Annotated in this window: 149 protein-coding genes, 1 tRNA gene and 1 pseudogene; 56 read left to right on the forward strand and 95 right to left on the reverse strand. The window is 71.3% G+C overall.

From position 1 onward, the window contains the following. Positions 1 to 165: 165 nt before the first annotated feature. The 12 genes from ACGFR9_RS31935 to ACGFR9_RS31990 form a co-directional block, all read right to left on the reverse strand. The gene (locus tag ACGFR9_RS31935; protein ID WP_393215555.1) at positions 166 to 399 is read right to left on the reverse strand and encodes a hypothetical protein; all 234 of its coding nucleotides are present in this window, start codon (positions 397 to 399) and stop codon (positions 166 to 168) included. 126 nt (positions 400 to 525) lie between these two features. Beyond that, positions 526 to 1,515 (reverse strand): 2,3,4,5-tetrahydropyridine-2,6-dicarboxylate N-succinyltransferase, encoded by a 990-nt coding sequence (dapD, locus tag ACGFR9_RS31940; protein ID WP_393215557.1) that lies wholly within the window; start codon positions 1,513 to 1,515, stop codon positions 526 to 528. Positions 1,516 to 1,573: 58 nt separating this feature from the next. Further along, entirely contained in the window at positions 1,574 to 2,125 is a 552-nt protein-coding gene (locus tag ACGFR9_RS31945) for a TetR/AcrR family transcriptional regulator (protein WP_393215560.1), read from the reverse strand. Continuing rightward, positions 2,125 to 2,445 (reverse strand): multidrug efflux SMR transporter, encoded by a 321-nt coding sequence (locus ACGFR9_RS31950; protein WP_311646733.1) that lies wholly within the window; start codon positions 2,443 to 2,445, stop codon positions 2,125 to 2,127. Before ACGFR9_RS31950 ends, ACGFR9_RS31945 begins: the two co-directional genes overlap by 1 nt. Positions 2,446 to 2,558: 113 nt before the next feature. Continuing rightward, positions 2,559 to 2,891 (reverse strand): metal-sulfur cluster assembly factor, encoded by a 333-nt coding sequence (locus ACGFR9_RS31955; RefSeq protein WP_030224563.1) that lies wholly within the window; start codon positions 2,889 to 2,891, stop codon positions 2,559 to 2,561. Then, the gene (gene sufU / locus ACGFR9_RS31960) at positions 2,888 to 3,352 is read right to left on the reverse strand and encodes a Fe-S cluster assembly sulfur transfer protein SufU (protein ID WP_030224566.1); all 465 of its coding nucleotides are present in this window, start codon (positions 3,350 to 3,352) and stop codon (positions 2,888 to 2,890) included. Before sufU ends, ACGFR9_RS31955 begins: the two co-directional genes overlap by 4 nt. A gap of 11 nt (positions 3,353 to 3,363) precedes the next feature. Continuing rightward, positions 3,364 to 4,620 carry a cysteine desulfurase gene (locus ACGFR9_RS31965; RefSeq protein WP_393215564.1) on the reverse strand — a complete coding sequence of 419 codons (1,257 nt, stop codon included), beginning with the start codon at positions 4,618 to 4,620 and terminating at the stop codon, positions 3,364 to 3,366. Continuing rightward, positions 4,617 to 5,381, reverse strand: coding sequence for a Fe-S cluster assembly ATPase SufC (gene sufC / locus ACGFR9_RS31970; RefSeq protein ID WP_030224572.1), 765 nt, complete (start codon positions 5,379 to 5,381; stop codon positions 4,617 to 4,619). Before sufC ends, ACGFR9_RS31965 begins: the two co-directional genes overlap by 4 nt. A gap of 7 nt (positions 5,382 to 5,388) precedes the next feature. After that, positions 5,389 to 5,706: a non-heme iron oxygenase ferredoxin subunit gene (locus ACGFR9_RS31975; RefSeq protein ID WP_393215567.1), complete on the reverse strand. Its 318-nt coding sequence runs from the start codon at positions 5,704 to 5,706 to the stop codon at positions 5,389 to 5,391. Continuing rightward, positions 5,703 to 6,923 (reverse strand): Fe-S cluster assembly protein SufD, encoded by a 1,221-nt coding sequence (gene sufD, locus ACGFR9_RS31980; protein WP_393215570.1) that lies wholly within the window; start codon positions 6,921 to 6,923, stop codon positions 5,703 to 5,705. The genes ACGFR9_RS31975 and sufD overlap by 4 nt, the downstream gene beginning before the upstream one ends. 59 nt (positions 6,924 to 6,982) lie before the next feature. Next, the gene (sufB, locus tag ACGFR9_RS31985; protein WP_393215573.1) at positions 6,983 to 8,404 is read right to left on the reverse strand and encodes a Fe-S cluster assembly protein SufB; all 1,422 of its coding nucleotides are present in this window, start codon (positions 8,402 to 8,404) and stop codon (positions 6,983 to 6,985) included. After that, entirely contained in the window at positions 8,401 to 9,114 is a 714-nt protein-coding gene (locus tag ACGFR9_RS31990; protein ID WP_393215576.1) for a helix-turn-helix transcriptional regulator, read from the reverse strand. The genes sufB and ACGFR9_RS31990 overlap by 4 nt, the downstream gene beginning before the upstream one ends. Before the next feature lie 244 nt (positions 9,115 to 9,358). On the opposite strand from ACGFR9_RS31990, the gene ACGFR9_RS31995 reads away from it, so the two are divergent. The 3 genes from ACGFR9_RS31995 (at position 9,359) to ACGFR9_RS32005 (ending at position 12,298) form a co-directional block, all read left to right on the forward strand. Then, positions 9,359 to 10,282 (forward strand): ABC transporter ATP-binding protein, encoded by a 924-nt coding sequence (locus tag ACGFR9_RS31995; protein WP_393215579.1) that lies wholly within the window; start codon positions 9,359 to 9,361, stop codon positions 10,280 to 10,282. A gap of 112 nt (positions 10,283 to 10,394) precedes the next feature. Further along, positions 10,395 to 11,165 carry an ABC transporter permease gene (locus ACGFR9_RS32000; RefSeq protein WP_393215582.1) on the forward strand — a complete coding sequence of 257 codons (771 nt, stop codon included), beginning with the start codon at positions 10,395 to 10,397 and terminating at the stop codon, positions 11,163 to 11,165. Between the two features lie 98 nt (positions 11,166 to 11,263). After that, positions 11,264 to 12,298 (forward strand): heme A synthase, encoded by a 1,035-nt coding sequence (locus ACGFR9_RS32005; RefSeq protein ID WP_393215585.1) that lies wholly within the window; start codon positions 11,264 to 11,266, stop codon positions 12,296 to 12,298. A gap of 66 nt (positions 12,299 to 12,364) precedes the next feature. Here the strand turns inward: ACGFR9_RS32005 and ACGFR9_RS32010 are convergent, their stop codons facing one another. From ACGFR9_RS32010 to ACGFR9_RS32025, 4 genes are all read right to left on the reverse strand, one after another. Next, positions 12,365 to 13,132, reverse strand: a complete 768-nt coding sequence (locus ACGFR9_RS32010; RefSeq protein WP_393215588.1) for a nucleotidyltransferase — start codon at positions 13,130 to 13,132, stop codon at positions 12,365 to 12,367. An 18-nt stretch (positions 13,133 to 13,150) separates the two neighbouring features. After that, the gene (locus ACGFR9_RS32015) at positions 13,151 to 14,248 is read right to left on the reverse strand and encodes an amidohydrolase family protein (RefSeq protein WP_393215591.1); all 1,098 of its coding nucleotides are present in this window, start codon (positions 14,246 to 14,248) and stop codon (positions 13,151 to 13,153) included. A 155-nt stretch (positions 14,249 to 14,403) separates the two neighbouring features. Continuing rightward, the gene (locus ACGFR9_RS32020; protein WP_393215594.1) at positions 14,404 to 14,724 is read right to left on the reverse strand and encodes a hypothetical protein; all 321 of its coding nucleotides are present in this window, start codon (positions 14,722 to 14,724) and stop codon (positions 14,404 to 14,406) included. A gap of 99 nt (positions 14,725 to 14,823) precedes the next feature. Continuing rightward, entirely contained in the window at positions 14,824 to 15,777 is a 954-nt protein-coding gene (locus ACGFR9_RS32025; RefSeq protein ID WP_393215597.1) for a heme o synthase, read from the reverse strand. Positions 15,778 to 16,117: 340 nt separating this feature from the next. Here ACGFR9_RS32025 and tkt point away from each other — a divergent pair, with 340 nt between their 5' ends. From tkt to pgl, 5 genes are read left to right on the forward strand one after another with little or no spacing between them, the layout of a single operon-like run. Further along, entirely contained in the window at positions 16,118 to 18,205 is a 2,088-nt protein-coding gene (gene tkt / locus ACGFR9_RS32030) for a transketolase (RefSeq protein WP_393215600.1), read from the forward strand. Between the two features lie 34 nt (positions 18,206 to 18,239). Next, the gene (tal, locus tag ACGFR9_RS32035) at positions 18,240 to 19,358 is read left to right on the forward strand and encodes a transaldolase (protein WP_393215603.1); all 1,119 of its coding nucleotides are present in this window, start codon (positions 18,240 to 18,242) and stop codon (positions 19,356 to 19,358) included. Between the two features lie 4 nt (positions 19,359 to 19,362). Continuing rightward, entirely contained in the window at positions 19,363 to 20,886 is a 1,524-nt protein-coding gene (zwf, locus tag ACGFR9_RS32040; protein WP_393215605.1) for a glucose-6-phosphate dehydrogenase, read from the forward strand. Next, positions 20,883 to 21,920, forward strand: a complete 1,038-nt coding sequence (opcA, locus tag ACGFR9_RS32045; protein ID WP_393215608.1) for a glucose-6-phosphate dehydrogenase assembly protein OpcA — start codon at positions 20,883 to 20,885, stop codon at positions 21,918 to 21,920. Before zwf ends, opcA begins: the two co-directional genes overlap by 4 nt. Continuing rightward, a complete protein-coding gene (pgl, locus tag ACGFR9_RS32050) occupies positions 21,917 to 22,702 on the forward strand; it encodes a 6-phosphogluconolactonase (protein WP_393215611.1) in 786 nt (261 codons plus the stop codon). The genes opcA and pgl overlap by 4 nt, the downstream gene beginning before the upstream one ends. A 126-nt stretch (positions 22,703 to 22,828) precedes the next feature. Here the strand turns inward: pgl and ACGFR9_RS32055 are convergent, their stop codons facing one another. From ACGFR9_RS32055 to ACGFR9_RS32075, 5 genes are all read right to left on the reverse strand, one after another. Next, complete coding sequence (locus tag ACGFR9_RS32055) at positions 22,829 to 23,668, reverse strand: carbohydrate ABC transporter permease (RefSeq protein WP_030224613.1); 840 nt, start codon at positions 23,666 to 23,668, stop codon at positions 22,829 to 22,831. Continuing rightward, on the reverse strand, positions 23,665 to 25,026 hold the full coding sequence (locus tag ACGFR9_RS32060) for an ABC transporter permease subunit (protein WP_393215614.1): 1,362 nt from the start codon (positions 25,024 to 25,026) through the stop codon (positions 23,665 to 23,667). Before ACGFR9_RS32060 ends, ACGFR9_RS32055 begins: the two co-directional genes overlap by 4 nt. Before the next feature lie 5 nt (positions 25,027 to 25,031). Further along, on the reverse strand, positions 25,032 to 26,363 hold the full coding sequence (locus ACGFR9_RS32065; RefSeq protein ID WP_393215617.1) for an ABC transporter substrate-binding protein: 1,332 nt from the start codon (positions 26,361 to 26,363) through the stop codon (positions 25,032 to 25,034). 46 nt (positions 26,364 to 26,409) lie between these two features. Continuing rightward, positions 26,410 to 28,032, reverse strand: a complete 1,623-nt coding sequence (locus ACGFR9_RS32070; protein WP_393215620.1) for a glycoside hydrolase family 13 protein — start codon at positions 28,030 to 28,032, stop codon at positions 26,410 to 26,412. A 185-nt stretch (positions 28,033 to 28,217) separates the two neighbouring features. Beyond that, the gene (locus tag ACGFR9_RS32075; RefSeq protein ID WP_393215623.1) at positions 28,218 to 29,489 is read right to left on the reverse strand and encodes an ABC transporter substrate-binding protein; all 1,272 of its coding nucleotides are present in this window, start codon (positions 29,487 to 29,489) and stop codon (positions 28,218 to 28,220) included. Between the two features lie 126 nt (positions 29,490 to 29,615). Between ACGFR9_RS32075 and ACGFR9_RS32080 the strand changes: the two genes are divergently transcribed. Genes ACGFR9_RS32080 through ACGFR9_RS32090 form a run of 3 tightly spaced genes read left to right on the forward strand, consistent with a single transcriptional unit; the run spans position 29,616 to position 33,203 of the window. Continuing rightward, a complete protein-coding gene (locus tag ACGFR9_RS32080; RefSeq protein ID WP_030224625.1) occupies positions 29,616 to 30,131 on the forward strand; it encodes a PadR family transcriptional regulator in 516 nt (171 codons plus the stop codon). Beyond that, complete coding sequence (locus ACGFR9_RS32085; RefSeq protein ID WP_030224627.1) at positions 30,128 to 30,880, forward strand: ABC transporter ATP-binding protein; 753 nt, start codon at positions 30,128 to 30,130, stop codon at positions 30,878 to 30,880. Before ACGFR9_RS32080 ends, ACGFR9_RS32085 begins: the two co-directional genes overlap by 4 nt. A 40-nt stretch (positions 30,881 to 30,920) precedes the next feature. After that, on the forward strand, positions 30,921 to 33,203 hold the full coding sequence (locus ACGFR9_RS32090; RefSeq protein WP_393215626.1) for an FtsX-like permease family protein: 2,283 nt from the start codon (positions 30,921 to 30,923) through the stop codon (positions 33,201 to 33,203). A gap of 124 nt (positions 33,204 to 33,327) precedes the next feature. Here ACGFR9_RS32090 and ACGFR9_RS32095 read toward each other — a convergent pair whose 3' ends face one another. From ACGFR9_RS32095 to uvrC, 12 genes are all read right to left on the reverse strand, one after another. Beyond that, positions 33,328 to 34,134, reverse strand: a complete 807-nt coding sequence (locus tag ACGFR9_RS32095) for a hypothetical protein (protein WP_393215629.1) — start codon at positions 34,132 to 34,134, stop codon at positions 33,328 to 33,330. Positions 34,135 to 34,224: 90 nt separating this feature from the next. Further along, positions 34,225 to 35,877 (reverse strand): glucose-6-phosphate isomerase, encoded by a 1,653-nt coding sequence (gene pgi, locus ACGFR9_RS32100; protein ID WP_393215632.1) that lies wholly within the window; start codon positions 35,875 to 35,877, stop codon positions 34,225 to 34,227. 116 nt (positions 35,878 to 35,993) lie between these two features. After that, positions 35,994 to 36,329 (reverse strand): RNA polymerase-binding protein RbpA, encoded by a 336-nt coding sequence (locus ACGFR9_RS32105; protein ID WP_006349936.1) that lies wholly within the window; start codon positions 36,327 to 36,329, stop codon positions 35,994 to 35,996. 220 nt (positions 36,330 to 36,549) lie between these two features. Then, complete coding sequence (gene secG / locus ACGFR9_RS32110) at positions 36,550 to 36,780, reverse strand: preprotein translocase subunit SecG (RefSeq protein ID WP_030224637.1); 231 nt, start codon at positions 36,778 to 36,780, stop codon at positions 36,550 to 36,552. 101 nt (positions 36,781 to 36,881) lie between these two features. Continuing rightward, positions 36,882 to 37,658 (reverse strand): triose-phosphate isomerase, encoded by a 777-nt coding sequence (gene tpiA / locus ACGFR9_RS32115; RefSeq protein ID WP_393215635.1) that lies wholly within the window; start codon positions 37,656 to 37,658, stop codon positions 36,882 to 36,884. Between the two features lie 5 nt (positions 37,659 to 37,663). Further along, positions 37,664 to 38,875, reverse strand: coding sequence for a phosphoglycerate kinase (locus ACGFR9_RS32120; protein ID WP_393215638.1), 1,212 nt, complete (start codon positions 38,873 to 38,875; stop codon positions 37,664 to 37,666). A 169-nt stretch (positions 38,876 to 39,044) separates the two neighbouring features. After that, a complete protein-coding gene (gap, locus tag ACGFR9_RS32125; protein WP_311646754.1) occupies positions 39,045 to 40,055 on the reverse strand; it encodes a type I glyceraldehyde-3-phosphate dehydrogenase in 1,011 nt (336 codons plus the stop codon). 227 nt (positions 40,056 to 40,282) lie between these two features. Next, entirely contained in the window at positions 40,283 to 43,237 is a 2,955-nt protein-coding gene (locus ACGFR9_RS32130) for a M14 family zinc carboxypeptidase (protein WP_393215641.1), read from the reverse strand. A 146-nt stretch (positions 43,238 to 43,383) separates the two neighbouring features. Continuing rightward, on the reverse strand, positions 43,384 to 44,373 hold the full coding sequence (gene whiA, locus ACGFR9_RS32135) for a DNA-binding protein WhiA (protein ID WP_030224649.1): 990 nt from the start codon (positions 44,371 to 44,373) through the stop codon (positions 43,384 to 43,386). After that, entirely contained in the window at positions 44,364 to 45,431 is a 1,068-nt protein-coding gene (gene yvcK, locus ACGFR9_RS32140; protein WP_393215643.1) for a uridine diphosphate-N-acetylglucosamine-binding protein YvcK, read from the reverse strand. The genes whiA and yvcK overlap by 10 nt, the downstream gene beginning before the upstream one ends. Next, entirely contained in the window at positions 45,428 to 46,429 is a 1,002-nt protein-coding gene (gene rapZ / locus ACGFR9_RS32145) for an RNase adapter RapZ (protein ID WP_393215646.1), read from the reverse strand. Before rapZ ends, yvcK begins: the two co-directional genes overlap by 4 nt. Further along, positions 46,429 to 48,540, reverse strand: coding sequence for an excinuclease ABC subunit UvrC (uvrC, locus tag ACGFR9_RS32150; protein ID WP_393215649.1), 2,112 nt, complete (start codon positions 48,538 to 48,540; stop codon positions 46,429 to 46,431). The genes rapZ and uvrC overlap by 1 nt, the downstream gene beginning before the upstream one ends. A gap of 959 nt (positions 48,541 to 49,499) precedes the next feature. Here uvrC and ACGFR9_RS32155 point away from each other — a divergent pair. Further along, positions 49,500 to 50,447: a hypothetical protein gene (locus ACGFR9_RS32155; protein WP_393215652.1), complete on the forward strand. Its 948-nt coding sequence runs from the start codon at positions 49,500 to 49,502 to the stop codon at positions 50,445 to 50,447. A 10-nt stretch (positions 50,448 to 50,457) separates the two neighbouring features. On the opposite strand, the gene ACGFR9_RS32160 is transcribed toward ACGFR9_RS32155, so the two are convergent. Then, the gene (locus ACGFR9_RS32160) at positions 50,458 to 50,880 is read right to left on the reverse strand and encodes a Rieske (2Fe-2S) protein (protein WP_393215655.1); all 423 of its coding nucleotides are present in this window, start codon (positions 50,878 to 50,880) and stop codon (positions 50,458 to 50,460) included. 479 nt (positions 50,881 to 51,359) lie between these two features. Between ACGFR9_RS32160 and ACGFR9_RS32165 the strand changes: the two genes are divergently transcribed. Both ACGFR9_RS32165 and ACGFR9_RS32170 read left to right on the forward strand, forming a co-directional pair. Continuing rightward, a complete protein-coding gene (locus ACGFR9_RS32165; RefSeq protein ID WP_393215658.1) occupies positions 51,360 to 52,448 on the forward strand; it encodes a LacI family DNA-binding transcriptional regulator in 1,089 nt (362 codons plus the stop codon). Beyond that, positions 52,445 to 53,213: pseudogene (locus tag ACGFR9_RS32170) on the forward strand (carbohydrate kinase); the annotation flags it as partial. The gene ACGFR9_RS32165 and the pseudogene ACGFR9_RS32170, both read left to right, overlap by 4 nt. A gap of 19 nt (positions 53,214 to 53,232) precedes the next feature. Here the strand turns inward: ACGFR9_RS32170 and uvrA are convergent. Next, positions 53,233 to 56,268 (reverse strand): excinuclease ABC subunit UvrA, encoded by a 3,036-nt coding sequence (gene uvrA, locus ACGFR9_RS32175; RefSeq protein ID WP_393215661.1) that lies wholly within the window; start codon positions 56,266 to 56,268, stop codon positions 53,233 to 53,235. Between the two features lie 223 nt (positions 56,269 to 56,491). Here uvrA and ACGFR9_RS32180 point away from each other — a divergent pair, with 223 nt between their 5' ends. Continuing rightward, a complete protein-coding gene (locus ACGFR9_RS32180; RefSeq protein WP_393215664.1) occupies positions 56,492 to 57,181 on the forward strand; it encodes a maleylpyruvate isomerase family mycothiol-dependent enzyme in 690 nt (229 codons plus the stop codon). A gap of 118 nt (positions 57,182 to 57,299) precedes the next feature. Beyond that, a complete protein-coding gene (locus tag ACGFR9_RS32185; protein WP_393215667.1) occupies positions 57,300 to 57,956 on the forward strand; it encodes an MBL fold metallo-hydrolase in 657 nt (218 codons plus the stop codon). 7 nt (positions 57,957 to 57,963) lie between these two features. Here the strand turns inward: ACGFR9_RS32185 and aroQ are convergent, their stop codons facing one another. The 7 genes from aroQ to ACGFR9_RS32220 all read right to left on the reverse strand — a co-directional run bounded on the left by aroQ (position 57,964) and on the right by ACGFR9_RS32220 (position 67,203). Then, complete coding sequence (gene aroQ / locus ACGFR9_RS32190; RefSeq protein WP_311648987.1) at positions 57,964 to 58,437, reverse strand: type II 3-dehydroquinate dehydratase; 474 nt, start codon at positions 58,435 to 58,437, stop codon at positions 57,964 to 57,966. Positions 58,438 to 58,727: 290 nt separating this feature from the next. Then, positions 58,728 to 59,834, reverse strand: coding sequence for a calcium:proton antiporter (locus tag ACGFR9_RS32195; RefSeq protein ID WP_393215670.1), 1,107 nt, complete (start codon positions 59,832 to 59,834; stop codon positions 58,728 to 58,730). A 283-nt stretch (positions 59,835 to 60,117) separates the two neighbouring features. Next, positions 60,118 to 61,101, reverse strand: coding sequence for a TerC family protein (locus ACGFR9_RS32200; RefSeq protein ID WP_393215673.1), 984 nt, complete (start codon positions 61,099 to 61,101; stop codon positions 60,118 to 60,120). Between the two features lie 284 nt (positions 61,102 to 61,385). Then, complete coding sequence (locus tag ACGFR9_RS32205; protein WP_393215675.1) at positions 61,386 to 63,392, reverse strand: TerD family protein; 2,007 nt, start codon at positions 63,390 to 63,392, stop codon at positions 61,386 to 61,388. Positions 63,393 to 63,439: 47 nt separating this feature from the next. Beyond that, on the reverse strand, positions 63,440 to 64,018 hold the full coding sequence (locus ACGFR9_RS32210; RefSeq protein WP_030228615.1) for a TerD family protein: 579 nt from the start codon (positions 64,016 to 64,018) through the stop codon (positions 63,440 to 63,442). 134 nt (positions 64,019 to 64,152) lie between these two features. Then, positions 64,153 to 66,300, reverse strand: a complete 2,148-nt coding sequence (gene uvrB / locus ACGFR9_RS32215; RefSeq protein WP_393215678.1) for an excinuclease ABC subunit UvrB — start codon at positions 66,298 to 66,300, stop codon at positions 64,153 to 64,155. Between the two features lie 39 nt (positions 66,301 to 66,339). Then, positions 66,340 to 67,203: an MHYT domain-containing protein gene (locus ACGFR9_RS32220; protein ID WP_393215681.1), complete on the reverse strand. Its 864-nt coding sequence runs from the start codon at positions 67,201 to 67,203 to the stop codon at positions 66,340 to 66,342. 282 nt (positions 67,204 to 67,485) lie between these two features. Between ACGFR9_RS32220 and ACGFR9_RS32225 the strand changes: the two genes are divergently transcribed. Further along, positions 67,486 to 68,358: a glycerophosphodiester phosphodiesterase gene (locus ACGFR9_RS32225; RefSeq protein ID WP_393215684.1), complete on the forward strand. Its 873-nt coding sequence runs from the start codon at positions 67,486 to 67,488 to the stop codon at positions 68,356 to 68,358. A gap of 58 nt (positions 68,359 to 68,416) precedes the next feature. Further along, positions 68,417 to 68,971 (forward strand): methylated-DNA--[protein]-cysteine S-methyltransferase, encoded by a 555-nt coding sequence (locus ACGFR9_RS32230; RefSeq protein WP_393215686.1) that lies wholly within the window; start codon positions 68,417 to 68,419, stop codon positions 68,969 to 68,971. A gap of 60 nt (positions 68,972 to 69,031) precedes the next feature. On the opposite strand, the gene ACGFR9_RS32235 is transcribed toward ACGFR9_RS32230, so the two are convergent. Next, positions 69,032 to 69,460: a VOC family protein gene (locus ACGFR9_RS32235; protein ID WP_393215689.1), complete on the reverse strand. Its 429-nt coding sequence runs from the start codon at positions 69,458 to 69,460 to the stop codon at positions 69,032 to 69,034. A gap of 100 nt (positions 69,461 to 69,560) precedes the next feature. Here ACGFR9_RS32235 and ACGFR9_RS32240 point away from each other — a divergent pair, with 100 nt between their 5' ends. From ACGFR9_RS32240 to ACGFR9_RS32250, 3 genes are all read left to right on the forward strand, one after another. Next, positions 69,561 to 70,472: a pseudouridine-5'-phosphate glycosidase gene (locus ACGFR9_RS32240; RefSeq protein WP_393215692.1), complete on the forward strand. Its 912-nt coding sequence runs from the start codon at positions 69,561 to 69,563 to the stop codon at positions 70,470 to 70,472. Beyond that, entirely contained in the window at positions 70,469 to 71,386 is a 918-nt protein-coding gene (locus ACGFR9_RS32245) for a carbohydrate kinase family protein (protein WP_393215695.1), read from the forward strand. Before ACGFR9_RS32240 ends, ACGFR9_RS32245 begins: the two co-directional genes overlap by 4 nt. Before the next feature lie 163 nt (positions 71,387 to 71,549). Beyond that, entirely contained in the window at positions 71,550 to 72,677 is a 1,128-nt protein-coding gene (locus ACGFR9_RS32250; RefSeq protein WP_393215697.1) for a magnesium and cobalt transport protein CorA, read from the forward strand. 21 nt (positions 72,678 to 72,698) lie between these two features. On the opposite strand, the gene ACGFR9_RS32255 is transcribed toward ACGFR9_RS32250, so the two are convergent. Next, positions 72,699 to 73,127, reverse strand: coding sequence for a CBS domain-containing protein (locus ACGFR9_RS32255; RefSeq protein ID WP_393215700.1), 429 nt, complete (start codon positions 73,125 to 73,127; stop codon positions 72,699 to 72,701). A gap of 123 nt (positions 73,128 to 73,250) precedes the next feature. Continuing rightward, complete coding sequence (locus tag ACGFR9_RS32260) at positions 73,251 to 73,883, reverse strand: uridine kinase (RefSeq protein ID WP_393215703.1); 633 nt, start codon at positions 73,881 to 73,883, stop codon at positions 73,251 to 73,253. 71 nt (positions 73,884 to 73,954) lie between these two features. Here ACGFR9_RS32260 and ACGFR9_RS32265 point away from each other — a divergent pair, with 71 nt between their 5' ends. Further along, complete coding sequence (locus tag ACGFR9_RS32265) at positions 73,955 to 74,434, forward strand: DUF1772 domain-containing protein (RefSeq protein WP_393215706.1); 480 nt, start codon at positions 73,955 to 73,957, stop codon at positions 74,432 to 74,434. A 145-nt stretch (positions 74,435 to 74,579) separates the two neighbouring features. Then, the gene (locus ACGFR9_RS32270) at positions 74,580 to 76,082 is read left to right on the forward strand and encodes a glutamate synthase subunit beta (RefSeq protein WP_393215709.1); all 1,503 of its coding nucleotides are present in this window, start codon (positions 74,580 to 74,582) and stop codon (positions 76,080 to 76,082) included. Between the two features lie 397 nt (positions 76,083 to 76,479). On the opposite strand, the gene ACGFR9_RS32275 is transcribed toward ACGFR9_RS32270, so the two are convergent. The 3 genes from ACGFR9_RS32275 to ACGFR9_RS32285 all read right to left on the reverse strand — a co-directional run bounded on the left by ACGFR9_RS32275 (position 76,480) and on the right by ACGFR9_RS32285 (position 78,521). Next, positions 76,480 to 77,283, reverse strand: a complete 804-nt coding sequence (locus ACGFR9_RS32275; RefSeq protein ID WP_393215711.1) for an SAM-dependent methyltransferase — start codon at positions 77,281 to 77,283, stop codon at positions 76,480 to 76,482. Between the two features lie 92 nt (positions 77,284 to 77,375). Beyond that, positions 77,376 to 77,660 carry a DUF397 domain-containing protein gene (locus ACGFR9_RS32280; protein ID WP_393215714.1) on the reverse strand — a complete coding sequence of 95 codons (285 nt, stop codon included), beginning with the start codon at positions 77,658 to 77,660 and terminating at the stop codon, positions 77,376 to 77,378. Then, a complete protein-coding gene (locus ACGFR9_RS32285) occupies positions 77,661 to 78,521 on the reverse strand; it encodes a helix-turn-helix domain-containing protein (RefSeq protein ID WP_393215716.1) in 861 nt (286 codons plus the stop codon). 232 nt (positions 78,522 to 78,753) lie between these two features. Between ACGFR9_RS32285 and ACGFR9_RS32290 the strand changes: the two genes are divergently transcribed. The 3 genes from ACGFR9_RS32290 to ACGFR9_RS32300 all read left to right on the forward strand — a co-directional run bounded on the left by ACGFR9_RS32290 (position 78,754) and on the right by ACGFR9_RS32300 (position 82,239). Beyond that, the gene (locus ACGFR9_RS32290) at positions 78,754 to 79,416 is read left to right on the forward strand and encodes an ATP-binding protein (protein WP_393215718.1); all 663 of its coding nucleotides are present in this window, start codon (positions 78,754 to 78,756) and stop codon (positions 79,414 to 79,416) included. A gap of 47 nt (positions 79,417 to 79,463) precedes the next feature. Continuing rightward, positions 79,464 to 79,865, forward strand: coding sequence for a hypothetical protein (locus ACGFR9_RS32295; RefSeq protein WP_393215908.1), 402 nt, complete (start codon positions 79,464 to 79,466; stop codon positions 79,863 to 79,865). A 490-nt stretch (positions 79,866 to 80,355) separates the two neighbouring features. Continuing rightward, entirely contained in the window at positions 80,356 to 82,239 is a 1,884-nt protein-coding gene (locus ACGFR9_RS32300; protein ID WP_106982200.1) for an ABC transporter ATP-binding protein, read from the forward strand. A gap of 13 nt (positions 82,240 to 82,252) precedes the next feature. On the opposite strand, the gene ACGFR9_RS32305 is transcribed toward ACGFR9_RS32300, so the two are convergent. The 4 genes from ACGFR9_RS32305 to ACGFR9_RS32320 all read right to left on the reverse strand — a co-directional run bounded on the left by ACGFR9_RS32305 (position 82,253) and on the right by ACGFR9_RS32320 (position 85,507). Continuing rightward, positions 82,253 to 82,438: a hypothetical protein gene (locus ACGFR9_RS32305; RefSeq protein ID WP_158713737.1), complete on the reverse strand. Its 186-nt coding sequence runs from the start codon at positions 82,436 to 82,438 to the stop codon at positions 82,253 to 82,255. A 180-nt stretch (positions 82,439 to 82,618) separates the two neighbouring features. Beyond that, the gene (locus ACGFR9_RS32310; RefSeq protein WP_393215722.1) at positions 82,619 to 83,983 is read right to left on the reverse strand and encodes an amidohydrolase; all 1,365 of its coding nucleotides are present in this window, start codon (positions 83,981 to 83,983) and stop codon (positions 82,619 to 82,621) included. Between the two features lie 70 nt (positions 83,984 to 84,053). After that, positions 84,054 to 85,088, reverse strand: coding sequence for a hypothetical protein (locus ACGFR9_RS32315; protein WP_393215725.1), 1,035 nt, complete (start codon positions 85,086 to 85,088; stop codon positions 84,054 to 84,056). Further along, the gene (locus ACGFR9_RS32320) at positions 85,085 to 85,507 is read right to left on the reverse strand and encodes a hypothetical protein (RefSeq protein ID WP_393215728.1); all 423 of its coding nucleotides are present in this window, start codon (positions 85,505 to 85,507) and stop codon (positions 85,085 to 85,087) included. The genes ACGFR9_RS32315 and ACGFR9_RS32320 overlap by 4 nt, the downstream gene beginning before the upstream one ends. Before the next feature lie 262 nt (positions 85,508 to 85,769). Here ACGFR9_RS32320 and ACGFR9_RS32325 point away from each other — a divergent pair, with 262 nt between their 5' ends. Then, positions 85,770 to 86,183, forward strand: a complete 414-nt coding sequence (locus ACGFR9_RS32325) for a RidA family protein (protein ID WP_393215731.1) — start codon at positions 85,770 to 85,772, stop codon at positions 86,181 to 86,183. Continuing rightward, positions 86,183 to 86,647 carry a GNAT family N-acetyltransferase gene (locus tag ACGFR9_RS32330; RefSeq protein ID WP_393215734.1) on the forward strand — a complete coding sequence of 155 codons (465 nt, stop codon included), beginning with the start codon at positions 86,183 to 86,185 and terminating at the stop codon, positions 86,645 to 86,647. Before ACGFR9_RS32325 ends, ACGFR9_RS32330 begins: the two co-directional genes overlap by 1 nt. Positions 86,648 to 86,650: 3 nt before the next feature. On the opposite strand, the gene ACGFR9_RS32335 is transcribed toward ACGFR9_RS32330, so the two are convergent. Then, entirely contained in the window at positions 86,651 to 87,784 is a 1,134-nt protein-coding gene (locus ACGFR9_RS32335; RefSeq protein ID WP_030228522.1) for a glutathione-independent formaldehyde dehydrogenase, read from the reverse strand. Between the two features lie 145 nt (positions 87,785 to 87,929). On the opposite strand from ACGFR9_RS32335, the gene ACGFR9_RS32340 reads away from it, so the two are divergent. Further along, entirely contained in the window at positions 87,930 to 88,121 is a 192-nt protein-coding gene (locus ACGFR9_RS32340) for a hypothetical protein (RefSeq protein WP_030228519.1), read from the forward strand. 63 nt (positions 88,122 to 88,184) lie between these two features. On the opposite strand, the gene glpK is transcribed toward ACGFR9_RS32340, so the two are convergent. The 4 genes from glpK to ACGFR9_RS32360 form a co-directional block, all read right to left on the reverse strand. After that, complete coding sequence (gene glpK / locus ACGFR9_RS32345) at positions 88,185 to 89,702, reverse strand: glycerol kinase GlpK (RefSeq protein ID WP_393215737.1); 1,518 nt, start codon at positions 89,700 to 89,702, stop codon at positions 88,185 to 88,187. 18 nt (positions 89,703 to 89,720) lie between these two features. Then, positions 89,721 to 90,557, reverse strand: a complete 837-nt coding sequence (locus tag ACGFR9_RS32350; RefSeq protein WP_393215911.1) for an MIP/aquaporin family protein — start codon at positions 90,555 to 90,557, stop codon at positions 89,721 to 89,723. 179 nt (positions 90,558 to 90,736) lie between these two features. Next, positions 90,737 to 91,708, reverse strand: a complete 972-nt coding sequence (pip, locus tag ACGFR9_RS32355; RefSeq protein ID WP_393215740.1) for a prolyl aminopeptidase — start codon at positions 91,706 to 91,708, stop codon at positions 90,737 to 90,739. A gap of 37 nt (positions 91,709 to 91,745) precedes the next feature. Further along, positions 91,746 to 92,462, reverse strand: coding sequence for a uracil-DNA glycosylase (locus ACGFR9_RS32360; protein WP_393215743.1), 717 nt, complete (start codon positions 92,460 to 92,462; stop codon positions 91,746 to 91,748). Positions 92,463 to 92,578: 116 nt separating this feature from the next. On the opposite strand from ACGFR9_RS32360, the gene ACGFR9_RS32365 reads away from it, so the two are divergent. Then, on the forward strand, positions 92,579 to 93,166 hold the full coding sequence (locus ACGFR9_RS32365; RefSeq protein WP_030228505.1) for an RNA-binding S4 domain-containing protein: 588 nt from the start codon (positions 92,579 to 92,581) through the stop codon (positions 93,164 to 93,166). A 15-nt stretch (positions 93,167 to 93,181) separates the two neighbouring features. On the opposite strand, the gene ACGFR9_RS32370 is transcribed toward ACGFR9_RS32365, so the two are convergent. Then, positions 93,182 to 93,613 carry a DoxX family protein gene (locus tag ACGFR9_RS32370; protein WP_393215746.1) on the reverse strand — a complete coding sequence of 144 codons (432 nt, stop codon included), beginning with the start codon at positions 93,611 to 93,613 and terminating at the stop codon, positions 93,182 to 93,184. A gap of 61 nt (positions 93,614 to 93,674) precedes the next feature. Next, complete coding sequence (locus ACGFR9_RS32375) at positions 93,675 to 94,373, reverse strand: class I SAM-dependent methyltransferase (RefSeq protein WP_393215749.1); 699 nt, start codon at positions 94,371 to 94,373, stop codon at positions 93,675 to 93,677. A 154-nt stretch (positions 94,374 to 94,527) separates the two neighbouring features. Between ACGFR9_RS32375 and ACGFR9_RS32380 the strand changes: the two genes are divergently transcribed. After that, positions 94,528 to 94,791, forward strand: coding sequence for a DUF6343 family protein (locus ACGFR9_RS32380; RefSeq protein WP_393215914.1), 264 nt, complete (start codon positions 94,528 to 94,530; stop codon positions 94,789 to 94,791). Positions 94,792 to 94,800: 9 nt separating this feature from the next. Here ACGFR9_RS32380 and ACGFR9_RS32385 read toward each other — a convergent pair whose 3' ends face one another. The 4 genes from ACGFR9_RS32385 to rpsA all read right to left on the reverse strand — a co-directional run bounded on the left by ACGFR9_RS32385 (position 94,801) and on the right by rpsA (position 98,747). Continuing rightward, complete coding sequence (locus ACGFR9_RS32385) at positions 94,801 to 95,181, reverse strand: tetratricopeptide repeat protein (protein WP_393215752.1); 381 nt, start codon at positions 95,179 to 95,181, stop codon at positions 94,801 to 94,803. A 50-nt stretch (positions 95,182 to 95,231) separates the two neighbouring features. Further along, complete coding sequence (coaE, locus tag ACGFR9_RS32390; protein WP_393215755.1) at positions 95,232 to 95,846, reverse strand: dephospho-CoA kinase; 615 nt, start codon at positions 95,844 to 95,846, stop codon at positions 95,232 to 95,234. Positions 95,847 to 95,979: 133 nt separating this feature from the next. Further along, a complete protein-coding gene (locus ACGFR9_RS32395; RefSeq protein WP_393215758.1) occupies positions 95,980 to 96,918 on the reverse strand; it encodes a PAC2 family protein in 939 nt (312 codons plus the stop codon). 335 nt (positions 96,919 to 97,253) lie between these two features. Next, a complete protein-coding gene (rpsA, locus tag ACGFR9_RS32400; RefSeq protein WP_030228486.1) occupies positions 97,254 to 98,747 on the reverse strand; it encodes a 30S ribosomal protein S1 in 1,494 nt (497 codons plus the stop codon). 372 nt (positions 98,748 to 99,119) lie between these two features. On the opposite strand from rpsA, the gene ACGFR9_RS32405 reads away from it, so the two are divergent. Both ACGFR9_RS32405 and ACGFR9_RS32410 read left to right on the forward strand, forming a co-directional pair. Continuing rightward, positions 99,120 to 99,932 carry a class I SAM-dependent methyltransferase gene (locus ACGFR9_RS32405; RefSeq protein WP_393215917.1) on the forward strand — a complete coding sequence of 271 codons (813 nt, stop codon included), beginning with the start codon at positions 99,120 to 99,122 and terminating at the stop codon, positions 99,930 to 99,932. Between the two features lie 4 nt (positions 99,933 to 99,936). Next, positions 99,937 to 102,777, forward strand: coding sequence for an ATP-dependent helicase C-terminal domain-containing protein (locus ACGFR9_RS32410; protein ID WP_393215761.1), 2,841 nt, complete (start codon positions 99,937 to 99,939; stop codon positions 102,775 to 102,777). Between the two features lie 16 nt (positions 102,778 to 102,793). Here the strand turns inward: ACGFR9_RS32410 and ACGFR9_RS32415 are convergent, their stop codons facing one another. Next, positions 102,794 to 104,566, reverse strand: a complete 1,773-nt coding sequence (locus ACGFR9_RS32415) for a lytic murein transglycosylase (protein ID WP_393215764.1) — start codon at positions 104,564 to 104,566, stop codon at positions 102,794 to 102,796. Positions 104,567 to 104,843: 277 nt separating this feature from the next. On the opposite strand from ACGFR9_RS32415, the gene ACGFR9_RS32420 reads away from it, so the two are divergent. Next, on the forward strand, positions 104,844 to 105,698 hold the full coding sequence (locus tag ACGFR9_RS32420; protein WP_393215767.1) for a DUF4184 family protein: 855 nt from the start codon (positions 104,844 to 104,846) through the stop codon (positions 105,696 to 105,698). Here ACGFR9_RS32420 and ACGFR9_RS32425 read toward each other — a convergent pair. After that, positions 105,622 to 105,972: a hypothetical protein gene (locus ACGFR9_RS32425; RefSeq protein ID WP_393215770.1), complete on the reverse strand. Its 351-nt coding sequence runs from the start codon at positions 105,970 to 105,972 to the stop codon at positions 105,622 to 105,624. The genes ACGFR9_RS32420 and ACGFR9_RS32425 overlap by 77 nt on opposite strands. A 150-nt stretch (positions 105,973 to 106,122) precedes the next feature. Continuing rightward, positions 106,123 to 108,864, reverse strand: a complete 2,742-nt coding sequence (polA, locus tag ACGFR9_RS32430; protein ID WP_393215773.1) for a DNA polymerase I — start codon at positions 108,862 to 108,864, stop codon at positions 106,123 to 106,125. A 303-nt stretch (positions 108,865 to 109,167) separates the two neighbouring features. On the opposite strand from polA, the gene ACGFR9_RS32435 reads away from it, so the two are divergent. The 8 genes from ACGFR9_RS32435 (at position 109,168) to ACGFR9_RS32470 (ending at position 118,873) form a co-directional block, all read left to right on the forward strand. Further along, positions 109,168 to 111,447 (forward strand): FdhF/YdeP family oxidoreductase, encoded by a 2,280-nt coding sequence (locus ACGFR9_RS32435; protein WP_393215776.1) that lies wholly within the window; start codon positions 109,168 to 109,170, stop codon positions 111,445 to 111,447. A gap of 51 nt (positions 111,448 to 111,498) precedes the next feature. After that, on the forward strand, positions 111,499 to 111,981 hold the full coding sequence (locus ACGFR9_RS32440) for a hotdog fold thioesterase (protein WP_311646868.1): 483 nt from the start codon (positions 111,499 to 111,501) through the stop codon (positions 111,979 to 111,981). Between the two features lie 75 nt (positions 111,982 to 112,056). Further along, positions 112,057 to 112,443, forward strand: coding sequence for a hypothetical protein (locus ACGFR9_RS32445; RefSeq protein ID WP_393215779.1), 387 nt, complete (start codon positions 112,057 to 112,059; stop codon positions 112,441 to 112,443). Positions 112,444 to 113,067: 624 nt separating this feature from the next. After that, the gene (locus ACGFR9_RS32450; RefSeq protein WP_393215782.1) at positions 113,068 to 114,303 is read left to right on the forward strand and encodes a branched-chain amino acid ABC transporter substrate-binding protein; all 1,236 of its coding nucleotides are present in this window, start codon (positions 113,068 to 113,070) and stop codon (positions 114,301 to 114,303) included. Positions 114,304 to 114,415: 112 nt separating this feature from the next. Beyond that, complete coding sequence (locus ACGFR9_RS32455; protein ID WP_393215785.1) at positions 114,416 to 115,348, forward strand: branched-chain amino acid ABC transporter permease; 933 nt, start codon at positions 114,416 to 114,418, stop codon at positions 115,346 to 115,348. A gap of 5 nt (positions 115,349 to 115,353) precedes the next feature. Beyond that, a complete protein-coding gene (locus ACGFR9_RS32460) occupies positions 115,354 to 117,180 on the forward strand; it encodes a branched-chain amino acid ABC transporter permease (protein WP_393215788.1) in 1,827 nt (608 codons plus the stop codon). A 5-nt stretch (positions 117,181 to 117,185) separates the two neighbouring features. Further along, positions 117,186 to 118,160 carry an ABC transporter ATP-binding protein gene (locus ACGFR9_RS32465; protein WP_393215790.1) on the forward strand — a complete coding sequence of 325 codons (975 nt, stop codon included), beginning with the start codon at positions 117,186 to 117,188 and terminating at the stop codon, positions 118,158 to 118,160. Then, entirely contained in the window at positions 118,157 to 118,873 is a 717-nt protein-coding gene (locus tag ACGFR9_RS32470; protein WP_393215793.1) for an ABC transporter ATP-binding protein, read from the forward strand. The genes ACGFR9_RS32465 and ACGFR9_RS32470 overlap by 4 nt, the downstream gene beginning before the upstream one ends. Positions 118,874 to 118,943: 70 nt before the next feature. Here the strand turns inward: ACGFR9_RS32470 and ACGFR9_RS32475 are convergent, their stop codons facing one another. Further along, positions 118,944 to 119,600, reverse strand: coding sequence for an ANTAR domain-containing response regulator (locus ACGFR9_RS32475; RefSeq protein WP_030228441.1), 657 nt, complete (start codon positions 119,598 to 119,600; stop codon positions 118,944 to 118,946). Between the two features lie 105 nt (positions 119,601 to 119,705). Here ACGFR9_RS32475 and ACGFR9_RS32480 point away from each other — a divergent pair. Next, a tRNA-Leu gene (locus tag ACGFR9_RS32480) sits at positions 119,706 to 119,778 on the forward strand. Positions 119,779 to 119,873: 95 nt separating this feature from the next. Here the strand turns inward: ACGFR9_RS32480 and pyk are convergent. Further along, complete coding sequence (gene pyk / locus ACGFR9_RS32485) at positions 119,874 to 121,316, reverse strand: pyruvate kinase (RefSeq protein WP_393215797.1); 1,443 nt, start codon at positions 121,314 to 121,316, stop codon at positions 119,874 to 119,876. Between the two features lie 252 nt (positions 121,317 to 121,568). Here pyk and ACGFR9_RS32490 point away from each other — a divergent pair, with 252 nt between their 5' ends. Then, positions 121,569 to 123,389, forward strand: a complete 1,821-nt coding sequence (locus tag ACGFR9_RS32490) for a bifunctional metallophosphatase/5'-nucleotidase (protein WP_393215800.1) — start codon at positions 121,569 to 121,571, stop codon at positions 123,387 to 123,389. A 9-nt stretch (positions 123,390 to 123,398) separates the two neighbouring features. On the opposite strand, the gene ACGFR9_RS32495 is transcribed toward ACGFR9_RS32490, so the two are convergent. From ACGFR9_RS32495 to ACGFR9_RS32510, 4 genes are all read right to left on the reverse strand, one after another. Further along, entirely contained in the window at positions 123,399 to 124,781 is a 1,383-nt protein-coding gene (locus tag ACGFR9_RS32495; RefSeq protein ID WP_393215803.1) for a lysine N(6)-hydroxylase/L-ornithine N(5)-oxygenase family protein, read from the reverse strand. Between the two features lie 115 nt (positions 124,782 to 124,896). Next, a complete protein-coding gene (pepN, locus tag ACGFR9_RS32500) occupies positions 124,897 to 127,491 on the reverse strand; it encodes an aminopeptidase N (protein ID WP_393215806.1) in 2,595 nt (864 codons plus the stop codon). A gap of 49 nt (positions 127,492 to 127,540) precedes the next feature. After that, on the reverse strand, positions 127,541 to 128,080 hold the full coding sequence (locus ACGFR9_RS32505; protein ID WP_393215809.1) for a two-component system response regulator: 540 nt from the start codon (positions 128,078 to 128,080) through the stop codon (positions 127,541 to 127,543). 111 nt (positions 128,081 to 128,191) lie between these two features. Beyond that, a complete protein-coding gene (locus ACGFR9_RS32510) occupies positions 128,192 to 128,557 on the reverse strand; it encodes a chorismate mutase (RefSeq protein ID WP_393215812.1) in 366 nt (121 codons plus the stop codon). 60 nt (positions 128,558 to 128,617) lie between these two features. On the opposite strand from ACGFR9_RS32510, the gene ACGFR9_RS32515 reads away from it, so the two are divergent. Beyond that, positions 128,618 to 129,511 carry a hypothetical protein gene (locus ACGFR9_RS32515; RefSeq protein WP_393215815.1) on the forward strand — a complete coding sequence of 298 codons (894 nt, stop codon included), beginning with the start codon at positions 128,618 to 128,620 and terminating at the stop codon, positions 129,509 to 129,511. Positions 129,512 to 129,587: 76 nt separating this feature from the next. Here ACGFR9_RS32515 and ACGFR9_RS32520 read toward each other — a convergent pair whose 3' ends face one another. Further along, positions 129,588 to 130,322, reverse strand: coding sequence for a vWA domain-containing protein (locus tag ACGFR9_RS32520; RefSeq protein ID WP_393215818.1), 735 nt, complete (start codon positions 130,320 to 130,322; stop codon positions 129,588 to 129,590). Positions 130,323 to 130,466: 144 nt separating this feature from the next. On the opposite strand from ACGFR9_RS32520, the gene ACGFR9_RS32525 reads away from it, so the two are divergent. Both ACGFR9_RS32525 and ACGFR9_RS32530 read left to right on the forward strand, forming a co-directional pair. Continuing rightward, on the forward strand, positions 130,467 to 131,393 hold the full coding sequence (locus ACGFR9_RS32525; RefSeq protein ID WP_393215821.1) for a rhomboid family intramembrane serine protease: 927 nt from the start codon (positions 130,467 to 130,469) through the stop codon (positions 131,391 to 131,393). Then, entirely contained in the window at positions 131,390 to 132,304 is a 915-nt protein-coding gene (locus ACGFR9_RS32530) for a chitosanase (RefSeq protein WP_393215824.1), read from the forward strand. Before ACGFR9_RS32525 ends, ACGFR9_RS32530 begins: the two co-directional genes overlap by 4 nt. Before the next feature lie 104 nt (positions 132,305 to 132,408). Here ACGFR9_RS32530 and ACGFR9_RS32535 read toward each other — a convergent pair whose 3' ends face one another. The 3 genes from ACGFR9_RS32535 to ACGFR9_RS32545 all read right to left on the reverse strand — a co-directional run bounded on the left by ACGFR9_RS32535 (position 132,409) and on the right by ACGFR9_RS32545 (position 139,587). After that, positions 132,409 to 133,872 carry a glutamate synthase subunit beta gene (locus tag ACGFR9_RS32535; RefSeq protein WP_393215827.1) on the reverse strand — a complete coding sequence of 488 codons (1,464 nt, stop codon included), beginning with the start codon at positions 133,870 to 133,872 and terminating at the stop codon, positions 132,409 to 132,411. Further along, a complete protein-coding gene (gltB, locus tag ACGFR9_RS32540; RefSeq protein ID WP_393215920.1) occupies positions 133,865 to 138,484 on the reverse strand; it encodes a glutamate synthase large subunit in 4,620 nt (1,539 codons plus the stop codon). The genes ACGFR9_RS32535 and gltB overlap by 8 nt, the downstream gene beginning before the upstream one ends. Positions 138,485 to 138,855: 371 nt before the next feature. Further along, positions 138,856 to 139,587 carry a VIT1/CCC1 transporter family protein gene (locus ACGFR9_RS32545; RefSeq protein ID WP_030228415.1) on the reverse strand — a complete coding sequence of 244 codons (732 nt, stop codon included), beginning with the start codon at positions 139,585 to 139,587 and terminating at the stop codon, positions 138,856 to 138,858. A 261-nt stretch (positions 139,588 to 139,848) separates the two neighbouring features. On the opposite strand from ACGFR9_RS32545, the gene ACGFR9_RS32550 reads away from it, so the two are divergent. Genes ACGFR9_RS32550 through ACGFR9_RS32575 form a run of 6 tightly spaced genes read left to right on the forward strand, consistent with a single transcriptional unit; the run spans position 139,849 to position 147,099 of the window. Next, the gene (locus ACGFR9_RS32550; RefSeq protein ID WP_393215830.1) at positions 139,849 to 140,853 is read left to right on the forward strand and encodes an ADP-ribosylglycohydrolase family protein; all 1,005 of its coding nucleotides are present in this window, start codon (positions 139,849 to 139,851) and stop codon (positions 140,851 to 140,853) included. Then, complete coding sequence (locus ACGFR9_RS32555) at positions 140,850 to 142,301, forward strand: ADP-ribosylglycohydrolase family protein (RefSeq protein WP_393215833.1); 1,452 nt, start codon at positions 140,850 to 140,852, stop codon at positions 142,299 to 142,301. Before ACGFR9_RS32550 ends, ACGFR9_RS32555 begins: the two co-directional genes overlap by 4 nt. Positions 142,302 to 142,308: 7 nt before the next feature. Beyond that, complete coding sequence (locus ACGFR9_RS32560) at positions 142,309 to 143,490, forward strand: ADP-ribosylglycohydrolase family protein (RefSeq protein ID WP_393215836.1); 1,182 nt, start codon at positions 142,309 to 142,311, stop codon at positions 143,488 to 143,490. Continuing rightward, entirely contained in the window at positions 143,478 to 145,046 is a 1,569-nt protein-coding gene (locus ACGFR9_RS32565) for an ADP-ribosylglycohydrolase family protein (RefSeq protein WP_393215839.1), read from the forward strand. Before ACGFR9_RS32560 ends, ACGFR9_RS32565 begins: the two co-directional genes overlap by 13 nt. Next, positions 145,043 to 146,272, forward strand: coding sequence for a CaiB/BaiF CoA transferase family protein (locus ACGFR9_RS32570; protein WP_393215842.1), 1,230 nt, complete (start codon positions 145,043 to 145,045; stop codon positions 146,270 to 146,272). The genes ACGFR9_RS32565 and ACGFR9_RS32570 overlap by 4 nt, the downstream gene beginning before the upstream one ends. After that, positions 146,269 to 147,099, forward strand: a complete 831-nt coding sequence (locus tag ACGFR9_RS32575) for an HpcH/HpaI aldolase/citrate lyase family protein (protein WP_393215845.1) — start codon at positions 146,269 to 146,271, stop codon at positions 147,097 to 147,099. The genes ACGFR9_RS32570 and ACGFR9_RS32575 overlap by 4 nt, the downstream gene beginning before the upstream one ends. 196 nt (positions 147,100 to 147,295) lie before the next feature. Here the strand turns inward: ACGFR9_RS32575 and lgt are convergent, their stop codons facing one another. The 11 genes from lgt to hisI all read right to left on the reverse strand — a co-directional run bounded on the left by lgt (position 147,296) and on the right by hisI (position 156,147). Then, complete coding sequence (lgt, locus tag ACGFR9_RS32580; protein ID WP_393215848.1) at positions 147,296 to 148,303, reverse strand: prolipoprotein diacylglyceryl transferase; 1,008 nt, start codon at positions 148,301 to 148,303, stop codon at positions 147,296 to 147,298. Positions 148,304 to 148,405: 102 nt separating this feature from the next. After that, complete coding sequence (locus ACGFR9_RS32585) at positions 148,406 to 149,188, reverse strand: DsbA family protein (RefSeq protein WP_393215851.1); 783 nt, start codon at positions 149,186 to 149,188, stop codon at positions 148,406 to 148,408. A 112-nt stretch (positions 149,189 to 149,300) separates the two neighbouring features. Beyond that, complete coding sequence (trpA, locus tag ACGFR9_RS32590; protein ID WP_393215854.1) at positions 149,301 to 150,116, reverse strand: tryptophan synthase subunit alpha; 816 nt, start codon at positions 150,114 to 150,116, stop codon at positions 149,301 to 149,303. Beyond that, a complete protein-coding gene (trpB, locus tag ACGFR9_RS32595; RefSeq protein WP_393215857.1) occupies positions 150,113 to 151,399 on the reverse strand; it encodes a tryptophan synthase subunit beta in 1,287 nt (428 codons plus the stop codon). Before trpB ends, trpA begins: the two co-directional genes overlap by 4 nt. Positions 151,400 to 151,530: 131 nt before the next feature. Further along, complete coding sequence (gene trpM, locus ACGFR9_RS32600; RefSeq protein ID WP_393215860.1) at positions 151,531 to 151,674, reverse strand: tryptophan biosynthesis modulator TrpM; 144 nt, start codon at positions 151,672 to 151,674, stop codon at positions 151,531 to 151,533. Positions 151,675 to 151,694: 20 nt separating this feature from the next. Then, complete coding sequence (gene trpC / locus ACGFR9_RS32605) at positions 151,695 to 152,504, reverse strand: indole-3-glycerol phosphate synthase TrpC (protein WP_311646841.1); 810 nt, start codon at positions 152,502 to 152,504, stop codon at positions 151,695 to 151,697. A gap of 119 nt (positions 152,505 to 152,623) precedes the next feature. Beyond that, positions 152,624 to 153,061, reverse strand: coding sequence for a DUF2752 domain-containing protein (locus ACGFR9_RS32610; RefSeq protein WP_393215863.1), 438 nt, complete (start codon positions 153,059 to 153,061; stop codon positions 152,624 to 152,626). 85 nt (positions 153,062 to 153,146) lie between these two features. Continuing rightward, positions 153,147 to 153,374 carry an HGxxPAAW family protein gene (locus ACGFR9_RS32615; RefSeq protein ID WP_393215866.1) on the reverse strand — a complete coding sequence of 76 codons (228 nt, stop codon included), beginning with the start codon at positions 153,372 to 153,374 and terminating at the stop codon, positions 153,147 to 153,149. Positions 153,375 to 153,513: 139 nt separating this feature from the next. Beyond that, positions 153,514 to 154,155 carry a TIGR02234 family membrane protein gene (locus ACGFR9_RS32620; protein ID WP_393215869.1) on the reverse strand — a complete coding sequence of 214 codons (642 nt, stop codon included), beginning with the start codon at positions 154,153 to 154,155 and terminating at the stop codon, positions 153,514 to 153,516. Between the two features lie 52 nt (positions 154,156 to 154,207). Continuing rightward, entirely contained in the window at positions 154,208 to 155,701 is a 1,494-nt protein-coding gene (locus ACGFR9_RS32625) for an anthranilate synthase component I (RefSeq protein ID WP_393215872.1), read from the reverse strand. 11 nt (positions 155,702 to 155,712) lie between these two features. After that, complete coding sequence (hisI, locus tag ACGFR9_RS32630) at positions 155,713 to 156,147, reverse strand: phosphoribosyl-AMP cyclohydrolase (protein ID WP_393215875.1); 435 nt, start codon at positions 156,145 to 156,147, stop codon at positions 155,713 to 155,715. A 171-nt stretch (positions 156,148 to 156,318) separates the two neighbouring features. Between hisI and ACGFR9_RS32635 the strand changes: the two genes are divergently transcribed. Together ACGFR9_RS32635 and ACGFR9_RS32640 are read left to right on the forward strand one after the other, a co-directional pair. After that, positions 156,319 to 156,954: a TIGR03085 family metal-binding protein gene (locus tag ACGFR9_RS32635; RefSeq protein ID WP_393215878.1), complete on the forward strand. Its 636-nt coding sequence runs from the start codon at positions 156,319 to 156,321 to the stop codon at positions 156,952 to 156,954. A 23-nt stretch (positions 156,955 to 156,977) separates the two neighbouring features. Next, entirely contained in the window at positions 156,978 to 157,376 is a 399-nt protein-coding gene (locus ACGFR9_RS32640; protein ID WP_393215880.1) for a VOC family protein, read from the forward strand. A gap of 8 nt (positions 157,377 to 157,384) precedes the next feature. Here ACGFR9_RS32640 and hisF read toward each other — a convergent pair whose 3' ends face one another. Genes hisF through hisD form a run of 8 tightly spaced genes read right to left on the reverse strand, consistent with a single transcriptional unit; the run spans position 157,385 to position 163,151 of the window. After that, complete coding sequence (gene hisF / locus ACGFR9_RS32645) at positions 157,385 to 158,140, reverse strand: imidazole glycerol phosphate synthase subunit HisF (RefSeq protein WP_393215883.1); 756 nt, start codon at positions 158,138 to 158,140, stop codon at positions 157,385 to 157,387. After that, entirely contained in the window at positions 158,137 to 158,541 is a 405-nt protein-coding gene (locus tag ACGFR9_RS32650; protein ID WP_393215886.1) for a Rid family hydrolase, read from the reverse strand. Before ACGFR9_RS32650 ends, hisF begins: the two co-directional genes overlap by 4 nt. Beyond that, positions 158,538 to 159,263: a bifunctional 1-(5-phosphoribosyl)-5-((5-phosphoribosylamino)methylideneamino)imidazole-4-carboxamide isomerase/phosphoribosylanthranilate isomerase PriA gene (gene priA, locus ACGFR9_RS32655; protein ID WP_393215889.1), complete on the reverse strand. Its 726-nt coding sequence runs from the start codon at positions 159,261 to 159,263 to the stop codon at positions 158,538 to 158,540. Before priA ends, ACGFR9_RS32650 begins: the two co-directional genes overlap by 4 nt. Before the next feature lie 4 nt (positions 159,264 to 159,267). Next, the gene (hisH, locus tag ACGFR9_RS32660; protein ID WP_393215892.1) at positions 159,268 to 159,909 is read right to left on the reverse strand and encodes an imidazole glycerol phosphate synthase subunit HisH; all 642 of its coding nucleotides are present in this window, start codon (positions 159,907 to 159,909) and stop codon (positions 159,268 to 159,270) included. Between the two features lie 4 nt (positions 159,910 to 159,913). Then, the gene (locus ACGFR9_RS32665; protein ID WP_393215895.1) at positions 159,914 to 160,072 is read right to left on the reverse strand and encodes a hypothetical protein; all 159 of its coding nucleotides are present in this window, start codon (positions 160,070 to 160,072) and stop codon (positions 159,914 to 159,916) included. Positions 160,073 to 160,075: 3 nt separating this feature from the next. Next, positions 160,076 to 160,669: an imidazoleglycerol-phosphate dehydratase HisB gene (hisB, locus tag ACGFR9_RS32670; protein ID WP_030228358.1), complete on the reverse strand. Its 594-nt coding sequence runs from the start codon at positions 160,667 to 160,669 to the stop codon at positions 160,076 to 160,078. Further along, complete coding sequence (locus ACGFR9_RS32675) at positions 160,666 to 161,775, reverse strand: histidinol-phosphate transaminase (protein ID WP_393215899.1); 1,110 nt, start codon at positions 161,773 to 161,775, stop codon at positions 160,666 to 160,668. The genes hisB and ACGFR9_RS32675 overlap by 4 nt, the downstream gene beginning before the upstream one ends. Further along, positions 161,772 to 163,151, reverse strand: coding sequence for a histidinol dehydrogenase (gene hisD, locus ACGFR9_RS32680; protein WP_393215902.1), 1,380 nt, complete (start codon positions 163,149 to 163,151; stop codon positions 161,772 to 161,774). The genes ACGFR9_RS32675 and hisD overlap by 4 nt, the downstream gene beginning before the upstream one ends. Positions 163,152 to 163,344: 193 nt before the next feature. Between hisD and ACGFR9_RS32685 the strand changes: the two genes are divergently transcribed. Beyond that, the gene (locus ACGFR9_RS32685; RefSeq protein WP_393215905.1) at positions 163,345 to 164,922 is read left to right on the forward strand and encodes an oxidoreductase; all 1,578 of its coding nucleotides are present in this window, start codon (positions 163,345 to 163,347) and stop codon (positions 164,920 to 164,922) included. Positions 164,923 to 165,106: the final 184 nt, after the last annotated feature.

Genomic DNA, 165,106 nt, shown 5'->3' on the forward strand with positions numbered 1-165,106 from the left:
ACCGTGTTCCCGACCGGCCCCCTGCCGGCGGGCATGTCCGATCCCTCGGCCGCCGGCGGCGGCGCGCCGGGCGCCGCCTGGGCCCCCGCCCCCCCGGGCCGCCGGGCGCGGCCGGCCCCCCGACCGGGCGCCCCGCCCCCCGCCCCGGCCCGGCGAAGCGCGTGATCAGTCCCAGGCGTACCCGTCCCCGAACAGCAGGGTGTGTTCCAGTACGTCCTCGGCGGGGTCGTCGATCTGACCGGCGTTGATCAGTCCGACGCGGTGGCCGTTGTGGGAGGCGGTGTTGGTCTCGTCCGCGTACGCGGGACCGGCCGGCGCGCCGCACAGCATCAGCGTGGCGGCCGTCCCCGACACCGCGACCGCCCGGCGGAGCACGCCCCCCGCCCACTCGTTCGTCATCGCGCGTTCGTCCCCATTTCCCTGTGCCGGCCGTCCCGGCGTCCGATCGGACTCTCCGTCCACCCGTTCATCCGCCAAAACGACCCCGAGGTCACGGGGAGTAACCCGTACGAGGTTGAGACCGGCTCAGTTGTGGCTGTGGAGTACGTCGTTGAGGCCGCCCCAGACGGCGTTGTTCGGGCGGGCCTCGACCGTGCCGGTGACGGAGTTGCGGCGGAACAGGATGTGGGAGGCGCCGGAGAGTTCACGGGCCTTGACGACCTCGCCGTCGGGCATGGTGACACGGGTGCCGGCGGTGACGTACAGGCCGGCCTCGACCACGCACTCGTCGCCCAGCGCGATGCCGACGCCCGCCTCGGCGCCGACCAGGCAGCGCTCGCCGATGGTGATGCGTACGTTGCCGCCGCCGGAGAGGGTGCCCATGGTGGAGGCGCCGCCGCCGATGTCGGAGCCGTCGCCGATGACCACACCGGCCGAGATACGGCCCTCGACCATCGACGTGCCGAGCGTGCCGGCGTTGAAGTTGACGAAGCCCTCGTGCATGACGGTGGTGCCCTCGGCGAGGTGCGCGCCGAGCCGTACGCGGTCGGCGTCGGCGATGCGGACGCCCTTGGGGGCGACGTAGTCCGTCATCCGGGGGAACTTGTCGACGGACGTGACGGCGAGGTGCAGGCCCTCGGCGCGGGCGTTGAGCCGTACCTTCTCCAGGTCGTCCACGGCGACCGGGCCGAGCGAGGTCCAGGCGACGTTGGCGAGGTGGGCGAAGATGCCGTCCAGGTTCTGGCCGTGCGGCTGGACCAGGCGGTGGGAGAGCAGGTGGAGGCGGAGGTAGACGTCGTGCGCGTCGACCGGCTTCTCCGCCAGCGAGGAGATGACCGTACGGACCGCGACCACCTCGACGCCCCGGCGGGCGTCCGGACCGGCCGCGGCACCGGCGCCGCCGCCGAGCAGTTCGGCGGCACGCTCGGCGGAGAGCCGCTCGGTGCCGGACGGTCCGGGCTCGTCGGCCAGGACGGGGGCGGGGAACCAGGTGTCGAGGACGGTGCCGTCGGCGGCGATGGTGGCGAGGCCGGCGGCCACTGCGCCGGTGGTGCTCTGAGCAGTCGTGTCGGTCATGAGGGCAACCTAACGGCCCGGCGGCCACGGACGCGAACCGGCATCTCACCTGCCGGGCTCAGGCCCCGGAACCGGCCACGATCACCCGCCCCAGCACCTCTCTGGCATACCCCTCGTCATAGGGCGCGCCGGTCAGCAGCACCTGGAGACAGATGCCGTCCAGCAACGCGACCAGCGCCCGCGCCGTGACCGGGTCCGTACGGCGGGACAGCCGCTCGGCGACGTCCTCGCACCACTCGGCGGCGACGGGGCGCAGGGCGGGGCGGCGCAGGGCGGCCAGATACAGCTCGTACTCCAGTTCCACGCCGGTGCGCTCGCCGGCCAGCCACTCGCCCATCAGGCCCGCGAGTTCGGCCGCCAGATCGCTTCGCGGGTCCTCCAGAGCGCCACGTGCGGCGACGACCTTGGCGAAGCCCTCGTTGGCCTGGCGCAGGGCGGCGACCATCAGTTCGTCGAGGGTCTTGAAGTGGTACGTGGTGGAGCCGAGCGGGACGTCGGCCTCGGCGGCGGCGCTGCGGTGGCTGAGCCCGGCGATGCCGCTGCGGCCCACCACCCGGATGGCCGCGTCGATGATCCGCTGCCGCCGCTCGGGGTCGTGGCGCCGGGCCATCAGTGCGCTCCGCCCAGGTTCAGCACCACGACGCCGACGATGATCAGCGCGATGCCCGCGGCCTTGGCGGCGGTGAGCCCCTCGCCCAGGAACGCGATGCCGATCGCGGCGATGGCGGCGGTGCCCACACCGGCCCAGATCGCGTAGGCGGTGCCGATGGCGACGGTGCGCAGCGTCTGGGCGAGAAGGGCGAAGGAGACCACGTAGCCGGCCACCGTCAGCAGTGAGGGCCAGAGCCTGCTGAAGCCGTCGCTGTACTTCATCGCGGTGGTGGCGCACACCTCGGCGGCGATGGCGCCGGACAGCAGAAGGTATCCCATGTGTACGAGCGTACACAACGAATGTACGGGCGTACACAACGGCGTCGGAGGGGTCCGGACACGGAAGAACGGCGGCGCCCCGCAGGGTGCCGCCGTTCCCGTCGAACCGTGTCTCAGACGTTGAAGCCCAGGGCCCGCAGCTGCTCACGGCCGTCGTCCGTGATCTTGTCGGGGCCCCACGGCGGCATCCAGACCCAGTTGATGCGCAGCTCGCTGACCAGGCCGTCCGTGGCGGACTTGGCCTGGTCCTCGATGACGTCCGTCAGCGGGCAGGCCGCGGAGGTCAGGGTCATGTCGACGGTCGCCACATTGGAGTCGTCGACATGGATGCCGTAGATGAGTCCGAGGTTGACGACGTCGATGCCCAGCTCGGGGTCGACGACGTCCATCAGGGCCTCGCGGAGCTCCTCCTCCGAGGCCGGCTTCATCTCCAGGGTCTCGCTCATGCCGTAGTCCTTTCGGCGTCGGCGCCCAGCGCCTGGGCCGTCGCGTCCTTCCACGCCATCCAGCTGAGGAGGGCGCACTTGACCCGTGCCGGGTACTTGGAGACGCCGGCGAACGCGACCGCGTCCTCCAGCACCTCCTCCATCGCGTCGTCGGGCTCGATCCTGCCCTTGGACTGCATCAGCTCCAGGAAGGTCCCCTGGATCCGCTGCGCCTCGGCGAGGTCCTTGCCGACCAGCAGGTCGTTCAGCACGGAGGCGGAGGCCTGGCTGATGGAACAGCCCTGTCCCTCGTAGCTGACGTCGCTGATCGTCGTGCCGTCGTATTTCACGCGGAGCGTGATCTCGTCGCCGCACGTCGGGTTGACGTGGTGCACCTCGGCGTCGCCGTCCCTCAGACCACGCCCGTGCGGGTGCTTGTAGTGGTCCAGGATGACGTCCTGGTACATGGAGTCCAGCTTCACGCCTCAGCTCCTCATCCGAAGAAGTTCCGTACGTGCTCCAGACCGTCGACGAGTGCGTCGACCTCGGCCGTCGTGGAGTACAGATAGAACGACGCCCGGGTGGTCGCAGGAATTCCGTACCGCAGGCAGACCGGGCGGGCGCAGTGATGTCCCACGCGTACCGCGATGCCCTGCTCGTCGAGGACCTGGCCCACGTCGTGCGGGTGGATGTCGCCCAGGGTGAAGGAGATCGCCGCGCCGCGGTCCTCGGCCGTGGCGGGGCCGATGATGCGCAGGTCCGGGACCTCGGCGAGGCGTTTGACCGCGTACTCGGTGATGGCGTGCTCATGGGCGAGGATCTTGTCCATGCCGATGGCCGACAGGTAGTCGATCGCCGCGCCGAGACCGACCGCCTGGGCGATCGGCGGCGTGCCCGCCTCGAACTTGTGCGGAGCCGGGGCGTAGGTCGACGAGCTCATCGACACGGTCTCGATCATCTCGCCGCCGCCGAGGAACGGGGGCAGGTCCTCCAGCAGCTCCTGGCGGCCCCAGAGGACGCCTATGCCGGTCGGGCCGCACATCTTGTGACCGGTGAAGGCCACGAAGTCGGCCTGGAGGGCCTGGACGTCCATCGGCATGTGCGGGGCGGCCTGGGAGGCGTCGATGCAGACGAGCGCGCCGACCTCCTGGGCGCGGCGCACGATGGCCTCGACGGGGTTGACCGTGCCCAGGATGTTGGAGACCAGCACGAAGGAGACGATCTTCGTCTTCTCGGTGATGATCTCGTCGATGTTGGAGAGGTCGAGCCGGCCGTCGTCGGTCAGCCCGAACCACTTCAGCTTCGCGCCGGTGCGCTGCGCGAGCAGCTGCCACGGCACGATGTTGGAGTGGTGCTCCATCTCCGTGATGACGATCTCGGTCTCGTGGTCCACCCGGTAGGGCTCGTCGGCCCAGCCGAGCATGTTGGCCACGAGGTTGAGCGACTCGGAGGCGTTCTTGGTGAAGATCACCTCATTGCGCGAGGGCGCGTTGATGAACTCCGCGACCTTGTCGCGCGCACCCTCGTACAGCGCCGTGGCCTCCTCGGCGAGCACGTGCACACCGCGGTGGACGTTGGCGTTGTGCTGCTCGTAGTACTCGGCGAGCACGTCGAGTACCTGGCGGGGCGTCTGCGAGGTCGCCGCGTTGTCCAGGTACACGAGCTTCTTGCCGTCGTGGAGCACCCGGTCCAGGATCGGGAAGTCCTTGCGGAGCGCCTCTGCGTCGAGGAGGCCCGGCAGCTGTGTCACTCGGATGCGCCACCCTTCGTGTATGCCTCGTAGCCCTCGGCCTCCAGCTTGTCGGCGAGCTCGGCGCCACCGGACTCGGCGATCCGCCCGGCCGCGAAGACGTGGACGTAGTCGGGCTTGATGTAGCGCAGGATGCGCGTGTAGTGCGTGATCAGCAGCGTGCCGACCTCGCCGGACTCGCGGACGCGGTTGACGCCCTCGGAGACGACGCGCAGGGCGTCGACGTCGAGGCCGGAGTCGGTCTCGTCGAGGATCGCGACCTTCGGCTTGAGCAGCTCGAGCTGAAGGATCTCGTGACGCTTCTTCTCACCGCCGGAGAAGCCCTCGTTGACGTTGCGCTCGGCGAAGGAGGGGTCGATGGAGAGCCGCTCCATGGCCTCCTTGACCTCCTTGACCCAGGTGCGCAGCTTGGGGGCCTCGCCGCGGATGGCGGTGGCGGAGGTGCGCAGGAAGTTGGAGACGGAGACGCCGGGGACCTCGACCGGGTACTGCATGGCGAGGAAGAGGCCGGCGCGGGCGCGCTCGTCGACGGACATCTCGAGGACGTCCTCGCCGTCGAGGGTGACGGTGCCGCCGGTGATCGTGTACTTGGGGTGACCCGCGAGGGAGTAGGCGAGGGTCGACTTGCCGGAGCCGTTGGGGCCCATGATGGCGTGCGTCTCGCCCTGCTTCACGGTCAGGTCGACGCCCTTGAGGATCTCCTTCGTGGCGTTGTCGGCCTCGACGGTGACGTGCAGGTCTCGGATTTCAAGCGTTGCCATGGGTGCCTCAGGACTCCTGGGTGAGGGAGACGAGCACGTCGTCCCCTTCGATCTTTACGGGGTATACGGGGACGGGGCGCGTCGCCGGAAGGGCGTCGGGCTTGCCGGAACGGAGGTCGAAACGCGAGCCGTGCAGCCAGCACTCGATGTGGCAGTCGTCCACCTCGCCCTCCGCGAGGGAGACGTTGGCGTGCGAGCAGATGTCGTTGATCGCGAACACCTCGCCCTCGGTGAGCACGACGGAGACCGGCGTGCCGTCGAGTTCCACCCGCTTCGGGGTGTCCTCCTCCAGCTCGCTCAGCCCACAGGCGCGTACGAAGGTCATGCGACCGCCGCCTCCAGCTCCTCCTCGATCTTGCCGATCAGGCGCTCCTCGATGTCCGGGACGCCGATCTGCTGGACGAGTTCGGCGAAGAAGCCGCGGACCACCAGACGGCGGGCGTCCTGCTCGGCGATGCCGCGGGCCATCAGGTAGAAGAGCTGCTCGTCGTCGAAGCGGCCGGTCGCGGAGGCGTGGCCGGCACCGACGATCTCGCCGGTCTCGATCTCCAGGTTGGGCACGGAGTCGACGCGGGCGCCGTCGGTGAGCACCAGGTTGCGGTTCATCTCGTAGGTGTCGGTGCCCTCGGCCTTGGCCTCGATGAGCACGTCACCGATCCACACGGCGTGCGCGGCCTCGCCCTGGAGCGCGCCCTTGTAGGCGACGTTGGACTTGCAGTGCGGGACGTTGTGGTCGACGAGGAGACGGTGCTCCTGGTGCTGGCCGGCGTCGGTGAAGTAAAGGCCGAACAGTTCGGCCTCGCCGCCGGGGCCCGCGTAGGCGACGCGCGGGTGGAGGCGGACCACGTCGCCGCCGAAGGTGACGACGACCGACTTGAAGGAGGCGTCGCGGCCGATGAGGGTGTTGTGCTGGCCCACGTGGACGGCCTTGTCGTCCCAGTCCTGGACGGAGACGACGGTCAGCTTGGCGCCGTCGCCGAGCAGGTACTCGACGTTGGCGGCGAGCACCGCGTCGCCGGTGTGGTCGATGACCACGACGGCCTCGGCGAAGGCGCCGAGCTCGATCACCTGGTGACCGTAGGCGGTGCCGCCCTCGCCGTGCACCGCGATGCGGATGGGCTCGGTGAGGACGGTCTCCTTCGGCACGGTCACGACCGAGGCCTGCGCGAAGGCGGAGTACGCCTGGGCGGCGACACGGTCCACCGGGGTGCCGGCACGGCCGAGCCGGGCGTCGTCGCGGCCGACGGTCTCGACGGTGACGCCCTCGGGCGCCTCGACGGTGACCTTGACGCCGCCGCCGGCAGCGGTGGCGGTGCCGTCGTGCAGCCCGCGCAGCCGCTCCAGCGGGGTGAACCGCCACTCCTCCTCACGGCCGTGGGGGACGGGGAAGTCCGCCACGTCGAAGGACGGGGGCGCGCTCATACGGGTCGCGACGGTCGACTCGGCGGCGACCGCGATCGAGCCCGCGGTGGTGGAACCCACGGGCGGGGGTCCCCCCGCCGGAGCGGAGCCGGAGGTGGGGGAGTTCTGAGCCTCAGCCATGGCTGTCGTAGTGCTCGCTTTCCTTTACGTAAGGGGGCTTGACGGAACGGCGTGGTGCTTTAGCCGACCGCGCCTTCCATCTGCAGCTCGATCAGCCGGTTGAGCTCGAGCGCGTACTCCATCGGCAGTTCCTTGGCGATCGGCTCGACGAAGCCGCGCACGATCATCGCCATCGCCTCGAACTCGCTCAGACCACGGCTCATCAGGTAGAAGAGCTGGTCCTCGGAGACCTTGGAGACGGTCGCCTCGTGGCCCATGGACACGTCGTCCTCGCGGACGTCCACGTAGGGGTAGGTGTCCGAGCGGGAGATGGTGTCGACGAGCAGCGCGTCGCAGAGCACGTTGGACTTGGCGCCCGGGGCGCCCTCGCCGATCTCGATCAGACCGCGGTAGGACGTACGGCCGCCACCGCGCGCCACCGACTTGGAGACGATGTTGGACGAGGTGTTGGGGGCCATGTGGACCATCTTGGCGCCCGCGTCCTGGTGCTGGCCCTCGCCCGCGAAGGCGATGGACAGGGTCTCGCCCTTGGCGTGCTCGCCCATCAGGTAGACGGCCGGGTACTTCATCGTCACCTTGGAGCCGATGTTGCCGTCGACCCACTCCATGGTCGCGCCCTCGTAGGCCACGGCGCGCTTGGTGACCAGGTTGTAGACGTTGTTCGACCAGTTCTGGATGGTCGTGTAGCGGCAGCGGGCGTTCTTCTTGACGATGATCTCGACGACCGCGGAGTGCAGCGAGTCCGACTTGTAGATCGGGGCGGTGCAGCCCTCGACGTAGTGCACGTAGGCGCCCTCGTCGACGATGATCAGGGTCCGCTCGAACTGGCCCATGTTCTCGGTGTTGATCCGGAAGTAGGCCTGGAGCGGGATCTCGACGTGCACGCCCGGCGGGACGTAGATGAAGGAGCCGCCGGACCACACGGCGCTGTTCAGCGACGCGAACTTGTTGTCACCGACGGGGATGACGGTCCCGAAGTACTCCTTGAAGAGCTCCGGGTGCTCCTTCAGGGCGGTGTCGGTGTCGAGGAAGATGACGCCCTGCTCCTCCAGGTCCTCGCGGATCTGGTGGTAGACGACCTCGGACTCGTACTGGGCGGCGACACCGGCGACGAGGCGCTTCTTCTCGGCCTCGGGGATGCCCAGCCTGTCGTAGGTGTTCTTGATGTCCTCGGGCAGGTCCTCCCAGGACTCCGCCTGCTTCTCCGTGGAGCGCACGAAGTACTTGATGTTGTCGAAGTCGATGCCGGAGAGGTCGGAGCCCCAGTTCGGCATGGGCTTCTTCTCGAACAGGCGCAGGCCCTTGAGGCGGAGCTTGGTCATCCACTCCGGCTCGTCCTTCTTCGCGGAGATGTCCCGGACGACGTCCTCGTTCAGGCCGCGGCGCGCCGACGCACCGGCCTCGTCACGGTCGGCCCAGCCGTATTCGTAGTTGCCCAGACCCTCCAGCTCGGGGTGGGCAGTCTCCGTGGGGAGAGTCATGCGGGGTTCCTCCCGGACGTGCTTGCGGATGCTTGGTGGGAAATCTTGGGGATGAACGTCGTACAGACGCCGTCGCCGTGCGCGATGGTGGCCAGTCGCTGCACGTGCGTACCGAGAAGCTCGGCGAAAAATTCCGTCTCGGCCTCGCACAGCTGCGGAAACTGTTCGGCGGCGTGGGCCACCGGGCAGTGGTGCTGGCAGAGCTGCTCACCGACCGGCGCGTGACGCGCCGTCGCAGCGTACCCGTCGGCGGTGAGGGCCTTGGCCAGGGCTTCGGCCCGGTCCTCGGGCGCCGCGGCCTCGACCGCCTCGCGGTACGCGTCCGCGTGGGCGGCGATGCGGGCGCGGGCGAAGGCCGCGATCGCGTCGTCACCGCCCTCCTGCTCACCGATCCACCGGAGGGCGTCCACGGCCAGCTTGTCGTACGACTGGTCGAAGGCGTCCCGTCCGCAGTCGGTCAGGGCGAACACCTTGGCCGGGCGCCCGCGCGTGCGCGCGCCGTAGACCCGCCGCTCGCGGGCCTCCACGACGTTGTCGGCGGCCAGGGCGTCCAGGTGCCGGCGTACGGCCGCCTGGGTGAGGCCGAGCCGCTCGGCGAGCTCGGCGACGGTCGACGGGCCGTGGTCCAGGACGGAGCGGGCGACACGGTTGCGGGTGGACCGCTCACCGGTAGCCAGTTCCTCGTGGGAAGCCTCGCCAACGTTTTTCACAACGCCATTGTTGCGTAATTCATCTGGGCCGGGCAAGCCGCGCCCGAACGGCCCAGAGGTGCGCTGCATCACTTAGGTAAACCTAATTGACCTGCGGAAACGATCTTTGATCGATCAAACAGGTGGCGCCCCGCGGCCCCGCCGGACCGCCCGTACCCCCTCCGACCGGCCCTCTTTCCCCGTGGGAAGGAGTTTGGTCACCCGGCGCTCCGGCCGCAGGTCCGCGTCCCTAGACTCGTGACCCATGCAGAGTGAGCCCGTGGTCCAGGTGCAGGGCCTGGTGAAGCGGTACGGCACGAAGACCGCGGTGGACGGCCTCGACCTGGAGGCCCGGCGGGGCGTGACCGCCGTGCTCGGCCCCAACGGGGCGGGCAAGACGACCACGGTCGAGACCTGCGAGGGGTACCGGCGGCCGGATTCCGGCACGGTGCGCGTCCTGGGCCTCGACCCGGTCAGACAGTCGGCGGCCCTGCGGCCCCGTCTCGGGGTGATGCTCCAGTCCGGCGGCGTCTACTCGGGCGCGCGGGCCGACGAGATGCTGCGGCACGTGGCGAAGCTGCACGCGCATCCGCTGGACGTGGACGCGCTGATCGAGCGTCTCGGTCTGGGCTCCTGCGGCCGTACGTCGTACCGGCGGCTCTCCGGGGGCCAGCAGCAGCGGCTCGCGCTGGCGATGGCCGTGGTGGGACGCCCGGAGCTGGTGTTCCTGGACGAGCCGACCGCCGGTCTCGACCCGCAGGCCCGCCACGCCACCTGGGACCTGGTCCGGGATCTGCGCGCGGACGGCGTCTCCGTGATCCTCACCACCCACTCCATGGACGAGGCCGAACGGCTCGCCGACGACGTGGCGATCATCGACACCGGCCGGGTCATCGCCCAGGGCACCCCCGAGGAGCTGTGCAAGGACGGCGCCGAGAACACGCTCCGCTTCTCGGGACGCCCGGGACTGGACATGGCCTCCCTGCTCAAGGCCCTGCCCCCCGACTCCTCGGGCGCCGAGGTGACCCCGGGCTCGTACCGGGTCACGGGAACGGTCGACCCCCAGCTGCTGGCCACGGTGACGTCCTGGTGCGCGCAGCACGGAGTGATGCCGGACCGGATCTCGGTGGAACGGCACACCCTCGAAGACATCTTCCTGGAACTCACCGGCAAGGAGCTGCGTTCGTGATCTCGGTCCAGACGGAGACCGGCCGGGGGTCCGGCCCGCGGCGCAGCCGCAGTCGGACGCAGCGCCCCCCGGGAAGACACAGCCTGGAACTCACCGGCAAGGAGCTGCGTTCGTGACGGCCACCGGCGCCTACACCCCGAAGCCGGGGGCCGCCCCCCTGACCCGCATGATCGCGGCGCAGGCCGTGCTCGAGACGAAGATGCTGCTGCGCAACGGCGAGCAGCTGCTGCTGACGGTGATCATCCCCACGCTGCTGCTGGTGCTCTTCAGCACCGTGGACGTGGTGGACACCGGTGAGGGCGAGACGGTGGACTTCCTCGCCCCCGGCATCCTCGCGCTCGCGGTGATGTCGACGGCGTTCACCGGGCAGGCCATCGCGACGGGCTTCGAGCGCCGGTACGGCGTGCTGAAGCGGCTCGCCTCCTCACCGCTGCCTCGCTGGGGCCTGATGACGGCGAAGACGCTGTCGGTGCTGGTCACCGAGGTGCTCCAGGTGATCCTGGTGGCGGTGATCGCCCTCGCGCTGGGCTGGTCCCCGCAGGGCGACCCGGTGTCGGTGTTCCTGCTCCTGCTGCTGGGCACCGCCGCCTTCTCCGGCCTCGGCCTGCTGATGGCCGGCACCCTCAAGGCGGAGGCGACGCTCGCCGCCGCCAACCTGGTGTTCCTGCTGCTGCTCGTGGGCGGCGGGGTGGTCGTACCCCTGGACAGGTTCCCGCCGGCGGCCCAGGACGTCCTCGGCCTCCTCCCGATCTCGGCCCTGTCGGAGGGTCTGCGGGACGTCCTGCAACACGGCACGGGAGTCCCGTGGGGCGACCTGGGGATCCTGACTGCGTGGGCGGTAGCGGGACTGGCGGCGGCGGGCAGGTTCTTCCGCTGGGAGTAGGAACCTCCCCGCCCCGCCCCGCTCCCGCTCCCGCCGGGCCGCGCGACCACCCCGCCCGGCACGAACCCCGTCCACCTGAGACGCACCCTCGTGAATGCATGCACAAGCGGCCCTCTACGATGGGGTACGTGCCAAACGTGACCCGCGCCGACGCCCGGACGGCCCTGCGCAACCCCCTCGCCTTCATCGCCGCACGCTGGACCCCGGCCCCCCGGACCGTCCGCCGCGCGGCCCTCGCCGCACTCGTGATGGCGGTGGTCATCGTGGTCACCGGCGGCGCCGTACGCCTCACCGGCTCCGGCCTCGGCTGCCCCACCTGGCCCAAGTGCACCGACGACTCGCTCACCACCACCAGCGAGATGGGCCTGCACGGCGTCATCGAGTTCGGCAACCGCCTGCTCACGTACGTGCTGTGCGCCGCCGTCGGCTGGGCGATCATCGCCGCGCGCTCGGAGAAGCCGTACCGGCGCAGCCTCACCCTGCTGGGCTGGACCCAGTTCTGGGTCGTCATGGGCAACGCGATCCTCGGCGGCGTCGTGGTCCTCGTCGGCCTGAACCCGTACACGGTCGCCGCGCACTTCCTGCTGTCCACGGCGCTGATCGCGGTCGCCACGGTGATGTGGCAGCGCACGCGTGAGGGCGACGGGGAGCCCCGCCCGCTGGTCGGCAAGGCCGTACAGCAGCTGGTGTGGTGCATGGTCGCCGCCTCGGCCCTGCTGATCGCGGTCGGCACGGTGGTCACCGGCGCGGGTCCGCACGCGGGCGACTCCAGCGAGGTGCCGCGGATGCCGCTGGACTGGGAGACGGTCAGCAAGCTGCACGCCGTGCTGGCGTGGATCGTGGTGACGCTGACGTTCGCGCTGTGGTTCGTCCTGAAGGCGGTCGACGCGCCCGCCGGGCCGCCGGCCCGCACCCGCGAACTGTTCCTGATCCTGCTCGCGCAGGGTGCGATCGGCTACGTCCAGTACTTCACCGATCTCCCCGAGGTCCTGGTCGGCCTGCACATGTTCGGCTCGTGCGTGATGTGGATCTGGGTGGTCCGGGTCCTCCTGTCACTGCGCGAGCGCCCCACCGGGCAGCTGTCCGAGCCGGCTCCCGGCTCGGAGTCCCGTCTCGAGCCCGCGTCCGGCTGAACGGGCTTTTCCGCCCCGCCGCCCCTTCCCGTCCCGAAACGGGCGCTCCGCCCCGGACCCCGCTCCTCAGACGCCGGAGGGGCCGACTTCCAGCCCCTCCGGCGAACCCGCCACCAGGGCGTCGATCGCCGGCCCCAGGTAGCCGCGGGTCAGCCGGGCCCGGCGTCCGATCCACTCCTCGGTGGGCGGTACGGGATCGTCGTAACGCCGCCGTCTGATGTCCTCAACGACCTCTTCGGGCGCGCCGAGGCCGGGCAGTACGTCCAGCGCCTCCCGCTTGGAGATCAGCCGGCCCTCGCGCAGCGTGACGGTGGCGCGGGCGAAGGTCAGCAGGCCCAGGTCGACCCACACGTCCCGCGTCCAGTTGGCGGCCCGGTCCACCTCCCGCCGCCAGTAGTCACGCTGGTCGCGCACCACGAACGCGGCGAGTTCCCCCTCCGGCACCGGCGGCAGGACGTCCGCGGGCGGCACCCCGTACAGGACCCGGCCGAAGGTGTGCAGCTCGGCGCGGGTGACCGGGGTGACCGGTCGTGTGAACAGCCGCTCGTGCGCCCAGGTGAGGTGGCGCCGGCCGGCGTCCGCCGCGGTCCTCGGTGTCACATAGCTGCAGTGCAGCCGGCCGGCGAGAGGCTCGTTCCGCAGCCGTGCGTGCAGCAGCGCGAGGCGCCACACCGTCCGGGGCGCGACCGGGTGGTCCAGGACCGCGATCAGATCCAGGTCGCTGCGGCCCTCCCGGTAGTCCCCGCCGGCCAGGGAGCCGTGCGCCCACACGGCGACGGTGGCGAGCGGCGCCAGGCCGGTGAGGAAGCTGTCGAGCAACGCGTCGGTCGGCATCCGCCCAGTCTTCACGGCTCAGTCCAGGCTGTACACCCGGCTCGCGTTCCCCGAGGCGATCAGTCCCGCCACCCGCTGCGCGTCGTCCAGCGACCACGCGCCCTCGGTCACCCAGGTGCCCAGCACCCGCCCCAGCGCCTCGCGGAACAGCTGCGCCCCGACCACATGCAGCTCCGGCAGCCCCCGCGCCCCACTGGAGAAGAGGATCTTGCCGAACGGAGCGAGTTCCAGAAGCTCCGCCAGGACCGTCGCCGCCCGGGCACCCGTGCGGACCAGCGCGGCCCCGCAGTCCGCGTACACATGCGGAAAGACCCCCGCGAGATGCGCGGCGTGCCGGTGGTACGGATACCCGTGCAGCAGCACGAGGTCGGTGCCCAGACCCGCGGTGGCCCGCACGAAGTCGATCAGCAGCACGGGGTCGGTGCGCGCCCCCGGCGCCGCGAGCCCGGCGTGCAACTGGAGCGGCCGCCCCGAGGCGACGGCGATCCACAGCAGATGCCGTAACAGCACGGGATCGCTCAGCGCGTCCCCGACCCGCCGCGCCCCCAGCCACCGCCCCGCCGCACCCCGTACCTCCCCCGGCCCGGGCGGCTCGGGCGCGAGGGCCGGCCCGTGCCTGACCCCGGCGACCGAGGTGAACGCGACGGCGTGCGCGGCGGCGGCGTGCACCGACTCGGCGAGGTTCGCGAGGAAGCACTCGACGGTGCCGGAGGTGTCGGCGACCTGCTCGGCGAGCTGTTCCAGACGGACGATCTCATGGGCGTCGGCGTCCCCGGCCGCGCCCAGCTCGGCCGGTCCGGTGAGGTCACCGGGCAGCCCCGTGTCGACCAGATAGGCCGTGATCCCGCTGCCCCTCAGCAGCCGCCGTCCGGCCTCGACCACGCCCAGTTCCCGGCGCCGGGCGAGATAGCTGGCGGGCGGGCAGTGCGGCTCCAGGCCGAGCAGGGGCGGGCACCAGCGGCGTACGGCGAAGCCGGTCTGGGTGTCGAAGAGGGTGGTGCCGGGGGCGGGCGGGCCCTCGGTGGGGGTGAGCTGGGCCTCGAACGTGCCCAGGCCCAGCTCGGTGCGGAGCACTCCGTGGCAGTACTGGTCCACGAGTGAGGGTGTTTCGATCATCCGGACTCCCCGTGCTGGACCGTGGCCGTCACAGTCCTAACGGGGGAACCGGGGGCGAGGTGGCGCGGCAGCGTCCGCGAACTGCCGGTCGTGCGGCGAGTGCGGACCGGTGGGGGCCGGCCGCGCGGTTCCCCGCGCCCCCGGGGTGCTGCTGCTCAGCCCCCGAGCTGGATTCCCGCCATCCGGTTCCACTCGTACGGCCCGGTCCTCACCTTCGCCGCGAACTCGCCGTCGAAGGTCTCGTGGCGGGTGATGCCCGCCTTCTCGACGGCCTTCTCGGCGATCTCCATCGACGGGGCGAACACGTCCCCCCAGTCGCCGTCCTCGCCGACGAGGACGATGCGGGCGCCGCGCTGCCCGAGGTACGCGATCTGTCCCTCGGCGCCGCCGTGTGCCGTGGCGAAGCCGGTGATCTGCTTGGCGAGCCGGGCCGCCTTCTGCTCGGCCTTCGGGTCCACCTGCTGCGTGTCTGCCATGACCAGGATGCTACCGACGGGTAGATCGAACGGCGACGGGCGGGGTCCGTGGCCTTGACCACGTACCCCGCCCGGTCGGCGGAGGAGAGCGGGGAGCGGCTACCGCAGGAAGGGGTCCACCGCGACGGCCACGAAGAGCAGCGACACATAGGTGATGGACCAGTGGAACAGCCGCATCTCCTTGAGCTTGCCGCCCGTCACCTCCGCCTTCGCGCGGTTCAGCAGCGCGTGCGCCTCCCACAGCCACCAGCCGCCGGCCGCGAGGGCCACCGCCGTGTAGAACCAGCCGGTGTAGCCCAGCGGGGTGAGCAGCAGCGACACCACGACCATGACCCAGCTGTAGACCACGATCTGCTGGGCGACCGCCTTGTTGGAGGCGATGACCGGCAGCATCGGCACGCCGACGCGCGCGTAGTCCTCCTTGACCTTCATGGACAGCGGCCAGTAGTGCGGCGGCGTCCAGAAGAAGATGACGAGGAAGAGGATGACCGGCGCCCACGCCATCGAGTTGGTGACCGCGGACCAGCCGATCAGCACCGGCATGCAGCCGGCGATGCCGCCCCAGACGATGTTCTGCGACGTACGCCGTTTGAGGATCATCGTGTAGACGACGACGTAGAAGAGGAGTGCGCCGAGGGAGAGCCACGCGGACAGCCAGTTGACGGTCAGTCCGAAGAGCAGCGTCGAGACGACGGCGAGGGAGACGCCGAAGGCGAGGCACTCGCGCGGGCTGACCATGCCGGTCACCAGCGGACGCTGCGCGGTGCGGTCCATCAGCGCGTCGATGTCGCGGTCGATGTACATGTTGAGCGCGTTGGCGCCCCCCGCCGACAGATAGCCGCCGACACAGGTCAGCAGCACCAGCGTCAGGTCGGGCACCCCCTGCTGCGCCAGGAACATCACCGGGACGGTGGTGATGAGGAGCAGTTCGATGATCCGCGGCTTGGTGAGCGCCACGAAGGCCATCACACGGGCCCCGAACGGCCGACGGGCAGTGCTCTGACTGGTCCCCAGCACCCCGGCTGGACGGGATTCAACGGCCGTCACGTACACCCCTACAGAGACATCCCAGCAAGCCTCCCCAGGTGAAGCGGGGGTAAGGGCTCGCGCGTACCACGCCACTGTAGACGTTGCCCAGACCCGGACATTCGCGGGGGTCCGCTCGTGTTGGCCGGCCGCCTCCGAGGTGCGGTTCGAAGCTCGATTGAGCACCCGGATGAGCGGCTCCGTATTCATCTGCCGAATGCGGAAACTTCCCAGCCAGGAGGCGGATCGACGGGAGTGCCCGCACTCTGGAATGACTCGGAAAATCGCACGTTATAGAGGGGTAGGCTCGACCTCGCCGGTGGGCCGTCACCGGCATCCGACATGTGGAGAGGAGCCCTGACTCAGGGTGAGCACAAAGCCGACCACCACAGACCTCGAGTGGACCGAGTTGGATCAGCGGGCCGTCGACACCGCCCGCGTCCTGGCCGCCGATGCCGTACAGAAGGTCGGTAACGGCCATCCGGGTACGGCGATGAGTTTGGCGCCCGCCGCCTACACCCTCTTCCAGAAGGTGATGCGGCACGACCCGGCGGACGCCGACTGGGTCGGGCGGGACCGTTTCGTACTGTCCGCCGGCCATTCGTCCCTGACCCTGTACACCCAGCTCTACCTCGCCGGTTTCGGCCTGGAGCTGGACGACCTGAAGGCGTTCCGCACCTGGGGCTCGAAGACGCCGGGCCACCCGGAGTACGGGCACACCACGGGCGTGGAGACCACGACCGGCCCGCTGGGCCAGGGTGTCGCCAACGCCGTGGGCATGGCGATGGCCGCGCGCTACGAGCGCGGTCTGTTCGACCCGGAGGCCGCCGAGGGCGAGTCGCCGTTCGACCACTTCGTGTACTGCGTCGCCGGTGACGGCTGCCTCCAGGAGGGCATCTCCGCCGAGGCGTCCTCGATGGCCGGCCACCAGAAGCTGGGCAACCTGGTCCTGCTGTGGGACGACAACCACATCTCGATCGAGGGCGACACCGAGACGGCCGTCTCGGAGGACACCGTCAAGCGGTACGAGGCGTACGGCTGGCACGTCCAGCGGGTCGCCCCGAAGCCGGACGGCGACCTGGACCCGAACGCGCTCTACGACGCGATCGAGGAGGCCAGGAAGGTCACCGACCGGCCGTCGTTCATCGCGATGCGGTCGATCATCGCCTGGCCCGCGCCGAACGCGCAGAACACCGAGGCCGCGCACGGCTCGGCGCTCGGCGACGACGAGGTGGCGGCCACCAAGCGTGTCCTCGGCTTCGACCCGGAGCAGTCCTTCGAGGTCACCGACGAGGTCATCGGCCACACCCGCAAGGCGCTGGAGCGGGGCCAGGCGGCACGCGCGGTGTGGGAGAAGTCCTACCAGCAGTGGCGGGACAACAACCCGGAGCGCGCCGCCGAGTACGACCGGATCGCCGCGGGTGACCTGCCGGAGGGCTGGCAGGAGTCGATCCCGGTGTTCGAGCCGGGCAAGGGCGTCGCCACACGTGCCGCGTCCGGCAAGGTGCTCCAGTCGCTCGGCGCGGTCGTCCCGGAGCTGTGGGGCGGCTCGGCCGACCTGGCGGGCTCCAACAACACCACGATCGACAAGACGTCGTCGTTCCTCCCGGCGGACAACCCGCTGCCGGAGGCGGACCCGTACGGGCGCACGATCCACTTCGGTATCCGTGAGCACGCCATGGCCGCGGAGATGAACGGCATCGCGCTGCACGGCAACACGCGCATCTACGGCGGCACCTTCCTCGTGTTCTCCGACTACATGCGCAACGCGGTGCGCCTGTCGGCGCTGATGCACCTGCCGGTGACGTACGTGTGGACGCACGACTCCATCGGTCTCGGCGAGGACGGCCCGACGCATCAGCCGGTCGAGCACCTGGCCGCGCTGCGCGCCATCCCGGGTCTGAACGTGGTCCGCCCGGCGGACGCCAACGAGACCGCGATCGCCTGGCGGGAGATCCTCACCCGCTGGACGAAGGAGTTCGGCAAGGGCGCCCCGCACGGTCTGGCGCTGACCCGCCAGGGCGTGCCGACGTACGAGCCGAACGAGGACGCGGCGAAGGGCGGCTACGTGCTGTTCGACGCCGAGGGCGGCGACGCCCAGGTCGTTCTCATCGCGACCGGTTCCGAGGTGCACGTCGCCGTGGAGGCGCGCGAGCGGCTGCAGGCCGACGGTGTGCCCACGCGTGTGGTGTCGATGCCGTCCGTGGAGTGGTTCGAGGAGCAGGACCAGGGGTACCGGGACAGCGTCCTGCCGCCGGCCGTCAAGGCGCGCGTGGCCGTCGAGGCCGGTATCGGTCTCACGTGGCACAAGTACGTCGGGGACGCCGGCCGGATCGTGTCCCTGGAGCACTTCGGTGCCTCCGCCGACGGCAAGGTGCTGTTCGAGAAGTTCGGCTTCACCGCCGAGAACGTGGCCGCCCAGGCCCGGGAATCACTCGCCGCAGCCCAGCGCTGACGCTCATATACGACACGTAGGAGATGGAATTTCCATGACAGACGCATTGAAGCGCCTTTCCGACGAGGGCGTGGCGATCTGGCTGGACGACCTGTCGCGCAAGCGGATCACGTCCGGCAACCTCGCCGAGCTGATCGACCAGCAGCACGTCGTGGGCGTCACCACCAACCCGTCGATCTTCCAGAAGGCGATCTCGGAGGGCCACGGCTACGACGCGCAGCTCACCGACCTCGCCGCCCGCGGGGTCACGGTCGAAGAGGCCATCCGCATGATCACCACGGCGGACGTCCGTGACGCCGCCGACATCCTGCGCCCGGTCTTCGACGCCACCGACGGCCAGGACGGCCGGGTCTCGATCGAGGTCGACCCGCGCCTCGCGCACAACACCCGCGCGACGGTCGCCGAGGCCAAGCAGCTGGCGTGGCTGGTGGACCGGCCCAACACGCTGATCAAGATCCCGGCGACGGAGGCCGGTATCCCGGCGATCGCCGAGACCATCGGTCTGGGCATCAGCGTCAATGTGACGCTGATCTTCTCCCTGGAGCGCTACCGCAAGGTCATGGACGCGTTCCTGACCGGCCTGGAGAAGGCGAAGGAGCGCGGCCTGGACCTGTCGAAGATCCACTCCGTGGCGTCCTTCTTCGTGTCCCGTGTGGACACCGAGATCGACAAGCGGATCGACGCGCTCGGCACCGACGAGGCGAAGGCGCTGCGCGGCAAGGCCGCCGTCGCCAACGCGCGCCTGGCCTACCAGGCGTACGAGGAGGTCTTCGGTACCGACCGCTGGGCCGCGCTGGAGCGCGAGGGCGCCAACAAGCAGCGTCCGCTGTGGGCGTCGACCGGTGTGAAGGACAAGGCGTACAAGGCGACGATGTACGTCGACGAGCTGGTGGCGCCGAACACGGTGAACACCATGCCGGAGGCGACCCTGGCCGCCACCGAGCAGCAGGGCGAGATCCGCGGCAACGCGGTCGCCGGCACCTACGAGCAGGCGCGCGCCGACCTGGACGCCGTCGAGGCGCTGGGCATCGCGTACGACGACGTGGTGCAGCTGCTGGAGGACGAGGGCGTCGACAAGTTCGAGGGCGCCTGGAACGACCTGCTGAAGTCGACCGAGGCGGAGCTGCAGCGCCTCGCCCCCTCGGAGGGCTGAGACCTTGTCGAGCAGCAACCCGCTGCGTGACCCCGCCGACCGACGGCTCCCGCGTATCGCGGGGCCGTCGGGCCTGGTCATCTTCGGCGTGACGGGCGACCTGTCGCGCAAGAAGCTGATGCCGGCCGTGTACGACCTCGCCAACCGGGGTCTGCTGCCGCCGGGCTTCTCGCTCGTGGGGTTCGCCCGCCGGGAGTGGGCGAACGAGGACTTCGCACAGGAGGTCCACGACGCGGTCAAGGAGCATGCCCGTACCCCCTTCCGTGAGGAGGTCTGGCAGCAGCTCATCCAGGGCATGCGGTTCGTGCAGGGCACCTTCGACGACGACGAGTCGTTCGAGCGGCTGCGCGACACGATCGAGGAGCTGGACAAGGCGCAGGGCACGGGCGGCAACTTCGCCTTCTATCTGTCGGTGCCGCCCCGGTCCTTCCCGGTGGTCATCCAGCAGCTGAAGAAGCACGGGCTGGCCGACCAGACCGACGGGTCCTGGCGGCGGGCGGTGATCGAGAAGCCGTTCGGGCACGATCTGAAGTCGGCCGAGGAACTGAACGCCCTCGTGCACGAGGTGTTCGCGCCGGAGCAGGTCTTCCGTATCGACCACTACCTCGGCAAGGAGACGGTCCAGAACATCCTGGCGCTGCGGTTCGCCAACACGATGTTCGAGCCGATCTGGAACCGGTCGTTCGTGGACCATGTGCAGATCACCATGGCCGAGGACATCGGCATCGGCGGCCGGGCCGGCTACTACGACGGTATCGGCGCCGCCCGTGACGTCATCCAGAACCACCTTCTGCAGCTGATGGCGCTGACCGCGATGGAGGAGCCGGCCTCCTTCGACGCGGACGCGCTGGCAGCGGAGAAGACCAAGGTGCTCGGTGCCGTACGGCTGCCGAAGGACCTGGGCCGGGACACCGTGCGCGGGCAGTACGCGGCCGGCTGGCAGGGCGGCGCGAAGGCGGTCGGGTATCTGGAGGAGGAGGGCATCGACGCCTCCTCGAAGACCGACACCTATGCGGCGATCCGGCTGGGCGTCGACAATCGCCGCTGGGCGGGTGTCCCCTTCTATCTGCGCACCGGCAAGCGGCTGGGCCGCCGGGTCACCGAGATCGCGGTGGTGTTCCAGCGGGCGCCGCACTCCCCCTTCGACTCCACCGCCACGGAGGAGCTGGGCTCCAACGCCATCGTCATCCGGGTCCAGCCGGACGAGGGCGTCACGGTGCGGTTCGGCTCGAAGGTGCCGGGCACGTCGATGGAGATCCGGGACGTGTCGATGGACTTCGCCTACGGCGAGTCCTTCACCGAGTCCAGCCCGGAGGCGTACGAGCGTCTCATCCTCGACGTTCTGCTCGGCGACTCCAATCTCTTCCCGCGTACGGAGGAGGTCGAGCTGTCCTGGAAGATCCTCGACCCGATCGAGCGGTACTGGGACAGCAACGGCAGGCCGGCCCAGTACCCGGCCGGCACCTGGGGTCCCGTCGAGGCGGACGAAATGCTCGAGCGAGACGGACGGAGCTGGCGCCGGCCATGAAGACAGACCTCACGGACACCACCGCCAGCAAGATCAACAAGGCGCTGGTGCAGGCCCGCCGGGCGATCGGCACACCGGCCGTCGGCATGGTGCTCACGCTGGTCATCGTCACGGACGAGGAGAACGCGTACGACGCGCTGAAGTCGGCCGGCGACGCCGCGCACGAGCATCCCTCGCGCACGCTGGTCGTCATCAAGCGTGTCTCCCGTTCGCCGCGTGACCGCACCCAGTCCCGCCTCGACGCCGAGGTACGGGTCGGCGCGGACGCCGGCACCGGCGAGACCGTCGTCCTGCGCCTGTACGGCGAGGTCGCCGAGCACGCCCAGTCGGTGGTGCTGCCGCTGCTGCTGCCGGACGCCCCGGTGGTGGTGTGGTGGCCGGTCAACTCCCCGCTGGACCCGGCGAAGGACCCGCTGGGCGCGCTGGGCCAGCGCAGGGTGACCGACACCTACGCCTGCGAGAAGCCGGTGCAGGAGCTGGCCGCCCGCGCCGACGCCTACACCCCCGGTGACACGGACCTGTCGTGGACCCGCATCACGCCCTGGCGTTCGATGCTGGCCGCGGCGCTGGACCAGGTCGCCTGCGAGGTGCAGGGCGTCGAGGTGGAGGGCGAGGAGTTCAACCCGAGCTGTGAGCTGCTGGCGATGTGGCTCGCGGACCGGCTGGACGTCCCCGTCAGGCGTGCCCGCTCCAGTGGTCCCGGGCTGACTGCGGTCCGGATGGACACCGACTGCGGTCCGATCGTGCTGGACCGTGCCGACGGCTCGCTGGCGACGCTGTCCATCCAGGGTCAGCCGAAGCGTGCGGTGGCGCTCAAGCGCCGGGACACGGCGGAGCTGATCGCGGAGGAACTGCGCCGGCTGGACCCGGACGACACGTACGCGTCGGCGCTGCGCTATGGCGTGGGGCGGCTGAAGTCGGCCAAAGGAGCAGGGGAACGAGAAGGCGTCCCCACTCCCGTCGAGTCGGCTGCGAAAGCTCCCGCGTCAGAGGCGGCGGCGCAGGCCCCGGTGAAGAAGGCGGCGGCGAAGTGAGTAAGGCACCGCAGCTGGTCGTGCACCGGGACAAGGAACTGATGGCGCAGGCCGCGGCGGCCCGGCTGATCACGAGGATCGTGGACGCGCAGGCGTCGCGGGGCTCCGCCTCCGTGGTCCTGACGGGCGGCCGCAACGGCAACGGCCTGCTGGCCGCGCTGGCGGCCGCCCCGGCGCGGGACGCCATCGACTGGTCCCGGCTGGACCTGTGGTGGGGCGACGAGCGCTTCCTGCCGGAGGGCGACCCGGAGCGCAATGTCACGCAGGCTCGTGAAGCACTGCTGGACGCGGTGCCGTTGGATCCGAAGCGCGTGCACGCCATGCCCGCGTCGGACGGCCCACACGGCTCGGACGTGGACACGGCGGCGGCCGCCTACGCGGAGGAACTGGCGGCAGCGGCGGACCCGTCGCACCACGCCCCGGTCCCGTCCTTCGACGTCCTGATGCTGGGCGTCGGCCCGGACACCCACGTGGCGTCGCTCTTCCCGGAACTCCCGGCAGTCCGCGAAACGGAGCGCACGGTGGTGGGCGTCCACGGCGCCCCGAAACCCCCGCCGACAAGAATCACCCTGACCCTCCCCGCGATCCGGGCGGCGAGGGAGGTCTGGCTCCTGGCAGCCGGCGAGGACAAGGCGGAAGCGGCGGAGATCGCCCTGTCGGGAGCGGGAGAGATCCAGTCCCCGGCAGCAGGCGCGTACGGCCGCACCCGCACACTGTGGCTACTGGACGGCGCGGCGGCGTCCCGGCTCCCCAGGGCCCTGTACCCACCGGCGTCGGCATAGATCCAGCCCGTCCGGGGGTGCCCCCTCTGGGGGAGTTCGAGGACGAGGCCCGAAGGGCCGGCGAAGCCCCAGGGAACGGGAAGGGGCGGCGGGGGTGAAGAAAGTCCCCCACCGCCCCACCACCCGCTACTTGACGGACCCCGCCATGACCCCCTGCACAAAGTGCCGCTGAAACGCGAAGAACACCGCGACCGGCACCACCAGCGACAGGAACGCCCCCGGCGCCAGCACATCGATATTGCTACCGAACTGCCGAATCTGCGACTGCAGTTGCACAGTCAACGGCTGTGAGGAACTGTCCGCGAACAACAACGCGACGAGCATGTCGTTCCACACCCAGAGAAACTGGAAGATCGCCAGACTGGCAATGGCCGGCCGCCCCACGGGCAACACCAGCCGGGTGAAGATCCGCCACTCGCTCCCTCCGTCCATCCGAGCGGCCTCCAGCATCTCCTTCGGCATCTCCGCGAAGTAGTTCCGCAGCAGGAACACCGCGAAGGGCAGCCCGTACGCCACATGGAACAGCACGACCCCGGGAATGGTCCCGAACAGCCCCAGTTGCCCGAAGAGCTTGGCGACCGGCAGCAGCCCGATCTGCACGGGCACCACCAACAGCGCGACCACCAGCAGGAAGACAGGCTCACGCCCAGGGAAGTCCAGCCAGGCGAAGGCATATCCGGCAAGCGCGGCGACCACCACCACCAGCACCGTGGTGGGCACAGAGATCAGCACGGTGTTCCAGAACGCCTGGGTGATCCCCGAGTTCCCCAGCAGCGCGGAGTAGTTGTCGAAGGACAACTCCCCCGGGCTGGTGAACACGGTCCACCAGCCCCCCTCCGCCGTGTCCTGCGCGGACCGCAGCGAGGAGAGGAACAGCCCGGCCAGCGGGGTCATCCACACCAGCCCGATCACCACCAGGAACGCCTGCACCACCACGTTGCCCAGCACACGCCGCACCGCACTCATCGCTGACTCCTCCGGAAACGGCGGACGTTGAACACCATGGCCGGGATCACCAGAAGCAGCAGCAGCACACCCAGCGCACTGCCCAGTCCCTGGTTGTTGCCGCCGCCGAACGACACCAGCCACATCTGGGTCGCGAGCACGGTCGCGTCCTCCTGCACGGGCCCGGGCGCGATGATGTAGACGAGGTCGAAGACCTTCATCACATTGATCACCAGCGTCACGAACACCACGGTGAGGACGGGCGCGAGCAGCGGTACGGTGATCCGCCGGAAGATCTGCCACTCATTGGCCCCGTCCATCCGCGCCGCCTCGAGCGCGTCCCGGGGCAGGGCGGACAGCCCCGCCCCGATGAGCACCATCGCGAACCCCGTCCAGATCCACAGGTACGCCCCGATGATCGCGGGAGTGACGAGCGCCGGGCCGAGCCAGGAGATGCCGTCGTAGGGAGCCGCGAAGTTCGACGAGGGGAGCTTCAGGGCGTACGCCCCGCCGTCGAGTCCCCCGAAGCGGAACGACCCGTCGGCGGCAGTGGTCGTACTGGCCACCTTCTCGCCGTCCCGCACCGCCTCGACCGTGACACCGGGGAGCCCGCTCTCCTCCGGGTCGACGACCCCCGGCTCGCCTCCCCCGCCGGGCGTGAAGTCGAGGTACACGACACCGCGTACCTCGTCCGAGCCGGCCTGCGCCGCCGCGGCGGCGGGTTCGGCGCCCCCCGGCAGATCCTTGGGCGCCACCCCCACCAGCCCCAGCACCGCGGCCGTTCCCCCGGGCGACACCTCCGCCCCGGTGACGTACGACCCGTCGGCCTCCTTGACCAGCCCCTCCCCCTCCCGCGCACGCGCGGCCGGATACGACGAGGAGCCCTCGAAGGCGTCGTGGACGGAGACGACCGCCGCGTTGAGCACGCCCTTGTCCGGGTCGTCGTCGTAGGCGAGCCGGAAGATGATGCCGGCGGCGAGGAAGGAGACGGCCATCGGCATGAAGAGCAGCAGCTTGAACGCGGTGGCCCAGCGGACCTTCTCCACCAGGACGGCGAGGATCAGCCCGAGCCCGGTCAGCAGCGTCGGGGCGACGACGACCCAGATCGCGGTGTTCCGGACGGCCTCGAGGGTGGTCGGGTCGCGGAACATCTCGGCGTAGTTCTCGCCGCCCACGAATGCGGTGCCGGAGGCGTCGAAGAAGCTGCGGCCGACGGAGAACAGCACCGGGTACACGACGAGCGCGCCCAGCAGAAGCAGCGCCGGGAAGACGAACAGCAGGGCGATCAGGCGCCCCCGACGGCGCAGGCGCCGGCCGCCCGCGCCGTCGGGGTGTGCGGGTGCCGGAGGGCTCGCCTCTTTCACCAGGGTGGCGGTCATGGCGGTCAGTTCCCGTACGCCTTGGCCGCGGCCTTCTCGAGCTCGGCGGCGGTCTTCGCCGGGTCGGCCGGGTCACGCAGGAAGTCCTGGAGGATCTTCCACTCGCCGGTGCCCTTGGTGCCGCCGAAGGCGGCGGGGGCCTGGTCGGACATGTCGAAGCGGACCGAATCGCCCGCTTCGATCAGGGACTTGGCGGTGGCGCGGGTGACGTCGTCGCCGTAGGAGGCGAGGTCGAGCTTCTTGTTCGGGGAGAGGAAGCCGCCCGCCTCGGCCCATACTGCGGCGGCCTCCGCGGAGGCGAGGTACTCCACGAGTGCCATGCCGGCGTCGCTGTTCTTGCCGTCCTTGAGGACGACGGCCGCGTCACCGCCGCTGACCACGGGGGCCTTGCCGTCGCCGACCGGCGGGAACGGGAAGAAGTCGGCGTCGGTGCCGATGTCCTTGCCGAACTGGTCCTTGGCGACACCGGCGACGAAGTCGCCCTCGTAGACCATGGCGGCCTCGGCCTTCGGGCCGAAGACCTTCTCCACCGAGCCGGGGAAGTCGGTGTTGAGGGCCTGCTTCTGGCCGCCCGCGACGAGCTGCTTGTCCTTGAAGAGCTTGCCGAGGGTGGTGAGCGCGTCGACGACGGTCGGGTCGGTCCACTTGATCTCGTGCGCGGCGAGGGCGTCGTACTTCTCGGGCCCGGCCTGGGAGAGATAGACGTTCTCGAACCAGTCGGTGAGCGTCCAGCCGTCCTGTCCGGCGACGGAGAACGCGGCGAGTCCGGAGTCGGAGATGGTGCGTCCGTTCTCCAGCATGGCGTCGTACGTCGCCGGCGGGGTGACGCCGGCCTGTTCGAGGGCCGCGGGGCTGTACCAGACGGTCGACTTGTGGGCGGCCTTGAAGTACAGGCCGTAGAGGGTGCCGTCGACGGTGCCGTAGTTCTGCCAGACGTCGGCGAAGTTGCCGCCGACCTGGCTCTTCACCTTCTCGTCGAGCGGCTTGAGCCAGCCCTTCTCGGCGAACTGCTTGAGTACGCCGACCTGCGGGACCATGACGACGTCGGGGGCGTTGCCGCCCTCGATCTTGCTGCCGACGACGGTGGAGACGTTGTCGCCGGTGGAGACGAAGGCGGTCTTGGCGCCGGTCTTCTCGGTGAAGGCGTCGAGCACCTTCTGGAAGTTCTTCTGCTCGCTGCCGGACCAGACACCGGCCACGGTGACGGTCTGGCCGCTGAGCGACTGGCCTTCGCCGCCGCCGGCGGTGACGGGGTCGCCGCTGCCGCAGGCGGTCGCGCCGAGGGCGAGAACCAGGGCGGTGCATCCGGTGAGCAGGGTGGTACGTCGTCGCATCATCGTCGATGTCCGTTCGTTGGTACGGGAGTTGAGTCGGTACGGGTTTTCAGGAGCCGTCGATCCACCAGCCGGCGGTGGAGCCGGGGAGTGTCCCGGGCGGGCAGGGGCCGCTGGCGAGCAGCGGGGTGCCGGCCACCGGAGCGGGTACGGGGGCGGTGCCGAAGTTGACGGCGCAGACCAGGTCGTCGCCGCGGCTGAAGGCGAGGACGCCGGGCTGGGTGTCCAGCCAGCGCAGCGTGCCCTCGCCCAACTGCTCCAGTGCCCACCGCAGTTGGAGTCCGTCGCGGTACAGGTGCCAGAAGGAGCGGGTGTCGGCGAGCGCCCGGTCGGTGGCGTGCTCGGCGAACCACTCGGGCTGCGGCAGCCAGGGCCGTACGCCCTCGGCACCGGAGGTGAAGCCGAAGGGTGAGGCCTGTCCGGACCAGGGCAGCGGCACCCGGCAGCCGTCGCGTATCCGCGCGCGGCTGCCGGTGCGGTGGAAGATCGGGTCGGTGAGCACGTCGTCGGGCAGGTCGACGACCTCGGGCAGGCCCAGTTCCTCGCCCTGGTAGATGTACGCGGCGCCGGGCAGCGCCAGCATCAGCAGGGCGGCGGCGCGGGCGCGGGCCGGGCCGAGTCCGCTGCCGTCGGGGGTGGGTTCGCCGTAGCGGGTGACGGTACGGACCTGGTCGTGGTTGTTGAGGACCCAGGTGACGGTGGAACCGGTGCCGGCGATGTCCTGCATGGCCTCGGAGATGACCTTGCGGAAGGCGTCGGCGTCCCAGGGGGCGCCGAGCAGGTCGAAGAAGAAGGCCTGGTGGAGTTCGTCCGGGCGGACGTAGCGGGCGTGTTCGCGGGCGGTGGGGACGGACACCTCGCCGACCAGGAGGCGTTCGCGGCCGTCGCGGGCGGTGTACTCCTCGCACACCGTGCGCCAGTGCCGCCACACGTCGTGCACCTCGGGCTGGTTCCAGGCGAGCGGGTTGACCGAGTCGCGGGTTCGGGCGTCGGCCTCCGGGTCCGGGGAGTCGGGCAGCCGCGGGTGCTTGTACAGGCCGGCGGCGACGTCGATACGAAAGCCGTCGACACCCCGGTCCAGCCAGAAGCGGAGGACGCGGTCGAACTCGGCGGCGACCGCGGGCTCGCGCCAGTTCCAGTCCGGCTGTTCGGGAGTGAACATGTGCAGGTACCACTGGCCGGGCCGGCCGTCCGCCTCGGTGACCCGGGTCCAGGCGGGTCCGCCGAACATGGCGTGCCAGTTGTTGGGCGGTTCGGCACCGTCGGGGCCGCGGCCGTCGGCGAAGTGGAAGCGGGCGCGTTCCGGGCTGTCCGGGGCCGCGTCGAGGGCGGCGCGGAACCAGGGGTGCTCGCTGGAGCAGTGGTTGGGGACGATGTCCAGCAGCACCCTGACGCCGAGCCGCCGGGCGGTGGCGACCAGCAGGTCGAACTCGGCGAGGTCGCCGAAGACCGGGTCGACGCCGGTGTAGTCGGCGACGTCGTAGCCGTGGTCGTGCTGCGGCGAGGGGTAGAAGGGGCTCAGCCAGATCCCGTCCACGCCGAGCTTCTTCAGATACGGCAGCCCGGTCCTGACGCCGGCGAGGTCACCGATGCCGTCGCCGGTGCTGTCGAGGAAGCTGCGGACGTAGACCTGATAGATCACCGCGTCACGCCACCAGTGGTGCCTGTTCACCCCATCGGACCTGTCTGTGAGAGGAGCTTGTTATGCATGCATGTTAGGTAGAGCGGTCGTGAGGGTGTCAATGAACGTACGCAAGCTACCCGGGAGTTGGCCGGTGCAGAGCACTCTTTATAGGGGCATAGCGGGCACCTTCGAGATGCGCGCGTTACCTAACATGTAACTAGGAGGGGGCTTCGCTAGCGCGCGGAGACGGCGGCGAGTTCGCCCGCCAGTCGGCGCACCGCGGCCTCGGGCGTCTGCCGCCCGGTCATCGCGTCGTGCACCACCGCCTGCACCACCAGGCTCACCTGGTCGTAGTGCGGGCTCTTGGGGCGCGGGGCGGCGGCGAGCACGCTCTCGCGCAGGGTCGGGAGATAGGGGAACCGCCGGACCAGTTCCGGATCGTCGTACAGGTCGGCCCGTACCGGCGGCAGCGCGCCACGGGTGAGGACCTGGCGCTGCACGCGCTCGCTGGTGAGGTACGCGAGCAGGCGCGCGGCGGAGTCGGGATGCCGGGCGTGGCTGCTGACGGCCAGGTTGGAACCGCCGAGGACACTCGTCCCCGGGCCGTCCGGTCCCGGCAGCGGTACGGCGCCGACCTTGCCGGCGATCTCGGAGCCGGGGGCGGAGGCGGCGACGTAGGCGTAGGGCCAGTTGCGCAGGAAGAGCAGTCTGCCCTCCTGGAAGGCCCGCTTGGACTCCTCCTCCTTGTACGTCAGCGCCTCGCGCGGGATCCAGCCCTCGCGAACGCCGCGGGCGAGGAAGCCGATGCCGTCCCTGGCCGCCCGTGAGTCGACGGTGACGCGTTCGCCCTCGTCGCCGAGGATGGTGCCGCCGGCCGAGTAGACGGCCTCGGCCGCGTTGACGGTGAGGCCCTCGTAGGGCAGGAACTGACCGGCGTAGCCGTCGAGTCCGTGCCGCGGGGCGAGAGTTCTGGCGGCCTCTTCGAGCTCGGCCCAGGTACGCGGCGGCGCGACGCCCTCGGCGTCGAGGACGTCCTTGCGGTACAGGAGCAGCCCGGCGTTGGTGACGTACGGGACCGCGTACAGGCGTTCGTCGTAGGTCGCCGTGTCCACGACCCGGGGCAGGAAGGTGGCGAGCGCGAAGCGCTCGCGGGGCAGCGGGCGGATCCAGCCGGCGGCGGCGAACTCCGAGGTCCAGCTGACGTCGATGTTGAGCACGTCGAACCGGCCGCGCTCACCGCCGCGCAGATCGGTGATCATCTGCGCGCGGGTCTCGTCGGCGGAGTCCGGCAGTTCGACGAGGGTGACCCGCTCGCCGGGGTGGGTGCGGTTCCAGCCGTCGAGCACCGAGCCGAGATAGCCGGTGAGGTCGCCGGCGGTGGCCAGGGTGAGCGGTCCGCGGCCGTCCCCGGCGGCTTCGTCGGCCTGCGCGCCGGAGGCGACGTAACCGGTCAGGACGATGATCAGGACGAGGAGGCCCCTACCGGCGGCATGGATCCACCGCATAGGTTCCTCCCTGTACACCGGCACCCGGGCACCATCGTCCGGGGGTCAGAGGCCATGTATACCTGTTAGGTATGCGCGATACTAGGCCCTGCGGCACATTACCCACCGTCGAGGAGGAGAGCTCGAGTGCGGCTGCCCCTCCTGGCGCTGCTCGCCCGCGGCCCGGCACACGGTTACGAGCTCAAGCAGGACCTTGAGCAACTGCTGGGCTCCGCGTACCCTCAGCCGAACGTCGGCCAGATCTACGTCACCCTCGGCCGCCTCGAGAGAGCGGGACTGATCGAGGGCGAGGACGTCGAGCAGTCGAGCCGGCCCAACAAGAAGGTCTACCACCTCACCGACGCCGGGCGGGAGGCGCTGCGCGCCTGGTACGAGGAGACGGCGGACGAGCCGCGGGTGCGGGACGAGTTCTTCATGAAGCTGGCCCTGGCCCCGCAGACCGGTCTCGCCGACCAGATCGCGCTGATCAACCGACAGCGGCGCCAGTACCTGAACACCATGCGGCAGTTGTCGAAGCTGGCCGCCGCCGAGGACCGGGACAACCGCATCTCCCAACTGCTGATCGAGGGCGCCATGCTGCATCTGCAGGCCGACCTGGACTGGCTGGAGCGGTGCCAGGAGGAGCTGGAGGAGCTTCAGTGAGCGAGCGCACCGCTGAAGTGCTGCGCGCCGAGGGCCTGGTCAAGACGCACCACGGCGAGGGCGCCCCGGCGCATGCCGTGCGCGGGGTCGGTCTGCGGGTGGCGCCCGGCGAGTTCGTGGCGATCACCGGACCGTCCGGGGCGGGCAAGTCGACGCTGCTCCATCTGCTCGGCGGGCTGCAGCGGCCGGATGCCGGCAGCATCTGGCTGGACGGCGAGTGCACCGACGGCTACGGCGAGGCCCGCTGGGCGGTGGAGCGCCGCAAGCGGATCGGGATCGTCTTCCAGTTCTTCAACCTCGTCTCCGGCCTGTCCGTCGCCGACAACGTGGAGCTGCCCGCCCTGCTCGCCGGGGTGTCGCCGAAGAAGGCCCGCGCCGGGCGGGAGGAACTCCTGGCCGAGCTGGGACTCGACGGCAAGGAGCGGAGCATGCCGGGCGAGCTGTCCGGAGGTGAGCAGCAGCGGGTCGCGCTGGCCCGGGCGCTGGTCAACCATCCGCCGTTGCTGCTGGCCGACGAGCCGGCGGGCAGCCTGGACAGCAAGGGCACCCGTGAGGTGATGCGACTGCTCTCCCGTTTCCACGCGCGCGGGCAGACGATCCTCCTGGTCACGCACGACGCCCGGCTGGCGAGCGCGGCGGACCGGGTGATCAGCTTCTTCGACGGCCGGATCGCCGACGACGCCGCACTCGACGGCGGTACGCCGCCGCGCCGGGCCGGGACTTCCGGCGTGCTGGAGCTCAAGGACTGACATGCGCTGCCATCAGCGCCCCGTGAGGGGCTGACCACCGGTGCGGGCGACCCTGCGCTGGGCGCACTCCGATCTGCGGACGCATCGCGGCGAGGCACTGTTCCTGGTGCTCGCCACGGCGGGCATCGTCGCGTCCCTGCTGCTGGCCACGGCCCTGTTCGGCTATGCCACCAACCCCTGGCAGCGCGTCTTCGCCCAGGCGCACGGCGCGCACGTCACGCTGCACACCACCGCGGCCGCCGACGCCGGGAGACTGGCCGGGCTGGACGGTGTGGAGTCCGTCGCCGGGCCCTGTCCGACGGTTTCGCTCACCCTCGCGTCCGCGGGCGGCCGTGCCTCCGTGGAACTGCGCGGCACCTCCGGGAGACCCGGGGTGGGCCGCCCGCTGATCACCTCGGGGCACTGGCTGGACCCCGCGACGCCCGACGGCGTGGTCCTGGAGAGCCGGCTGGCGCGGGCGCTGCTCACGGCCCCCGGCGACACGCTCACCGTGCCCGGTACCGCCCGGCGGCTGACCGTGGTGGGCGTCGCCGACAGCGCCGAGCCGCGCTACCGGCCCGGTGAGCGGGCCGGCCTGGTGTGGGCGCTGCCGTCGGCGGTACCGGACCCGGCCGGCCAGGTCGTCGGGCTGCGGCTGACCGACCCGGGCGACACCGGATACGCCGTGCAGCGGGCGGTGACGGAGCTGGGCGCCGGGGCGATCGGCGAGGTCGCCACCTGGCAGCAGGCGCGCGCCGAGGCGCAGGGCGACAACCGGCTGCTCGGTCAGGTGCTCGGCCTGTTCGGCCTGGGCGCGCTGGCCGCCGCCGGTTTCGCCGTGCACGGGGCGATCGGCACCCGTATCCGGGGTCATCTGCGGGACATCTCGATCCTCAAGGCGATCGGTTTCACCCCCGGCCAGGTCGTCCGCGTCTTCCTGATCCAGCATCTCCTGTACGCCCTGCTCGGTGCCGTGGCCGCCGCCGTGCTCACCGAGGCGCTGGGCAGCGCGGTGCCGGGGCGGCTCGGTGCCGCGGTCGGCGTATGGCAGGGGCTGCCCAGTCACACCGCGGCGCTGTTCGTCGTACCGGTCGGGGCGGTGCTGTTCATCGGCGCGACCACCTCGCTGGCCGCCTGGCGGGCGGGACGCGTACCGCCGGTGCCGGTCCCTCGGCCGGCGGCGCCCCCGGCCGGGCGGCTGACCGGTGTCGCGCGGCGGGCACTGGGGGCGGGGGTGCCGCCGGCGCTGGTCCTGGGCTGGCACAAGGCGTTCACACGGCGGCCGCGTTCGCTGAGCGCGGTGGGCAGGCTGACGCTGCCCCTGCTGCTGATCGTGGTGGCGCTGAGCGCGTGGACCACCATCGACCGGTTCCACAGCAGCCCGGAGCGGATGGGGCTGCCCACGGCGCTCAGTGTCCGCGCGGACGCCTCACTGGACGACGGGGAGGCCCGCGCGCTGCTGGAGCGTGATCCGCAGGTGGCCGCCGCCTACCCGGGCGTCGAGGTGGCCGCGCTGGTCCCCGGCCAGACCGCGACCATCGCCCTGCGCGGGCTCGGCACGCACGCGGAGCCGTACCCGTTCACCCTGGCCGAGGGGCGTGCCGCGCACGGTCCGGACGAGGCGGTGGCCGGGCAGGGGCTGCTCGACCTGCTGCACGTACGGGTCGGCGACTGGGTGCGGATGACCGTCGGGGAGCGGCCGCAGATCCTGCACATCGTCGGCCGCAGCATCGAGCCGGAGAACGCCGGCCGGGTCATCTCGACCTCGCTGGACACCCTCCGCGCCAACGACCCGGATCTGCGGCCCGCCCAGTACCAGCTCCGCCTGGACCCGGGCGCGGACCCGGCGGCGGTCGCGGGGCGGCTGACGGCGGCGGGCAGCGGCCATCTGGACGTGCACACCGTGACCAACCCGGCCGACGGGCTGTCCCCGCTGCGGGCGGTGGTCCTCGGGCTGATCGTGGTGCTGGCGCTGATCGGGCTGATCGAGCTGCTGACGGCGATCGGGGGCACGGTGCGGGAGGGTGAGCGTGATCTGCTGGCGCTGAAGGCCATCGGTCTCACCCCCCGGCAGATCACCGCGGTCACGGTCACCGCCACGGCCGGTACGGCGCTGGCGGCGGTCCTCCTCGCGATGGCGCTGGGGCTGCCGCTGGCCCGTTGGCTGATCGACGCGCAGGGGATCTCGAGCGGCGTCGGCGCGGGTATCGCGCAGCTGCCCTCCCCCGCGCTGCTCGTGCCGCTCGGCGCGGCGGCGGTGCTGGGGGCCGCGGCTCTCGCCGCCCTCCCGGCAGCCCGCTCGACCCGCCGCCGCCTCGCGGACACGCTGAGCGCGGTGACCTGATTTTCCTCGCCCCCGGATCCCTGCTGCAACCAGCCCCTCCGGCGTTTGAGGAGCGGGGGTCCGGGGGCAGCGCCCCCGGGGGCGGGAACGGGAAGGGGCGGCGGGGGCGAGTAAAGACCCGGCGTCAGCCGCGCGCGTACGGGTTCCCCTGGGACGGCGCATGGGGCGGCATCGCCGACGGCATCGGCGGAAGGCCGGCCGGATGCGTGGAAAGACGAATCCCGTACCGCCGCCTCAACCGCCCCACCTCCGCCCAGGCGATCGCCGTGACGGTCACCGGCGCCCCCAGAATGAAGACGATCCCCATCGTCAGGCTGAGCCCGTGCAGATCCCCGGTGACAAGATCCGGAATCGCCATCAGCCAACTGGTCACCGTGGCCAGCAGAGCCGGCAGGCACCGATGCACGGCCGCCGTACCGAAGAAGTTCCCGGACACCCGCACGGCCCCGTAGGCCACGAAGACCAGCATCCACATCATCGTCAGCCCGACGCCCATGATCGCGAGCATGCTGTCGGAGCCGTTCGTCCACTGCACCAGCATCACCATCGCCACCACACACCCGATGAACAGCAGCAACAGCTTGAGGGCATTCAGCAGCGGCACCCGCAGCTGGCGCACGGTGCCGGTGCGCCGCCAGACGAAGAGCATCACGCCGACCGTCAGCGGCGTGAGGAACAGCAGCACCGCCGAGGCCGTCAGCGCGTTCTCCAGCAGCTCCGTGACCTCGAAGCCGCCCTCCAGAACCGTGTAGACGCCGATGGAGGCGACCGCCCCGGCGATGACCCTGAAGCGCTTCAGCCGCTCGATGGTCGGGTCGAGCGAGGGCGGGATCCACGCGGGGTGGAACACCGCCGTCGCGACCTGGTGAGGTTTCAGGAAGCTGCGTGCCGTCAGCGTGCCGCCGGTCCAACTTCCGCGCGTACGTGCCACCTTGTGCTCCCCCGAGCGTTCGCCGTGATGATCGCGGGGGATTCTACGGGAAGCGGACGGCACCGTGCCGCCCGCTTTCCCGCAAGGGCGTCACCGCCGCCCGCGCAGCTCCCGGTAGGTGGCGACGAGGGCCTTCGTCGAGGCATCGAGCCCCGGCACGTCGGCGCCGTCGGTGAGGGCGGGTTCGACCCGCTTGGCGAGGACCTTGCCGAGTTCGACGCCCCACTGGTCGAAGGAGTCGATGTTCCAGACCGCGCCCTGCACGAACACCTTGTGCTCGTAGAGCGCGACGAGCTGGCCGAGCACGGACGGCGTGAGCTCCCGCGCGAGGATCGTGGTCGTCGGGTGGTCGCCCTTGAACGTCTTGTGCGGGACCAGTTCCTCCGGCACACCCTCGCCTCGTACCTCGTCCGGGGTCTTGCCGAAGGCGAGCGCCTGGGTCTGGGCGAAGAAGTTGGCCATCAGCAGATCGTGCTGGGAGGCCAGTTCACCGCTCAGCTCGGCGACGGGCTCGGCGAAGCCGATGAAGTCCGCCGGGATCAGCTTCGTACCCTGATGGATCAACTGGTAGTAGGCGTGCTGACCGTTGGTACCGGGCGTGCCCCACACCACCGGGCCGGTCTGCCAGTCCACCTCGCGCCCGTCCCGGCCGACGTACTTGCCGTTGGACTCCATGTCGAGCTGCTGGAGGTAGGCGGTGAACTTCGACAGGTAGTGCGAGTACGGCAGTACCGCGTGCGACTGCGCGTCGTGGAAGTTGCCGTACCAGACGCCCAGCAGGCCCATCAGCAGCGGCACGTTGGACTCGGCGGGCGCGGTGCGGAAGTGCTCGTCGACGAGACGGAACCCGTCGAGCATCTCCCGGAAGCGGTCCGGGCCGATGGCGATCATCAGCGAGAGGCCGATGGCGGAGTCGTAGGAGTAGCGGCCGCCGACCCAGTCCCAGAACTCGAACATGTTCGCCGTGTCGATGCCGAAGCCGGCGACCTTCTCGGCGTTGGTCGACAGCGCGACGAAGTGCTTGGCGACGGCGGCCTCGTCCTTGAGGGCGTTCAGCAGCCAACCGCGCGCGGAGGTCGCGTTGGTGACCGTCTCGATGGTGGTGAACGTCTTGGACGCGATGACGAACAGCGTCTCGGCCGGGTCCAGATCGCGGATCGCCTCGTGCAGGTCGGCGCCGTCCACGTTGGACACGAAGCGAACGGTGAGGTCGCGGTCGGTGAAGGCGCGCAGCGCCTCGTACGCCATGGCGGGGCCGAGGTCGGAGCCGCCGATGCCGACATTGACGACGTTGCGGATCCGTTTGCCGGTGTGGCCGGTCCACTCGCCGGAGCGGACACGTCCGGCGAAGTCGGCCATCTTGTCGAGGACGGTGTGCACGGCCGGGACGACGTTCTCCCCGTCGACCTCGACCACCGTGTCCCGGGCGGCGCGGAGCGCGGTGTGCAGGACGGCGCGATCCTCGGTGGTGTTGATCCGCTCGCCGCCGAACATGGCGTCGCGCAGCCCGAACACATCGGTGGCGAGGGCCAACTCCCGCAGCAGCCGCAGGGTGTCGTCGGTGACGAGGTGCTTGGAGTAGTCGATGTACAGGTCACCGACCCGGAGGGTGTACGCGGTGCCGCGGCCGGGGTCGCCGGCGAACAGCTCACGCAGCCGCACCTCGCCGAGCTCCTCACGGTGCTTGGCCAGTGCGGTCCACTCGGGCGTCTGATTGAGCCTGGTACGACCGTCTGCGTTCATCTCGGACTTCAGCCTTCTTCCTTGGGTGTTCCCGCCGACCCCAACCTAATTGATCAGCGATGAACAGGCCGGAGGAAGAAAGGGGAAGGAAGCCGAAGCGGACCGCTCGGCGATGCCTAGATCTCGCCCCGCAGCTTGGCGAGGGCCTCCGCGAGGATCGCCTCGCCGTCCGCGTCGCTGCGCCGCTCCCGCACATAGGCGAGGTGCGTCTTGTAGGGCTCGGTGCGCGGCGGATCCGGCGGGTTGTCCTGGTCCTGACCGGCCGGAAATCCACAGCGGGGGCAGTCCCACGTATCGGGCACCTGCGCGTCGCTCGCGAAGCTCGGCTGGGTCTCGTGCCCGTTGGAGCACCAGAAGGAGATGCGCAGCCGGGGCGCGGACTCGCCGCGCTCGGCCTCGCCCATCGGGCCCGCCCCGACCCGGCTTCCCCGGATCGCGTTGCCACTTGCCACGGTCGTAACTCCCTGCGTGATGGTGCCGCAAAGCGAGTCGGCGTTCCGCTTCGCTGCGAGCGCCTCAGTCTACGTAAGGCCCAACGCACGTCCAGTGCCGGGAGTTACCGCCCCCTGTCCAGACGCAGGCCCCATGATAGGCCGCGCTCTGCTGCGCGTACCGAACATGGGGCCTTACGTGCGGAATGCTTGGGAAATGGGTGCGTGGCACGCCCTCGGATCAGTTGTTCATCTTCATGGTGATGCCGAGCACGACAATGCACGCGAACCAGAGCAGACCGACCACGAGGGTGATCCGGTCGAGGTTGCGCTCGGCGACCGAGGAGCCGCCGACGGAGGACTGCATGCCGCCACCGAACATGTCGGAGAGGCCGCCGCCCTTTCCCTTGTGCATCAGCACCAGCAGCATCAGCAGCAGGCTGAAGACGATCAGGGCGATGGAGAACCCCATTACCACGGCTGGACCAACTTCCTCGGATTCGGATGGACGACGCGGGGCCCAGCGCGATGCTGGACCCCGCAAGAGTACGACGGATCGCTGCTAGCGCATACTCACTGGTCGCGGAAACGAACGATCTTGACGAACTCGTCGGTGTCCAGCGCGGCGCCGCCGACCAGGGCACCGTCGATGTCGGTCTGGGCCATGATCTCGGCGACGTTGCCGGACTTGACCGAGCCGCCGTACTGGATCCGGACCGTGTCGGCCAGCTCCTGGGTGTAGAGCTCGGCGAGCTTGCCGCGGATGGCTGCGCAGACCTCCTGGGCGTCCTCGGCTCCGCAGACCTTGCCGGTGCCGATGGCCCACACCGGCTCGTAGGCGATCACGATCGTCTCGGCCTGCTCGGCGGGGAGGTCCTTGAGACCGCCCTCGACCTGGGCGAGGGTGTGGGCGACGTGGTTGCCCGCCTCGCGGACCTCCAGTTCCTCGCCGACGCACAGGATGGGGGTGAGGCCGTGCTTGTAGGCGGCCTTCACCTTGGCGTTCACGATCTCGTCGGTCTCGGCGTGGTACTGCCGGCGCTCGGAGTGGCCGACCGCGACGAAGGTGCACTTCAGCTTGGCCAGCATGGGGCCGGAGATCTCGCCGGTGTAGGCGCCGCCGTCGTGCGCGGAGATGTCCTGGGCGCCGTAGGTGATCTTCAGCTTGTCGCCGTCGACCAGGGTCTGGACGGAGCGCAGGTCGGTGAAGGGCGGCAGGACGGCGACGTCGACGGCCTCGTAGTCCTTGTCGGCCAGGGCGAAGGCGAGCTTCTGGACGTGGGCGATGGCCTCGAGGTGGTTGAGGTTCATCTTCCAGTTGCCCGCCATCAGCGGCGTGCGGGTGGTCATCGGGGTCAGTCCTCCAGTGCGGCGAGGCCGGGGAGCGTCTTGCCCTCGAGGTATTCGAGGGAGGCGCCGCCGCCGGTCGAGATGTGGCCGAATGCGTTCTCGTCGAAGCCGAGCGTACGGACTGCCGCGGCGGAGTCGCCGCCGCCGACCACGGTGAAGCCCGGCGAGTCGATGAGGGCCTGGGCGACCGCCTTGGTGCCCTCGGCGTAATCGGGGTGCTCGAAGACGCCCATGGGGCCGTTCCAGAAGACGGTGCCGGCGTCGGCGAGCTTCGAGGCGTAGAGCTTGCGGGTCTCGGGACCGATGTCCAGGCCCATGGTGCCGGCCGGGACGGCGTCCGCGGCGACGGTGGCGGGGTGGGTGGGCGCCTTGGCCTTCATGTCGGGGAACTCGGCGGCGACCAGGGTGTCGACCGGCAGCAGCAGCTCGACACCGTTCTTCCCGGCGCGCTCCAGGTACTCCCGGACGGCCGGGATCTGGTCCTCCTGCAGCAGCGACGTGCCGACCTCGTGCCCCTGGGCCTTGAGGAAGGTGTACGCCATGCCGCCGCCGATGAGGATGCGGTCGGCCTTGCCGAGCAGTTCGTCGATGACGGCGAGCTTGTCGGAGACCTTGGCGCCGCCGAGCGCGACGACGTAGGGCCGCTTGACGTCGTCGGTGAGCTTCTTCAGGACGCCGACCTCGGTGGCGATGAGGTAGCCGGCGTAGTGCGGCAACCGCGCGGGGAGGTCGAGGACCGAGGCGTGCCGCCGGTGCACCGCGCCGAAGCCGTCGCCCACGTAGACGTCGGCGAGGGCGGCGAGCCGGTCGGCGAAGGCGCCGCGCTCGGCGTCGTCCTTGGCCGTCTCACCGGCGTTGAAGCGGAGGTTCTCGACGACCGCGACCTGTCCGTCGGCGAGGCCGGCGACGGTGGCGGTGGCGGATTCGCCGACCGTGTCGGTCGCGAACGCCACGTCGGCGTCGAGGAGTTCACCGAGGCGGGCGGCGGCCGGGGCGAGCGAGAAGGCAGGGTCCGGGGCACCCTTGGGGCGGCCCAGGTGCGAGCCGACGACCACGCGGGCGCCCGCCTCGGCGAGGGCCTTGACGGTGGGCAGCACGGCGCGGATACGGCCGTCGTCGGTGATGGTGGTGCCGTCCAGCGGCACGTTGAGGTCGGCGCGGACGAAGACCCGCTTGCCCGCGACGCCTTCGGAGAGGAGTTCGTCGATCGTCTTCATAGGGGCTCCCTGGCTAGAGCAACGTGTTCAGCGACGTGTTCGCTCGTGATCACTCGTGATCACTCGTGATCGAAAGGCGGTGGCCGTTCCGATACGCGCGTCAGGGCTCGGACAGCGCGTTGCCGCACCGGCCGAGCCCTGCACTCATATCAGGCTGCCCGCTCCGTGATCAGAGCTGGTCGCCCACGAAGACCGTGAGGTCGACGAGGCGGTTGCTGTAGCCCCACTCGTTGTCGTACCAGCCGAGGATCTTCACCGTCCTGCCCTCCTGGACCATGGTCAGGGAGGAGTCGAAGGTGCAGGAGGCCGGGTCGCCGACGATGTCCGACGAGACGATCGCGTCCTCGGTGTAGAACAGGAAACCCTTGAGGTCGCCGCCGTCGGCGGCCTTCTTGAACGCGGCGTTGACCTCGTCCTTGGTGACCTCGCGCTGGAGCTCCACGACCAGGTCGGTGGCCGAGCCGGTCGGGACCGGGACGCGCATCGCGATGCCGTCGAGCTTGCCCTTGAGCTGCGGCAGGACCAGGGCGGTGGCCTTGGCGGCACCGGTGGTGGTCGGGATGATGTTCTCGGCGGCGGCACGCGCGCGGCGCAGGTCCTTGTGCGGGAAGTCCAGGATGCGCTGGTCGTTCGTGTACGCGTGCACCGTGGTCATCAGACCCTTGACGATGCCGAAGTTCTCGTCGAGCACCTTCGCCATCGGCGCCACACAGTTGGTGGTACAGGAGGCGTTGGAGATGACGTGGTGGTTCGCCGGGTCGTACTTGTCCTGGTTGACGCCCATCACGATGGTGATGTCCTCGTCCTTGGCCGGGGCCGAGATGAGGACCTTCTTCGCGCCGCCGGCGATGTGCTTCTCGGCGTCCGCCTTCTTCGTGAAGATGCCGGTCGACTCGATCACGATGTCGACGCCCAGCTCGCCCCACGGGATGTCGGCCGGGTTGCGCTCGGACAGGACCTTGATGGTCTTGCCGTCGACGGTGATGGTGTCCTCGGTGTGCGAGACCTCCGCCTTGAGGCGGCCGAGAATGGTGTCGTACTTCAGCAGGTGGGCGGTGGTCGCGGTGTCACCCAGGTCGTTGACAGCCACGATCTCGATGTCCGCACCCTGCTCCAGCAGCGCGCGGAAGTAGTTGCGCCCGATGCGGCCGAAGCCGTTGATGCCTACGCGGATCGTCACGAACCGATCTCCTCGTTGGTACGCCGGCCCGATGTGCCGGCGAGCTGTATTTGGGATGTCCCCGACCACTGTCGACCCTACCTCTCCGGGGCCGCGGCCGTGACATCGAGTTGCCGCATACCCGGCAGGGCGGTCCGTACCCGTCAGTAGGGCACGGACCGCCCGGGCCGGCGGTCCGCCGTCACCCGTTCGCGTCACGGATCGCCGGCACCGCCGGACGTGAGGGGTCACCCGTCCAGGGCGGCCAGCGCCTTCCTCAGCAGTGCCGTCCGGTCGGCCGCGGAGGTGAGGTGCTCCAGGCCGAAGCCCAGCAGCACGGTGTCACCGGTGGTGACCGCCCCGTAGGTCTGGAACAGCGCTCCGGTGCGCGTCCAGTCCTTGAGCACGGCGGGGCTGCCCGCGGGCGGTCCGGAGACCGTCCAGGCGCCGAGGGAGCTCTCGAAGCCCTCGGTGTCGGCCGCGGCGCCGCCGATCACGAGCGAGGCCTCGTCGGCGAGGACGCCGTGGCCTCCGCTGCCCGGATCGGTGACATAGGCGAGGGAGATCTCGACCGTCTTCCCGGCGTAGGCGCTCAGGTCGAAGTTCACCTGCTGCCAGCCGCTGGAGGAGCCGGTGAGGCTGTTCCAGGCGCCGCTGGTGCCGGTCGCCGCGCAGCTGCCGTCGCCCAGGGTCAGATAGTGCTCCAGCCAGGGGTGCTCGCCCATGTAGAACCCGGCCGCGCACTCGGACGGCACGGTGGTGCGGGTCGCGCCGCCGGCCTCGGGCAGGGTCGTCCAGTCGTCGGCGCCGGTGGTGTGCGCCTCGACGAGGACGTTGTCGTAGCCGGGTTCGGTGTCCCACAGCAGCTGGGTGCGCAGTGTGGGCCGGTCGGCCGCGGTCGTCCCGGTGAGGTCGACGGTGCGGGTGAGGCGCTTGTAGCCGTCGTCGGTGTGCACGGCGGCGGCCATCGAGGAGCCGGCGTAGGGCCCGTACGGGTTGACCGTGCCGGGGAATCCTCCGGCGCCCTCGCTCGCGAACCGCGGGTAGGTGCCGGCGGGCAGTTCGTCGGAGGTGACGCCGTAGGTGCCGGCCTTGTCCAGCGGGTTGCCGGGCGCCTCGCCGAGCGGGCCGGTGAAGCCGTTCAGCGCGCCCGAGCCGGTGAACGCCGTGGCGCCGGGCGTGGAGGTGCGGGAGTAGGCGCCCAGCCAGTACTGGCTGAAGTCGTCGGACAGGGTGCCGCCGCCGAGGTCGACGCTGCCGCCGGCCTGCTCGCCCGCCTCGATCAGCCGGCCGCCCTCGTTGAGGAAGGCCCGCAGCTGGAGCTGGGTGGCGTTGCCGGGGGTGGCCGCGCCGGTGTAGTGGACGACCGCGCCGAAGTGGCTCAGCACGCCGAGGGCGTCGGGGGTGCCCTGCTCGGCGACGTCCCAGACCGCCGCGCGGCGGCCGTTGGCCTTCAGTGCGTCGACGTACTTCTGGGCCTGGGTGGCCTTCACGCCCTCCTCGGCGACGACGAGGACGTCCGCGCGGGGCCGTTCGGCGACGGTGTAGGTGAAGTGCTCACTGGCGACGTCCCTGCCGCCGCGGCTCTCGCCGGCGAACCACACCTCGACCCTGTCGCCCGGGTCCGCGTTCCTGATCCTGGCCCGGTACTCGTCGAAGTGGAGGTTGTCCTCGCCGCCGTACCGTTCGCCGCCCTTCCAGGGCCTCAGGTCCACGTCGTGCGTGCGACCGCGGTTGATCCGGTACCTGAGCTCCTTGTCGCGTACGGCCTTGCGGACGACGACGGAGACCTCCTGGTCGGCGCCGCGCGCGTACGACGTGTCGAAGGCCGCCGGGGTGAAGTCGGCGGCGTCCAGGCCGACGGAGGAGGACGGCCGGTCCGGGTGGGCGGCGGTCTCGGCCACGGAGAGCGCGAAGGGGATGTTCTTCGCGAACTCCTCCTGGATCAGCCTCTCGTCGTCGGGGAAGTTGAAGCCCGACTGGCAGTCGGCGGCGTTCCACTCGTCGTCCGGGTCGGCCTGGGAGACGGTCTGGCACGTCGACATCTCGGGGGTGAACATCGCCATGCCGTTGACGTTGGCCGCGTGTCCGTCGGCCTCGCCGTTGGTGGTGTACAGCTCGGAGGAGAGCTGCGGGTGGTAGCCGGGGATCGCCGAGTTGCCGGGCGTGCCGGCCAGCGCCTCGTAGAGGACGTCGTCGGGGGTGGGAGTGGCCACCTGCCAGCCGACTCCGTAGAGAAGGAGTTCGGCGGCGGAGTGGTAGTTGATGCCGTACGTGAAGCCGATGCGCTTCTCGAAGGCGTCGACGGCCTTGGTCTCGGGCTCGGAGCCGGGGGTGGCGCCGCGGTAGGTCTGGCTGGTGGGGTTGGGGGACGAGCCCTCGTCGTCGTAGCCCCACTTGTAGGGGAAGTTGCGGTTGAGGTCGACGCCGTCGCCGGTGCTGATGGCGCCGTCGCCGTTGACGTCCCGCAGGTTCTTGCGCCAGAGGCGGTTGTCCTCGTCGGCGAAGGTGTGGTCGTAGCCGTCGGGGTTGGCGGAGAGGACGAACCACAGCTCGGTGGTGTCGACGATCTTCTTGATCCGCTTGTCCGTGCGGTAGTGGTCCAGGTAGTGGTGCATCAGCCGCCGGGTCATCTCCGGGGTGATCCACTCACGCGCGTGCTGGTTGGACATGTAGAGGACCGAGGGCTTGGAGCCGTCCTTGGTCCTCGTCGCCTTCTTGGTGAGCTTCAGGGCGAGGATGTCCTGCCCCTTGATCGTCCTGCCGATGGAGACGACCTTGGTGAGGCCGGGGTTCTCCCGCGCGGTGCGCAGGATCTCCTCCTTCAGGCCGCCCTTTCCGCCGTACGGGCGGAACACGCCCTCGGCGGCGTCCGCGACGCGGCTCTCCGCGCGGGCGGAGAGGGTGCGCTCGGTGAGGTCGACGCCCTGTTTCTCCAGTTTCCCGGCCTGCCCCTCGGTGAGGTAGACCTCGACGGTGGCCGTGCCCCGGTCGGGCACCAGCTCACCGAGCTCGTGGCCGTCCTGCCCCGCCGCCAGCAGCAGGGGCACCTGCGCCTTGGTGACGTCGGCGTGGAAGACCTTGACCTCGTCGGTGTCCGAGGCCACGGGGTGTGCGGGCTGTGCCTGGGCGATGGGCGCCACGCTCGCTCCGCCGATCAGGAGCGTGCCGACAGCGAGGATCGATCTCGCTCTGGGTCTCATGAGCCCCCCTGGAAATGGTCCGCCCCAGCGGCGAACAGATGCCAGGCTCATGACACAACATGATCGAGTCAAGGGTGCCGCCCCGACACGCGAGAACCGGCGCCGGTCACCCAAGCGGGCGCCCGCGCCGGTTCCCTGACTGCCTGTCAGACCATCAGCTTGTCGTCCAGCTCCTCGCCGAGGTTGGCCTCCGTACCCGGGATGCCGAGGTCGGACGCGCGCTTGTCGGCCATCGCCAGCAGCCGGCGGATGCGGCCGGCCACGGCGTCCTTGGTGAGCGGCGGGTCGGCGAGCGCTCCCAGCTCCTCCAGGGAGGCCTGCTTGTGCTCCATGCGCAACTGGCCGGCGGCGGCGAGATGCTCCGGGACGTCGTCGGCGAGGATCTCCAGGGCGCGCTGGACGCGGGCACCGGCGGCGACGGCCGCGCGGGCCGAGCGGCGCAGGTTGGCGTCGTCGAAGTTGGCCAGCCGGTTCGCCGTAGCACGGACCTCGCGGCGCATCCGGCGCTCCTCCCAGGCCAGCACCGACTCGTGCGCGCCGAGCCGGGTGAGCAGCGCGCCGATCGCGTCGCCGTCGCGGACCACGACCCGGTCCACGCCCCGCACCTCGCGCGCCTTGGCGGCGATCGACAGCCGGCGGGCGGCGCCGACCAGGGCGAGCGCGGCCTCGGGGCCGGGGCAGGTCACCTCCAGGGAGGAGGACCTGCCGGGCTCGGTGAGGGAGCCGTGGGCCAGGAAGGCGCCGCGCCAGGCCGCCTCGGCGTCACAGGTGGCCCCGGACACCACCTGCGGTGGCAGGCCGCGGATCGGACGGCCGCGGCCGTCCACGAGGCCGGTCTGGCGGGCCAGCTGGTCACCGCCGGCGACCACCCGTACGACGTAGCGCGAGCCGCGGCGCAGTCCGCCCGGGGCCATCACGATCAGCTCGGAGCTGTGGCCGAAGATCTCCAGGATGTCCCGCTTGAGGCGGCGGGCCGCCATCGCGGTGTCCAGCTCCGCCTCGATCACGATGCGCCCGCTCACCAGGTGAAGGCCGCCGGCGAACCGCAGAATGGCGGAGACCTCCGCCTTTCTGCAGCAGGTCCGGGTGACGGGGAGCCGGGAGATCTCGTCCTTCACCGCTGCCGTCATCGCCATGGGCCGATCCTTCCATGCATCCGAAAAATACGGTCGTACGCGGCGGCCAACAGCTCCGGGTCGTGCCGGGGGCTTCCGTCGGGCCGGGCCACCGGGGCCAGCTCGACCGCGGCCCCGAACCGCTGGGCCGCATCGGCCAGCGAGTCGCGGTCGGGCACGGCGGCCTCGTCGGCGAGCACCACGTCCAGGGCGAGTTTAGGGGCGTGTCGTCCCAAAACCTCCAAATGACGCTGCGGAGAGAAGCCCTCGGTTTCTCCCGGCTGCGGGGCGAGGTTGAGCGAGAGCACCCGGCGCGCCTTGGTCTCGATGAGGGCGTCCAGCAGTTCCGGCACGAGCAGGTGCGGAATGACCGAGGAGAACCAGGAGCCCGGGCCGAGCACCACCCAGTCGGCGTCGAGGACCGCGGCGACCGCCTCGGGGACGGCGGGCGGGTCGTTCGGCAGCAGGTGCACGGACTGTACGTCGCCCGGCGTGAGGGCGACGGTGGCCTGGCCGCGGACGGTGCCGATCTCGTCGGGCCGCTCCGGGTCATGCCCCCTGACCAGGGCCTCGAGTTCCAGCGGCACGGCGGACATGGGCAGCACGCGTCCGTGCGCGCCGAGCAGCCGGCCCACCAGGTCCAGCGCCAGGACATGGTCGCCGAGCTGCTCCCACAGGGCGACGATCAGCAGATTGCCGACCGCGTGCTCGTGCAGATCGCCCTGGGACTGGAAGCGGTGCTGGATGACGCGCGCCCAGGTCTGGCCCCAGTCGTCGTCGCCGCACAGCGCGGCCAGGGCTTTGCGCAGGTCGCCGGGTGGCAGCACACCCAGCTCGTCCCGCAGCCGGCCACTGGAGCCGCCGTCGTCGGCCACGGTGACGACGGCGGTGAGGTCGCCGGTGATCCGGCGCAGCGCGGCGAGCGAGGCGGACAGGCCCATGCCGCCGCCGAGGGCGACGACCTTCGGCTGGGTGCCCCGGCGGCGCGGTCTCGCGCCACGGGTCTCGGCCGGCCGGCCCGCGCGGCCCTCGGGGACCGCCCTGCGCAACCGGCTCAGCCGCGGTGTACTTCGTGTCATTCCCGTCCCATGTCCCGGTGGACCACCACCGTCTCCACGCCCTCGGCGACGAGCCGGGCGGCGAGCTTCTCCGACATGGCGACCGACCGGTGCTTGCCGCCGGTGCAGCCGACGGCGATGGTCACATAGCGCTTGCCCTCACGACGGTAGCCCGCGGCGATCAGCCGCAGCATCTCCGCGTACCGGTCGAGGAACTCCTTGGCGCCGGGCTGGTTGAACACGTACGACGCCACCTCCTCGTTGAGGCCGGTGTAGGGGCGCAGCTCGGGGACCCAGTGCGGGTTGGGCAGGAACCGCATGTCCACGACCAGGTCGGCGTCGACCGGGAGGCCGTACTTGAAGCCGAACGACATGACGGTGGCGCGCAGCTCCGGCTCCTCGTCGCCGGCGAACTGGGCGTCCATCTTGGCGCGCAGCTCGTGCACGTTGAGGCTGGAGGTGTCGATCACCAGGTCGGCGTCGCCGCGCAGCTCGCGCAGCAGCTCCCGTTCGGCGGCGATGCCGTCGACGATCCGGCCGTCGCCCTGGAGCGGGTGCGGGCGGCGCACCGACTCGAAGCGGCGTACCAGGGCCTCGTCGGAGGACTCCAGGAAGACGGTCCGCCGGGTGACGCCCCGCCCGTCGAGGCCGGCGAGGGACTCGCGGAGGTTGTCGAAGAAGCGCCGGCCGCGGACGTCGACGACGACCGCGATGCGCGCCACGTTGCCCTGTGAGCGCGCGCCGAGCTCCACCATGGTGGGGATCAGCGCGGGCGGCAGGTTGTCCACGACGAACCAGCCCAGGTCCTCGAGACACTTCGCGGCCGTCGAACGGCCGGCCCCGGACATACCGGAGATGATCACCAGCTCGGGGATGGCCGCTTCCGGCACCCCGGCCTTTTCCTTGCCCGTACCCACCTGTGCTCCGTCGTCCTGGCGGGCGGCGGCGGCACCGCTCCCGCCCGTCTCCTGCTGTGTCCGGTCCCGCTCCGGTGCGGGTCCCGCCTCGTGCTTCGTCATCACTCCTGCCCCCGTCGTTCGTCAGGGGCGCCCGTGGCGACGGGCTCCCCGGGGGAACCCGTCGGCTGCCCGGGCTCTTCCCTGTCCTCCATGATCTCGCCCGTCGCGGTGTTCACGGCGGGGGCGGCGGGTGCCGCCTGTGCGAGGGCCGCGGCGATCGTCTCGGCCGTCTTGCGGCCTATGCCCGGAACCTCGCAGATCTGGTCGATTGTCGCCGATCGCAGCCTCTTCACCGAACCGAAGTGCTTGATCAGTGCCTGCTTACGGGTCTCTCCGAGCCCCGCCACCTCGTCCAGCGGGCCGGACCGGAAGCGCTTGGCGCGCTTGGCGCGCTGATAGGTGATCGCGAACCGGTGGGCCTCGTCGCGGACGCGCTGAAGCAGATAGAGGCCCTCGCTGGTGCGTGGCAGCACCACCGGGTCGGCGTCGCCCGGCAGCCAGACCTCCTCCAGCCGCTTGGCGAGCCCGCACACGGCGATGTCGTCGATGCCCATGTCGTCCAGCGCCCGCCGGGCCGCCGCGACCTGCGGCGCGCCGCCGTCGACGACGACGAGCTGGGGCGGGTACGCGAAGCGCCGGGGGCGGCCGTCGTCCTCCGTGAGCGTGCTCGCGGGCGGCTCGCCGAGACCGCCGGAGGGCCCCTCGGCGCCGGGCTCGTCGCCGTCCGTCCACTCCCCTGTGCGCTCCTTCTCGGCGAGGTAGCGGCGGAAGCGTCGGGTGATCACCTCGTGCATGGAACGGACGTCGTCCTGCCCCTCACCGTGCCAGAGTCGCGTGTCTCCGGCCCGGCCCTTGATCTGGAAGCGGCGGTACTCGCTCTTGCGGGCCAGTCCGTCCTCGAAGACGACCATGGAGGCCACCACGTCGTCGCCCTGGAGGTGCGAGATGTCGTAGCACTCGATGCGCAGCGGGGCGCTGTCCAGCTCCAGCGCTTCGGCGATCTCCTCCAGCGCGCGCGAGCGCGTGGTCAGGTCCGAGGCGCGCTTGGTCTTGTGCAGCACGAGCGCCTGCTTGGCGTTGCGCTCCACGGTCTCCATCAGGGCCCTCTTGTCCCCGCGCTGCGGGATCCTGAGGGAGACGCCGGAGCCGCGCCGCTGGGTCAGCCACTGCTGGACCGGCTCCACCGGGTCGGGCAGGGCGGGCACCAGGACCTCCCGGGGGACCGCGTCGCCGGTCTCCTCGCCGTAGAGCTGCTGCAGCGCGTGCTCGACCAGGGCGGCGGTGGTGATCTCCTCGACCTTGTCGGTGACCCAGCCGCGCTGGCCGCGCACACGTCCGCCGCGTACGTGGAAGATCTGGACGGCCGCCTCCAGCTCGTCCTCGGCGACCGCGATCAGGTCGGCGTCGGTCGCGTCGGCCAGCACGACCGCGCTCTTCTCCATGGCCTTCTTCAGGGCCCCTATGTCGTCGCGCAGACGGGCGGCCCGCTCGTACTCCATCTCCTCGGCCGCGTCCGCCATCTGCCGCTCCAGGCGGCGCAGATACGTGCCCGTGCGGCCCGCCATGAAGTCGGAGAACTCCTCCGCCAGTTCCCGGTGGTCCTCGGCGGAGATGCGGTCCACGCAGGGCGCCGAGCACTTGTCGATGTAGCCGAGCAGACAGGGGCGGCCGGTGCGGGCGGCGTTCTTGAACACCCCGGCCGAGCAGGTGCGCACCGGGAAGACGCGCAGCAGCAGGTCCACGGTGTCGCGGATCGCCCACGCGTGTCCGTACGGGCCGAAGTAGCGCACGCCCTTCTTCTTGTGACCGCGCATCACCTGCACGCGCGGGAACTCCTCGTTCATCGTCACCGCGAGGTAGGGGTAGCTCTTGTCGTCGCGGTACTTCACGTTGAACCGGGGGTCGTACTCCTTGATCCAGGAGTACTCCAGCTGGAGCGCCTCGACCTCCGTGGACACCACCGTCCACTCCACGGACTCGGCCGTGGTGACCATGGAGCGGGTGCGCGGGTGCAGCCCGGCCAGGTCCTGGAAGTAGTTCGCCAGGCGCTGGCGCAGGCTCTTCGCCTTTCCGACGTAGATCACCCGGCGGTGCTCGTCGCGGAACCGGTAGACCCCCGGCGAGTCGGGGATCTCACCCGGTCTGGGGCGGTAGCTGGAGGGGTCGGCCATGTCTCACACCCTACTGGCGGGGACCGACACCGCGACGGGCCTGTGGACGGGGGTTACGGCGGTCCGGGAACGGGAAGGTGGGGGTTCCGTCCTCCGGGTGATCGGCGGGCGGCCATGAAGGCGTTCGAAGAGGGCGGTCACCACGCGGAGGGCGGGTCGAAATGCGACAGACACGGATCGAGAAATCACGAAGGCCGTCCCGCTCCCGCCGTCCCTACGACGACCCGTTCCCCCTCACCGACCCCCGCGACCCCGACATCGTCCGTGCGAAGCGCCTGCGGGCACGGGCGGAGGGGCGGGGTGAGGGCGGGACGCCGTAGGGGGCGACGGGACGCGGCCGTGCGGGCACGGCGCCACGGTGGCTCAGACGGTGCGGACACGGCGCCATGGTGGCTCGTGGCGGTGCGGACACGGCGCCATGATGGCTCGTGGCGGTGCGGGCACGGCGCCATGATGGCTCGTGGCGGTGCGGGCACGGCGCCGTGGAGGGCGCAGGGCCCGCGAGAGCGCGTGGGCCCTGCGGAGGCAGCGCCTGCGGGGAGACACAGAACCCGTGGGAACGCACTGCCCTGCGGAGGCGGCCCCGGCGGGGACGAACGGCCTGTGGGACCGCGGAGCCCCTGTCGGGACGCGAGGACCGTGGGGCACGCGGCTTCCGGACACAAGGCGCACGGGGGCGCCGCGCCCGGTGTGGGTCGCGGCGCCGAGGGGGCACATGGCCGGCGGTGGGTCGTAGTACCCATGGTTCGTGGGGTCGACGGTCCATAGGGTCGGGTGTCGGCCGCTGTTGGGCGTCAGGTGTTGTCGGGACTAGGTCAACACGCTTCAATGCGTGGGAACTCCGGGCCCTGAACGACGGCGTACGGATGTGAAGGCTCCGCCGCGCCGGCCGGGCGGCTCCGGGGTGCCCGCGCGAACGGTCTGACCAGCCGTCGTGGACTCCACAGAAAGGCCCCTGCATGCCGCACGCCACACCGCACGCGGACCCCGTCACCGCGGAACTGGACTCGGCCCTGCGCGGCGGCCCCTTCCACGTCGCCCTGCGCGCGGCGATCGCCGCGCGGGGGCTGCCGCTGCAGCGGGTGCAGCACCATCTGTCACGCCACGGCGTGAAGGTCGGCGTGACCAGCCTGAGTTACTGGCAGCAGGGCGCCCGCCGCCCGCAGCGCCCGGAGTCCCTGCGCGCCGTACGCGCGCTGGAGGAGATCCTGCAACTGCCGGAGGAGTCACTGATCCGGCTGCTCGCCGAACCGGACCAGCACCCCGCGGACCGGCGCTCCACCGGGCGGTCCCACCGCACCCTGGTCGAGGCCTCGGGCGTACGGGAACGGCTGCTGGCCGAGTTCGGCATCCCGCGCGACGGCGGACTGCACACCCTGGGGCAGCACGAGCGGATACGGATCGGGGCGCGGCGCGAACTGGCGGAGCGCGAGTCGCACCACATCGTGCGCGCCTACCGGGACGGAGTCGACCGCTATGTGGCCGTCCACCACGGCGACCCGGGTGCGGTACCGGGGCGGATGACCGTGCGCGCCCTGGAGAACTGCCGCACCGGTCGCGTCCGCCTGCACCGGGACAGCGGGGTGCTCGCGGCCGAGCTGCTCTTCGACACGCGACTGCGGGCCGGTGACACCTTCCTCTTCCGCTACGCCGTCGAGGACGGCACGGCGGGCGTGTCGCACGAATACGTCCGCGGGGCGGACTCCCCCGGCGGCCAGTACGCGCTCCAGGTGTGCTTCGACTCCGGGACGCTCCCGGTGCGCTGCCACCGGTTCACCCAGCATTCCGCGGCGGCACCGCGCGGGGGCCATCAGGAACTGGCGTTCAGCGGACGGCACCGCTCGGTGCACCTGGTGGAGCCGCGCGTACGGTCGGGCTATGTGGGAATCGCCTGGGACTGGGAGTGACCGACCCGGGTCAGCCCCGGGGCTCGGCGACCAACGTGCCGTTCTTCACCTCGACGGTCAGTGCCTTCAGTGGGGCCACGGCCGGCTCGCGCAGCACCTTGCCGGTGGCGGCGTCGAACTCGCTTCCGTGACAGGGGCAGATCAGCTTCGTGCCCTCGAGCTTGTTGATGGCGCATCCCGCGTGGGTGCAGACGGTGTTGTACGCCGTGAGGGCCCCGTCCCCGCCCCGGCTCACCACGACGTTGTGCTCCCGGTACAGCTTCGCCCCGCCTTCGGCGACCTCGCTCTCGGGACCGAGTTCGACAGGTCCGGCCAACGGAGCCTCCGCGCCGTCCCCGCCACCCCCGCACGCACTGACCCCCAGCCCGGCGACAGGAGCGAGCGCCACCCCCCGCAGAACAGCCCGCCGACTGGCAGCAACCCGCCCGGACATGAGATCTCCCCTGAGAAAGCACGGCACACCTGAACACCAGCGACGATACCGGCCCCACCCAGCCCCCAACCCCACCCCCTCCACACCCCACACCTCCCGCCCCGCGCCGGGCACCTCCCGCCCCGCGCCGGGCACCCCGCGCCTCGCGCCCCCACCCCGCACTCCGCACTCCGCACTCCGCGATCCGCGATCCGCGATCCGCGATCCGCGATCCGCGGGCAATCGTGCCGCAGGGCGGCACGGGTGGGCGCGACGGCACCCCGCAAGCGCCGGGCCGCGCGAACACCCCCCGCCCCACCCCCACGCGGAGCAGCCCGCGCCGGGCCGCGCGAACACCCCCGGCCACTCCAGCCCACGCAAAACGCATACGCAAACGCATACGTAAACGCTTACGCAAGCGTTTACGCGCCCCCCGAAATGGGATACGGTCCCCAACCGGCACCCCACCCGCCTCAGCGCCCGGTACCAAAGGAGACCCCATGGCAACCATGGCCGACGTCGCCCGCAGCGCCGGCGTCTCCGTAGCCACCGTCTCCCACGTCCTCAACGACACCCGCCCGGTCCTCCCCCACACCCGCCAGGCCGTCCTCGACGCCATCGACGAACTCGGCTACACCCCGAACACCCTCGCCCGCTCCCTCGTGACCTCCCGCACCCGCTCGATCGGCCTCGCGGTCTCCGCGATCAGCAACCCGTACTTCACGGAGATCCTCCAGGGCGTCGAAGCCGAAGCGCTGCGGCACGGCTACAGCCTCCTCATCGCCGACCCGCACGACGACCCGGCGCACGAGCGCAAGGTCGTCCAGCTGCTGCACGAGCGCCGCGTGGAGGGCATGATCATCGCCCCCTCCGCCCAGCCGAGCGAACTGCTCGCCTACCTGGGCCGCCACCGGGTCCCGGCCGTCTTCCTGGACCGCCTGGTCGACCTGCCCCCGGACGGCGACGCACCCCGCTTCGACCAGATCTGCGCCGAGAGCACGGAACCGACGGCCCGGCTGGTCACCCACCTCGCCGGCCTCGGGCACCGCCGTATCGCCCTGGTCGCGGGCCGCCCGGGCCTCAGCACGACCGCCGAACGGATCACCGGGTACCGTCACGGCCTCGCCGCGTCCGGACTGCCGTACGACGAGCGTCTCCTGGTGCACGGCCACTCGGAGTCGGCGGGCGCCGAACGGGCCACGACGGAGCTGCTCACCCTCGGTTCCCGCCCCACCGCACTGGTCACCGCCAACAACGCCATGACGATCGGCGCCCTGCGCGCCCTGCGGGCGCACGGCCTCTCCGTGCCCGCGGACATCGCACTGTGCTGCTTCGACGACTTCGCGTGGGCGGACCTGTTCACCCCCCGCCTCACGGCGATCGCGCAGCCCAGCAGGGACATCGGCGCCCGCGCCGTACGCGTCCTCCTCGACCGTCTCGCCGCACCGGACCGCCCCGCGCGGACCGAACGGCTCCCGTGCGCCTTCGTGCACCGCACATCCTGCGGCTGCCCCGACACAGCGCAGCAGCCGGACGGCCCGGCACAGCCCGAGAAATCCGAGAAACCCCGGAAAGGAACACCCTCGTGATCGTCGTAGCCGGTGAGGCACTGATCGACCTGGTACCGCGCGGCGCGGGCGCGCTCGCGGCGCTGACGCCGGCGCTCGGCGGCGGCCCCTTCAACACGGCGGTGGCGCTGGGCCGCCTCGGCTCCCCCACCGCGTTCTGCTCCCGGGTGTCCCGTGACGCCTTCGGGGAGGCGCTGCTGGACCGGCTGCGGGACAGCGGTGTGGACGTGTCGTCGGTGCAGCGCGGCGACGAGCCGACGACGCTGGCCGTCGCCACGGTCGGCACGGACGGTTCGGCGGCGTACTCCTTCTATGTGGAGGGGACGGCGGACCGGCTGTTCACCGCCCCCGACGTGCTGCCGGCGGGCACGCGCGCGGTGTCCTTCGGCACCTGCTCGCTGGTGCTGGAGCCGGGCGCGAGCGCGTACGAGGAGCTGATGTGTGCCGCCGGCACGCGAGGAGTGTTCACGGCGCTGGACCCCAACATCCGGGCGGTGCTCATTGACGACCCGGACGCCTACCGGGCCCGGTTCCGGAACTGGCTGCCGTCGGTGTCGCTGCTGAAGCTGTCGGAGGAGGACGCCGAGTGGCTGGGCGGTTCCCCGAAGGAGTGGCTGGCGGCCGGACCGGCGGCGGTGGTGGTCACCCGGGGCGGGGAGGGGCTGACCGTGTACACCCGGGAGGGCGGCGCGTACACCGTGCCGGGCGAGCGGGTCGAGGTGGTGGACACGATCGGCGCCGGCGACACGGTGAACGCGGCTCTGCTGCACGGCCTCGCCGCACGGCGCGTGTCGGTGCGGGCCGGTCAGTCCGTGGCCGCCCGCGTCTTCTTCGCGGCCGCCTTCGTGGCGGTCTTCCTGGCGGCCGCCTTCGTGGCGGTCTTCCTGGCGGCCGTACCGCCGACCGCCTTGGTGGCCGTCTTCCTGCTGCCGGTCCCTGCGGCGACCGTCTTCTTCGCCGCCTTGCGCGGGGCCGGCGCCTGCGCGGCGTCGCTGATCCGGTCCGCCCCCAGGATCTCCTGCAGGAACTTGCCCGTGTGGCTGGCCGGAACGGCGGCGATCTGCTCCGGTGTGCCCTCCGCGACGACCAGTCCGCCGCCGGAGCCGCCTTCCGGGCCCATGTCGACGACCCAGTCCGCGGTCTTGATCACGTCGAGGTTGTGCTCGATGACGATGACCGTGTTGCCCTTGTCGACCAGGCCGGACAGGACCGTCAGCAGCTTGCTGATGTCCTCGAAGTGCAGACCGGTGGTCGGCTCGTCCAGGACGTAGACCGTGCGGCCGGTGGAGCGCTTCTGCAGCTCGCTGGCGAGCTTCACGCGCTGCGCCTCGCCACCGGACAGGGTGGTCGCGGACTGGCCGAGGCGGACATAGCCGAGACCGACGTCGTTGAGCGTCCGCAGATGGCGGGCGATGGCCGGGACGGCCTCGAAGAAGTGCATGGCCTCTTCGATCGGCATGTTCAGGACGTCGGCGACGGACTTGCCCTTGTAGTGGACCTCCAGGGTCTCCCGGTTGTACCGGGCGCCGTGGCAGACCTCGCACGGGACGTACACGTCCGGGAGGAAGTTCATCTCGATCTTGATGGTGCCGTCGCCCGCGCAGTTCTCGCAGCGGCCGCCCTTGACGTTGAAGGAGAAGCGCCCCGGCAGGTAGCCGCGGACCTTCGCCTCCGTGGTCTCGGCGAACAGCTTGCGGACATGGTCGAAGACGCCGGTGTACGTCGCCGGGTTGGAGCGCGGGGTGCGGCCGATGGGCGACTGGTCGACGTGGACGACCTTGTCGACGAGGTCGTCGCCGTCCACGCGCGTGTGCCGGCCCGGGACGCTCCGCGCGCCGTTCAGCTCGCGGGCGAGGTGGGTGTACAGGATGTCGTTGACCAGTGTGGACTTGCCGGAGCCGGAGACACCGGTGACGGCGGTGAAGACGCCCAGCGGGAAGGACACGTCGATGTCCTGGAGGTTGTTCTCGCGGGCGCCGTGCACCGTGAGCCGGCGCGTCGGGTCCTGCGGGCGGCGGATGTCGGGCAGCGGGATGGCCTTCTTGCCGGACAGGTACTGGCCGGTCTGCGACTCGGCGTTGGCGAGCAGTTCCTTCAGGGAGCCACTGTGCACGACCTTGCCGCCGTGCTCACCGGCGCCGGGGCCGATGTCGACGATCCAGTCGGCGACCTTGATGGTGTCCTCGTCGTGCTCCACGACGATGAGCGTGTTGCCCATGTCGCGCAGCCGGACCAGGGTCTCGATCAGCCGGTGGTTGTCGCGCTGGTGCAGACCGATGGAGGGCTCGTCGAGGACGTAGAGCACGCCGACGAGTCCGGAGCCGATCTGGGTGGCCAGGCGGATGCGCTGGGCCTCGCCGCCGGAGAGCGTGCCGGCCGCGCGGTTGAGCGAGAGGTAGTCCAGGCCGACGTCGACCAGGAACCGCAGCCGCTCGTTGACCTCCTTGAGCACGCGCTCGGCGATCTTCTTGTCGCGGGCGGTGAGCTTCAGCTCGCCCAGGAAGTCCGCGCAGTCGCTGATGGACATGCCGGAGACCTCGGCGATGGACCTGCCCATGACCGTGACCGCGAGGACGACCGGCTTCAGTCGCGTGCCCTCGCAGGCGGGGCAGGGCACCTCGCGCATGTAGCCCTCGAAGCGCTCCCGGCTGGCGTCGCTCTCGGCCTCGCTGTGCCGGCGCTTGACGAACGGGACGGCGCCCTCGAAGGCCGTGGTGTAGCGGCGCTCGCGGCCGTAGCGGTTGCGGTAGCGGACCTCGACCTGGGTCTTGTGGCCGTGCAGCAGGGCCTTCTTCGCGCGCTGCGGCAGTCCCGCGAACGGGATGTCGGTACGGAAGCCCAGCGCCTCCGCGAGGGCGCCGATGAGGCGGCCGAAGTAGTCCTTGGTGTGGCCGTGCGACCACGGGTGGATGGCGCCCTCGTCGAGGCTCTTGTCCGGGTCGGGGACGATCAGCTCGGGGTCGACCTCCATGCGCGTGCCGATGCCGGTGCACTCGGGACAGGCGCCGAAGGGCGAGTTGAAGGAGAAGGAGCGGGGTTCCAGCTCCTCGAAGGACAGGTCGTCGTACGCGCAGTACAGGTGCTCGGAGTACATGCGCTCGCGCTCCGGGTCGTCCTCGGGGAGGTCGACGAAGTCGAGCACGACCATGCCGCCGGACAGACCGAGGGCGGTCTCGACGGAGTCGGTGAGACGGCGCTTGGCGCTGTCCTTGACCGTGAGGCGGTCGACGACCACCTCGATGGTGTGCTTCTCCTGCTTCTTCAGCGTGGGCGGGGTGGAGAGCTGGATCGTCTCGCCGTCCACCCGCGCGCGGGAGTAGCCCTTGGTCTGGAGGTCGGCGAACAGGTCGACGAACTCGCCCTTGCGCTCGCGCACCAGCGGGGAGAGCACCTGGAAGCGGCTGCCCTCCGGCAGCTCCAGGACCTTGTCGACGATGGCCTGCGGCGACTGGCGGGCGATCGGACGGCCGCACTCGGGGCAGTGCGGCTTGCCGATGCGGGCGAAGAGCAGCCGCAGATAGTCGTAGACCTCGGTGATGGTGCCGACCGTGGAGCGCGGGTTGCGGGAGGTCGACTTCTGGTCGATGGAGACCGCCGGGGAGAGGCCCTCGATGAAGTCGACGTCGGGCTTGTCCATCTGGCCGAGGAACTGCCGGGCGTACGAGGAGAGCGACTCCACGTAGCGCCGCTGCCCCTCGGCGAAGATCGTGTCGAAGGCCAGCGAGGACTTGCCCGACCCCGACAGGCCCGTGAAGACGATGAGCGAGTCGCGCGGGAGATCGAGCGAGACGTTCTTGAGGTTGTGCTCGCGCGCTCCACGGACGATGAGACGGTCGGCCACGCCGGTCCGCACCTTTCTTGAGAGAAGTGACAGGGGCGGGGCCCCCGTCCTTCTCAGACTAGGGGGAGCCACTGACAACGCCGGTTCGGATTCACGGGTTGTCAACAAACCCCGGCTCTCCAGCATGCCCGACGCCACTCACGACCTTATAGCACGTACATTCGATTTAGGGCCGGACTTCACCACCTTCACCCGAAGGGGTGACGGGGCTAGGGTCGGCACCATGATTGATCACGCTGATGACCTGGCGTCTGTACAAACAGCGACCGAGCGGCTGCTCACCGCGGCGGCCGCACTGGACAACGCGGCTGTGACCCAGTCGTCACTGCTCCCCGGCTGGACCCGTGGCCATGTGCTGGCCCATCTGGCCCGTAACGCCGACGCCCTGGTGAACGTCCTGGAGGGCCGCCCCATGTACGTCTCGGGCGAGGCGCGGGACGCCGACATCGAGCGGGACGCGCCCCGCACCCTCGAAGCGCACCTCGCCGACCTGCGGGAGAGCGGGGAGCGCTTCCGCGCGGCGGGCGCCGCCCCGGCGGACTGGTCGCGCACGCTGGAACTGCGCAACGGGGTCACGGACCGTGCCGCGCGGGTGCCGTTCCGGCGCTGGGCCGAGGTGGAGCTGCACCACGTGGACCTCGGCATCGGCTACGAGCTGGAGGACCTCCCGGCCGACTTCACGGAGCGGGAGATCGACTTCCTCGCGGAGCGGTTCGCCGGCCACCCCGGCGTACCGTCGACCGCCCTCGCCACCGAGAACGGCGGGATCCGGACGACCGGCGGTGAGGAGTCCGGCGGCCCCGTCGCGGTCGAGGGGACGGCCGCGGACCTGCTCGGCTGGCTCTCCGGCCGTCGTGACGGCTCCGCCCTCACCGTGAAGGGCGGTGCCCTCCCGTCGCTTCCCCCGCTGTAGCGCGGGTCGGGGCCGTCCGGCCGCACGCACCGGACCCCGCTCACCTGGGCGGCGAGGCGCCGCCGGATTCCTCCGGCCCGCACCACCGGACAGGCCCTGGCGCTATAGGCTGGCGGTCATGACGTACAGCGGTCGGGTGACGGTCGGCGGCCCAGCCGACGTGCACGAACTCAAGGACCTGATGATCACCAAGGTCGCGGTCGGCCCCATGGAGAACAACGCGTATCTGCTGCGTTGCCGGGCCACCGACGAGCAGTTGCTGATCGACGCGGCCAACGACGCGGGGACCCTGCTGGGGACGATCGGTGACGACGGCATCGCGTCCGTCGTCACCACCCACCGGCACGGCGACCACTGGCAGGCGCTCGCCGAGGTCGTCGCCGCGACCGGCGCCCGCACCCATGCGGGCCGCGAGGACGCCGAGGGCATCCCGGTGCCGACCGACGTCCTGGTCGACGACGGCGACACCGTCCGAGTGGGTCAGGTGGAACTCACCGCCCGCCACCTCGTCGGGCACACCCCCGGCTCGATCGCCCTCGTCTACGACGATCCCCACGGGCATCCGCACGTGTTCACCGGGGACTGTCTGTTCCCGGGCGGTGTGGGCAACACCTTCAAGGACCCGGAGGCGTTCGCCCGTCTCATCCAGGACGTCGAGAGCAGGATCTTCGACGTCCTGCCGGACGAGACCTGGGTCTATCCCGGCCACGGCAACGACACCACCCTGGGCGCGGAGCGCCCGCACCTGCCGGAGTGGCACGCGCGGGGCTGGTGACAGGCGCCTACGCTTCGGCCAGTCCCGGTCCCGCCAGCGCCGCGATCCGCTCCACCGCGAACACGTACCCCTGCACCCCGCACCCCGCGATCACCCCGTCGGCGCGCAGGGAGACGTAGGAGTGGTGCCGGAAGGACTCGCGGCGGTGGATGTTGGAGATGTGGACCTCCATCACGGGCAGCCCGTCACAGGTGTTGAGGGCGTCCAGGATGGCGACGGAGGTGTGCGAGTAGGCGCCGGGGTTGATGACGATCCCACAGTGGTTCAGCCGCGCCTCGTGGATCCAGTCCACCAACCGACCCTCGTGGTTGGACTGGCGCAGGTCCACCGTGCCGCCCCGCGCGGCCGCCGCCTCGGCGCACATCGCCTCCACGTCGGCGAGCGTGTCGGTGCCGTAGATCTCCGGCTGGCGCTGTCCGAGCAGGTTCAGGTTGGGGCCGTTGAGGATCATGATGGGGGCGTTGGCCAGATCGCGGGGCACGGTTCCTCCGGTCCGTCGGGGTGGAGCGGTCCTCACGGGAACCGCTGTTCGGACCCGGTTTATCACGGTGCGGCGAAGCCCCGCCGGGCCCTGGCCTCCCGGCATGACGATCCCCTCGCACCCTCCCGACCCCGCCCCCGGCGACCGCCTCGCCGCGCTCTCCCCTCCTCCGGTCTGCCGGGCCTCTTCCCGCGTCCCATCCGCAGCTGGTGATCCCGTACGGCGGCCTGGTCCGGGTCGACGGCCCCGCCCGGCGGATCACCGTCACGTACCAGGGGGTGCCTGCCCCGTCAGGGGTTGAGCGCCAGTTCCAGATAGGCCGCGAGCAGGACCAGGTGCACGCCTCCCTGGAGGGGTGTGGCGCGCCCGGGGACCACGGTCAGCGCGCCCACCACCATGGTGAGGGCGAGCAGCACCATATGGGTGTCGCCGAGGCCGAGGACGAGCGGTCCGGGGAGCCAGAGGGAGGCCAGCGCGACGGCGGGGATGGTCAGACCGATACTGGCCATCGCCGAGCCGAGCGCGAGGTTCATGCTGGTCTGCACCTGGTTGCGGCGCGAGGCCCGCACCGCGGCGATGGTCTCCGGGAGGAGCACCAGCAGCGCGATGATCACACCGACGACGGAGTGGGGCAGCCCGGCCGCGTCCACTCCGGACTCGATCGTGGGCGAGACCCCTTTGGCCAGCCCCACCACTCCGATCAGGGCCAGACCCAGCAGTCCGAGGCTGATCATGGCGGTGCGGGTGGAGGGCGCCTCGGCGTGTTCCTCCTCGTCGGAGGGGCGTCCCTCGCTCTGTCTGACGATCGGGAGGAAGTAGTCGCGATGTCTGACGGTCTGGGTCGCCACGAACAGTGCGTAGAGGATCAGTGAGGAGACCGCCGCGAAGGAGAGCTGAACCGTGGAGAACTCCGGGCCCGGCTTGCTCGTGGTGAACGTCGGCAGGACGAGGCTGAGGGTCGCCAGTGTCGCGACCGTGGCGAGAGCCGCGCCGGTGCCTTCCGAATTGAAGACCGCCGTGCCGTGACGCAGTGATCCCACCAGCAGACTCAGTCCGAGGATGCCGTTGACGGTGATCATCACGGCCGCGAACACGGTGTCTCTGGCGAGCGTCGCGCTCTTGTCCCCGCCATCGATCATCAGTGTGACGATCAGCGCCACCTCGATGACGGTGACGGCGACCGCGAGGACCAGGGATCCGAAGGGCTCACCGACACGGTGCGCGACCACCTCGGCGTGGTGCACGGCCGCCAGCACGGCCCCCGCGAGGATCAGGGTCACCATCACGACGACCCAGCCGGGCAGTTCGCGTCCCCAGGTCAGGATCAGCAGAACCACGGCGAACACCGGCACCAGGACCGTCCACTGCGCCGCGAGTGACCTGAGCCGAGCGGTCATGGAGCGATCGTCGCAGACGTGAACGGGCGGCGCACTTCACCGCTGCCCTCCGACCACCGGCCGACCCCGGGGGGCGCGGGGGGTGGCACCGTCGTACGGCCCGCCCCTCTGCTCCGCGCTTCTGATCGTCTCGGGGTCATCATGGTCACGCATGGCCTCCTCGTACGAGTCGCATGGGGTCGGCGCCGGCGGGCGGCGCGGGGTGTGGACCTGCCGGGCGGGAGCGGCGGCCGGCGATGTGCCGGCCGCCGCTCCCGGTACCGCGGGCCCGGTGTCCGGCGGGTCAGGCGTTTATGTCGTCCTGCGCGGTGCTCTTGGCCGCCTCCGCCTGCTTGCGGGAGGCCCGCAGGCTGGTGATCGTGGTGACGATCAGGACGGAGCAGATCACGCCCAGCGAGACCGGGATGCTGATCTCGGGAACGTGTACCCCGGACTCGTGCAGTGCGTGGAACACCAGCTTCACACCGATGAAGCCGAGGATGATCGACAGGCCGTAGGACAAGTGGACCAGCTTCCTCAGCAGGCCACCGATGAGGAAGTACAGCTGCCTGAGGCCCATCAGCGCGAACGCGTTCGCCGTGAACACGATGTACGGGTCCTGTGTCAGGCCGAAGATCGCGGGGATCGAGTCGAGGGCGAACAGGACGTCCGTGGTGCCGATGGCGAGCATGACGACGAGCATCGGGGTCATGACCCGCTTGCCGTTCTGCTCGATCCACAGTTTGGTGCCGTAGTACCGGTCGGCCACACCGAAGCGGCGCTCGGCGGCCTTGAGCAGCTTGTTCTCCTCGAACTCCTCCTCGTCCCCGTCGGCCCGGGCCTCCTGGACGAGCTTCCAGGCGGTCCAGATGAGGAAGGCGCCGAAGATGTAGAACACCCAGGAGAAGCTGGCGAGGATCGCGGCGCCGGCGGCGATGAATATCGCGCGCAGCACCAGGGCGATGAGAACGCCGACGAGGAGCACCCGTTGCTGGTACTGCGACGGCACCGCGAACTTCGCCATGATCAGCACGAAGACGAAGAGGTTGTCGACGCTCAGGGACTTCTCGGTGATGTAGCCGGCGAAGAACTCGCCTCCGGCCTGGCCGCCGCCCCAGATCACCAGGCCGAGCCCGAAGAGCCCGGCCAGGACGACCCAGACGATGGTCCAGATTCCGGCTTCCTTGATGGATACGTCATGCGGTTTGCGGCCGATGAAGAAGTCGGCTGCGATGAGGGCGCACAGGCCCACGATCGTCAGGACCCACAGGGTCATGGAAACATCCACTGCGCCTCCGGCAGATACGTCACACGGCAAATGTCAGCGTCGTCGCTACCGGAGGTCTCTTCCACCCGGGCCACCGGCGCATGACTGAGCCGGGACGGTCCTTCGGGCCGACGCCCCGGGATCTGGCCTGATCCGTATTGACGGGGTCGCCGCACAGACAGGGAGTACTCCCCTCCGTGCGGTCAACAGTACCCAATCACCAAGGATTGGTAAAGAGGCGAGTAAAGAAAGATACAAAAAGCCAGGTCGAAGAGCTTTACGCGGGCTTGGTCAAGGGCGGGAGGTCACCCGTTCCACGCTCGGCGGGCCGCCGCCACCTGAGTGAGCACCTGGTGGAGGACCTGGCTGCCGGCTGGCACGAGCGGCGGCTCGTACGTCCAGGCGTGCCCTACCCAGGGATCGGCCAGATGGCTGTCCGGGACGGGAGTCAGTCGCAGCAGCGAACGCCACAGCGGGTCCAGGAGCGGGCCGTAGGCCGAGGACTCCTCACGGTCGGCGACCATCATCAGATGGACCCCGACGGGGGGACCCTCGTCGGCGAGGTAGCGCAGCTGGTTCACTGCGCGGTCGTCGAAGCCGTGCGGGAAGTCGTTGACGATCAAGAGCTGCTGGGAGGTGTCGAAGCCGGGCGGCAGCGCGTCCGGGGCGCCGCCGCGCAGCGCCATCTGCACCAGGTCGACCCGCTGGGTCAGCCTGCTCAGCACATCCGTCACCCCGGCCGCGCCCTGCGCGGGCGGGGCGGCCAGCACACCGGTCCGCGTCAGCGGCGACAGCGGCTGCGTCCCGGATCCGGCCGGGTCGATGACGTGCACGGTGAACTCGCCCGCCGGGTAGACGGCGAGCAGCCGGGCAGCGTGCGCGACCGCCGTGTCCATGGCGAGGCGACGCATGTCGTGGGAGTCGGTGAACGACCCGTCGATCGGGTCGGCCCGTCCGCTGTCGATCCACAGACCGCGCTCCAGCGGCAGCCGGAGCAGCATCGGGATACGGATCCGGTCGGCCTCGGGCAGCCGGAGGTCGCCCAGGCGCAGCGCCATGGGTATCTCCATCGGCACCCGGTAGGCGTGCCAGGCGGGGTTGTCCCAGCGGGCGAAGGCCGGGGGCAGCGCGGGTTCGACGACGTCGGCCTCGGCGACGAGCTGGGAGATGTCCCGGTCGAGGACCTCCCGCGCCTGGTCGACGAGGTGTGCGTGCCGGGCCCGGGCCGCCTCACGGACGGCGTCACCCCGGCCGCCGATGCGGCTGCGCGGGTCGGACAGGGCCTGCTCCAGCTCCTTGTCCATCCGGGACTCGGCGAAGTCGACGGCGCTCCGGTAGGCCGCGGTGGTACGGGCCAGGTCCTCGAACATGCCCCAGACCTGGTTGTAGAGCCGCTCCTCCATGGACCAGCCGGTCGCGTCCCCCGCGACGGGCTGCGCCGGCTGCCCGGGCTGTGCCGGTGGCGCGGTGGGCGGGGGCGGCGGCGGGGCGGAGTTCTGTCGGCCGGGGTGGCTGTAGTTGATCGGGCCGCCGGTGGTGGCGGACGGCTCCGCGGCGCCGCTTCCGCCGTAGGACGGCTGGGGTCCGCTCTGTCCGGGCCCGCCGGACGGCTGCCCGCCGTACGCCGGTGGTACGGGTCCCGGTGCGCCCTGCGGGGCGATGCCGCCCTGGTCGGGGCCGAGGGCGGGGGCTGCCGTCTGCCGGGAGCGGTCGCCGTCGGACGGGCGGGACGGGGGGGCCTGCACGGAGCGGGCCAGCCCCCGTGCCACGGCCTCGTTGATGGTGCCCGCGAGGGACACGGCCTCGGGCAATCCCTGGTCGGTGAGGAGTTCGGCCAGGCCGCCCGTGTAGCCCTGGCCGACGGCGCGCACCTTCCAGGCGCCCTGCCGCCGGTAGACCTCCAGGGCGACGACGGCCGACTCGGCCTCCAGGCCCGTGATGGTGTAGCTGGCGACCTCGTCGCCGTCGAGGCCGGTGACGGCGACGAAGGGGGCCGCCACGGCACCGAACCGGGCCGGCCCCGGACCGCCGCCCGCGGCGGGCAGGGCCAGCAGCACACCGACGCGGTGGACCGCGTCGGTCATGGCGTCCAGGTCCACCGCGAGACGGTGGTCGGCGGCCGCCTGCCGCGACACCTCCAGACCGGGCTGGGTGGGTGCGCCCGGGTGGGCCACCCACTCCACGCCGTGGATCCGGCCGTTCTCGTCGCCGAGCGCGGCCACGGCCACGACCGGCGTGCCGGCCGAGACCCGGATCTCCAGACGGGACTGGGAGAGCGGGTGATTCTGTCCCCGCACCAGCTCGGCCGTCATCGCCTTCGTCCCCCCGTGTCGCGTGCGGTGCCTGTGTCTGTCGCCTGTCAGAGAACCGGCAGGATCGCCGGCATCAGGTCCTGGAAGGTGCGGCCGTTGGCCGGGTTGCCGAGGGCCGTCATCGTCCAGCCCCCGCCCGTGCGGTGCACCTTCGCCATGAGCTGGGCCGTGTAGGCGCCGCCTCCGGCGAGCGTGTAGCGGGCGAGCTCCTGGCCGTTGGTCTCGTCGACGAGGCGGCAGAACGCGTTCTGCACCTCCTGGAAGGTCTGGCCCGTGAAGGAGTTCACGGTGAAGACGATCTGGTCGATGTGGACCGGGACGCGCGACAGGTCGACGAGGATGGCCTCGTCGTCGCCGCCCTGGCCGACACCGCCGACGAGGTTGTCACCTGTGTGGCGTACGGAGCCGTCGTCGCTCACCAGGTGGCGGAAGAAGACGACGTCGACCGGCTGCTTGTCGGCGAACAGGACGGCCGAGGCGTCCAGGTCGATCTCCCGGGTCCGCGAGCCGAACAGGCCGCGACGGGGGGCCGCCTGCCAGCCGAGACCCATGCGCACCGCGGTCAGGCTGCCGCCGTCGTTCTTCTGCAGACTGATGGCCTGACCCTTGGTCATGTTGACGGTCACGCGCTGATTCCCCTCTCGACTTCCCCTGTTACCGCGCATTCGCGGTTGACCAGAACCCTACGCAGGGGCACTGACAGTGACGTACCCAGGTCCGCACTTTGTGTCGGTCTTGCAACACATCGCGTACGCGGCCGTCAGCGCAGACCCGCCTCCTGCATCTGCCGCAGTTCCTTCTTCATCTCCGACACCTCGTCGCGCAGCCGTGCCGCGATCTCGAACTGCAGGTCCGCGGCGGCGGCCCGCATCCGCGCGGTGAGGTCCTCGATCTGCTCGGCGAGTTCCGCGGCGGGACGGTCGGTCGGCACCGTCTCGGCGGCCTTGCCCCTGCCCTTGGCGCTCTTCGCGCCCTTGGCCGCCTTGGTGCCGAGGGAGGGCACGGGCGCCTTGGTGCCGCCGCCGTCCTTCTTGGCCTGGCGGTAGCCCGAGCCGAGCAGCTGCTCGGTGTCGATGTCCTCGCGGGCGATCTGGGCGACGATGTCGTTGATCTTCTTGCGCAGCGGCTGCGGGTCGATGCCGTTCGCCCGGTTGTACGCGACCTGCTTCTCACGGCGGCGGTTGGTCTCGTCGATGGCCTTCGCCATCGACGGAGTGATCTTGTCCGCGTACATATGGACCTGGCCGGAGACATTGCGCGCCGCGCGGCCGATGGTCTGGATCAGGGAGGTTCCCGAACGCAGGAAGCCCTCCTTGTCGGCGTCGAGGATCGCCACCAGGGACACCTCGGGCAGGTCGAGGCCCTCACGCAGCAGGTTGATGCCGACGAGGACGTCGTACTCGCCGCTGCGCAGCTCCCGCAGCAGCTCGACCCGGCGCAGGGTGTCGACGTCGCTGTGCAGATAGCGCACCTGGATGCCGAGTTCCAGGAAGTAGTCGGTGAGGTCCTCGGCCATCTTCTTGGTGAGCGTGGTGACCAGGACACGTTCGTCCTTCTCCACGCGGGTGCGGATCTCGTGCACCAGGTCGTCGATCTGGCCCTCGGTGGGCTTGACGACGACCTCGGGGTCGACGAGGCCGGTGGGGCGGATGATCTGCTCGACGGTGCCGTCCGCTCGGGAGAGCTCGTACTGGCCTGGGGTGGCCGACAGATAGACGGCCTGGCCGATGCGCTCCTGGAACTCCTCCCACTTCAGCGGACGGTTGTCGAGGGCGGACGGGAGCCGGAAGCCGTGGTCGACGAGGGTGCGCTTGCGGGAGGCGTCCCCCTCGTACATGGCGCCGATCTGCGGGACGGTCACGTGCGACTCGTCGATGACGAGGAGGAAGTCGTCCGGGAAGTAGTCCAGCAGGGTGTTCGGCGGGGAGCCGGGTGAGCGTCCGTCGAAGTGCATCGAGTAGTTCTCCACGCCGGAGCAGGAGCCGATCTGGCGGAGCATCTCGATGTCGTAGGTGGTGCGCATGCGCAGGCGCTGGGCCTCCAGGAGCTTGCCCTGCTTCTCCAGCTCGGTCAGGCGCCCGCCGAGTTCCTTCTCGATGTCGTTGACCGCGCGCTCCAGGCGCTCGGGGCCCGCGACGTAGTGGGTGGCCGGGAAGATGTACAGCTGCTCGTCGTCGCTGATGATCTCGCCGGTGAGCGGGTGGAGCGTGGACAGCGCCTCGATCTCGTCGCCGAACATCTCGATGCGGACGGCGAGCTCCTCGTAGACCGGGAAGATCTCGATGGTGTCGCCGCGGACGCGGAAGGTGCCGCGGGAGAAGGCCATGTCGTTGCGCGTGTACTGGATGTCCACGAAGCGGCGCAGCAGCTCGTCGCGGTCGAACTCGTCGCCGACGCGGAGGGGGACCATGCGGTCGACGTACTCCTGCGGGGTGCCCAGGCCGTAGATGCAGGAGACGGAGGCGACCACGACGACGTCGCGGCGGGTGAGCAGCGAGTTGGTCGCGGAGTGGCGCAGCCGCTCGACCTCCTCGTTGATCGAGGAGTCCTTCTCGATGTAGGTGTCCGACTGCGGGACGTACGCCTCGGGCTGGTAGTAGTCGTAGTACGAGACGAAGTACTCGACCGCGTTGTTCGGCAGCAGTTCGCGGAACTCGTTGGCCAGCTGGGCGGCCAGGGTCTTGTTCGGCGCCATGACCAGGGTGGGCCGCTGGAGCTTCTCGATCATCCACGCGGTGGTGGCGGACTTGCCGGTGCCGGTCGCGCCGAGCAGGACGACGTCCTTCTCACCTGCTTCGATACGCCGGGCGAGGTCGGCGATGGCCGTCGGCTGGTCGCCGCTCGGCTGGTAGGGACTGACGACCTCGAAGGGCGCCACCGTGCGTTCGATCTGGGAAACGGGCCGCATGCGTCAACCGTACGACCCCGCACTGACAACGGGTCCGGTTCAGCGGCGCTGCGGGGTGCGGGAGCGGCGTTCCACCGGCCCGCGGGCCCGCAGCCGGGAGCGGACGGGGGTGTGGTGGCCCGGGGAGTGCGCGGGGACGCCGGGCTTGTGCTCGGCGGGGACCGCGGGGGTGCCGCCGGCGACCATGAGCGGATCGAAGATCACCACGATGCCGGCGAGGACGAGGAAGGCGAGCGGGCCGACCAGCATCGGGCCGAGGAGGGCGGCCGCGGTCTCTCCCGTGGCGGGCTCGGCGGATCCGTGGACGTGCACCTCGAGTGCGGCCATGCCGGTGTAGTGCATCCCGGTGACCGCGAGCCCCATGACGAGACTGGCGCCCACGCTCCACAGGAAGCCGCGCACCTGTCCGGCCGCCCACAGGGCGGCGCTGGCGGCGGCCATGGCGATGGCCACGGAGGCGGCGACGGTGAGGACGTTGTACTCCAGGCGTCCGTCGAGGCTCATTCCGGCCATGCCGAGATAGTGCATCGAGGCGATGCCGAGACCGGTGATGGTGCCCCCGGTGAACAGGGCCGTGCCGGAGGCGCCCTTGTAGCCGACGATGAAGATCCCGATGCCCACCATGACGATGGCGACGGCCAGACTCGCGAACGTCATCGTCCGGTCGTAGTGGATCGGCGTGTCCTCGATGGTGAAGCCCGTCATCGCGATGAAGTGCATCGTCCATATGCCGGAGCCGATCACCGCGGCGGCCAGGGCGAGCCAGCCGGGACGCCAGGTGCGGGACACTCTGAGCGCCCTGGTGGTGCAGCGCAGGCCCAGGGCCCCGCCGAGGCATGCCATGAGAAAGGCCACCAGCGGTGTGACCAGGCCGTAGCTGAATTCGTCGACCGTGCCCTGCATGCGCGGCTGCCCTTCCCGCCCTGTGTGTGTCCCGCAATGTCCCGGTGGAGCCCCCCTCCCGGCGCCGGTGACGGCGGCCAGGGATGAGGCAGAGGGTATGGCCCCACCGGAATGGTCGAACGACTATCCGGCAAAGAAACACGTCCTTGCCCCAGGTGTGTGGCACCAGTGTGCGGACATCGGGCAACAGCGTTCAATCCGTGGCCATCCTGTACCCGTCTCGCGTTGACCGTCTGCTGTCACAGTTGAGCTGTCCGTGACCGTTCGACGCGAGGAGTACGTATGCACGCACGCGCTGTCGCCGCCTCGACCACCGCGCTCCTGGGCGCGGCCGCTCTCCTGCTCCCGCTCTCCCCCGCGCGGGCCGCCGAGAGCTCCGCGCGGCCCCTGGTGATAGCCCACCGGGGCGCGTCCGCGTACGCGCCCGAGAACACCCTGGCGGCCGTCGACAGGGCGGCCGCCCTCGGCGTCGACTGGGTGGAGAACGACGTCCAGCGCACCAGGGACGGAGAACTCGTCGTCCTGCACGACGACAGCCTCCAGCGCACCACCGACGTCGAGGAGGTCTTTCCGGACCGGGCGCCGTGGAAGGTGAGCGACTTCACGGCGGCGGAGATCGCCCGGCTGGACGCGGGCAGCTGGTTCGACGCGGCCTACGCGGGGGCGCGCGTGCCGACGCTGGAGCAGTTCGTGCACCGCGTGGAGGAGCACCGCCAGAAGCTGCTGCTGGAGATCAAGAACCCTCAGCTGTATCCCGGCATAGAGCGCCAGATCGTCAAGGTGCTGGGCAACGAGGGCTGGCTGGACCGCGGGCATGTGAGGGGCCGGCTGGTCGTGCAGAGCTTCAGCGCGGACAGTGTGCGGACGGTCCACGATCTGCGGCCCGCGGTGAAGACGGGCTTCCTCGGGACGCCGCCGGTGTCGGACCTGCCCGCGTACGCGGCCTTCACCGACCAGATCAACCCCTCGTACGCCTCCCTCTCCGCCGGCTATGTCACCGCCGTTCACGCGTTCAAGGGCCCGCACGGCAAACCGCTGGAGGTGTGCACCTGGACCGTGAACGACGCGGCCGCCGCCCGGCGGGTCGCCGGGTACGGGGTCGACGGGATCATCACCAACACGCCCGACGTGGTGCGGGACGCGGTACGCGGCTGAGGCGCCCGCCGCCCGCGTTCACGGGGCGATGTCAGTGGCGGGCCGTACGGTGGGGCGCATGGACAGCCATGGGCGGTACGAGCAGCGGGTGGTGTGGGCCGTGGTCGGCACCGGGATCGGCCCGCTGCTGCTGGCCGCGACCCGTGAGGGGTTGGTCAACGTCGTCTTCCACGCCACCGGCGAGGTGCGCGACACAGCGCTGGAGCGGCTGGCGTCACGGCTCGGCATCCGGCCGGTCGAGGATCCCGGCTCCCCGCTGCTGGCCGAGGCGATACGCCAGGTCGAGGCGTACTTCGCGGGGGCACGGCGGGACTTCGAGCTGCCGCTGGACTGGTCGCTGATCTCCGGCTTCCACCGCAAGGTGCTGCGGGAGCTGGCCGTCGGGGTGCCGTTCGGCTCGGTCGTCGGGTACGGCGCCCTGGCCGGGCGGGTCGGCCAGCCCGGGGCGGCGCAGGCCGTGGGCATGGCGATGGGCGCCAACCCGCTGCCGGTGGTCGTGCCGTGCCACCGTGTGGTGGAGAGCGACGGCGGCATCGGCGGTTTCGGCGGCGGCCTGGAGGCCAAGCGCCATCTGCTCGCCCTGGAGGGCGTCCTGCCCGAGCCGTTGTTCTGACGGCTCGGGCGCGGTGGTTCCGCTCACGGCGCCTGCCGGCTGCCGTGGCGGGGACCTCGGTCAGTCGTAGTGCCGTGCCTCGAACACATTGCCGTCCGGGTCGCCGAAGTAGAAGCTGCGCCGCGCCGGTCCGCGCGCTCCGAACGAGTCGCGCGAGACGTCCGACACCGGTACCGAGCTCTCCTCCAGCCGACTGCGCAGGGCGTCGAAGTCCGAGGCCGGCAGCGACAGGCAGACATGGTTGACGGGATGCCCCGAACTCTCCGCGGCCCCGGACAGCATCCGCATCCGTTCCGCCTTGGCCCGCGGCATGAGATCGAGGATCGTCTCCTCGTTCACCCGTACCGAGGGGAACGGTGCCTCCCCCGCGGCGTAGTCGGTGAGTCTGACGGGCTCCAGGCCCACGGCCTTCTCGTAGAACTCCGCGGCGGCGAGGGGGTCCTCCACCCACAGGACGATGTGGTCGAGGCGAGTCGTGTGGTCCGTCATGCCCCCAGCCTCCGTGACACCGGTGACGGCCCGCAAGGGGTTTGGCCCCGTGCGCGAGCCGCCAGGGATGAGGGAGAACCGGCAGACAGGAGGCAGACGCGTGGTGCTCATGGTGTCCGAAGAGGTACGGGAGGCGATCGCCGCGGGCCGCCCGGTGGTGGCCCTGGAGTCCACGATCATCGCCCACGGACTGCCCCGGCCACGGAATCTCCAGGTGGCGCTGGAGCTGGAGGCGGCCGTACGGCGGGAGGGCGCGGTACCCGCGACGATCGCCGTGCTGGACGGGCGGCCCCGGGTCGGCCTGGACAAGGACCAGTTGGAACGGGTCGCCAACGATGACGGCATCCGCAAGCTGGGTCACCGTGATCTGCCGCTCGCGGTGGCCGCCGGGGCGAGCGGGGCGACCACCGTGTCGGCCACGGCGCTGGTGGCGGCGCGGGCGGGCGTCCGGGTGTTCGCCACCGGCGGGCTCGGCGGGGTGCACCGGGAGTGGACGGTGACCCAGGACGAGTCGGCCGACCTCGGTCTGCTGGCGCGGACGCGGATCACCGTGGTGTGCGCGGGGGTGAAGTCGATCCTCGACGTGCCCGCGACCCTGCAGCGGCTGGAGACGCTGGGGGTGACGGTCGCCGGGTACGGCACGGACCGCTTCCCCGGCTTCTACCTGTCCGACTCGGGGCACCCCGTGGACTGGCGGCTGGACACCCCGGCGCAGGTCGCGGAGGCCATGCGGGCGCAGGACGCGGTCGGTGGGCCCGAGTCGGCGCTGATCGTGGCCCAACCGGTCCCGGAGGACGAGCAGCTCGATCCCGGTCTGCACGCGCGAGTGCTCGACGAGGCGCTGCGGGCGTGCGAGGCGGAGGGGGTCACGGGCCAGGCCGTCACACCGTTCCTGCTCGATCACCTGGTGCGCCGCACCGACGGCGCGTCTCTCGCCGCGAACCTGGCGGCGGTCCGGGGCAATGTACGTCTGGCGGCGCGTATCGCGGCGGCCTGGGCCGCCGGAGCGTGACGGGCGCGGTGCGCGGCGGGGCGCTGCTGGTCGCCGGCGATGTCATCACGGACGTGGTCGCCCGGCACCGCGGTCCGCTCGCCCCGGGCACGGACACGGTGGCGTCGATCCGGAGGGTGCCGGGCGGTGCGGGTGCGAATGTGGCCTGCTGGGCGGCGCGCCGGGGTGGTGGCGAGGTGCGGCTGCTCGGCCGGGTGGGTTCGGACGCGGCGGCCTGGCACGAGCGGGAGCTGGCCGCCTGCGGGGTCCGGCCGCTGCTGGCCGTGGACCGGCGGGCGCCGACGGGGACGGTGATCTGCCTGGTCGACGAGGGCGCGGCGGCGGAGCGGACGTTCCTGACCGACAGCGGGGCGTCGCTGCGGCTGGATCCTGGTGACTGGTCGGACGTGTTGCTGGAGGGCGTGGCGCGGCTGCATCTGTCGGGCTATCTGCTGTTCGCCGGATCGAGCCGTGCGTTCGTCGCGGTGGCGCTGAAGGCGGCGCGGACCCACGGTGTGCCGGTGAGTCTGGATCCGGCGTCGGCGGGATTCCTCGGGCAGCTGGGCACCGAGCGGTTCCTGTCGCTGGTCGAGGGCGTGGACGTCCTGCTGCCCAGCCGTGACGAGGCGTGTCTGCTCGCCGGGGTGTCCGATGCGGCGGACGCCGCGGCGCGGCTGAGCCGGCATGTCCCGCTGGTGGTGGCCAAGCAGGGTGCCGGAGGCGCGCTGCTCGCCCGGTCCGGCGAGGTGTTCGCCCGTGTCCCGGCCGTACCGGCGGTGCCCCGGGACACCACGGGCGCCGGGGACGCGTTCACGGGCGCGTTCCTGGCGGCCCTGCTCGCGGGCGCCGACCCCGGGGAGGCGGCGGAGGAGGGCTGCCGGGCGGGCGCGCAGGCGGTGGAGCACATAGGGGGCCGCCCGCCCGCGCCCGCCTGACGTACGGACGCCACCAGGGGCGAACTCCCTTTGTCCACAGGCGGGAACAAAGCGGAATGCCCGCTGCCCACAGGCTCGCACACGACTCGTCCGGGACTGGCAGACTTGCGGGCCGGAGCGCGGAAGCAGGACGGCGCGGGGGAACCACGCAAGGAGAAGCCGGATGTCCATGGCAGGCAATCTGCGGAAGGTCACGAGTCTCGGCACGGTCGGCGGGCTGCGCCGGGTGGCCCGGCTGGCGCGGCGGCGACCCCGGGTGGATCTGAGTCATCCGGCCCGCTCCCCGCTGGGCTCCTCGGTGGTCAACTGCGTGACGTACCGGGACGGTCGGCGCACCGGCGGAGGCGGGCACCTGGTGGACGCGGTGCGTCAGGTGCGCAGGAGCGGGGAGGGGTTCGTCTGGCTGGGTCTGCACGAGCCGACCGCCCGGGAGTTCGCCGGCATCGCGGAGCTGTTCGACCTGCATCCGCTGGCGGTGGAGGACGCCGTCGAGGCCCATCAGCGGCCCAAGCTGGAGCGGTACGGGGACACGTTGTTCGCCGTGTTCAAGACGGTCTGCTACGTCGAGCACGAGGAACTCACCGCGAACAGCGAGGTGGTGGACACCGGCGAGATCATGGTGTTCCTGGGCGAGGACTTCGTGGTCACGGTGCGGCACGGCCGGCACGGCTCGCTGGGACCCCTGCGGGAGGGGCTGGAGTCCGACCCCGGGCAGCTCGCACAGGGTCCGTCCACGGTGCTGCACGCGATCGCGGACCATGTGGTCGACGACTATCTGACCGTCATCGACTCGGTCCAGGAGGACATGGACCAGGTCGAGACGGATGTGTTCGCGGAGCACGGCGAGCGGGTCGATCCGGGCCGCATCTACCAACTCAAGCGGGAACTCCTGGAGCTGAAGCGGGCGGTGGTGCCGCTGGGCCGGCCGCTGGAGGAACTCGCCACCCGGCCGATCCGGGTGGTGGCCCCCGAGATACAGGCGTACTTCCGTGACGTCTCCGACCATCTGCTGCGGGCGAAGGAGCAGATAGCGGCGTTCGACGAGTTGCTGAACTCCATCCTCCAGGCGCATCTGGCGCAGGTGACGGTCGCGCAGAACGAGGACATGCGCAAGATCACCGCATGGGCGGCGATCGTGGCGGTGCCGACGATGATCTGCGGCGTGTACGGCATGAACTTCGACCACATGCCCGAGCTGCGCTGGCGGTACGGCTACGGCATGGTCATCGGGGTGATAACCGTGGCGTGTCTGGTGCTGTACCGGGCCTTCCGGCGCAGCCGCTGGCTCTGATGTCCGCGCTGCCGGGAGGGCTCAGCCGGCGCTGGTCGTGGCGTAGACGTTCTCGGCCCAGGTGGCGATCTGGTCGTCCGTCAGATGCCGGGCGAGGTCGGCCTCGCTGATCATGCCGACGAGGCGCTTGCCGTCGATGACGGGCAGCCTGCGGATGCGGTGGGTCTGCATCTCGTGCAGGACGTCGGAGACGTCGGCGTCCGCCTCGATCCAGCGCGGGGTGCCCTGGGCCATGTCTCCGGCGGTGACCCGGGCGGGGTCATGGCCCATGGCGACGCAGCCGACGACGATGTCGCGGTCGGTGAGGATGCCGCACAGCCGCTCGTTCTCGTCGCTGATGGGCAGGGCGCCGACGTTCAGGTCGCGCATCAACTGGGCTGCCCGGTCGAGGGTTTCGTGGACGGGGATCCACTGGGCGCCGCGGTGCATGATGTCTCCGGCGGTGGTCATGGGGTACCTCCCGTTGCCGGACGGCCGGCGCGGCGCGGGGGCGCGCCGCAGAGTCCCGGCGCCCTTCATTCTCGTCGTGCGGCGCGGGGACGGCACCCGGAGGGCGGTTCGCGGCGGGCGGGGTCAGCCCCGCCAGGCGGGATGGCGTGGATCGTCGGCCCTGATCAGCACGTCGGCCGTGCCGGCGGGGTCGGTCTCCCGCTCGTACCGCTCGAAGGCGGGGAGGGTCCAGTGGTCGGCCTCGGCGGTACGGCGGCGCAGGGCGCCCGGGGAGAGGAGGACGTGGACGGTGAGGTCGAAGGGGAACCAGTGCCGCAGAAGGAGGGGACCGTGCAGCAACAGCACGCCGCCGGGCGGGAGAGGGACGTAAGGGCTGCGGGTGGCGCGGTCGGTGACGGGGTCCCACAGGTCGGGCAGGACGCGTCCGCTGCCGCCGGGTTCGAGGGGGCCGAACACCTCACGCCAGAGGGCGCCGGTGTCGTACCAGCCGCTGTAGTAGGACTCCAGGTCCTGGTGGCCGTACTCGAGCCGGATGGAGGCGGGCCTCAGGAAGCCCTCGGTGCCGACGGCCAGGGAGGGGCGGCCGCGTGTCCGGAGCGCCTCGGCGATCCGCACGGCGAGGTCTTTGGGACGGGCGGCCGGGGCGCCGTCGAGGGCGACCCGCGGCCAGGGACCGCCGTCGGCCGTCTTCAGCTCCAGCAGGCGCTCGGCGAGGAGGTCGCCGAGCCGGTCCCAGGTGATCGCTTCAAGTCGCACACGGCCATGATGCGCCAGTGTGGGGACGGTGGAGGCCGGGAAGGAACCCGGCCCGGAACGGGGGAGACGACATGATCGACGGACCGTACTTCTTACTGACGGTGCTGGGTGTGCTCGGGACCGGGCTGGTGGCCGGGGTCTTCTGCGCCTTCTCGACGTTCGTGATGAGAGGGCTGGCGGACCTGCCGCCGGCGCAGGGCGTGGCCGCGATGCAGGCGGTCAACAGGGCGGCGGTGCGTCCGGCCTTCATGCTGCTGTTCCTCGGTACGGCGATGCTGTGCGTGGTGGTCACGGTGGTGACGTTCGTGCTGTGGCCGGACGAGGGGACGGCCGAACTGCTGGTGGGCGGCGTCCTGTATCTGGCCGGGTCGTTCGGGCTGACCGTGGTCGCGAACGTACCGCGCAACGAGGCGCTGGCCCGGCTCGATCCGGACGGTCCGGAGGCGGCGGCGTACTGGCCGGAGTATGTGCGCGAGTGGACGGTGTGGAACCACGTCCGGGCGCTCGCCTCGGCCGGGGCGGCGCTGGCGTACCTCGTGGCCCTCGTCTGACGGAGCCGCCGGCCGGCCCGGCGGTCTCCGGTGGGAAAGCGCTGTCCCGGTGCTCTGCGGGGGCGGGTGAGCGGACGTATCGTGGCGAGAGGAGCGCCGCCCGACGACGCACGGCCTGTCACCCGCGCACGCAAGGAACACGGCCATGGCCGATCCCAAGGGTTTCCTGACCACGCCCCGCGAGGAATGGCCGCGCCGGCCGGTCGGGGAACGGGTCCGCGACTGGGACGAGGTGTACGTCCCGGGTGCGCTGCTTCCCGTCGTCAGCCGGCAGGCGGACCGCTGCATGGACTGCGGTGTGCCGTTCTGCCACCAGGCCTGCCCGTTGGGCAATCTCATCCCGGAGTGGAACGACCTGGTCTCGCGGGAGGACTGGCGGGCGGCGGCGGAGCGGCTGCACGCGACCAACAACTTCCCGGAGTTCACGGGCCGGTTGTGCCCGGCGCCCTGCGAGGCGGGCTGTGTGCTCGCCATCAATCAGCCGGCGGTCACCATCAAGAACGTCGAGTGTGCCATCGCCGACCGGGCCTGGGAGGAGGGTTTCGCCCCGCCGGCGCCGCCGGAGCGGCTCTCCGGCCGGACCGTCGCCGTCATCGGCTCGGGCCCGACCGGGCTGGCCGCGGCCCAGCAGCTGACCCGGGCGGGTCACACGGTGGCGGTGTACGAGCGGGACGACCGGATCGGCGGGCTGATGCGGTACGGCATCCCCGAGTTCAAGATGGAGAAGCGGCATCTGGAGCGGCGGATCGAGCAGATGCGGGCCGAGGGGACGAAGTTCCGGACGTCCACGACGGTCGGGCGCGATGTGGACGCGGCGGAGCTGCGCTCGCGTTACGACGCGGTGGTGATCGCCACGGGGGCGACGGCGTGGCGGGAACTCGCCGTGCCGGGCCGTGAACTCGCGGGCATCCACCAGGCGATGGAGTATCTGCCGCTGGCGAACCGGGTGTGCGAGGGCGATCTTGAGTCGTCGCCGCTGTCGGCGGCGGGACGGGATGTCGTCATCGTCGGCGGCGGCGACACGGGGGCGGACTGCTTGGGTACGGCGGTACGGGAGGGGGCCGCGTCGGTGACGCAGCTCGACATCTACGGGCGGGCGGGGGACGAGCGGGACGACGAGGCGGAGCCCTGGCCCACCTATCCGAAGCTCTACCGGATGTCGGCCGCGCATGAGGAGGCGCGGGAGCTGCGGATGAGGCCGGCGGCGGATGCGGGCGGGGACGGGGACGTGCGGCTGTTCGCCGCGTCGACGCTGCGGTTCAGTGGTGACGGGGAGGGGCGGGTGTGTGCGCTGCGTCTGGTCGAGGTGGACGCGGAGCGACGGGCCGTGGCGGGGACGGAGCGGACGTTGGCGGCGGATCTCGTTCTGCTGGCGCTGGGGTTCTCCGGGCCGGATCCGGAGGACGGACTGGTCGCTCAGCTGGGGGTCGAGCTGGAGGGACGTGGGACGGTCGCGCGGGACGGGGGGTTCGGGACGAATGTGCGGGGGGTGTTCGCGGCGGGGGATGCTGCTCGGGGGCAGTCGTTGATCGTGTGGGCGATCGCGGAGGGGCGGGCTGTGGCGGCGGCGGTCGACCGGTATCTGGCGGGTGGGGTCAGTCGGCTTCCGGTGCCGATCGGGCCGGGCGATCGTCCGATGAGGGTGTGAGGGGGCGGGCGCGGCTCGTAGGGGGACCGGCGCTGACGGGGTGCCCGGGGGTTGGCGCGGACCGGGGGTCGGCTGTGCGAGCTGCTTTTCTTGAGGGCCGGAGAGTTGGTGCTCGCCGGGAGCAGATCGCGCAGCCCGGCGCTCACGGGGTGCCGTCGCGCCCACCCGTGCCGCCCCAGCGGCACGACTGCCCGCGGAGGGCGGGGAGCGGCGGACGGGGCGACTGCCCGCGGAGGGCGGGGTGGCGGGGCGACTGCCCGCGGAGGCCCGCGCGGCGGGGCGACTGCCCGCGGAGGGCGGGGTGGAGGGGGTGGCGGCGGCCCGTTGGGTTGGCGGGCCGCCGCCTTTGGAGTGGTGCCGGAACCTAGGACCCGGGGGTCCCACCACTCCAGGTGCGTTACGGCTTGCGGGCGACCGCGCCGTAGCCGGGGATCACGCCGTCGTCCTGGCCCGGGACCGGGTCACCCAGTTCCGGGTGCCACTCCTGGGGGACCTGGACGCCCGGCTCGACAAGCTCCAGGCCGTCGAAGAAACGGGTGAACTCCTCACGGGAGCGGAGCGCCAGGGTGACGCCCGCCGCCTTGAGCTTCTCCGTGGCCGCCTTCGACTCCTCCGGAGTGAAGTCCGACGTCGCGTGGGTGACGACCAGATGACTGCCCGAGGGCAGCGCCTCCAGCAGCCGCCCGACCAGTTCGTGCGCCCCGTCCTCGTCGGAGACGAAGTGCAGCAGCGCGATGAGCGACAGCGCGACCGGCTCGTTGAAGTCGAGGATCTTCCGCGCGCCCTCCAGGACGACGTCCGGGTCACGCACATCGGCCTGGAGGTACTCGGTCACCCCCTCGTCCGTACCGCGCAGCAGAGCCGCCGCGTGGGCCAGCACGATCGGGTCGTTGTCGCAGTACACGACACGGGCGTCGGGCGCGACGCCCTGTGCCACCTGGTGCAGGTTGGGCTCGGTCGGGATGCCCGTGCCGACGTCGAGGAACTGGCGTATCCCCTGCCCGGCCAGCCAGCGGGTGGCGCGCTGCATGAACGCCCGGTTCACCCGTGCCATGACCGGCACCCGGGGGTCGAGGGCCAGCATCTGCCGGCCCATGGCCTCGTCGACCGGGTAGTTGTCCTTGCCTCCGAGGTACCAGTCGTACATCCGCGCGGGGTGCGGCCTGCTCGTGTCGATCTCCACGGGGTGCTGCCCGGTCATGAGGGACTCCATAAGTATCTGCAACTGTTAGTGATCAATTCAGTGCCACGTTCAGAACGGCGGAACAAAAAAGTCAGAGCGGTCAACAGGCCTCAGGACAGCAGGAAATCCGCCTCTCCCGCCTTCGCTCCCTCGATGAAGGCCGTCATCTCGGCGGAGGTGTAGATCAGCGCCGGCCCGTCCGGGTCGGTGGACTGGCGTACGGCGATCCGGCCGTCGTCGAGCTTCATCGCCTCCAGGCAGTTCCCCCCGTTGCCGCCGCTCCACGGCTTGTGCCAGCCCTCGCTGCCCAGTTCCCGCGCGGGCATGCCGTTGTAGATCCTTCCGGTGCGCATCCGCGGGTGGGACAGGGACTTCAGGGGCTTCATGAGTTCCATTCACAGCTCCTTGCGGAGATCCCGGAGGATCTCCTTCGTGCGATGTGCCGTAGCGGCCTGCGCCGCCATGCGGTCCATGACCTCGAGGTGGGTAGCCACCTCGGTACGCGCGTCCAGATAGACGGCGCCGGTCAGGTACTCGCTGTAGACCATGTCCGGCAGTTCGGGCATGGCAAATCGGAACAGCACGAACGGCCCGTACGTGCCGGGATGCGGACCGCCGGCGAACGGCGCGATCTGCAGCGTCACATTGGGCAGCTTCGTGGCCTCGAGCAACTTGTCGATCTGCGTACGCATCACCTCCGGGCCGCCGACCGGGCGGCGGAGCGCGGTCTCGTCCATCACGACCCACATCCGGGGCGCGTTCTCACGAGTGAGCAGGTCCTGCCGTTGCATGCGCAGGTCGACGTGGCGCTCTATGTCCTCGGGCTGGGTCTGCCCGACGGCACCGGAGCGCAGTACGCCGCGCGCGTAGTCCTCGGTCTGGAACAGTCCGGGGACGAAGTGGGGTTCGTAGCTGCGGATGAGGGAGGCCGCGCCCTCCAGGCTGACGTACATCGAGAACCAGCCAGGCAGGATGTCGTGGAAACGCTGCCACCAGCCGGGGCGGTTGGCGTCCTCCGCCAGTTGCACGAAGGCGTCGGCCTCCTCCTCGGAGACGCCGTACGCCTTCAGCAGGAGCTGGAGGTACGGGATCTTGAGCGCGACCTCGGCCATCTCCATGCGGCGGACGGTGGCGGGGGCGACGCGGAGGATGCGGGCCGCCTCCTCACGCTTGAGCCCCGCCCCTTCCCGGAGATCCAGCAGGCGTCGGCCGAGGACGACCTGGCCGACCGTCGGCGCGGACCGGGGTTCGCTCACACTCCACCTCCCTCGAACAAAAGCTGACAGCCCGGCGGCGCCACTCGATGACCTGTCCGAAGATCCCTTACGTCCGAACTCAAATTCGAACGAATCTTCGGCGATCCCAACTGGCGCCGCGCGAGGTGCTGTTGCGAGCAGTGTGCCACGCCTGTCCAGAACGTCACACCGCACTCTGCATTTTTCATAGTGACACTTGCCAAGTGTTCACGGCGGGGCGATAGTGGCAAGCGTGATTCCGTCCGCGCCCTTAGGAACAGACGCCGCCGCACGTTCCATCGGCCTCGGCGCCGCCTCGGTATCGGCCCCCTCGGGGACCGCTGCCGAGCGCCGGTTCCGTTTCGAACTGGCCGCTCATCCGGGTTCCCCGGCCCAGGCGAGACGCCTGACGAGGGCACGGCTGACCGGCTGGTCGGTGTGCGAGGACACCTGCGACACCGCGGCCCTGGTCGTCTCCGAACTGGTCACCAACGCCATCGTGCACACGGCGAGCAGACATATCGTCTGCGAGCTGCACGACGGTGGCGATCTGGTGCGCATCGCCGTGCGCGACGAGGGCTGCGCGCCGGGCCAGCCGCGGGCGAACACCCGGCAGCAGCCGGAGGAGGAGCACGGAAGGGGACTGCTTCTCGTCGACGCGCTGTGTCGGTCGTGGGGCGCCCATGAGCAGGGCCCCGGACTGCTGGTCTGGGCCGACCTCCCCCGTAGCGCGGACACCGGGGACGGTCCGGTGCGGCCCACCGACGATCTGGGCTGGGGCACCCGCCCGACGCCGGGGCCGCCCGGGGCGCCGGACGACGACAGCGCCGACGAGCCGGAGCAGTCCCGCCGGCAGGTCCACGCGCCGGCCCTTCCCTCGCAGCAGCGCGCGCCGCACCTTCGGGGCCGGGCGTGACGAGCGGGGCCGGCACGCGGGTGCTGAGCCTGGACTCGCTGGTGCGGATGGGGCGCGGGCGGCAGGTCGCCGGTGCGCCCCGGCGGCTGCTTGTGCCCGACGGGATGACCGCGCCGATGGGCTGCGACGCGGTGGCGGTGCCCGCGCGTCTCGGGCCGCTGGTGCTGCCCCGGTTGCCTCGCGTGGGGTGCGTCTACGCCGATGAGGCGCACTGGTGGTGGCTGGTTCCGTCGGACTCCGACTACGCGCTGGATTGGCCGGCGCCGGCGCACTACGCCACCGGCGCGGTCCTTCCCGATCCGGTGGATGTCTCCGGCGCACCGGGGCTTCCCGGTCTGATCCACCGGCCCGACGGCACGCTTCCGTATACGCCGCCGATACCGCTCTATCTCGCCCTGTGCCGTCTGACGGGGACCACGCCCACCTGGTCCCGGCCGGTCACCGCGTAACCCGTACGCCGCGGTGAGGGCTGGGCGGGGGGTGTTCGCGCTGCCCGGCGCCTGCGGGGTGCCGTCGCGCCCACCCGTGCCGCCCCGCGGCACGACCGCCCGCGGGAACGGGGCGGAATCACCACCCCCGCGGCGCGCCTGCTCTCCGCCCGCCCCTCGGCGCGCGCCTTCCGTCCGCGCTCCCGCTCCCGGCGCCCGGGCGCCCCCGGGCCGGCCGGTTTCGCGGGGTGTGCGCCCGCACGCCTCCTCCGCCCCGTGCCGCGCCCTGCACGGCGGTCCCGAGTCCCGCGATAGTGGCCGTTCGTCGGATTCGGATGCGGCGGTCGGGAGGTCAGCGGTGGGAAGCACACAGGGATCCGGTGATACGAGATCACCGTCGACCGACTCCCGCGGAAGATTCCGCCGTCGCGGCAAGCGGCGCCCCGACCCCGGCTCCCCGCCCCTCTCCGAGTCCGAGCGCCTGCTCTTCGGCGGGCCCCTGCGCTACGACATGGGCTGGAACCGGCACAGCGAGGCCTTCCTTGAGCTCAACTTCCGGGCCATGATCACCCGCCTGCCCGCCCTGCTCGCCTCCACCCTCCGGCTCGCCCTGCGGGCCGACCGGCGGGCCGCACGGACCGTGCTGGTCACCCAGGTGGCGCAGGGGCTCGCCCAGGCGGTGAGCCTGCTCGCCGTCAACAGCGTGCTGGGCCGGCTGCTCGGCGACGGCACGATGGAGGAGCGGCTGCGCGGCGCCGCGCCCGCCCTCGTCACGGTGGCCGCCGTCGCCTTGGCCTCGGCGCTGCTGCGGGCCGCTAGCGTCTACGCCGCCGGGCGTCTGGAACCCAAGGTCGAGCGGGTGGCGACCGAGCTGTACCTGGAGCGCGCGGCGGCCGTGGAGCTGGCCGCGATCGAGGATCACGCCTTCCACAAGCTGCTGGACACCGCCCGGTACGGTGCCGCCTCGGCCCGCCGCATGATCGCGTACGGCTCCCGGGTGGTGAACGCGATGATCTCGCTGGTGGCGGCGGCCGGCGTGCTCACGGTGCTGCATCCGGTGCTGCTTCCGCTGCTGATGACGATGACGCTGCCCAGCGCCTGGAGCGCGCTGACGAACGCGCGCCGCCGTTACGCCTCCTTCCACACCTGGGTGCAGCACGCCCGCGCCGGTCATCTGATCGGCGATCTGCTCACCGAGCCGGGCGCGGCGCCGGAGATCCGGGTGCACGGTGTCGGCCCCTTCCTGCTGCGGCACTTCAGGGCCATGGCGGAGACCGCGGAGACGGAGCAGGCGCGACTGGCCCGGCTGGCGGCGCGTACGGGGCTGGTCGCGGCGGTGTGGACGGGGCTGGCGACGGTGACGACGTATGCCACGCTCGGCGGTCTGCTGCTGGCCGGTGCGATGGCGCTGTCGGTCGCGGGTACGGCGGTCCTGGCGATCGGCACCGGCTCCGCGAGCCTGAACACCCTCGTCCTGGAGGTCAACCAGTTGCACGAGGAGGCCCTGTTCGTGGGCGATCTGGAGCGGCTGTACGTCGAGGCGGCCGAGCGTGCGATCCCGGTCGGGGGGCTCCCGCTGCCGGACGACCCCCGGGAGATCCGGTTCGAGAACGTCACCTTCCGCTACCCGGGTGACGCGACCCGTCCCGCCCTGGACGACGTCTCGCTCACCCTCCCGCTCGGCGGGATCGTGGCGCTGGTCGGCGAGAACGGGTCCGGCAAGACGACGCTGGTCAAGCTGCTCGCCGGGCTGTACAAGCCGGAGCGGGGGCGGATCCTGTGGGACGGGGTGGACGCGGCGGCCGCGGACCGGCGGCTGCTGGCCGAGCGGATCGCGATGGTGGCGCAGGACTTCAAGAGGTGGCCGTTCACCGCGCGGGTGAACGTCGTGCTGGGGCGGCCGTCCGCGCCGGTGTCCGAGGAGCGGCTGGCGGAGTCGGTCGCCGAGGCGGGGGCGGAGCCGGTGATCGCGGATCTGCCGCGGGGCCTGGACACCCTGCTGGCCCGGCACTTCAGTGGCGGCCATGAGCTGTCCGGGGGCCAGTGGCAGCGGCTGGGGATCGCGCGGGCCGCGTACCGGCGCGGGCGCATCCTGGTCGTGGACGAGCCGACGGCGGCTCTGGACGCCCGGGCGGAGGTGGAGGTCTTCGACCGGATCCGGGCCCTGGCGGACAGCGGCCAGACGGTGGTGCTGATCACGCACCGGCTGGCGTCGGTGCGGCACGCGGATCTGGTGCACGTGCTCGACCAGGGCAAACTGGTGGAGTCCGGAGCGCCGGACGAGCTGCTGGCGGCGGGCGGTCTCTACGCGGAGCTGTACGCGCTCCAGGCGGACCAGTTCTCCGCGCCGCTCGCGCCGCCGGCCGGGGAGGTGCCGGCGCCGAGGCCGGGCTGACCTGTGGGGCCCCTCACGCGGAGACGTCACCCCCGCCGCCGTCCCCACGGACGATCACCAGGAACGTGTCGGTCGCGAGGTCCATGACAACTTCGGCGGGCAGGCCCTCCTGGCGGCGCGCGTGGGCGAACTCCTCCGCCGGCCAGGACCCACGCGGTCCGCCTGCGGGAAAGCGTTCGAGCACTGTTCGCCCGTTCACCCTGCCACCTCCATGCTGCGTCGTACTCGTAGAGTTAAACGCCAACCATGGGGTGAACACCTGGTCCGGTGACGGTACTGAGACGTAGTTGACACCCGTTCACCGCCAAGTGTGACCGTGCTCTCAGCCGATCGCACCAACCGGTGACTTTGGGTGCCGGCCGGCGTACCGACCGTGCGGTCAGAGGTCGTACTCCTGGATCCGCCGCCCATGGCTCCGGTCGACCAGCGCGGGCAGTCGCTCACCCAGTTCCGCCACCACCTCGGGCACGTCGATGGTGAGCAGTTCCCGGTCCCGCATGAGGACCCGGCCGTCCACGATCGTGGTGCGGACGTCGGCGGCGCGGGCGCTGTGCACGAGGGTCGCGGCGAGGTCGTGGACGGGCTGGGTGTGCGGGCCGGTGAGGTCGACGAGGACGAGGTCGGCGCGGCGGCCCGGCGCGATACGGCCGACGCTGTCGCCGAGGCCGACCGCGCGGGCGCTCTGCAGGGTGGCGTGGTGCAGGGCCTGCCGGGAGGTCAGCCACCGGGGGTCGCCCTCGCTGGACTTCTGGATCAGGGAGGTCAGCGCCATCGCCTCCCACACGTCGAGGGAGTTGTTGGAGGCGGCGCCGTCCGTGGCGAGTCCGACCGGGACGCCGATGTCGCGCAGGGCGCGTACGGGTGTGGTGTGCGGCCAGGCGAACCTGAGGTAGCCGCGCGGCGCGGTGGCCACCGCCGTACGGCCCTCGGCGCGCTCCAGCAGCGGCAGGTCGCCGTCGACGATGCCGGTGCCGTGGGCGATGAGCACGTCGGTGTCGAGGATGCCGGTGCGGTGCAGGACCTCGACGGGGGTGACGCCGTGCCGGGTGAGGCTCGCCTCGGTCTGGTCACGGTTCTCGGCCGCGTGCAGATGCACCGGGAGCCCGTGCTCGCGGGCCAGCCGCGCGGTGGCGGCGAGGTCGGGGGCGTCGACGGTGTAGGGGGCGTGCGGGGCGAGGGCGGTGGTGATGCGGCCACCGGCGGTGCCCCGGTGGCGCAGCGCGAACGCCAGCGACCGCTCCCGCCCCTCGGGGCCCTGTGAGGAGAAGTACGTCTCCCCGAGCAGCGCCCGCATCCCGGACTCGGCGACCACGGCGGCGACGGCGTCCATGGCGAAGTAGTGGTCGGCGAAGGTGGTGACGCCGCCCCGGATCATCTCGGCACAGGCGAGCCGCGCGCCCAGTTCGACGTCGCGCGCGGTGAGGTTGGACTCGACCGGCCAGACGACGTCGTTGAACCACTCCTCGGTCGGCAGGTCCTCGGCGAGGCCGCGCAGGGCGACCATCGGGGAGTGTGTATGGCAGTTGATCAGTCCGGGCAGCGCGACCTGCCCCCGCGCGTCGATCCGCTCCCGGGCGGCCCGACCCGCGACCGCGCCGGCGCCGGTCACCTCCGTCACGACCCCGTCGCGTACGACGACGGCGGCGTCCCGCGTGAACCCGATCCGTTCCCGGTCGTCATGGGTGAGGACGGCGCATCCGGTGATGACGAGGTCGGCCGGGCTCTCCGTGGCAGCGGGCGTCATGCCGTCAACGTACGACGGAATCGTGGGCCGGGGGAGCCGAAGGCGGCGCGGGCGACACGACCGGCCGCCCCTACCCCAGCGTGACGGACACGATGGCCCGCCCCCATCCCCCGCCGGGGCCCGGCCAGTCGAGGGGTGTGAAGAAGGAGGCGCCGAAGACGGCGATGGTCACGATGGACATGCAGCCGATGGCCATCTCACTGGGACTTCGCTCCGAGGCCCTGTTCATCAGATGGTTGGCCAGCAACGTCACCAGGAAGAGGGCCAGCACGCACGCGAGCGCACCCAGGAGGACGGTGACGGCGGTGAACGACGCCAGTTGCCAGGAACTCGCGTCGGTGGCGTAGGCCGCGCGAACGGCCGTGACGACGAGCATCGGAATCCAGGGCGGCAGCGCGGAGGCCACGGCCACGACGCCGATGCGCGGCCGGCGGGGCGGGCCGGGCGCGTGCCACACGAAATACATACGCGGTTCGGGCAGGTCCCATGTCTCGGCGGGCGTCCGCTCGGTCCACTCCCCCTCGACCACCCGTGGCGCGGTGTCCCCGTCGATGTCCTCCCCGAGCTGCCGCAGCTCGTCGCGCACCGCGCCGATCTCCGCCTCGGCGCGTTCGAGAAGGTCGGAGAACAGCTCGCCGTCCCGCGGCGGACCGGGACGCTCGGGAAGGGGGACGGCTTCCCGTTCACCCTGTTCCGCCTCGTCCCGCCGCAGCGCGAGTTCCTCCTGCGCCCGGGCCAGCAGCGCCTCTGCCCGGCCGCGTTCGTCCTCGGCCTGCCGCATCGTCGACTGGGCACGCAGGACGCGCAGTTCGGCGTCCTTGAGCCTCTCGGCGAACTCGGCCTGCGCCGCGGCACGCCCCTCCGCCCTGGCCCGCCGGACCTGCCCTTCCAACTCCTTGCAGTGCGCGGTCAGTTCCCCGACGGTGCGGGTGAGGACCTGGACCACGGCATCGGCCCGCCGGCGCGCCTCGTGGGCGGTCCGGCCGCGGGACTCGGCGATGTGGATATGGGTGACGTACTGGTCCGCACCGGACTGGTACACCTGGCCGCTGTCCGAGGCGCGGCCGATCGTCGTGGCGCGCTCGCCGTCGTCGGGTTCTCTCATCGTTCGGTGATGTGCTGGTCCCGGGCCGCCTGGTAGATCCGGGCGTTGCCCTCGGCCCGTGCCTCCATGCGTACGTCGCCCCGGATCTGCTGGCCGCCGTCCGCCCGCCGCTGCCACTCCTCCACCAGGCCGCGCAACTCGTCGGCGGCCTGCGGGTGTTCGCCCAGCAGGGCGGCGAACCGGCCGATCCACTGGCCCTCCAGCCGTCCGGCGGGGTCCCGGCCGTCCCCTTCACCCGCGTCGAGCGCCGCGGTGCGGGACGCTTCGAGCTCCCGCTCGACCTCCTCGGCGGCGCCCGGCTTGAACCGGCGCCAGACGGTCACCACTCCGTCCCGTGTCTGCTGCCACCCCTCGGCTACGAGCAGTCCGACCAGGGACGTGCCGGCGGTGCCGGCCAGTGTGAGCAGAACGGGATCCATCGAAGCCCCCCAACTTCCCGACCCACCGGGAGGTGTGCGTTCTCCCGGCCGCAACGACGCTCCCACCGTAACCCAACCCTCCCCCCGTGCGACGCTGTTGGTTCACTGCCCTACCGGTCGGCGGGCAGCTCCTCCACGGCGGCACCTGGTGGTCAGCGGGGTGCGAGGGCCGGCGGAGGGGAGGCGACCGAAATGGGGATGCGGTGGTTCGCCGTGTCACACAGGATCGGGGGGTCGTCCAGCCCCGCAGATCGGAGTCCTCGTGATCCGCCGCGTCACCGTCCCCACGCTCTTCCCGCCGCCCCGCTACTCCCATGTCTCCGTGGTCGAGGCGGGCACGCGGCTGGCGTTCCTCGCCGGTTCGGTGCCGCTGGACGCCGACGGGAAGCTGGTCGGCGAGGGGGATCCGGTGCGGCAGGCCCGGCGGGTGATCGCCAATCTGGAGGAGCAACTGCGGTCGGTCGGCAGCGGTTCGGAGCAGGTCGTCGCGACGGATGTGTACGTGGTGAGCAGTGAGCCCGCGGTGCTGTCCGCCGTGTGGGACGTGGTCGAGGAGTCCGGGCTGAGCGCGGGCCCGCACTCGTCGACCCTGCTCGGTGTGGCGTGCCTCGGGTACACCGGGCAACTGGTGGAGATCACGGCGACGGCGGTCGTACCGGACGCCGGGGACGCGTGATGACCGGCGACCGTACAAACGTGAGTGTCCGCCGGGCCCTGCCCTCCGACGCCGGGGCCGCCGCCGGGGTCTGGCTGCGCTCGTTCGCCGCCGCGCTGCCGGGCGTGGTCCGGCCCCGGTCCGACGCCGAGGTCCGGGACCACTTCCGTCGGGTGCTCGTACCGCTGCGTGAGACCTGGGTGGCGGAGGCGGCCGATGCCGGTGTGGTGGGGGTGATGGTGCTGGAGGGCGAGGAGCTGGATCAGCTGTACCTCGCCCCCGAGTGGCGCGGACGCGGGATCGGCGACCTGTTCGTCGCCCTGGCCAAGGAGCGCAGCCCCGGCGGGCTCGCGCTGTGGACCTTCCAGGTCAACACACCGGCACACCGCTTCTACGAGCGGCACGGCTTCACGGCCGTACGGCGGACGGACGGCGCCGGGAACGAGGAGCGGGAGCCGGACGTCCGGTACGTGTGGCGGCCGTAGCGCCTACGGGTGGAGTACGACCTTGGTGTAGCCCTCGATCCGCTTGTCGAACTTGTCGTAGGCCGACGCCGCCTGGTCGAGGGGCAGTTCATGGGAGACCACGAAGCTGGGCTCGGCCCTGCCCTCGATGATCATGTCGCGCAGCTGCCGGTTGTAGCGCTTCACGTTGCACTGGCCCGTGCCCACCCGCAGGCCCTTCTCGAAGAGCTTGCCGATCGCGACGAGAAGCATGCCCTGCTTGGACTGCTCGTCCGGGGCTCCGGGGTCGGAGGGGACGTAGAGGCCGGGCACACCGAGCGCTCCGGTGGCGCGGACCGTGTTGACCAGCGAGTTCAGGACCGTCGCGGGCTCCTCGCGGTCCGTGCCGCCCTTCGTCGCCTGGTAGCCGACGGCGTCGACGCCCTTGTCCGTGCCCACGCCGTCGGTCATGTCCTTGATCTGCTCGACCGGGTCGCCCTCGGCGAAGTTGACGGGAACCGCGCCGATCTCCTCGGCCTTCTGCAGCCGCTCGGCGACCCGGTCCACGACGAACACCTTCTTCGCACCGCGCAGCAGGGCCGAGTAGGCGGCCATGAGGCCGACCGGCCCCGCGCCGTACACGGCGACGCTCTCGCCGGGGCGGACCTGGGCGAGTTCACAGCCGTGATAGCCGGTGGGGAAGATGTCGGCGAGCAGGACGAAGTCGGTCTCGTGCTCCTGTCCCTGCGGCAGCTTCAGGCAGTTGAAGTCGGCGTAGGGGACGCGCAGGTATTCGGCCTGGCCGCCCTTCCACGGACCCATGGCGACATAGCCGTACGCGCCGCCCGGGAAGCCGGGGTTGACGGTCAGGCAGTAACCGGTGAACCCCTCCGCGCAGTTGCGGCAGAATCCGCAGGCGACGTTGAAGGGCATCACCACGCGGTCGCCCTTCTTCAGCGCGGTCACGCCCTGGCCGGTCTCCTCGATGATCCCCATGTTCTCGTGGCCGAAGACGATGCCGGGCTCGGCCGCGGTGCGCCCCTCGTACATATGCAGATCGGAGCCGCAGATCGCGGTGGAGGTGACCCGCACGATCACATCGTTCGGGTGCTTGATGGCGGGCTTCTCGACGTCTTCGACCGCGACACTGAACGGTCCCTTGTACACGACGGCCTTCATGGCGGTGACCTCCGCTCGACAGCACGGGTTCGGTGACTCATCTCTCATGGTTCCGCTGTCCACCCGCTCGGGCAAACCGGGTAATGTCCGGCCCCATCGGTCAAACAGGGCCGGACGGTGCACCGAGGGTGAGATGAGGCGGGACATGACAGCACAGAGACTGGGCACGCTGCTGGTTCCGGTGCCGGGACTTTCCGGCACCGTGTACCCGCCGGGAACGACCGTGACGGTCCGTGGTCGGGGCGCGTCGGTCGACGCCTTCGTCAACGGCGACTGGCTCGCCCTGTCGTGGTGGGAGTTCTCCGACGGGCTGCGCGAGGACATCGCCGACCGCTGACGTACGCGGTCGGCGATGTACTCGGGCTCGGGATCAGGCTCGGGCTCGGGATCAGGCTCGGGCTCAGGTGACCTTGACCCAGTCCAGGGTGCGTTCCACGGCGCGTTTCCAGTCCGTGTAGCCGGCCTGGCGCTTCTCCTCGCTCCACTCGGGGTTCCAGCGTTTCGACTCCTGCCAGTGGGAGCGCAGCTCGTCGGTGTCGCGCCAGAAGCCGGTCGCGAGGCCGGCCGCGTAGGCGGCGCCCAGCGCGGTGGTCTCGGCGACCACGGGGCGGCTGACCGGGACGCCCAGCACATCGGCCTGGATCTGCATGCACAGGTCGTTCGCCGTCACACCGCCGTCGACCTTGAGCACGTCCAGGTGGACGCCCGAGTCCTGCTCCATCGCCTCGACCACGTCACGGCTCTGGTAGCAGATGGCCTCCAGGGTGGCCCGGGCGATGTGCGCCCCGGTGTTGTAGCGGGCGAGCCCGACCATGGCGCCCCGGGCGTCGGAGCGCCAGTAGGGGGCGAAGAGGCCGGAGAAGGCCGGGACGAAGAACATCCCGCCGTTGTCCTCCACCTGCCGGGCCAGCTGCTCGCTGTCGGGGGCACTCCCGATGATCTTCAGCTGGTCGCGCAGCCACTGCACGGCCGCACCGGTGACGGCGATGGAGCCCTCCAGCGCGTACACCGCGGGGCTTCCCGCGAACTGGTACGCGACCGTCGTGAGCAGCCCGTGCTCCGAGCGTACGAGTTCCGTGCCGGTGTTGAGCACCAGGAAGTTGCCGGTGCCGTAGGTGTTCTTGGCCTCGCCGGGTGAGAAGCAGACCTGGCCGACGGTCGCCGCGTGCTGGTCGCCGAGCACGCCGGTGATCGGGACGGCGGCGCTCAGCGGCCGGGAGGTGCGGGCGGTGCCGTACGCCTCCGGGTCCGACGAGGCGTGGATGGTGGGGAGCATCGCGCGGGGGATGCCGAGGATGCCGAGGAGCTCGTCGTCCCAGTCGAGGGTCTCGAGGTTCATCAGCATGGTGCGGCTGGCGTTGGTGACGTCGGTGGCGTGCACTCCCCCGTTGGGGCCGCCGGTGAGGTTCCACAGCACCCAGGCGTCGGTGTTGCCGAACAGGGCGTGCCCGGCTTCGGCGGCCTCGCGCAGTCCGTCCACGTTGTCCAGCAGCCACTTGATCTTGCCGCCGGAGAAGTAGGTGGCCGGCGGCAGGCCCGCCTTGCGGCGGATGACGTCGCCGTGACCCTCGCGTTCGAGGGCGGCGGCGATGCTGTCGGTACGGGTGTCCTGCCAGACGATGGCGTTGTGGTACGGGCGTCCGGTGCGCGGGTCCCAGACCACGGTCGTCTCGCGCTGGTTGGTGATACCGATGGCCTGAAGGTCCCCGGCCGTGAGTCCGCCGTCCCTCAGGGCGTTCTGGATCACGGTGTTGGTGCGCTCCCAGATCTCCACCGGGTCGTGCTCCACCCATCCCGACCTCGGGAGGATCTGCTGGTGCTCGAGCTGGTGCCGGGCCACCTCGTTCCCGGCGTGGTCGAAGATCATGAAGCGCGTGCTGGTGGTCCCCTGGTCCACGGCGCCGACGAATTCGGGCATCGCTGCCTCCTCCTGGTGTTACGAGGGCTCTTCCGTGGCCGGTCCTTCTTCGCTCGCTCCCATCCTGGCCTTGAGCGCCGGGCTGATGAGCAGGTCGTAGACGACGGCTCCGAGGACACCGCCGATGAGCGGGCCGACGATGGGGATCCACCAGTAGCCGCTGAACCAGCCGAACGACCCGGGCAGGGCGATCGATCCCCAGCCTTCGAAGAAGGTGAACAGCCGGGGCCCGAAATCTCGCGCGGGATTGATCGCGTATCCGGCGTTGGTGCCGAAGGTCAGACCGATGGCTACGACGACCAGGCCGATGATGTACGGATGGAGATTCGCCATCGGGGACGTGTTGCGGGTGTCGATGATCGCGCAGATCAGCAGGAGCAGAATTCCGGTGCCCACGATCTGGTCGAGCAGGGGTCCCCACCAGGAATCCCCGAAGTATTCGGCGGGGAACGTGGCGAAGATGGAATAGGTGCCCAGCGATTCGTCGCGCGGGATACCCGCCTTGGCGTTCGACGCGTCGATGGCCCAGTGATAGCAGGCGTAGACGAGCGCGGCCCCGACGAAGGCGCCCAGGACCTGCGCCAGCCAGTAGGGAAGGATCTTCCGCCAGGGGAAGTCCCCTCGTACGGCGAAGGCCAGGGTCACGGCGGGATTGAGGTGGGCGCCGCTGACACCGCCGGCCACATAGACGCCGAACACGACCGCGAGGCCCCAGCCCCACGAGATGATGAGCCAGTTGGCGGGCCCGAACTCCACCACCTGCCGGCCGGAACCCGGAAGTCCGACGACGGCCACGGCGACGGATCCGATACCCAGCAGAAGCAGGACGAAGGTGCCCAGGAATTCGGCGAGCATCTCACCGCCGACGCCTTCTTTGTAGCCACGTCTCTTGTGCGTAATGCTTTGTGCCACCGGCCCTCCTCGGCTGAAATGGCGCGATCCGTCCCTCCCCTCACCGGAAGCGTATGTGGACCGTGCGGATCATTCCTGTCGAGGAACGGAATTCCCTCCCATGGAGCAAGGAGGTACGGCGTTCATCTCCCGTCGCGCGCGTACCGGTCGGTCGCCGCGATCAGCGCGTCGTCGCCGACGTCACCCGCGTCGTGGCCTGCGTCGTCGACGAGGGTCAACTCGCTGCCCGGCCAGGCGTGATGGAGGCGCCAGACGATGCCGAGGAGGTTGCCGAAGTCGAGGCTGCCCTGGACGAGGGTGCCGGGGATGCCTTCGAGGAGGTGGGCGTCGCGCAGGACGACGCCGTCCTCGTTGTCCGCGCCGTCGCCGAGGAAGTGGTCGTTGCCCCAGTAGTGGGTGACGGTACGGGCGAAGCCCAGCCGGAACTCCGGGTCCTGGAAGCGTGCGACCGAGCCCGGGGGCGCGGGGATCGTCGCCGTCTCCCAGTCGGTCCAGGCCTTCGCGGCACGTGCCCGGACCGCCGGGTCCGGTGACTCCAGCAGCCTGTTGTAGGCGGCCGCCAGGTTGCCGCCGCGCTCGCCGGCGGGTAGTCCGGCGAGGAAGAGCTCGTGGGCCTCCGGGAAGAGGGTGCCCAACCCCCTCGTGAGGAGGTCGACTTCACGGCCGGAGCCGGTCGCCACACCCGTCAGCACCAGTTCGGAGACGACCCCCGGGTGGGTCTGCGCGTACCGCAGTCCGAGCGCCGATCCCCACGAGATGCCCCACACCAGCCAGCGTTCGACACCGAGGTGGGTGCGCAGCAGCTCCAGGTCCGCCATGAGGTGGGCGGTCGTGTTGACGCTCATGTCGGTGGCGTGGCCGCTCGCGGGGGGTGTCGAGCGTCCGGCGCCGCGCTGGTCGAGCAGCACGATGCGGTAGGCGGCGGGGTCGAAGTAGCGCCGGAGGTTCGGGCCGGCGCTGGAGCCCGGCCCGCCGTGCAGCACCACCGCGGGTTTGCCGCGCGGGTTGCCGCTGGTCTCCCAGTACACGCGGTTGCCGTCTCCGACGTCGAGCATGCCGTGGTCGTACGGTTCGATCTCCGGATACCTGGCCATCGGGGCAGCCTACAGCCGTGGGCGGGGGCGGCTCATCTCATTTCCGGGTGGGCAGTCCCGCCGCCTCGGCCGCCGTGCGCAGGACGTCGCGGAGCATGTCGGGGGTGAGGCGGCCGGTGAAGGTGTTGCGCTGGCTGACGTGGAAGCAGCCGACGAGGTGGAGGCCTGGGCCTTCGGAGGCGTCCAGGGTGACGCGGGCGCCGTGCGCGAAGGCGGGGCGGGGCCGGGGCACGGTCCAGCCCGCCTCGGCGAACGCGGGCAGGGCGGCCTGCCAGCCGAAGGCCCCGAGAACGAGCGCGGCCCGCACCGTCGGCCGCAGCAGCCGCAGCTCGCGCACCAGCCAGGGCCGGCAGGTGTCCCGCTCCCCGGGGGTGGGCTTGTTGGCGGGCGGGGCGCAGTGCACGGGCGAGGTGACGCGGACGCCGTACAGTTCCAGACCGTCCCCGAGGTGGGTGGCGGTCGCCTGCGAGGCGAGGCCCACGTCGTACAGCGCCCGGTACAGCACGTCGCCGGAGCGGTCACCGGTGAACATCCGGCCGGTGCGGTTGCCCCCATGGGCGGCGGGCGCCAGTCCCACGATCAGCAGCCGGGCGTCCGGCGGCCCGAACCCCGGCACCGGCCTGCCCCAGTACGTCCAGTCGGCGAACGCGGCCCGCTTGACCCGGGCAGTCTCCTCCCGCCAGCCGACCAGCCGAGGACAGGCCCGGCACCCGGCGATGCGCTGATCGAGCCGCTCGAGTCCGCTGGGATCCATGCTTCCACCGTAGGGCTCCGGGGCCCGGGGGTCAGGGGCACGGTGTCCGAGCGCAGGTGTCCACGCGCGAGAAAACCCCGCACTGTCGGCCGGGCCGGGGGGCTAAGGTCGGAATCATGGCTTCTGAGAGTGCCGAGGACCCCGGGACCGCCGCCGCCGTGGCCGCCGCCGAAGCGGCGGGGCCGAGCAGCGGTGAGTCCGTGCGGATCGACAGCTGGATCTGGTCGGTGCGGCTGGTCAAGACGCGGTCGCTCGGCGCCGCCGCCTGCAAGGGCGGGCATGTCCGGGTGAACGGCGAGCGGGTGAAGCCCTCGCACTCCCTGCGCGTCGGTGACGAGGTGCGGCTGCGGGCCGAGACACGGGAGCGGATCGTCGTGGTCAAGCGGCTGATCCGCAAACGGGTCGGTGCCCCGGTGGCCGTCCAGTGCTACATCGACAACTCCCCGCCGCCCCCGCCCCGTGATGCCGTCGCCCCGGCCGGCGTCCGGGACCGCGGCACAGGCCGCCCGACGAAGCGTGACCGGCGGGAGATGGAGCGGCTGCGCGGCCCGGCGGGCCCCGGCGCCTTCGGCCCGCCCGCCGGCTTCGGCGGGCCGGGCGACCAGGACGCCCCGGCCGGTGGTACCGGCGGACGGGGCGGTCGCGGGGCGAGGCGTGGCCGTGACTCCCGCGGCGGGGCATCCGGCGGTGCGGCCCGCCCGTGACCGTCCGCGGAGCCCTCAGCCCTGACGGCGCAGGGGTCGCAGAAGGTCCGTGTTGTGGCCCCGGCGGGCCCAGGCGATGAGGGCGAGCGGAACGAGGAGCACGAGCGGGGTCGCCGCGTTCTCTCCCTCGAAGACCGTGACCTGGGTGATGAACGCGCCCACCATCAGGGCGGCCAGGCCCGTCGCCGCCGCCGACTGAAGGACCGGCACCAGCAGGCCGATCGCCCCCGCGAGTTCCAGCACGCCGACGGCGTACATCCCCGTGCCGCCCCAGCCCATGGTGTCGAAGATCTCGGAGGCCGAGGAGTGGGCGATCAGTTTGGGCCCGGCACTCGGGATCGCGAAGAACAGGGCGAGAAGCACCTGCAGTCCGCGCAGCGCGACCCGGGCACGGCGGCCCCGGGAGGAGACGGCGGCGGAGGCGGCGGGAGCGGTGGTCTCGGACATGGGGATCTCCTGTGGAAAGCGGTCCGTGATGCTGTCGCAGGGTCAGACCGCCCCGAGCCCGTCAACTCATCGCCGTCCGGGAGTCTTTCTGCACCGCCCTCACCCACATCCTGTCGTCCGTCAGATACCGGTCCACCGTCAGGTCCGCTTCCGCCAGGGCCTCCTCGAACTGCTTCCTCGTCAGGGGGCGGGCACGGAAGGTCTGGGTCCAGGTCGCGTCCGGGAACAGGTACTCCGCGTGGACCGAGTCGACGCCGTCCCCGACCGGGTCCGCCGACACGATCCGTACGGTGAAGCCGGAGGGATCCACCCGCTCGCGCGGCACATCGGTGTGGTAGTTCTCGCCCTCCCGCTGGATCAGCACGCACCCGCCCTTCGCCAGATGCCGCACACAGGTGCGCAGCATGCCGCGCCGCACCTCGATGTCCCCCGCGTGCACCAGGAACGAGGCGAGCAGCACCACGTCGAACGTCTCGCCGACGTCCAGCCTCTCTATGGGGCCGCGTATCGTGCGCGCCCCGCGCACCCGCTCCAGCATCTCCGCGGACTCGTCCACCGCCGTGACGTCGAAGCCGCGCTCCAGCAGTGCGTGGGTCATCCGCCCGACGCCGCAGCCCAGCTCCAGGATCCGCGCGCCCGCCGGAACCGCGGCGGCGATGATGTCCGGCTCGTCCCCGACGGGCAGCCGCGAGTACAGCTCCACCGCGCAGCCGTCCGGGGTGATCGTCCCGGGACCCGTCCCCTCGTACCCCTCACGCATTTTCAGTTCCATGCCCGTCCAACGGTTCGCGTCCGCACGCCCGTTCCCCTCTCGCACACGTTCACTCGACCGAGTGACACGGGGGCTGGTTCTGGGAACCCGGCAGGTGAGCGACCCGCGCGGACAGACCTCGTGGACGGAAGTGGTGATCGTGATGCGTACGGGCAGTGAACCGACGACCGCGCGCAGTGCTCTGCGGATGCGGTTCTGGCTGAGCGTGTGGGGTGTGGTCTGGACGGTGGCCGGCACGGTGGCGTTCGCGCTCGCCGGGCACCCGGGCTGGGCGCTCGCCTGCGGACTGCTGTGGCTGGTCGTCACGGTCGACCTGGTCGTCGTCCTGCGCCACATCCGCCGGGGGCCGCACTACCAGCCGGGCCGCGACGTACCGCCGTACGATCCGCCGCGGAGCCGCTCGTAGCACCGGGCGTCACGCGTCGAAGCGCGCCGCCTTCAGGTATTCCGGGTTCGGGTCCAGCGCGGCCGCGAGCCGGAAGTGGCGCTTGGCCGGGTGGGGGCGGCCCTGCCGCTGGTAGGTGCGGGCGAGCGCGAAGTGGGCGAATGCGTTGTCCGGCTCACGCTCCAGGACCAGGGAGAACTCCAGCTCGGCGGGACGCAGCTGGGCCGCCGCGAAGAAGGCGCGCGCCCGCAGCAGCCGCGCGGCCGTGTTCTCGGGGTGGACGTCTATGACGCCGTCGAGCAGCTTCACCGCGCCCTTCGGGTCCTTGGAGGCGAGCAGCTGCTCGGCGGCGCGGAAGTCGATGACATGCGTTTCCGGCGTACGTCCGGTCGAACCGCTGGTCTCGGGCACGGCGGAATCCTTCCCTCGCTGAACGGGTTCAACGCACCGGCCGGGGCTCCCTATTCCGCGGGGGACCGCGGGGACGCCCGGTGCACGAGCTCGGACCACACGTCCTTGACCCGCTGTTCCAGCTCGGCGAGGGGGACGTCGTTGTCGACGACGATGTCGGCGATCTCCCGGCGCCGCTCTCGGCTGGCCTGGGCGGCCATCCGCGCGCGGGCGTCCTCCTCGGACATGCCGCGCAGGCCGACGAGCCGGTCGAGCTGGGTCGCGGGGCTCGCGTCGACGACGATCACGAGGTCGTAGAGGGGGGCCAGGCCGTTCTCCGTGAGGAGGGGGACGTCGTGGACCACGACGGCGTCCTCGGCGGCGGTCTCCTCCAGCTCGCGGGAGCGGGCGCCGACCAGCGGGTGGACGATCGCGTTGAGGACGGCCAGTCGCTCCGGGTCGGCGAAGACGATGGAACCCAGCTTGGGCCGGTCCAGGCGGCCGTCTGCCGTGAGGATCTCCGTGCCGAAGGCGTCCACGACGGCCGCGAGGCCGGGCGTGCCCGGTTCGACGACCTCGCGCGCGATCCGGTCCGCGTCGATCAGTACGGCCCCGCACTCGACGAGCAGCCGCGACACCTCGCTCTTGCCGGCTCCGATCCCGCCGGTCAGGCCCACTTTCAGCATGGGAGGCAGCCTACGGGGTGTCGTTCGGATCCTGCCGGGGTCGCGGGGTCGCGGGGTCCGGTAGAGGCCAAGGCGCCGCTGCCTGGAGCCGGCCTGATCCGGACGACACCCCCTGGGCCCTGCCGGGACGGCCTCAGCCGTCGCCCTCCCGCTCGGCCAGGAAGCGTTCGAACTCACGGCCGATCTCGTCGGCCGACGGAATCTCCACCGGCTCGGCGAGCATGTTGCCCCGGGTCTCCGCACCCGCCGCGGCGTCGTACTGGTGCTCCAGGCCCTGGATGAGGGCGGTGAGCTCGTCGTCGCCCTGCTTGATCTGGCGGTCGATCTCGGTCTGGGTGCGGTGGGCGTCGGTGCGCAGGGAGTGCGCGACGCCGGGCAGCACCAGTCCGGTCGCGGCCGTGATGGCCTCCAGGGCGGTCAGTGCCGCGTCCGGGTACGGGGAGCGGGCGACGTAGTGCGGCACGTGCGCGGCGACACCCAGGACGTCGTGCCCGGCCTGCATGAGCCGGTACTCGACGAGCGCCTCGGCGCTTCCCGGCACCTGCGCCTCGTCGAAGGCGCTGCCGGCCACCGGGACCAGCTCGGCGCGGTTGCCGTGCGGGGTGATGCCGACGGGGCGGGTGTGCGGGACGCCCATGGGGATGCCGTGGAAGTTCACCGACAGGCGTACGCCGAGCCGCTCCACGATCTGCTGGACGGCGGCGGCGAAGCGCTCCCACTCCACGTCCGGTTCGGGCCCGGACAGCAGCAGGAAGGGCGCTCCGGTGGCGTCCTGGACGAGACGCACCTCGATGGCGGGCACCTCGTAGTCGCTCCACCGGTCACGGGTGAAGGTCAGCAGCGGCCGCCGGGCGCGGTAGTCGACGAGCCGGTCGTGGTCGAAGCGGGCGACGACCTGGTGGGGCAGTGTGTCGAGCAGCTGGTCGACGATCTGGTCGCCGGTCTCCCCCGCGTCGATGTATCCGTCGAAGTGATAGAGCATGACAAGGCCGGCCGACTCCTGGGCCAGCGCCATGTCGACGACGCCGAGCCCCTTCGGCTCCCATGCGTACAAACCCTGCGGATCAAGCACAGTGACCGCTCCTCCTCGTGTCCGTACACAACAACGTGGCACCCCTCACTGACATTCCCCCGCGCCCGATTCCCAAGGGGGCATGAACGCCGGGTACTTCCGTCGAGGAGCGCGACGGTTCCCCACCACGGGCACGGGCGGGGTTCTCATCGGGGCGCGCACGACCCCCTGGGGGCGCGGGGCTGTATCGATATGCGGCTCCGCCGCGCGGGCGCGACAAGCCCCCACCGGCCGGCAGCCGACCCACAACCCCCGCCCGGGACAGCACCGGGGCAGCACTGAGGGGCCGCACCCTCAATCGGTGCGGCCCCTCAGTCAACTGCTAGGAGCGAGCGTCAGCTCTGCCCACCCGCCAGCTTCTCCCGCAGAGCGGCAAGGGCCTCGTCCGAAGCGAGCGCCCCGGACTGGTCGCCACCCTCGGAGGAGTACGAACCGCCACCGGACGCGGCCGGAGCGGCGGCCTCGCCACCCTCGGCGGCGGCCTTCTCGTCCGCCTCGCGGGACTTGATGACCTGCGCCTGGTGCTGCTCGAACCGCTGCTGCGCCTCGGCGTACTGGGTCTCCCACGCCTCGCGCTGGGTCTCGTAGCCCTCGAGCCAGTCGTTGGTCTCGGGGTCGAAGCCCTCGGGGTAGATGTAGTTGCCCTGGTCGTCGTAGGACGCGGCCATGCCGTACAGGGTCGGGTCGAACTCGACCGCCGACGGGTCGGCACCGAAGGCCTCGTTGGCCTGCTTCAGCGAGAGGCTGATGCGGCGGCGCTCGAGGTCGATGTCGATGACCTTGACGAAGATCTCGTCGTTGACCTGGACGACCTGCTCCGGGATCTCCACGTGGCGCTCGGCCAGCTCGGAGATGTGGACCAGACCCTCGATGCCCTCGTCCACGCGGACGAACGCACCGAACGGAACCAGCTTCGTGACCTTGCCGGGCACGACCTGGCCGATCTGGTGGGTGCGGGCGAACTGCTGCCACGGGTCTTCCTGGGTCGCCTTCAGCGACAGGGAGACACGCTCGCGGTCCATGTCCACGTCGAGGACCTCGACGGTGACTTCCTGGCCGACCTCGACAACCTCGGACGGGTGGTCGATGTGCTTCCAGGACAGCTCGGAGACGTGGACCAGACCGTCGACGCCACCCAGGTCCACGAAGGCACCGAAGTTGACGATCGAGGAGACGACGCCGGAACGGACCTGACCCTTCTGGAGGGTGGTGAGGAACGTCTGGCGCACCTCGGACTGGGTCTGCTCCAGCCAGGCGCGGCGGGACAGGACCACGTTGTTGCGGTTCTTGTCCAGCTCGATGATCTTCGCCTCGAGCTCCTTGCCCACGTAGGGCTGGAGGTCGCGGACACGGCGCATCTCGACCAGGGAGGCCGGGAGGAAGCCGCGGAGGCCGATGTCGAGGATGAGACCACCCTTGACGACCTCGATGACGGTACCGGTGACGATGCCGTCCTCTTCCTTGATCTTCTCGATGGTGCCCCAGGCACGCTCGTACTGGGCGCGCTTCTTCGAGAGGATCAGGCGGCCTTCCTTGTCCTCCTTCTGGAGAACAAGGGCTTCGATCTCGTCACCGACGGCGACGACCTCGTTGGGGTCGACGTCGTGCTTGATCGAGAGCTCGCGGCTCGGGATGACACCTTCGGTCTTGTAACCGATGTCGAGCAGGACCTCGTCCCGGTCGACCTTCACGATGACGCCGTCGACGATGTCGCCGTCGTTGAAGTACTTGATCGTCTCGTCGATCGCGGCGAGGAAGGCTTCCTCGTTACCGATGTCGTTGACCGCAACCTGCGGGGTGGTGGCGGTGGTCTCGGTGCTGCTCGTCATGTGGGAAAGGGCTCCGGTACGGACATTGAGTCGTAGGTACTGCTTACGCCGGGAGCCCTTTTCGCTCTGCAGAAGCCGGACAGCCAAGGAAGCGCCCCACCAGAAGTGATCCGGTGATGCGCCTCGACAACCGAGGGGACATGCAACAGATGCGAGCACAGCCTGCTACGTCTGAGGTGCGCAGGCTCGCAGCGCAACTTGTAGCATACGGGGGCAGCCGGGCAGGGTCAATGCGCGAAGCCGCCCACCCGGGGCGGATCGCCGCATAACCGGCACAACTGCGGTCTCCCGAGGCCACGCAGGGGCGACGAAGACCCCTTTTCGGCGACACACCGGGGACCGACTGGACGGAAGAGTACGACGAGGGAGCCGATCATCCAAGAGCCCGAAGCGCCAGAACCGGAGGCGACCCGGCGACAGGCCGGTGTCACGGAGAGCTCCCGCGCCAACCGGGGCTGGTGGGACCGCAACGCGGACGAGTACCAGGTCGAGCACGGCACGTTCCTCGGCGACGACCGCTTCGTGTGGGGCCCCGAAGGGCTGGACGAGGTGGAGGCGGAGCTGCTCGGCCCGCCGGAGGAGCTGAAGGGGCGGGACGTCCTGGAACTGGGGGCCGGCGCGGCGCAGTGCTCGCGCTGGCTGGCCGGGCAGGGGGCGCGGCCGGTGGCCCTGGACATCTCGCACCGGCAGCTGCAGCACGCGCTGCGGATCGGCGGACCGTTCCCGCTCGTCTGCGCGGACGCGGGCGCGCTGCCGTTCGCCGACGCCTCCTTCGACCTGGCCTGCTCGGCGTACGGGGCGCTGCCGTTCGTCGCCGATCCGCGGCTGGTGCTGCGCGAGGTCCGGCGGGTGCTGCGGCCCGGCGGCCGGCTGGTCTTCTCGGTCACGCACCCGATCCGCTGGGCGTTCCCGGACGAGCCCGGCCCGGAGGGACTGAGCGTGGCCGCGTCGTACTTCGACCGCACGCCCTATGTGGAGCAGGACGACACGGGCCACGCGGTGTACGTGGAGCACCACAGGACGCTCGGGGACCGGGTCCGGGACGTCGTCGCGTCGGGATTCCGGCTGGTGGACCTGGTGGAGCCGGAGTGGCCGGCCTGGAACACCTCCGAGTGGGGCGGCTGGTCGCCGCTGCGCGGGAACCTGATCCCGGGCACGGCGGTCTTCGTGTGCGTACGGGACTGAGTGCGTGATCCGTTACGACGCCCTGGACGCCCTTCCCGTACGTGAGGCCCTGCCGGGGCTGACCGACGCGCTCGACGCGCACGGCACCGCCGTACTGGTGGCGCCGCCGGGTACCGGCAAGACGACGCTGGTGCCGCTCGCGCTGGCCGGGCTGCTTGGGGACGGGCCCGCGCGGCGGGTGGTGGTCGCCGAGCCGCGGCGGATCGCGGCCCGCGCGGCGGCCCGGCGGATGGCGTGGCTGCTGGGCGAGCGGGTCGGCGAGTCGGTCGGTTTCACCGTGCGCGGGGAGCGGACCGTGGGGCGGCGCACACGCGTGGAGGTCGTCACGACCGGTGTGCTGCTGCAGCGCCTGCAGCGCGACCAGGAGCTGTCCCGGGTGGACGTGGTGGTGCTCGACGAGTGCCACGAGCGGCATCTGGACGCGGACACGGCGGCGGCGTTCCTGTGGGACGTACGCGAGGCGCTGCGTCCGGAGCTGCGGCTGGTGGCCGCGTCGGCGACGACGGACGCGGAGGGCTGGGCGCGGCTGCTGGGGGACGCGCCCGTGGTGGAGGCGCGCGGGGCCGCGTTCCCGGTGGACGTCGTGTGGGCGCCTCCCGCGCGTGCGGTACGGCCGCCGCACGGGATGCGGGTCGATCCGGCGCTGCTGACTCATGTGGCGTCGGTGGTGCGGCGGGCACTGGCGGAGCGGGACGGGGACGTGCTGGCGTTCCTGCCGGGGGTCGGCGAGATCGCGCGGGTGGCCGGGCAGTTGGGGGGCCTCGGGGACGTCGATGTGCTGCAGGTGCACGGGCGGGCCCCCGCCGCCGTGCAGGACGCGGTGCTGGCGGCCGGGCGGCGGCGCCGGGTGGTGCTGGCGACCTCGGTCGCGGAGTCGTCACTGACGGTTCCCGGGGTGCGGGTGGTCGTGGACTCGGGGCTGGCGCGTGAGCCGCGCGTGGACCACGCGCGGGGGCTGAGCGCGCTGACGACGGTACGGGCGTCCCGCGCGGCGGGGCTCCAGCGGGCCGGGCGGGCCGGGCGTGAGGCGCCGGGTGCCGTGTACCGGTGCTGGGCGGAGGCGGAGGACGCGCGGCTGTCCCGGTTCCCGTCCCCCGAGATCAAGGTGGCCGATCTGACGGCGTTCGCGCTCCAGGCGGCCTGCTGGGGCGATCCGGACGCCTCCGGGCTGGCCCTGCTGGATCCACCGCCGGGCGGCGCGATGACGGCGGCCCGTGCGGTTCTGACGGCGATCGGCGCGGTGGGGCCGGACGGGCGGGCCACGGAGCGGGGTGTCCGGCTGGCCCGTCTCGGCCTGCACCCGCGTCTGGGCCGCGCCCTGCTGGACGCGGCCCCGGCGGTGGGCCCCGGCCTCGCCGCCGAGGTGGTCGCCCTGCTCTCGGAGGAACCCCCGCGCGAGTACGGCGACGACCTCACCGCCGCCCTGCGCACCGCGCGACGCGGCGGCGACGCCTACGCCACACGGTGGCGCACGGAGGTCCGCCGCCTGCGCGGGCTGGTGCCGGGGGCGCCGGGCGACCCCGCGGACTCCTCGACGCCCATGCGGGCCCCCGGGCACGCGGAGGGGGTCCGGACACCGGCGGACGACGTCATCCGGGCGGCCGCCGGTCCGGACACACCCGCGGCAGCCACCGGGGCTACGCCCACACGGTCCCGTGGACACGCGGCGGACGACGCCGCGCACACCCTGGACGCCGCGGGCGCGAATGCCGCCCGGGACACCCCCACGCGGCCCCGTGGGCACGCGGCGGGCGGGTCGGCGGACGGCGGCATCCTCGCCACGCACACCCCGAAAGCGCCCGCCCCGGCCGGCTCCGGTGCCCCGCGGGGGTCGGGTGGGAGCGCGGCGGGCTCCTGGGCGGCCGTGCGTGGGGAGGAGGTGCGGGTCGGGCTGGTCGTCGCGTTGGCGTTTCCGGAGCGGGTGGGGCGTGTGGACGGGGGGTCGTATCTGATGGTGGGTGGGACCCGGGCCGAGGTGACGGGGGGCGGTGGGCTGCGGGGAGTCGAGTGGGTCGCCGTGGCCGTGGCCGATCGGCCCGTGGGACGCGGGCACGCGCGTGTGCGGCTGGCGGCCGTCGTCGACGAGGAGACCGCGCGGCTCGCGGCGGGGGCGCTGCTGGAGTCGCGTGAGGAGGTGGGCTGGGCCGACGGGGACGTCCTCGCGCGGCGCGTCGAACGGCTCGGGGCGGTCGAGCTGGCCGTGCGGCCGCACACCGGCGCCGACCCCGCCCTCGTACGGCGGGCGCTGCTGGACGGGCTGCTGCGGGACGGGTTCGGGCTGCTGCGGTGGCCGGCCGGGGCCGTCGTACTGCGGCAGCGGCTGGCCTTTCTGCACGGTCGGCTCGGTGCGCCGTGGCCCGATGTCTCCGACGAGGCGCTCCACGCGCGCGTGGACGAGTGGCTGGAGCCGGAGCTGAGCCGGGCCCGGCGGCGGGCCGACCTCGCGCGGATCGACGCCGGACAGGCGCTCACGCGGCTGCTGCCGTGGGCCTCCGGGGAGGCCGCGCGGCTCGACGAACTCGCCCCCGAGCGGATCACCGTGCCCAGTGGGTCCGGAATCCGGATCGACTACTCCGATCCGGAGCGGCCGGTGCTCGCCGTGAAGCTGCAGGAGATGTTCGGCCTCCAGGAGTCGCCTCGGGTGGCCGGGGTGCCGTTGCTGGTGCATCTGCTGTCCCCGGCCGGGCGGCCGGCCGCCGTGACCGCCGATCTCGCCTCGTTCTGGCGGGACGGCTACACGGGCGTACGGGCCGAACTGCGCGGGCGCTACCCCAGGCACCCGTGGCCGCAGGATCCGGCCACCGCCGAGCCGACTCGGCACACCAACGCGCGGCTCGGGCGGTGATCCGTTCCGCCCGGCGTCAGGCGGCGGGACTCTCCGAAGGATCGGTGGACGGATCGGTGGACGGGTCCGTGGACGGGTCCGGGGACGGGTCCGGGGTTTCCGGCTCGGACGGCGCCGCCTTCACGGTCAGGCTGACCGTGGTGGTCGCTCCGCCCGCGGTGGTGACGCGGAGCAGGAAGGTGCCCTCGGTCTCGTCCGCGTACAGCGGGGGCAGCTTCAGCAGCCCGTCCGCGTCCGTCGTCAGGCTCAGGGTGCGTACGGCGTTGCCGTCGGCGTCCTTGAAGTAGGGGCCCTTGTCGCTCTCCCTCGGGTCGAGGATCGAGTTGATGAGCGTCGCGGTGGCGGCGACCTTGTCGGCGGCCTCGCCGCGGTAGGTGGCCCTCAGTTCGACCGCGTCCGCGAACGCGCCGCCCGGGGTGCAGGTGAGCGGCGTGTCGCCGGTGCGGACGAGGGAGTCGGCGGCGCGCTCGGTGACCGTCGCCTTGTAGGAGACGCCCTTGACCGTACGGCCGGCCACGGTGGCCTGGACGGTGACGGCGCCGGTCTGCTCGCCCGCCCGGAGCGCCGGGGCGACGGCCACGCCCGAACTGTCGGTCATGACGGTGGCGACGCGCTCGCCGCCGGTGAACGTGGTGTCGGTGTCGCCGGTGATCGTGAAACGGATCCGTACCTTGGCCACCGTCCTGCCCGCGTCCGTCTCCGCGCGGGCGCTCATCCGCTCGGTGAACGTGTCGCCCGCCATCGCGGTGAACCGCGCGACACCCGCGTTCTCGAGGTGGTCCACCGTGTCCGTGGGGGTGGGCGGCGTGGTGGGCGGCGTGGTCGGGGTGCCGGGGGCGGTGGGCGGCTTGGGGCTCGGGCTGGAGCCGGGCGGCTTCGTGCCGGGCTCCGGCGTCGTGCTGTGCTCCGGCTTCGGCTTGGGTGCCGCGCTCGCGGACGGCGGCACCGTGACGCGGTCGCTGCGGTCCGTGGGCAGGGTGCCGGTGCCGTCCGGGATCTCGTGCGTGCCCCTGCGGTAGTACTCCAGCCACGACATGACGGTGTTGAGGTACTCCGTCGAGTTGTTGTAGCTGAGGATCGCCTTGTCGAGGTCGTCCTGGACGGACAGGTCCCAGCCGTTGCGGCACAGGTAGTGGCCGGCGGCGAGGGCGGCGTCGTAGATGTTGTTGGGGTCCTCGCGGCCGTCGCCGTTGCCGTCGCGGCCCGCCCACGCCCAGGTGGAGGGGATGAACTGCATGGGGCCGACGGCCTGGTCGTAGGTGCTGTTGCCGTCGTAGGCACCGTTGTCGGTGTCCTTGATGAGGGCGAAGCCGTTGCCGTCGAGCTGGGGGCCGAGGATGGGCGAGAGGGTGGTGCCGTCGGCGTCGACGCGTCCGCCGCGGGCCTGGCCGGACTCCACCTTGCCGATGGCGGCGAGCAGTTGCCAGGGCAGGTTGCAGCCGGGCTTCTTCTCCCGCAGCGTCGCCTCGGCCTGTTTGTAGGCGTCCAGGACGGTGGCGGGGATACCGGCCTCGGTCACCCCGGACGTGTCGATCCCGGTGCCCGCGGACGGGGAGGGGTTGGGGCTGTTGAGCGGCGGCAGGTCCGTGTAGTAGGGCGAGTCGCCGGTCGCGCCGTCTCCGTCGATGGCCTCGTCGGGCGTGGACGTGGCGTCCGAGGTGGTCTGTCCGCCGGCGCTGTCGGTCGTCGCGCCGGGGGCCTGGGACGCGGCCAGGGCCGCCACCGCCGCCGCGGCCACGGCGGTGGTGGTCACTCCCTTGCGCAGCCTTCTGCCGAATTGCGCCGCCATAGAGTGAACCCCTCCCGTGGACGTCGTGGCGTCCGTCAGCCTGTGTTGTGTTCGCACTGGTGTGACGATCTTCCCGCCTCCGCCGGTTGCCCTTCCCCGGACATCCGGCACGACGGCCCTCGCGACCCTACGACAACTTCCTTTGGCCGGACACCTGTTCCTGACCGATATTCACCGGTTGGCCACGTTCTCGTGGGGCGGAGGAGGCCGCCGGGGCGTCCCGCATACTGAGCTCGCCGATCGGAGGACCGGTCAACCAGTGTCAGGAGGAGCCGAGTTGCCGTTCACGCTCAGCCATGCGGCGGCGGTGCTGCCCGCCGTGCGCACCGACGGGAGCGGTCGAGGGCCTCTGGTACCCGCCGTACTGGTCGCGGGCAGCTTCGCTCCCGACATGACCTATTACGCGGCGAGTGTCCTGCCGGAGGCGATGGAGTTCGGCGACGTCACCCACGCGTTTTGGGGTGTGTTCACGGTCGATGTGCTCATCGCCTGGGCGCTGGTGGGGCTGTGGCTGCTGGTGCGCGAACCGCTGGTGGCGTTGTTGCCGTCGGCCCGGCAGGGGCGGACGGCGGCACTCCTGCGTTGCGGGACGCCACGGGCACGGGTACGGCCGTCGCTGGTGACACGCTGGTACGTCTCCGCCGTGCTGGGGGCGTCGACGCATGTGGTCTGGGACGCGTTCACACATCTCGACCGGTGGGGGATGCGGGTCTTCCCCGTGCTGGGCGAGGAGGTGGCGGGGTCGCCGCTGTACTGGTATCTGCAGTACGGCGGTTCGGCGGTGGCCGCGGTCGTGATCGCGCTGTTCGTGGCGCGGGCGCTGCGGCGGACACCGGACGGCGCCGGCTCCCCGGGCGTTCCCTCGCTGTCCGCCGGGGACCGGTGGTGGGCGCTCGCGCTGCTCGGCGGGTGCGCGGCGGTGGCCGCGGTGCAGCGGGCCGCGCGGTGGTGGGCCTACTGGGGGTCGGCCGCGAAGCCCTGGGAGCTGATCCCCACCGTGTGTTTCGGCGCGGGTGCGGGACTCGTGCTCGGGCTGCCGGTGTACGCGGTGGCCGTCAGGGTGTGGCGTCCGGCCACGGCGGTCCCTGCGGACGGCGGTACACGGCGGCCGAGCCGTACGGGCGCACGCTGAGCGTGTCGCTCGCCGCGACGAACACGGTGACGGTGCGGACCGGGCGGGGCCGGGGCAGCAGGGTGAGCGCGAGGGTGAGGTAGGCGCGGGCCAGCTCGGCCCACAGCCGCCACGGGGGCGGTCCGCCCGGGACGCCTTCGGCGGTGCGGCCCGTTCGCCGGCCGCCGTCGGCGACACGGCGGCCGAGTTCCGCCGTCGCGTTCCGCAGCGCGGTGGCGACGCCGACCGGGGTGCGGGCGGTACTCGCGGCGGCCTCGACGATGCGTATAGCCATGCTCTGCATGGTGTCCGGCCCTTGCCGTGGCGGCGCTTTCGTGGGGGCCACGTGGGTGAAGGCCGGGGGCTGCGCCCCCAGCCCCCTTTCGGCCCTTCGGGCCCCCAGGCCTCGAACTCCCCCAGAGGGGGTACCCCCAGACGGGCCGAATCAGTGCGCCGCCGACTCCCAGTCCGGGCCCGCGCCCACGGAGACGCCCAGGGGGACGCGGAGTTCCACCGCGGACGCCATTTCGCGGCGGACCAGGTCCTCCACCGCGGCACGTTCGCCGGGGGCGAGTTCCAGGACGATCTCGTCGTGGACCTGGAGGAGCATGCGGGAGCGCAGGTCCGCCTCGCGCAGGGCACGGTCCACGTTCAGCATGGCGATCTTGACGATGTCCGCCGCCGTGCCCTGGATCGGCGCGTTCAGCGCCATGCGCTCCGCCGCCTCGCGGCGCTGCCGGTTGTCGCTGTTGAGGTCCGGGAGATAGCGGCGGCGGCCGAAGAGCGTCGCCGTGTAGCCGGTCGCCCTCGCCTCGTCGACCACCCGGCGCAGATAGTCCCGTACGCCGCCGAAGCGCTCGAAGTACGCGTCCATCAGGGCACGCGCCTCCGCCGCCTCGATGTTCAGCTGCTGGGAGAGGCCGAAGGCCGACAGTCCGTACGCCAGGCCGTACGACATCGCCTTGATCTTGCGGCGCATCTCCGCGTCCACCGCGGACTGCTCCACCGAGAACACCTGGGCGGCCGCCGTGGTGTGCAGGTCCTCGCCCGAGGTGAACGCCTCGATGAGGCCCGCGTCCTCGGAGAGGTGGGCCATCACCCGCAGCTCGATCTGGCTGTAGTCGGCGGTGAGGAGCGACTCGAAGCCCTCGCCGACCACGAATCCGCGGCGGATCGCGCGGCCCTCGTCCGTGCGGACCGGGATGTTCTGCAGGTTGGGGTCCGTGGAGGAGAGGCGGCCGGTCGCGGCGACCGTCTGGTTGAACGTGGTGTGGATACGGCCGTCCGCGGCGATCGTCTTGATCAGGCCCTCGACCGTGACGCGCAGCTTCGCCTGCTCACGGTGCCGGAGCATGATCACCGGCAGTTCGCTGTCGGTCTGGGTGGCGAGCCAGGCCAGGGCGTCGGCGTCCGTGGTGTAGCCGGTCTTCGTCTTCTTCGTCTTCGGCAGTGACAGCTCGCCGAAGAGGACCTCCTGGAGCTGCTTGGGCGAGCCCAGGTTGAACTCGTGCCCGGCCGCCTCGTGCGCCTCCTTCACCGCCTGCTGCACGGCGCCGGCGAACATCTGCTCCATGGCCTGGAGGTGCTCCCGGCCGGCCGCGATGCCGTGCCGCTCCATGCGGGCGAGCAGGGCGGACGTCGGCAGCTCCATGTCGCGGAGCAGGTCCGCCGCGCCCACGTCCGCGAGGCGGCCCTCGAAGGCCTCGCCCAGGTCGAGGACGGCGCGGGCCTGCACCATCAGCGCCTCGGCCTCCGCGCTGTCGTCCGCGCCGAAGGCCAGCTGGCCGTCGGGCGCGGCGGCGGGCGCCAGCTCGCGGTGCAGATACTCCAGGGACAGCGCGTCCAGGTCGAAGGAGCGGCGGCCCGGCTTCACCAGGTACGCGGCGAGCGCGGTGTCCATGATGACGCCCTCGATGGTCCAGCCGTGCTCGGCGAAGACCCGCATCGCGCCCTTGGCGTTGTGGAACACCTTGGGCCGCTCCGCGTCGGCGAGCCAGTCCGCGAACGCCCGCTCGTCGGCCTCGTCCAGCTCGGACGGGTCGAACCAGGCGGCCGGTCCGGCGGACGTCGCCAGGGCGACCTCGGCGACGGAGCCGGTGCCGAGGCCCCACGTGTCGACCGTGGCCACGCCGAGGGGGCCGGTGGCGTGCTCGGTGAGCCAGCCGGTCAGCTCGCCGGTGCCCAGCACCGTGCCGTCCAGCTCCACGCCCTCCGCGACGACCGGGGTGGACTCGGCCTCCTCCCCGCCCGGGTCGACGGCGAAGAGCCGCTCCCGCAGCGACGGGTTCCTGATCTCCAGGGTGTCCAGGACCATCGCCACGGCCTTGCGGTCGTAGGCGGCGCGCTCCAGGTCGGGGACGCCCCGGGGCAGCTCGACCCCGCGCTCCAGCTCGGTGAGGCGGCGGTTGAGCTTGACCGACTCCAGGTGGTCGCGCAGGTTCTGCCCGACCTTGCCCTTGACCTCCTCGACGCGCTCGACCAGCTCGGCGAAGGAGCCGAACTGGTTGATCCACTTCGCGGCGGTCTTCTCGCCGACACCGGGAATGCCGGGGAGATTGTCCGACGGGTCGCCGCGCAGGGCGGCGAAGTCCGGGTACTGGGCCGGCGTCAGTCCGTACTTCTCGACGACCTTCTCCGGGGTGAACCGGGTCAGCTCGGAGACGCCCTTCGTCGGGTACAGCACCGTGGTGTGCTCGGAGACCAGCTGGAAGGAGTCGCGGTCGCCGGTGACGATCAGCACGTCGAAGCCCTCGGCCTCGGCCCGGGTGGCAAGGGTGGCGATGATGTCGTCGGCCTCGAAGCCCTCGACGGCGAAGCGCTCGGCGTGCATCGCGTCGAGGAGCTCGCCGATCAGCTCGACCTGGCCCTTGAACTCGTCCGGGGTCTTGGAGCGGTTCGCCTTGTACTCGGTGAACTCCTCCGAGCGCCATGTCTTGCGGGAGACGTCGAAGGCGACGGCGAAGTGGGTGGGGGCCTCGTCACGGAGTGTGTTGGCCAGCATCGACGCGAAGCCGTAGACGGCGTTGGTCGGCTGGCCCGTCGCGGTGGTGAAATTCTCCGCGGGCAGCGCGAAGAATGCGCGGTACGCGAGGGAGTGCCCGTCCATGAGCATCAGGCGGGGGCGGGGGCTCGCGTCTGCGCCGGTGTCGCCGGGGGTCTGATCGGTCTTCTTCGCTGTCTCTGCCACGTGTCCGATCCTGCCACGTGGCACTGACAGCCGGGGGCGGGCGGTGGTGGGGGTAGGGGGCGGGGGGTCGTTGGTTCGCCCCCGCCGCCCCTTCCCGTCCCGTCCCCGGGGCTGCGCCCCGGACCCCCTCGGCCCTGAACGGGCCTCGTCCTGGAACGCCGGACGGGCTGGGAGTGCGGGCCTCCTCCTCGAACGTGGGACGGGCTGGGGGTGCGGGCCTCCTCCTTCGGGCTGCGGGCGCGCTGAGGGAGCATGACAGGATCGGAGGTCCCCTCATACGTGTATGTGGAACAGGAGTGCGCGATGGCAGCGAAGCCGCCCAAGAGTGATCCGGTTCAGGACGCGCCGCAGGTTGCCGAGCCGAAGCACGTGGCCGCGGGGCTGCCGGCGGTCGGTCACACCCTGCGTATGGCGCAGCGGCAGATGGGCGTGAAGCGGACCGCCCTGACACTGCTCAGCGTGAACCAGAAGGACGGCTTCGACTGCCCGGGGTGCGCCTGGCCGGAGCCGGAGCACCGGCATCGCGCGGAGTTCTGTGAGAACGGTGCGAAGGCCGTGGCCGAGGAGGCCACCCTGCGCCGGGTCACCCCGGAGTTCTTCGCGGCGCACTCCGTCGCGGACCTGGCCGGCCGCAGCGGCTACTGGCTGGGGCAGCAGGGCCGGCTGACACACCCCATGTATCTGCCCGAGGGCGGCGCGCACTACGAGCCGGTCACGTGGGAGCGGGCCTTCGACATCGTCGCCGAGGAGATCGCCGCGCTCGGCTCCCCGGACGAGGCCGTCTTCTACACCTCGGGGCGCACCAGCAACGAGGCCGCGTTCCTGTACCAGCTGTTCGCCCGGCGCCTGGGCACCAACAATCTGCCCGACTGCTCCAACATGTGCCACGAGTCCTCCGGCTCGGCCCTGTCGGAGACGATCGGCGTCGGCAAGGGCAGCGTGCTGCTGGAGGATCTCCACAAGGCCGATCTGATCATCGTCGCCGGCCAGAACCCCGGTACGAACCATCCGCGCATGCTGTCCGCGCTGGAGAAGGCCAAGGCGAACGGCGCTCGGATCATCAGTGTCAACCCGCTGCCCGAGGCGGGCCTGGAGCGCTTCAAGAACCCGCAGACCCCCAAGGGGCTCACCACGGGCGCCGCGCTGACCGATCTGTTCCTGCAGATCCGTCTCGGCGGCGACCAGGCCCTGTTCCGGCTGCTGAACAAGCTGATCCTCGAGACGCCCGGCGCGGTGGACGAGGAGTTCGTACGCGAGCACACCCACGGCTACGAGGAGTTCGCCGGGGCCGCGCGGGACGCCGACTGGGACGGGACGCTCACGGCGACCGGTCTCACGCGCGGGGACATCGAGGAGTGCCTGCGGATGGTCCTCGCCTCCGAACGCACCATCGTGTGCTGGGCGATGGGCCTGACCCAGCACAAGCACTCCGTGCCGATGATCCGGGAGATCGTCAACTTCCTTCTGCTGCGTGGCAACATCGGCCGTCCTGGCGCGGGGGTGTGCCCGGTGCGCGGCCACTCCAACGTGCAGGGCGACCGCACGATGGGCATCTTCGAGCGGCCCGCTCCGGCGTTCCTGGACGCCCTGGAGAAGGAGTTCGGCTTCGCACCCCCGCGCGAGCACGGCTTCGACGTCGTACGGGCAGTCCGGGCGCTGCGCGACGGCATGGCGAAGGTGTTCTTCGCCATGGGCGGCAACTTCGTGTCCGCCTCTCCCGACACCGAGGTCACCGAGGCCGCGATGCGCCGGGCCCGGCTGACGGTGCACGTGTCGACGAAGCTGAACCGCTCGCACGCCGTCACGGGCGCGCGTGCGCTGATCCTGCCGACGCTGGGCCGCACCGAGCGCGATCTGCAGGGCGGCGGGGAGCAGTTCGTGACGGTCGAGGACTCGATGGGCATGGTGCACGCCTCGCGCGGACGCCTGGAACCGGCGGGTCCGCGGCTGCTGTCGGAGCCGGCCATCGTGTGCCGGCTGGCCCGGCGGGTGCTCGGTGAGGACGACACGGTGCCGTGGGAGGAGTTCGAGAAGGACTACGCGACGATCCGGGACCGCATCGCCCGCGTGATCCCCGGTTTCGAGGACTTCAACGCGCGCGTGGCACGCCCCGAGGGCTTCGCGCTCCCCCACGCGCCGCGCGACGAGCGCCGCTTCCCCACGGCCACCGGCAAGGCCAACTTCACGGCGGCGCCGGTGGAGTACCCGGAGCTGCCGAAGGGGCGGCTGCTGCTGCAGACGCTGCGCTCGCACGACCAGTACAACACCACGATCTACGGCCTCGACGACCGCTACCGGGGCATCAGGAACGGCCGTCGGGTGGTGCTGGTGAACCCGGAGGACGCGCGGGAGCTGCGGCTGGCCGACGGCAGTTACGTCGATCTCGTCGGTGAGTGGAAGGACGGGGTGGAGCGCAGGGCGCCCGGTTTCCGCGTCGTGCACTACCCGACGGCGCGGGGCTGTGCGGCGGCGTACTACCCGGAGACCAACGTCCTGGTGCCGCTGGACGCCACCGCGGACACCAGCAACACCCCGGCCAGCAAGTCGGTCGTGGTGCGTCTGGAACAATCGGCGACGGACTGAGCGTTTGCTTAGCAGACCGCCGTACCGACGCACGACGAAGGAGCCGGGCCCATGGGCGAGCAGCAGCAGGTGAAGTTCCCGCAGGGGGTCATCGACGAGTACGCCGCACTCGGGGTGGACCTGCCGGCGCTCTTCTCGGCGGGCCATCTGGGCACGCGCATGGGCGTGCAGATCCTGGAGGCGTCGGCGGAGCGGGTCGTCGGGACGATGCCGGTGGAGGGCAACACCCAGCCGTACGGGCTGCTGCACGGCGGCGCGTCCGCCGTGCTGGCGGAGACGCTGGGGTCGGTGGGGTCGATGCTGCACGGCGGCAGCTCCAAGATCGCCGTCGGTGTCGACCTCAACTGCACACATCACCGGGGCGTCCGCTCCGGCCTGGTGACCGGCGTCGCCACCCCGGTCCACCGGGGCCGGTCCACGGCGACGTACGAGATCGTCATCACCGACGAGGCGGACAAGCGGGTCTGCACCGCCCGCCTCACCTGCCTGCTCCGCGACCTCCGCCCCGGCGACGGGGAACAGGCCGCGGGCTGACGTCCGTCGGGGGTGCGGGGAGCGTCTGCCCGCACCCCCGTTGCCGTGGGGCGGCGGCCGCTCTACGGTGCGGACATGGGACGAGCGGGGGCCGCGCGGGCGTGTCTCCTGGCGGTGCTCGTGGCGGGCCTCATGGTGACCGGCTGCGACGTCTCCGCTCCCGGAAGGCGGGCCGGCTCCACCCCGCCGCCATCACGCGCCGCGTCCGGCGAGGAGCTGTGCGTGAAGCTCGTCGGGTACTGGGCCCGCAAGGCTCTCGACAGTGACGGGTACGGCGACTACCAGTCCATGGGACTGTCCAACGGCCAGTACGACATCCTGCGCGCGGCCGTGGCCGCCGCCCGCCCCGTCGAGAGGCGTCAAGGTGTCGAGGCCGCGCGGAAGTTGGTCGACCGCCAGGTACGCACGGGGTGCGCCGGCCGGTATCGCGGCGGCGGACCGACGGGCGGACCGTGGCAATGAGCCCGATCCCACCGGCCCGTTGAGGAAAACCGCAGGCCAACAGCCATGCAACGGCAATCCGGAACACCGTATTCCATGTCCGGCCCGGCCGGAAACCCCTCCTTTACGTGGCCATTACACGGAATTCGTCCGCCCCCCCCACCCCATCCAGAGCCCTCCGTCACCCCTTCCGAGACGGAATGAGGGAAAGCACCGCAAACGCCGGACCTCCTTTCCCGGACGTAACTCTGCGTAATACGCGCGCAATAAAGCCACCCGCCCCGCCCCGGGTGCCGCAGGGGGCGCGACCTCGCCCCGCAAGCCCTACAAGTCGCCCTCAGCAACGATTTCAGGTAATCACCAAAACCCCTGACGCACCTGAACACACTCCGCCCGGTCCTGCGGTTTCTCACCATCCGGACAGGGCAAAACGGCGAGAATTCAGCCGTTCCCCCCACTCAGTACCGCTCTGCAATACGTCGTGTCATAACAAGAGCGTCACAGCCTTGGCCAGACCCTCCTCGACATTCCCCACCCGCGCTTAGAGTCACGGCCAGTCACCGCGCCGCCCGATTCCCACTTCGGCCCAGCGCTCGACTCGGCCGTTTCCACCGGGAAGCGGCTGTCAGGGGAAAGGACTGGATCGTGCGTCAACGTTCGCTCATCGCCATCACCGCCGCGCTGGCGGCGGGAGCACTCACCCTCACCGCCTGCGGTTCTCGCGACGATGACGGCGGCGGCAGCTCGGACTCCGGCAACGGTGGCACCACCGTGGTCATCGGCGTCGACGCGCCGATGACCGGCGACCTCTCCGCGCTCGGCCTCGGCATCAAGAACTCCGTGGACCTCGCGGCGAAGACCGCCAACAAGGAGAAGTACGTCGACGGCGTCACCTTCAAGATCGAGGCGCTCGACGACCAGGGCCAGGCCTCCGTCGGCCAGCAGAACGCCACCAAGCTCGTCGCCAACAAGGACGTCCTCGGTGTCGTCGGCCCGCTGAACTCCTCCGTCGGCGAGTCCATGCAGAAGGTCTTCGACACGGCCAAGCTGGTCGAGGTCTCCCCCGCCAACACCAACCCGGCCCTCACCCAGGGCGTGGACTGGCAGAACACGAAGACCCGGCCGTACAAGTCGTACTTCCGCACCGCGACCACGGACGCCATCCAGGGCCCGTTCGCCGCGCAGTACGTCTACAACGACGCCAAGAAGAAGAAGGTCTTCGTCATCGACGACAAGAAGACCTACGGCGCCGGCCTCGCCGCCACCTTCACCGAGGAGTTCAAGAAGCTCGGCGGCAAGGTCGTCGGCACCGAGCACATCAACCCCGACAGCAAGGACTTCAACGCCGTCGCCACCAAGGTCAAGCAGTCCGGCGCCGACGTCGTCTACTACGGCGGCGAGTACCCGCAGGCCGGCCCCCTGAGCAAGCAGATCAAGGAAGCCGGCGCCAAGATCCCGCTGGTCGGCGGTGACGGCATCTACAGCGCCGACTTCATCAAGCTGTCCGGCGCGGCCGGCACCGGCGACCTCGCCACCTCCGTCGGCGCGCCCGTCGAGGAGCTCCCCTCCGCCAAGGAATTCGTCGCCAACTACAAGGACGCCGGCTACAAGGAGGCCTTCGAGGCCTACGGCGGCTACTCGTACGACTCCGCCTGGGCGATCATCGAGGCCGTCAAGAAGGTCATCGAGGACAACGACGGCAAGCTCCCCGACGACGCCCGCTCCAAGGTCGTCGACGCCATGCAGAACGTCTCCTTCGACGGAGTGACCGGCAAGGTCTCCTTCGACGAGTTCGGTGACGCCACCAACAAGCAGCTCACCGTGTACTCCGTCAAGGACGGCGACTGGGCCACCGTGAAGTCCGGCACCTTCACCGGCTGACCACCGCCCGCACCACTCCCACGAGCCGCGCGGGGCGCTGTTCCACTGGCGTCCCGCGCGGACTCGCATCCGGCCCCATCCGTCGAACGTTCCGAAGCTCGGAGGACATGCGGTGAACGAACTGCCGCAGCAGCTGGTCAACGGCCTGCTACTGGGATCCATGTACGGCCTCGTCGCCATCGGCTACACAATGGTCTATGGCATCGTCCAGCTCATCAACTTCGCCCACGGCGAGATCTTCATGGTCGGCGCCTTCGGCGCCCTGACCGTACATCTGTACATCTTGCCCGACGGCACCTCCATCTGGGTGGCACTCCCCCTGATGCTGCTCGGCGCCGTGATCGTCTCGGTCCTCGTCGCCATCGGAGCGGAACGGTTCGCCTACCGTCCCCTGCGCGGCGCCCCCCGCCTCGCCCCGCTCATCACCGCCATCGGACTCTCCCTCGCCCTCCAGCAGGCCGTCTGGGCCTTCTACCCCGAGGCCAAGTCCAAGCTGCCCTTCCCGCAGATCGAGGGCGGCCCCTTCACCATCGGCGGCGCCACCATCCAGACCGGCGACATCTTCCTCCTCGTCGCCGCCCCTGTCAGCATGGCCGTCCTCGCCTACTTCGTGATGCGCACCCGCACCGGACGCGGCATGCAGGCCACCGCGCAGGACCCGGACACCGCCAAGCTCATGGGTGTCAACACCGACCGCATCATCGTGATCGCGTTCGCCCTCGGCGCCGTATTCGCCGCCATCGGAGGCGTCGCGAGCGGCCTCAAGTACGGCCAGATCGACTTCAAGATGGGCTTCATCCTCGGCCTCAAGGCCTTCACCGCGGCGGTCCTCGGCGGCATCGGCAACATCTACGGCGCCATGATCGGCGGCGTGGTCCTCGGCGTGGCCGAGACCCTGGCCACCGCCTACATCGCCGACATCCCCGGCCTGGACAAGTTCGGCAGCCAGTCCTGGGCCGACGTCTGGGCCTTCATCCTCCTCATCCTCGTGCTGCTGTTCAGGCCACAGGGCCTGCTCGGCGAACGCGTTGCGGACAGGGCGTGACACCGATGACCACACAGACCACCGCCGCGACCCCCGCGGCCGCCCCCACCGAGAACGCCTCCACCGGCCTCATCGGCATACCCCCGCACATCGGCAGGGCCCTCGCCACCGGCGGCAGCATCCTCACCGTCGTCTCCACGTTCCTCGCCTGGACCTGGACCGACGAATTCCCCGGCGACCTCACCTTCTACGGCTACCCCGGCGGACTCCAGGTCCTCGTCCTCGTCGGCGGCGCCCTCGCCACCCTGTTCGCCCTCGCCTCCTACGGCGTCAAGGGACTCGGCTGGCTCACCCCCGCCGGCGCCGACGCGGCCCTCAAGTACGCCGTCCTCGGCACCTTCGTCACCGCCTGGTACACGATCCTCGCGATCAGCTTCAAGCTCGGCGGCCTCGTCAACCTGGAACCCGGCGGCTACGTCGTCGCCGCGGCCACCCTGATCGCCCTCCTCGGCGCCCTCGCCCTCCCCTTCGAGCGGCCCGAACCCGACCCGATCGACCCCGACGACACCGGCTGGGAGCACTTCAAGCACCAGGCCGGACACCGCTGGGCCACCGTCCGGGCCACGTTCGCCTCCGGCAGCCCGCGCCCGGTGCGCGCCCTGCCGTCGTACGCCGAGATCCTGATCATCGTCGCCGTCCTGGCACTCGCCCTCGTCGTCTTCACCTACGGCATCGGCACCGAGTACGACGAACTCTTCATCGGGTTCCTCATCACCGCCGGCTTCGCGTTCGCCGCGCTCAACCGCGCCGGCCTGGTCGCCCACGCGTCCCAGATCACCGCACGGCACACCAACATCACCGTCTGCGGCGCCTTCATCGCGGCGGCCTGCTTCCCCTTCACCCAGACCGACGACCAGTACGCCACCCTCGGCGTCTACATCCTCATCTTCGCCACGGTCGCCCTCGGTCTGAACATCGTCGTCGGCCTCGCCGGTCTGCTCGACCTCGGCTACGTCGCCTTCCTCGGCGTCGGCGCCTACGCCGCCGCGCTCGTCTCCGGCTCCCCCAGCTCGCCGTTCGGCGTCCACTTCCCCTTCTGGGCCGCCGTCATCGTCGGAGCCGTCGCCTCCCTCGTCTTCGGCGTCCTCATCGGCGCCCCGACCCTGCGGCTGCGCGGCGACTACCTCGCCATCGTGACCCTCGGCTTCGGTGAGATCTTCCGTATCGCCGCCAACAACACCGACGGCACCTCCGGACCCGACCTCACCAACGGCTCCAACGGCATCGCCTCGATCCCGGACCTGAACATCCTCGGCTTCGACCTCGGGGTCCAGCACGACATCGCCGGCTTCACCATCGGCCGGTTCGCCAACTACTTCTTCCTGATGCTGCTCATCACGGCCGTCGTCGTCCTCGTCTTCCGGCGCAGCGGCGACTCCCGCATCGGCCGCGCCTGGGTCGCCATCCGCGAGGACGAGACGGCGGCCGAGGCCATGGGCATCCACGGCTTCCGGGTCAAGCTCATCGCCTTCGCCGTCGGCGCCACCCTCGCCGGCCTCGCCGGAACCGTGCAGGCGCACGTCACCTACACCGTGACGCCCGAGCAGTACCTGTTCGCCGGCACCACCCCGCCCAACTCCGCCTTCCTGCTCGCCGCGGTCGTCCTCGGCGGCATGGGCACCATCGCCGGACCCCTCATCGGGGCCGCGCTGCTCTTCCTGATCCCCAACAAGCTCCAGTTCCTGGGCGACTTCCAGCTCCTCGCCTTCGGACTCGCACTCGTCCTGCTGATGCGCTTCCGGCCCGAGGGCCTCATCCCCAACCGGCGCCGCCAACTGGAGTTCCACGAAGAGGCCGAAGCGCCCACAGTCCTGAGCAAGACAGGGGCCTGACCACCATGACCACCGACACCACCACCAAGGACACCGCACCGGGCGCGCCCGCCCCCGGTACCACCGTCCTCGACGCACGCGGCGTCACCATGCGCTTCGGCGGCCTCACCGCCGTCCGCGACGTCGACCTCACCGTCAACAGCGGCGAGATCGTCGGCCTCATCGGCCCCAACGGCGCCGGCAAGACCACCTTCTTCAACTGCCTCACCGGTCTCTACATCCCCACCGAGGGCGAGGTCCGCTACAAGGACAAGGTGCTGCCGCCCAAGTCCTTCAAGGTCACCGCCGCCGGTATCGCCCGGACGTTCCAGAACATCCGGCTCTTCGCCAACATGACGGTTCTCGAGAACGTCCTCGTCGGCCGTCACACCCGTACCAAGGAAGGCTTCTGGTCCGCCATCCTGCGCGGCCCCGGCTTCCACAGGGCCGAGGCGGCCTCCCGCGCCCGCGCCATGGAACTCCTGGAGTTCGTCGGTCTCGACGCCAAGGCCGACCACCTCGCACGCAACCTCCCCTACGGTGAGCAGCGCAAGCTCGAGATCGCCCGCGCCCTCGCCAGCGAGCCGGGTCTGCTGCTTCTCGACGAGCCCACCGCGGGCATGAACCCCCAGGAGACCCGGGCGGCCGAGGAACTCATCTTCGCCATCCGTGACCAGGGCATCGCCGTCCTCGTGATCGAGCACGACATGCGGTTCATCTTCAACCTCTGCGACCGCGTCGCCGTCCTCGTCCAGGGCCAGAAGCTCGTCGAGGGCGACCCCGCCACGGTGCAGGGGGACGAACGCGTCATCGCCGCCTACATCGGCGAACCCATGGAGAACGACCCCGGCGCCGCCGAAGCCGCCGAGGTCGAGGCCGCCGAAGCCGCGGCCGAGGAGAAGGCCGAAGCAGCCGCCGCCGGGACCGAACCCGGGGCGGACGCGGAGGCGGAGGCGGAAGCCACCACGGACGCCGTGCCCGGCAAGGAGAACGACCGATGACCGCACTCCTCGAGGTCGAGGACCTCAAAGTCGCCTACGGCAAGATCCAGGCCGTCAAGGGCATCTCCTTCAGCGTCGGGGCCGGCGAGGTCGTCACCCTGATCGGCACCAACGGCGCCGGCAAGACCACCACGCTGCGCACGCTCTCCGGGCTGCTCAAGCCCGTCGGCGGACAGATCAGGTTCAACGGCAAGTCGCTCAAGAAGACCCCGGCCCACAAGATCGTCGCCCTGGGGCTCGCCCACTCCCCCGAGGGGCGGCACATCTTCCCCCGTATGACGATCGAGGACAACCTCCGCCTCGGCGCCTTCCTCCGCAGCGACAGGGCGGGCATCGAGAAGGACATCCAGCGCGCCTACGACCTCTTCCCCATCCTCGGGGAACGCCGCAAGCAGGCCGCCGGCACCCTCTCCGGCGGAGAACAGCAGATGCTCGCCATGGGCAGGGCACTCATGTCCCGGCCCCAGCTCCTGATGCTCGACGAGCCCTCCATGGGCCTCTCGCCGATCATGATGCAGAAGATCATGGCGACCATCGCCGAACTCAAGTCCCAGGGCACCACTATCCTGCTCGTCGAGCAGAACGCCCAGGCGGCCCTCTCCCTGGCCGACCACGGTCATGTCATGGAGATCGGCAACATCGTCCTCTCCGGCACCGGACGGGACCTCCTCCACGACGAATCCGTCCGCAAGGCCTACCTCGGCGAGGACTGAGCCGTACGGCACGAGGCCCGCGCCCCCCTGCCGAGCGGGGGGCGCGGGCCTCGTGCCGTACAGCGGGCTCTCAGCCCTTCGACGCCTTCTTCTCCTCCGCGTCGTCGATGACCGCCTGCGCCACCTGCTGCATCGACATCCGCCGGTCCATCGACGTCTTCTGGATCCACCGGAACGCCGCCGGCTCCGACAGCCCGTACTGCGTCTGCAGCACCGACTTCGCCCGGTCGACCAGCTTGCGCGTCTCCAGCCGCAGGCTCAGATCCGCGACCTCGCGCTCCAGTTCCTTCAGCTCCGTGAACCGCGACACCGCCATCTCGATGGCCGGCACCACATCGCTCTTGCTGAACGGCTTCACCAGATACGCCATCGCGCCGGCGTCCCGCGCCCGCTCCACCAGATCCCGCTGCGAGAACGCCGTCAGCATCAGCACGGGTGCGATGCTCTCCTCCGCGATCTTCTCCGCCGCGGAGATACCGTCCAGCTTCGGCATCTTCACATCGAGGATGACCAGATCCGGCCGGTGCTCACGCGCCAGCTCCACCGCCTGCTCACCGTCACCGGCCTCACCGACGACGGAGTACCCCTCCTCCTCCAGCATCTCTTTGAGATCGAGCCGGATCAGCGCCTCGTCCTCGGCGATCACGACACGGGTCGTCATCGGAGGCACGTGCGACTTGTCGTCATCGGGCACGTCTACTGGCTGGGGCGGCTCGGGGGCGCTCACGTGGGCTCCTTGATGCGGGGCAGACCGGTACTGCTGACAAGAGCGTACCCAGCTACGGTAAGGTGGGGGCACGGCGGGTGACCGTCTACCTTCGTTTTGCAGGGCGCCCCGGTAGCCCAGCGGTAGAGGCAATGGTCTCAAACACCATCCAGCGTCGGTTCGAATCCGACCCGGGGTACTTTTCCTTCATATCCAAGGTCACGATTTACGGGCGGATGTTCACCTTTTCGGTGAACATCCGCTTTTTTCCGCGCGCCGTTCACGCACGGTCCGTCAGGGCTGCTCGGGGCTGTCGTCCTCGCCGATGTGGTGGACCCGGACCAGGTTCGTGGAACCGGAGACCCCGGGCGGGGAGCCGGCCGTGATGACGACCGTGTCGCCCTTCTCGCAGCGGGCGTACCTCAGGAGCAGGTCGTCCACCTGATCGACCATCGCGTCCGTCGAGTCGACGTGGGGGCCGAGGAAGGTCTCCACGCCCCAGGTGAGGCTGAGCTGGGAGCGGGTGGCCGGGTCCGGGGTGAAGGCGAGCAGCGGGATGGGGCTGCGGTAGCGGGAGAGACGGCGGGCGGTGTCGCCGGACTGGGTGAAGGCGACCAGGAAGCGGGCACCGAGGAAGTCGCCCATCTCGGCCGCCGCGCGGGCGACCGCGCCGCCCTGGGTGCGGGGCTTGTTGCGTTCGGTGAGGGGCGGCAGGCCCTTGGCGAGGATGTCCTCCTCGGCGGCCTCCACGATGCGGGCCATGGTGCGGACCGTCTCGACGGCGTGTTTGCCGACGCTGGTCTCACCGGAGAGCATGACCGCGTCGGTGCCGTCGATGACGGCGTTGGCGACGTCGGAGGCCTCCGCGCGGGTGGGCCGGGCGTTGTCGATCATCGAATCGAGCATCTGGGTGGCGACGATGACCGGCTTGGCGTTGCGCTTGGCGAGCTTGACGGCGCGCTTCTGGACGATGGGCACCTGTTCGAGGGGCATCTCCACGCCGAGGTCGCCGCGGGCGACCATGATGCCGTCGAAGGCGGCGACGATGTCGTCGATGTTCTCGACGGCCTGGGGCTTCTCCACCTTGGCGATGACGGGGAGGCGGCGGCCCTCCTCGTCCATGATGCGGTGGACGTCCTTGATGTCGCGTCCGCTGCGGACGAAGGAGAGGGCGATCACGTCGAAGCCGGTGCGCAGTGCCCAGCGCAGATCGTCCTCGTCCTTCTTGGAGAGGGCGGGGACGGAGACGGCGACGCCGGGGAGGTTGAGGCCCTTGTGGTCGGAGACCATGCCGCCTTCGACGACGGTGGTACGGACGTGGGGGCCGTCGACGGCGGTGACCTCGAGGGTGACCTTCCCGTCGTCGACGAGGATGCGCTCACCGGTGGTGACGTCGGCGGCGAGGCCGGCGTAGGTGGTGCCGCAGCGGGTGCGGTCGCCTTCGGCGCCTTCCTCGACGGTGATGGTGAAGGTGTCGCCGCGTTCAAGGAGTACGGGACCTTCGGTGAAGCGGCCGAGACGGATTTTCGGGCCTTGAAGGTCGGCGAGGAGGCCGATGCTGCGGCCGGTTTCGTCGGCCGCTTTTCGTACCCGTCGGTAGCGCTCCTCGTGCTCGGCGTGCTCGCCGTGACTGAGGTTGAAGCGGGCCACGTCCATTCCGGCGTCGACCAGAGCTTTGATCTGGTCGTACGAGTCGGTGGCAGGGCCCAGTGTGCAGACGATTTTCGCTCGGCGCATGGTTCGACCCTAGGGCTTACCGGCCGGTAGCGACTTGGTGGCGCGTGACGACTCAACGGCCAGCGCATGAAGGGTTGTTGACAAGTGTTGAAGTGTGCGTCGGGGCGCTCTGATGAGCATGCGCGCGGCGGACGGTGACTGCCGGTCACCGGATCGCAACCTGCGGGGGCTGTTGCGTGTGGGCGTGTTCAGGTCAGAATCGTCGGGCGAATCTACGCGCGTTGTTCGTCGTTGTCCGAGGAGAGTCCTGACATGCCGTTGAACCGCCGGAAGTTTCTGAAGAGGTCCGCCGTGACGGGGGCGGGGGTGGCGCTGACCGGTACGGCGGCGGCCCCCACGGCCGAGGCCGCGGCGGCCGCCGGGGCGGGGCACGGGCACGGGAGGAAGCCGGTGAAGCGGTACGCGCTGACCGTGATGGGCACGACCGATCTGCACGGTCATGTCTTCAACTGGGACTACTTCAAGGACGCCGAGTACACGGACGCGGCCGGCAACGCGCAGGGGCTGGCTCGGGTGTCGACGCTGGTGGACCGGGTGCGCGAGGAGAAGGGCCGGCGCAACACGCTGCTGCTGGACGCGGGCGACACCATCCAGGGCACCCCGCTGACGTACTACTTCGCGAAGGTGGACCCGATCACCGCCGAGGGTGGTCCGGTGCACCCGATGGCGCAGGCGATGAACGCCATCGGGTACGACGCGGTGGCGCTCGGCAACCACGAATTCAACTACGGCATCGAGACGCTGCGGAAGTTCGAGGAGCAGTGCGACTTCCCGCTGCTGGGCGCGAACGCGCTGGACGCGAAGACACTGAAGCCGGCCTTCCCGCCGTACTTCATGAAGACGTTCCACGTGAAGGGCGCTCCCCCGGTGAAGGTGGCGGTCCTCGGGCTGACCAACCCCGGTATCGCGATCTGGGACAAGGCGTATGTACAGGGCAGGTTGACGTTCCCGGGCCTGGAGGAGCAGGCGGCCAAGTGGGTGCCGAAGCTGCGGTCGATGGGCGCGGACGTGGTGGTGGTGTCGGCGCACTCGGGCTCGTCGGGCACGTCGTCGTACGGTGACCAGCTGCCGTACGTGGAGAACGCGGCGGCGAATGTGGCGCGGCTGGTGCCGGGGATCGACGCGATCCTGGTCGGGCACGCGCACCAGGAGATCGCGGAGCTGCGGGTCGTCAACGAGGAGACGGGCCGGGAGGTCGTGCTGTCGGAGCCGCTGTGCTACGCCGAGCGGCTGACGCTGTTCGACTTCGAGCTGGCCTTCGAGCGGGGCCGGTGGCGGGTGGAGTCGGTGAAGGCGTCGCTGCGGGACGCGGCGACGGTTCAGGACGACCCGAGGATCACCAAGCTGCTGTCGGACGAGCACGCCGTGGTCGTGGCGTACGTCAATCAGGTGGTCGGCACGGCGACGGAGACCCTGACCACGGTGGAGGCGCGCTACAAGGACGCGCCGGTCATCGACCTGATCAGCAAGGTGCAGGAGGACGTGGTCAGGGCGGCTCTCGCCGGTACGGAGTACGCGTCGCTGCCGGTGCTGTCGCAGGCGTCGCCGTTCTCGCGGACCTCGGAGATCCCGGCGGGCGAGGTGACGATCCGGGACCTGTCGGGCCTGTACGTGTACGACAACACGCTGGTGGCGAAGCTGATGACGGGCGCGCAGGTGCGGGCGTACCTGGAGTACTCGGCGGAGTACTTCGTACGGACCGCGGCCGGTGCGGCGGTGGACGTGGAGAAGCTGACGAACGCGGGCGGCCGTCCGGACTACAACTACGACTATGTGTCGGGGGTGCGGTACGACATCGACATCGCGCAGCCGGCCGGGTCGCGGATCAGGAACGTGATGTACGAGGGCGCCCCTCTGGACGACGCCCAGGAGTTCGTGTTCGCGGTGAACAACTACCGCGCGAACGGCGGCGGCGCGTTCCCGCACGTGGCGTCGGCGAAGGAGCTGTGGTCGGAGTCGACGGAGATCCGGACGCGGATCGCGGAGTGGGTGACGGCCAAGGGTGTGCTGGATCCGGTGGACTTCGCGTCGGTGGACTGGAGGCTGACCCGGGACGGTACGCCGGTGTTCTGACCGGGTGACTCAGGTCCCGTCCGCCAGTGGGGTGAGCCGTACGGCTTGCCGGGCGGGCGGGACCTGTGGTGTTTCCGGGGGCAGTCCGAAGGTGGTGAAGGCGGTGCGGGCGGGCTCCGGGTAGGCCGTCCGGCCGGTGAGGTGGTTGAGGATGGCGGCGCTGCGCCAGGCGGCGAGTCCGAGGTCGGGGGTGCCGACGCCGTGGGTGTGGAGTTCGGCGTTCTGGACGTAGACGCCGCCGGTGACGGCGGGGCCGAGGTCGAGGCGGAAGTGGGCGTCGACGCGCGGCCGGCCGGCACGGTCGCGGCGCAGATGGGGGTCGAGGGGTGCCAGGAGGTGGTCGAGGGGGCGCGGGCGGTGGCCGGTGGCGAGGACGACGGCGTCGGTGGTGAGGCGGCTGCGGGTGCCCTGTTGGATGTGCTCGAGGTGGAGTTCGACGCGGTCGGGACCGAGGCGGGCGGCGGCGCGGATCCGGACGGCGGGGGTGAGGACGGTGTCGGGCCAGTCGCCGTGGAGGGTGCGCCGGTAGAGCTCGTCGTGGATGGCGTCGATGGTGCCGGCGTCGATGGCCTTGTGGAGCTGCCACTGGGCGGGGACGAGGCGGTCGCGGACGGACTCGGGCAGGGCGTGGAAGTAGCGGGTGTGGTCGGGGGTGAACTGTTCGAGGCCGAGCCGGGAGTACTCCATGGGGGCGAACGCCTGGGTGCGGCCGGTCCAGTGGAGCCGTTCACGGCCGGTGGGGCGGTGGCGGAGCAGGTCGAGGAAGCCCTCGGCACCCGACTGTCCGGTGCCGACGACGGTGATGTGGCCGGCGGCGAGGAGCCTGTCCCGGTGGGTGAGGTAGTCGTCGGCGTGGATCACGGGGGCGCCGGGGGTGCCGGTGAGGGGCCGCAGGGGCTCGGGCACCCAGGGTTCGGTGCCGACGCCGAGGACGAGGTGCCGGGCGTGGACACGGCGGGTGCGCCCTTGCGGGCCCGGTCGGGTGAGGTCCACCTGGAACAGGGCGTTCTCCGGGTCCCAGCGGACGGTGTCGACGCGGTGGCCGAAGTGCAGGGCGGGAAGGTGGTCGGCGACCCAGCGGCAGTAGGCGTCGTACTCGGTGCGGCGGATGTGGAACCGCTCCGCGAAGTAGAAGGGGTAGAGGCGCTCGCGGGCTCTGAGGTGGTTGAGGAAGGTCCAGGGGCTGGTGGGGTCGGCGAGGGTGACGAGGTCGGCGAGGAAGGGGACTTGGACGGTGACGTCGTCGAGGAGCAGGCCGGGGTGCCAGGTGAAGCGGGGGTTCTGGTCGTAGAAGGCGGTGTCCAGTCCGGGGAGCGAGTCGGCCAGCGCGGCGAGGGAGAGGTTGAAGGGGCCGATGCCGATGCCGACGAGGTCGTGGGGCGGGGTGTTCATGGGCTGTCCTCCGGAGCGCGGAGGTTCAGCTTGGCGGGCGCGGCCGGCGTCGGCCGAAGAGTCCGGCGATCACCGCTCGAAGGGGTTACGTCCCCTTCGAGCGGTGTGTGCCGTGTTACGCCTGCTGGACGCGCAGGGCGCGGCGCAGGTCGTCGAGCTGGTCGGCGAGTTTGCGGCGCAGGGCCGGAATGGGGTCGGCCTTGCGCAGGCACTTCTCGCCGAGCTTCAGCGTCTCGGCGTCGACGGCGTGGGCGGGGAACGCCCAGCGTCCGGCGGCTTCGGCGATGGCGGGGCCGCGGCGGGCGGCGACCGCCACGGCCGCCTTGTAGTAGCGGGACACGTAGGGGCGTACGAGGTCGGCCTGTTCGGGCTGCCAGAAGCCCTGGGCGGTGGCGGTGAACAGGTAGTTCGACAGGTCGGCCCGGTCGTCGGAGCCGAACATGGCCTCCCAGGCGCGGGCTTTGGCGTCCTCGTCGGGGAGGGCGGCGCGGCAGCGGGCGGCGCCCTCCCGGCCGGTGGCGCTGGGGTCGCGTTCGAGTTCGGCGGCGATGACGGTCTCGTCGGTGGCGCCGAGTACGGCGAGCCGCGCGAGGACGCGCCAGCGCAGTTCGGGGTCGAGTTCGGGTCCGCCGGGGACGGTGCCTTCGGTGAGCCAGGCGGCGATGGTGTCGGGGTGGGCGGCGACCTCGATGAACTGGCGTACGGCGATGAGGCGCAGGCCGGGGTTGTCGCCGTCCTCGGTGCGGCGGATGAGGTCGCGGCACAGGGCGGTGAGGGTGGCGAGGGCGGCGGGCCGCTGTTCGGGGGTGAGGTAGCGCCCGGCGATGTGGACGGAGGCGAAGGCGAGGACGCCCTGGACGAGGGCGAGGTCGGTCTCGTGCGGGAGGTGGGTGCGGGCGATGTCGAGGAAGTCGCCCGCGGGCAGGTCGCCGTCGCGGACGGCGTCCCTGAGGGCGTTCCACACCACGGCGCGGGTGAGGGCGTCGGGCAGGCCGGAGAGCCGGGTGCGCAGGGTGTCGAGGGAATCCGGGTCGAAGCGGATCTTGGCGTAGGTGAGGTCGCCGTCGTTGAGGACGACGAGGGCGGGGCGGGTGCCGCCGGGGCTGAAGGAGACGTTCCGGTCGGCGGGGAGGTCGGCCTCGATACGGTCGCGCAGGATGAGCCGGGCGGCGTCGTGGAGGTCGTGGTCGTAGACGCCGATGGCGATGCGGTGGGGCCGCGTGCTGCCGGCGGAGACCATGGTGCCGGCGTGCCGCATGCCGGGGAGGCTCTTGTCGGGGTCGGGTGCCGACCAGATCCCGGGGTCGCCGCGGTGGGTGATGTCGAGGTGCCAGTAGACGTTGTCGCCGCTTCTCGGCTCCGGGACGAGGGTGTCGACGCCGGTGGTGCGCAGCCAGGCGTCGGCCCAGGCGTGGACGTCGCGTTCGGTGGCGGAGGCGAGGGAGTCGATGAAGTCGGCGAGGCCCGCGTTGCCGAAGCGGTGCCGCTGGAAGTGGGTGTTGATGCCGGCGAGGAAGTCCTTCTCGCCGAGCCAGACGACGAGCTGGCGCAGCGCGGAGGCGCCCTTGGCGTAGGAGATGCCGTCGAAGTTGAGCAGGGCGGAGGCGGTGTCCTCGACGTCCGCGGGGGCGACGGGATGGGTGGAGGGCCGCTGGTCGGCGTCGTAGCCCCAGGGCTTGCGGGTGACACCGAAGTCGGTCCAGGTGTCGGTGAAGCGGGTCGCCTCGGTGAGGGTCTGGTAGCCCATGTACTCGGCGAAGGACTCGTTGAGCCAGATGTCGTCCCACCAGCGGAGGGTGACGAGGTCGCCGAACCACATGTGGGCCATCTCGTGGGCGATGACCATGGCGCGGGTCTGGCGCTCGGTGTCGGTGACGGCGGAGCGGTAGACGAACTCGTCACGGAAGGTGACCAGTCCGGGGTTCTCCATGGCGCCCGCGTTGAACTCGGGCACGAAGGCCTGGTCGTAGGAGTCAAAGGGGTACGGCTCCTCGAACTTCTCGTGGTACCGGTCGAAGCAGGCGCGGGTGATGTCGAGGAGTTCGTCGGCGTCCGCGTCGAGGTGGGGGGCGAGGGAGCGGCGGCAGTGGATACCGAAGGGCAGTCCGCGGTGCTCGGTGCGTACGGAGTGCCAGGGTCCGGCGGCGACGGCGACGAGGTAGGTGGAGATCAGCGGGGTGGCGGCGGCCCGCCACACGCCGTCTCCGGTGTGTTCGGTGATGCCGTTGGCGAGGACGGTCCAGTGCCGGGGGGCGGTGACGGTCAGCTCGAAGACGGCCTTGAGGTCGGGCTGGTCGAAGGCGGCGAAGACCCGCTGGACGTCGTCGAGGAACAGCTGGGTGTAGACGTAGGTCTCGCCGTCGGAGGGGTCGGTGAAGCGGTGCATGCCCTCGCCGGTGCGGGAGTAGCGCATGCTCGCGTCGACGCGCAGTTCGTGTGCGCCGGCGGTGAGGTTCTTCAGGGGCAGCCGGTTGCCGTCGAGGGTGCCGGTGTCCAGGGGCTGTCCGTCGAGGGTGACGGAGCGCAGCTCGGCGGGCTTGAGCTCGACGAAGGTGTCCGCGTCCGTACGGGCGCTGAACGTGATCAGGGTGTGGGAGTCGAACGTCTCGTCGCCGGTGGTCAGATCGAGTTCGATCGTGTAGCGGTGGACGTCGAGGAGTCGTGCTCGGTTCTGCGCTTCGTCGCGCGTCAGTACGGACATGCGGGCCATGCTGCCTGATCCGGTCGCCGGGGGGACAGGGGCGGATCGGGTACGCACCCTATGTCCGGTCTCGTTCGAGCTTCCCGGTGTGCGCCCCCGTGGGCTGCGAAGGCGACGTGTGCGCGTGCGGGTGGGGCAGGGCGGGTGGTACGGGGGTGCCGGGGCGTTCGTCGAGGCGGGCGCGCAGGGCGCGGATCTCCCGCTCCAGGGCGAGGTGGCGCTGGTGTGCGTCGTAGAGATGACGGATCTTGGTGCGCAGCGCCCACGGGTCGACCGGTGTGGTGACGAGGTCGGCTACGCCGAGGGCGTAGGCGGCGGCGCCGAGCTGGGGGTCGCGGACGAAGCCGGTGAGCAGGACGACGGGGATGAGCTGGGTCTGTTCCAGGCGGCGCATGTAGCGCACGACGTCGAGTCCGCCGGTGCCGGGGAGGTGGACGTCGAGCAGGAGCAGGCCGACGTTTCCGCGCAGGAGCTGTTTGAGGGCTTCGTCGCCGCTGGTGGCCCGGCCCAGCAGGTGGCCGAGCGGGGCCAGGGCGCTCTCCAGGGCGTAGAGGGTGTCTTCGTGGTCGTCGACGATGAGGATGCGGGCGTTCGGCATGCGGCACGTCCCTCCTCGCAAGGGACCGGAAGGGTGTCCGGGTGCTGACGGGTGGTGCTTGTCAGCCGACAAGGAGTGCACAGCGCAGCATGCCCCGCGCGGGCGGCTGTGTCACTCCCCGGGGGAGGAGGTTGTGCCGCGGTTCGCTGAGGGCGTGGCGTCGTCGGCGATGCGCTCGTGGTGGCGGATCACCTCGGCGATGATGAAGTTCAGGAACTTCTCGGCGAAGGCCGGGTCGAGTCTGGCGTTCTCGGCGAGGGCGCGCAGCCGGGTGATCTGGCGGGCCTCGCGGCCCGGGTCGGCGGGCGGCAGCCGGTGCTCGGCCTTGAGGCGGCCGACCTGCTGGGTGCACTTGAAACGCTCGGCCAGCATGTGGACGACGGCGGCGTCGATGTTGTCGATGCTGTCGCGCAGCCGGGCGAGCTCCTCGCGGACCGCGGGGTCGGCGTCACCGGTGGTGGTGTTGCTGGTGGTCATGGGGGTTCAGCCTACGGGCCCGTACAGTGGAACGGGGTTCAGGGCGTCCGGGGGTGAGACGTGGCGAACGGCGGACCGGTCGAGCACGGTTACCCGCATCTGGAGACGGTGCGGGCGGCCGTCACCGCGCTGTACCGGCGTCTGTCGTACGACACGGTCCAGGCGTTCTCGGTGAGTGTGGCGCCGGCCGATGTGGCGTTCTGCGACACGGACGATCTGTATCCGGGGGCGCAGCGGGTGGCGCGTGAGCTGGTGCGGCACTACCGGCTGCCGCACGCGCGGCTGATCGTGGGCTTCCGGGAGATGACGCACGCGGCGAACGTGGAACTGGCGGCCGGGCCCGAGTACTTCGTCGAGCTGAACGACCGGTTCCGCACGCACCGGCGGGATATCGGGGCGGCGCTGGCGCACGAGGTGGCGCATGTGTATCTGCACCGGCTGGACCTGTCGTTCCCGGGGACGCGGGAGAACGAGATCCTGACGGACACGACGGCGACGTATCTGGGGGCCGGCTGGCTGCTGCTGGACGCGTTCCGGGAGGACGGGGCGTCGTCGCAGAAGCTGGGGTATCTCACGCCGGAGGAGTTCGGGTACGTGCTGGCGAAGCGGTCGCTGGTGTTCGGGGAGGATCCTTCGGTGTGGTTCACCAGTGCGCAGGCGTATACGGCGTACACGAAGGGGCTGGCGGTGGCCCGCCGGGACTCTGAGCAGCCGCCGCTGGCCGCCGCGGGGTGGGTGGGGCGGCGTCGGTACGCCCGGGACCGGCGGCTTGCGCGGGATCACCACCCGGTGGGTGAGACGGCGGGGCCGTACGGCTTCGGTTCCGCGGAAGACGGCTCTCTACGGGTTTCGTTTGCCTGTCCTACGTGCCATCAGCGGATCCGCGTGCCGGTTCGCGGGCGCGTGCGGGTGCGGTGCGGGTTGTGTCGCACCGTTTTGGAGTGTGATACCTAGCGTTGTCGGGTGCGGGTGCGTTGTGGTCGATCGCGCCCACGCGGCGGAGCCGCAGATCGATACGGCCCCGCGCCCCTCAGGGGCGCTGCTCCTGGCCCGTGATTCCTTGTGCCCTTGCTGCCGCCAGCCATTGAGGGAACTCGCCCACCAGGCGGTCATAGAGATCCGCGTCCGAGACCCTCGCCGGGTTCTCGCCCGCGTGGAAGAAGCCCGCGTTGTCCACGACTCGCTTCGTGGGGACCGCCAGGTCGTCGAGCCTGCGCAGGTAGTCGAACTGCTTGCTGTTCGGGTCGCCGAAGCCGACGAACTGCCAGAAAAGGGGGAGGCGGGCGGCCTTGCAGAGGTACTTCTCCGCGGCGAGTCTGCTGACGGGGCCGCCGTCGGTCTGGAAGATCACCAGGGCCGGGGCCGTGGAGCCGCTGTCGAGGTAGTGGTCGATGACCGCGTCCATCGCCAGGTGGTAGCTGGTCCTGCCCATGTGGCCGAGACCGGACACGATGCGTTCGATCCGGCCCCGGTGGTCGGCGAGGGCGATGTCGGTGACGGCGTCGACGTCGGTGGAGAAGAAGACGACCGGGACGGTGCCGTCGTCGTCGAGATGCGCGGACAGGCCCAGCACGCGGTCGGCGAGCGCCTGCACGCTGCCGTCGTCGTAGTACGGCCTCATCGAGCCGGAGTAGTCGACCACCAGGTAGACGGCGGCGCGCAGACCGTCCAGGCCGTGCTTGGTGAGTGAGGCTCCGGCGGTCTTGTAGAGGCTGACCAGCGCGGGCGCGGTCTCCTCGATCTTGCGCAGGCTTATCGCGGCCACTCGACTCCCCCTGGGTCACCGGAACTGGCCCCGAGGGTACGGCACGGCACCCCGGCACTCGCCCGGCTCCCCCGTGTTCGATATTTTGTTCGCCGCCGTCCCCACCGGCTCATTTCCGTCCCGACCGTCCCGAGGAGCCGGCCCGTGGATTCCGAGTCCACCGTGACCACCTGCTACCGCCATCCCAAGGTGGAGTGCCATGTCCGCTGCACCCGCTGCGAGCGGTTCATCTGCCCGGACTGCATGCGCGAGGCGGCCGTGGGCCACCAGTGCCCGGACTGTGTGAAGGCGGGCGCGCGGTCCGTCCGGCAGGCGCGCACCCTGGTGGGCGGCCGGGTGTCGCGGGTGCCGGTCGTGACGTACGTACTGATCGTCGTCAATGTGCTCGTGTATCTGGCGGAGGTGGCGAAGCCGGAGATCGTGGACCGGTTCGCGATGGTGGGCGCGGGACTGCTCGGGCCGGACGGCGAGCACTATCTGTGGGTCGACCCGTACCCGGGGGGCTTCAGCCCGGAGGGGCTGGTGGACGGGGAGTGGTACCGGCTGCTGACCGGCGCGTTCCTGCATCTGCCGCCCACCGAGGGCACGTTCGGGATCGCCCACATCGTGATGAACATGCTGGCGCTGTGGAATCTGGGCCGGCTGGTCGAGCCGATGCTGGGCCGGGTGCACTACCTCGCCCTGTATCTGCTGTCGGCGCTGGGCGGCTCGGTGCTGGTGCTGGTGATCGCGCCCGAGGACGCCGTGGTCGGCGCGTCCGGCGCGATCTTCGGAGTGGGGGCCGCGTACTACGTGGTGGCCCGGCGGGTCGGGGCCGACATGAGCCAGGTCAACCGGTTCATGGCGGGGCTGTTGCTGTGGCTGGTGATCTCCGCGGTCGTCACGTCCTGGGAGGGGCACCTCGGCGGGCTGCTGGCGGGCGGCGCGGTGGCGCTGGCGTTCGCGTACGCGCCGCGGGACGGGCGGCGGACGCTGGTGCAGGTGGGCGCGTGTGTGGCGCTGGTGCTGGTGCTGGGGGTGGCCGCCGTGGTCGAGGTGTCCGAACTGACGGGCGGAGGTATCCCGCGGTGAAACGTGCCGGTGTGCTGCTGATCGCGGCCGTTCCCGTGATCGCGACGGGGTTCTATCTGGTCCTGCCGTCGGGCTCGGCCGACGCGCCGCCGGCGCCCACCGCGGCCGGTGTGCAGGCGGCGCGGGAGGACGCCAAGGACCGGGCGGAGGAGAAGCAGGAGGAGGAGCGGGCGGAGGACGACGCGGTCGTCGCCGATCTGCCGGCGGGCCTCGCCGCGCCCGCGAAGAAGGAACTGGCGCAGCGGCTGGTGGCGAGCGCCGAGCACTCCACCACCGACTGGCGCACCACGTACGGCACCATCGAGGACGAGGACGACGGCTGCGGGTACACGGCGGGCATCATCGGCTTCTGCACCGGCACCCACGATCTGCTCATGCTGGTCGAGGCCTACACCGAGGAGCACCCGGACAACGGCCTGGCGTCCTATCTGCCCGCCCTGCGGGAGGTCGACGGCTCGGACTCCCACGAGGGGCTCGATCCCGGCTTCACGGCCGCCTGGGAGGCGGAGGGAGAGGTTCCGGCGTTCCGTGCGGCGCAGGAGGCGGAGCGCGACCGCCTCTACTTCGAGCCGGCCGTACGGCTCGCCAAGCTGGACGGTCTTGGAACCCTCGGCCAGTTCGTGTACTTCGACGCGATGGTCTTCCACGGCCCCGACACGGACGCGGACGGTTTCTACGCGCTGCGGGAGCACACGCTGAAGCAGGCGAAGACACCGGCGGCGGGCGGTGTGGAGGAGGAGTATCTGAACGCCTTCCTGGACATCCGCCGCGAGGCCATGCTGACCCGGTACCCGGACCGCGACACCGGCCGTGTCGACACGGCCCAGCGCCGGTTCCTGAAGGCCGGGAACCTGGGCCTGGACACCCCGCTCGTGTGGGAGATGTACGGGGACCACTACCGGCTGCCCTGAACATGCGGAGGCGCCTGCCCAGTCGTCCGGTCGGGGACTGGCGGGCAGGCGCCACCTGTGTGTTCCGTACGCCTTTGTACGGGACGTCTGGTGATCCCTCGGGATCAGACCGCCAGGGCGCGGTCCGTCGGGCGGATCGGGGCCGGCAGCTCGCTCGCTCCCGTCAGGAAGCGGTCGCAGCCGCGGGCGGCCGAACGGCCCTCGGCGATCGCCCACACGATGAGCGACTGGCCGCGGCCGGCGTCACCGGCGACGAACACGCCGGGCACATTGGTCTGGAAGTCGGCGTCGCGGGCGATGTTACCCCGTGCGTCGAGGTCCAGTCCGAACTGGTCGACCAGTCCGTTGTCCCGGTCGGTGCCGGTGAAGCCCATGGCGAGGGTGACGAGCTGGGCGGGGATCTTGCGCTCGGTGCCCGGCTTCGACGTCAGCCTGCCGTCGACGAACTCGACCTCGCTCAGGTGCAGCCACTGCACGTTGCCGTCCTCGTCGCCCTCGAAGTGGGTGGTGGAGACGGAGTAGACCCGCTCACCGCCCTCCTCGTGGGCGGACGTGACCTTGTAGAGCATGGGGAAGGTCGGCCAGGGCTGGGCGACCGGGTTCCGCTCGTCGTTCGGGCGGGGCATGATCTCCAGTTGGGTGACGGAGGCCGCGCCCTGGCGGTGGGCGGTGCCCACGCAGTCGGCGCCGGTGTCACCGCCGCCGATCACCACGACGTGCTTGCCCTCGGCCGACAGCGGCGGGGCGACGTAGTCGCCCTCCTGCACCTTGTTGGCCAGCGGCAGGTACTCCATGGCCTGGTGGATGCCCTTGAGCTCGCGGCCCGGCACGGGCAGGTCGCGCGCGGTGGTGGCGCCGACGGCGAGGACCACGGCGTCGTACCGCTTGCGCAGCGCGGTGGCCGGCATGTCGCGGCCGATCTCCACACCGGTGCGGAACTTGGTGCCCTCCGCGCGCATCTGCTCGATACGGCGGTTGATGTGCCGCTTCTCCATCTTGAACTCGGGGATGCCGTAGCGCAGCAGGCCGCCGATGCGGTCGGCGCGCTCGTACACGGCGACCGTGTGGCCGGCCCGGGTCAGCTGCTGGGCGGCGGCCAGGCCGGCCGGGCCCGAGCCGACGACGGCGACGGTCTTGCCGGAGAGGCGCTCGGGGACCTGCGGGGCGACGTCACCGGTCTCCCACGCCTTGTCGATGATCGAGACCTCGACGTTCTTGATGGTGACCGGCGGCTGGTTGATGCCGAGCACACACGCCGACTCGCACGGAGCGGGGCACAGGCGGCCGGTGAACTCCGGGAAGTTGTTGGTGGCGTGCAGCCGCTCGGAGGCGGCGCCCCAGTCCTCGCGGTAGGCGTAGTCGTTCCACTCGGGGATGAGGTTCCCGAGCGGACAGCCGTTGTGACAGAAGGGGATACCGCAGTCCATGCACCGGCTGGCCTGCTTGCTGATGATCGGCAGCAGGGAGCCCGGGACGTAGACCTCGTTCCAGTCCTTCCTGCGCTCCTCGACCGGACGGGACCTGGCGACCTCGCGGCCGTGGTTCAGAAAGCCCTTCGGATCAGCCATTGATCGCCGCCTCCATCATCTTCTCGGTGATCTCGGTCTCGGAGAGACCGGCTCGCTCGGCGGCGTCCTTGGCGGCGAGCACTGCCTTGTACGTGCTGGGGATGATCTTGCTGAAGCGCTCCACGGCGGTGTCCCACTCGGCGAGCAGCTTCCCGGCGACGGTGGATCCCGTCTCCTCCTGGTGCCGGCGGACCACGTCGTGCAGCCACTGCTTGTCGGCGTCGTCCAGGGCCCCTACGGCGTCCAGGTTGCCGGCGTTGACGTTGTCCCGGTCGAGGTCGATGACGTAGGCGACGCCGCCGGACATGCCGGCCGCGAAGTTGCGCCCGGTCTCGCCGAGGACGACGGCGTGTCCGCCGGTCATGTACTCGCAGCCGTGGTCGCCCACGCCCTCGGAGACGACCAGCGCACCGGAGTTGCGGACGCAGAACCGCTCGCCGGTGCGGCCTCGCAGGAACAGTTCGCCGCCGGTCGCGCCGTACGCGATCGTGTTGCCGGCGATGGTCGAGTACTCGGCGAGGTGGTCGGCCGCGCGGTCCGGGCGGACCACGAGACGGCCGCCGGACAGGCCCTTGCCGACGTAGTCGTTGGCGTCGCCCTCCAGGCGCAGCGTGACTCCGCGCGGGACGAAGGCGCCGAAGGACTGGCCGGCGCTGCCGGTGAAGGTGATGTCGATGGTGTCGTCGGGCAGGCCCGCGCCGCCGAACTTCTTCGTCACCTCGTGGCCGAGCATGGTGCCGACCGTGCGGTTGATGTTGCGGATGGCGACCTGGGCGCGCACCGGCTGGGCGTCCTCGGCGCCGGCGGCGGAGAGCGCGTCGGCGGCGAGCTTGATCAGCTCGTTGTCGAGCGCCTTCTCCAGGCCGTGGTCCTGGGCGACGGTCCGGTGGCGGGCGGCGCCCTCGGGCAGTTCGGGCACATGGAAGAGCGGCGCGAGCTCCAGGCCCTGTGCCTTCCAGTGGTTCACCGCGCGGGTCACGTCGAGGACCTCGGCGTGACCGACGGCCTCCTCGATGGAGCGGAAGCCCAGCTCGGCGAGGAGTTCGCGGACCTCCTGGGCGATGAACCGGAAGAAGTTGACGACGTACTCGGCCTTGCCGGAGAACCGGTCGCGCAGCACGGGGTTCTGGGTGGCGATGCCGACCGGGCAGGTGTCCAGGTGGCAGACGCGCATCATGACGCAGCCGGAGACGACGAGCGGGGCGGTGGCGAAGCCGAACTCCTCGGCGCCGAGCAGCGCGGCGATGACCACGTCACGGCCGGTCTTCAGCTGGCCGTCGGTCTGTACGACGATCCGGTCGCGCAGGCCGTTGAGCAGCAGGGTCTGCTGGGTCTCGGCGAGGCCGAGCTCCCAGGGGCCGCCCGCGTGCTTGAGCGATGTCAGCGGGGAGGCGCCGGTGCCTCCGTCGTGGCCGGAGATGAGCACCACGTCCGCGTGGGCCTTGGAGACGCCCGCCGCGACCGTGCCGACGCCGACCTCGGAGACCAGCTTGACGTGAATGCGCGCCTTGGGGTTGGCGTTCTTCAGGTCGTGGATCAGCTGGGCGAGGTCCTCGATGGAGTAGATGTCGTGGTGCGGCGGCGGGGAGATGAGCCCCACGCCGGGAGTGCTGTGACGGGTCTTGGCGACCCACGGGTAGACCTTGTGACCGGGCAGCTGGCCGCCCTCGCCGGGCTTGGCGCCCTGGGCCATCTTGATCTGGATGTCGTCGGAGTTGACCAGGTACTCGGAGGTCACACCGAAGCGGCCGGAGGCGACCTGCTTGATGGAGGAGCGGCGGGCCGGGTCGTACAGGCGCTCCGGGTCCTCGCCGCCCTCACCGGTGTTGGACTTGCCGCCCAGCTGGTTCATGGCGATGGCGAGGGTCTCGTGCGCCTCGCGGGAGATGGAGCCGTACGACATGGCGCCGGTGGAGAACCGCTTGACGATCTCGGAGACCGGCTCGACCTCGTCGACCGGGATCGGGCCCCGGCCGGACGCGAAGCCGAAAAGCCCGCGGAGCGTCATCAGGCGCTCGGACTGCTCGTTCACGCGCTCGGTGTACTTCTTGAAGATGTCGTACTCGCCGGAGCGGGTGGAGTGCTGGAGGCGGAAGACCGTCTCCGGGTCGAACAGGTGCGGCTCGCCCTCGCGGCGCCACTGGTACTCGCCGCCGATCTCCAGCGCGCGGTGCGCCGGCGCGATGCCGGAGGCGGGGTACGCCTTGGCGTGGCGGGCGGCGACCTCCTGGGCGACGACGTCGATGCCGACGCCGCCGATCTTGGTGGCGGTGCCGTTGAAGTACTTCTCCACGAAGGCCTCGCCGAGGCCGACGGCCTCGAAGACCTGGGCGCCGCGGTAGGAGGCGACGGTGGAGATGCCCATCTTGGACATGACCTTGAGGACGCCCTTGCCGAGGGCGTGGATCAGGTTGCGGATGGCCTTCTCGGCCTCCATGCCGGGCAGGAAGGTGCCCGCGCGGACGAGGTCCTCGACGGACTCCATCGCCAGGTACGGGTTGACGGCGGCGGCGCCGTAGCCGATGAGCAGGGCGACGTGGTGGACCTCGCGGACGTCGCCGGCCTCGACCAGCAGGCCCACCTGGGTGCGCTGCTTGGTGCGGATGAGGTGGTGGTGGACGGCCGCGGTGAGCAGCAGCGACGGGATCGGCGCGTGCTCGGCGTCGGAGTGCCGGTCCGACAGGACGATCAGGCGGGCGCCGTTCTCTATGGCGGCGTCGGCCTCGGCGCAGATGTCGTCGATGCGGGCGGCGAGCGCGTCGCCGCCGCCGGAGACCCGGTACAGGCCGGAGAGGGTCGCGGCCTTGAAGCCGGGCATGTCGCCGTCGGCGTTGATGTGGATGAGCTTGGCCAGCTCGTCGTTGTCGATCACCGGGAAGGGCAGGACGACGCTGCGGCAGGAGGCCGCGTTCGGCTCCAGCAGGTTGCCGGAGGGGCCCAGCGGGGAGCGCAGGGAGGTGACCAGTTCCTCGCGGATCGCGTCCAGCGGCGGGTTGGTGACCTGGGCGAACAGCTGGGTGAAGTAGTCGAAGAGCAGGCGGGGGCGCTCGCTCAGCGCGGCGATCGGGGAGTCGGTGCCCATGGAGCCGATCGGCTCGGCGCCGGCCTTGGCCATCGGCGCGATCAGGACACGCAGTTCCTCCTCGGTGTAGCCGAAGGTCTGCTGGCGGCGGGTGACCGAGGCGTGGGTGTGCACGATGTGCTCACGCTCGGGCAGGTCGGGCAGCTCGATCTCGCCGGCCTCGAGCCACTCCGCGTACGGGTTCTCGGCGGCCAGGGCGGCCTTGATCTCGTCGTCCTCGATGATGCGGCGCTCGGCGGTGTCCACCAGGAACATACGGCCGGGCTGCAGCCGGCCCTTGCGGACGACCTTCGCCGGGTCGATGTCGAGGACGCCGACCTCGGAGCCGAGGACGACGAGGCCGTCGTCGGTGACCCAGTAGCGGCCGGGGCGCAGTCCGTTGCGGTCGAGTACGGCGCCGACCTGGGTGCCGTCGGTGAAGGTGACGCAGGCGGGGCCGTCCCAGGGCTCCATCAGAGTGGAGTGGTACTGGTAGAAGGCGCGCCGGGCCGGGTCCATGGAGTCGTGGTTCTCCCACGCCTCCGGGATCATCATCAGCACGGAGTGCGGCAGCGAACGCCCGCCCAGGTGCAGCAGTTCGAGGACCTCGTCGAAGGAGGCGGAGTCCGAGGCGTCGGGGGTACAGACGGGGAAGACGCGGTCCAGGCCCTTGTCCCCGCCGTGTCCGTGGCCGGCCGGGCCGAACAGGTCCGAGGCCAGCTGGGACTCGCGGGCGCGCATCCAGTTGCGGTTGCCCTTGACGGTGTTGATCTCACCGTTGTGGGCGACGAAGCGGTACGGGTGGGCGAGCGGCCACGACGGGAAGGTGTTCGTGGAGAACCGGGAGTGCACCAGCGCGATCGCGGAGCCGAAGCGGCGGTCGGACAGGTCCGGGAAGAACGGCTCGAGCTGGCCGGTGGTCAGCATGCCCTTGTAGACGATGGTCCGCGCGGACAGCGACGGGAAGTAGACGCCGGCCTCGCGCTCGGCGCGCTTGCGCAGCACGAACGCCTTGCGGTCGAGGTCGATGCCCCTGCTCTCACCGGCGGTGACGAAGATCTGCCGGAAGACCGGCATCGTGGAGCGGGCGGTGGCGCCGAGGAGGTCGGGCGCGACCGGCACCTCGCGCCAGCCGAGGACGGTCAGGTCCTCCGCGGCGGCGATCTCCTCGATACGGGCGACGGCGTCGTCGGTGCCGTCCTCCGGGAGGAAGGCGATACCGACGGCGTAACCGCCGGCCTCGGGGAGTGCGAATCCGGCCACCTCGCGGAAGAAGGTGTCGGGGACCTGGGAGAGGATTCCGGCGCCGTCGCCGGAGTCCGGCTCGGAGCCGGTGGCACCGCGGTGTTCGAGGTTGCGCAGGACCGTGAGGGCCTGCTCGACCAGGGTGTGGGACGCCTCGCCGGTGAGGGTGGCGACGAAGCCGACGCCGCAGGCGTCGTGCTCGTCGCGGGGGTCGTACATACCCTGCGCGGCAGGGCGAGCATCCATGAACGACCAGTTCAGGTGGGTGTTCGTGGAATGCTGGGACGGCTGGCGCGGCGTACGCATCGGCTCTCCCGTCGTCGTCATGTGGCATGTGCAAGGTGCCGAGGGACGACGTTGGCCCTCTGCGTGAGTGCAAAATTTGGTGCAGGTTACATGATGGAGCGATTCTCGGGAAGCGGGATATTCCGTTCCAGCATGCGGACACCGCATGGGTCGCGGCGGGGTTCCGCGCCTGGCGGTGGAAGCTATGGAGACCGGATCGGACAGATCGATGTCCGCCGGTCGATGGCGGGAAAGGACTCCTGCGCCCGGCCCGCGGGGCACGCCGTCGGCCTCTTTGCCCACAGCGCTTACGGCTCATGCCCAGCGGTCACGCCATCGAAACCAGCACGTAATGACTATTTATACGGCCTCGGGTATACGTGCCAGCCACATCATCCTACGGCCGTCCCGAACAGCGTGCCCAGGGCGTACGTCACACCGGCCGCCGCGCCGCCGAGGGCGAGCTGCCGCAGACCGCTGAACCACCAGCTGCGCGCCGTCACCTTGGCCACCACGGCACCGCACAGGAAGAGGCCGAGCAGCGCCAGCAGCACGGCGGGCCACAGACTGCTCGCGCCGAGCAGGTACGGCAGCACGGGCAGCAGGGCGCCCAGCGCGAAGGAGCCGAAACTGGACACGGCGGCGACGGTGGGCGAGGGCAGGTCGCCGGGGTCGATGCCGAGCTCCTCACGGGCGTGGATCTCCAGCGCCTGCTCGGGGTCCTTCGACAGCTGCCGGGCGACCTCGCGGGCCAGTTCGGGCTCGACGCCGCGGGTCTGGTAGAGCGCGGCGAGTTCGGCCTCCTCGTCCTTGGGGTGCTTGCGCAGCTCGCGCCGCTCGACGTCGAGCTCGGCCTCGACCAGCTCGCGCTGGGAGGCGACGGAGGTGTACTCGCCGGCCGCCATGGAGAAGGCGCCGGCGGCCAGTCCGGCGAGGCCGGTGATCACGACGGTCTGCTGGCCGACCGAGCCGCCGGCGACACCGGTCATCAGGGCGAGGTTGGAGACCAGCCCGTCCATCGCGCCGAACACCGCGGGGCGCAGCCAGCCGCCGTTCACATCCCGGTGCGTGTGGTTGTCGCGGTGCGCCTCGTGCAGTGCCGCCTCGGTCTCGATGATCGCCATTCCCGTGTCCCCCAGAGTCTCTTCTTTGGACTGATTCCATTCTTCGACAACACTCAATGTACGCCGCCTCATTCCCGCCCGCCAGCAAGGAAAGGCTGGGCTAACCTGCGGCTTTGCGGGTTTCGCTCGTTTGTGTAGAAGACCGCGCAGATGTCGACCGGGTGATGCTGAAGCTCCCGAGGCTGTGCGGGACACCGCACCGGGGACAGTTCCGCAAAGGGCTCCGCGCCTTTCGGGGCGCTCCTGAGAGGAGGGCCCCGTATGGCATCGACCGTCCCCATCCCCTCTGTCCCGGCCCCCGGGAACACCCTCGGGCTCCGCGAGCGGGCGCGCGGCGCACTGCTCGGGCTGGCCGTCGGGGACGCGCTGGGCGCCCCGGCCGAGAACATGAAACCGTCCGAGATCCGCGCGCGATGGGGGCGCGTCACGGGATACGTGACGGAGCACCCGGCGGGCACGGACGACACCGAGTACGCGATCTTCTCGGGCCTGCTGCTGGCCCGGCACGGCTCCGCGCTCACCCCGGCGCATGTGGAGGCGGCCTGGCACGAGCAGATCGCCGACCGCGCGGAGGGCCTCTTCCGGGGCGCCGGGTTCAGCGAGCGGGGCACGCTGGAGAATCTGCGCCGGGGGCTGGCGGCCCCGATCTCCGCCCAGCACCGGCACGCCTGGAGCGACGGGCTGGCGATGCGGGCGGCACCCCACGGGGTGTTCGCCGCCGGCCGGCCCGACGAGGCGGCCCGGCTCGCGGCGATCGACGGTTCGGTCAGCCACGAGGGCGAGGGCATCTACGGCGGCCAGGCGGTCGCGGCGGGTGTGGCGGCGGCGATGGCCGGGGCGCCGGTGGTGGCGGTGGTGGCATCCGCGCTGGCGGTGGTCCCGGAGGACTCCTGGACCGCCCGCTCTCTGCGCCGCGCCGTGACCGCCGCCCACCTGGGCGAACGCGCGGTGCGCGCGGCGGTGGTGATCGGCGGCTACCCGTGGACCGACCTGGCCCCCGAGGCGGTCGCCCTCGCCTTCGGCGCGTACGCGGCGGCCGACGGCGACTTCGAACAGGCGGTGCTGACGGCCGTCAACATGGGCCGCGACGCCGACACCACGGCGGCGGTGGCGGGCGCGTTGGCGGGTGCGACCCGGGGCGCCTCGGCGATCCCGCCCGCCTGGTCGTCGGCGATCACCCCGGCGCGGGGCACCTGCCTCCCGACGATGGCAGGCCACCACGTCCTGGCTGTCGCGGACCTACTGTCCGAGGAGACCCGGCGATGACGACCCCCACGGAGACAGAACGCCCGGCGGCGGCTCCCGCGAAAACCACCCCCCGATCCGCACCCGAGCACACGAACCACCCACCAGCGCCGGCCGACACGGAACCCACCCCACTCACCCCACCTACACCCGCCGACGCGAAACCCACCCCACTCACCCCACCTACACCCGCCGACGCGGAACCCGCCCCACTCACCCCACCTACACCCGCCGACGGCGGGGCGACCCCACAGGGGCCACCCGCACCCGACGACGAGAGCCGCACGGATGGTGCGGGTGGGAACGAATCCCCGGCCGAAGGCGAAGCCGAGGCCGAAACTCGCACCCGGCCGCCGCGGGCAGGAATCACGGGCCTGCTCCTCGGCCTCGCCGCAGGCGACGCCGCAGGCTGGCCGGCCGCCCGCCACCGGGCCGCGCGAATGCCGGAGTGGACACGACGCCTCACCCGCGAACTCGACACCTTCGCGGAGCAGAACGCCACGACCACCCTCCCCGTCCCCATCGCCCTCAACCAGCCCTCCGAGCCCCTGCGCCTGGGGCCCTCCGACGACGCCGAGTGGGCGGCCTTCGCCGCGGAGGCCGTCCTGCGCGCCGGAGACGACACCGCCTTCGGCGACCTGAGCCGAGAGCGCCGCACCCGCGCCGCGATCGACCTGACCTGGAACACCCTCGCCGGTGAGATCGCCGCCGCGGCGGACCGCGCCCCGGAGACCGAGTCCGCCGTCCTCCCCCTGCGCGCCCGCATCTCCGTCCGGGCCGGCCTCGGCAACCTCGCCACCGGCCTGCGCCCGCCCGCCACCGGCCACGACAACCCGCACTACTTCGACGACGCCGCCTGCGTACGCGCCTGCGTCCTGGCCGTGGCCCACCCCGGCGACCCCCGGGCGGCAGCCGAACTCGCGGAGTTCGACGCCCGTTACACCCAGGACGGCGACGGAGTGCACGGCGCCCGCGCCATGGCCGCCGCCGTCTCCCTCGCGCTGACCGGCGCGGATCCGCACACCTGCGTGGCGGCGGCCTGCGCCGAACTGCCCGAGGAAACGGAGATCGGCCGCAACGCCCGGCACGCCCTGAGACTCGCGGCGGACGCCGACAGCGCCTTCGCCCTCGTACCACCGCTGGAGCACCAGATCGTCGACCACGTCTACAGCTACGGCGTGGCCGCCGCCGAGACCGTCCCCGTCGCCCTCGCCCTCACCGTCGCCGCCCACGGCCGTATCGCCGAGGCGGTCCCGGCGGCGGCCTGTCTGTCGCGGGTGGCGGACTCCGCCCCGGCGCTCGTCGGCGCCCTCACCGGCGCGCTGGGCGGCGGCGCGTCCGTCCCGGAGTCGTGGCGGGAGAGCTGCCGCACCCTCTCCGGCTGCGTACTCCCCCGGCTCACCGGCACGGACCTGGTGGAACTCGCCGGGCTCCTGGAAGCCGCACAACCGGCTCCCATGAAGGGATGATTCGGGCATGAAGCGCGAACAGTCAGAAAAACCCGGCCGAGGGCTCCCCCTGGACGAGCGGATCACCGGCGCCCTCGTGGGAGCGGCCGTCGGTGACGCCCTCGGCGGGCCGGTCGAGGGGTACTCCCCCGAGCAGATCGTCGAGCGCCACGGCGGGCGCGTGCACGGTGTCGTCGGCCCGTGGAACGGCGCCGGCTGGCGCACCGCCCGCCCGATCGCGCCGTACCACAAGGGCGACGGCCACGTCACCGACGACACCCTGATGACGCACGCGCTGGTACGGGTGTACGCGACGGTCCGCGACCACCTGGACGCGTACGCCGTCGCCGGCCACCTGGTCCCGGACCTGATGACGAGCCCGCGCTGGATCCCGGAACTCGAGGCGGAGGCACTGCCGCTGCAGCGGATCTTCCTCGCCGAGAAGTGGCTGGTGGCCCGTCTGCACTACGGCCACGTCGACCCGCGCGAGGCCGGCACCGGCAACATCGTCAACTGCGGGGCCGCGATGTACATGGCCCCGGTCGGCCTGGTCAACGCCGCCCACCCGGCCGCCGCCTACGCCGAGGCGCTGGATGTCGCGGGCGCGCACCAGTCGTCGTACGGCAGGGAGGCGGCCGGCGTCCTCGCGGCGGCGGTGGCGGCGGCGTGCGCGCCGGGCGCGACGGTGGACTCGGTGGTCGCCGTGTGCCTGTCCCTGGCGAAGGACGGCACGCGGGAGGCGATCGAGAAGGTGTGCGAGGTCGCCGCGCGGTACACGGACTTCGAGTCGGCGCTGGGCCCGCTGCGCGAGGCGGTGACGCCGTACGACACGGTCGGCCCCGACTACCGCTCCCCCTCGCTGGGCGCACGCCGTCCGTCCCGGCTGCACGCCATCGAGGAACTCCCGGTGGCGCTGGGCATGCTGGTGGTGGCCGGCGGCGACTTCCGGCACGCGGTGCTGGGCGCGGTGAACTACGGCCGCGACTGCGACTCCATCGCCACGATGGCCGGCGCGGTGGCGGGCGCGCTCGGCTCGCCGGTGCCCGAGGACTGGGCGAAGACGGTGGCGGAGGCCAGCCGCCTCGACCTGTGGGAACCGGCGTCGGCGCTCACGGCCGTGACGCGCGAGATCTTCGCACGGGACGTGGACCGCCGCCGCGCCCACGAACGGGCGTTCGCGGAGCTGGGGGGTCCCGGATGCTCCGACTGACCTGGGTCCAGCCGGAGGATCTGATCGGCCACGAACTCCGCCAGGCCACACAGGACGGCCGCGAACCCTCCGCCATCGCCGCCCGCTGGCAGGCAGCGGCCGGCCCCGACGCCCCGCACCACGCAGGCGCGTCGGCCACCCCGGCCTCCCCGTACCTGCGCCTCCTGGCCACAGACCTCCTGGACGAACTGGCCGACCTCCCCAGCAGACTGTCCGACGAAGAACCGACAGACCTGACCCGCATCAAGTCCCTGTGCCCCCACTGGCCGCCCGCCCCCGCGAGCCGCCCCACGCCCCCCACCCCCACCCTCCACGAACAGCCCCCGCCCCACACCCCCACCCTCCGCGGGCAGTCGCCGCCGCGCGCCTCCGTACTCCGCGGGCAGTCGTGCCGCTGGGGCGATGGGGGTCCCCCCGCTCGAGCGAAGCCGAGAGTGGGGGAGGGTGGGCGCGACGGCACCCCGGCGGCGCCGGGCTGCGCGACCACCCCCCGAGCACCCCACCCCGCGAGCCTGGAAGCCGCCTGGCTCGGCAGAGCGGTCGGCTGCCTCCTGGGCAAACCAGTGGAGAAACTCCCCCTCACCGCGATCCGCCAGCTCGCCAAGGCCACCGGCAACTGGCCCCTGAGGACCTACTTCACCGCCCACGGCGTCCCCCAGGACCTCCTCACCCGCCACCCCTGGAACCGCCGCTCCGCGACAACCTCCCTCGCCGAGAACATCGACGGCATGCCCGAGGACGACGACCTCAACTACCCCCTCCTCAACCTCCTCGTCCTCCAACGCCACACCCGCGCCTTCACCCCCACCGACGTAGCCACCGTCTGGCTCGACGAACTCCCCGCCGGCCGCACCTTCACCGCCGAACGCATCGCCTACCGCAACCTCCTCAGCGGCCTGGAACCCCCACTGACCGCCCGCCACCACAACCCCTTCCGCGAGTGGATCGGCGCCCTGATCCGCGCCGACGTACACGGCTGGACCAACCCCGGCGACCCGGCCGCCGCCGCGGAACAGGCCCACCGCGACGCGACACTCACCCACACCGCCAACGGCGTCTACGCGGCGATGTTCACCGCGGCCGTCATCGCCACCGCCGCCACCGGCGACCACGACGTGCACGCCTGCCTGCGCACCGGCCTCACCGTCGTCCCGCCCCGCTCCCGCCTCGCCCACGCCGTCCGCCAGGCCGTCGGACTCGCCCACCGGCACACCGACTTCGACACCGTGGTGGACGCCCTGCACGCCACCTACGCCGCCACCCATCACTGGGTGCACGCCGTCCCCAACACCGCCCTGATCGCCGCCGCCCTCACCCACGCCGACGGCGACTTCACCGGCTCCATCCGCCGTGCGGTGTCCGGCGGATGGGACACCGACTCCAACGGCGCGACGGCCGGCAGCATCGCCGGCCTTCTCGCCGGTTCGCCCCGCGCCCTCCCCGAACACTGGACGGCCCCGCTGAAGAACCGCCTGGCCACCTCCGTCGGCGACTTCCACGGCACCGGCTTCGACACCCTGGCCCAGCTGACCCACCTGGAGGCCACCCGCCCATGACGCCGTACGACCCCGCCCCCGCCGCCCCCCGCTCCCCCTCCGACCCCCCGCTCACCGGCCTGCGCGTCCTGGACCTCGCCACCCTCTTCGCCGGCCCCCTCGCCGCGACCCTGCTCGGCGACTTCGGCGCGGAGGTCGTCAAGGTCGAGCATCCGAGGAAACCGGACCCCTCCCGCGGCCACGGCCCGTCGAAGGACGGCATCGGCCTGTGGTGGAAGATGCTCGGCCGCAACAAGCGCGCCATCACCCTCGACCTGTCCACGCCCGGCGGCCGGAGCACCCTCCTGCGCCTCGCCGGGACGGCCGACGTGATCATCGAGAACTTCCGCCCCGGCACCCTGGAGAAGTGGGACCTGGGCTGGCCCGAGCTGTCCGCCGTCAACCCCAGGCTGATCCTCACCCGGGTCACCGGCTTCGGCCAGTTCGGCCCGTACGCGCACCGCCCCGGCTTCGGCACCCTCGCCGAGGCGATGAGCGGCTTCGCCGCGATCACCGGCGAACCGGACGCCCCGCCGACCTTGCCCCCGTTCGGTCTCGCGGACTCCATCGCCGGCCTGACCACGGCATACGCGGTCATGACGGCGCTCGCCGGCCGGGACCGCACGGGAGAGGGCCAGGTCGTCGACATGGCGCTGATCGAGCCGATCCTGACCGTACTGGGCCCCCAGCCGACCTGGTACGACCAGCTGGGCCACGTCCAGCCCCGTACCGGCAACCGCTCCCAGAACAACGCTCCGCGCGGCACCTATCTCACCGCCGACGGCACCTGGGTCGCCGTCTCCACCTCGGCCCAGTCGATCGCCGAGCGAGTGATGGTGCTGGTGGGCCGGCCCGATCTGATCGACGAGCCCTGGTTCGCCACCGGCGAGGACCGGGCCCGGCACGCGGACGTCCTGGACGACGCGGTCGGCGGCTGGATCGGCCGGCACACCCGCGCCGACGTGCTGGCGGCCTTCGAGAAGGCGGAGGCGGCCGTCGCCCCGATCCAGGACGTACGGGACGTGATGACGGACCCGCAGTACCAGGCCCTGAACACCATCACCACGGTCGACGATCCCGAGCTGGGGCCGCTGCGCATGCAGAACGTGCTCTTCCGGCTGTCCGCCACCCCGGGCGCGATCCGCTGGGCGGGCCGTCCGCACGGCGCGGACACCGAGGAGGTCCTCACCGAACTGGGCCTCACCCCGGCCGACCTCGCCGGGCTGCGCGCGGAGGGCGCCCTGTGACGGGCTTCCCGCTGACCTGGCTGTACGCCCCCGGCGACCGCCCTCCGGTGGTGGCGAAGGCGCTCACCTCGGGCGCCGACGTGGTGGTGATCGACCTGGAGGACGCGGTCGCCCCCGACCGCAAGGCCTACGCCCGCTCCGCCACGGCCGAGCTGCTGCGCGACCCCCAGCCGGTGCCGGTCCATGTCCGGGTCAACGCCGTGTCCGGCCCCTGGGCCCGCGCCGACCTCGCGGCGGTGGCACCGGCCCCCGGACTGTCGGGACTGCGTCTGCCCAAGGTGTCGTCGCCGTCCGACGTCGTACGCGTCGCCCGCCGGGCGGTGTCCGCGCACGGCGGGGCCCTGCCCCTGTACGCCCTCCTGGAGACGGCCCTCGGCATCGAACGCGCCCATGCCGTGGCCACCGCGCACCCGTCCCTGCGCGGGATCGCCATCGGTGAGGCGGATCTACGGGCCGACCTGGGCGTACGTGACGACGCGGGCCTGGACTACTCCCGCTCCCGGGTGGTGGTCGCCGCGCGTGCGGCGGGACTGGCCCCGCCCACCCAGTCCGTGCACCCGGACACCCGGGACCTGGACGGTCTGGCGGCCTCCTGCGCCCGCGGCCGCGCCCTCGGCTTCCTGGGCCGCGCCGCGATCCACCCCCGCCAGCTGCCGGTCATCGAGCGCGCCTACCTGCCCACGGAGGAGGAGATCGAACAAGCGGAGACCATCCTCAAGGCGGCGGCGATGACATCAGGGGCCCAGGCCCTCCCCAATGGCACCTTCATCGACACGGCGGTAGTCCTGGCAGCCCAGAGAACCCTCTCCCTGACCACTCGACCCTGAGACCCCCGCACCCCCGCACCCCCGCTCTCCGCTCTCCGCTCTCCGCTCTCCGCTCTCCGCGGGCGATCGTGCCGCAGGGCGGCACGGGTGGGCGCGACGGCACCCCGCAAGCGCCGGGCCGCGCGAGCACCCCCCGCCCCACACGAAGCGAGGGCGCCCGGAAACCCCGGACGCCCTCGGCGCAGTACACAAACGATCAGCTCTTCTTCGCCGACCCGGCCCCGTCCTTGGCCGCCTCGTCCTCAGAGGACTCAGGACGGTCGGACGACTCAGGAGCGTCAGAGGACTCAGGAGAATCCCCCTTCTCGGAAGAGGAACCCTCCTCATCCGTCTCCACCCCGGCCTCCCCGGCGGCATCCGAGCCCTCGGAGTTCCCCTCACCACCGGCGGCACCCGGCTCGACCACATCCTCCCGCCCCGGCCGCTTCCGCGCCGAGACCACGATGTACACCACCGCCAGCAGGAACACCAGAACAGCCGTCCAGTTGTTCAGCCGCAGCCCGAGAATGTGATGCGCCTCGTCGACCCGCATGTACTCGATCCAGAACCGCCCCACGCAGTACGCCGCGACATACAGCGCGAACGCCCGCCCATGCCCCAGCTTGAACCGCCGGTCGGCCCAGATCACCAGCAGCGCCACCCCGACGCACCACAGCGACTCGTACAGGAACGTCGGGTGATACGTCCCCGGCAGCCGCCCGTCGGCGGACGACGTGATCTCCACGGCCCACGGCACATCGGTGGACCGCCCGTACAGCTCCTGGTTGAACCAGTTGCCCCAGCGGCCGATCGCCTGGGCGAGGGCGATACCCGGCGCGATGGCGTCGGCGTAGGCGGGCAGCGGGATACCACGGCGCCGGCAGCCGATCCAGGCGCCCAGCGCACCGAGGGCGATCGCGCCCCAGATACCGAGGCCGCCCTCCCAGATCTTGAAGGCGTCCACCCAGTCACGGCCCTCGCTGAAGTACAGCTGGTAGTCCGTGATCACGTGGTAGAGCCTGCCGCCGAGCAGACCGAACGGCACGGCCCAGACAGCGATGTCGGCCACCGTGCCGGTCCGCCCGCCCCGGGCGATCCAGCGCTTGTTGCCGAGCCAGACGGCGACGAAGACACCGATGATGATGCAGAACGCGTAGCCGCGCAGCGGAACGGGGCCGAGGTACAGCACCCCGCTCGACGGGCTGGGAATGTAGGCAAGTTCCATGGCAGGGTCGACGCTACCGTGCCGGACCGGTCACACGGCAAGCCGCCCGGCTACGGCTCCATAACAGGACCGCGGGATCGCCGGATCACCGGTCCGGTGGCGTCACCGTCCCTTGTTGGCCTCCTCGACCATCTGCTTCAGCTTCGCGGGGGTCATCGAACGGTCCTGGTAGATGTTCTTCCCGTCGAGCAGCACGGTCGGTGTGCCGCTGAAGCCGCCCTTCTGGAAGGCCTCGTGGGACTTGGCGACCCAGCTGTTGTGCGTACCGTCCTCGACGCAGGTGCGGAACGCGGGGGTGTCGAGTCCGTCGACCTTGCCGGCCAGTTCGATCAGCTTGCCGTCGTCGGCGAGGGTGTCGTCGCTCTCCGGCGGCTGGTTCTCGAACAGCACGTCGTGGTACGCGGCGAACTTCCCGGCGTCCTGGGCGCAGGCGGCGGCGTTGGCCGCGGTGCGGGAGCCGGTGCCTCCCAGGCCGTTGTCGATCAGCGTGACCAGGTGGTATTCCACCTTCAGCTGACCGGCCTCGGTCAGTTCGTGGATCGTGGGACTGTAGGCCTGCTCGAAGGCCTTGCAGGCCGGGCAGCGGAAGTCCTCCCACACCGTGAGGGTCGACTTGGCGCTCTCCTTGCCGACCGGGATGGCCAGACCGTCCTTGCCCAGCGCCCCCGAGGGCGCGACCACCGGCCCGGCCGAGTCGCTCTCGGTGCCGTCCCCCCCGGAGTTGGCGGCGATGACACCGATCACCGCCGCGAGCCCCAGGACGCAGAGCACACTCGCGCCCACGATCAGGGACCGGCGCCGCTTCTCCGCCGTCTTCTGCTTCTCACGCTCGACCGCCAGCCGCTCCCGGGCGGTGCGCTTTCCCTCACGGTTCTTCTCGCTCACACCCCGCAGAACGAACCGGGGAGGCGCTCAGCGCCTCCCCGGTCCCAGGACCACCCGTACGAGGGATCCGTATGACTGCTTGCCGACAGCCCTCGTGGGGCGGAACCGCCGGTCAGACCTGCCCGCGTACGCCCTTGGCCAGGTCGGCGGCGAGCGCCCGGACGGCCTCGACGCCGGCCGCGTCGTCGGGGGCGTCCAGCATCCCCTTGACGAAGGCCGAGCCGACGATCACGCCGTCGGCGAAGCCGGCGACCTCGGCCGCCTGGGCGGGGGTGGAGACGCCGAGCCCGACGCAGACGGGGATGTCGGTGGTGGCGCGGGTGCGCCGCACCAGGTCCTCGGCCTGCGAGCTGACCGACGCGCGGGTTCCGGTGACGCCCATCAGGGAGGCGGCGTAGACGAAGCCGCTGCCGACGGCGGTGATCTCGGCGAGCCGCTCGTCCTTGCTGCTGGGAGCGACCACGAAGACCGTGGCGAGCCCGTGCTTGTCGGCGTGCTCCCTCCACAGCGCCGACTCCTGGACGGGCAGGTCGGGCAGGATGCACCCGGCGCCGCCCGCCTCGGCCAGTTCGGCGGTGAACCGCTCGACGCCGTAGCGGTCGATGGGGTTCCAGTAGGTCATGACGAGGATCGGCCTGCCGGTGGCGGTGTGCGCCTCGCGGACCGTGCGCAGCACGTCGGCGATCTTCACGCCGCCGCGCAGGGCGATGTCGTCGGCGGTCTGGATGACCGGGCCGTCGAGGACGGGGTCGCTGTGCGGCAGCCCCACCTCCACGACGTCGGCGCCGCCGTCCAGGGCGGCCTTGACCGCCTCGATGCCGCCGTCCACGGTCGGGAACCCGGCCGGGAGGTAGGCGATGAGGGCGGCGCGGCCCTCGGACCTCGCCGCGGCCAGGGTGTCGTTCAGCAGCCGCACGTTCCCGCTCACTTGGCGTCCCCCTCGATCTCGGCGGTGGTGCCGGCCTCGTCGGCGGCGACCTCGGCATCGGTGTCGTACAGGCCGAAGTAGCGGGCGGCGGTGTCCATGTCCTTGTCGCCTCGCCCGGACAGGTTGACGACGATCAGCCCGTCCCTGCCCAGCTCCCTGCCGACCTCCAGGGCGCCGGCCAGGGCGTGGGCGCTCTCGATGGCCGGGATGATGCCCTCGGTGCGCGACAGCAGGCGCAGGGCCTGCATGGCGGCGTCGTCGGTGACCGCGCGGTACTCGCCGCGGCCGCTGTCCTTGAGGTAGGAGTGCTCCGGTCCGATTCCCGGGTAGTCCAGGCCGGCCGAGATCGAGTACGGCTCGGTGATCTGGCCCTCGTCGTCCTGGAGGACGTACGACCGGGAGCCGTGCAGGATGCCGGGCTCGCCCGCGCTGAGGGTGGCCGCGTGCTCGCCGGTCTCGATGCCGTGTCCGGCGGGCTCGCAGCCGATGAGGCGTACGTCCGGGTCCGGGATGAAGGCGTGGAAGAGGCCGATGGCGTTGGAGCCGCCGCCGACGCAGGCGACGGCGGCGTCGGGCAGGCGTCCGGCGCGTTCCAGGAGCTGGCGGCGGGTCTCGACGCCGATGACGCGGTGGAAGTCGCGCACCATGGCCGGGAAGGGGTGGGGGCCCGCGACGGTGCCGAAGAGGTAGTGCGTGCGGTCGACGTTGGCGACCCAGTCGCGGAACGCCTCGTTGATGGCGTCCTTCAGGGTGCGGCTGCCGGACTTCACGGCGATGACCTCGGCGCCGAGCATGCGCATCCGGGCCACGTTGAGCGCCTGGCGCCTGGTGTCGATCTCGCCCATGTAGATGGTGCAGTCGAGGCCGAAGAGGGCGCAGGCGGTGGCGGTGGCCACACCGTGCTGGCCGGCGCCGGTCTCGGCGATGACGCGGGTCTTGCCCATGCGCTTGGTGAGCAGGGCCTGGCCGAGCACGTTGTTGATCTTGTGCGAGCCGGTGTGGTTCAGGTCCTCGCGCTTGAGGAAGATCCTGGCTCCGCCGGCGTGCCCGGCGAAACGGGGGACCTCCGTCAGCGCGGAGGGGCGGCCGGTGTAGTCGGCCAGGAGGCCGTCGAGTTCCCGGGCGAACTCGGGGTCGGACTTGGCCTTGTCGTACTCGACGGCGACCTCGTCGACGGCGGCGACGAGGGCCTCCGGGATGAACTTGCCGCCGAACGCCCCGAAGTAGCCTTCGGGGCTGGGGGTGTGACCCTCGGGGTCGGGGATGAAGTAGGTGCTGGGCATGCGTGTACCTCACGGTGAGTGTCTGGTGTCGACTGATCGCCGTGGGGGCGGGGTGGTCGGTCGGCTACCGGGCCGTCGTGGCCGGTCGCGCTCACGCGACGGAGTCGCATGTTCAGTACAGCCCCGCGCCCCTAGGGGGCGCGCTGCCATCGCCGCCCGTTCACCTGTCCCGGTTCGTCGCCGATGACGTACCGGACCCTGCGGCCGTGCACCCTGCGGGCAGGGGCACGACAGCCGCGAGGACGGCAGCCACGGGCGAGACGGGAAAGATTCACGGGGCCAGCCTAGCGGTGGGTCAGTTGCGGCCGTGGCGGAGGGCGGGGTGTTCGCCTGCCGCCACCAGGTCGGAGACCGCCGTCTTCGGGTCCTTGCCGGTGACCAGGGACTCGCCCACGAGTACGGCGTCGGCGCCGGCGTTGGCGTAGGCGATGAGGTCGTGCGGGCCGCGGACGCCGGACTCGGCGACCTTGACCAGGGTGTCGGGGATCTCGGGGGCGACCCGCTCGAACGTGCCGCGGTCGACCTTCAGCGTCTTCAGGTTGCGCGCGTTGACGCCGATGACCTTGGCGCCCGCGTCGATCGCGCGCTCGACCTCGTCCTCGTCGTGCACCTCGACGAGCGGGGTGAGGCCGATGGAGTGGGCGCGCTCGATCAGCGACTCCAGGGCCGGCTGGTCGAGGGCCGCGACGATCAGCAGCGCGAGGTCGGCGCCGTACGCGCGGGCCTCCCAGAGCTGGTACGACGTGACGATGAAGTCCTTGCGCAGGACGGGGATGTCCACGCGCGCGCGAACGGCCTCGAGGTCGGCCAGCGAGCCGCCGAAGCGGCGCTGTTCGGTGAGGACGGAGATGACGGCGGCGCCGCCCGCCTCGTAGTCGGCGGCGAGTGCCGCCGGGTCGGCGATCGCGGCCAGCGCGCCCTTGGACGGGCTGGAGCGCTTGACCTCGCAGATCACCTTGACGCCGTCGCCGCGCAGGGCGGCCGCGCCGTCCTTGGCCGCGGGAGCCTTCGCCGCGCGCTCCTTGAGCTCGTCGATGCTGACGCGCGCCTGCCGCTCCGCGAGGTCGGCACGGACTCCGTCGATGATCTCGTCGAGCACACTCACGCGAGCGGCCCCCTTCCTGACGGTCGGTCTTCACTGGTCACTGCGATGGTATCCGCAGCAGGGCGGATGCCTCGCATCCAGGTTGACGGGCGTCCCATTACGTGGACCCGACTCGTCGATCAAGGATGCAGCCAGCCACCGAACGGCAGGTTCCGGACAACGGTGAAGGCCAGGAGCAGGGCCCCCGCGGTCCACACGAGCGCGGGGGGCGGTTCGAACCGCATGGGTGTGCCGCGTACGGCGCGGACCACCCACGCGGTCCACAGGACGGCGCAGACGGCGTAGCCGAGGACGGCGGGCGCGTTGGCCTGGAGGGCGGTCAGGAGGTCGCCGTGGACGACGGCGTGCGCGCTGCGCAGTCCGCCGCAGCCGGGGCAGTACAGGCCCGTGAGGCGCAGCAGGGGGCAGACGGGGTAGTGGCCGGGCTCGCCCGGGTCCACGGCTCCGACATACGCGAAGGCTCCGACGGCGGCGGCGAGCAGCCCGGCGGGGACGGCCAGTCGGGCGGCCGGTGTGCGGCGGGACGCGCTGGGGCTGGGGGCGTTCACGCTGTGCATTGTGCCCCGGACGCGGCTCAGGGGCGGGTCCGGCACGGTGTCGTGCGGGGCCGCCCCTGTGCGGAGTGCGTGGTGCTTCGTGTGCTCAGCTCTCGGCGCCGGCCGGGACGGGGTGGCTGCTCTGCTGCTGGCCCATGCCCATCGAGCGCATGACGGCGCCGACGACGCCGCCGAGGACGACGATGCCCATGCCGGCCCAGAAGCCGGCGGGCTGGGCCATCACCATGAACGCGCCCGCGACGCAGAAACCGATGAAGGCGATGATGACACCGGTCCAGGCGGCCGGGGTGTGACCGTGGCTGCTGCCCGCCATTGCTTGCTCCTCGTTGCTGTGTACGTGTCTGAGCGGACGCTCGCCCCCATCATCCCGCACCCACCCCCGTTGGCCGACCGGGGGTACCACCCGAGGCCCCCGCCCCTCGCGGCTCCCGTCGCGGGTGGCGGGGCCGGGGCTATGCGCCGGTCGGGTCCTCGCCCCGGTCCAGGGCCTTCCAGAGGTCTTCCGGGCGGTCCGGGTCGACCCGCGCGGGACGGCGGCGGGGACGCGGCGCGCCCGTGCGTTCGTAGCGGCCGGACATCGCCGGCCACTGCCGCCCGTAGCGCAGGGCCAGCAGGCCGGCCAGCAGCAGCAGCACACCGCCCGCCGCGGCCACGTACGGCCATGCCGTATGGCTGAGCGCCGCCACCGTCGCGGACGTGTCCCCCGACACCTGCGCCGCCTTCTCGTCGAGCGCCTCCTTGTCCGAGGCTCCGGACAGCGCCGCGGCGACGGTGCCCGCCCCCGACAGCGCGAGCAGCGCCGCGACGGCGAGGCGGCCGGCCCGGCGTACGGCGAACACCGCGACCAGAGCGGCCAGCCCCACGACGGCCAGCGCCGCGGGCACGCCCGTGACGTCGCTGCCCGTCGCGGTCAGGGGGAACGCGCCGCCGGCCACCGTGGCGGTGCCCTCGGACCACTGCTGCCGGGTGGCGAGCAGGGCCACGGCAGCGCCGAGGGCGCCGCTCAGCAGGGCCACGGCGAGGCTGACGCGGCCGCCGCGGGCGGAGCCGGCGGCCTCGGAACGGGGGGTAGGTACGGCAGTCACGTCCTCCACTATCGCCTGAACCCCGGGTGAACCGGTACCCGGGGTTCCTCCCGGATGCCCGTCAGACCGTTCCCAGCCGGTTCGCGGTGTGCACCGCGCGGAGCACGGCCGCCGCCTTGTTGCGGCACTCGGTGTCCTCCGCGACCGGGTCGGAGTCGGCGACGACCCCCGCACCGGCCTGCACATACGCGGTGCCGTCCCGCAGCAGCGCCGTACGGATCGCGATCGCGGTGTCGGAGTCGCCGGCGAAGTCGAGATAGCCGACGCAGCCGCCGTACAGCCCGCGTCGGGAAGGTTCGAGTTCGTCGATGATCTGCAGCGCGCGGGGCTTGGGCGCGCCGGAGAGCGTGCCGGCCGGGAAGCAGGCGGTGAGGACGTCGAACGCGGTGCGGTCGCCCGTGACCCTGCCGGTGACCGTGGACACGATGTGCATGACGTGCGAGTACCGCTCGACGGACATGAAGTCGACGACCTCGACGGAACCGGGTTCGCAGACCCGGCCGAGGTCGTTGCGCCCCAGGTCGACGAGCATGAGGTGCTCCGCGCGTTCCTTGGGGTCGGCGAGCAGTTCCTCGGCGAGCGCCTGGTCCTCCCGCGGGGTGGCGCCCCGCGGCCGGGTGCCGGCGATGGGGTGGACCATGGCCCGCCCGTCCTCGACCTTCACCAGGGCCTCGGGGGACGAGCCGACGACGTCGAAGCCGTCGAAGCGGAACAGGTACATGTACGGGGACGGGTTGGTGGCGCGCAGCACCCGGTAGACGTCGAGGGCGCTCGCCGTGCACGGCGTCTCGAACCGCTGGGAGGGGACGACCTGGAAGGCCTCCCCCGCGCGGATGCGTTCCTTGACGTCCTCCACGGCCCGCTGGAAGTCGGGGCCGCCCCACAGGGCGGTGTAGTCGGGCAGTTCGGAGGGCGGCAGCACGGCGGGCGGCTGGGCCACCGCGCGGGTGAGGTCGGCCTCCATGGCGTCGAGCCGGGCGACGGCGTCGGCGTAGGCCTCGTCGACGCCGGTCTCCAGGTCGTTGTGGTTGATCGCGTTGGCGATCAGCCAGACGGCGCCCTCCCAGTGGTCCATGACGGCGAGGTCGCTGGTGAGCAGCATGGTCAGCTCGGGGAGCCTCAGGTCGTCGCGCCCGCCGGGGCCGATCTTCTCCAGGCGGCGGACGATGTCGTAGCCGAGGTAGCCGACCATGCCGCCGGTGAAGGGCGGCAGGCCCAGGTCGTGAGCCAGGTCGCGGGGGGTGTGCAGGGTCTCGAGGGTGGCGCGCAGCGCGGCGAGGGGGTCGCCGTCCGCGGGGACCCCGACGGGCGGGGTGCCCTCCCAGTGGGCCTGTCCGGCGCGCTCGGTCAGGGTGGCGGCGCTGTGGACGCCGACGAAGGAGTAGCGGGACCAGGAGCGTCCGTTCTCGGCGGACTCCAGCAGGAACGTGCCGGGGCGTTCGGCGGCGAGTTTGCGGTAGAGCGCGACCGGGGTGTCGCCGTCGGCGAGGAGCTTGCGGGTGACCGGGATGACCCGGCGGTCGGTGGCGAGCTTGCGGAACGTCTCGAGGTCCATGGCGGCAGACCCTACTGATCCGCGGCGGGGGCGTCCGCCACCGTCAGGACGTCGGCGTCGAAGCAGGTGCGGGCGCCGGTGTGGCAGGCGGCGCCGACCTGGTCGACCTTGACCAGCACGGTGTCGGCGTCGCAGTCCAGGGCGACCGACCTGACCCACTGGAAGTGGCCGGAGGTGTCCCCCTTGACCCAGTACTCCCGGCGGCTGCGCGACCAGTAGGTGCAGCGGCCGGTGGTGAGCGTGCGATGCAGTGCCTCGTCGTCCATCCAGCCCAGCATCAGCACCTCTCCGGTGTCGTACTGCTGGGCGATGGCGGGCAGAAGGCCGTCGGGGCTGCGCTTGAGGCGCGCGGCGATCTCCGGGTCGAGGCGGCTGGGCGGAGCACTGTGGCGCGCGGCGCCTTCGTGAGGGGTGGTGGCCGGGCGACGGGCGGGCGTGCTGGTCATGCCGACCATTGTGCCGCGTGGGGGCGTCCGGTCCTGGCGGACGTCCACCGATTGGAACCAGTGCCACGCCGGGGTGCTCCCGGGCCGTTCGGACACCGGAGGCGGCTCGTCGAGGGGCGGTGGCCGGGCGACGGGTGGGCGGACGTCCCGGCCCGCCGTAGGCTGGCTGGCATGTCGACCCATGCCAAGCGTGAACGGCTGCTGCTCGCCGATCTGCTGGAGACCGCGGGCCCGGAGGCCCCCACCCTGTGCGAGGGCTGGACCGCCCGGGATCTCGCCGCCCATGTGGTGGTGCGCGAGCGCCGCCCCGACGCGGCCGGCGGCATCCTGGTCAAGCAGCTGGCGGGGCGGCTCGAGCGGGTGATGGCGGAGTTCGCCGACAAGCCGTACGAGGAGCTGATCCAGCTGATCCGTACGGGTCCGCCGCGCTTCTCACCCTTTTCGCTCAAGCAGATCGACGAGATGTCGAACATCGTGGAGTTCTATGTCCACACGGAGGACGTACGCCGCGCCCGGCCCGACTGGACGCCGCGGGAGCTCGACCCGGTCCTCCAGGACGCCCTGTGGTCGCGTCTGGAGCGTTCCGCGCGGCTGATGGGCCGCGGTCTGCCGACGGGCCTGGTGCTGCGCCGTCCGGACGGACGGACGGTGGTGGCGCACCGCGGCACCCCGGTGGTCACGGTGACCGGGGAGGCGTCGGAGCTGGTGCTGTTCGCCTACGGCCGGCAGAGCGCCGCCAAGGTGGAGCTGGACGGCGACGAGAACGCGATCGCGAAGCTGCGCGAGACCAAACAGCTCGGCATCTGATTCGCATCCGAAAGGCGCAGCTCGTGATCAAAGTGGCCATGACCAGTGTGTACGTCGACGACGTGGCGAAGGCGCACGCCTTCTACACCGATGTCCTCGGCTTCGAGACCCGGACGCACATGGATCTGGGCGGGGGCACGCTGTTCGTCACGGTGGGTGCGAAGGAGGGCGCCCAGCGGGATCTGGAGCTGCTGCTGGAGCCTGGGCAGGGCCCTGTCGCCGAGCCGTACCGCAGGGCGGTGCGGGAGGCGGGCCTGCCGGCCATCGTGTTCTCGGTGGACGACCTCCGCGCGGAGTTCGAACGGCTCCGCGGGGAGGGTGTGCACTTCGTCCAGGACCCCCAGGAGCAGGGCCCGATGCTGACCGCGCTGCTGGACGACACGGTCGGCAATCTGATCCAGCTGGCCCAGCCGACGGGCTGAGGCCCGCGTCAGCGCACGGGGTGGCCGGCGCCGCGCAGGGTCTCCTTGACCTGGCCGATGCGCAGGTCGCCGAAGTGGAAGACGGAGGCGGCCAGTACGGCGTCGGCGCCGGCGGCGACGGCGGGCGGGAAGTCGCCGAGCTTTCCGGCGCCGCCGGAGGCGATCACCGGGACGGTGACGTGCTTCCGCACGGCGGCGATCATCTCCAGGTCGTAGCCGTCCTTGGTGCCGTCGGCGTCCATGGAGTTGAGCAGGATCTCGCCGGCGCCGAGTTCGGCGGCGCGGTGTGCCCATTCGACGGCGTCGATGCCGGTGCCGCGGCGGCCGCCGTGCGTGGTGACCTCGAAGGAGCCGGAGTCGGTGCGCCGGGCGTCGACGGACAGGACGAGAACCTGCCGGCCGAAGCGTTCGGCGATCTCGCGGATGAGGTCGGGGCGGGCGATGGCCGCCGTGTTGACGCCGACCTTGTCGGCGCCCGCGCGCAGCAGCCTGTCGACGTCGTCGGCGGTGCGGACGCCGCCGCCCACGGTGAGCGGGATGAACACCTGCTCGGCGGTGCGGCGGACCACGTCGTACGTCGTCTCGCGGTTGCCGGACGAGGCGGTGATGTCCAGGAACGTCAGCTCGTCGGCGCCCTCGGCGTCGTACACCTTGGCCATCTCGACGGGGTCGCCCGCGTCGCGCAGGTTCTGGAAGTTGACGCCCTTGACGACCCGGCCGCCGTCCACGTCCAGGCAGGGGATGACTCGGACCGCCAGGGTCATGAATCCACGGCTCCTCTGAATGCTTCGAGTTCCACTGAGACCAGTACGCGCGAGTCGACGAAGCCCTCGACCACCAGCAGCGTGGTGACGGGTCGTACGGCGTCGAACAGTTCCTTGTGGGCGCGTCCGGCCGCGTCGACGTCCCGCGCGTGGGCGAGATGGACCCGCGTGCGGATCACCGACTCGATGCCGAGCCCGAACTCGCCGATCGCCTCCAGCGCGCTGGTGAAGGCGGCCTTGGCCTGTTCGTACGGGTCGCCCTCGCCGTGCAGCACATCGCCCCGGAACGCGGTCGTGCCCGCCACCAGGACGCGGTCGCCCGCCGCGACGGCACGTGCGAAGCCGAAGGTGTCCTCCCAGGGGTTCGAGCTCTGTACACGCCGTACGGCATCGGATGTCATCGCGCCACAGCCTCCAGGGCCTCTTCCAGGGTGAACGCCTCGGCGTACAGGGCCTTGCCGACGATGGAGCCCTCGACGCCGAGCGGGACGAGTTCGGCGATGGCGCGCAGGTCGTCCAGGGAGGAGACGCCTCCGGAGGCGACGACGGGGCGGTCGGTGGCGGCGCAGACGTTCCTCAGGAGCTCCAGGTTGGGGCCCTGGAGGGTGCCGTCCTTGGCGATGTCGGTGACGACGTAGCGGGCGCAGCCCTCCTTGTTCAGGCGGTCCAGCGTCTCGTAGAGGTCGCCGCCGTCGCGGGTCCAGCCGCGGCCGCGCAGGGTGGTGCCGCGGACGTCGAGGCCGACGGCGATCCTGTCGCCGTGCTCGGCGATGACCTTGGCGACCCATTCGGGGGTCTCCAGGGCGGCGGTGCCGAGGTTGACGCGGGTGCAGCCGGTGGCGAGGGCGGCGGCGAGGGTGTCGTCGTCGCGGATGCCGCCGGACAGCTCCACCTTGATGTCCATGGCGCCGGCGACCTCGGCGATCAGGGCGCGGTTGTCGCCGGTGCCGAACGCGGCGTCGAGGTCGACCAGGTGCAGCCACTCGGCGCCCGAGCGCTGCCAGGCGAGGGCGGCCTCCAGGGGGGAGCCGTACGACGTTTCCGTCCCGGACTCGCCGTGCACGAGGCGGACGGCCTGTCCGTCGCGGACGTCGACGGCGGGGAGGAGTTCGAGCTTGGCCATGTCTCTACAGGGTTCCGATCCAGTTGGTGAGGAGCTGGGCTCCGGCGTCGCCGGACTTCTCGGGGTGGAACTGGGTGGCCCACAGGGCGCCGTTCTCCACGGCGGCCACGAAGGGCTTGCCGTGGGTGGACCAGGTGACCAGCGGGGCCCGAATCGCCGGGTTGGTGGTCTCCAGGGTCCAGTCGTGGACGGCGTAGGAGTGCACGAAGTAGAAGCGGGCGTCCTCGTCGAGGCCGGCGAAGAGTTCGGAGCCGGCCGGGGCGTCCACGGTGTTCCAGCCCATGTGGGGCACGATGTCGGCCCGGAGCGGCTCGACGGAGCCGGGCCACTCGTCGAGGCCGTCGGTCTCCACGCCGTGCTCGATGCCGCGTGCGAAGAGGATCTGCATGCCGACGCAGATGCCCATCACGGGGCGGCCGCCGGAGAGCCGGCGGTCGACGATCCAGTCGCCGCGCGCCTCCTTGAGGCCCTTCATGCAGGCGGCGAAGGCGCCGACGCCGGGGACCAGCAGCCCGTCGGCGTTCATCGCCCGGTCGAAGTCACGCGTGATCTCGACGTCGGCTCCCGCGCGGGCGAGGGCGCGCTCGGCGGAGCGGACGTTGCCGAAGCCGTAGTCGAAGACCACGACCTTCCTGGGGGTGCTCAAAGCCTCACGCCTCCAGCTGCAGAAGGCCCGTGACGAGACACATCGCGGCACCGATGGAGAGCAGCACGATGAGGCTCGTGGGCATCTTCTGCTTGTAGAAGGAGATGATTCCGCCGACGAAGAACAGGCCGACGACGATCAGGACGGTGGACAGGCCGTTCATGGCTTACAGCGCGCCCTTCGTGGAGGGCAGGATGCCGGCCGCGCGCGGGTCGCGCTCGGACGCGTAGCGCAGGGCGCGCGCGAGGGCCTTGAACTGGCACTCCACGATGTGGTGCGCGTTGCGCCCGTAGGGCACGTGCACGTGCAGTGCGACCTGGGCCTGGGCGACGAAGGACTCCAGGATGTGCCGGGTCATGGTGGTGTCGTACTCGCCGATCATGGGCGCCATCTTCTCGGGCTCGGTGTGCACGAGGTAGGGGCGGCCGGAGAGGTCGACGGTGACCTGGGCGAGGGACTCGTCCAGCGGGACCGTGCAGTTGCCGAAGCGGTAGATGCCCACCTTGTCGCCGAGGGCCTGCTTGAAGGCGGCGCCGAGCGCGAGGGCGGTGTCCTCGATGGTGTGGTGCGAGTCGATGTGCAGATCGCCCTCGGTCTTCACCGTGAGGTCGAACAGGCCGTGCCGGCCGATCTGGTCGAGCATGTGGTCGTAGAAGCCGACCCCGGTGGAGATCTCCGTCCTTCCGGTGCCGTCGAGGTCGATCTCGACGAGGACGGACGTTTCCTTGGTGGTGCGTTCCACGCGTCCCACGCGGCTCATGTGCTCTGCTCCTTCTTGACTTCACGGACCGCGTCCAGGAACGCGTCGTTCTCGGCCGGGGTGCCCGCGGTGACCCGCAGCCATCCCGGTACGCCGTTGTCCCGGACCAGGACGCCCCGGTCGAGGATCTTCCGCCAGACGGTGTGCGCGTCCTCGAACCGTCCGAACTGGACGAAGTTGGCGTCCGACTCGGTCACCGCGTAGCCGAGGGCGCGCAGTTCGGCGACCAGCCGGTCACGCTCGGCCTTGAGCTGCTCGACGTAGCCGAGCAGCGTGTCGGTGTGCTCCAGGGCGGCCAGCGCGGTCGCCTGGGTGATCGCGGAGAGGTGGTACGGCAGCCGGACCAGCTGTACGGCGTCGACGACCGCGGGGTGCGCGGCGAGGTAGCCGAGGCGCAGGCCGGCCGCGCCGAACGCCTTCGACATCGTCCGGGAGACGACGAGATGGGGGCGTCCGTCGAGCAGCCGGAGCAGCGAGTCGCCGTGGCTGAACTCGATGTACGCCTCGTCGACGACCACCATGGACGGCCCCGCCGCCTGGGCGGCCTCGTACAGCGCGAGGACCGTCTCCGGAGGGACGGCGTTGCCGGTGGGGTTGTTGGGGGTGGTGACGAAGACGACGTCGGGCCGGTGCTCGGCGACGGCCCGCTCGGCCGCCGGGAGGTCGATGGTGAAGTCCTCGTTGCGGGGCCCGGAGATCCAGCCGGTGCCGGTGCCGCGCGAGATGAGGCCGTGCATCGAGTACGACGGTTCGAAGCCGATGGCGGTACGGCCGGGGCCGCCGAAGGTCTGCAGCAGTTGCTGGATGACCTCGTTGGAGCCGTTGGCCGCCCACACGTTGTCGACGCCGACCGGGTGTCCGGACGTCTTGGTCAGATACTCGGCCAGGGCGGTGCGCAGTTCGACCGCGTCCCGGTCGGGGTAGCGGTTGAGGTGCCGGGCGGCCTCGCGGACCCGCTCGGTGATCCGCTCGACCAGCGGCTCGGGCAGCGGGTAGGGGTTCTCGTTGGTGTTCAGCCGTACGGGGACGTCCAGCTGGGGCGCGCCGTAGGGGGACTTGCCGCGCAGCTCGTCCCGTACGGGGAGATCGTCGATTCCGAACGTCACTTGCTCTCCGGGACCTTCCACTCACTGTGCTCGTCCTGTTCGCCTCCGGCACTGTGCTTGTCCTGTTCGCCTCCGGCAAAACGCGCCTTGATCGCCGCGCCGTGCGCGGGCAGGTCCTCCGCCTCGGCCAGCGTGACCACGTGGTGCGCGACCTCGGCCAGCGCGTCGCGCGTGTAGTCGACGATGTGGATGCCACGCAGGAAGGACTGGACGGACAGGCCCGAGGAGTGGCAGGCGCAGCCGCCGGTGGGCAGGACGTGGTTGGAGCCGGCCGCGTAGTCGCCGAGGGAGACCGGGGACCAGGGGCCGACGAAGACCGCGCCCGCGTTGCGTACCCGCTCGGCGATCGCGGGGGCGTCGGCGGTCTGGATCTCCAGGTGCTCGGCGCCGTAGGCGTCGACGACCCGCAGGCCCTCCTCGATGCCGTCGACCAGGACGATCGCGGACTGGCGGCCGGACAGGGCCGGCACGATCCGTTCGTCGGTGTGCTTGCTGGCCTCGACCTGGGGTGCCAGTTCCTTCTCGACCGCGTCCGCGAGGTCGGCGGAGTCGGTGACCAGGACGGCGGCGGCGAGCGGGTCGTGCTCGGCCTGGCTGATCAGGTCGGCGGCCACGTGCACCGGGTCGGCGGTGGAGTCCGCGAGGATCGCGATCTCGGTCGGGCCGGCCTCGGCGTCGATGCCGATCTTCCCGGTGAAGTAGCGCTTGGCGGCGGCGACCCAGATGTTGCCGGGGCCGGTGACCATGGGGGCGGGCGGGCAGGACTCGGTGCCGTACGCGAACATCGCGACGGCGGTGGCGCCGCCGGCCGCGTAGACCTCGTCGACGCCGAGCAGGGCGCAGGCGGCGAGGATCGTCGGGTGCGGCAGTCCCCCGAAGTCGGCCTGAGCCGGGGACGCGAGCGCGAGGGACGGGACGCCCGCCTCCTGCGCCGGTACGACGTTCATGATCACGGAGGACGGGTAGACGGCCCGGCCGCCGGGCGCGTACAGGCCCACGCGGTCGACCGGGACCCACTTCTCGGTGACCGTGCCACCGGGCACGACCTGGGTGGTGTGGGTGGTGCGGCGCTGTGCGCGGTGCACGAGCCGGGCGCGCCGGATGGACTCCTCCAGGGCCGCGCGCACGGCCGGGTCCAGCTCCTCCACCGCCCGCTCGAGGGCGGCGGCCGGGACGCGTACCCGCTCCAGCCTCACGCCGTCGAAGCGCTCGGCGAAGTCGATCAGCGCCGCGTCGCCCCGATGATGCACGTCCTCGCAGATGGGCCGCACCTTCTCCAGGGCGGCCGCGACGTCGAAGTCGGCACGGGGCAGCAGGTCGCGCAGGGCGGTTCCCTCGGGGAGGGCATCGCCGCGCAGATCGATACGAGAGATCACGTGCTCAATTCTCTCAGACCCGGACAGCGGACCGTCCGGCCGTTCCAATGGCTGATACGCCACACCGTCGGTGACGGTCAGCGAACATTTCCGAGATCCTCTTCACTTTCCGTGTTCAACGGGTCACCGGACCGGGCATGAACGGTTGTACGAAGGGACGAACCGGCGAGTAGCAGAGGAGGAGGGGAGTTCCGTGACCGAGGGGGCGGGACCGGCCGGCGCGGAGCCGCCGGACGACCTGACCGCCGCGGAGGCCGGCATGTGGCAGGCCTTCCGCAACGGCAGTGTGTACGACCTGAGCAGCGGTGACACGGTCGTCGACGATCCGCACGGCGGACATCCGTGGGGCCCCGGGCGGACGGTCAGGGCGCGGGTGGTGTGCTGGCTGCTCCTTGGCGGCCCGCCGGCGCTGGCCGGCCGGGTGTCGTCGCTGAAGCTGGTCGGGGCGCAGATCAGCGGCACGCTGGATCTGGCCGGGGGCACGGTGGTGCCGTACTGGGAGATGCGGTCCTGCCGTTTCGAGCGGGACGTGCTGCTGCCGGAGGCACGCTTCACGACCGTGCGGATGGTGGACTGCTCGATACCGCGGCTGGAGGCGGCCCGGCTGCACACCGAGGGCGATCTGCATCTGCCGCGCTGCCGGTTCCTGGGCGGCGTACGGCTCACGGACGCGCGGATCGGGACGGATCTGCTGCTCAACCAGGCGATCGTGCACCGGGACCGCAGCGGCCGCTCGATGGCGGCCGACGGCCTGACCGTCGGCCAGGACCTCCAGGCGGAGCTGCTGGAGTCGCACGGCGAGCTGAGCCTGCGCAGCGCGACGATAGGTGTCTCGCTGAGCCTGCGGGGCGCCCGGCTGGCCAACCCGTACACCCGGCTCGCGCTGAACGCGCCGCAGCTGACCGTGGAGCGCTCGCTGTATCTGACCCCCGCGGGGGTGGGAGCCCAGGCGCGCAGCGGGATGACACCGGCGCGGGGGACGCGGATCCAGCGGTTCGAGTGCGAGGGCGGGGTGCGCCTCGACGACGGACGGTTCGGGGACGCGGTCGACTTCGAGGGGGCCAGGTTCACGTTCACCGACGAGCAGGAGCTGTCGCTGCGCCGGGTGCAGACACCGGAGCTGCGCTTCCTCGGGGAGCGGCCGGCGCGCGGCCGGGTGGTGCTGTCGGGGGCGAAGGTGGTCAACCTGATGGACCGGGCGGACAGCTGGCCGGGCCCCGGCCGGCTGCACATGGGCGGGTTCGCCTACGAGAACCTGGTGCCGCGCGGCCCGTTCCCGCTGGCGCTGCGGCTGCGCTGGGTGGACGCGGCGAGCGCCGAGTACAACCCGGAGCCGTACGAGCGGCTGGCCGCCGTGCTGAGGGAGGGCGGGGAGGACGTGGACGCCCGGGAGGTGCTGCTCGCCAAGCAGCGCCGCCACCGCGAGAGCCTGCCGGTCGCGGCCAAGCTGTGGGGTTACGCGCAGGACTGGACGGTCGCCTACGGGTACCGGCCGGGCCGGGCGGCGGTGTGGATGGCGGTGCTGTGGGCGGCCGGTTCGCTGGCGTTCGCGCGGGCCGATCACCCACCGCTGAAGAGCGGTGAGCATCCGGCCTGGAACCCGGCCCTGTTCGCCCTGGACCTGCTGCTGCCGGTGATCGACCTCGGCCAGGTGGGCTTCTGGCAGCTGCGCGGCGGCTGGCAGTGGCTGTCGGCCGCGTTCATCCTGCTGGGCTGGATCCTGGCGACCACGGTGGCGGCGGGGGCGACGCGGACTCTGCGGCGCACCTAGGGCCTGTCTGACAATTCGCGTCGCCGCCCGAAGGGCGGCCGCGCGGCGTCAGGTGCGTGCTCTCGGTGTGCCGGCCCCAGAGCCTCGTTCTGGATGTACTCGGGTCTGGGGCCGGTGCGGCGAGTGGGGGCACCTCCCGCGCCCTTGAGGCAGCGGGGGAGCGTGCATGGCGTCGCGCGGCAGA

The organism is Streptomyces sp. NPDC048584 (genome assembly GCF_043199595.1).
In the GTDB taxonomy this organism is placed as follows: Bacteria; Actinomycetota; Actinomycetes; order Streptomycetales; family Streptomycetaceae; genus Streptomyces; species Streptomyces edwardsiae.

Bases quoted from the DNA above. Each gene is read 5' to 3' on its own strand.
- ACGFR9_RS32225 (WP_393215684.1), top strand. From the start codon at position 67,486: ATGCACGCACGCGCTGTCGCCGCCTCGACCACCGCGCTCCTGGGCGCG.
- ACGFR9_RS32255 (WP_393215700.1), bottom strand. From the start codon at position 73,127: ATGACCACCGCCGGAGACATCATGCACCGCGGCGCCCAGTGGATCCCC.
- ACGFR9_RS32015 (WP_393215591.1), bottom strand. From the start codon at position 14,248: ATGATCGAAACACCCTCACTCGTGGACCAGTACTGCCACGGAGTGCTC.
- ACGFR9_RS32425 (WP_393215770.1), bottom strand. From the start codon at position 105,972: ATGGCTATACGCATCGTCGAGGCCGCCGCGAGTACCGCCCGCACCCCG.
- ACGFR9_RS32185 (WP_393215667.1), top strand. From the start codon at position 57,300: ATGACGTACAGCGGTCGGGTGACGGTCGGCGGCCCAGCCGACGTGCAC.
- ACGFR9_RS32560 (WP_393215836.1), top strand. From the start codon at position 142,309: ATGAAGCGCGAACAGTCAGAAAAACCCGGCCGAGGGCTCCCCCTGGAC.
- ACGFR9_RS32365 (WP_030228505.1), top strand. From the start codon at position 92,579: ATGGCTTCTGAGAGTGCCGAGGACCCCGGGACCGCCGCCGCCGTGGCC.
- ACGFR9_RS32650 (WP_393215886.1), bottom strand. From the start codon at position 158,541: ATGACATCCGATGCCGTACGGCGTGTACAGAGCTCGAACCCCTGGGAG.
- ACGFR9_RS32505 (WP_393215809.1), bottom strand. From the start codon at position 128,080: ATGCCGAACGCCCGCATCCTCATCGTCGACGACCACGAAGACACCCTC.
- ACGFR9_RS32610 (WP_393215863.1), bottom strand. From the start codon at position 153,061: ATGCACAGCGTGAACGCCCCCAGCCCCAGCGCGTCCCGCCGCACACCG.
- ACGFR9_RS32635 (WP_393215878.1), top strand. From the start codon at position 156,319: ATGTCGACCCATGCCAAGCGTGAACGGCTGCTGCTCGCCGATCTGCTG.
- uvrB (WP_393215678.1), bottom strand. From the start codon at position 66,300: ATGCGGCCCGTTTCCCAGATCGAACGCACGGTGGCGCCCTTCGAGGTC.
- ACGFR9_RS32460 (WP_393215788.1), top strand. From the start codon at position 115,354: ATGACCACACAGACCACCGCCGCGACCCCCGCGGCCGCCCCCACCGAG.
- hisB (WP_030228358.1), bottom strand. From the start codon at position 160,669: ATGAGCCGCGTGGGACGCGTGGAACGCACCACCAAGGAAACGTCCGTC.
- ACGFR9_RS32550 (WP_393215830.1), top strand. From the start codon at position 139,849: ATGGCATCGACCGTCCCCATCCCCTCTGTCCCGGCCCCCGGGAACACC.
- ACGFR9_RS32380 (WP_393215914.1), top strand. From the start codon at position 94,528: ATGCGTACGGGCAGTGAACCGACGACCGCGCGCAGTGCTCTGCGGATG.
- pgi (WP_393215632.1), bottom strand. From the start codon at position 35,877: ATGAACGCAGACGGTCGTACCAGGCTCAATCAGACGCCCGAGTGGACC.
- ACGFR9_RS32280 (WP_393215714.1), bottom strand. From the start codon at position 77,660: ATGGAACTCATGAAGCCCCTGAAGTCCCTGTCCCACCCGCGGATGCGC.
- opcA (WP_393215608.1), top strand. From the start codon at position 20,883: ATGAAGACAGACCTCACGGACACCACCGCCAGCAAGATCAACAAGGCG.
- ACGFR9_RS32300 (WP_106982200.1), top strand. From the start codon at position 80,356: ATGGGCTGGAACCGGCACAGCGAGGCCTTCCTTGAGCTCAACTTCCGG.
- ACGFR9_RS31955 (WP_030224563.1), bottom strand. From the start codon at position 2,891: ATGAGCGAGACCCTGGAGATGAAGCCGGCCTCGGAGGAGGAGCTCCGC.
- ACGFR9_RS32275 (WP_393215711.1), bottom strand. From the start codon at position 77,283: ATGACCGGGCAGCACCCCGTGGAGATCGACACGAGCAGGCCGCACCCC.
- uvrC (WP_393215649.1), bottom strand. From the start codon at position 48,540: ATGGCCGACCCCTCCAGCTACCGCCCCAGACCGGGTGAGATCCCCGAC.
- ACGFR9_RS32570 (WP_393215842.1), top strand. From the start codon at position 145,043: ATGACGCCGTACGACCCCGCCCCCGCCGCCCCCCGCTCCCCCTCCGAC.
- ACGFR9_RS32435 (WP_393215776.1), top strand. From the start codon at position 109,168: ATGGCAGCGAAGCCGCCCAAGAGTGATCCGGTTCAGGACGCGCCGCAG.
- hisF (WP_393215883.1), bottom strand. From the start codon at position 158,140: ATGACCCTGGCGGTCCGAGTCATCCCCTGCCTGGACGTGGACGGCGGC.
- ACGFR9_RS32545 (WP_030228415.1), bottom strand. From the start codon at position 139,587: ATGGCGATCATCGAGACCGAGGCGGCACTGCACGAGGCGCACCGCGAC.
- lgt (WP_393215848.1), bottom strand. From the start codon at position 148,303: ATGGAACTTGCCTACATTCCCAGCCCGTCGAGCGGGGTGCTGTACCTC.
- ACGFR9_RS32375 (WP_393215749.1), bottom strand. From the start codon at position 94,373: ATGCGTGAGGGGTACGAGGGGACGGGTCCCGGGACGATCACCCCGGAC.
- tal (WP_393215603.1), top strand. From the start codon at position 18,240: ATGACAGACGCATTGAAGCGCCTTTCCGACGAGGGCGTGGCGATCTGG.
- whiA (WP_030224649.1), bottom strand. From the start codon at position 44,373: ATGGCGATGACGGCAGCGGTGAAGGACGAGATCTCCCGGCTCCCCGTC.
- ACGFR9_RS32060 (WP_393215614.1), bottom strand. From the start codon at position 25,026: ATGACCGCCACCCTGGTGAAAGAGGCGAGCCCTCCGGCACCCGCACAC.
- ACGFR9_RS31995 (WP_393215579.1), top strand. From the start codon at position 9,359: ATGCAGAGTGAGCCCGTGGTCCAGGTGCAGGGCCTGGTGAAGCGGTAC.
- ACGFR9_RS32535 (WP_393215827.1), bottom strand. From the start codon at position 133,872: ATGGCTGATCCGAAGGGCTTTCTGAACCACGGCCGCGAGGTCGCCAGG.
- ACGFR9_RS32490 (WP_393215800.1), top strand. From the start codon at position 121,569: ATGCCGTTGAACCGCCGGAAGTTTCTGAAGAGGTCCGCCGTGACGGGG.
- ACGFR9_RS32340 (WP_030228519.1), top strand. From the start codon at position 87,930: ATGACAGCACAGAGACTGGGCACGCTGCTGGTTCCGGTGCCGGGACTT.
- ACGFR9_RS32360 (WP_393215743.1), bottom strand. From the start codon at position 92,462: ATGGATCCCAGCGGACTCGAGCGGCTCGATCAGCGCATCGCCGGGTGC.
- ACGFR9_RS32005 (WP_393215585.1), top strand. From the start codon at position 11,264: ATGCACAAGCGGCCCTCTACGATGGGGTACGTGCCAAACGTGACCCGC.
- ACGFR9_RS32415 (WP_393215764.1), bottom strand. From the start codon at position 104,566: ATGGCGGCGCAATTCGGCAGAAGGCTGCGCAAGGGAGTGACCACCACC.
- ACGFR9_RS32445 (WP_393215779.1), top strand. From the start codon at position 112,057: ATGGGACGAGCGGGGGCCGCGCGGGCGTGTCTCCTGGCGGTGCTCGTG.
- ACGFR9_RS32010 (WP_393215588.1), bottom strand. From the start codon at position 13,132: ATGCCGACCGACGCGTTGCTCGACAGCTTCCTCACCGGCCTGGCGCCG.
- ACGFR9_RS32195 (WP_393215670.1), bottom strand. From the start codon at position 59,834: ATGACCGCTCGGCTCAGGTCACTCGCGGCGCAGTGGACGGTCCTGGTG.
- ACGFR9_RS31935 (WP_393215555.1), bottom strand. From the start codon at position 399: ATGACGAACGAGTGGGCGGGGGGCGTGCTCCGCCGGGCGGTCGCGGTG.
- ACGFR9_RS32075 (WP_393215623.1), bottom strand. From the start codon at position 29,489: ATGCGGTGGATCCATGCCGCCGGTAGGGGCCTCCTCGTCCTGATCATC.
- ACGFR9_RS32615 (WP_393215866.1), bottom strand. From the start codon at position 153,374: ATGGCGGGCAGCAGCCACGGTCACACCCCGGCCGCCTGGACCGGTGTC.
- ACGFR9_RS32315 (WP_393215725.1), bottom strand. From the start codon at position 85,088: ATGAGAGAACCCGACGACGGCGAGCGCGCCACGACGATCGGCCGCGCC.
- ACGFR9_RS32465 (WP_393215790.1), top strand. From the start codon at position 117,186: ATGACCACCGACACCACCACCAAGGACACCGCACCGGGCGCGCCCGCC.
- ACGFR9_RS32320 (WP_393215728.1), bottom strand. From the start codon at position 85,507: ATGGATCCCGTTCTGCTCACACTGGCCGGCACCGCCGGCACGTCCCTG.
- ACGFR9_RS32055 (WP_030224613.1), bottom strand. From the start codon at position 23,668: ATGAGTGCGGTGCGGCGTGTGCTGGGCAACGTGGTGGTGCAGGCGTTC.
- ACGFR9_RS32440 (WP_311646868.1), top strand. From the start codon at position 111,499: ATGGGCGAGCAGCAGCAGGTGAAGTTCCCGCAGGGGGTCATCGACGAG.
- ACGFR9_RS32510 (WP_393215812.1), bottom strand. From the start codon at position 128,557: ATGACCACCAGCAACACCACCACCGGTGACGCCGACCCCGCGGTCCGC.
- ACGFR9_RS32155 (WP_393215652.1), top strand. From the start codon at position 49,500: ATGCCGCACGCCACACCGCACGCGGACCCCGTCACCGCGGAACTGGAC.
- ACGFR9_RS32295 (WP_393215908.1), top strand. From the start codon at position 79,464: ATGGGGCGCGGGCGGCAGGTCGCCGGTGCGCCCCGGCGGCTGCTTGTG.
- ACGFR9_RS32220 (WP_393215681.1), bottom strand. From the start codon at position 67,203: ATGCAGGGCACGGTCGACGAATTCAGCTACGGCCTGGTCACACCGCTG.
- glpK (WP_393215737.1), bottom strand. From the start codon at position 89,702: ATGCCCGAATTCGTCGGCGCCGTGGACCAGGGGACCACCAGCACGCGC.
- ACGFR9_RS32470 (WP_393215793.1), top strand. From the start codon at position 118,157: ATGACCGCACTCCTCGAGGTCGAGGACCTCAAAGTCGCCTACGGCAAG.
- ACGFR9_RS32065 (WP_393215617.1), bottom strand. From the start codon at position 26,363: ATGATGCGACGACGTACCACCCTGCTCACCGGATGCACCGCCCTGGTT.
- gltB (WP_393215920.1), bottom strand. From the start codon at position 138,484: ATGCGTACGCCGCGCCAGCCGTCCCAGCATTCCACGAACACCCACCTG.
- ACGFR9_RS32350 (WP_393215911.1), bottom strand. From the start codon at position 90,557: ATGCTCGCCGAATTCCTGGGCACCTTCGTCCTGCTTCTGCTGGGTATC.
- hisI (WP_393215875.1), bottom strand. From the start codon at position 156,147: ATGACCAGCACGCCCGCCCGTCGCCCGGCCACCACCCCTCACGAAGGC.
- ACGFR9_RS32270 (WP_393215709.1), top strand. From the start codon at position 74,580: ATGGCCGATCCCAAGGGTTTCCTGACCACGCCCCGCGAGGAATGGCCG.
- priA (WP_393215889.1), bottom strand. From the start codon at position 159,263: ATGGCCAAGCTCGAACTCCTCCCCGCCGTCGACGTCCGCGACGGACAG.
- pyk (WP_393215797.1), bottom strand. From the start codon at position 121,316: ATGCGCCGAGCGAAAATCGTCTGCACACTGGGCCCTGCCACCGACTCG.
- tpiA (WP_393215635.1), bottom strand. From the start codon at position 37,658: ATGACCACCCGCACGCCGCTGATGGCGGGCAACTGGAAGATGAACCTC.
- ACGFR9_RS32230 (WP_393215686.1), top strand. From the start codon at position 68,417: ATGGACAGCCATGGGCGGTACGAGCAGCGGGTGGTGTGGGCCGTGGTC.
- ACGFR9_RS32265 (WP_393215706.1), top strand. From the start codon at position 73,955: ATGATCGACGGACCGTACTTCTTACTGACGGTGCTGGGTGTGCTCGGG.
- ACGFR9_RS32330 (WP_393215734.1), top strand. From the start codon at position 86,183: ATGACCGGCGACCGTACAAACGTGAGTGTCCGCCGGGCCCTGCCCTCC.
- ACGFR9_RS32310 (WP_393215722.1), bottom strand. From the start codon at position 83,983: ATGACGCCCGCTGCCACGGAGAGCCCGGCCGACCTCGTCATCACCGGA.
- ACGFR9_RS32555 (WP_393215833.1), top strand. From the start codon at position 140,850: ATGACGACCCCCACGGAGACAGAACGCCCGGCGGCGGCTCCCGCGAAA.
- ACGFR9_RS32335 (WP_030228522.1), bottom strand. From the start codon at position 87,784: ATGAAGGCCGTCGTGTACAAGGGACCGTTCAGTGTCGCGGTCGAAGAC.
- coaE (WP_393215755.1), bottom strand. From the start codon at position 95,846: ATGCTGAAAGTGGGCCTGACCGGCGGGATCGGAGCCGGCAAGAGCGAG.
- rpsA (WP_030228486.1), bottom strand. From the start codon at position 98,747: ATGACGAGCAGCACCGAGACCACCGCCACCACCCCGCAGGTTGCGGTC.
- ACGFR9_RS32495 (WP_393215803.1), bottom strand. From the start codon at position 124,781: ATGAACACCCCGCCCCACGACCTCGTCGGCATCGGCATCGGCCCCTTC.
- trpB (WP_393215857.1), bottom strand. From the start codon at position 151,399: ATGCCCAGCACCTACTTCATCCCCGACCCCGAGGGTCACACCCCCAGC.
- yvcK (WP_393215643.1), bottom strand. From the start codon at position 45,431: ATGACACGAAGTACACCGCGGCTGAGCCGGTTGCGCAGGGCGGTCCCC.
- ACGFR9_RS32020 (WP_393215594.1), bottom strand. From the start codon at position 14,724: ATGGCAGACACGCAGCAGGTGGACCCGAAGGCCGAGCAGAAGGCGGCC.
- ACGFR9_RS32160 (WP_393215655.1), bottom strand. From the start codon at position 50,880: ATGTCCGGGCGGGTTGCTGCCAGTCGGCGGGCTGTTCTGCGGGGGGTG.
- ACGFR9_RS31950 (WP_311646733.1), bottom strand. From the start codon at position 2,445: ATGGGATACCTTCTGCTGTCCGGCGCCATCGCCGCCGAGGTGTGCGCC.
- ACGFR9_RS32625 (WP_393215872.1), bottom strand. From the start codon at position 155,701: ATGGACCTCGAGACGTTCCGCAAGCTCGCCACCGACCGCCGGGTCATC.
- ACGFR9_RS31945 (WP_393215560.1), bottom strand. From the start codon at position 2,125: ATGGCCCGGCGCCACGACCCCGAGCGGCGGCAGCGGATCATCGACGCG.
- sufB (WP_393215573.1), bottom strand. From the start codon at position 8,404: ATGACTCTCCCCACGGAGACTGCCCACCCCGAGCTGGAGGGTCTGGGC.
- secG (WP_030224637.1), bottom strand. From the start codon at position 36,780: ATGGGGTTCTCCATCGCCCTGATCGTCTTCAGCCTGCTGCTGATGCTG.
- ACGFR9_RS32665 (WP_393215895.1), bottom strand. From the start codon at position 160,072: ATGAACGGCCTGTCCACCGTCCTGATCGTCGTCGGCCTGTTCTTCGTC.
- ACGFR9_RS32180 (WP_393215664.1), top strand. From the start codon at position 56,492: ATGATTGATCACGCTGATGACCTGGCGTCTGTACAAACAGCGACCGAG.
- sufC (WP_030224572.1), bottom strand. From the start codon at position 5,381: ATGGCAACGCTTGAAATCCGAGACCTGCACGTCACCGTCGAGGCCGAC.
- ACGFR9_RS32565 (WP_393215839.1), top strand. From the start codon at position 143,478: ATGCTCCGACTGACCTGGGTCCAGCCGGAGGATCTGATCGGCCACGAA.
- ACGFR9_RS32250 (WP_393215697.1), top strand. From the start codon at position 71,550: ATGTCCATGGCAGGCAATCTGCGGAAGGTCACGAGTCTCGGCACGGTC.
- sufD (WP_393215570.1), bottom strand. From the start codon at position 6,923: ATGGCTGAGGCTCAGAACTCCCCCACCTCCGGCTCCGCTCCGGCGGGG.
- ACGFR9_RS32370 (WP_393215746.1), bottom strand. From the start codon at position 93,613: ATGTCCGAGACCACCGCTCCCGCCGCCTCCGCCGCCGTCTCCTCCCGG.
- ACGFR9_RS32235 (WP_393215689.1), bottom strand. From the start codon at position 69,460: ATGACGGACCACACGACTCGCCTCGACCACATCGTCCTGTGGGTGGAG.
- ACGFR9_RS32205 (WP_393215675.1), bottom strand. From the start codon at position 63,392: ATGACGGCCGAGCTGGTGCGGGGACAGAATCACCCGCTCTCCCAGTCC.
- ACGFR9_RS32120 (WP_393215638.1), bottom strand. From the start codon at position 38,875: ATGAAGACGATCGACGAACTCCTCTCCGAAGGCGTCGCGGGCAAGCGG.
- ACGFR9_RS32165 (WP_393215658.1), top strand. From the start codon at position 51,360: ATGGCAACCATGGCCGACGTCGCCCGCAGCGCCGGCGTCTCCGTAGCC.
- ACGFR9_RS31975 (WP_393215567.1), bottom strand. From the start codon at position 5,706: ATGACCTTCGTACGCGCCTGTGGGCTGAGCGAGCTGGAGGAGGACACC.
- ACGFR9_RS32130 (WP_393215641.1), bottom strand. From the start codon at position 43,237: ATGAGACCCAGAGCGAGATCGATCCTCGCTGTCGGCACGCTCCTGATC.
- pepN (WP_393215806.1), bottom strand. From the start codon at position 127,491: ATGGCCCGCATGTCCGTACTGACGCGCGACGAAGCGCAGAACCGAGCA.
- rapZ (WP_393215646.1), bottom strand. From the start codon at position 46,429: ATGACGAAGCACGAGGCGGGACCCGCACCGGAGCGGGACCGGACACAG.
- pip (WP_393215740.1), bottom strand. From the start codon at position 91,708: ATGGCCAGGTATCCGGAGATCGAACCGTACGACCACGGCATGCTCGAC.
- dapD (WP_393215557.1), bottom strand. From the start codon at position 1,515: ATGACCGACACGACTGCTCAGAGCACCACCGGCGCAGTGGCCGCCGGC.